Raw genomic sequence first — 229755 nt, forward strand, 5'->3', positions numbered from 1 at the left:
ATCACTCCGTCATCGCCGACAAGTTCGGCACCAAGGACGCCTTCACCCAGAACGTCGAGATCGAGTACGGCCGCAACAAGGAGCGCTACCAGTTCCTGCGCTGGGGTCAGACCGCGTTCGACGAGTTCAAGGTCGTCCCCCCGGGCACCGGCATCGTCCACCAGGTGAACATCGAGCACCTGGCCCGCACCATCATGGTCCGCGGCGGCCAGGCGTACCCCGACACCTGCGTCGGCACCGACTCGCACACCACCATGGTCAACGGCCTGGGCGTGCTGGGCTGGGGCGTCGGCGGCATCGAGGCCGAGGCCGCGATGCTCGGCCAGCCGGTCTCCATGCTGATCCCGCGCGTGGTGGGCTTCAAGCTCAACGGCCAGCTCCCCGCCGGCACCACCGCCACCGACCTGGTGCTCACCATCACCGAGATGCTGCGCAAGCACGGTGTGGTCGGCAAGTTCGTCGAGTTCTACGGCGAGGGCGTCACCTCGATCCCGCTGGCGAACCGCGCCACCATCGGCAACATGTCGCCGGAGTTCGGCTCGACCTGTGCGATCTTCCCGATCGACGCCGAGACGATCAGCTACCTCAAGCTCACCGGCCGCAGCGAGCAGCAGCTCGCCCTGGTCGAGGCGTACGCCAAGGAGCAGGGCCTCTGGCACGACCCGTCGGTCGAGCCGGTCTACTCCGAGTACCTGGAGCTGGACGTCTCCACCGTCGTCCCGTCGATCTCCGGTCCGAAGCGCCCGCAGGACCGCGTGATCCTGGCCGAGGCCGCCGACCGCTTCGCCGAGGCGCTGCCGACGTACTCCGCCGAGGCGTCGAAGCCGACCGCCGTGCACAGCCCCGACGGTGCGTCGTACGAGATCGACAACGGCGCGGTCGTGATCGCCTCGATCACCTCCTGCACCAATACCTCCAACCCCTCCGTCATGCTGGGCGCGGCCCTGCTGGCGAAGAAGGCCGTGGAGAAGGGCCTTCAGGTCAAGCCGTGGGTCAAGACCACCCTGGCCCCCGGGTCCAAGGTCGTCATGGACTACTACGAGAAGGCCGGCCTGCTCCCGTACATGGAGAAGCTGGGCTTCAACCTGGTGGGCTACGGCTGCGTCACCTGCATCGGCAACTCGGGCCCGCTGCCCGAGGAGGTCTCGGCCGCCGTCAACGAGTCCGACCTCGCGGTCGTCTCGGTGCTCTCCGGCAACCGCAACTTCGAGGGCCGGATCAACCCGGACGTCAAGATGAACTACCTGGCCTCCCCGCCGCTGGTGGTCGCCTACGCCCTGGCCGGCAACATGAACGTCGACATCACCCGGGACGCCCTGGGCCAGGACGCCGACGGCAACGACGTCTTCCTCGCCGACATCTGGCCGACCGAGAAGGAGGTCGCCGACACCGTCGCCGCCTCCATCGACGAGGGCATGTTCGACAAGGGCTACCGGGACGTCTTCGCCGGCGACCACCGCTGGCAGTCGCTGCCCATCCCGACCGGCAACACCTTCGAGTGGGACCCGCAGTCGACCTACGTCCGGAAGCCCCCGTACTTCGAGGGCATGGCCAAGACGCCGAGCCCGGTGAACGACATCTCCGGCGCCCGCGTGCTGGCCAAGCTGGGCGACTCGGTCACCACCGACCACATCTCCCCGGCCGGCAACATCAAGCCGGGCACCCCGGCCGCGCAGTACCTCACCGAGAACGGCGTGGAGAAGCGCGACTTCAACTCGTACGGCTCGCGCCGTGGCAACCACGAGGTGATGATCCGCGGCACCTTCGCCAACATCCGCCTGCGCAACCAGATCGCGCCGGGCACCGAGGGCGGTTACACCCGCGACTTCACCCAGGCCGACGCGCCGGTGTCGTTCATCTACGACGCCTCGCAGAACTACCAGGCCGCCGGCATCCCGCTGGTCGTGCTGGCGGGCAAGGAGTACGGCTCCGGCTCGTCCCGCGACTGGGCCGCCAAGGGCACCGCGCTGCTGGGCGTCAAGGCCGCCATCGCCGAGTCGTACGAGCGCATCCACCGCTCGAACTTGATCGGCATGGGCGTCCTGCCGCTGCAGTTCCCGGCCGGCGAGACCGCTGAGTCCCTCGGCCTGACCGGCGAGGAGACCTTCTCCTTCACCGGCGTGACCGAGCTCAACGAGGGCCGCACCCCGAAGACCGTCAAGGTCACCGCGGTCGGCGCGGACGGGACCACCACCGCCTTCGACGCGGTCGTGCGCATCGACACCCCCGGCGAGGCGGACTACTACCGCAACGGCGGCATCCTGCAGTACGTGCTGCGCAGCCTGATCGGCTGATCCGGCACTCCGCGCCACCGGCCGGGCCGCCCTCCCTCGGGAGGGCGGCCCGGCCGTCTTCGTACCCGGCCCGCCCGGCCGTCTTCGTACCCGGCCCGCCCGGCCGTCTTCGTGTCCCGCCCGCCCGGCCGTCGGCGGGGCAGGCCGGGCGGGAGTCCCGACGCCGGTGGCCGTGGCCGGTTCTGACGGGGCGTCCGGTGGGCCCGCGCCGAGCCGCGCGGGGGAGGCGCGGGCGCCCCGGCGTACCGCCGTGGCCAATCCGTGAGGTGCCGACCCCTTGTGCCCGAGGCCCCGAGTGGACTAAACCTCTGATCAGTCTGGTCCAGACCAATAAGTGCTGACTCAGAGAAAGCCACGGGTCTTCTCGTATGCGTATGCCCAGCCGCACCGCCGCTCTCCTCGCCGCCCTCACGGTGGCCACCCTGGCCGCGGCCCCCGCCGCCCAGGCGCACGACGACCACCAGAGCCCCCGCCTGAAGGGCCAACGGGTCGGCTACTTCACCCAGTGGGGCATCTACAGCGGGTTCTCCGCGAAGAAGGTGCAGGACTCCGGCCAGGCCGGAAAGCTCACCGTCATCAACTACGCCTTCGGCAACGTCTCTTCGGACGGCACCTGCTTCGAGGCCAACGCGGCCGGCGTCGGCGACGCCTGGGCCGACTACCAGCGCCCGGTCGGCGCGGACGAGTCGGTGGACGGCGTCGCCGACGCCGCCGACCAGCCGCTGAAGGGCAACTTCAACCAGCTGCGCAAGCTCAAGGCCAAGAACCCGCAGCTCAAGTCCGTCATCTCGCTCGGTGGCTGGTCCTGGTCCAAGTACTTCTCGGACGCCGCCGCCACCGACGCCTCGCGCAAGAAGTTCGTCGCCTCCTGCATCGACCTGTACATCAAGGGCAACCTGCCCCAGCTCGGTTCGGTCGAGGGCGGCGCGGGGGCCGCCGCCGGCTCCTTCGACGGCATCGACATCGACTGGGAGTACCCGGGCGGCGGCGGTGACGCCGGCAACATCGTGCGTCCCGAGGACGGCCACAACTACACCCTGCTGATGCAGGAGTTCCGCCGTCAGCTGGACGCGGCCGGCGCCAAGAGCCGCACGCACTACCTGCTGACCGGCGCGGTCGCCTCGAACGAGGGCCGGGCGGACCAGCTGGAGATCCCGAAGGTCGCCAGGTCGGTGGACTGGCTCAACCTGATGACGTACGACCTGCACGGCAGCTGGGAGACCCTCGGCCCGACCAACCACAACGCCAACCTGTACGCGGACAAGGCGGATCCGTCCACGGACAACAAGTTCTACAGCGCGGACCGCGTCGTGCAGCACTACCTGGACGCCGGCCTGCCGGCCCGCAAGGCCGTGCTCGGCGTGCCGTTCTACGGCTACGGCTGGACGGGCGTGCCGGCCGGCACCAGGAACGGCCTGTTCCAGCCGGCCACCGGCCTGGCCGGCGGCGGCAACCTGCCGTACAACCAGATCAAGGACCTGCCGGGCACGGTCAGCTACGACCGCCTGCACGGCGCGACCTGGAAGTACGACGGCACCACCTTCTGGTCGTACGACACCCCCGAGCTGCTCACCCGCAAGGCCGAGTACAGCCGGTGGAACGACCTCGGTGGGGTGATGGCCTGGGCGCTCGACAACGACGACGCCCAGGGCTCGCTGGTGAAGGCGCTCGACAAGGGCCTCCAGGGCCGCTGAGCCCTCCGTGCGGGGCCCGCTCGCGAGCGGGCCCCGCACGGTGCGTCAGAGCCGGTCGCAGGCCTGGGCCCGCAGTGCGCGCGCCAGGTCGTCCCGGCACTCCAGGACGAGCCGGCGCAGCGCGGGAGCGGCCTGCGGGTGGCCGGTCAGCCAGGCGTCGGTGGCGGCCAGGGTCGGCGCGTCGATCTGCAGCCGGGGGAAGAACCCGCCGACGATGCGCATCGCGATCTCGATGGTGCGCTCCGCCCAGACCCGCTCCAGCAGCGCGAAGTAGCGCTCGGTGTACGGGGCGGTGAGTTCGCGCTGCCCCGCCAGGGCGAAGCCTGCGATCTGGGCCTCCACCAGGGCGTTCGGCAGCTCATCGGAGTCGATCACGGCCGACCAGGCGGCCGCCTTGGCCTCGGCGGTGGGCCGCGCGGCCAGGCACTGCGTGTACTGGCGGCGGCCACTGGCGGTGTTGTCGGCGGCCAGCTCGCCGGCCAGCTCCTGCCCGGTGGCGTCGCCGGCGGCACTGAGCGCGAGCCAGAGCGACCAGCGCAGCTCCTGGTCGACGTCGAGGCCGTCGATCCGGGCGGTGCCGGCCAGCAGGCCGCGGACCAGCCGCAGGTGCTCGGTGGTGTTCGAGCTCTGGGCCAGGAACCGCGCCCAGGCCAGCTGGTGGTCGCCACCGGGCTCGGCGGCCCGCAGCTCGCGCAGCGCGCCCTCGGCGAGCAGCCGGTCGCCCTCGGCCCGCCAGGCCGGGTCGGCGTACAGCGCGACGGCGCCCTTGGCCTGCCGGTGCAGTGACTGCAGGACCCCGATGTTGGACTCCTGGCCGGCGAAGCGCAGCACCAGCGCGACGTAGTCGCGGGCCGGCATCAGGCCGTCGCGGGTGAGGTTCCAGACGGCCGACCAGGACAGCGCCCGGGCGAGGTCGTCGCTCAGCTCGCCGAGGCCGGTCCGCAGGGTCTCCAGCGACTCGGCGTCGAAGCGGATCTTGCAGTAGGTCAGATCCTCGTCGTTGAGCAGGACGAGCGCGGGCCGGGGCAGGCCGGCGGCCTCGGCGACGACGGTCCGCGCGCCGGTGACGTCCAGCTCGACCCGGCCGGTGCGCACCAGGGCGCCGTCGGCGTCCCGGTCGTAGAGGCCGACGGCGACCCGGTGCGGGCGCAGCACGTCGCCGTCCTGGAGGACGGCGAGTTCGGTGATCCGGCCCTCGGCGTCCACGGTGACCTGCGGGGTGAGCGCGTTGACGCCGGCGGTCCGCAGCCAGGCACCGGCCCAGGCGGTGAGGTCCCGCCCGCTGGTGCGCTCCAGGACGCCGAGCAGGTCGGCGAGGACGGTGTTGCCGTAGGCGTACTGCTTGAAGTACTGCCGGGCGCCCTCGAAGAACGCCTCCCGCCCGACGTAGGCCACCAGCTGCTTGAGCACCGAGGCGCCCTTGGCGTAGGTGATGCCGTCGAAGTTGAGCTTGGCGTCCTCCAGATCCCGGATGTCGGCGGTGATCGGGTGGGTGGTCGGGAACTGGTCCTGGCGGTACGCCCACGCCTTGCGCTGGTTGGCGAAGGTGATCCAGCCGGAGCGGTACCTGGTGTCCGCGCCGAGCAGCGCGTACGTCCCCATGAAGTCGGCGAAGGACTCCTTCAGCCAGAGGTCGTCCCACCAGCGCATGGTGACCAGGTCGCCGAACCACATGTGCGCCATCTCGTGCAGGATGACATTGGCCCGGCCCTCGTACGCCGCCTCGGTCACCTTGGAGCGGAAGATGAACTCCTCGCGGAAGGTCACGCAGCCCGGGTTCTCCATCGCCCCGATGTTGTACTCGGGGACGAAGGCCTGGTCGTACTTGCCGAACGGGTAGGGGTAGTCGAACTCCTCGTGGAAGAAGTCCAGGCCCTGCTTGGTGACGGTGAGGATCTCGTCGGCGTCGAAGTAGGGCGCCAGCGAGCGGCGGCAGAGCGCCGTGAGCGGGATCTCCAGGGTGCTGCCGTCCGGGAGCTCACGGCTGTAGTGGTCCCGTTCGACGTGGTACGGGCCGGCCACCACGGCGGTCAGGTAGGTCGAGATCGACCGGGTCGGGGCGAACTCCCAGCTGCGGGCGTCGCCCTCGGCGGTGACGCTCTCGTGGACGGCGTTCGACCGGACGTCCCAGGCGGCGGGAGCGGTGACCGCGAAGGTGAACGGGGCCTTCAGGTCGGGCTGCTCGAAGTCGGCGAACACCCGGCGGGCGTCGGCCGGTTCGTAGTGGGTGTAGAGGTACGTCTCGCCGTCCACCGGATCGGTGAAGCGGTGCAGGCCCTCGCCGGTGCGGCTGTACGCGCAGTCGGCGGCCACCTCCAGGACGTTCTCCGCCGCCAGCGAGTCGAGCGCGATGCGGGTGCCGTCGAAGACCTCGGCCGGGTCCAGCTCGCGGCCGTTGAGGCGCACCGAGCGCACGGCCGGCGCGAGCAGGTCGACGAAGGTCGCGGCGCCCGGCTGCGAGCAGCGGAACCGGACGGTGGTGGTGGAGGCGAAGGTCGCGGCGGCCGGATCGGGTGCGGAGGTCACGTCGAGGTGCACCCGGTAGCTGTCCACGTCCAGCAGGCCGGCCCGCTGCCGGGCCTCCTCGCGACTCAGGTTCTTGCCCGGCACGGCGGTACTCCTTTGTCCGGCTCGCACGGTGGTGCGCTCTGCGGTGCGGCGGGCCCCCGGTGGGAGGTCCGCGCTCGTTCCCGGGCATCCTTTCACGCGCGGCCGGACGTGCGCCGGGAGGAATCGGCGGCCCGAGGAATCAGCCGCGCCGGTCGGACGTTGGGGCCCTGGGAAGACAGCCTTGCCGAAGACACCCGTGCCGGAGCGGGACCCGCCGTAGTACTCGACTCATCGAAGGAAGCCAGGCCGTGACCACTGCCGCTGACCGCAAGACCGCCGACTTCTGGTTCGACCCCCTCTGCCCCTGGGCGTGGATGACCTCCCGCTGGCTGCTGGAGGTCCAGGAGCAGCGCCCGGTGGACGTGCGCTGGCACGTGATGAGCCTGGCCGTGCTCAACGAGGACAAGGACATCCCGCAGAGCTACCGCGAGATGCTCGCCGAGGCCTGGGCCCCGGTCCGGATCTGCATCGCGGCCGCCGAGAAGCACGGCGAGGAGGTGCTCGGCCGCCTCTACACCGAGATCGGCACCCGGTTCCACAACCAGGGGCTGCCGCGCAACCGGGAGACCCTGGAGGCCGCCCTGGTCGCCGCCGGCCTGCCGGCCGAGCTGGCGGACGCCGGCGACACCGACCGCTACGACGAGGCCCTGCGCCTGTCGCACGCCGAGGGCATCGGCCTGGTCGGCGAGGAGGTCGGCACCCCGGTGATCGCGGTCGAGGGCGCCGACGGCGAGCGGGTGGCCTTCTTCGGGCCGGTCGTGACCCCGATCCCGCGCGGCGAGGCCGCGGTGCGCCTGTGGGACGGCACCCTGCTGGTCGCCTCCACGCCGGGCTTCTACGAGATCAAGCGCACCCGTACGGCCGGCCCGTCCTTCGAGTAGCCGGGACGACGGCGAACGGCGGCGCGGGCCCCGACCGACTCCGAGGAGTCGGTCGGGGCCCGCGCCGCCGTTCGCCGCTCGCCGGGTGTCAGACGAGCGCGCGGGCGGCGTCGCGGCGCTGCTTGAGGTAGCCCGCCAGGGAGAGCGCCACGACCAGGACGCCGGCTGCGTACAGCTGCTCGCGGTTGCCCTCGGTGGTGGTCATCAGCCCGAGGATGGCGAGCACGGCGAGCAGCGCGGCCCAGGTCAGGTACGGGTAGCCCCACATCCGGACGGTCAGCAGCTGCGGGCTCTCGCGCTCCAGCCGCCGGCGCATCCGCAGCTGGACCACGCAGATGAAGAACCAGACCACCAGGATGGCCACCCCGGTGGTGTTCATCAGCCAGGTGAAGACGGTGTCCGGCCAGAACCTGCCCGCCAGCACGGCGCCGAAGCCGAAGCAGCAGGAGGCGATCACGGCGAGCCGGGGCACCCCGCCGCTGACCTTCGCCAGCGCCCGGGGGCCCTGTCCGCGGGAGACCAGGGAGTAGGCCATCCGGGAGGAGCCGTAGATGTTGGCGTTCATCGCGGAGAGCAGCGCGATCAGCACCACGGCCTCCATGATGGTGCCCGCCCCGGGCACACCGAGGTGCTGGAGCACCGTCACGTACGGGCCGTTCTCGACGATCGCCGGGTCCTTCCAGGAGACCAGGGTGACCACCAGCGCCATCGAGCCGATGTAGAAGACCGCGATCCGCCAGACCGCGGTGCGCACCGCGTTGGCCACGCTGCGCCTCGGGTCCTCGGACTCGGCGGCGGCGATGGTGACGGTCTCCAGACCGCCGTAGGCGAAGACCGAGGCCAGCAGTCCGACGATCAGCCCGCTGGTGCCGTTGGGCAGGAAGCCGCCGTGGCCGGTCAGGTTGGCGGTGCCGGGGGCGCCGCCGCCGAGCACGCCGGTGAGGCCGAGCGTGCCGAGAACCAGGAACGCGACGATGGCGGTCACCTTGACGGCGGCGAACCAGAACTCGAACTCGCCGAAGTTCTTCACCGCGGTCAGGTTGCTGGCACAGAAGAAGGCCATGAAGACGCCGACCCAGATCCAGGCGGAGACGCCGGGGATCCAACCGTTCATGATCTTTCCGGCGGCGGTGGCCTCGGCGGCGACGCCGCAGCAGAGCATCACCCAGTACATCCAGCCGGCGGTGACCCCGGCCCAGGGGCCGATCTCCTTCTCGGCGTGCACCGAGAACGAACCGGAGGCCGGCCGGGCGGCCGACATCTCGCCGAGCATCCGCATGATCAGCATGACCAGCAGACCGGAGAGGGTGAAGGCCAGGATGATGGCGGGCCCCGCCGCCGCGATGCCCGCGCCCGAGCCCACGAAGAGGCCGGCGCCGATGACGCCGCCGAGCGCGATCATCGAGAGGTGGCGCTGCTTGAGGCCGTGCGCGAGCTGCTGTCCGTCGGTCGACGCGAGGGGCGCGGCCTGGGCGGTCGGCGGCGGTTCGGTGGCCGGCGGTGCGGGGAGGTGGGCCATGAGGGTGGTCCAGACTGTTCGGATAGCGGGCTGAGCGGTCCAATATCCGGTGCCAGGGCTGTCCATGCCAAGAAAACCGCGCCCCGGTTCACCATCCGGACCGGGGGGTGACCCTGTGTGGTCACCGCCGCACCCTGCGCACGGCGGCCGCGCCGGGCGGTCCGGGTCGAATCCGACAACGGCCGCCACCTGGCCTTTGTCGGATTCCCTGACGGTGCCACAGCCGCGGAGCGCGTAGGTTCACAGGTGTTAACCCAGCCTCGAACAGTGCGGAGACCCCGATGGCCACGGCCAGCACCCCGATACAGTCCGGCACCGTCCTCGCCGACCTGCTCCCCTCGGCGACCACCCGGCTCGGCGCCCAGGCCCGCGACCTCGCCCTGATGGCCGGGGGCGCCGCCCTGACCGGCCTGGCCGCCCAGCTCTCGGTGAACGTCCCCGGCTCGCCGGTCCCCGTCACCGGCCAGACCTTCGCGGCCCTGCTGGTCGGTACCGCCCTCGGCACCCGCCGGGGCGTCGCCTCGCTCGGGCTCTACCTGCTCGCCGGCATGGCCGGCCTGCCCTGGTTCGCGGAGGGCGCCTCGGGCTTCGCCATGCCGACCCTGGGCTACGTCATCGGTTTCGTCCTCGCGGCCGGGCTCACCGGGGCCCTCGCCCGCCGGGGCGCCGACCGCAGCCCGCTGCGCACCGCCGGCGCGATGGTCCTCGGCACCCTGGCCATCTACGCGGTCGGCGTCCCGTACCTCGCCGCCTCGCTGCACCTCTCCCTCGGTCGGGCCGCCGATCTGGGCCTCTACCCCTACCTGGTCGGCGACGGCCTCAAGGCCGTGCTGGCGATGGGCGCCCTCCCGCTCGCCTGGAAGCTCCTCGGCAAGCGCGGCTGACCGACCGTCGGAGCCCGTGCCGGGCACGGCCGAGCCCCTGCCCCACCCCGGTGCACGCGCATGCCACACTCATACGCATGCGCGTGTACCTGGGTTCCGACCATGCCGGATTCGACCTCAAGAACCACCTCGTCCAGTGGCTCAAGGAGGCCGGCCACGAGCCGGTCGACTGCGGGCCGCTGATCTACGACGCCGAGGACGACTACCCGCCGTTCTGCCTGCGCGCCGCCGAGCGCACCGCTGCCGACGCCGAGGCGCTCGGCATCGTGATCGGCGGTTCGGGCAACGGCGAGGCGATCGCCGCCAACAAGGTGAAGGGCGTGCGGGCCGCACTGGCCTGGAGCGAGCAGACCGCCTCGCTCGGCCGCGAGCACAACGACGCCAACGTCATCTCCATCGGCGGCCGGATGCACACCGAGGACGAGGTCGTCCGGTTCGTCGAGGTGTTCCTCGACACCCCGTACAGCGGCGCCGAGCGGCACACCCGCCGGATCGAGATGCTCAGCGACTACGAGACCACCGGCGAGCTGCCCCCCGTTCCGGCACACCACCCGCAGGGCTGATCCCCGCTCGTCGTCTCCGACGGCCGGCCGTGCGTACGCGGCGGTCGGCCGTCGCACCGCGCCGCCCGGCCGTCCGGGCCGCGAAGTCCGGCCGTGAGGTACGGCCGTGAGGTACGGCCGCGAACGTGCGGCCGGGCGAGCCCCGTTGTGGCGTGCGACACAGCGCCGGGGTGCGCCGGGGCGCGAGGGAACCGCCGCGCGCGGGCCGTCCGCGCCGTCGCTCCGGAGCCTTGCTCCCACCCGTCCAAGCCTGTTGACGGAACGCCCGAGCAGTCCGGCGGTCGGCTGAAAGCCGATGGAGTCGCTCCCCGGCACCGACCGGGCCGGCTCATCCCGTCGACGGCGGCCGGTGCCGGTGGATATGGTCTGGCCCCATGGCTGGCAGACCTCCGGGCGCACCGCCCCAGACGACTGCGACGAGGCCCGACGCCGCCCAGGTGGCCAAGGACCCCGTCGGGGCCAGGCTGCGCAAGTGGCAGCGCAGGATCCGCCGCAAGCTGCGCACCGCCGGCGTCGACTACTTCCGCGGCGGCGCGGCCGACTGGCCCGTGCTGACCGCACTCGCCCTGCTCGTCCCGGTGCTCGTCGCGCTCAACATCTGGATCCCCGCCTGGGCTCCGCCCACGGCCCTCGTCCTGCCGATCCTGGCGGCCTCCCTGCTGCTGCGCCCCGGCAGCCTCGTGGTGCTCTACGCGCTGGCCGCCCTCGGACTCTCCGCCGAGTCGGTGATCCACACCGGCCAGCGGGTCGCCAGCGACAACCCGGAGGCGTACACCTACGGCGTCACCCCCGGCGCCGCCCTGGTGGTCGGCGCAGCGGGCGTGGCCGGTCTGCTGCTGGCGCAGTTCCGCAGCCGGGTCGGTGTGCCGTGGTGGGGCGGCTCGACGATGCTGTTCGACCTGCGCGAGCGCCTGCGGGTGCAGAGCAGGGTGCCCGACCTGCCGGCCGACTGGCACGCCGACATGGCGCTGCGTCCGGCGGGCGGTCAGTCCTTCTCCGGCGACTTCGTGGTCGCCTCCCGGACCGGGCCGGCCCAGCGGGTGCTGGAGGTGGTGCTGGCGGACGTCTCCGGCAAGGGCATGGACGCGGGATCGCGGGCACTGCTGCTCTCCGGGGCGTTCGGCGGCCTGCTCGGCTCGCTGCCCGCCCACGAGTTCCTGCCCGCCGCCAACGGCTACCTGCTGCGGCAGTCCTGGGAGGAGGGCTTCGCGACCGCCGTCCACCTGGTGCTGGATCTGGACACCGGCGAGTACGAGTTGCTGTCGGCCGGTCATCTGCCGGGCATGCAGCGTCTCTCGGGGGCGGGCCGCTGGGAGGTCAAGGAGGCCACCGAGGGGCCACTGCTCGGCATCTACGACGGCGCGAAGTTCGAGGGCGTCCGTGGCCGGCTGAACCGCGGCGACGTTCTGATGCTCTGCACCGACGGCATGGTCGAGGCGCCCGGGCGGGATCTCTCGGAGGGGATGGACCGGCTGATGGGCGAGGCCGACCGGCTTGTCCCCGGGGGCGGTCCGGCCGGCCGGGGCGGTGCGGCGGCGGGGCTCATCGAGACGGTCGCCAAGGACATCAACGACGACCGCGCCGTGCTGCTGCTCTGGCGGGACTGACCTCGGGTCAGGCCCGGTACCGGTTACGGCCCGACACCCGGTACCGGGCCCGGTGACCGGTACCCGACCCGCGACCGGCCGACCCGGGGACGAGCCCGTCCGCGACCGGCCGGACCACCCCGCGCGCAGGCGTGCGGACCCCGGTCGCACGGAAGAGCGCGGCACCGAGGCGGTGCGCCCCCCGGGCACGCGGACCGCCGTGCACCCGGCCGCATGTGCCGCTGTCAACCCCTGTTCCGGGCAGGAGCTGATCTTCGGCCATTCCTGTCCCGAGGTCAGGGGCCGGTCCGCACCCCGCGGGCGCCCTCCCCGGAGGGCGGCCCGTCCGCTGAGCCGCCGGGTCGCGGCCCCCCGCCGACGATCCGTCAGGAGAGCTCGGCTATCGTCTCGGTCGGCGGAAATTCGTCTCACATCGCAGGATCTCGGGCTCCTGCTCCCGGTAACACCTTTACGCAACCCGCACGGTCGACCACACTGAGTCCGGGCGGGACTGGTCGTGACTCGGGGACTCGGGGATTGGGGGCGTCAGGTGCGGCGCGGTTGCACCGTACGGCCGCACGGGACGCGGGCTGCGATGTGATCGACCGACTTCCGCCTCGGGACCGTCGGACACACCGGGGTCCGGCTTCGCAGGAGCTTCGGGCCGAAGCTCCGCAACGAAACGAGGAAGTGAGTCCGGGTGGCACTCTCCGTCTCCGCGCTGGTCCTGTTCGGCGTCATCTGCATCATCTTCATCCGCAACAAGCAGCTGAAGATCGGCCACGCGATCCTGGCCGCACTCTTCGGTTTCATGCTGAACCAGAGCACGGCCGCCAAGCCGATCCAGGACTTCCTGAGCCAGCTGGCGAAGACCATCTCAGGCGTCGCCAGCTGATCCGTCAGCGGGACCCCGGCGGCCGGGACGAAGCCTGATCAGGGCTCCTGGCCGGCCCGCCGGGCCTGGCGCCACCGGCCGAACAGGCCGCGAGGCCGCGCGCGTGCGGGTGCGGCCACGACGGCGGGCGTCCGGACCACCGGTCCCGGCGCCACTTCCTGCTGCCCGCCCTCGGCCGTCAGCAGGATGAACAGCCTCGCCCAGCAGAGCCGTTCGCCGCGCGGCCAGTCCAGTGCGCGCAGCGCCGCCGAGGCGGCCGCCGAGACCTCGCCGTTGACCCGTACCTCGGCGACGTCGTCCCCGGCCTTGCCGCCGAGGAAGAGCTTCACGCCGTGCAGCCCGGAGCCGGCCAGTTCGGGTGCCAGCGCGGGCGCGAGGGCCGGCAGCAGCTGGTGCTCCGCCAGCCAGTGCGCCAGGTGTTCGTTGCCGAAGCCGAACACGGCGGCCGGGCCCTGGACGGCATGCCAGCCGGGCAGCTCCTCGGGGCGGTAGTGGTCGCCGTGCTCGCCGCGCCCCTCCTGCAGCTCCACCAGGGTGGAGGCGGTGGTGGTGGCCCACATCCTCACCGCGTTGGCGAGCTTCTCCTCCTCGGTCTGGCCGAGGCCCGCCGAGCAGTCCCAGACCACCGGGGCGTCCGCCCGCCCGAGCTGCAGCACGAAGCCGAGGTCGACATGGCCGGCGCCGTCCTGGCCGGGGTGCTCCCGGACGGCCACGGCGGTGGTGCCGGGCCCGCGCACCACGGCGCCGTCGGCGGTGAACGCCTGACCGAACCGCGCCATCTCCCGGGTCACGCTGCGCTGTATGACGTCCAGTCGCTCCTGGGGCCGCACGGGACACTCCTCACCCTTGAAGTCGGACGCCCGGGTGAAGCTCGAACGTACGGGCCGGCATCGAACGGACGACGGCTGCCAGCGAGGCTATCGGCCCGGACGCCGGCCGGGGAAACCGCGCTCAGGCGCCCGGCGTCAGCCACTCCTGGAGTTCCACCAGGTTCCCCTCCGGGTCGGTGAGGTACGCCACCCTGAGCCGTCCCCACTGGTTCCGGGGCTCCTCCAGGAGTGAGTGTCCGCCGGCCCTGATCCGCGCGGCCGCCGCGTCCACCCGGTCGACCTTCAGCACCACCAGCGCCCGCACGCCCCCGCCGCCCTCTCCGGCGGCCGCCGCGGCGGCGGGCAGCTCCCGGGCGAAGTGCGCCCGCTCCTGGAGGGTCACCGCGGCTCCGCCGACCGGCGGGCTGAGCTTGCCGTAGGGCCCGCTGTCGTCGTCCGTCTGCGGGGTCAGTCCGAGGACGTCCCGATAGAAGCGGAAGCAGCTGCCGAAGTCGTCCACGAGGAGCCGTACCTGCGTGAGTTCCATCCGTTGCTCCCGAGTCGCGAGGGTCCGTCCGCCTGTCGGCGGCGAGCCTAGGACGTGGCGGCGGGCAGGCGGGGGAGGCGGCCTCGGCTAGCGGAATACTCATATATGCACCATTTTGGGAATGACCGTGCATCCGCTGTCGTCGGCCCCGCGCAGGAGTGACCACCATGCCCCGCACCGCGCTGCCCCCCACCGCCCCGGCGCTCCGGCCCCTTCTCCCGGCCCCCGACGGCTCGGGCCTGGCGCAGGAGATCGAGGCCTACCTCGCGTCGCTCCCCGCGCCCCTGCGGCGGCCGCTCGTTCCGTACGTCCCACCGTTCGGCAGCACGGTGCAGCCCTGGAACGCCGGGTACCCGCTGCCCCGGCCCACCCTGCTGGAGCGCGTCGCCCGCCGCCCGGCGCGGCCCGCGCCCGTCACCGCCGCCGGCCACCTGCGGCTGACCTCCCGCTACATCGGCGCGTTCGGCTGGCTCCAGGGCGCCCTGTGGGACTCCGCCGGGCGGGTCTGCCTGCTGGGCGCCCAGGCGGCCGTCCTCGCCCACGGCTACGGCACCGCGCTCACCGTCCAGACCGCCCGGGTCCAGGTGATGGAGATCCTGCACGCGACCGGACGCCCGGTCAGCTCCCCCGACGAGTACAACGACCGCCCCGCCACCCGCCAGGGCGACATCCACCAGCTCCTGGACCGCGCCGCCGCCCGCGCCCTCTCCCTCGGCCTCTGAGCGCGGCCGGCGGCCGTCCCGCGGGCCGGCGGCCGTCCCGCGGGCCGGCAGCGGCCCGGTGTCGGCGTCCGTCGGCGCCGGGCCGTCAGCCCGCGTGCGGCAGAGTCGCTCTCATCGCCGCTATGAGCTGGTCCCTGGCATCGGAGTAGAGCCGCCGTGCCTCCCTGCATCGAGGGTCGGCGTGGGGAGTGCCGTCAACAATCAGGTCCCGGTAGGCCACCAGCCTGTCGACCGCGTCCTTGGCCAGGACCGCGACCGACTCCGGGGCCGAAACGGTCAACTGGAACCGCCTCGGGTAGACCTGGTGGTCGTTGAGCGCCGACTGTGCGGCGCCCTCGAGCACAGCGGGATCGAGTCGGCGACGCCTGCTCGCCTGCCATATCTGGTCCAGGGCCTGGGAAAGCGCGGTGAGGAAGTCCGCATACAGGGCACGCAGAGTCTCCCGCTCCGTGTCCGTCGTCTGCCGCCGCCATCGCGAGCGCTCTGCGAGAAGAGTGGATCCGACGCCGATCGCGGCGCCGAGCGCTGTGCTGAGAGGTGCGGCCCAGTCCATGGAGAGACCGTAGCGGAGCGCGATCGCCACACGTAGTACTCGTCCCCGGGCGCCTCGGCGGGGCCGAGCCGTGTTGGCCGGTGTCCGACGACGGTGGCCGGTCGACCACCCCAGGGGGAGGGCCCCGCCCGACCGAAACGGTGCCACCCCGCGCTCCCGCACCCGCGGTCGCAGCCCCGTCCCCTCCGCGCGGACCCGTCGGAGAGGGCCCAGGCGCGGGACCAGCGCCCCGAACTGGCAGGGGCAGGCACACGACTGCCGCGGGAACGACAACGGCCCAGGTCAGGTGATGTTCCCCTGGCCTGGGCCGTTGTCAGCTGAGCGGGCGACGAGAATCGAACTCGCGTGACTAGTTTGGAAGACGACGGCACCGGACGCCCGCCGAGCTGCCGATTCGCTGACCTGCGGGGGAGCGGCGCGCTCGCCTTGGCTCCCCGTGATTCCCCGCCGGCTCCTCGCGGAACGGGCACGTGGCGGGCACGAAGGCCCCTGAATGCCCCTGAGTTGCCCCTGGGCGGCCGACGGTGGCCCGTGTGGCCCATTTGACCTTCCATCGTCGCCGCGCCCGCCGAGGCGCCCTCCTGGGCCCGCGATGCGACTGCTTGTAGAGCGTCGGGCGTGTGCCGCTCAGCCGTGACCCGGCAGTCATGTGGCCCGAAGGGCAACAGATTGTGAACGAGTTGGACACTTTCGGTAGCCAAGTCTTACGCCTGCGGCCATACTGCTGATCAATGCGCAGTATGAGGACATAGCGCACGTTGCCAGGGGGTGGCCTATGGCCAATTCGGAGCGTAAGAAGACTGTTGCCTTCTATGAGATTATCCGACCAAAAGAGGCTGGCGACACGCGCATGTCTCAGGTTGACTGGCAGGCTGCTCTCTCTAATCTTGGCAGCATTCCTCCGCAGCAGCGCCTCTATCGAGATACTAATGACATCTATTTCGGTGAGCCCGTTTCTGCCGAAGGGAAGAAGCATCTCGGGTTGGCGCGTCTGCGTGATGGAGATATTCAGCAGGTGGACTGGGAGCACGGTCATATTGACCATCTCCAGCTCGAAGAGAACCGTAGTATTGTAGATACGACCGTCGTATGCTTTCTGCCATTTGGTAATGTGATTGGCGTCCTTCAGGGCACGATGTCAGCGCCGCGCCCCATTGCAATCCAGCGATGGCTGAACAGTATGGATACAGGACTCAATCGAGACATTGCGGTAGTTCCCCTGATAGGGAAAAGTGCAATGGAGAAGTTGAGGAGCGCGCAAGAAATTAATTTCTTTGAGATGAGATTGCGCCCGGGTCCTGATGTCCTTGCGGCTGAGGTGGGCGGCCTTGGTGACATGTCTCGCCGAATTCACAAGTACAACCCGGATGCACTCATCACGCTTAGTATGAAGATTCCCAAGCAGGGATTCTTCGGTCGTGGTACTCCGCGCGCTCGTGGAGAGAGAATCTTGCGTGAAGATGTGCAGGCTTTCATCTCTCAGTATGCGAGCTTGGTGGGATCGAATGAGGCAGTTGACCGAGCCATCGCACATGTGATGCTTCCTAATGCGGATGGCGAACTGATCGAAGAGAAGATTAATTTTGTCTCTGATCACATCACCTCGCAGAAATCCGTGATCATGCGTCGAAGTGAAGGTGGCGCTCCATGGCATGAGGCTGCTGTGCGGGCCATCATGCAGGTCGCCAACGACTGTGAGCGTGAGCTGCGCGACGCTGTCAGTGCCGTGCCCTAGGCTCAGAGGAGTCGAAGGGGGAGCGATGGCTAGCTGGACAAGGGTCACAAGATCCACCCATAACGCCTGGAGCGAACGCCCGATTAGTGATTGGCTCCTCGCCTTAGTGGTCGTGGTCCTGCACGCCGTATTGCTGAGGCAGCATGTCCTTGCCGGACATTCGGCTGACCAGCGTATGAGCATCTATGCAACGGTGGCTTCAGTTGCAGCCATCATCGGAGGGTTTGGTACGGCTGCCATTAGCCAGTACGCCTCTAGCTCTGGGCGCCGCATGACTTTTTTGCGAGCTAGGTTTGGCGCGAGCCTCCGCCGAAACTGGGTGAGTATTTTGACCTCAATGTCGGCTGTGGCAATTGGCTGCCTTGCGGTCATGTTGTATGACACTGATGAAACCATCGGTGGAGTGGGCTGGTTTGTAGAGTTTCTGCTGGCGCTTGGGACCCTCAGAACAATTCGTTTGATCTGGCTGTTTAGGCTGCTTATTGACGCTTCTGATTATGATGGAACCAATGCCGGAAATTATGAAGAAGTTCATGTGGTAAATAGGGTCCCAGTGGGACCTGGGGGACAGGAGTGAGGTTCTCGTAAGGCTTAGTCCTGCCAAAATTCTGATGGTTTCTGGGTGACGTAAATCCCAGCTTGGGCACGAAGTGGTGCAGCGTCAGGGCTGCCGCCGGCATAGTCGAGCCTGAGCGGGACGGTTCCCTCGTCGATCGGGCAGCTTCGCCGCTACCCGGGTTCTCCAGGGGCCGCCAAGGCTCACATCGTGACGCTTGCGCTTGGCCTTGGCGGCCCCTGGGGGTTCCGGGTACGCCCTTGGGGGTCCGGTCGACGAGGGGGCCGTCCCGCGACCCACCACGATCACCACATCGACGGTGCACCTTCGCGCATGTCGGCCGCCCCCTCCGAGGAGGGCCGGGGTTTGGGGCAGAGCCCCACTTCTCTCTGCCGCTACTCGCGGCACCGCCGGCCGCCGCCGGAGCGGGGCGTAGACAGGAGCGACGGCGAGCGGCCGGGCGAGTGCCGCGCGGCGCTCGGCGCCGCGCCTTGAACCCGTAGAGAAGGTTTTTACGCATCCCCCTCCAGTCCATCGTCCCCATCTCGACATGGGTGACCAGTAACTGGAGCGCGCGAAGCCGGTGACTCAGCTTGCCTGGGGCAGGTCGATCAGGCTCCGACCGTCATGAGTGCGGATGTGCGGTACCGCCTCCGCCTGGAGGGCGTCGAGCAGGCGCACCGCGTAGACCTCGCCCATCTGTGCGGCCACCTCGTCCGGCGTCAGCCAGGCCACGGCCGTCGACTCGGCGGAGAGCTGTTCGCTCCCGCCTTCGGGGTGGCATCGGAAGACCAGGGCGACGACACCCCGGTTCACGTTCTTGTAGACACCGGTCAGCCGCTCCACGGCGACCTTGATGCCTGTCTCCTCGAACACCTCGCGGCGCACGCCGTCCTCGACGGTCTCCGTCAGTTCAAGGACTCCGCCCGGGGGCTCCCAGGTGCCGTTGTCGGCTCGGCGGATCGCCAGTAGCCGGCCGTCTTCGCGCACCACAGCTCCGGCTACGGACACGGAGTGCAGGGGCGTTGACGTGGCTTGCTGAGCGCTGTTACTCATGTACAGGAGGATAGGAGACAATGCAGGACTATGGCGAGCGACCCGGCCTCGACGGCCAAGCCGAAGTACCTCCAGATCGCAGATGACCTAGCGGCGCAGATCCGCTCAGGTGTCCTGGCTCCTGGTGACGCAGTACCCAGTGAAGCCGAGCTGATGGAGCGGTACGGCGTCGCTTCCGGCACGGTGCGGAAGGCCGTGGCCGAGCTGCGGACGACCCAGCTGATCGAGACCCACCACGGGCGTGGCTCGTTCGTGCGATCCCGGCCTCCGGTGCAGCGCAAGTCGTCCGACCGTTTCCGGCGGGCCCACCGGCTGGCGGGCAAGGCTGCATACCTGGCTGAGGCGGAGCAGTCGGGCGGCGTCCCGTCCGTGAACGTCCTCTTCGTCGGCCCGGTGGATGCGCCGGCGGACATCGCGGAACGGCTCGACGTCCCCGCCGGGGCCAAGGTGCTGGCACGCAAGCGCCGGTACTTCCGGGACGGGACGCCCACCGAAGAAGCGACGTCCTACCTGCCGTGGGACGTGGTGAAGGACATCCCGGAGATGTTCGCCGAGAACCCGGGTGGAGGGGGGATCTATGCCCGCCTGGAGGAGCAGGGGCATGTGCTCTCGGAGTTCACCGAGACGGTGCGGGCGCGGCTGGCCACGAAGGCTGAGACGGGCGCGCTCGCGCTGAGCCCTGGTGCACCGGTGATCCACCTGATCAGGAACGCCACGACCGCCGCCGGCGTCGTCGTGGAGGTCTGCGACACCGTCATGGCCGCTGACCAGTTCGTTCTGGACTACCGGTTCGCCGCGCGCGACTGACGGCCGCTCAACTCTCGCAACCCGCCGCAAGATTCCTTCTCGCGGCGGGTTGACTCATGTACAGGAGTCGGGCACTCTTCTATCCATCAGCTCATGTACATGAGTGCATGAGGCCACCTCCTTTAGAGGAGTTGCACGATGGCTACCTTCAAGATCGATACTTCGACCGCGTTCGTGTTCGTGGTCGTCCCGCCGGCGCCGAAGTTGGTGAACAAGCAGACGGGCGAGATCGCCATCGACCGGGAGACCGGCGCGAAGCTGCTGACCGTGGGCCTGACGGTCGCGGACGACGGTGAGGCGAACCTCTACACCGTCACGGTGCCGGAGACCGGCATCTCGGAGGGTCTGGCGGTCGGAATGCCGGTCGCGGTGACCGCGCTCAAGGCCCGTGACTGGGAGAACGAGTTCAACGGCCAGAAGCGGCACGGGATCTCGTTCCGCGCGATGGCGATCACCTCCCTCGCTCCGGCCCGGGGCTGAGCGCGATGTCCGAGCTGCTGACTCTGGCCGAGGTGGGCGGTCCGCTGGCGGCCGTCGCCGGTGGCGCCGCGTACGCCCGGGTGAAGGCCCCGGCGGTGTACTGGTCGGCGATCGGCCTGCCGGCCACTGCGGTCCGGTTCTCCGCGACGTACGGCAGCACCATGGACGCCTGCGGGCTCACGGTGGCGCCGTCCCGGTTGCGGGTGCTGGTCACCCGGGCGACCACCCGCCGCGAGATCCGCCCGGTCCCGCCGAGGATCCGCCGGGTCCGTCCGACCTCGACGGGCCTCCGGGTCCGCCTGCGGCTGGCGCCCGGTCAGGAACCGGCGGACGTGGCGGCCTCGGCGGAGCGTCTTCGCCACGCCTGGGGCGTGCACGCCGTCCACGTCACCATCGTGAAGCCCGGTGTGGTGGAGCTGCGGATGACCGGTTTCGACGTGCTCCGCAAGGTACGGATGCCGCGCCGCCTGCCGGCCGGTGACCTGCTGGTGCCGGTCGCGCTGCGGGACGACGGTACGGCCTTCGTCCGGGACTACCAGGCCATCCCGCACTGCCTGACCCTGGGCGCGACGCTGACCGGCAAGTCCGTGTACATGCGCAACCTGATCACCGGCCTCGCCCGGCGCAGGGTCGCGCTGGTCGGCATCGACTGCAAGCTCGGTGTCGAACAGGCGCCGTTCGCCCCGCGCCTGTCGGCGCTGGCCACCGACCCGCAGCAGGCAAGTGACCTGCTGGACAAGCTCGTTGAGGAAATGGAGGCCCGCTACGACCTGATCCGTGACCACCAGGGTGTTCCCGGTGCGGTGGCGGACGAGGAGATCACCTCCGACGTGTGGGGGCTGCCGGCGGAGCTTCGGCCGGTGCCGCTGGTCCTGATCGTGGACGAGGTCGCGGAGCTGTTCCTCGTCGCGACCCGCAAGGACGAGGACCGGCGGGACCACATGGTCACCCAGTTGATCCGCCTCGCCCAACTGGGCCGCGCCGCTGGGGTGTTCCTGGAGGTCTGCGGCCAGCGCTTCGGCTCCGAGCTGGGCAGGGGAGCGACGATGCTCCGCGCTCAGCTCACCGGCCGCGTCGTCCACCGGGTCAACGACCGGCCGACCGCTGAGATGGGGCTCGGCGACATCTCCCCGGAGGCGGTCTTCGCCGCGACGCAGATCGCCCCCGAGATGCCCGGCGTGGCGGTGGCCGGCGACTCCTCCGGCGGCTGGTCCCGCATCCGCACCCCCGACCTGTCCCTCGCCGACGCCGCCCGCGTCTGCCGCGAGACCGCGCACCTGACACCCGACCTGCCCGCCCTCGCCGCCTTCCGGCCCGCCTTCGCGACCGTGCCCGCCCCGGCCGGCGGCCCCTCCCTGGTCAAGCCCCGCCCCGTCACCGGCTGACCCACCCCGCACCCCGGCCGGCGCGACCGCCTCCGCGCCACGTCCCTACCCCCGCCATGCCCGACGCCGGAAGGAACCCACCCCGTGCCCACCAAGAGGACCACCCGGACCAAGACCGCCCCGCCGAAGTGCGCCGGCTGTGCCGGTGAGGGCTGGGTCAAGGAGACCCACACCGTCGGCCGGGGCAAGAAGTCCCGCCCCGCCGGTGAGGTCGAGGTCCTGTGCCCGACCTGCCTCGGCTCCGGCACCGCCGCCGAACAGCTCCCCTGACCGCCGGAACCGGGCGGACGCCCGCCCCCTTGGCCCGCCCGGGCCCGGCCCCAACTCCCCTGGAAGGAGGACCCCTCCGATGCGCCTGTTCCGCCCGGACGCCGTGCTCGTGCAAGCCGCCATCGCCGGCGCCCTGTCCTTCGCCCACCTCCACGACCTCGCCTCCGCTGCCGGACAGAACGGCTGGAAGGCCTGGGCCTATCCCGTCTCCGTCGACCTGCTGCTCGTCGCCGCCTGGCACCGCATGCGGACCCTGCGCGCCGCCGGCATCCCGGCCCCGGCCGCCTGGACCTGGTTCGCCATCGCCCTGGCCGCCTCCCTGGGCGCGAACGTCGCCACCGCCGGACTCCTCGACCTCGGGCACGTCCCGCCGTGGCTGCGGATCCTCGTCGCCGGCTGGCCCGCCCTCGCCTTCTTCGGCGGCACCCTCCTCGCCCACACCACCACCGCGACCACCACCGTCCGCCCCGCCGAACCCGACACCGCCCCCGAACCGGACCTCCCGCTCTACGAACCCGCACCGCCCCTCGCCCCGACAACCGCCCCGGTGGCCGAGCCCGACCCGCCCGCCGTCGAAGCACCCGAACCCGTCCCGGCTCTCCCGCCCGCCCCGACACCCGTTCCGGTCCCGGTGGTGGCGGTGCCCGCCGCGCTGATCGACCACGCCCGCAAGGTCGCCGACGACCACCACGCCCGCACCGGCACCCCCATCGACCCGGACACCCTGCGCGCCCGGCTCGGCGTCCCCGCGCACTTCGCCGACGCCATCGCCGCCCAACTCACCTGACCGGAGGAACCCACATGCCGCGTCCGATCCGCCCCCGCAACAGCCTGCGCATCGGCCCCGTCCAGGTCGCCAGCTACTACGACGGCCGGGGCCGCGAGAAGCACACCGCCGTCTGCACCGCCCCGCGCTGCGGCTTCTCCGCCGACTACGACTCCCGCCCCGCCGCCGAGATCGCCGCCCGCACCCACCGCTGCACCGTCCGCTGACAGGAGACCTACCCCGTGAACGTCACCCTGCCCCTGGTCGTCGTCCTCGGCGCCGCCACCTGGACCGCCGTCAAGCTCCTCGGCATCCGCCTCTGGGTCGCCGCCCTCATCGCCCTCTTCGGCTTCTACCTCGCCGGCACCTTCCTCGCCCCCGTCATCGAGGAGACCACCCGCACCGGCGTCAACGCCGTCACCACGAAGTGAACGGAGCAACCGCCATGACCAGCAACCTCCTGACGCTCCCTCCGCTCCGCCTCACCCCGGACGCCTCCGGTCTCATCGCCGAGATTGAGGCCTACCTCGCCTCCCTCCCCGCCCCGGCCCGCCGCGCCGTCCCGTACGTCTGCCCGCTCGGCTCCACCGTCCAGCCCTGGAACGCCGGCCACCCCGTCCCGCGGCTGGGCGTGCTGGATCGGATCGCCCGCCGCCCGGCCCGTCCGGTCCCGGTGACCGCCGCTGATCACCTGCGGCTCGCCTCCCGCTACATCGCCGCCCACGGCTGGGTGCAGGGCGCCCTGTGGGACACCGCCGGCCGCGTCTGCCTCCTCGGCGCACAGGCCGCCGTCCTCGCCCACGGCTACGGCACCCCCGCCACCGTCACCACCGCCCGCGTCCAGGTCATGGAGATCCTGCACGCCACCGGACGCCCGGTCACCTCCCCGGACGACTACAACGACCGCCCCACCACCCGCCAGGCGGACATCCACCAACTGCTCGACCGGGCCTCGGCCCGCGCGCTCTCCCTCGGTCTCTGACCGGTCCCCGGGGCGGCCCGACACCGCCAAGCATCCCGCCGCCCCCGGGCCCGCAACCCGCTTCGCACCGGAAGTGATTGACGGGACTTGAACCCGTCACTCACCCGGGCGCCCGGACCCGCACCGGAAGGACTCGCACCATGGACCTCGCCCCGATCCTCGCCGCCGCCGGCGTGCCCCTGGTCGGCTGGACCAGCCACAGCACCTGGCTCTACCGCCGGCTCGCCACCGCCCGCCGCGACCCGCTCACCGGCCTGCACACCCGCGACGGCTTCACCGCCCGAGCCGAACACCTGGTCCGCTCCCAGCCCGACCGCACGACGGTCCTGCTCATCGACCTGGACGACTTCAAGGCCGTCAACGACACCCACGGCCACGCCGCCGGCGACGTCGTTCTCACGGCCACCGCGAACCGGCTCTCCGCCTGGTGCGGACCCCACGGCCTCGCCGCCCGCCTCGGCGGGGACGAGTTCGCCGTCGTCGTCCTGGACGCCACCGCCGAACGCCTGGAACGGCTGAGCGCTGCTCTTACAACGCAGATGTCGCTGGTTGGCCGGCAGATCCCCGTCGGCGCCTCCATCGGCGTCTGCCACCTGGCCGACCTGCCGGTGCCCTCGCTCACGGACGCGCTCGCCGCCGCAGACCGGGACATGTACTCCCACAAGCCCGACGGCCGGACCTCCCGCCGCCGCTAGCAAGACCGGTCCCCGGGGCGGCTCGACACCGCCAAGCATCCCGCCGCCCCGGAGACCGCAACCCCTCCCCGAACCGAAGCCCACGAAGGAGACCTTCATGATGCCCCAGCACACCCACGCCCAGACCCGGATCTGCCCGGACTGCTCCGGCTTCGCCACCGTGGCCATCGCCACCGGCATCCGCCTGAGCGACGGCACCCGCCACACCATCCCCGTTGTCTGCCTCGCCTGCCACGGCGCCGGTGTCACCGCCCGCCGGCTGGCCACCGCCCGGACGGCCTGACCGGTGGCCCTCCTCGACTGGCGCGACTCCCGCCACTGGTCTTCGAAACCGGAACCCTGCGGCGTCTGCGAGAAGCCCACCAACCTTCGCTCCGACCGTGGCAAGCCCGTCCACAAGGTGTGCGCCGAGCAGTGGATCGACCAGCACCCCAAGCCCACCCACCGGTCCTGACCACCTCGGGCCCCGGAACCCACCGAACGACGGTTCCGGGGCCCAACTCCTCGCACAGGAGGTGAACCACCCCTTGACCACCACCACTCCGCCCCCGGTCGCCGATCTCCTCGGCCTGGCATCCCTCGGCACCATGCCCGCCCTGATGCGGCAGCTCTCCGGCCTCGCTGGCTGCACCACCCCCATCCGCCTCGACGGCTGGCGCACCGAGATCAACGAGAGCACCGGTCAGGTCCTGCACCACCTGGAGTCCGCCGACCTGCCCGCCGGCAACCTCCTGATCCGCTGCGGCAACCGGCGCGTCACCCGCTGCCCGTCCTGCGCCGAGACCTACCGCCGCGACACCTACCACCTGATCACCGCCGGACTCACCGGCGGCAAGGGCACCCCGGAGACCGTCGCCACCCACCCCCGCGTCTTCGCCACCTTCACCGCCCCCAGCTTCGGCCCCGTCCACAACCGCCCCGCCACCGGCCGCTGCCGCTGCGGCACCACCCACCCGACAGACGACCCGGCCCTCGGATCGCCCCTCAACCCCGACACCTACGACTACGAAGCCGCGGTTCTCTGGAACGCCCACGCCGGAAAGATCTGGGCCCGCTTCTCCATCCACCTGCGGCGGGAAGTCGCCAAGCGAGCCGGCCTCACCCAACGGGACTTCAAGGACTTCGCCCGGATCTCCTTCGGCAAGGTCGCCGAGTACCAGAAACGCGGCGCGATCCACTTCCACGCCGTCATCCGCCTCGACGGCCACGACGGCGGCCATCAACCCCCGCCCTCCTGGGCGTCCGCCGAACTTCTCACCGACGCGATCCGCGCCGCCGCCCGCCGCACCGAGATCCCCGGCCCCCTCGTCAACGGACGGGAGCACCGCCTCGCCTTCGGAAACCAGCTCGATATTCGCACCATCCGAAGCGCCGACTTCACCGGCCCCGTCCAGATCACCGAGCGGGCCGTCGCCGCCTACATCGCCAAGTACGCGACCAAGGGGGCCGAGACCGCCACCGGCGCACTCGACCGCCCCGTCCGCTTCCTCGCCGAGATCGGCCACCTCGACATCCCCGAGCATGCCCGTCGGCTCATCCGCACCTGCTGGGACCTCGGCGCCGACCCCGGCCTCGAAGACCTCCGCCTTCGCGCCTGGGCTCACATGCTCGGCTTCCGCGGCCACTTCTCCACCAAGACCCGCAAGTACTCCACCACCCTCGGCGCACTCCGCCACGCCCGCGCGGCCTGGCGCCGCGCCCAGGCCCTCGAACACCTCCACGGCCCCGACAACCCGGACACCGAAGAGGAGACGACTCTCGTCCTCGCCCACTGGGCCTTCGCCGGCACCGGCCTCACCCCCGGCGAGTCCTGGCTCACCGCCGCACTGCAACCCGCACCCGGAACGGAAGGAGAGCCCACCCATGCCTGACCACCTGCTCGACGTCGACCAGGTCGCCGTGATCCTCGGCACCACGCCCCGGTTCCCGCGTCGGCTGATCGAGGAACGCCGGATCGAGTACGTCAAGGTCGGGCGGCACGTCCGCATCCGGGCCTCGGTCCTGGCGGCCTTCATCGCCGCGAACACCGTGTCGCCGACGCAGCGCCGTGCCCGGCTGGGGGTGGCTGCCTGATGGCCGGCAAGCGCACGTTCGGCCGGGTCCGCAAGCTGCCCTCCGGTCGCTGGCAGGCTCGGTACCCCGGCCCGGACGGCATCGACCGCCCGGCGCCGGAGACCTTCGCGACCAAGAAGCTGGCGGATGACTGGCTGGCTGCCATGCAGACGGAGCTGAGGGCGGGGGACTGGTCCGACCCGGAGGCCGGGCGGGTCACCTTCGGCGTCTTCGCCAAGGCCTGGATCATCGAGCGGGGCCTGAGCGCCGGGACCGTGCAGCTGTACGAGACGCTGCTCCGGCTCCACCTCGCCCCGACGTTCGAGCGGACCGCCGTCGCCGACATCTCCTCGGCCGCCGTCCGGGCCTGGCGCGCCGCCCGCCTCGCCGCTGGCACCGGGGTCTCGACCGTCGCCAAGTCCTACGCCCTGCTGCGGGCGATCCTGAACACGGCGGTGGCGGACCGGCTGATCCGCCGTAACCCTTGCCAGATCAAGGGCGGCAGCAAGGAGGAGACCCCGGAGCGCCCGACCGCGACCGTGGCCGAGGTGTACGCCATCGCCGCGCAGATCGATGAGCGGTACCGCGCCCTGGTCCTGGTCGCCGCCTTCTGCGGACTGCGCTGGGGCGAGCTGATCGGGCTCCGCCGCCGGGACATCGACACCGGACTCGGCACCGTGAGAGTGCGCCAGTCGATGGCGGAGCTGAGGAACGGTGAGCGGGTCGCCAAGCTACCGAAGACGGCGGCCGGGGTCCGCACCGTGGCCATTCCGGAGGTGATCCTCGCGGAGGTCAAGCGGCACCTGAAGCTGTTCGTCGAGCCGGCCAGTGACGGCCGGGTGTTCCTGGGGGCCAAGGGCGCCACGCCGCGCCGGAACCACTTCAACCGGGTCTGGCACCGGGCCTGCGCCGCCGCCGGCGTGACCGGGCTGCGGTTCCACGACCTGCGCCACACCGGGAACACCCTCGCCGCCTCGACCGGGGCGAGTACGCGTGAGCTGATGGCCAGGATGGGTCACAGCACCGCCCGCGCCGCGCTGATCTACCAGCACGCCACCGCCGAGCGGGAACGTTCGATCGCCAAGGCCGTCAGTGACCTCGTCAAGAAGGCCCGGCCGAAGGCGAGCCGGAAGAAGATCGATCCGAACGGGCACGGCACGGGCACGCCGGGCTGAAAGACCGTGGGAACGACAGAGGCCCACTTCAGGGAGTGAATCCCTGACCTGGGCCTCTGTCAGTGGAGCGGGCGACGAGAATCGAACTCGCGTGACTAGTTTGGAAGACTAGGGCTCTACCATTGAGCTACGCCCGCACACGTGCCCTCGTGGAGCACGGCACCCGCCACCGTTGCCGGTCGCGAGGACGGGACCACAGTACCTGGTCCGGTCGCCTGCGTGCACACTCCTTTCGTCGCGGCGGGCCCCGGATATGTCGGCGAGCCGTGGGGGCCCGGCGTGTACGCTTCCTCTCGGCACCACGGGGTGTGGCGCAGTTTGGTAGCGCGTCCGCTTTGGGAGCGGAAGGCCGTCGGTTCGAATCCGGTCACCCCGACAGTGCGGCAGGGTCTCGTCATCCGGCGGGGCCCTGTTGGCGTTCCCGGGCCCAGGTGGCGGGTGCCGGCGCGCGGCTGCGGAGCGGCCGGTGCGGCGCGGTGCACGCGCGGGCCCGCGCGAGGACGCGTGCCGGCGTCGCGCTGACGTGATGGTCGGCGGCCCGGCGGCCCGGCGGCCCGGCGGTTCGGCGGTCGCCGGGGGTGCCGTCCGGGCGGGGTAGAATGTTGAGTTTTCACCAACCCCTGGAGTGCCGCATGTCCGCCCCTGACCGTTCCGCGCCGCCCCGTCGGGGGATCGACCCGAAGATCGCGGTCGGTGCGGTGTTCGTGGCCTCGCTGTTCATGTCGATCATGGACACCACGATCGTCAACGTGGCGCTGCCCTCGATCGGGCGGCAGTTCGGGGTGGACCCGGCCGGTGTCGGCGTGGTGAACGTCGGCTACCTGGTCAGCCTCGCCGTGTTCGTCCCGCTCTCCGGCTGGCTGGGCGACAGGTTCGGTACCCGGCGGGTGTTCCTGGCGGCCCTCGCCTTCTTCACCGTCACCTCACTGCTCTGCGGTGCCGCCGACTCGATGGCGCAGCTGACGGTCTACCGGATCCTCCAGGGGGCCGCCGGTGGCATGCTCACCCCGGTCGGGATGACCATGCTCTTCCGGGCCTTCCCGCAGGAGGAGCGGATGCGCGCCACCCGGGTGCTGATGCTCCCCACGGCGGTGGCGCCCGCGCTCGGCCCGGTGCTCGGCGGCTGGCTGGTGGACGGGTGGTCCTGGCACTGGGTGTTCATCGTCAACGTGCCGGTCGGTGTCGCGGCGCTGGTCTTCGGCCTGCTCTTCCTCCCGGACTACCGGGTGGAGCGGGCCGGACGCTTCGACGCCCCCGGCTTCCTGCTGTCCGCGGCGGGCTTCGGTCTGGCGATGTACGCGCTCGCCGAGGGCGCCGGCCAGGGCTGGGGCAGCGCGCGGATCCTGGCCTGCGGGGTGGGCGGGCTGCTGGCCCTGGCGGCCCTGGTGGTGGTGGAGCTGCGCCGGCCGGAGCCGATGCTCGACCTGCGGCTCTTCCGGGACCGGCTCTTCCGGGCGACGAACCTGCTCTCGCTCTTCTCGGGGGCGGCCTTCCTGGGCATGCTCTACCTCTTCCCCCTGCTGATGCAGGACGCCCTGGGCATGGACGCGCTGCACAGCGGTCTGATGGTCTTCCCGGAGGCCATCGGTGTGATGATCGCCTCGCAGCTGGCCGGCCGGCTCTACCCGAGGGTCGGCCCGCGGCGGATCCTCGCCGTCGGTGCCACCGTGGTGGCGCTCTGCCTGGCGCTGATGGCGACCATCACCCCCGACAGCAATCTGTGGGCGGTGCGGGCGCTGCTCTTCGTCACGGGCTTCGCGATGTCGCACGTCTTCATGCCCTCCCAGACCGCCGCCTTCGCCACCGTCCCCCCGCGCGCGACCGGGGCGGCCTCCACCCTGTACAACGCCCAGCGGCAGCTGGGCTCCGCCCTCGGTGTGGCGGTGCTCGGCACCGTGCTGACGGCCGTCGGCACGGTGACCGTGGACGCGGCGGGTACGCCCGTGGCGAACCTGGACGCGTATCGGGCGGCGTTCCTGGTGGCCGCGGGACTGGCCCTGGTGGCGGCCGCCGTCGCGCTGTCCGTCCGGGATTCCGATGCGGTGGCTACCATGCGAGCGGTTCCCCGACCTGCCGTGGAGCCCGTCGCGGAGGGTGTCGGGGAGCTCGCCGAGCGGCTCTGAGAGGTCTTTCACGACGCAGCCCTGGCGTCCGCCTTTCGTGGTACCGGTAGGATGGGCCGCTGGCGGTGGTGCCTGTGGTGTACACGCAGGTCAACCGCCCGAGGGCGAGGAGTCACTCTCACCGTCCACCCCCTACGGGAGATGCAGCTCCAACCGCCCATCGCCCGTCTCGCCCGACCTGACCGGCCCAAGCCGGCCGCCGGGAACGGCGGAGACAACCTGACCGCAAGCCCACTAGGAGACCCAACCGTGAAGAGCGCCGTCGAGACTCTGAACCCGACCCGGGTTCGACTCACCGTCGAGGTGCCCTTCGAGGAGCTCAAGCCCAGCCTCGACGCGGCGTACAAGAAGATCAACCAGCAGGTCTCGGTCCCGGGCTTCCGCAAGGGCAAGATCCCGAACCGTGTCATCGACCAGCGTTTCGGCCGCGCCGCGGTGCTGGAAGAGGCAGTCAACGACGCCCTGCCGCGCTTCTACACGCAGGCGGTCGACGAAGGCAAGATCGAGGTCCTCGGCCAGCCCGACATCACCGACATCGAGGGTGTCGAGAAGATCGCCGACGGTGGTGACCTCAAGTTCACCGCCGAGGTCGACATCCGCCCCGAGGTCACCCTGCCGGACTTCACCCAGATCTCGGTGACCGTCGACCCGATCGTCGTTTCCGACGAGGACGTCGACAAGTCCCTGGAGCAGCTGCGCGAGCGCTTCTCCTCGGTCAAGGACGTCGAGCGCGCCGCGGCCGCCGGCGACATCGTGGTCGTCGACCTCGAGGCCAAGGTCGACGGCGAGGTGCCGGACGACGGCCTCGCGTCCGGTGTCAGCTACGAGATCGGCTCCGGCCGGCTCATCGACGGCATCGACGACGCCGTCGTCGGCCTGGTGGCCGGTGGCACCGCGACCTTCAGCACCGAGCTCAAGGGCGGCACCCAGGCGGGCAAGACCTCCGAGGTCACCGTCACCGTGACCGCCGTCCAGGAGAAGGAGCTGCCGGAGCTGGACGACGAGTTCGCCCAGCTGGCCAGCGAGTTCGACACGCTGGACGAGCTCCGTGCCGACTCCCGCAAGCGCCTCGAGCGCATGAAGGAGTTCGACCAGGCCACCCAGGCCCAGGAGAAGGTCCTCGACGAGCTGCTCTCGCAGGTCGAGATGGACTACCCGGAGAAGCTCCTCAAGGACGAGATCGAGACCCGTCGCCACAACCTGGAGCACCACCAGCTGGAGCCGATGGGCCTGGACCTGACGACCTACCTCGCCACCCAGGACAAGACCCTCGAGGACTTCCTGGCGGAGACCGAGGAGCAGGCCAAGAAGGGCATCAAGACCCAGTTCGTGCTGGACCAGATCGTCGGCAACGAGGAGCTGGGCGTCAACCAGGAGGAGCTCACCGAGCACCTCATCCGCCGTGCCGCCGGTTCGGGCCTGACCCCGGACCAGTTCGCGCAGCAGGTCGTCCAGGGTGGCCAGGTGCCGCTGCTGGTCGGCGAGGTCGCCCGTGGCAAGGCACTGGCGCTGGTCGTCGAGGCCGCCAAGGTCGTCGACACCGAGGGCAACGAGATCAACTTCGACGACGACGAGGACGAGTCGGGCGAGAGCGCCCCGGCCGCCGAGGCCGTCGAGGCCGCTGCCGAGGAGACCACCGAGGCCTGAGTGCCCCGGTAGCACCCCGTGTCGGCACAGGGCCCGGACACCGCGCGAGCGGTGTCCGGGCCCTGTGCCGTGCGGCCCCCGTGCGGTCCGTCCCGGGGCCGCTGCGGGGCCCTGCGCGGACGTACCGACCCTGCGCTCACAGCGAACAGTTCTGCGTGGGGGATTCTGCGGCCCGGCCTGCGCGTTAGGGTCCTTGGACAGCGACACTGCGACTTCGCTTCGCGGGTAGGGCGCAGTGAGACCCGAAGCTGTGCGACAAAGTGACGGCCGTGGAGCGACCGTCCACATCGACTGAGCAGGTGGCTAAGTGACGTTCCCGCAGATGCAGATGCCTGGCCTGATGGCGCCGCACGCCGCCGCTGGTGACGTGCTCGGCGGCCTGGGCGACCAGGTCTACAACCGGCTGCTGAACGAGCGGATCATCTTCCTCGGCCAGCAGGTCGACGACGACATCGCCAACAAGATCACCGCGCAGCTGCTGCTTCTGGCCGCTGACCCGGACAAGGACATCTACCTCTACATCAACTCCCCCGGTGGCTCGATCACGGCCGGCATGGCGATCTACGACACCATGCAGTACATCAAGAACGACGTGGTCACCATCGCGATGGGCATGGCCGCCTCGATGGGCCAGTTCCTGCTGACGGCCGGCGCCAAGGGCAAGCGCTTCTCGCTCCCGAACGCCAACATCCTGATGCACCAGCCCTCGGCGGGCCTCGGCGGCTCCGCCACCGACATCCGGATCCAGGCCGAGCAGCTGCTGCGCACGAAGAAGCGGATGTCCGAGCTGATCGCGGAGCACAGCGGCCAGTCCTTCGAGCGGATCACCGCGGACTCCGACCGTGACCGCTGGTTCACCCCGGAGGAGGCCAAGGAGTACGGCCTCATCGACTCGATCATGCACAGTGCCGCGGATGTCCCCGGCGGCGGCGGCACCGGCGCCTGAGCGCCCTCTTCCGCACCCCACACACGTCGGCACGCACGCATTCGGAGGACGAACTCCCATGGCCAGCAACACTTCCTTCGGCGCCAACACGCCGCGCGGCGAGTACTACGGCGCCCGCCACGAGTCCACCGCCCCGCGGGCGGAGGGCCGTTACATCGTCCCGCGTTTCGTCGAGCGCACCTCGCAGGGCGTTCGTGAGTACGACCCGTACGCCAAGCTGTTCGAGGAGCGCATCATCTTCCTCGGCTCGCAGGTGGACGACGTCTCCGCGAACGACATCATGGCGCAGCTGCTGTGCCTGGAGTCGATGGACCCGGACCGCGAGATCCAGATGTACATCAACTCGCCCGGCGGCTCCTTCACGGCGCTCACCGCGATCTACGACACCATGCAGTACGTGAAGCCGGACATCACCACCGTCTGCATGGGCCAGGCGGCCTCGGCGGCGGCCGTGCTGCTGGCGGCCGGCACCCCCGGCAAGCGGATGGCGCTGCCGAACGCCCGGATCCTGATCCACCAGCCGTACACCGAGACCGGCCGCGGTCAGGTGTCGGACCTGGAGATCCAGGCCAAGGAGATCTTCCGGATGCGCGAGCAGCTGGAGCAGATGCTCTCCAAGCACTCCAAGAAGCCGGTGGACCAGGTCCGCGACGACATCGAGCGCGACAAGATCCTCACGGCCGAGGAGGCCCTGGAGTACGGGCTGATCGACCAGATCATCTCCACCCGCAAGACCTCGCTGACCGACTGAGGTCGCCGGCGGTCCGGGGCGGGGCGCACTCCCGAGTGACGGGAGCACCGTGCGTCCCGCTCCGGTGGCCGCGGCCCCGGGCGGCCGCGGACCCGACCGGACGCCGTTCAGCGGGTCGCACGCCTTCCGGACGGCATCTGTTCGGTATCAATTCGCCCAGGGCGTAGGGCAGACCTGCCGAAGACGGCGGAATCACCGGCCCGGCAGAGTACCGTCGGATAGCGAGACCGAGCGCCGACGGCGCTGCCGGTCCACAGCACCAGGCCCCGGAACCCCCGCGGGGCCCCTGGCGAAGGGGAAGCACCTCGTGGCACGCATCGGAGACGGTGGCGACCTGCTCAAGTGCTCGTTCTGTGGCAAGTCCCAGAAGCAGGTGAAGAAGCTCATCGCCGGGCCGGGCGTGTACATCTGCGACGAATGCATCGACCTCTGCAACGAGATCATCGAGGAGGAGCTCGCCGAGACCTCCGAGGTGCGTTTCGAGGAGCTCCCGAAGCCTCGCGAGATCTACGAGTTCCTCGACCAGTACGTGGTCGGCCAGGACACGGCGAAGAAGTCGCTGTCGGTGGCCGTGTACAACCACTACAAGCGCGTCCAGGCCGGTGAGGCCGGACGCAGCGGCGGCAACGGCCGCGAGGACGCCATCGAGCTGGCGAAGTCCAACATCCTGCTGCTGGGCCCCACCGGCTCCGGCAAGACGCTGCTCGCGCAGACCCTGGCCCGGATGCTCAACGTGCCGTTCGCGATCGCGGACGCCACGGCGCTGACCGAGGCCGGGTACGTGGGTGAGGACGTCGAGAACATCCTGCTCAAGCTGATCCAGGCGGCCGACTACGACGTCAAGAAGGCCGAGACCGGGATCATCTACATCGACGAGATCGACAAGGTCGCCCGCAAGAGCGAGAACCCGTCGATCACCCGCGATGTCTCCGGTGAGGGCGTCCAGCAGGCGCTGCTGAAGATCCTGGAGGGCACCACGGCCTCGGTGCCCCCGCAGGGCGGCCGCAAGCACCCGCACCAGGAGTTCATCCAGATCGACACCACGAACGTGCTGTTCATCGTGGGCGGTGCCTTCGCGGGCCTGGAGCGGATCGTCGAGGGCCGGGCGGGTGCCAAGGGCATCGGCTTCGGCGCCAACATCCGCTCCAAGCGGGAGAGCGACTCCAGCGACCACTTCCGCCAGGTGATGCCGGAGGACCTGGTGAAGTTCGGGATGATCCCCGAGTTCATCGGCCGTCTGCCGGTCATCACCAGCGTGCACAACCTGGACCGCGAGGCGCTGCTGCAGATCCTCACCGAGCCGAAGAACGCGCTGGTCAAGCAGTACCGCAAGCTCTTCGAACTGGACGGCGTGGAGCTGGAGTTCTCCCGCGACGCGCTGGAGGCGATCGCCGACCAGGCGATCCTGCGCGGCACCGGGGCCCGTGGCCTGCGGGCCATCATGGAGGAGGTGCTGATGTCCGTGATGTACGAGGTGCCCTCGCGCCAGGACGTGGCCCGCGTGGTGGTCACCGGGGACGTCGTCTCCAAGCACGCCATCCCGACCCTCGTCCCGCGCGACATGATCAAGCGCGAGCGACGCGACAAGAGCGCCTGACCGACGGTACCGACGACCGGTACCCAGGACCGAAGGGGCCCCGCACACCGTCCGGTGTGCGGGGCCCCTTCGGTCGTCGTCGTGGGCGAGCCCTACTTCGGGACCTCGGCCACGGCGCGCAGCTCGCGCGCGTCGCCGGCGACCGCGTCGAGATCCGGGGCGTCACCTCCGCTGTCGCCCTCCATCACGCCGATGACGCTGCTGCTGTCGGCCCAGGCGCAGACACCGAAGTCGTTGGTGCCGTTGGAGACCGTGGCGCAGTCCATCCGGCCGCCGAGCGTGCCCGCGTCCACGCTGTGCCGGTCGGTGATCGACGCGCTGTCGTTCGACGCGATGCCCTTGAAGAACGCGTCCAGCTCGTTCTGCGGCTGCAGCACCTTCCCGTAGCCGCCGACCACCACCATGCGGTGGGTGTCGTCGCCCTGGTAGAGGGCGCCGACGCCGGTCGGCGTCCAGGAGCCGTCGCCGCCGCCGAGATCCTTGGTGATGCTGTCCCGCAGCTGCTGGGCGCTGTCGCTGCTGTCGTCCCGGCTCATGCCCTTGAACTCGGCGGGCAGGACGATCTTGTGGGTGCCGGCCTTGGACGTCACGTCGACGACGAAGTACACGAGCAGCCCGATGATCAGCAGCACCACGCCGCCGAGGCAGCCGAGCAGGATCCAGAGCGTCCGGCGGGACTTCCTGGGCGCCACCGGCGGGTAGCCGGCGTAGCCGTACGCGGGATACCCCTCGCCGGGGTGGCCCGGGGGAGTCTGCGGAGGCACCGCCCCGTAGGGCGGCGGGGCGCCGTGGGGCTGGGCGGGCGGCGGGCCGGACGGGTTGTTGTCGTACACGGGTGCTCTCTTCCTGCGTCGTGGAGCCGACGTCGGGCTCGGGACGGTTACTTGGGTACGACCATCGCGTCGCGGATCGCCCTGGTCCGGGCGGCAGCCTGCTCGGGCGTCATCACCGTCGCCGCGTCACCGGTCAGGGACACCTTCAGGAAGTTGACCCGGGCGAAGGTGGAGTTGTCCGCCCAGGTGCAGACGGGGCTCTTCGACTTGGTGATGGTGGACAGGAAGACGCCGCAGGAGAGCTTGGCGGACGGGTTCCTGCGGTCCTGCGCCGGGAAGTCGGTCGGCGGGCTGCTCCAGGTGCCCCCGGCGGCGGCGGCGTTCTGCTCGTCGATCAGTGCCTCCGGATCCTTGAGCCTGCCGTAGAAGCCGGCCAGGCCGAAGGTGTCCAAGGGGTCGGAGCTCTTCGCGTAGCTCGCGACCACCACCCGGATGTCCGTCCCGTACTTCGCCGCCTCCTTGGCCTTCGCCGGATCCTGGGCCTGCTCGGTCGCGGTCTTCTTCGCGTAGCCGTCGGGCACGGAGTCCGGGGCGGAGATCCTGAACGAACCGCCCGCCGCAGCGGCGCCGCCGCCGGAGCCGCCCGAGCCCGCGGTCGCCGCGGAGCTCGACCCGCCGGCCGATCCACCGGTCGACCCGCCCGAGGCGGTGCTCGGGTGCCGGCCGGCCTGGTAGACGCCGAACGCGCCGCCGCCGAGCACCAGCGCGACGACGACCAGGCCGATCACCAGACCGGCCCTGCCCTTGGCCGGGGGAGCCGGCGGCGGATAGCCGGGCGCGCCGTAGGGAGCCTGCGGCGCGCCGTACGGCTGCTGGGGCGGCCCGCCGTACGGGGGCTGCGGTGCTCCGTACTGCGGTACCGGCGCCTGCTGCTGGGGCGGGTAGCCGTACGGGGGCTGCGGTGCTCCGTACTGCGGCGCCGGCGCCTGCTGGGGCGGATGACCCTGGTGGGGCGGCTGCCCGTACGGCTGCTGCGGCTGACCCTGCGGATACTGCTGACCCTGCCCGTACATGGTGGAGCTCCCCCGCCGCGGCCGCGGCCTCTCGATGTGTGAAGTTGTGTGAAGTCGTCCGTGTCCGCACGGGTGCCCGTGCGGAGTCCGGGGCACGCTACCGCACGGCATCGGGGCAGCCGTGGGGCGGTCCCCGGGGCGCCCGGCAACAAACGGGTCGGAAGCTGCCTCCGCCTTTACGTAAACTGTGTGTCGTGACCGACACGACGAACCAGCGCCCCGAGAGCAACACGCCCGGGGACGAAGCAGCCGCCACCACCGCGCTCAGCGGTGGCATCCCGACGACCTACGCCCCGGCGGAGGTAGAGGGCGCGCTGTACGAGCACTGGGTGGAGCGGGGCTACTTCACGGCCGACGCGAAGAGCGACAAGCCCGCGTACACGATCGTCATCCCGCCGCCGAACGTCACCGGCGCCCTGCACCTGGGGCACGCCTTCCAGCACACGCTGATGGACGCGCTGACCCGCCGCAAGCGCATGCAGGGCTTCGAGACGCTCTGGCTGCCGGGCATGGACCACGCCGGCATCGCGACCCAGAACAAGGTCGAGCAGCAGCTCGCCGAGGCCGGGCTGTCCCGCCACGACGTGGGCCGCGAGGCCTTCGTCGAGAAGGTGTGGGAGTGGAAGGAGAACTACGGCGGCCGGATCCTCGGCCAGATGCGCCGGCTCGGCGACGGCGTGGACTGGTCGCGTGAGCGGTTCACCATGGACGAGGGCCTCTCGCAGGCCGTCCAGACCGTCTTCAAGAAGCTCTTCGACGACGGCCTGATCTACCGCGCCGAACGCATCATCAACTGGTGCCCGCGCTGCCTCACCGCGCTCTCCGACATCGAGGTCGACCACGAGGACAGCCCCGGCGAGCTGGTCTCGATCCGCTACGGCGAGGGCGCGGACTCGATCGTCGTCGCCACCACCCGCGCCGAGACGCTGCTCGGTGACACCGCGATCGCCGTCCACCCGGAGGACGAGCGCTACGCGCACCTGATCGGCCGGACGATCAAGCTGCCGCTGACGGACCGTGAGATCCCGGTCGTCGCCGACACCCACGTCGACCCGGAGTTCGGCACCGGCGCCGTCAAGGTGACCCCGGCACACGACCCGAACGACTTCGCCATCGGCCAGCGCCACGGCCTGCCCAACCTGACGGTGATGGACGAGCACGGTGTGATCACCGTGCACGGTCCCTTCCTCGGCCTGGACCGGCTGGAGGCCCGCTCGGCCGTCGTCGGCGCGCTGCGCGAGCAGGGGCGGATCGTCGCCGAGAAGCGTCCCTACATGCACGCGGTGGGCCACTGCTCGCGCTGCCACACCATCGTCGAGCCGCGCCTGTCGCTGCAGTGGTGGGTCAAGGTCGACCCGCTGGCGCAGGAGGCGGGCGACGCCGTCCGCGACGGCCGGGTGAAGATCCACCCGAAGTCGCTGGAGGGCCGGTACTTCGACTGGGTCGACAACATGCACGACTGGTGCATCTCGCGCCAGCTCTGGTGGGGCCACCGGATCCCGGTCTGGTACGGCCCCGAGGGCCAGGTCGTCTGCGTCGGTCCGGACGACGAGCCGCCCACCGGCGAAGGCTGGCACCAGGACCCGGACGTCCTGGACACCTGGTTCTCCGCCGGCCTGTGGCCCTTCTCCACCCTGGGCTGGCCCGAGAAGACCCTGGACCTGGAGAAGTTCTACGCCACCGACGTCCTGCTCACCGGCCACGACATCATCTTCTTCTGGGTCGCCCGGATGATGATGTTCGGCCTCTACGCGATGGACGGACAGGCGCCGTTCAAGACCGTCGCGCTGACCGGTCTGGTCCGCGACGAGTTCGGCAAGAAGATGTCCAAGTCCTCCGGCACCGCCGTGGACCCGCTGGACTGGATGGACGCCTACGGCGCCGACGCCGTCCGCTTCACGCTGGCCCGCGGTGCCAACCCGGGCGCCGACGTGCCGATCGGCGAGGACTGGGTCAAGGGTTCCCGCAACTTCTGCAACAAGATCTGGAACGCCACCCGCTTCGCGCTGATGAACGGCGCCACCGTCGAGGGCCCGCTGCCGGCTCCCGAGGAGCTGACGGCCGTCGACCGCTGGATCCTGTCCCGCCTGAACGCCACCGTGGCCGAGGTCGACGGGCTCTACGACGACTACCAGTTCGCCAAGCTGGCCGACTGCCTCTTCCACTTCGCCTGGGACGAGGTCTTCGACTGGTACGTCGAGCTCTCCAAGACCACCCTGGCCAAGGGCGGCCCGCAGGCCGACGCCTCGCGCCGGGTGCTCGGCGAGGTCCTGGACGTCACGCTGCGCCTGCTCCACCCGATCGTGCCGTTCGTCACGGACACCCTGTGGACCACGCTGACCGGCGCCGAGTCGCTGGTCGTCACCGACTGGCCGGTCGCCGACCCGGCCCGCCGGGACGCCGCCGCCGAGGCCGAGGTCGCCACCCTCCAGCAGGTGGTCACCGAGGTCCGCCGGTTCCGCTCCGACCAGGGCCTGCAGCCGGCCCAGCGGGTGCCCGCCACGCTCGACCTGGCCGGCACCGTGCTGACCGCGCACGAGGACGCGATCCGTTCGCTGCTGCGTCTGACCGCTCCCGAGGAGGGCTTCACGGCCACCGCCTCGCTCCCGGTCGCCGGTGCGGTCGTGGCCCTGGACCTCTCCGGCACCATCGACGTCGCGGCGGAGCGCAAGCGCCTCGCCAAGGACCTCGCGGCCGCGGAGAAGGAGAAGGCCCAGACCACCGCCAAGCTCGGCAACGAGGGCTTCCTCGCCAAGGCGCCGGACGACGTGGTCGCCAAGATCCGGGCCCGCCAGGAGGCCGCCGGGGCCGACATCCTCCGGATCACGGCCCAGCTGGCGGCGCTGCCGCAGGCCTGACCGACAGGTGATCACCCGGGGGCCGCACCCGTAGGACGGGGTGCGGCCCCCGGGCTTTTCCTTCTCTGCGCGGCGTCATGCGCGCCCGAGGACATCGGCCGCGCGGCGAAATGCGCGCCCGATGTCCTCGGCGGTGCGCGGCGCCCTCGGGCGGTGGATGGGAAATCGGCGCACCGCACCGTCGGGGAGCCACGCCGGAAAGACCCGAACGGTCCATTCGTATTACCCGGACACCCCGTTCGGCAGTGATCAGGGCGCTGCTGTGCCGGTGCCGGACCGTTCTTCCGGTACGACCGATATCCGTGCCCGGTCACGACCGCTCGGCCGACTTCCCGGAGATGGGGAAATCCGTGCCGCTCTCTGGTCAAAACCCGGTCTATTTCCTTCCGGTCTTGCCCGGGCGGGTTCGGCGAAGTTCACAGGTCGGCTGTGTACGGTGGGCAGGAGTTCCGCCGAGACGGTCGACTGACGGGAGGGCACGGCGTGGTGGTGACCGAGGAGTTGGCCGACGAACTGCCTGCTGAAGCGGTCGAGGAGGCCAAGGCCCGCGCGGCCACCCTGCTTCTCGCCTTCCGGCACGGCAACCAGCTGGCGTACGACGACGCCCTGGACCGGCTTTTCGCGGAGCAGGCCGAACGCGAGGTAACCACGCTGCTGGTCTGGATCGCCGCCGAGGCGGTGCGCAAGGCCTACGCGCCCGAGGTCGGTGACCGGGTCCTGCGGGGCCTCGCCCGGCGGGCGCCCGCCGACACCTCCTCGGTCGCCATCGACGAGCAGACCGCCGACGCCGCGCGGCTGCTGGAGGCCGTCGAGGCGGGGGAGGTGGCAGTGGTGCGCAGCATGGTGGCGGCGACCGCGGACACGACCTTCCTGCTCGGCGGACTGCTCCAGGCCGTCGCCATGATGCTTCCGCTGCTGCCGGAGGGCGAGGCCCGCGAGGTGGTGGCCGAGCTGCGCCGGCGGCACTGCGGCCCGGCTCCGGAGATCCCCGAGGCCAGGGCCGGGGCCTGAGCCCTGCCCGACGCTCGCGCCGGGTGCCCCGGCCGGGCCCGTGCTGCGGAGCCGGCCGGGGCGGATCAGGATCAGGATCAGGGCATCGCGTGCAGGTGACCGCCGACCGTGCCGGCGATCGAACCTCCGTTCTTGGCATCCCAGTTGGTCGACCAGGTCATCGCCCCGCCGATCCCGGGCCAGGTGGTGTCCGGCTTGTAGCTGCCGCAGTTGGTTCCGGCCGCCAGGCAGTCCAGCGCGTTGTCCACCACGCTCGCGGCGACGTAGCCGCCGCTCGCCGCACCGGTGGACGCGGGGACGCCGAGTCCGACCTGGCTCGGCTTCAGCCCGCCCTTGAGCTGGATGCAGGCCAGCGCGGTGAGGAAGTTCTCGCTGCCCTGCGCATAGACGTTGCCGTCGCAGCCCAGCATCGAACCGGAGTTGTAGTACTGCATGTTGACGATGGTGAGGACGTCCTTCACGTTCAGCGCCAGCTTGAAGTACTCCATCCCGGTCGACTGCATGTCGATGGTCTGCGGAGCCATGGTGAGCACGAACCCGCTGCCGACCTTGCTCGCCAGCGAGTGCAGTGCCTGGCCCATGTAGGTCGAGTTGACGCCGTTCTCCAGGTCGATGTCGACCCCGTCGAAGCCGTAGCTCTGGACGAGCGCGTACGCGCTGTTGGCGAAGTTGGCGGCGGAGGCGGAGTCGCTCACCGAGATGGTGCCGTTCTGGCCGCCGATCGAGAGCACCACCTTCTTGCCCGCGGCGTGCTTGGCCGCGATGTCGGCCTTGAACTGGGCGTCGGTGTAGCCGCCGAGGTGCGAGGAGAGCGTGCTGTCCAGCGTGAAGCTGATCGCCCCCGGTGTGCCGGTCGCGTCGGCGAAGGAGACCGCGATGATGTCGTACGCGGCCGGCACGTCACTGATCTTCTGGACGGTCGCGCCGTTGTCGAAGTTCTGCCAGTAACCGGTCAGGACGTGCTTGGGCAGTCCCGGGCCGGGGCCGGTGGAGGTGGCCGTCGGCGTCGGCGAGGGGCTGGCGGTCGCCGTCGGGCTCTTGCTCGGACCGGCCGTCGGCGTCGGAGTGGCGCTCGCGGTGGTGCTGGCCGACGGGGACGGCGGCGGGGTCCCGGGCCCGACCAGGGAGACGTTGTCCGCCAGGTAGGCGCCCTGGCCGTACCAGCCGTGCAGGTAGACGGTGACGCTGGTGGTGGCGGCCCCGGTGGTGAAGGTGGTGCCGAGCTTGTTCCAGCTCGTGCTGCTGGACCAGGTGCTCGGGTCGGTCCCGCCGGTGCCCCGGGCGCCGAGGTAGACGTAGGGGCCCTGCACCCAGGCGCTCAGGTTGTACGTCGAGGACGGCTTCACCACCACGGTCTGGGTGCACTCCGCGGTGTCGCTGCTGGTCGGAGTGGCGCGCAGGGAGGCGCTCCCCGCGTACGGGGAGGTGGTCTCGGCGCCCGTACCGGCCGGGCAGTTCCAGTTCGTCAGGTGGTTGCCGGTCTCGAAGCCGCCGTTGGCGATCAGGTCGGCGTCGGCGGCCTGTGCGCCGCCGCCGGACAGCACGAGGGCGCTCAGGCCCAGGGCGAGGGCGGCGGTGCCGGCGAGCGCGGTGTGGACGCCGCGACTGCGGCTCCGGTGTCGGGCAGGTGGCATGACTCCATCTCCAGTGGGGGAGGCCGGCCGACCCGGTGGGGGAGGGTCGTACCGGGTGTCGATGGTGCGCGTGCGGGAGCGTCCGACAAACCAAGTCACCTGGCGAGCCAGGTACTTGCCTCACAAGGTGGAGTAGACCAATCCGGCTGTCAAGAGTGCCGTGCGACGTGGGCCGGATCGACGGCCGCCGCGGGCGGCCGCCGGCCCGGCACCGGCGCCGGCGGTTCACCCGCGCCGGCCGGCGCCGGACGATCTTCTTCGCCTGCCGTCGGGGGGTGGCCCGGGTCACCCGTTCCCACCCGCCCCCGCAGCACCACTCCCGGGGCTCCGTAGACTGGCACCGTGAGCGACAAGGCCGAGCAGAACCCGTACACCGTCCGCCCCAGCAGTGCCGATGGCGGCGCCGAGCCCGCGGACGTCCTGCGCGAGATCGAGCAGGAGCTGGCCGGGCGCTGGCCCGAGAACAAGCTGGAGCCCTCGCTCGACCGGATCAACGCGCTGATGGACATCCTGGGCGAGCCCCAGCGGGCCTTCCCGTCCATCCACATCACCGGCACCAACGGCAAGACCTCCACCGCCCGGATGGTCGAGCAGCTGCTCAACTCCTTCGAACTGCGCACCGGCCGCTACACCAGCCCGCACGTGGAGTCCGTCACCGAGCGGATCAGCCTGGACGGCAGCTCGATCAGCCCCGAGCGCTTCGCCGAGACCTACCGGGACATCGAGCCCTACGTCCGGATGGTCGACGAGCAGCAGCCCGTCGCGATGTCGTTCTTCGAGGTGCTCACCGGCATGGCGTACGCGGCCTTCGCCGACGCGCCGGTGGACGTGGCCGTGGTCGAGGTCGGCATGGGCGGCTCCTGGGACGCCACCAACGTCATCGACGCGGGCGTCTCGGTGATCACCCCGATCTCGCTGGACCACACCGACAAGCTCGGCGGCACCACCGGTGAGATCGCCGTCGAGAAGTCCGGGATCATCAAGCCGGGCGGACTGGCCGTCGTCGCCCAGCAGCAGCTGGACGCCGCCCAGACCATCCTGAAGCGCGCCGTCGAGGTGGACGCCACGGTGGCCCGCGAGGGCATGGAGTTCGGCGTGCGCCACCGTGAGGTCGCCATCGGCGGCCAGCTGGTGACGCTGCGCGGGCTCAGCGGCGAGGACTACGAGGACGTCTTCCTGCCGCTGCACGGCGCGCACCAGGCGCAGAACGCCTCCCTCGCGCTGGCCGCCGTGGAGGCGTTCTTCGGCGTCGGCGGTGCCCGCGCCGGAAAGCTCGACATCGACAAGGTCCGGCAGGCGTTCTCCGGCGTCAGCTCGCCGGGCCGCCTGGAGGTCGTCCGGCGCAGCCCCACCATCCTGCTGGACGCCGCGCACAACCCGGCGGGCGCCGAGGCCACGGTGTCCGCGATCAACGAGGCCTTCGGCTTCACCCGGCTGATCGGGGTGATCGCCACCAGCGGGGACAAGGACGTCTCCGGGCTGCTGTCGGCCTTCGAGCCGCTGCTCGCCGAGGTCGTGATCACCCAGAACTCGACCCACCGCCGGATGCCCGTCGACCGGCTGGCCGCCCTCGCGGTCGAGATCTTCGGCGAGGAGCGCGTCCAGGTCGAGCCGCGCCTCGACGAGGCGATCGACGCCGCGGTGGCCCTGGCGGAGGAGGACGGCGACCTCGGCGGCTGCGGTGTGCTGGTCACCGGTTCGGTCATCACGGTGGGCGAGGCACGCCTGCTGCTCGGAAGGAAGTGACATGAGGACGCTCTGTTCCTCGACCCTGATCGGCGAGGCACTGCTGGTGATGTTCGCCGGGCTGGTCGCGATGCGGCTCTCCGACGTCTCCACCGCGACGGTGTGGACGGTCAGCGCCATAGCGATGGTGCTCTGCGTGCTGCTCTGCGGCATGATCAACCGCCCCGGCGCGGTGGCGACCGGCTGGGCGCTGCAGATCGGCCTGATCGCCAGCGGCTTCGTGCTGCCGACGATGTTCGGCCTCGGCGTGGTCTTCGCCGGCCTCTGGTGGTGCTCGGTGCACTACGGCCGCAGGATCGACGAGATCAAGGCCGCCCGGGCGGCGCAGGGCCCGGCCCCGGCAGTAGTAGCCTGACGCCGCACCCCGCCACCGGCGGCGCTCCGGGAATCGGCGGCGCCCCGCCGGTCCGGGTCGGCCCCGCGCTCGCGGGGACGGCCCGATGAGCTGGGCCGCTCACGCAAGGTAACCTTCGGGTTAGCCGCATACACCATGCCGAACCGATTCCCCAGGAGCCGCACCGTGTCCCAGCGCACTCTCGTCCTGCTCAAGCCCGACGCCGTCAAGCGAGGCCTGGCCGGCGAGATCATCAGCCGGATCGAGCGCAAGGCCGGCTGGCGCCTCGCCGCCGTCGAGCTGTGCACCTTCGACCGGGCGACGCTGGAGCAGCACTACGAGGAGCACGTCGGGCGCCCGTTCTACGAGCCGCTGCTCGACTTCATGACCTCCGGCCCGTCGATCGCGCTGATCGTCGAGGGCGAGAACGTCGTCCCCGGCATCCGCGCGCTGGCCGGCGCGACCGACCCGCTGCAGGCCGGTCCCGGCACCATCCGCGGTGACTTCGCCACCATCACCCGTGAGAACCTGATCCACGCCTCGGACTCGGACGCCTCCGCCGAGCGCGAGATCAAGATCTTCTTCCCGGCCCACGCGTGACCGCCCGCCCCGGCCGGCCGGACTGATCCGGTCGGGGCATTCTTATCGTCAAATACGGAACTCAGGACTCCGACACGGCGTCCCAATCCTCGTAGAAGCGATCACACCCCGGACAATGGGTGGTATTCCGTCCGTCCGCGTCCACCGTGACCGGCGTGGCTACGATGGACACAACTCATGGGCCCGGTACGGCTGCTCAGCTGGTGTCCGCCCTGTCACGGGCGTGCGCGATCGGCCCACTCCCCGCCATTGACTCCGAGCCCGGGAAGGCACACCACACCCCATGGCCAACAACCTGTCGTTCATCGGCCGTGACATGGCGATCGACCTCGGCACTGCCAACACGCTGGTGTACGTCAGGGGCAAGGGGATCGTCCTCAACGAGCCCTCCGTGGTCGCGGTCAACACGAACACCGGCGGGATCCTCGCGGTCGGTTCCGAGGCCAAGAAGATGATCGGCCGCACCCCCGGCAACATCGTCGCGATCCGCCCGCTCAAGGACGGCGTGATCGCCGACTTCGAGATCACCGAGCGGATGCTCCGCTACTTCATCCTCAAGATCCACCGCCGCCGCTACCTGGCCCGTCCGCGGGTCGTGGTCTGCGTGCCCTCCGGCATCACGGGGGTGGAGCGCCGCGCCGTGATCGAGGCCAGCTCGCAGGCCGGCGCGCGCCAGGTGCACATCATCGAGGAGCCGATGGCCGCCGCGATCGGTGCGGGCCTGCCCGTCCACGAGGCCACCGGCAACATGGTGGTCGACATCGGCGGCGGTACGACCGAGGTCGCGGTGATCTCGCTCGGCGGGATCGTCACGGCCCAGTCGATCCGGGTGGCCGGCGACGAGCTGGACAACGCGATCGTGCAGCACATCAAGAAGGAGTACTCGCTCCTGCTCGGTGAGCGCAGCGCCGAGCAGATCAAGATGAGCATCGGATCGGCCTTCGCGCTGGAGGGCGAGAAGGACGAGCACGCCGAGATCCGCGGTCGGGACCTGGTCAGCGGCCTGCCCAAGACCGTGGTGATCTCCGCGGCCGAGGTGCGCGAGGCCATCGACGAGCCGGTGAACTCGATCATCGACGCCGTCAAGACCACCCTCGACCAGTGCCCGCCGGAGCTCGCCGGCGACGTGATGGACCGTGGCATCGTGCTGACCGGCGGTGGTGCGCTGCTGCGCGGGCTGGACGAGCGGCTGCGCCGGGAGACCGGCATGCCCATCCACATCGCCGAGAACCCGCTGGACTCGGTCGCACTCGGCTCCGGCAAGTGCGTCGAGGAGTTCGAGGCGCTCCAGCAGGTGCTGGACGCCCAGCCGCGGCGCTGAGCCGCCGCGACAGGTACGCGGACGGTCCTTCGGACGGACCGTCCTTCACACGGAAGGGCCCTCACCCCGCCCACAGCCCGGTGGGGGCCCGGCACAGGACTCGGACGAAGGGGCAGCTCCAGCACCGTGAGGGACACACGAGAGAGCCGCTTGTTGCTCATCCTGCTGGTGGCCGTCGCCTTCGCCCTGATCACCGTGGACATCAAGGGCGGCGAGAGTTCGCCGCTCGGCGGCGCCCGCCGGGCCGCCGCCGGTGTCCTCGGGCCGGTCGAGCGGGGCGCGGCGTCGGCGGTCGACCCGGTCGCGGACACCGTCCGCTCGTTCCGGGACGCGGCCACCCACAGCGGCCGCATCGACCAGCTGAACCGGGACAACACCGAGCTGCGCCAGAAGCTCGCGTCCTCCGACGCCGCCGCCGGCCGCACCAAGCAGCTGGACGACATGCTCCGTACCGCGGGCGCCGGCGGTTACACCGTCAAGGCCGCCCAGGTGATCGCGATCGGAGCGGCCCAGGGCTTCTCCTGGACCATCACCATCGACGCCGGCAGCGACGACGGTCTGACCCGCGACATGACGGTCATCAACGGCCAGGGTCTGGTCGGCCGGGTCACCACGGTCGCGCCCACCACCTCCACGGTGCTGCTCGCCTCCGACCCCGGCTTCAGCGCGGGCGCCCGGCTGGAGGGCAGCGGCGAGATCGGCTTCGCCTCCGGCCAGGGCACCGGCCCGATGCGGGTCGAGCTGCTCAACGGCAAGGCCCAGGTCAAGGCCGGGGACCGGCTGGTGACCTTCGGGTCGCAGAGCGGCCGGCCGTTCGTCCCCGGCGTGCCGGTGGGCAAGGTGGTGGAGGTCGAGGCGACTCCGGGTCAGCTCACCAAGACGATCATGGTCGAGCCGTACGTGCAGTTCACCCGGCTCGACCTGATCGGCGTGGTGGTGGTGCCGCCGCGGACCGACCCCCGGGACGCCGTCCTGCCGCCCGCGACCGCGGCCCAGGCACCCGCCGCCCAGGCCCCCGCCGTACCGCCCGCCAGTCCCACAGGGGGGAACTGACCCATGCGACTCATCCGGATCCCGGTCTCCGCCGTGCTGGTCCTGCTCGGCCTGGTGCTCCAGGTCAGCGTCTTCGGCCGGCTCCAGCTGCCCGGCGCCACCCCCGACGTCCTGCTGCTCGTCGTGGTCGGCCTGGCCATGGTCTACGGGCCGACCGGCGGCTGCCTGGTCGGCTTCGCGGCCGGCCTGCTCGCCGACGTGGCCCCGCCCTCCGACCACGCGATCGGCCGGTACGCGCTGGTCCTGTGCCTGGTCGGCTACGGCGCGGGCCTGCTGCGCGGCGAGCACGGCCGCCAGCGCTCGGTGGCCGGCGCGCTGCTGGTGGTCGGCGGCGCCGCGGTGGTCTCCACCCTGCTGTACGCGATGGTCGGCGCGCTGGTCGGCGACACCGCCGCCCGGCACGTGGGCCTGGTCGGCCTCGTCCTCAGCGCCCTGCTGTACGACCTGCTGCTGGCCCCGTTCGTGGTGCCGGTGGTGATGCTGGCGGCGCGCCGCTTCGAGCACGACCCGGTGGCGGCCGCGAGCGGCGACGGCGCGGGCGGCGCGGGCCTGGGCACGCTGGCCCGCTACCGGACCACCCGGGAGGCCTCGGCCGGCCCCACCTACAAGAAGAAGCGCGTCCTCGGGCTGGCCAAGCGCCCGTGAGCGCCAGCCCGGCGCCCGTGAGCGCGCGCCGCTCGTAACGCCATGCCCGCACCCTCGTCCTCTGGAGCAGACGCGACGTGAGCAACATCCCCGAGACCGGACGAACCCGGCGGGTGACGATCCGTCTGGTGGTCCTGCAGATCCTTGTGCTCTCCCTGCTCGCCACGCTCGGCGGGCGGCTCTGGTACCTGCAGATCCGCAGCGCCAGCGAGTACACCGCCAAGGCCACCGGCAACCACATCCGCGAGGTGGTCGAGCCGGCCGTGCGCGGCGAGATCCTGGACGCCTCCGGCCGGGTGATGGCCGGCAACGAGACCCGCCTGGTGGTCTCGGTCAGCCGCACCTCGCTGCTCCAGCAGAAGGACGGCGGCAAGGGCGTGCTGACCCGGCTCGGCGACGTGCTGGGCGTCCCGCTCAAGGATCTCCAGGAGAAGGTCCGGCTCTGCGACGCCAAGACCAAGCAGCCCTGCTGGAACGGTTCGCCCTATCAGCCGATCCCGGTCTCCAAGGAGGCCACCACGCAGCAGGCGATGCAGATAATGGAACGCCGCGAGGACTTCCCCGGCGTGACCGCGCAGCCCACCGCCGTCCGCCACTACACCGGGGTCGAGGGCGCCAACGCCGCCCAGGTGCTCGGCTACCTCTCCCCGGTCACGGACGACGAGGTCACCAGGACCGCGGACAAGACCGGCCGGGATCGCTACCTGCCGGCCGACCAGATCGGCCGGGCCGGGCTGGAGTCGGTCTACGACAGCGACCTGCGCGGCACCACCGGCGTCACCAGCCTGGAGGTGGACAACCTCGGCCGGGTGATCGGCACCGCCGGCACCGTCGCCGCCCAACCCGGGAACAACCTGGTCACCAGCATCGACGCGCGGGTCCAGAAGGTGGTCGAGGACAACCTCGTGCAGGCCATGGGCGACGCCCGCAAGACCTTCGACAAGGTCACCAACCGCAACTACGAGGCCGACTCGGGCGCCGCGGTCGTGATGGACGTGCACACCGGCCGGATCATCGCGATGGCCAGCGCACCGACCTACGACCCGAACCTCTGGGTCGGCGGCATCACCGGTAACGACTACCAGGCTCTGACCAGCAAGGACTCCAACTTCCCGCTGCTCAACCGGGCCATACAGGGTCAGTCCGCACCCGGCTCCACCTTCAAGGTGGTCTCCACCACGGCCGCCGTCCAGGCCGGCTACTCGCTCGACGGCACCTACCCCTGCCCGACCAGCCTGACCATCGGCGGCCGCGAGTTCAAGAACTTCGAGGCGGAGAGCTTCGGCTCGATCACGCTGGAGAAGGCGCTGGAGGTCTCCTGCGACACCGTCTTCTACGGCCTCTCCTACGACCAGTGGATGAAGGACGGCGGCATCAAGCCGAAGAAGGACCCGGCCGACTGGTTCTACAAGACCGCGCACGAGTTCGGGCTGGGCGCCAAGACCGGGATCGACCTGCCCGCCGAGGTGACCGGCCGGGTGCCGGACCGGCAGTGGAAGCAGTCCTTCTTCGACAACAACAAGGACGCCTGGTGCGCGCAGGCGGCCAAGGGCGGCAACAGCTACTCCGACCAGATCGCCAAGGAGAACTGCGTCGACGGCTACGTGATGCGTGCCGGTGACTCGGTCAACTACGCGATCGGCCAGGGCGACACCCTGGTCACCCCGATCCAGATGGCCCGGATCTACTCGGCGCTCGCCAACGGCGGCACCTTCTACCGCCCCACCGTCGCCAAGGCCGTGATGAGCCCCAGCGGCCAGCTGGTGCGCGAGATCGCCCCGCAGGCGGACGCCAAGTTCCCCGGCGACCAGAAGCTGCTGAGCTACATCGACCAGGCCACCGCCGGCGTCGTCACCAACGGCACCGCCGCCTGGAAGTTCACCGGCGCCGGCTGGCCGCAGGGCAAGATCGAACTGCACGCCAAGACCGGCACCGCCGAGGTCGAGGGCAAGCAGACCACCTCCTGGCTGACCACCTACAGCGGTGACTACGCGGTCATCATGACGATCAGCCAGGGCGGCACCGGCTCCGGCGGCTCCGGCGACGCGATCCGCCGGATCTACCAGGCGCTGTACGGCGTGGACGACAAGGGCAACGTCGACAACGGCAAGGCGCTGCTGCCCAAGCCGCAGGCCGAACTGCCCAAGTTCAGCCCGGACGGCACCGCGATCATCAAGCAGGCCTCCTACACCTACACCTACGGCGCGTCCGCCTTCCTCGACCCGGCACAGCCGACCGGCTCCGCCGCGCTCTGGACGGCGGCCGGCGCCGCCCTCGAACCGGCCCGCGGCACGTGGAACGGCAGCATCGGAAAGGGCCGGTCATGACGTCGTACGGCTCGTACCGCCAGATCCGGCTCTCCCCGCAGCGCGGGGCGGTCTCCAAGGCGCTCGCCAGGGACGCCCCGCTGCGCCGGATCGACTGGATCCTGATACTGGCCGCGCTGGTGCTCTCGCTCGGCAGCTCGCTGCTGGTCTGGTCGGCGACCCGGGGCCGGGACTCGCTGACCCACGGGGATCCGCAGTACTTCCTCTACCGCCACCTCACCAACCTGGTGATCGGGCTGGCCCTGTGCGCGGTCGTCATCGGGATAGGGAGTCGGCGCTTCCGGACGCTGGTGCCGTTCCTCTACATCGCCGTGATGCTGATGCTGCTCGCCACGCTCAGCCCGCTGGGCTCGACGATCAACGGACAGCACTCCTGGATCCAGTTCGGCGGCGGCTTCTCCGTCCAGCCGGCCGAGTTCGCCAAGCTGGCGATCGTGCTCGGCATGGCGGTGATCATGTCGGCCCGGGTGGACGCGGGGGAGCGTGAGTTCCCCTCCGACCGCAGCGTGTTCCAGGGCCTGGTGGCGGCGAGCATCCCGATGGCCGTCGTGATGCTGATGCCCGACGCCGGCTCCGTGATGGTGATGGCCGTCATCGTGCTGGGCATCCTGCTGGCCTCCGGCGCCGCCAACCGGTGGACCTTCGGGCTGCTGCTGGCCGGTGCGGGCGGCTGTGTGGCGGTCTGGAAGCTCGGGGTGCTGAGCAAGTACCAGATCGACCGGTTCGCGGCGTTCGCCAACCCCGCGCTCGATCCCTCGGGCGTCGGCTACAACACCGCCCAGGCCCGGATCGCGATCGGCTCCGGCGGCCTGACCGGCAAGGGCCTCTTCCACGGGACGCAGACCACCGGCCAGTTCGTGCCCGAGCAGCAGACCGACTTCGTCTTCACCGTCGCCGGTGAGGAGCTGGGCTTCCTCGGAGCCGCCGCGATACTGCTGCTGCTCGGCGTGGTGCTCTGGCGGGCCTGCCGGATCGCCCGGCACGCCACCGACCTCTACGGCACCATCCTGGTCGCCGGGGTGGTCGCCTGGTTCGCCTTCCAGGCCTTCGAGAACATCGGGATGTGCCTGGGCATCATGCCGGTCGCCGGCATCCCGCTGCCGTTCGTCAGTTACGGCGGGTCCTCGATGTTCGCGGTCTGGGTCGCGATCGGGTTGATGCAGGCGGTGCACAGCCAGCGGCCGATAGCGGGCTGAGCGGTGCGCACGGGTGCCCCGGCCGGGGAGGACCGGCCGGGGCACCGCCGCGTCCGGGGAGCCCCGGCCACCAGCTGTCCCAGTGCGCGATCCGGTCGGTGGGCACCCGGGGGCCGCTGGGGTTCGGCGGTCTGCGGATTCGTCGAGACCATCCGGGACGGTCACCCGGGCACCGCGATCGCCGCCCCACGCTCTGCGCCCGCCCGGCCACCGGGGCGGGCGCCGGAAATGGCCCCGCGAGCGCCGGGAGGGGCCAAAGTCCCTGCCCGGACGGCCCGTTGGTCGCCCTCGTGGGCGCCTGCCCCCCGTCCGGGGGCGGTCGGCCCGTCCGGACTCGGCGCCGGTTCGGCTACCCTTGAGGGTCACCCCAGTTCCTGTCGTAAGGGTTTCTAGTTACATGACTGTCGAATCGGTCTTCCCACGCCTGGAGGCCCTCCTCCCGCACGTCCAGAAGCCGATCCAGTACGTCGGCGGCGAGCTCAACTCGACCGTCAAGGACTGGGACGCCTGCGACGTCCGCTGGGCCCTGATGTACCCCGACGCCTACGAGGTCGGCCTGCCCAACCAGGGCGTCATGATCCTCTACGAGGTGCTCAACGAGCGCGAGGGCGTGCTCGCGGAGCGCACGTACAGCGTCTGGCCCGACCTCGAAGCGCTGATGCGCGAGCACGGCGTGCCGCAGTTCACCGTGGACGCGCACCGCCCGGTCAAGGCGTTCGACGTGTTCGGCCTGAGCTTCTCCACCGAGCTCGGCTACACGAACATGCTCAACGCGCTGGACCTCGCGGGCATCCCGCTGGAGGCCGGGAACCGCACCCTCGACGACCCGATCGTCCTCGCGGGCGGCCACGCGGCCTTCAACCCCGAGCCGATCGCGGACTTCATCGACTGCGCGGTGGTCGGCGACGGCGAGCAGGCCGTGCTGGACATCACCGAGATCGTCCGGGCCTGGAAGGCCGAGGGCCGTCCCGGCGGCCGGGACGAGGTGCTGCTGCGGCTGGCGAGGACCGGCGGGGTCTACGTCCCGCGGTTCTACGACGTGGAGTACCTGGCCGACGGCCGGATCGCCCGGGTCGTGCCCAACGCCCCCGGCGTGCCGTGGCGGGTCTCCAAGCACACGGTGATGGACCTCGACGAGTGGCCCTACCCGAAGCAGCCGCTCGTCCCGCTCGCCGAGACCGTCCACGAGCGGATGTCCGTGGAGATCTTCCGGGGCTGCACCCGCGGGTGCCGCTTCTGTCAGGCCGGCATGATCACGCGCCCCGTGCGGGAGCGAAGCATCACCGGCATCGGCGAGATGGTCGAGCGCGGGCTGAAGGCCACCGGCTTCGAGGAGGTCGGCCTGCTCTCCCTGTCGAGCGCCGACCACACCGAGATCGGCGACATCGCCAAGGGTCTGGCGGACCGCTACACCGACGACAAGATCGGTCTGTCGCTGCCGTCCACCCGCGTCGACGCCTTCAACATCGACCTCGCCAACGAGCTGACCCGCAACGGTCGCCGCTCGGGCCTCACCTTCGCCCCCGAGGGCGGCAGCGAGCGCATCCGCAAGGTGATCAACAAGATGGTGTCGGAGGAGGACCTGATCCGCACCGTCGCCGCCGCGTACGGCAACGGCTGGCGCCAGGTGAAGCTGTACTTCATGGTCGGCCTGCCCACCGAGACCGACGAGGACGTGCTGCAGATCGCCGAGATGGCGAAGAACGTCATCCAGAAGGGCCGCGAGGTCACCGGCCAGAACGACATCCGCTGCACCGTCTCCATCGGCGGATTCGTCCCGAAGCCGCACACGCCCTTCCAGTGGGCCCCGCAGCTCTCCGCCGAGGCCACCGACGCCCGGCTCGGCAAGCTCCGCGACGCGATCCGCCACGACCGCAAGTACGGCAAGAACATCGGCTTCCGGTACCACGACGGCAAGCCCGGCATCGTCGAGGGCCTGCTCTCGCGCGGCGACCGCCGGATCGGCGCCGTCATCCGCGCGGTCTACGAGGACGGCGGCCGCTTCGACGGCTGGCGCGAGCACTTCTCCTTCGACCGCTGGATGGCCTCCGCGGAGAAGGGGCTGGCCGGCACCGGCGTCGACGTCGAGTGGTACACCACCCGCGAGCGCGCCTACGAGGAGGTGCTGCCCTGGGACCACCTGGACAGCGGCCTCGACAAGGACTGGCTCTGGGAGGACTGGCAGGACGCCCTGGAGGAGGTCGAGGTCGACGACTGCCGCTGGACGCCGTGCTTCGACTGCGGGGTCTGCCCCCAGCTCGGCCTCGACATCCAGATCGGCCCCACCGGGCAGAAGCTGCTCCCGCTGACGGTGGTCAAGTAACACCTGCCGCAGGGCCCGACACGCCTCCCCGGATCCCCGGCCGCCTTCCGGCCGGGGATCCGTCGTGTCGGGCAGCACGACGGGCCCCGCCCCGCGCCCGCCGCCGGGGCGCGGCGGCCCGCGCCGGCCGCCCCCCGGCCCCGGCTGCCGCTGTCACGCTCCTGACCAGGGGCGGAGCGCGGAAGGCGCGCAGGCGCGTACCCTTTGGTACGACAGAGTCCGGGCGGGCCGATGGGCGCGGCCGGACACGGAGACTGACGAAGGACTGAGTGCCCTGGCACGCCGCACGCCCGACGGTCCGCCGCCCGCGCCGACGGTGCAGCGCATCCGTCTTCGCTACACCAAGCGCGGCCGGCTGCGTTTCACCAGCCACCGTGACTTCCAGCGCGCCTTCGAGCGGGCTCTGCGCCGCTCGGCCGTGCCGATGGCCTACTCGGCCGGCTTCACGCCGCACCCCAAGGTCTCGTACGCCAACGCCGCCCCCACCGGGGTGGCCAGCGAGGCGGAGTACCTGGAGATCGGTCTGGCCGGTGTCCGCGACCCGGAGGAGCTGCGCGCGCTGCTCGACGCGTCGTTGCCGCCCGGGCTGGACATCACGGACGCCGTCGAGGTCCGGACGCCCAACTTCGTGGAGCGCCTGGAGGCCTCCGAGTGGCTGGTGCGACTGGACGGCGTGGAGCCGCAGGAGGCCGCCCGCGCGGTCGCGCTCTTCCTCGCGGCCGAGGAGGTCGAGGTCGAGCGCACGACCAAGAACGGCGTGCGCCGCTTCGACGCGCGCGGGCCGGTTGCGGCCTTTGAGATCGTCTCGCCGCAGGTGGGAATTGGTCCGGACGGACACTCGGAGGGGGAGTCCGATGTTCGGACGGCCCGTCCCTGTGCGATACTGCGCCTGGTAGTACGACACGCCACACCCGCCGTACGACCCGACGACGTTTTGTCCGGTCTCCGTGTAACGGCCGACCTGGCGCCGCCGGTCCCCGCTGAGGTGACCAGGCTGGCGCAGGGGCCGCTCGACGAGGAGACCGGCACGGTGACCGACCCGCTGGCGCTCGACCGCGCCGCGGCCCCGGCCGGCCCTGTAGAGGCCGCCGAGCCGCGCGCAACCGCGTCCGCCTAGCGGGCGGAGGCCGGGTCCAGCAACCACTGGACCGTCTGGCGCTCCAGGCCCCCGCGGCTCCCCAGGGGAGCGAGCGTCGTCGAAGCGAAGCACAGGCCGCCCCTTGTGGCCCGCCGACCCCGATGGTCGGTGGGCCCGAGGACCCCGTCCGGGAGCCACCCGGGGTTGGGGGACGGCGCAGCCTGGGAAAACCTCAGAAGACTGGTCAGACCAGAAGACTTTCGACACCCCGCAACTGTGCGGGGAGCCGAGCGAGACTACGAGCCCCTGTGCGGCCTCGCGTCCGCACGGTGGCACCGTTGAGGGTCCGGCAAGGCATCCGTGAGGAGGCCGGCCGGCCACCGGTGCCACGCCGTGCCCGATGCGGAGCCCGGGGGCCTGACGGGAGATCCACCCGCATGCTCGATAACACCGATCCGCAGCAGTCCGCCGCCGCCGCCGGCAGCGATGCCGGCAGCACCGAGGGCGCCTCCGCCGCTCCGCCGCGCCGCCGTCGCCGTGCGGTCTCCCGCCCGGCCGGTGCGCCGCAGGGCGCCGAGACCGCCGACACCGTGGTGGCCGCCGAGCCCGCCGCGCCGGTCGCCGCGGCCGAGCCCGCCGCCGTCGAGCCCGCCGCCGTCGAGCCCGCCGCCGTCGAGGCCGCGCCCGAGAAGCCGGTGCGGGCCCGCCGTGCCCGTAAGCGTGCCGAGGCCCCCGCCGGGGCGCCCGAGGCCGCCGAGACCATCGTCACACCGGCCGTCGCCGCGCCGGTCGCCGCGGCCGAGCCCGCCGCCGCCGAGCCCGCCGTCGAGGCCGCGCCCGAGAAGCCGGTGCGGGCCCGCCGTGCCCGTAAGCGTGCCGAGGCCCCCGCCGGAGCGCCCGCCGAGACCCCGGCCGCGCAGACCCCGGCCGCCGAGGCCGAGCCGGTCGTCGCCGAGCAGCCCGCCGCCGAGGAGGCGCCGGCCGCACCCGCCCGCCGCGCCCGGCGCCGCCGCGTGGTGGAGAGCGCCCCGGTGGTCGAGGAGACCCCGGTCGCGACGGAGGAGCCCGCCGAGGAGGAGCCCGCCGCGCAGCCGGTGGCCGCCGCCGAGCCGGCTCCCGCCCCGGTGGCCGCTCCCGCCCCGGTGGTCGCGCCCGTCGGGTCGGCCGAGCCGCCGCGGGCCCGCCGCCGTGCGGTGCGTCCGTCCACCGCGATCTTCCAGGCTCCGGTCTTCCAGGAGCCCGCGTCCTTCACCGCACCGGCACAGGCACCGGCAACGGCACCGGCTCAGGCCGCGCCGCCGGCCGCCGCCCCGGCCCCCGTGGCCGCCGCCGCGCCCGCCGCGGCCGAGAAGCCGGCCGCGCAGGCCGCTCCGGTCGAGGGCGACGACGAGTTCGAGTACAGCGGCGTCGGCCGCCGTCGCCGCACCCGCACCCAGGTCCGGGTGCAGACCCCCTCCCGTCAGCGGCCCGCCGCGGCCGAGAAGCCGGCCGCGCAGGCCGCTCCGGTCGCCTCCGCCGCGCCGGCGCCGGTGGCCGCGCCCGCCCCGGTGCCGGCCGCGGAGCCGAAGGCCGAGCCCGTCACCGCCGGTCCCGAGCAGGACGGCGACTGGGAGGAGGACGGCCGTCCGTCCCGCCGTCGCCGTCGGGGTGGCCGCCGCCGCCGTCGGGGCGAGGCCGAGGAGTTCGAGCCGGAGACCCACGAGGCCGAGCAGAGCGCCGAGGAGCCGGCCGCCCGGGTCGAGGAGGAGGACGACGAGGACGACGACCTGGCCTCCGGCCTGGCCTCCTCCCGTCGCCGTCGTCGCCGTCGCCGCCGCAGCGGTGAGAGCGGCGCCGAGCCCGCCGAGAGCGTCTCCGCCGAGGACGGCGTCCGGACGGTCGTGAAGGTGCGCGAGCCGCGCCGCCGCTCCACCGAGCCGTCGTTCGACCCGGACGAGGTGCAGTCCATCAAGGGCTCCACCCGCCTGGAGGCCAAGAAGCAGCGCCGCCGCGAGGGCCGCGAGCTGGGCCGCCGCCGGGTGCCGATCATCACCGAGGCCGAGTTCCTGGCCCGCCGCGAGTCGGTCGAGCGCGTCATGGTGGTCCGCCAGAACGGCCAGCGCACCCAGATCGGCGTGCTGGAGGACGGCGTGCTGGTCGAGCACTACGTCAACAAGGAGCAGGCCACCTCGTACGTCGGCAACGTGTACCTGGGCAAGGTCCAGAACGTGCTGCCCTCGATGGAGGCCGCCTTCGTCGACATCGGCAAGGGCCGCAACGCGGTGCTGTACGCCGGTGAGGTCAACTTCGGTTCGCTGGGCGGCCACGGCGGTCCGCGCCGGATCGAGTCGGTGCTGAAGTCCGGCCAGTCCGTGCTGGTGCAGGTCTCCAAGGACCCGATCGGCCACAAGGGCGCCCGCCTGACCAGCCAGATCTCGCTCCCCGGCCGCTACCTGGTGTACGTCCCCGAGGGCTCGATGACCGGGATCAGCCGCAAGCTGCCCGAGAACGAGCGGGCCCGCCTCAAGCAGATCCTCAAGCGGATCGTCCCGGACGACGCGGGCGTCATCGTGCGCACCGCGGCCGAGGGCGCCAGCGAGGACGAGCTGACGCGTGACGTGCAGCGCCTGCAGGCGCAGTGGGAGGAGATCCAGAAGAAGGCCGCCGGCGGCAACGCCCCGGCGCTGCTCTACGGCGAGCCGGACATGACCGTCCGGGTCGTGCGCGACATCTTCAACGAGGACTTCACCAAGGTCATCGTCTCCGGCTCGGAGGCGTGGAACACCATCCACGAGTACGTTTCCAACGTGGCCCCGGACCTCGCCGAGCGCCTCCAGCGCTGGACGTCCGACGTGGACGTCTTCGCGACGTACCGGATCGACGAGCAGCTGATGAAGGCGCTGGACCGCAAGGTCTGGCTGCCCAGCGGCGGTTCGCTGGTGATCGACCGGACCGAGGCGATGATCGTCGTCGACGTCAACACCGGCAAGTTCGTCGGCCAGGGCGGCAACCTCGAGGAGACCGTCACCCGCAACAACATCGAGGCGGCCGAGGAGATCGTCCGCCAGCTGCGGCTGCGCGACCTCGGCGGCATCATCGTGATCGACTTCATCGACATGGTGCTGGAGTCCAACCGGGATCTGGTGCTGCGCCGCCTGCTGGAGTGCCTGGGCCGCGACCGGACCAAGCACCAGGTGGCGGAGGTCACCTCGCTGGGCCTGGTCCAGATGACCCGCAAGCGGGTCGGCCAGGGCCTGCTGGAGTCCTTCTCCGAGTCCTGCGTGCACTGCAACGGCCGCGGTGTCATCGTGCACATGGAGCAGCCGACCGCCCCCGGTGGCGGCGGTGGCCCGGTGGGCACCTCCGGAGAGGCCTCCGCCACCGGCGGCAAGCGCCGGCGCCGGGGCAAGGGCGGCGCCGCGCACGAGGAGCCGCTGCCGCACCTGCTGGACGAGGACGGCATCGACGAGGGCGACGACCACGAGCACGAGCACGAGGAGTTCGAGATCGTCTCCGGCGGCGAGCAGCTGGTGATCGACGTCCCGGCGGAGCAGGCCGAGACCGTCGAGCCCGCCCCCGCCGTCGAGCCGGCCCCCGCCGAGCAGGAGCGCCCGAGCCTGGTCGAGATCCCGGCCACCCCGGTGGCCGGCGGCCGCACCCGCCGCCGCGCGGTCCGCAAGGCCACCGCCCCGGCCGGCGCCCCCGCCGAGGCCGAGATCGTCGTCCTGCAGGCCCGCGCCGACGCGGCCATGGAGGCGGCGCTCGCCGCCGCCGAGACGGCCCCGGCGGAGCCCGAGGCCGTCGTCGTGGCCGAGCCGCAGGCCCCCGCCGCCCCGGCGGAGGTCGTGGCCGAGCCCGAGGTCGTGGCCGAGGCCGAGGCCGAGCAGGCTCCCGCCGAGGCGGAGGCCGAGGAGGCGCCCGCACCGAAGAAGCGGGCCCCGCGCAAGGCCGCCGTCAAGAAGACGGCCGCGAAGAAGGCCGTCGCCGACACCACGGCGGCGCCCGCCAAGAAGACCACCGCCCGCAAGACCGCGACCAAGCGGACGAGCGCGGCGGCCAAGAAGGCAGCGGCCGCCGAGGGTGATTCGGCGGCGGAGTAGGCCCATGGCCGGGAGCGGGCGGTCACCGTCCGCTCCCGGTCGTACGGCCCGGTTTGCCCAGGCGGCAACCGATCCGTATTCTTGAACATCGGCGTGTCTACGCCATGCTCCCGAGCAGATCACCTCCTGAACCCTTCGGGGAACGGGGGAGGCCGACTGTGTCCGTACCCAGGCGGCTGGCATCGAGAGTTCCGACCGAGTAGAGAAAGCAGGTACCGCATGTACGCGATCGTTCGCGCAGGCGGCCGCCAGCACAAGGTCGCCATCGGCGACGTGCTGGAGATTGACCGCGTTGACGTCAAGCCGGGTGACTCGGTCGAACTGTCGACCATCCTGCTTGTCGACGGCGAGGCCGTCACCTCCGACCCGTGGGTCCTCGCCGGTGTGAAGGTTCACGCCGAGGTCGTCGACCACACCAAGGGTGAGAAGATCATCATCCTTCGCTACAAGAACAAGACCGGCTACCGTCGGCGCCAGGGTCACCGCCAGCGTCACACCGCCGTCCGCATCACCAGCATCGACTCCGCGAAGTAAGTAAGGGGATAGCGAGATGGCACACAAGAAGGGCGCAAGCTCTACCCGCAACGGCCGCGACTCGAACGCCCAGCGCCTCGGCGTGAAGCGCTTCGGCGGCCAGGTCGTCAGCGCCGGCGAGATCCTCGTCCGCCAGCGTGGCACCCACTTCCACCCGGGTGCGGGCGTCGGTCGCGGCGGCGACGACACCCTGTTCGCGCTGAACGCCGGCGCGGTCCAGTTCGGTACCCACCGCGGTCGTCGCGTCGTCAACATCGTGGCCGTCGAGGCCTGATCTTCCTGACGTCGCGTCAAGCGGCATTCGGTAGGATTCATGGAGGGTGGACCGGAATGTTCCGGTCCACCCTCCGTGTTTCAACCTTTGGTCTTTTCCCTGTTCTTTGAGAGGCACACCCCATGACCACTTTCGTGGACCGCGTCGAACTGCACGTCGCCGCGGGTAACGGGGGCCATGGCTGCGCCTCCGTACACCGGGAGAAGTTCAAGCCGCTGGGCGGTCCCGACGGTGGCAACGGCGGTGAGGGCGGCAGCGTCATCCTCACCGTGGACTCCAGCATCACCACGCTGCTGGAGTACCACCACTCGCCCAAGCGCAAGGCCGTCAACGGCAAGCCCGGCGCGGGCGGCCACCGCACCGGTTCCACCGGTGACGACCTGGTCCTCCCGGTGCCGGACGGCACCGTCGTGATGGACCGCGAGGGCAACGTGCTGGCCGACCTGGTCGGTCACGGCACCAGCTTCGTCGCCGCCGCCGGCGGCCGCGGCGGCCTCGGCAACTCCTCGCTCGCCTCGGCCCGCCGCAAGGCGCCCGGCTTCGCGCTGCTCGGCGAGCCCGGCGAGGCCGGCGACATCGTCATGGAGCTCAAGTCCGTCGCGGACGTGGCCCTGGTGGGCTACCCGAGCGCCGGCAAGTCCTCGCTGATCTCGGTGCTCTCCGCCGCCAAGCCGAAGATCGCGGACTACCCCTTCACCACCCTGATCCCCAACCTCGGTGTGGTCACCGCCGGCGAGACGATCTACACCGTCGCCGACGTCCCCGGCCTCATCCCGGGCGCCAGCCAGGGCCGGGGCCTGGGCCTGGAGTTCCTGCGCCACGTCGAGCGCTGCTCCGTCCTGGTGCACGTGCTGGACTGCGCGACCCTGGAGCCGGGCCGCGACCCGCTGACCGACCTGGAGACCATCGAGGCCGAACTCACCGAGTACGGCGGCCTCGACGACCGTCCCCGGCTGGTCGCGCTGAACAAGGTGGACGTGCCGGACGGCCAGGATCTGGCCGACATCACCCGCGCCTCCCTGGAGGAGGCCGGCTACCGCGTCTTCGAGGTGTCCGCCGCCTCCCGCAAGGGCCTGCGCGAGCTGAGCTTCGCGATGGCGCAGATCGTCTCCGAGGCCCGGGCCGCCAAGCCGGTCGAGGAGAACACCCGGATCGTGCTGCGGCCCAAGGCCGTCGACGACGCCGGCTTCACCGTCACCGAGACCGAGGACGGCTCGTACCACGTGCGCGGCATCAAGCCCGAGCGCTGGGTCCGCCAGACCGACTTCTCCAACGACGAGGCCGTCGGTTACCTCGCCGACCGCCTGGCCCGCCTCGGTGTCGAGGACAAGCTCTGGAAGGTCGGCGCCAAGGAGGGCGACACCGTCATCATCGGCCCCGAGGAGAACGCGGTCGTGTTCGACTGGGAGCCGACGATGGCCGCCGGCGCCGAGATGCTCGGCCGTCGTGGCGAGGACCACCGCTTCGAGAACCCGCGCCCGGCGGTCGACCGCCGTCGCGAGAAGGCCAAGGGCCGCGACGCCGCCGAGTCGGAGTACCTGGCCTTCGAGGCGCTCTCCAGCGGCCGCACGGGCGCCATCGACGAGGGCGACGACGAGGACCACTGACGGTCCGCCGGTCCCGCCCGCGGCCCCCGCCTCCCGCTCCGGGAGGCGGGGGCCGTCCGTCCGTCCGGCGCCGGGCGCCCCGGTCGTCCAGCCGGTGAAATGCCGTACGGGGCGTTCACCCGGATCGCGTAGATTGCGGGGAGCGGCAGGCTCCCGCGCCTGCCGTCCCGCAACGGCGAAGGGCACCAGCGCGATGAGCGAGCAGCCACTCCGTGAGGAGGTCCTGACCGCCCGGCGGATCGTCGTCAAGGTCGGGTCGTCCTCACTCACCACCGCCACCGGCGGTCTGGACGCCGACCGGGTCGACGCCCTGGTGGACGCCATCGCCAAGGTCCGCAGCCAGCCGCAGGCCCCCGAGGTGGTCCTGGTCTCCTCCGGCGCCATCGCCGCCGGCCTCGCCCCGCTCGGCCTGGACCGCCGCCCGCCGGACCTCGCCCGCCAGCAGGCCGCCGCCAGCGTCGGCCAGGGGCTGCTGGTGGCCCGCTACACGGCCTCCTTCGCCCGGTACGGCATCCGCGTCGGCCAGGTGCTGCTGACCGCCGAGGACGCCAGCCGTCGCGCGCACTACCGCAACGCCTACCGCACCCTGGACCAGCTGCTGGCGATGGGCGCGATGCCGGTCGTCAACGAGAACGACACCGTCGCCACCGCCGAAATCAAGTTCGGGGACAACGACCGGCTCGCCGCTCTGGTCGCCCACCTGGTCCGCGCCGACCTGCTGATCCTGCTCTCCGACGTCGACGGCCTCTACGACGGGGACCCGAGCCGGCCCGGCACCAGCCGGATCGCCGAGGTGCGCGGCAAGCAGGATCTGGAGGGCATCCAGATCGGCAGCACCGGCAAGGCGGGCGTCGGCACCGGCGGGATGGTCACCAAGGTCGAGGCCGCCCGGATCGCGACCGGCGCGGGCATCCCGGTGGTGCTGACCGCCGCGAGCCACGCCGCCGACGCGCTGGCCGGCCGCCCCACCGGCACCCTCTTCCTGCGCACCGGCAGCCGCAGCGCCGACCGGCTGCTCTGGCTGGCCCACGCCAGCAGCCCGCGCGGCGCCCTGCACCTGGACGAGGGCGCGGTGGCGGCGGTGGTCTCCGGCGGCGCGTCGCTGCTCCCCGCCGGGGTCACCCGGGTCGACGGCGACTTCGCCGCGGGTGATCCGGTGGACCTTCTTGGTGAAAACGGCCACATCGTGGCGCGCGGGCTGGTCAACTTTGATGCGAGGGAGTTGCCCCGCCTGCTCGGTCGCTCCACCCGTGACCTGGCCCAGGAGTTCGGGGCCGCGTACGAGCGCGAGGTCGTCCACCGCGACGACCTGGTCGTCCTGCGCGGCTGACGGGCCGCTCCGCAGGGGGTGGGCGGGTGCCTTCCGCCCGTCCGGGCACGGGGTGGCCCGGGCAACCGGGCCGGGGACGGGGCGGGGGATCGGCAGCCGTACGGGCCGGCCGGGCTGCTCCGGCCCGCAGGACGACAGGACATCACCGAACAGGAGGCCGCCGGTGGGACGCACGCACGACGGAGCCCTGCCCGGAACGACGGCCGAGCGCAGGCTCGGCGGCATCGCGGGCGGTCGGACCGCCGGCGGCCGCCCGGCCCGCCCCGAGCCGACCGAAGAGGCCGACACGGTAAGGGAGTTGCGGCCGTCCGCGCGCGCCGAGGGGGCGCCCGCCCGGCCGGCCGCCCCGGATCAGGCCAGGCTCTGGCACGTGGTGCTGAGCGTCGCGGGCGAGAGCACCGCGCTGTCCGCGCTGCGAGCCGGTCTGGAACGGCTCGCCCACGACCACTCCTTCTTCCTCACCGCCCGCTACGCCGCCGACCACGCCGAACTCCGCTACTGGGAGCAGGCCCGCGACCTGCACGACGCGGCGGCCATCGCGCTGCGCCTGTGGGGCGAGCACAAGGCGACCGCCGGCCTGCCGCCGTGGGAGATCGTCGGGCTGGAGGTGGTCGACCGCGCCACCTACCACCAGCGGGTCGCGGAGGGCTTCGGGGAGCCCCGGCCGCAGCCGGGGGGCGTCCACCCGTACTGAGCCCCGCCGCTCCGGCCCGCGGGCGGGAGGCGGGTGAGGGCGGCCACGGCGGCGCGGCCCCGCGCACCGCCGCCGGTGCGGCGTCTCACCCGACGAAACGGCCTGGCGCGACCCACGGCAGTCGTTACCCTGTGGGGCATGACCAGCGACCTCGCCATCACCGACAGTCCCGTCCTCGCCGTGGCCCGCCGCGCCAGGGAGGCCGCCGCCGACCTCGCCCCGCTGCCGCGGCGGGCGAAGGACGCCGCGCTGCTGGCGATCGCCGACGGCCTGGTGGCCCGGAGCGCCGAGATCACCGCCGCCAACGCCGAGGACGTGGCCCGGGCCCGGGCGGCCGGCACCGCCGAGTCCGTGATCGACCGGCTGACCCTGAACGACGAGCGGATCGCGGCCATCGCCTCCGACGTGCGGGACGTGGCCGGTCTGCCCGACCCGGTCGGCGAGGTGGTCCGCGGCTACACCCTGCCCAACGCCCTGGACGTGCGCCAGGTCCGGGTGCCGCTCGGTGTGGTCGGCATCATCTACGAGGCCCGGCCCAACGTCACCGTGGACGCCGCCGCGCTCTGCCTGAAGTCCGGCAACGCCGTCCTGCTGCGCGGCTCGGCCTCCGCGTACCGTTCCAACACGGCGCTGACCGGCGTGCTGCGCGACGCGGTGGCCTCGGTCGGCCTGTCCGCCGACGTGATCCAGCTGGTGCCGGGCGAGAGCCGCGAGTCGGTCCAGGAGCTGATGCGCGCCCGGGGCCTGGTCGACGTGCTGATCCCGCGCGGCGGCGCCTCGCTGATCCGTACCGTGGTCGAGGGCTCGACCGTCCCCGTGATCGAGACCGGCACCGGGAACTGCCACGTCTACGTCGACGCCCGGGCCGACCTCGCGATGGCGGTGGGCATCCTGCTGAACTCCAAGGCCCAGCGGGTCAGCGTCTGCAACTCGGCCGAGACGCTGCTCGTCCACCAGGACATCGCCGACGAGTTCCTCCCGCTCGCACTGGCCGCGCTGGCCGGCGCCGGGGTGACCGTGCACGGCGACGAGGCCGTGCTCAAGGCGGCCGAGGGCTCGCCGGCCACCGTCGTGCCGGCCACCGACGCCGACTGGGAGACCGAGTACCTCTCCTACGACCTGGCGGCCGCCGTGGTGCCCTCGCTGGACGCCGCCGTCGCGCACATCCGCCGGTGGTCCTCCGGGCACACCGAGGCCATCGTGACCGCCTCGCAGAGCGCCGCCCGCCGGTTCACCCAGCTGGTGGACGCCGCGACCGTCGCCGTCAACGCCTCCACCCGGTTCACCGACGGGGGTGAGTTCGGCTTCGGCGCCGAGATCGGCATCTCGACCCAGAAGTTGCACGCCCGTGGCCCGATGGGGCTGCCCGAGCTGACCTCCACCAAGTACATCGTCACTGGTGACGGCCATGTCCGGGGTGAGGCCGAGCAGACCGTGGGCGGCGGGGACACCGCCGTGTGAGCCAACGGCGTCACACGTGTGACGGAGTAACTGCGAGGAGCCACAGACAAAACGGCCGCCCGGTAATACGCTGAATCCGTGGCTGAGGATGTGGGGGGTTCTCCGTACCCTGACGACGCCGACCACGGTGATGCGGACGACGAGTTCGCCACCGTGGTCCTCGATGAGGCCTTCGTCCGCTCCGCGGCCGTGCACGAGCCGAGCGCCAGGGAGCGGCAGCTGGCCGCCGCCGAGGCGCGGTTCGAGCCGGAGACCGCGGGGCAGGGCTGGGGCCACGACCTCCCGTCCGGTGGCACCGGTGACGGGCTGCCGCTGGAGCTGCGGCCCTACCCGGGCGGCCTCGACGACGACCGCCGCTACCCCGATCCGTGGTCCGGCCCGGGCCGGACCGCCGGGCGGCGCCGGGCCGGGCGCTGGGGCCGGACGGGCCGCTGGGGCCGGCACGCCGTCTACGACCCGGTACGGGCCGCGCGCGGCCGGTGCGTGGCCCAGCAGCGCTGGCACCGGCCGGTGGCCTGGGTACTGGCCGTGATCATGGGTGTCAGCCTGGTGGCGGTGGCCGTCGCGGCGGTCTACCAGGGCGTGGGCGCGGCCGGCGGCCGCTCGACGCAGCGGCCGGGGACGGGCAGCAGCACGCCCGGCTCCACCTCCGCGCCGCCCTCCGCGGTGCCCTCGCTCACCGTGATCGCCCCGGCGGGGTGAGAGCCCCGGCGGGGCGGTACGCGGCCCGCCGCCCCGGCCCGCCGGGCCGATCACCGTACGTCGCGGAGAAGTTACGCGCGCGCACTCGTGGCGGAAGCCCAGGCGACTTACCCTGGTTGTATGGGTGACCCGCGAGAGCCCCCCGAGGGTGCGCCCGAGGGTGGTTCAGGGAACGAGGACGAGTACCGATTTGTCGTCTTCGACGAATCGTTCGTACGAGCTGCCCGCATCCAGGAGCTCTCCGCGCGCGAGCGGCTCGGCAGCGGCCACGGCCGCGCCACCCGGGCCCGGATCGGCCTCGGCGCGCTGGGCACCGTACCCCGGCAGGCGATCGCCCTGCTGCTGCTCATCGTGGTGGCGTTCGCGGCCGCCGTGTACTTCGGCATCAGTTCGCCGAACCGGCAGAGCGCCCAGGTCTCCGGCAGCCAACTCACCGTCAGCCTGGTGACACTCGCTCCCACCTCGCCGGTGCTCCCCGCGGCGGACCCGGCCGATCCGTTCGCGGGCCTGGCCGCCGGGTACGCGAACGGCACGGCGGGCCTCGCCACCCCGGCCGGGGCGGCCACGGCGCACTACACCCGCGTCGAGGTGGCCAAGGCACTGGACACCGTGCAGCGCTTCCTGGTGGCCTCCTCGCTGAGCCGGCAGACCCTGGTCCAGGGCGCGACGGGCGCGGTCCGGGATTTCGTCACCACCGGCCAGCAGGCGCAGTTCGACCAGAGCCTGGAGGCTCCGCGCGACGACCAGCACCACGCCGCCACCGGCTGGATGGTCCGCTTCGACCCGGCGCGGACCGTGCTCGCCACCGACACCGTCAAGGTCCTCGGCACCATGCGGGTCGACGAGGCCGACGACGGCGCGCTGCAGATCACCACCGACCACACCTTCGTCTACGCGCTGCAGGCCGACGGCGCCGCGGCCAGCGCCCCCGTCACCCTGGTGAGCGTGCGCCGGGAGCTGCGCTTCACGTTCGACCGCACCGACCTCGCGGCGGACCAGCTGCGGCTGGTCGACTCCGCCGTCCAGACCGGCCCTGCGGCCTGCGGCACCCCCCAGGGCGCGTACCTCCAGCCGCTCCTCGCCACCGCCGGCGGCACCGCGCCGCCGGCCCCGCCCGCCGTCGATCCCGCCGACCACGGCGTCCCGGCCTGGCAGCTCTGCGGCGTGCTGGCCCCGGGGGCGCCCTGAAGCCCGGCGGCCCGCGTCCGGCCCCCTGATCCCGGCCCCCTGATCCGCGCGTCCCGGCGGGCCGGTGCCCCGGGACGCGGACATCCCGTACGGGCCGGTGCCCGGACGCCCTCGGGCCTCCGGGCACCGGCCCGCCGGGCGTCAGCTCGCGGCGTCCTCGGCGGACGCGGACGCGGAGGAGGAAGCGGTCGGCGCGCCGGCGCGGGGGCCGACGAAGGTGTCGCGGAGCTTGCCGCCGACCGTACCGACGCCGCCGGCCACGTCGCGCAGCAGGCCCATCAGCGGATCCTTGCTCTCCTTGACGCTGGTCGAGTAGTGCTCGGCGGCCGCCTTCCACTCCTCGGTCACCGAGGCGTCGGGGTCGCCGGCGCGGCGCGGGTAGGCGCCCGCCAGGATGGAGCGGTAGTCGTCGCTCTCCGACCACTTCTTCAGCTGCGCCACCCGGACCACGGCGAACGGGTGGGTCTGCGGCAGCAACTGCAGCACCTTGAGGACGCCGTCGCGCAGGTCGCCGGCCTTCTCGTACTCGGCCGCCTGCTCCAGGAACGCGTCCACGTTCATCTCGCCGAGGTTGTGGCCGCCGGCCAGCTTCATCAGGCCGCGCATCGAGGCCTGCAGATCCTGCCCGGCGAGCAGTCCGGCCCGGTCGCAGGAGAGTTCGGCCTTGCGGAACCACTCCTTGAGCGCGGTGACCAGCGCCATGATGGCGAGGTTGCCGAGCGGGATCCAGGCGATCCGGGTGGCGATGTTGGTGAGGATCAGCAGCATCGTCCGGTAGAGGGCGTGGCCGGACATCGCGTGGCCGACCTCGTGGCCGACCACCGCCCGCAGCTCCTCCTCGTCGAGCAGCTCGACCAGGCCGCTGGTCAGCACGATGATCGGGGTGTCGATGCCGATGCACATCGCGTTGACCGTCGGATCCTGGCTGACGTACAGCTCCGGGACCTTCTCCAGGTCCAGCACGTACGCGGCGTCGCGCACCATGTCGTACAGCTCCGGGAACTGCCGCTCGGAGGTCTTCACGGCGGTGGCCAGGAACATCAGCCGCACGGAGCGCTCGGAGACCAGGCCGGCCAGCTTCTTCAGCACGTCGTCGAAGCCGGTGAGCTTGCGCAGGGCCACCAGGCCGGAGCGGTCGGCGGGGTGCTCCCACGCCCGGGTGGAGATCTCGGGGAAGCGCTGGCGGCGCCGGCTCGGGGTCTTCGCCTGGTTGGTAGCGGTCATGTTCTGAGTACCTCCTGGTCGACGCCGGTCCCGGCCGCGGCCGGCCCCCGCTGGTCTCTGGCTGCTACGACTGCCTGTGCAACGTCCGCGGTTGCGTACTCGTCCCCGGCGCTCACCCTACGCGCCGTGCCCGGCGCCGTTCCCGGGCCCTCGCGGACTGTTCCGGGGGGCGTGGCGAGTGGACCGGGCCGCCCGGTCTACGCTGAATGCTCTGGAGAACCGGGACCGGAACAGGCCGCGGTGCAGAGCAGACCGAGGAGCCCCAAGATGTCGCCCGCCACCCTTGTCACCCTGGCCGCACCGATCTCCACGGAGGCCGGTCCCGGCCTGTTCCTGCGCGCGATCGTGGTGGCCTCCTTCGTCGGGGTCGGCCTGCTGGCCTGGATCCTGCTGCGGGCCGGCCGCAAGAGCTGAACCGGCGGCCGCGGGCCCTGCGCGGGAGCCGGACCCCGCTGGTCCCGGCCCCGCTCACTCGGACGCGGTGGGGCGCCGCGCGGTTGCGCGGGGCTCACCCGTACGATGACCCGGTGGGCCCCCGCGGGCCCCAGACCCCTGGTCCGTCACCCGAGCCGAGAAGGTCCTGCGACCATGAGCACTGCTGCTGCACTCCCCGTCCTGAACCTGATCGCCGAGGGCGAGGGTGGCAACCACGAGAGCCTCAGCCCGTACCTCACGGGCGGCGGCGGACTCTTCATCCTGCTGCTGCTGCTCTTCATCACCACCCGGTTCAACCGCGACCGCTGAGCCGGCGCCAGGTCCGACGGAGCAGGCCCAGGGAGCGCCCCGCGCAGTCGCGGACGCTCCCTTTGCCATGTTCGCGTCCAGGACCGCGACGGGGGGAGCAGGCCGCAACGGGCGTCGCGTAAGGTGTGGCGGCATGGGACAGCAGGCCGAGACCCCCGGCGGACACGAACCGGTCAAGAAGCGCCTCGGTGTGATGGGTGGAACCTTCGACCCGATCCACCACGGACACCTGGTCGCAGCCAGCGAGGTGGCGAGCGCGTTCCACCTCGATGAGGTGATCTTCGTGCCGACCGGGCAGCCCTGGCAGAAGGAGGACCACCGGGTCACCCCGGCCGAGGACCGCTACCTGATGACGGTGATCGCGACCGCCGAGAACCCGCAGTTCTCCGTCAGCCGGATCGACATCGACCGGCAGGGCCCCACCTACACCGTCGACACCCTGCGCGATCTGCGCGCGCTGCACCCGGACGCCGACCTCTTCTTCATCACCGGCGCCGACGCGCTCGCCCAGATCCTCTCCTGGCGGGACTCCGAGGAGCTGTTCTCGCTCGCGCACTTCATCGGCTGCACCCGCCCGGGGCACACCCTCTCGGACGCGGGGCTCCCGGTGGGCGGGGTCTCCCTGGTGGAGGTCCCCGCCCTGGCCATCTCCTCCACGGACTGCCGCAACCGGGTCGCCAAGGGCGAACCGGTCTGGTATCTCGTCCCGGACGGTGTGGTCCGTTACATCGACAAGCGGGCGCTCTACGCGCCGGCCCAGCCTTGATCCCGGGAGGGACGGCGTGACCGGAACGGCAGACCGCAGGGGCCAGGACGACGACTGGCCGGCCGCGCAGCAGCAGCGGCCCTACCAGCCGTACCAGCAGTCCGGCTACGAGCAGCAGCCCGGCTACGACCAGCCGTACGAGCAGCAGCCCTACGACCCGCAGCAGCCCTACGGGCAGTCCCGCCGGCAGCCGCCGCAGGTCCGGCAGCCCTACGGCCACGACCAGCAGCCGGGGTACGGGCAGGAGCAGTCCGGGCAGTCCGGGCAGTCCGGGCAGTCCGGCCACGGATACGGGCAGGAGCAGCCGTACGGCCGGCCCCAGCCCTACGAGCAGCCGCAGCCGTACGAGCAGCCCCAGCCGTACGCCCGGCCGGAGGCCTACGGCCGGGCGCCGGGGTACGACGAGTACCAGCAGCCGTACGCGCAGCCGTACCAGCCCTACCAGCAGCCGGGCTACGAGCAGGCGCCCTACGAGCAGGGCGGCTACGAGCAGGGCGGCTACGAGCAGGCGCCCTACGAGCGGGGCGGTTACGAGCAGGGCGGTTACGAGCAGGGCGGTTACGAGCAGGCCGACCCGTACGCGCAGCCCGTGCAGCAGCCGCCGGTGGCCGCCCCCGTGGCCGCCGCGCCCGCTCCGCCGCGCCCCCGCCCGGCCCGGCCCGCCGAGCCCGCGCCCGCGCCGGCCAGGCCCGAGCAGCCCTCCGAACAGGTCGGCGGGAGCCGTGCGGCCAAGGCCGCCAAGTCGCCCGCGGACGGCTACGCCACCGGCGAGTTCACCTTCGTGGAGGAGGAGGCGGAGGAGTCCGAGGACGTCATCGACTGGCTGAAGTTCGCCGAGTCGCGCAGCGAGCGCCGGGACGAGCGCCGCCGCAAGCTGCGCAACCGGCTGGTGGGCGCGGTCGTCGTGCTGGCCGTGCTGGCGGGCGGCGGGGCGGGCTACCTCTGGCTCACCGGCGGATTCGACGGCACCCAGACCGCGGCCTCGGCGGCCGGACCGCGCCAGGTGAACGTGGTGCACCTGCGCGACCTCCAGGGCAAGGTCTCCACCGCGCTGCTGGTCAACGACGCCTCCGGCCACAAGGGCTCGGTGCTGCTGTTGCCGGAGACCCTGAAGCTGCCCGGGACCGGCGACGCGGCGACGGTCGCGCTCGGCCAGGGGATGGACACGCTCGGCACCTCCGGCACCCGCGACGGGCTCGGCACGGTGCTGGGCGCGAGCGTGGCCGGCAGCTGGCGGCTGGACACCCCCTATCTCCAGCTGCTGGTCGCACAGCTGGGCGGTGTCCGGGTGGACACCAACGCCGAGGTGCGCGACGGCGGCAAGGCGGACGGCAAGGTGCTGGCCGCGGTCGGCAAGAACGTCCTGCTGAACGGCCAGGCCGCGGTCGGGTACGCCACCTACCAGGCCGCCGGCGAGGCCCGGGACGCGCAGCTGGCCCGGTTCGGGCAGGTGCTGGAGGCGATCGTGCGGACCATGCCGGTCGACCTCAAGGACGCCAAGGACACCGTGCACCGGATGGGGGCGGTGCTCGACCCGTCACTGCCGGAGGACGCGTTGGCGGGCGTGCTGGTCCAGCTCGCCCTGCAGGCCAAGGACGGGCACTTCAGCACCTCCGCGCTGCCCGTCGCGGCGGACGGCACCCTGGACGACGCCACCGCCGGCAAGCAGGTCAAGGACGTGCTCGGCGGCACCGTGCACAACGCCGGCAGCGGAGACTCCGCGATGGCCCGGGTGGCGGTCCAGGACGCCTCCGGCAACGACCAGTCGGCCGCGGCGGCGCAGGTCCAGATCACCAACGCCGGTCTGACCCTGGTGCCGGGCGTGGCCAAGGGCAGCCCGCAGGCGACCACCGAGATCCGCTACACGGACGACTCGCGACAGGCGGCCGCGAAGTCCCTGGCGATCAGCCTGAACGTGCCGGAGTCGGCGGTCAAGAAGGTCTCCGACACCCAGAACGCGGACCTGCTGGTGGTTCTCGGCAAGGACTACCAGCCGCCGAAGGCGCAGTAGCGCGCCGCCTTCCCCCCGCCGCAGTGCCCGCCCGCCGCGGCCCCGGAACAATTCGTCCGGGGTCGCGGCGGCGGCGTGAGATCCTGGACTGGGACCCCCTTGCCCGTTCGCGGGCCGGGCGGCGTCCCTCTCTGCAGCCGAGCCGGAAGAACACAGTGACCGTCACCGACCACAGCCAGGAACTCATCACCGTCGCCGCCCAGGCGGCGGCCGACAAGCTGGCCCACAACATCATCGCGTTCGACGTCAGCGAGGTGCTGTCGATCACCGACGCCTTCCTGATCGCCTCCGCGAGCAACGACCGCCAGGTCAAGTCGATCGCCGAGGAGATCGAGGAGCAGCTGCGCGAGAAGCTGGACGTGAAGCCGGTGCGCCGCGAGGGCGAGCGCGAGGGCCGCTGGATCCTGCTCGACTACCTCGACATCGTGGTGCACGTCCAGCACTCGGAGGAGCGCTCCTTCTACTCCCTCGACCGGCTCTGGAAGGACTGCCCCGAGCTGGCGCTGCCCGAGGAGGCGATGGCCACCCGCAACCGTCCCGAGGGCGCGGACGCCGACGCGGCCGGCAACGTCACCGCCCCGCCGGCGGACGACTTCGGCGGCGAGAACTACAGCGCCGAGGATCACAGCTGAGCCGGGAGGCGCGGGGACCGCGCATCGTCTTCTGGCGGCACGGCCAGACCTCCTGGAACCTCGAATCGCGCTTCCAGGGCAGCACCGACATCGAGCTGACCGGCCAGGGCGTCCAGCAGGCGCAGCGAGCGGCCCGGCTGCTCGCCGGCCTGAAGCCGGACCTGCTGATCTCCTCGGATCTCCAGCGGGCGGCCAGGACGGCCGCCGAGCTGGCCACGGTCACCGGGCTGGACGTGCACCACCACGAGGGCCTGCGCGAGACGTACGCGGGGGACTGGCAGGGCCTGACCAACGCGGAGATCCGCGCCCGGTTCCCGGCGCAGTACGAGGCCTGGGCGCAGGGTGAGCCGGTCCGGCGCGGCGGTGGCGAGCTGTCCACCGAGGTCGCCGACCGCTCCGTCCCGGTGGTGCTGGAGGCGGCCGGGAAGCTGCCGGAGAACGGCACGCTGGTCGTGGTCAGCCACGGTGGCACCATCCGCACCATGCTGGGCCGGATGCTCGGGCTGGACCCGGCGCTCTGGGAGTGCTTCGGCGGCCTGTCCAACTGCTGCTGGTCCGTCCTCGGCCGGGGCGCGCGCGGCTGGCGACTGCTGGAGCACAATGCCGGCACCCTGCCGCAGCCGGTGATCGGTGACGACACCTGACGGTCGGCACCGGCCGTCGCGGGTCTGCCGGCGGTGGGATTTCGCAGTTCCGGGCCTGACCAGCTAGAGTCTTCCTCGTTCGCAGGTGAGAACGCGGCCCGGAAGGGAAGCGGAGGATCCACACGAATGCGGGGCTGTAGCTCAGTTGGTAGAGCGCTTGCATGGCATGCAAGAGGTCCGGGGTTCAATTCCCCGTAGCTCCACTCCGCACCAGCGGTCCGAGAGGGCCGGTCGTGTCGCGGGGCTGTAGCTCAGTTGGTAGAGCGCTTGCATGGCATGCAAGAGGTCCGGGGTTCAATTCCCCGTAGCTCCACAACAGTTCGGAAGGCCGTCGCCCGGTGGGTGACGGCCTTCGGTGCGTTCCGGGCCGGCCCGGTGCGCGGCGCTCCCGCCCGGCCGCTCACGTGTGGCAGCACTTCACCGGCCGCGCCGGGAGCGTCGCCATCCGCTCGGTCCGCTCGCGGTCCTGCGGACCCTCCGGGGTGTAGACCACCATGTAGTGCTCGGGCGCGGCCGGAATGGTCAGGTACGCGGCGGTGAACCGCAGCTCGCCGACCTCCGGGTGCCGGAACACCTTGCGGGCCGACCGCGCCGGCGCCACCTCCTGCCGGGCCCAGAGCTCCCGGAACTCCGCGCTCGCGAGCGTCAGCTCCCGGATGTACCCCTCCCACACCGGCTCGCCCACGTGCCTGCCGTACGCGACCCGCAGCACCCCGACCATGCGGGGCAGTTCCTCGTCCCGGTTCAGAAAGGGGTTGCAGCAGGGCGGCGCGGTGACGGTGCACCACAGGCTGTTGAACACCCCGTGCGGCGCCGCCGGGGGGTTCGCCCCGAACAGCGACTCGTAGGACGAGTTGTGCAGCAGTACGTCGTAGCGGCTGTTGCAGACCGCTGCCGGGAGCGGCGCCAGCGCGTCCAGGATGACCTGGGTGGAGGCGTCGAGGTGCGGGTGCGCGGGGGAGGCGGGACGGACGGCGCGCACCCCGGCCAGCCGGAACAGGTGGTCGCGCTCGGTCGGATCCAGCCGCAGGGAGCCGGCGACCGCGGACAGCACCTGCTCACTCGCGTTGATCGGCCGGCCCTGCTCCAGCCAGGTGTACCAGGTCACGCCAACCCCGGCGAGCTGCGCGACCTCCTCGCGACGCAGGCCGGGCGTGCGTCGGCGAAGCCCCGGCGGCAGGCCGACGTCCTCCGGGGTGACCCGGGCGCGGCAGGCCTTCAGGAAGTGGGTGAGCTCGCTGCGGCGCTTGTCCTGCCGCTGTGGCTGTGGCTGTGGCTGTGGCTGTGGCTGCGGTGCGGGCCCGTGGCCCGCGTCGGCGACGGTCATGCCGTCATCGTGCCGCAGGGTGCTCGGCGCCCGCAGGGTGTTGCCGGTACCAGGATCGGCAGGCTCTAACCACCGGTACCGGAGCTGCGCGAGGCTGGGTCCATGACGGATCTTCAGACCCGCCCCGGCGCTCCCGGCGCGACCCCGACCCGGGCCGCGGCCCGGCCGGGGCTGCTCCTCGCTCTCGTCCTCGGCGGCCAGTTCATGGCGGTGCTCGACGTCTCCATCGTCAACGTCGCCGTACCCACCATCCGGACCGACCTGCACGCCTCCGGCGCCGCCCTGCAACTGGTCGTCGCCGGTTACACCATCGCGTACGCCGTCCTGCTGATCACCGGCGCCCGGCTCGGTGCGCGCTTCGGGTACGGGCGGCTGTTCCAGCTGGGCCTGGCCGGCTTCACCGCCGCCTCGCTGGCCTGCGGTCTCGCCTCGGGCACCGGCTGGCTGATCGGCTTCCGGCTGCTCCAGGGCGTCGGGGCGGCCCTGATGGTGCCCCAGGTGATGAGCATGATCCAGCGGACCTTCACCGGCGCCGCCCGGACCAGGGCGCTCGGCCTGTACTCGGCCGTGCTGGCCGGCGGGATGGCGCTCGGCCAGGTGCTCGGCGGCCTGCTGGTCAGCGCCGACCTCCTCGGTACGGGCTGGCGGCCGGTGTTCCTGGTCAACGTGCCGCTCGGGCTGGCGCTGCTGGCGGCCGGCGCCCGGCTGCTGCCCCGTCGGCCGGGAGAGCCCACCGAGGGCTTCGACGTCCCCGGCCTGGTGGTGCTGGCGCTGACGCTCGGACTGCTGGTGGTGCCGCTGGTGCTCGGGCACGAGCTGGGCTGGCCGGTCTGGGGCTGGGCGATGCTGGCCGGCAGCGGGGTGACGGCCGCGCTGTTCGCGGTGGTGGAGCGGCGGATCGCGCGCCGCGGTGGCCGGCCGCTGATCTCCGGTCGGGTGCTGCGCACGCCCGGTCTGCTGTCGGCGGCCGGGGCGATCTTCATGATCATGGCCGCGTTCTCCGGCTTCATGTTCGCCTTCGCCCTGCACCAGCAGGCGGGCCTCGGTCACAGCGCGCTGCGGGCCGGTCTGCTCTCCGGCCCGGTCGCGCTCGGTTTCGGCCTCTCCAGCCTGCGCTGGCAGCGGCTGCCGTCGCGCCTGCACACGGTGCTGCCCGTGCTCGGGACGGCGCTGGTGGCGCCCGGCTACCTGCTGCTCGCCCTCCTGCTGCGCGGCGGCGCGGAGATCGGCCCGGGCGAGCTGCTGCTGATGACCGGGATCGGGCTGGCGGCGGGATGCGCGTACGCGCCGCTGTTCGCCCGGGCGCTCGGCCGGGTGCTGCCGGCGGACGCGGCCGATGCCAGCGGGGTGATGGTGACCGTCGTCCAGCTCGGGCAGCTGGTGGGGGTCGCGGTGCTCGGCTCGGTCTTCCTGGGCCAGGTGCGGCTGCCCGCGCCGGCCGACGCGTCGGGGCACGCGCTGTTCGTCACCGGTGCGGTGATCGCCGCAGCGGTCGCCCTCGCCGGAGTCCTGGCCGCCCGGTCCGGGCGGGCGGAGCGGGCCGGGTAGCCAAAGGATTCGTGGAGCACCCCCGTGACCGTGTAAAGTAAGTGATGTCGCCAAGGGAGACCACAATGTGGGACCCGAGGTGACATCGCAGGTCAAGGGGCTGTAGCTCAGTTGGTAGAGCGCTTGCATGGCATGCAAGAGGTCCGGGGTTCAATTCCCCGTAGCTCCACAGTCGGCAGAGGCCGCCTCCCGTTCGGGGAGGCGGCCTCTCGCCTGTCCGGCGGCCGCCGGGCCGGACCTACCCCGTACCGAGCGCCGACCGCTACCGTCGTGCCATGGCCGACCTGGCGCGCAAGCGGAACGAAGAGCTGGCCCGGATACTGCACCAGCTCGGCTGGAGTCCGGAGCGGCTGTCCCGGGAGGTCAACCTGGCGCTGCCGGCCGGCCTGGCGATCAGCTCCACCGCCCCGTACAAGTGGCGCGATCGCGGCATGGTGCCGCGGGCCCCGCACGACCAGACCGTCTGCGAGGTGCTCAGCCGCACCCTGGGCATCGCCGTCACCTACGAACAGCTCTGGGGCCGGATGGGAGGCAACCGGGGTGCCAAGATCCTCTCCCCGCGCCTGCTGACCGACCCCTGGACCGCCGACACCGCGCAGACCGCGCTGCACGAGGCGGGCACCGACGCGGGCCCCGTCCGCCTCACCGACCTCTTCCGCGGCGCCGAACTCGAACAGGCCACCGGGCACTGGGCGTCGCCGCCGCCCGCCGTCACCGGCGGCGAGGGCGCCCTGCGGATCGCCCCCGAGCAGCTCGCCGACCTCCGGCGCTCCCACGACGGCAAGCGCCGGCTCGAACGGGCCTGCGGCGGCGGGCTGGTCCTCGACCCCGCCAAGGCCGAGCTTGCGATGGTCGGCAAGCTGCTCGAACTCGGCTCGTACGGGGAGCCGTTGGGACGTGAGCTGTACGCCGCCGCGGCCAGGCTCGCCCGGCTGGTCGGCTGGGCCAACTACGACATGGGCAACGACGCCGCCGCGCAACGCGCCTTCGTGGCCGCCCTGCGCGCCGCGCACGTCTGTGGCGATCCTCGGCTCGGGGTGAGCGTGGTCGGCTGTCTCGCGGTGCAGGCCACCCAGACCTCCGGCGGGCGTGGACTCGACGCGGTGGCGATGCTCTCGGGTGCGCTGCTGGCCGCCGGCGACGTCCTGACGCCGCGCGAGCGGGCCCTCCAGCTCGGGCGGATCGCCCGGGCGTACGGCCGCAAGGGCGAGCGCAGCGGCGTCGAGGAGGCCGCGGCGCGCGCGGTCCGGGCGCTGGAGGGCGAGCCGGACAGCCGTCAGGAGCGGGCCGACCTGGACGGCATGGTGGGGGAGGGCTATCTCTTCCTCGACGAGCACGAGCGCGCCCGGGCGCTGCTGTCCGGCGCGGTCGGCGTCCTGGGGCCGGCCCGCGCCCGGGCCAAGGCCCTGCTGATGGTCCGGCTGGCCGACTCCTACCGGCGGACGGGCGACCGGGCCTCGGCCGCCCGCAGCGCCGACGAGGCCAGGCGGCTGGCCGCCGGCATGCAGTCGGCCCGGGTCGCCCGGGCGCTGCGCGACTTCGACGCGGCGGCCAGGACGGGCCTCGGGTAGGCGGTCGGGCGGGCCTGGCCGGCCCTCCGTTCGAGGCGTCCGGCCGGCTCCGCGGCGGGCCGGGGCGCGGCCCCGCCCGTGGAACGGGAGCGAGGGCGCTCGTGGGCTTGCGGTACCCTGAGCCCATGCGAACCGCGCGCCTGCTCCTTAGCCGGCCGCGCTGACAAGAACCGGCCGTGCTCGGAAGGCGCCGGAGTCGGCGTGGCGTCCCCTCCTGCGAGGGGCTTTTTTGTTTTCCGGCGCTGTTCAGCCGGATCCAGCCGGACCGCCGACGGACTTCTCCGCCGGTTCGCACTCTGACACCGATGGAGCCTGAAGGACCATGAGCGAGACGACACCTGCCTCCGGCGCGGCCGGCGACGCAACCGAGCCCTTCCGCGCGGAGGCGGCTTTCAAGTACACCGCCGCGCTGGCGGCCGACATCGAGTCCCGCTGGCAGGACGTCTGGGAGAAGGAGGGGACGTTCAACGCCCCCAACCCGGTCGGCGCGCTGGCCGATCCGGCCGCCGGTGACGTCTCGGCGAAGCCGCACAGCTTCATCATGGACATGTTCCCGTACCCCTCCGGCGCCGGCCTGCACGTCGGCCACCCGCTGGGCTACATCGCCACCGACGTGTTCGCCCGCTTCCAGCGGATGACCGGGCACAACGTGCTGCACACCCTGGGCTACGACGCCTTCGGCCTGCCCGCCGAGCAGCACGCGGTCGCCACCGGCGAGCACCCCCGGGTCTCCACCGAGGCCGCGATGGCGAACATGCGCCAGCAGCTGCGCAGGCTGGGCCTGGGCCACGACTCGCGCCGGTCGATCGCCACCATCGACCCGGACTACTACCGCTGGACCCAGTGGATCTTCCTGCAGATCTTCGACTCCTGGTACGACGCCGAGGCCGGCCGGGCCCGTCCGATCGCCGAGCTGGTCGCGCAGTTCCAGGACGGCACCCGGCAGACCCCCGACGGCCGCGCCTGGGCGCAGCTGTCCGCCGCCGAGCGCGAGGACCTGCTGGGCGACCACCGCCTGGCGTACTCCAAGGAGGTGCCGGTCAACTGGTGCCCCGGTCTGGGCACCGTGCTGGCCAACGAGGAGGTCACCGCGGACGGCCGCTCCGAGCGCGGCAACTTCCCGGTGTTCAAGTCCAACCTGCGTCAGTGGATGATGCGGATCACCGCCTACTCCGACCGCCTGATCGCCGACCTGGACCTGCTGGACTGGCCCGAGGCCATCAAGCAGCAGCAGCGCAACTGGATCGGCCGCTCCGAGGGCGCGCGGGTCGAGTTCGCGGTGAACGGCCGGGGCGCCGACGGCGGGGCGATCACCGTCTTCACCACCCGCCCCGACACCCTGTTCGGCGCCACCTACATGGTGCTGGCGCCCGAGCACGCCCTGGTCGACTCGATCGTGCCCGCGGCCTGGCCCGCCGGCACCCACGACGACTGGACGGGCGGCGCCGCCACCCCGGCCGAGGCCGTGGCCGCGTACCGCGCCACCGCCGCCGCCAAGTCGGACGTCGAGCGCCAGGTGGACGCCAAGGTGAAGACCGGCGTCTTCACCGGCGCGTACGCGACGAACCCGGTCAGCGGCGAGCCCGTCCCGGTGTTCATCGCCGACTACGTGCTGATGGGCTACGGCACCGGCGCCATCATGGCCGTCCCCGCCCACGACCACCGCGACTTCGCCTTCGCCCGCGCCTTCGCGCTGCCGATGCGCTGCGTCGTCAGGCCCACCGACGGGCGCGACGAGGACCCGCAGACCTGGGACGACGCGTTCGACACCTACGACTCGGTGATCGTCAACTCGGCCCACGCCGAGGGCACCGAGAACGGCGTCTCGCTGGACGGCCTGTCGGTCGTCGAGGCCAAGCAGTCGGTCACCGCCTGGCTGACCGAGCACGGCATCGGTGCGGGAACCGTCAACTACCGCCTGCGCGACTGGCTGTTCAGCCGCCAGCGGTACTGGGGCGAGCCCTTCCCGATCGTCTACGACGAGGACGGCGTGATGCACGCGCTGCCCGAGTCGATGCTGCCGGTCGAGGTGCCCGAGGTCGAGGACTACTCGCCGCACACCTACGACCCCTACGACTCCACCTCCTCGCCGAAGACCCCCCTGTCGCGCAACGACGCCTGGGTCAACGTCGAGCTGGATCTGGGCGACGGTGTGAAGTCGTACCGCCGCGAGACCAACACCATGCCCAACTGGGCGGGTTCGTGCTGGTACGAGCTGCGCTACATCGACCCGTCGAACGCCGACAAGGTGGTCGACCCCGCCAACGAGCGGTACTGGCTGGGCGCGACCGCCGAGAAGCCGGCCGGCGGCGCCGACCTGTACGTCGGCGGCGCCGAGCACGCCGTGCTGCACCTGCTGTACGCGCGCTTCTGGCACAAGGTGCTGCACGACCTGGGCCACGTCTCCTCCGTCGAGCCCTTCCACAAGCTGTTCAACCAGGGCATGATCACCGCCGACGTCTACCGCGACGAGCGGGGCTTCCCGGTGCCCGCCGCGGAGGTGGAGGAGCGCGACGGCGGCTACGTCTGGAACGGCGAGGCGGTCAAGCGCGAGGCCGGCAAGATGGGCAAGTCGCTGAAGAACGCCGTCGCGCCCGACGAGATCGCCGACGAGTACGGCGCCGACACGCTGCGCCTGTACGAGATGTCGATGGGCCCGCTGGACGTCTCCCGTCCGTGGGACACCCGGGCCGTGGTCGGCTCGTACCGCTTCCTGCAGCGGCTGTGGCGCAACATCGCGTCCGAGTCCACCGGCGAGCTGGTCGTCACCGACGAGCCCGCCGACGAGCCGACCCTGCGCGCGCTGCACAAGGCGATCGACGGCATCCGCGGCGACATGTCCGGGCTGCGGTTCAACACGGCGGTCGCCAAGGCCATCGAGCTGAACAACTTCCTGGTCAAGCGCGGTTCCACGCCGCGCGAGGTGGCGGAGCAGATCGTCCTGCTGGTCGCCCCGCTGGCCCCGCACATCGCCGAGGAACTGTGGCGCAAGCTGGGCCACGAGGATTCGCTGGCGTACGCCGACTACCCGGTCGCGGACCCGGCGTACGTGGTCGACGAGTCGGTCACCTGCGTCGTCCAGATCAAGGGCAAGGTCAAGGCCCGCCTGGAGGTCTCCCCGGAGATCTCCGACGCCGAGCTGGAGGCCCTGGCGCTGGCCGACCCCGCCGTGGTCGCGGCGATCGGCGACGCGCCGGTGCGCAAGGTCATCGCGCGCGCGCCGAAGCTGGTCAACATCGTCACCGGCTGACCGCAGGGCAACTCCGGGGCCGGGCCACGCCGTTGCGGCGGGGTCCGGCCCCGGTGCCGTCGGCCCCGGCCAGTTCTGCTCGGCTCGGCTCGGCCCGGGCCTGCTGGGCCCGGGCCTGCTGGGGTCTGCTCGGCCCGGGGCCGTCCGAGCCGGGGCCGTCCGGGCGCGGGGGAGCCCGTCTCGGACGTGGGACGGTCCGCGGCGCCGTCCGTGGTGCGGTGGGGCACACCGGCCGCCCGGGTGCCGGGTCCTGTGAGGGTGATCCCCGATCTGTCCCTGATCTCGGCCCCGGTGTCCGGTTTGACCCGGCCGCCGGCCGGTCGGGGCGGCTACGGTGGAATCCTCGGCGACTGCGGTCCGGCCCGTGCACCCGTACGGTGCGGCCCGCGCCACGCGGTCCGGCGCGCCCGGTCCGGTGTACCCGCTCCGGTGGAAGGTGGCTCGTGATGGACGCACTCGGAGTGCTGCTGGCCCTGGTGCTGCTGTTCGGCCTCGGGCTGCTGACCCTGGCGGTGGTCGGCACGGTCAAGGCCGCGAAGGCGGTGGCGGTGAAGGTCGAGCGGCACGAGGCCAACGCCAGACGGGCCGTGGAGAACGTCACCCTGAAGGCGAAGACGTACACCAGGCCCGGCGCCCAGGGGAGGATCTCGGCCACCCGGCTCGCCCTGCGCTCCTCGCTCGACGGCACCCGCCAGGTCCTGGAGGGCGCTGTCGCCGAGGACGGCCAGCTGACGGAGTCCCTGCAACTGCTGGCCCGGCTCGACGTCCACGCGGCGGAGTTGGACGGCGAGCTGCGGACGCTGGAGCGAGAGCCGGACTCCGGGCGGATCGCGGCCAGACTGCCCGAACTGCGCGAGCGCGCCGACCGGATCACCCGCTCCGCCGAGACGATGCGCTGGGCGGCCCAGGACCGCATGCACCGCTTCGCCGAGGACGAACTGACCCGGCTGGGGCAGGAGTGCGAGAGCGAGGCGGGCGCGCTGCGGCACTGGGACTCCGCCGCTGCGCAGGGCGGTGGCGTGGACGCGGGCTCGACTGCGGCCGGGGTGACCGACCCGGCTCCGGCGGGGCAGGCACCGCGACCCGGGCTGACCTCCGGCGGCCGCCGGCCGGGCGCGGAGGAGGCACTCGGCCTCGCCGACCCGCTGGCCCGCCTCGCCCAGCGCCTGCGCAAGCCCTCGGCGGGACCTTCGGGAGGCTGACCACCGCCCGCCCGCGGCCGCGCCCCCGGGGCGGGAGCGCACGTCATCGCGTGTCCGGCGCTGTCCTCGGGGCCGTACGGGGAGTAACCTCCGGCTCATGCCCGCCGACCTCGCCATCGTCACCGACTCCACGGCCTACCTGCCGCAGGACGCCGTCGACCGTCACGGGATCACCGTGGTGCCACTGAGCGTCGCGGTCGGCGACGAGGTGCTGGCGGACGGCGTGGAGATCACCCCCAAGGAGCTTGCCGAGGCGCTGCGCGCCAAGCACCGGGTGACGACCTCCCGTCCCAACCCCGAGACCTTCGCCGCGGCGTATCGCGGCGCCGCCGAGGCCGGTGCCCGGGGTGTCGTCTCGGTGCACCTGTCGGGGGAGCTGTCCGGCACCTGCGAGGCCGCCCGGCTCGCCGCGGCCGAAGCGCCGATTCCGGTACGGGTGGTCGACAGCAGGCTGGTGGGCATGGCCCTCGGCTACAGCGTGCTGACGGCCGCGCGGAGTGCCGCCGACGGCCTGGGACTGGACGAGGTGGCCGCCGCCGCGGTGCGGCGGGCCGCGCACACCAGTGGCTTCTTCTACGTCGACACCCTCGAACACCTGCGCAGGGGCGGTCGGATCGGTGCGGCCCGGGCCCTGCTCGGCTCGGCGCTGGCGGTCAAGCCGCTGCTCCATCTCTCCGGTGGCAGGATCGAACCGCTGGAGAAGGTCCGCACGGCCTCCCGCGCGATCGCCAGGCTTGAGGAGATCGCCGTCGAGCGGGCCGGCGACCGCCGGGTCGACCTCACCGTCCACCATCTCGCCGCCGAGGACCGTGCCGAGCTCCTCGCCGAGCGCCTGCGCGAACGGATCCCCGGGCTGTGCGAGCTGTACGTCGGTGAGGTGGGCGCCGTGATCGGCGCCCACGTCGGTACGGGGCTGCTCGCGGTGGTGCTCTCACCCCGCTGACCCTGTGCGCTGCCGGACGGGGTCTCCGGCGGGTGCCCGGCAGTATGCCCGCTGTGCCGGGCCCGTGACGGCCGGCGGGGGCAGGTTCACTCCTGCGGGCGACCCCGGTTATCCACAGGCCGGACTTTTCCCCAGGCAATCGGTCGTCCTCCCACGGCCGCCGGTGCGGCCCGTACCGTCCTGCGCCATGAGAACCCTGACACCGGGCGCTGCCCGCCGCCGTGCGACCACCGAGACCGTCCGGGAGCGGATGGCCACCCTGCTGGCCGCCGATCCCCCGGCACGGCCGCCCGCCGACGGGCACGACGCCGGCGGGCACGGGGGCGGCGGGCACGACGCCGATGGGCCCGGTGGCGGCGGGTTTGGCAGCGACGGGAACGACCGGGACGGGTACCGCGTCGATGGCCACGGCAGCGACGGGCACGATCGCGACGGACGTTCCGACGAACCCGGTGGTGACGGCGGTCCTCCCGAGGAGAGCCTTGTCGGTACGCCCCTCGCGGAGTGGGATCCCGGCAGTTCCCTGCCTCCCGGGGGCCCGCCGCCGCCCGCCGCCGGAGCACGGCCGCACCAGCGGATCCACGAGCCCGACCACCGACCGCCGCGATCCGCGTTCACCTCCCTGCTGCGCCCGGCGCTCGCCCTCGACCGGCGGGCGGTGATGGGGCTCGCCGTCCTGCTCCTGCTCGCCGTCGCGTACGCGGTGCAGCACTTCTGGCTCGGCCGCCCGCAGCCGGTCCAGGTGCCGGTCGCCGCGGCATCGACGGCGAGGGCGGGGCCGGACGAGCCCGTCCCGGCCGGCCCGGAGAGCAGTGGCGCCGCAGGTCCGGAGACCAGTGGCGTCGCGGGCCCGGAGAGCACCGGTGCCGCCGTCGTCGTGGTGGACATCGCGGGCCGGGTACGGATTCCCGGCCTGCGCGAACTCCCCGGCGGCTCCCGGGTCGCGGACGCGCTCCGGGCCGCCGGTGGCGCCCTTCCCGACACCGACACCACGGCACTGAACCTGGCCCGCGTTCTGGCGGACGGGGAGCAGATCCTGGTCGGCGCGCCCGAGAGCGGGATCCCGCTCGCGCCGCCGGGCGCGGCGGGCCCGACGAGCGGGCCGGTCAGTCTCAACCGCGCGACCCCCGAACAGCTGGACGCCCTCCCCGGCGTCGGTCCCACCCTCGCCCGACGAATCATCACCTTCCGCCAGGCGCACGGCCCGTTCCGATCCCTGGACCAGCTCCGGCAGGTGAGCGGCATCGGTGAACGGACCTTGGCGGAGATGAAACCGCTGCTCACCCTCTGAACCGCGCTCGGCGCTCCGACCCCTGCGGCCCGCACGGCCGGTCGGTGCCCGACCCACCGGGCCGCGGCCGCGCCACCAGGAGGTGACCCCATCACCGCGTACACCGTTCGACCAGGACCAGGACCAGGACCAGGGCCAGGGCCAGGACCAGGACCAGGACCAGGACCAGGACCAGGGCCAGGACCAGGACCAGGGCCAGGACCAGGGCCAGGGTCACGGCCGGTGAGCTCCGCCGGGCCCGGCGGAGCTCACCCGGGCGCCGCCGCCGATCTCCGTCTGCTGCTGCCCACCGTCGCGGCCTGGGCGGTCACCTCGCTGCTGCTCGGCCTCGGCCCGGCCCACCGCCAGGCATCGGTCGTCGCCGCCGGTGCCGCCACCGTGGCCGCCGCACTGCTGCTGGTCGGGCCCGGTCGGCGGCGGCGCACCGTGGTGACCCTGGCAGCCGTGCTCCTCACGGGCGCGGCGGCGGCCGCCGCCACGCTCCTGCACACCGCCGACCTCCAGCGCGGCCCGCTGGTCGCACTCGCGCACGGTGGGCCGTCACCCGACAGCCCACCCGACAGCCCACCCGCACAGTTGTCCGCCGAGCCGCCCCGTGAGCGTGACGGCACCGACCCGCCCCGCCCGGGGGAGGCCGCCGCGTCGGCCCCTCCCCAGCTGCTGGTCGAGCTGGTCGTCGCGGGCGATCCCAAGGCCCGGATCTCGCGTGCCCGGGGGACGGCTCCCGGGCAGGCGCTGCTGACGGTCGCCGCCGTCGTCGAACGCGTCACCGTCCCCGAGGGGGTGCGGCCGGCGGCCACCACCCGGACCAGGACACCCGTCACCGTCATGGTGCGGGCCCAGGACGCCGCCCGGTGGCAGCCGCTGCTGCCCTCCACGCGGGTGGCCGCCGACGTCCTGGTCCTGCCGGCGGGGGAGGGCCGCGACGACAGCGCGGCCGTGCTGCTGGCCCACGGTCCGCCCCGGCCGATCGCGCCGCCGAGCCTTCCGCAACGCGTCGCCGGGGGCCTGCGGGCCGGGCTCCGCGCCGCCTGCGACGGGCTGCCCGCCGATGCCCGCGGCCTACTGCCCGGCCTCGTGGTGGGCGACACCTCCAGGCTGCCGGAGGACCTCGGAGAGGCCTTCCGGGCGACCGACCTCGCGCATCTCTGCGCCGTCAGCGGCGCCAACCTCGCCATCGTCCTGACCGTCCTGATCGGCGCACCCGGCCGCGCGGGCACTGCGGAACGCGGCGGCCTCGCCGCTCGCCTGGGCCTCTCGCTGCGGACCACCGCGCTGCTGGGTACGGCCCTGACGCTGGCCTTCGTCACGGTCTGCCGCCCCGATCCCAGCGTCCTGCGGGCCGCCGCGACCGGACTGATCGGCCTGCTCGCCCTGGCCGCCGGCCGGCCACGTCACGCTCTGCCGGCCCTCTCGGGCGCCGTCCTCGTGCTCGTCCTGCTCGATCCCTACCTCGCCCGCTCCTACGGCTTCCTGCTGTCCGTCCTGGCGACCACCGGTCTGCTGGTCCTCGGGCCGCGCTGGGCGGCGGCGCTGCGCGCCCGGGGCTGCCCGGGCCACCTCGCCGCGGCGCTGGCCGCGGCCGGCGCGGCCCAGGTGCTCTGCGCGCCGGCCACCGTCCTGCTGGCACCCCGGGTCAGCCTGGTCGCGGTGCCCTGCAACCTACTGGCCGAACTGGCCGTCGCCCCGGCCACCCTGCTGGGATTCGCCGCGCTCCTCGTCGCACCGGTGTCGGGCGCGCTCGCACACCTGCCCGCCGAGCTCGCCGCCCTCCCGGCCGGCTGGCTGGCGGCGGTCGCCAGGCACGGCGCGGCCCTGCCCGGCGCCGAGCTGTCCTGGCCGGGCGGCCCGGTCGGAGCGGGGGTGCTCGCCATCGCCACGGTGGCCGCGTGCCTGGCAGTGCCGCTCCTGCTGCCACCACCGTCACGCCCCGCCGACCCGGGCGGTGGCCGGCCGACGGGCAGGGGCCGCTCCGGTCGGCTCCGGGCCCTCGTGGCGGTTGCGCTGGCCTGTGCGCTGCTGGTGATCCTTCTGCGGCCACCGTCCCTCGCCAGGATCGCGACCGGTTGGCCGCCTCCCGGATGGCGGCTCGCCATGTGCGACATCGGCCAGGGCGACATGCTGGTCCTGCCGATCCTCCCCGCCGTCCACCCGGACGCCGCCGTTCCCGACAGCGCGGTGGTGATCGACGCCGGTCCGGATCCGGACAGCGCGGACAGCTGCCTGCGCAGTCTCGGCATCACCAGGGTCGCCCTGTTGCTCCTGACGCATTTTCACGCCGACCACGTCGAGGGCGTCCCCGGTGTGCTGCGCGGGCGCGAGGTCGGAGCCGTCGAGGGCACCACGCTGGACGAACCGGCCGCCGAGGCGGCGCGCGTGCGGCGCTGGGCGGCGGCCGCCGGTGTCCCGCTGCTGCGGGCCGCCCGGGGCGAACACCGTACGGCGGGGCCACTGCTCTCCTGGGACGTGCTCTGGCCCGACGCGGCTCCCGGCGGCCCTGCGGGCACGGGCCTGGCCGCTCCCGGGGCGCCGGGGCCGAACAACGCCAGTGTCGCCCTGCTCGCCACCGTCGGTGCCCCGGGTGGCGCGCCGGGTACCGCTGCCGGACGGCCGCTGCGCGTCGCCCTGCTGGGAGACCTGGAACCACCGGCCCAGGCCGTTCTGCTCGGCCGTCTCGCGGCCGCCCGGGTGGACGTCCTCAAGGTGGCCCACCACGGATCCGCCCACCAGGACTGGGATCTCACCGCCGCGCTGCACCCCCGGCTCGCCCTGATCTCCTGCGGCCGGGACAACCCGTACGGTCACCCGGCGCCCCGTACGGTCGACCGGCTCCGGGCGCTCGGTGCGACCGTCCTGCGCACGGACCAACAGGGTGACATCGCCGTCCTGGGCGACACCCCCGACGCCCTCGGCGCGGCCACCCATCCGCACGACCGACCCGAGGGCCGGCGCCGATGACGGCCCGCCGCCTCAGCCAGCGATCGCCGCCCCGCAGGAGGCCCGCCCCGCAGGACCCGCCCCCACCGGCGACACCGTCCCCTGGGGCCGCCGCCGCCCCCGTCCCCCCGTCGTCGGCGCGCGCCCTACCCCTCCTCGCGCCAGCCCTCGTACTCGGACGCGAGGGCTTCCAGCTCGGCGAGCAGCTCCGCCGTCCATCCCGCCTCCGGCGGCTCCACGACCACCAGCCACTGCGCGTCCTCCGCGTCGTCCTCCCCGGCGAGCGCGTCCCGGACGACCTCGGGCTCGGTCAGACCCGCCCGGCGCAGGGTCAGCTCCCGCGCCGCCTCCTGCGCGGCGTCGCGGTCGGGCAGGACGAGGAGCTGTCGCGCGTGGAGGTCCTGGACGTCGTGGTTCTCGTTCACGGCGCCATTCTCCCGTCCCGGTGCGGCTCTCCCGCCCGGGGCCCCGTACCTGCCCGCCCGACCCCCGCCCGATCCCCGCCCGATCCCCGCTCGGCCGCGCCCGCTCCCAGCGCTCCGGCTCCGGCCCGTCCTGCCCGATACCTGCCCTACCTGCCCTGCCTGCTCTGCCCGGCGCGGCCCGGGTGCAGCGCCGCGCCGGGGTGTCGGGCCCCCGTGGGATGCTGGTACGCGATGGCCAGGAAGAGTGCACCCGACGACCTGCTCGCCCCGCTGACCCTGGTGGTCGGCCAGGAGGAGCTGCTGCTCGACCGCGCGGTCGCGCAGGTGGTGGCGGCGGCGAAGGCGGCCGACCCCGACACCGACGTGCGCGACATCCCGCCCGGCGGTCTGCAGCCCGGCAGCCTCGCGGAGCTCACCACGCCCTCGCTGTTCGCCGAGCGCAAGGTGATCGTGGTCCGGGCCGCCCAGGATCTCTCCGCCGACTCCGTGAAGGAGGTCAAGGCGTACATCGAGGACCCGGCCGAAGAGGTGATCATGGTTCTGGTGCACGCCGGCGGGGTGAAGGGCAAGGGCCTGCTGGACGCCGGCCGCAAGGCGGGCGGCCGTGAGGTCGCCTGCCCGAAGCTGACCAAGGCGGGCGACCGTCTCGCCTTCGTCCGCGGTGAGTTCCGCACCCTCGGACGGTCCGCGAGCCAGGAGGCCTGCCAGGCCCTGCTGGACGCGCTCGGCAGTGATCTGCGCGAACTCGCCGCCGCCTGCAACCAGCTGACGGCGGACGTCGAGGGAACCATCGACGAGACGGTGGTCGCCCGGTACTACAGCGGCCGGGCCGAGGCCACCGGCTTCGAGGTGGCCGACCTCGCCGTGACCGGCCGGGCGGCCGAGGCACTGGAGCGGTTGCGCTGGGCCCTCGCGGTGGGCCAACCGCCCACGGGCATCACCTACGCGCTGGCCTCGGGCGTCCGCAGCATCGGCCGCCTCGCCACCACCGGCCGCAACATGCGCCCCGCCGACCTGGCCCGCGAGCTGGGCATGCCGCCCTGGAAGGTCGACCGGGTCCGCCAGCAGATGCGCGGCTGGACGGGGGACGCGGTCGCCACCGCCCTCACCGCCATCGCGCAGGCCGACGCCGCGGTCAAGGGCGGTTCCGACGACCCGGCCTACGCACTGGAGCGCGCCGTGGTCGCGGTCGCCCGCGCGGCCCGCTCCGGCGCCCGCTCGTACTGACCGCCGCCCGGGCTCACTGCCCACTCGCGCGTCCCGCTGCCCGCGTCCCGCTGCCCGCTCCCGCGTCCCGCCGCCCGGTCGGTGCGGTCGGTGCGGTCGGTGCAGGCCATGCGGCCCATGGGGGCGGTCCCGTCACGGCCCGCCGAGTTCCTTCAGCAGATCCCGGCTGTCGGCGAGCAGTGACTGACGGATCGTCTCCCGGTCCGGTGCCGTGCTCTTGCCGTCCTGATAACTGCCCGACCAGGACAGGTAGTACGTCATGCCGCCGTCCCGGATCTGCAGCTCCTGCGAGACGCTGTGCCAGGCCCCGTCCGAGCCGCTCACCCCGTCGCGAAAGGCGATGTACGCCTCCTCGCCGAGTCCGGGCACGTCGGTGATCTCGTACCGCTGCTGCTGCATCCCGGCCTTCTCGGCGTCGAACTCCAGGCCGGCGTTCACGGCCTTGTGCAGTTTGACCTGGGCGTAGAGCGAGGCGTATTCGGTGTCGCCACTGTCGCCGCTGTCGCCGGTGTTCCGCTCCAGCGACAGGATGCAGGACATCGAGTCGAGCGCCGGGTCCAGATCCGTGTGGTGGGAGGGGGTGGCGTCCGGCTGGGGGTAGAGCTGGGTGAACCTGACCAGCCTGGCCGCCCGGCACAGGTCGTCGACGGTGTGATAGCCGTGCAGACCCTGCGGCGCGGTCGGCACGCTGACCATGCCGGGTACGGTCAGCACCACCGCCGTCCAGACGACGGAGGCCAGCAGCGCCCCCGTGAAGCCCCACCCCGCCGCGCGGCGCAGGGCGCGCCGCCCGTCGCCCCGCCTCTCGCCGCTGTCCCCGCCGGAGGCCGAGGCGCCGACCGCAGCAGACCCGCCCGCAGCAGACCCACCGGCAGCAGACCCACCGGTGGGCGACCCGGGTGGGTGGTGGCCGGCGGTCGCGTACTGCTGGAACGGCGGGCCCTGGGGCGGCGCCGTCGGGTGGTTCCCGTACCCGTGACCGGCCTGTGGTGGCGTTGCCATCTCCGCGTCCCCCTGTGAAGTGCTCTGCGCACCGGCCCCGACGGCCGCCGCGTTCACCCCTGCCCCGCCTCGCGGGACCCCGATCGCCGCAGCCGCCTCGCGGGGCCCGATCGCCGCAGCCGCGACGCCGGGAGCGACCCCCGAACCCCCGCTGCGGCCGGTGCTGTCGGGATCGCTCGCGCGGGTCCGCTCGACGACGATAGCGGCCCCGCCCTCCCGTCCGGCAGGGAAGCCCGCAGTCGCCGGGGCGGGGGCGGCCCACGGCGCCCGGGCACACCTGACCGCGCCTGCGCGGGCGGGGCCCCGAACCGTGCCGGGCCCGATCCGCACCGTCCGGGGCCGGATCCGGGCAGGCCGATAACGCTTCCGCAAACAGCTGATGTACCCACAAGTACACCTGTAGACCTGCCTCCTGACACCCTTCGCCCACAGAGGACAAGCGCATGAGCAGCCCCGACCAGCAGTCCCCGTCCGGTCCCTCCTGGGGGCCGCCGAACCCCGTGCCGCCACCGGGCTGGACGCAGCCTCCGGCCCCCCGGGCCGGTCTGCCGAAGGCCGCGAAGATCACCCTGGGCATCATCGGCGGCCTGGTGATCATCGGTGGCTGCAGCGCCGTCGTCGCGGGCCCGAACGGCACCGGCGGCGCGACGGCGGCAGCCGGTGGGTCGTCGCCGGCACCCGGCCCCACGGTGACCGTCACCCGGACGGTGACGGCGCCGCCGGCCCCCGCGGTCACGGCCACGGTGACCGCCACCGTCACCGAGCCCGCCGCCGTCCAGGCCCCGGCCCAGCAGCCCGCTGCCGCTCCCGGCGACACCGTCGCGGGCAGTGGGACGTACCTGGTCGGGGACGACATCCAGCCCGGTACCTACAAGACCGCCGGACCGGGAAGTCTCGGTATGTGTTACTGGGAGCGGGCCAAGGACAGCAGCGGCGGCTTCGAGTCGATCATCGCGAACGACAACCTGACCGGGCAGGGAGTCGTCACGATCAAGAGTTCGGACAAGGTCTTCAAGACGGAGGGCTGCCAGGCCTGGGTCAAATCCAAGTGAGGTAGCGAACGTCCGACCTGGCAGTGGCGGTGGCGGTGGCGGTGGCGGGCCCGGGAGCGGGGCGCGGCCACTGGCGCCCCGCCCGGAAGAGCCCGCGCAAAAGCGCACTGCCCGCCAGGAGTCCCCTGGCGGGCAGTGGGCGAACGGCCTGTCGCCAGGCGGTTCGCGGTAAGTCCGTGCACCGCACCCGCGTGGCGAACGCAGGCCGCGTGCGGTACGAGTCTGTGCGTCTCAGGGTTCCGGGTAGAGGGCCGGTTCGACCTGAGAGAGTGGGGCCGCGACGGCCCCGGGGCGTCAGGCCTGGACGGCCGAGTTGACGCGCTTGGTGATGGCCGACTTCTTGTTGGCGGCCTGGTTGGCGTGGATGACGCCCTTGCTGACGGCCTTGTCGAGGGCCTTGGAGGCCTCGCGGGCCAGCACGGTGGCCTTCTCGGTCTCGCCGGCGGCAGCGGCCTCACGGGCCTTGCGCAGGGCGGTCTTGAGCGAGGACTTGACGGCCTTGTTGCGCAGGCGCGCCTTCTCGTTGGTCTTGATGCGCTTGATCTGGGACTTGATGTTCGCCACGAAGGAGCCTCAGTCTTGTTCGTAATGGTTTGAACAGAGTGCACCGGACGGCGCCGGTCTGCTGAGAGGGCATGCCGGTGCCAGGTGCAGCGGCCAACGCTACCAGGGGCCGGGGGCCGTGCCCAAACCGGCTACGCCGTGAGCAGCGCCTCGCCGTAGTGCTCGACCTCGGGGAACGGTGCGTAGAAGGGGTGCAGCAGGGCCCGCCACCGCTGGTACTCGGCCGATCGGCGGAACCCCTCGGTGTGGTCCGCCGGTGTCTCCCACTCCACCTGGAGCAGGAAGCGCGAGCGGCGTCCCTCGTCGAGGCAGCGGCGCAGCTCCAGCGAGCGGAAGCCCGCCTGCACCGCGATCAGCGGTCTGGCCTCGCCGAACGCGGCGAGGAAGTCGTCCTCGCGGCCGGGCCGGACGTCGAGCAGCGCGCTTTCGAGGATCATGGGCAGTCACTCCAGGCACCGGCCGGGACCGCCGGCCCGAGCTGGACGGCGAGCCGCCGCGCGCTCGTGGGAGGATGGTCGGAGCCATATCGATCGGACGAGACCGTCCGGTCCCCGGGAAGCGGCTCCTTCGGTTGACGACGAGTACGACGAGTACGACGTCGAGCGGTCGAGGGGGCGAGTACCCGGCCCCCGGACCAACGGAGAATCGGACCAAGGTGCCCGCGACCCCCAGCAATGTGCCAGAGCCCAGCCGTACCGACCCGGCGCTGATCCGCAACTTCTGCATCATCGCCCACATCGACCACGGCAAGTCGACGCTCGCCGACCGGATGCTGCAGATCACCGGCGTCGTCGACCCCCGGCAGATGCGTGCCCAGTACCTCGACCGCATGGACATCGAGCGCGAGCGCGGTATCACCATCAAGTCGCAGGCGGTCCGCCTCCCCTGGGCGCCGACGGTCGGCCAGGGTGCGGGGAAGACCCACATCCTCAACATGATCGACACCCCGGGCCACGTGGACTTCACGTACGAGGTGTCCCGTTCGCTCGCCGCCTGCGAGGGCACCGTCCTCGTGGTGGACGCCGCCCAGGGCATCGAGGCGCAGACCCTCGCCAACCTGTACCTGGCGCTGGAGAACAACCTCACGATCGTCCCGGTGCTGAACAAGATCGACCTGCCGGCCGCCCAGCCGGAGAAGTACGCCGCCGAGATCGCGCACATCATCGGCTGCGACCCGGAGGACGTCCTCAAGGTCAGCGCGAAGAGCGGCCTCGGTGTGCCGGAGCTGCTCGACCACGTGGTCGAGAAGATCCCGGCCCCGGTCGGCGTGAAGAACGCCCCGGCCCGCGCGATGATCTTCGACTCGGTCTACGACACCTACCGCGGCGTGGTCACCTACGTCCGGGTGGTCGACGGCGAGCTCACCAAGCGCGAGCGGATCCAGATGATGTCCACCGGCGCGACCCACGAGCTGCTGGAGATCGGCGTCATCTCGCCCGAGCCCAAGGTCGCGGACGGCCTCGGCGTCGGCGAGGTGGGCTACATCATCACCGGTGTGAAGGACGTCCGGCAGTCCAAGGTCGGCGACACGATCACCTCGATGCACAAGGGCGCGACCGAGGCGCTGGGCGGCTACAAGGAGCCCCGCCCGATGGTGTTCTCCGGCCTCTACCCGCTGGACGGCAGCGACTACCCGCTGCTGCGCGACGCCCTCGACAAGCTCCAGCTCAACGACGCCGCCCTGGTGTACGAGCCGGAGACGTCGGTCGCGCTGGGCTTCGGCTTCCGCTGCGGCTTCCTGGGCCTGCTGCACCTGGAGATCGTCCGGGAGCGGCTGGAGCGCGAGTTCAACCTCGACCTGATCTCCACCGCCCCCAACGTGGTCTACCGGGTGGTGATGGAGGACGGTACCGAGCACACCGTCACCAACCCGAGCGAGTTCCCGACCGGCAAGATCTCCGAGGTGCACGAGCCGGTGGTCCGCGGCTCCATCCTGGTGCCGAACGAGTTCGTCGGCGCCGTCATGGAGCTCTGCCAGAGCCGCCGCGGCAACATGCAGGGGATGGACTACCTGTCCGAGGACCGGGTGGAACTGCGCTACACCCTCCCGCTGGCCGAGATCGTCTTCGACTTCTTCGACATCCTGAAGTCCAAGACCCGCGGCTACGGCTCCTTCGACTACGAGCCGATCGGCGAGCAGACGGCCGACCTGGTCAAGGTCGACATCCTGCTGCACGGCGACGCGGTCGACGCGTTCTCCGCGATCGTGCACAAGGACAAGGCGTACAACTACGGCATCATGATGGCCGGCAAGCTCCAGAAGCTCATCCCGCGCCAGCAGTTCGAGGTGCCGATCCAGGCCGCCATCGGCTCGCGGGTGATCGCCCGTGAGACCGTGCGCGCGATCCGCAAGGACGTTCTCGCCAAGTGCTACGGCGGTGACATCTCGCGTAAGCGCAAGCTGCTGGAGAAGCAGAAGGAGGGCAAGAAGCGGATGAAGATGGTCGGCCGTGTGGAGGTCCCGCAGGAGGCCTTCATCGCCGCGCTGTCCACCGACGCGGACGCCCCCAAGGGTGAGAAGAAGTAACCCGAGCGGTATCGCCGATGGGCCCGGGGCAGCAGCCCCGGGCCCATCGGGCTCTCGGACGGCGTTCGGCGCCGGTCCGTCCGGGCAGGTCCGGCCGCAGCGCCGTCCGGCCCGCGACGCAGGAGGGGGAGGCCGCGGCGAGCGGCCTCCCCCTCCTCGTACCCGAACTCTCGTGCCCGAGCGCGCCGGTCAGTCGACCTCGGCGACGGCCTCGGCGAACTGCGCCTGGTACAGGCGGGCGTACGCGCCGCCGGTGGCGATCAGGTCGTCGTGCGAGCCCTGCTCGACGATCGCGCCGTTCTCCATCACCAGGATCACGTCCGCGTCCCGGATGGTGGAGAGCCGGTGGGCGATCACGAAGCTGGTCCGGCCGGCCCGCAGCCGGGCCATGGCCCGCTGGATGAGGACCTCGGTGCGGGTGTCGACGGAGCTGGTCGCCTCGTCCAGGACGAGGATGCTCGGCCGGGCCAGGAACGCCCGGGCGATGGTGATCAGCTGCTTCTCGCCCGCGCTGACGCCGGTGCCCTCGTCGTCGATCCGGGTGTCGTAGCCCTCGGGCAGGGTGCGGACGAAGCGGTCGACGTGCGCGGCCCTCGCGGCCTCGACCACCTGGTCGCGGGTGGGGCTGCCGTCGGCCCCGTACGCGATGTTCTCGGCGATGGTGCCGCCGAACAGCCAGGTGTCCTGGAGCACCATGCCGATGCCGGCCCGCAGCTCCTCACGGGACATCGCGGCGATGTCCACGCCGTCCAGGGTGATCCGGCCGCCGCTGACCTCGTAGAACCGCATCAGCAGGTTGACCAGGGTGGTCTTGCCGGCGCCGGTCGGACCGACGATGGCCACCGTGTGGCCGGGTTCGACCTTCAGCGAGAGGTCCTCGATCAGCGGCTTGTCCGGGTCGTACCGGAAGGCGACGTCCTCGAAGGCGACCCGCCCGCGCAGCTCGGCCGGGCGCTCGGGCATGGCCGGCTCGGCCGACTGCTCCGGGGCGTCCAGCAGCTCGAAGACCCGCTCCGCCGAGGCGACGCCGGACTGCACCAGGTTGGCCATGCTGGCGACCTGCGTCAGCGGCTGGCTGAACTGCCGCGAGTACTGGATGAAGGCCTGCACGTCGCCGATCGACAGCGCGCCGCTGGCGACCCGCAGACCGCCGACCACGGCGACCAGGACGTAGTTCAGGTTGCCGATCAGCATCATCGCGGGCTGGATGATCCCGGAGATGAACTGGGCCCGGAAGCTGGAGGCGTACAGCGCCTCGTTGTGCTCCCGGAAGGTCGCGGCGGACTCCGCCTGGCGGCCGAACACCTTGACCAGCGCGTGGCCGGTGTACATCTCCTCGATGTGGCCGTTGAGCTCGCCGGTGGTCTTCCACTGCCGGACGAACTGCGGCTGGGCCCGCTTGCCGACCCTGGTCGCCACCACCACCGAGAGCGGCACCGAGATCAGCGCGATCAGGGCCAGCAGCGGTGAGATCCAGAACATCATCGCCAGCACGCCGACGACGGTGAGCAGCGAGTTGACCACCTGGCCGGTGGTCTGCTGCATGGACTGGCCGATGTTGTCGATGTCGTTGGTGACCCGGCTCAGCACCTCGCCGCGCGGCTGCTTGTCGAAGTAGCTGAGCGGCAGCCGGGTGAGCTTGGCGTCGACGGACTCGCGCAGTCGGAAGACCGTGCGCTGGATGACCGAGGTGGCGATCCGGCCCTGCACGATGCCGAACAGCGCGGACGCGACGTAGATGGCCAGCACCCAGAGCAGCACGGTGCCGATGGCGCCGAAGTCCATCCCCTGGCCGGGCGTGAAGTCGACCGAGTTGAGCAGGTCGGCGACGCCGCCCTGGCCGTGTGCGCGCAGGTTGTCGATCACCTGTGCCTTGCTGACCCCGGCCGGGCTCTGCCGGCCGACCACGCCGGCGAAGATCAGGTCGGTGGCGTTGCCGAGGATCTTCGGTCCGACCACCGCGCAGCCGACACTGAGCACACCGAGTGCGAGCACCCCCGTGAGGGCCGCCCGCTCGGGGCGCAGCAGGCCGAGCAGCCGCTTGCCGGAGCGCTTGAAGTCCATCGACTTCTCGGCGCCCTGGCCGCCCATGAACCGGCCGGGGCCGGCCGGGCCGCGCCGGGCGGCGGCGCTCTGCGAGTCGCCGGCGGGAGCCGCCGGGGCCTCGCCCCGGCCGCGCTTGCCGCCGGGGCCTCTGCTGTCCTTCTCGGGCGTGGTCACGCCGCCTCCTGCTCGGTGAGCTGGGAGAGCACGATCTCCCGGTATGTCGGGTTGTCGGCCATCAGTTCGTGGTGCGTTCCGGTGCCGACCACGGCGCCCTCGTCCAGGACGATGATCCGATGGGCGTCCCGGATGGTGCTCACCCGCTGGGCGACGATCAGCACCGTCGCGTCGGCGGTCTCCTGGGAGAGGGCCTTGCGCAGTCTGGCGTCGGTGGCGTAGTCGAGCGCCGAGAACGAGTCGTCGAAGAGGTAGACGCCGGGCTTGCCGACCAGGGCCCGGGCGATCGCCAGGCGCTGGCGCTGGCCGCCCGAGACGTTGCCGCCGCCCTGCGAGATGGGGGCGTCCAGGCCCTCGGGGAACTTCTCCACGAACTCCTTGGCCTGGGCGACCTCCAGCGCGTGCCAGAGTTCCTCGTCGGTGGCGTCCGGGCGGCCGTAGCGGAGGTTCCCGGCCACCGTGCCGGAGAACAGGTAGGGCTTCTGCGGGACGAGTCCGACGGTGCGGGCGAGCAGGTCGGGCGCCAGCCTGCGCACGTCCACGCCGTCCAGCAGGACGGAACCGCCGGTGGCGTCGAACAGCCGGGGGACGAGTCCGAGCAGCGTGGACTTGCCGCTGCCGGTGGAGCCGATCACGGCGGTGGTCTCGCCGGGCCGGGCCAGGATGTCGATCCCGCGCAGGACGGGTGCCTCGGCGCCCGGGTAGCGGAACTCGACGTCACGCAGCTCCAGGTTGCCCCGGCGCAGCAGCTCGGTGACCGGATCCGAGGGCGGGACGACGCTGGACTCGGTGGCCAGCACCTCCTGGATCCGCTCGGCGCAGACCTCGGCGCGCGGCACCATCATGAACATGAAGGTGGCCATCATGACGCTCATCAGGATCTGCATCAGGTAGGAGAGGAACGCGGTCAGCGCGCCGATCTGCATCCCCCCGCTGTCGATCCGGTGCGCGCCGAACCACATCACGGCGACGCTGGAGAGGTTCACCACGAACATCACGCTGGGGAACATGAAGGCCATCAGCCGGCCCACCCGCAGCGAGACGGCGGTCAGCTCCTGGTTGGCCCCGCCGAAGCGCTGCTGCTCGTGGCCGTCCTTGACGAAGGCGCGGATCACCCGGATGCCGGTGATCTGCTCGCGCAGCACCCGGTTCACCGTGTCGATCTTCGTCTGCATGCTGCGGAACTGCGGTCGCAGCCGGCGCACCAGCAGGGTCACCACGGTGCCCAGCAGGGGGATCACCACCAGCAGCAGCGCGGAGAGCGGCACGTCCTGGTTCAGCGCCATGATCACGCCGCCGAGGCACATGATCGGGGCCGCGACCATCAGGGTGAAGCCCATCAGCACCAGCATCTGGACCTGCTGGACGTCGTTGGTGGTGCGGGTGATCAGCGACGGCGCGCCGAACTGGCCGAGCTCGCGCGCCGAGAAACTCTGCACCCGGTCGAAGACCGAGGCGCGGATGTCGCGGCCGACGGCCATCGCGGTGCGCGCGCCGAAGTAGACGGCGCCGACCGAGCAGGCCGCCTGGGCCAGCGTGACGACGATCATCAGCGCGCCGATCCGCAGGATGTAGCCGGTGTTCCCCTTCACCACACCCTCGTCGATGATGTCGGCGTTGAGAGTGGGGAGGTAGAGCGCTGCGATGGTGGCGACCAGCTGGAGCAGCACCAGCAGGGAGATCGGTCGGGAGTAGGGCTTCAGATGAGCCCTGAGCAGTCTGATCAGCACTGGCAACACTCTCATGCTCGACAGCGGGATTCGCATCCCAATTTTCGGCCCTCTGCGGAGTCGCGTACGGCCCTTCCGGAATGACTTCACCGTGCTCCGACCCTGAGACTACTGAGGTCCTGTGCACTCGCGACGCGCCGGTGTGCCAGGTGGCGTCACCCTCTTACGGAACGGCTGGTTTCCCCCTAGGCTGCTGCTACCCCCTTGTTACTCGTCGGTTAACAACCCGGCCGGTGACAAGCAGCAGGTCAATTGAGTCCCGTACCAAGCCGGCCCGGCGGCCGCCCCCACGGCCACCGGCACCGCCCACCCTCGGCCACCCGCCCCGGAGGTCTCGTTGAGTTCCGCGCAGTCCCTGATCGGCTCCGGCAGTGTCGACATCGTCGCCGGGCGCCCCGCCTCCGTCGCACACCTCTTCCTCGACCGGGTGGCGGCGACGCCGAACGGCGAGGCCTACCGTTACCCCGTCCCGGTGGACGAGCACGCGGCGGACGGCGCACCGGGCGCCGAGCAGTGGCGTTCGCTGACCTGGGCGCAGACGGCCGTCCGGGTCCGGGCGGTGGCCGCCGGTCTGATGTCCCTGGGCATCCGGGCCGAGGACCGGATCGCGCTGTCCTCCTCCACCCGGGTCGAGTGGATCATCGCCGACCTCGGCAACATGTGCGCGGGAGCCGCGACCACCACCGTCTACCCGAGCACCAACGCCGACGAGACGGCGTTCATCCTCGCGAACTCGGGCTCCAAGGCGCTGTTCGCGGAGAACACGGCCCAGCTCGACAAGGCCGTCTCCCAGCTGGAGCAGCTGCCCGAGCTGAAGACGGTCGTCCTCTTCGACGCCCCCGCCGAGCTGCCGGAGCCGGCCGGGGTTGCCGTGCTCTCGCTCGCGGAGCTGGAGCGGCTCGGCGCCGAGTACCTGCTGGAGCACCCCGACGCGGTCGAGAAGGCCGTCGCCGAGCTCGACAAGGAGCAGCTGGCGACCCTCATCTACACCTCCGGCACCACCGGCCGCCCCAAGGGCGTGCGGCTGGTGCACGACTGCTGGTCGTACGAGGGCCGGGCCCAGGAGGCCAGCGGGCTGCTGCGCGCCGACGACGTGCAGTTCATGTGGCTGCCGCTGTCGCACGTCTTCGGCAAGACGCTGATCTCCGGCCAGATCGCCACCGGGCACGTGATGGCCGTGGACGGCCGGGTCGACCGGATCATCCACAACCTGCCGGTGATCCGCCCGACCATGATGGCCTCCGCCCCGCGGATCTTCGAGAAGGTCTACAACGGCATCGCCGGCAAGGCCAGGGCCGAGGGCGGCGCCAAGTACAAGATCTTCCTCTGGGCGGCGAAGGTCGCCCGGGAGCACGCCCGTACCTCCCAGGCGAGCCGGATCGCCACCGGCCGCGCCTCGGTGCCGTTCGCGCTCGGCCTGCAGCACGCGCTGGCCGACAAGCTCGTCTACGCCAAGATCCGGGCCGCCTTCGGCGGGCGGATGCGCGGGTCGGTCTCCGGCAGCGCCGCGCTGGCGCCCGAGATCGGCTTCTTCTTCGCGGGAGCCGGCGTCCCCGTGCTGGAGGGCTACGGCCTCACCGAGACCAGCGCCGGGTCCACCGTCAACCGCGAGGACGACTTCCGGGTCGGCACGGTCGGCCGGCCGCTGCCGGGCACCGAGGTCCGGATCGCGGAGGACGGCGAGATCATGCTGCGCGGCCCGGGCGTCATGCGCGGCTACCACGACCTCCCGGAGAAGACCGCCGAGGTGCTGGAGCCGGACGGCTGGTTCCACACCGAGGACATCGGCGAGCTCTCCGAGGACGGCTTCCTGCGGATCACCGACCGCAAGAAGGACATGTTCAAGACCTCGGGTGGCAAGTACGTCGCGCCCAGCGAGGTCGAGGGCAAGTTCAAGGCGATCTGCCCGTTCGTGAGCAACATCCTGGTGATCGGCAACTCCAGGAACTTCTGCACCGCGCTGATCGGCCTGGACGAGGCGGTGATCATGCCGTGGGCCGCCGAGCACGGGCTGGCCGGCAGCCCGTACGCCGAGGTGGTCGCCTCGCCGCAGGTGCGCGAGCTGATCGACGGCTTCGTGCAGCGGCTCAACACCGACCTCCAGCGCTGGCAGACGATCAAGAAGTACACCCTGCTCCCGCGCGACCTGGACATCGAGCACGGCGAGCTGACGCCGAGCCTCAAGATCAAGCGCCCGGTCGTCGAGCGGACGTACGCGGACGCCGTCGCCGAGATGTACGCCGGGACCGTCGAGGCATGACCCCCGGCTGCCCGGCAGCCCGGCGCACTTGGCGCACCCGGCAGCCCGGCAGCCCGGCACCCGGCAGCCCGGCACCCGGCACGCCCGGCGCCGCCCGCCCACCCGTCCGGTACGGCCCACCCGGGCCGTACCGGACAATGGACGCATGCCCTCCGCACTCCCCGACGGCGAACCCGTGCCGTCCGACGGTTCCCTGCCCGCCCACGCCCTCTCGGGGCTCGGAGAGCGGCCCTTCGGCTTCTACGTGCACGTGCCGTACTGCGCCACCCGCTGCGGCTACTGCGACTTCAACACGTACACCGCCACCGAACTGCGCTCCTCCGGCGCGGTGGCCTCGCAGGAGACGTACGCCGACAACCTGGTCACGGAGATCCGGCTCGCCCGGACGGTGCTCGGCGAGGCCGACCTGCCGGTGCGGACCGTCTTCCTCGGCGGCGGCACGCCCACCCTGCTGCCGGCCCGCGACCTGGTGCGGATGCTCGGCGCGATCCGGGAGGAGTTCGGCCTCGCGCCCGGCGCCGAGGTCACCACCGAGGCCAACCCGGAGTCGGTCGACCCGGCGTACCTCGACGAGCTGCGCGAGGGCGGCTTCAACCGGATCTCCTTCGGCATGCAGAGCGCCCGTCCGCACGTCCTGGAGCTGCTCGACCGCCACCACACCCCGGGCCGCCCCGAGGCCTGCGTCGCCGAGGCCCGCGCGGCCGGTTTCGACCACGTCAACCTGGATCTGATCTACGGCACCCCCGGCGAGTCCGACGACGACTGGCGGGCCTCGCTGGACGCCGCCATCGGCGCCGGTCCGGACCACGTCTCCGCGTACTCGCTGATCGTCGAGGACGGCACCAGGCTCGCCGCCCGGGTCAAGCGCGGTGAGCTGCCGATGATCGACGACGACGTGCACGCGGACCGCTACCTGATCGCCGACGAGGCGCTCGGCAAGGCCGGCTTCGCCTGGTACGAGGTCTCCAACTGGGCCACCGACGAGGCGGCGCGCTGCCGCCACAACGAGCTGTACTGGACCGGCGCCGACTGGTGGGGCGCCGGCCCCGGCGCCCACAGCCACGTCGGCGGCGTCCGCTGGTGGAACGCCAAGCACCCGGCCGCCTACGCCCAGGCCCTGGCCGAGGGCCGTACACCCGGCCAGGGCCGGGAGGTGCTCCCGGCGGCGGACCGCCGGGTCGAGCGGATCCTGCTGGAGCTGCGCCTGGTCGCCGGCTGCCCGCTCGACCTGCTCGCCCCGGCGGGCCTGGAGGCCGCCGACCGGGCCCTGGCCGACGGCCTGCTCGACCCGGACGCCTTCGCGGCCGGGCGCGCCGTGCTGACCCTGCGGGGGCGGCTGCTGGCCGACGGCGTCGTGCGAGACCTGGTCGACTGACCGCCGGCCACGTGGCGGGAGCCGTCCGAGGGAGTCCGGGCAGGACCGGAGCCCCGCGGTCGTCGGCACCGGCTCCCGGCCTAAGCCCGGGCCCTGAGCCGCCTCACTCCGGCGACGTCACGAAGTCGATCAGCTCCTCGACCCGGCCGAGCAGCGCCGGGTCGAGGTCCCGGTAGGAGTTCACCGAGGCGAGGATCCGCTTCCACGCGGCCGGGGTGTCCACCGGCCAGCCGAGCCGGCGGCAGACGCCCTCCTTCCAGGACTCGCCGCGCGGCACCTGCGGCCACCCGGGGATGCCGACACTGGCCGGCTTCACGGCCTCCCAGACGTCGATGTACGGGTGGCCGACGACCAGCACCGAGGAGCCGGTCACCCGGCCGGCGATCCGGTGCTCCTTGGTGCCCGGCAGCAGGTGGTCGACCAGCACGCCGAGGCGCCGTCCCGGGCCGGGACCGAACTCGGCGACGATCGCGGGCAGGTCGTCGATGCCCTCCAGGTACTCCACCACCACGCCCTCGATCCGCAGGTCGTCGCCCCAGACCCGCTCGACCAGTTCGGCGTCGTGCCGGCCCTCCACGTAGATCCGCGACTCACGGGCCACCCGCGCGCGGGCGCCGGGGACGGCCACCGATCCGGAGGCGGTCCGGCCGGGCCCCTTCCCGGCCGCGGGAGCCGCGCCGGCGGGCCGGACCAGCGTGACCACCCTGCCCTCCAGCAGGAAGCCGCGCGGGCCCATCGGGAACACCCGGTGCTTGCCGAAGCGGTCCTCCAGCGTGACGGTCGGCCCCTCGGCCGTCTTCTCGCAGCGCACGACGGCCCCGCAGAAGCCGGTGGCCGCCTCCTCCACCACGAGATCCCGCTCGGCGGGCACCTCGGGCGCGGGTTGCTGCCGCTTCCAGGGCGGGGTGAGGTCGGGGCCGTAACTCCTGCTGCGCATAGGAGGACTATAGGAAATCCGACGGCAGGTCAGAGCCCGGGCGCGCCCCAGACCGGGAACCAGCGGGAAAGGTCCGACTCCACCCGCAGGTCGTCGCCGAGCATCGCCTTCACCTGCAGCTCCAGCGGGCTGTTGCGGCGCTCGCCCCCGCCGGGCATCGGCGCGAACGGGTAGAAGGTGCCGCGCTTGTACAGGTACACCAGCGCCAGCGGCTGCCCGGCCTCGTTGCGGAACGCCACCAGGGAGCAGAGCAGCTGCGGGCCGAAGCCGTTCGCCTCCAGCTCGCTGTTGACCGCGTGCAGGTCGTTGACCAGTTCCGGCAGCTCCTCGGGGGAGTGCCGGGCCAGCAGCCAGGAGTAGCCGTAGCCGTCCCGGCTCGCCTCGACGGGGACGCCGCCGCGCTCGGTGTCGGCGTCGAGCAGGGCCCGCACCTGGCGCTCGACCTCGCCGAAGGCCCCGCCCTCGACGGCCGCGAAGCAGACCGAGCCGAGGCCGGTGGCCCGGAAGCCGGCGGCGGCCTCCAGGGTGAGTGCCGCCGAGGGCACCCCGAAGAGCTGGTCGAGGTCGGGCCGGACCGGCTTGCTGCGGCCGAACAGGGTGTCCAGGAATCCCACGGGTGTCCCTCCGGAACGGGAGTCAGCGGCTGAGGTCGGTGGAGATCCTGGCGAGCTGCTCCAGCCGCTTCTCCAACGACGGGTGGGTGGACAGCAGCTGGGAGGCGGCGTCCCGCGCACTCAGCGCCGGGGCGAAGTAGAAGGCGTTGTAGGGCTGCGCCTGGCGCAGGTCCTTGGACGGGATCGCGGCGATCTGGCCGGTGACCTTGGTCAGGGCCGAGGCCAGCGCGCTGGGGCGCCCGGTGAGCTGGGCGGCGGCCCGGTCGGCCGCCAGCTCGCGGTAGCGTGAGAGCAGCCGGGTGAGCAGGAAGCTGATGGCGTACACCACCATCGACACCAGCGGGATGATCAGCATCGCGATGGCGGCGTTCTGGTCGTTGCTGTTGCGGTTGCCGCCGCCCATCAGGCCGCCGTACATCGCCATCCGGGTCATCGCCCCGGCGAGCACCCCGAGGAAACCGGCCACCGTCATCACCGCGACGTCGCGGTGGGCGACGTGCGAGAGCTCGTGGGCGAGGACGCCCTCCAGCTCCTCCGGCTCCAGGCGGCGCAGCAGGCCCGTGGTGACGCAGACCACGGACTTCTCCGGCTTGCGGCCGGTGGCGAAGGCGTTCGGCATGTCGTTGTCGGCGACCGCGACCCGGGGTTTGGGCATGTCGGCCAGCGCGCAGAGCCGGTCGATGGTGCCGTGCAGCTGCGGATACTGCTCGGGGGTGACCTCGTGGGCGCCCATCGCCCGCTCGGTGATCTTGTCGCTGAACCAGAACTGCGCGACGAACAGCCCGCCCGAGATCAGGACGATCAACGGCCAGGCTCCGCGCAGCAGCACGATGAGCACACCGGTGAACCCCACGTACAGCAGGCCGATCACGAACATCGTCGCGACCATCCGACCGGTGAGTCCACGGTCCGGTGCGAAACGGGTGTGCGGGCCCGAGGCTGACATTGCTGCTCCTCCGATTCGCCGGTTGCTTCCGATGCTGCCACCTGGCCGGCCCGCGAGCATCACCCCGCGCGGGGGCGATGCGTGCAGGATCACCCCGGATCCGCCCGGGCGGCCCGTTCCTGCCGTCGGGCCCGGGCCTTACACTGGCAGGTACGGTTTTGGCACTCGCCTGTCGTGAGTGCCAGGTGATCCACCGCAAGTGATCCACATCGAGTCATATCGGACAACGTTCGAAGTCGGAGGTGAGTGCCCCATGGTCAGCGAACGCAGGTCCGAGGACCGCAAGTCCGACCCTCGCCAGGGCGAGAACCGGCCGTTCGAGGGCCGCCGGCTCGACGTCCGTCCGCTGGACGACCGCAAGCTGGCGGTGCTGCGCGCGATCGTCCAGGACTACGTGGGCACCGAGGAGCCGGTCGGGTCGAAGGCGCTGGTCGAGCGCCACAGCCTCGGGGTCTCGCCGGCCACCGTCCGCAACGACATGGCGGCACTGGAGGAGGACGGCTACATCCAGCAGCCGCACACCAGCGCCGGCCGGATCCCGACCGACAAGGGCTACCGGCTGTTCGTCGACCGGCTCGCCGAGGTCAAACCCATGACCGCGCCCGAGCGCCGGGCCATCCGGCACTTCCTGGACGGCGCCGTCGACCTGGACGACGTGGTCGCCCGGACGGTGCGGCTGCTCGCGCAGCTGACCCGGCAGGTGGCCGTGGTGCAGTACCCCTCGCTCTCGCGTTCGACCGTGCGGCACATCGAACTGGTCGCGCTCGCACCCGCCAAGGTGATGCTGGTCCTGATCACCAACACCGGCCGGGTCGAGCAGCGCATGGTGGACTGTCCCGGCACGGTCGGCGAGACGGTGCTGGGGGACCTGCGGGCCCGGGTCAACGCCCGGGCCGTCGGCCAGCGCCTGCCGGACGTCCCGGAGCTGCTGGAGAACCTTCCGGCCGCCTTCGAGGCCGCCGACCGCCCTACCGTCACCACCGTGCTGGCCACCCTCTTCGAGGCGCTCGCCGAGCAGAACGAGGAGCGGATCATGCTGGCCGGCACGGCCAACCTGACCCGCTTCGGACACGACTTCCCACTCACCATCCAGCCGGTGCTGGAGGCGCTGGAGGAGCAGGTCGTCCTGCTCCGCCTGCTCGGCGAGAGCGGTGACGCGTCGATGATGGTCCGGATCGGCCGGGAGAACGCGTACGAAGGGCTCAATTCCACCTCGGTGGTCTCGGTCGGTTACGGTTCGGGCGACGAGAGTGTGGCGAAGCTGGGTGTGATCGGTCCGACCCGGATGGACTATCCGGGCACAATGGGGGCGGTGCGAGCGGTGGCACGGTACGTGGGCCAGATCCTGGCCGAGTCATAGAGCACACCACCGCCGTACATCGGCGGTGGCAACCCAGTCGCAGCACTTCTAGAGGCGGAACAAGCGGAGCATTTGGTGGCCACGGACTACTACGCGGTACTCGGCGTCCGACGGGATGCGGGGCAGGACGAGATCAAGAAGGCGTTCCGGCGCCTCGCGCGCGAACTGCACCCGGACGTCAACCCGGACCCGAAGACGCAGGAGCGGTTCAAGGAGATCAACGCCGCCTACGAGGTGCTCTCCGACCCGGCCAAGCGCCAGGTCTACGACCTCGGTGGCGACCCCCTCTCCCCGAACGGCGGCGGCGCGGGCGGCTTCGGCGCGGGAGCGGCCGGTTTCGGCTTCTCCGACATCATGGACGCGTTCTTCGGCGCGGCCTCCGGTCAGCGCGGGCCCCGCTCGCGCACCCGGCGCGGCCAGGACGCCATGATCCGGCTGGAGATCACCCTGGAGGAGGCCGCTTTCGGCACCACCAAGGAACTCCAGGTCGACACGGCCGTCACCTGTACGACCTGCTCCGGCGAGGGCGCGGCGCCGGGCACCTCGGCCCAGACCTGTGACATGTGTCGCGGCAAGGGCGAGGTCTCCCAGGTCACCCGGTCCTTCCTGGGCCAGGTCATGACCTCCCGCCCCTGCCCGCAGTGCCAGGGCTTCGGCACCGTCGTGCCGACCCCGTGCCCCGAGTGCGCCGGCGACGGCCGGGTGCGGGCCCGCCGTACGCTCACCGTCAAGATCCCGGCCGGTGTCGACAACGGCACCAGGATCCAGCTGGCCGGCGAGGGCGAGGTCGGCCCCGGTGGCGGCCCGGCCGGCGACCTGTACGTCGAGATCGCGGAGAGCGCGCACCCGACGTTCCAGCGGCGCGGGGACGACCTGCACTGCACGGTGACCATCCCGATGACCGCGGCCTCGCTCGGCACCCAGGTGCCGCTGCAGACGCTGGACGGGCTGGAGGAGGTCGACATCCGGCCGGGCACCCAGTCCGGCCAGTCGATCCCGCTGCACGGCCGGGGCATCACCCACCTCCGCGGCGGCGGCCGGGGCGACTTGATAGTGCATGTCGAGGTGCAGACGCCCACCAAGCTCGACCCCGAGCAGGAGGATCTGCTGCGCCGGCTCGCAGTGCTGCGCGGCGAGGAGCGTCCCTCCGGGACCTTCGCGCCCGGCCAGCAGGGCCTGTTCTCCCGCCTGAAGGACGCCTTCAACGGCCGCTGAGCCGTCCACCGGCCGTCCACCGGCCCGACGCCGCCGGGCCGCCCACCGGCCCGACGGCCACCCCCGTGCCCCCGAGCCGATCCGGCCCGGGGGCACGGGCCGCTCCCACCCGTTCGTCCACGCCCGCACCACCCGGAGGCAGACCCGATGACCGCACCCGTGTTCGTCACCGACACCGCGCGGCTCGTCGGAGCGGCCCCGGGGGCGCTGGTCCGCCTGGACGGCCCCGAGGGCCGGCACGCGGCCGCCGTGAAGCGACTGGAACCGGGGGAGGCGGTGACCCTCGCCGACGGCCTGGGTCTCGGCGTCGACGGCACGGTCGCCGCCGTGCACGGCAAGGACGCGATCGAGGTCCTCGTCGGGGCGGTCCGCCGGGAGCCCGAGCCGGCGCCGCGGGTGATCGTCGTCCAGGCGCTGCCCAAGGGTGACCGGGGCGAGCTGGCCGTCGAGACCATGACCGAGGTCGGCGTGGACGTGGTGATCCCCTGGCCGGCCTCCCGCTGCATCACCCAGTGGAAGGGCGAGCGCGGGGCCAAGGCCCTCGCCAAGTGGCGGGCCACCGCGAGGGAGGCGGGCAAGCAGTCCCGCCGGCTGCGGTTCCCCGACATCCGGGAGCCGATGACCACCCGTCAGCTGGCACCGCTGCTGGCCGGCGCCGCGTTCGCCGCCGTGCTGCACGAGGAGGGCGCGCAGCCGCTGGCCACCGCCGCGCTGCCCGCCGCCGGTGACCTGGTGCTGATCGTCGGCCCCGAGGGCGGGGTCTCCCCGGACGAGCTGGCCGCCTTCGCCGGGGCCGGGGCCCTGCCCCACCGGCTCGGGCCGTCCGTGCTGCGCACCTCGACGGCCGGGGTGGCCGGCGGCGCGCTGCTGCTCGGCCGCACCGGCCGCTGGTCCTGACGGCCCGGGTCCCGGCGGCCCGGCCCTGACGGCCCGGGGTCCCGGCGGGTCGGGACCGACGACCGGCCTCGCGGGGATGCCCCGAAGGGCCGCTCCGCGCCGTTGCGATCCGCCGTCGGCCCCGGGGGAGCCGCTCCCGGGGGCCGTCCGGCCGGGGCCCCGGCCGCCCGACCGGACCGCCCCGGCCGCCGTCGCCCGCGCGGGTCCGGCTGTCCGGAAAGGGCTTCGCGTTGTCCGTGCACCTGCATAAAGTGACGCTGTGACCGATCTCCAGAGCACCCTCGCAGGCGCTTACCTGCGCCACCCCCACCTGCACGGTGACCACCTCACCTTCGTGGCCGAGAACGACATCTGGCTCGCCCCGCTCGGCGGTGGCCGGGCCTGGCGGCTGACCGCCGACCAGACCCCGGTCCGACACCCGAGGTTCTCGCCGGACGGCCGGCACATCGCCTGGACCTCCACCCGTGACGGCGCCCCCGAGATCCACCTGGCGCCCGCCGAGGGCGGCCCCTCGCGGCGGCTGACGTACTGGGGCAGCGCCCAGACCCGGCTGCGCGGCTGGACGGCCGACGGCCGCCCGCTCGCCACCACCACGGCCGGCCAGGCCACCCTGCGCCGCAGCTGGGCGTTCGCCGTCCCGCTGGACGGCGGGGAGCCGACCAGGCTGCCGTACGGGCCGATCGGCGGCCTGGCGCAGCAGCCCGACGGCGCCGGTGTGCTGCTGCTCTCCGCCGGGAGCCGGGAGCCCGCGTGGTGGAAGCGCTACCGCGGCGGTACGGCCGGCAAGCTCTGGATCGGCGAGCAGGAGTTCGAGCGGGTGCACGCCGGGCTCGACGGCAACATCGAGTCCCCGCTCTGGGTGGGTGACCGGATCGCCTTCCTCTCCGACCACGAGGGCTACGGCCGGGTCTACTCCAGCCTTCCGGACGGCAGCGACCTGCGGGTCCACAGCAGCTCCCCGGACGCCTTCTACGCCCGGAACGCCAGCACCGACGGCACCCGGGTGGTCTGGCACAGCGCCGGCGACGTCTGGATCCTGGACGACCTGGACACCGCCGAGCCGCGGCGCCTGGACATCCGGCCGGCCGGTCCGGCGACCGGCCGCCGCCCCCGCCCGGTCGACGCCGCGCACTGGCTGGAGACGGCCGTGCCGGACCGCACCGGCCGGGCCGGCGCCGTGGTGGTCCGAGGCGGCGTGCACTGGCTGACGCACCGTGAGGGCCCGGCCCGGGTGCTGGACGACACCCCCGGCGTCCGCGGCCGCCTAGCCCAGGTGGTGCCCGGCGAGGACGGCGCGCAGGGCGCGCTCTGGGTGACCGACGCCGAGGGCGACGACGCGATCGAGTACGCCCCCGCGGTGCTCGGCGCCGAGCGCCGCCGGCTGGCCGCCGGGCAGCTGGGCCGGGTGCTGGACCTCGCCGTCTCGCCGGACGGCAAGCAGCTCGCCCTCGCCTCGCACGACGGCCGGGTGCTGCTGCTCACCCTGGCCGACGGCGCCCTGCACGAGCTGGCCCGCAGTCAGGACGGCGAGGTCAGCGGGCTGGTGTTCAGCCCCGACGCCACCTGGCTGGCCTGGTCGCAGCCCGCGCTCGGCCCCTGGTCGGCGCGTCAGATCGTGCTGGCCAACCTCGCCACCCGGACGGTCGGCGAGGCCACTCCGCAGCGCTTCGTCGACACCTCGCCCGCCTTCACGGCGGACGGCAAGCACCTCGCCTTCCTCTCCGTGCGCAACTTCGACCCGGTCTACGACGCGCACGTCTTCGACCTGTCGTTCCCCAACGGCTGCCGGCCGTACCTGATCACGCTGGCGGCCGACACGCCCTCCCCGTTCGGACCGCTGCGCGCCGGGCGGCCGTTCGGCGGTGAGGACGACGAGCCGAAGGGCAAGAAGGCGGACGCCGACGAGGGCGCCGACACCCCGCCCGCCACCCGGGTGGACCTGGACGGCATCGCCGACCGGATCATCCCCTTCCCGGTCGAGGGCGGCCGGTTCGGCAGCCTGCGCGCAGCCAAGGACGGCGTGCTCTGGACGCGACAGCCGCTGCTCGGCGAACTCGGCGACGAGGCGGCCTCGCTGGAGGACGAGCGGCCGCGCCCGGTGCTGGAGCGCTTCGACTTCAAGAAGCTCCGGGCCGAGGAGCTCATCGCGGGCCTGGACGACTTCGCCGTCACCGGTGACGGCGCCCGCCTGGCCGTCCTGGACGAGGGCCGGCTGCGCATCGTCCCGGCCGACCACAAGGCCACCGGGGAGGACGACGAGACCGAGGTGGACCTCGCCCGGCTCCGGGGCGTCGTCGACCCGGCCGCCGAGTGGCGGCAGATGTTCGACGAGAACGGCCGCATCATGCGCGACAACTTCTGGCGCGCGGACATGGGCGGCGTGGACTGGGCGGGCGTGCTGGCCCGCTACCGCCCGCTGGTGGAGCGCCTCGGCTCGCACGACGACCTGGTGGACCTGCTCTGGGAGGTCCAGGGCGAGCTGGGCACCTCGCACGCGTACGTGACCGCGCCCGGGGCCGGCACCGAGGCCGCCCGGCGCCAGGGCCTGCTCGGCGCGGATCTCGCCAAGGACGGCGAGGTCTGGCGGATCGAGCGGATCCTTCCCGGCGAGTCCTCCGACCCGCGTGCCCGCTCCCCGCTGGCCGCGCCCGGCGCCGCCGTCCGGCCCGGGGACGCGGTGCTGGCCGTCAACGGCCGGCCGGTGGACCCGGTCACCGGTCCCGCCCCGTTGCTGGCCGGTACGGCGGGCCAGCCGGTGGAGCTGACGGTGGCGGGCAAGGACGGCACCGACCGGCGGTACCCGGTGGTCGTCCCGCTGGCCGACGAGGAGCCGCTGCGCTACCACGACTGGGTGGCCGGGCGGCGGGCCGCCGTCCGGGAGCTGTCGGCCGGCCGGCTGGGCTACCTGCACGTCCCGGACATGGTCAGCGCCGGCTGGGCGCAGCTGCACCGCGACCTGCGGGTCGAGATGGCCAAGGAGGGCGTGATCGTCGACCTTCGGGAGAACCGCGGCGGCCACACCTCCCAGCTGGTGATCGAGAAGCTCAACCGCCGGATCGTCGGCTGGGACACCGCCCGCGACATCGCCGGCGCGGTCTCCTACCCGGGGGACGCCCCGCGCGGCCCGGTGGTGGCGCTGGCCAACGAGTTCTCCGGATCGGACGGCGACATCGTCAACGCCGCCATCCAGGCGCTGGGCATCGGCCCGGTGGTCGGCACCCGCACCTGGGGCGGTGTGATCGGCATCGACGGGAAGTACAGCCTGGTCGACGGCACCCGGGTGACCCAGCCCAAGTACGCCTTCTGGCTGGAGGGCTACGGCTGGGGGGTGGAGAACCACGGCGTCGACCCGGACGTCGAGGTGCCGATCGCCCCGCACCAGTACGCGGCCGGGGAGGACCCGCAGCTCGCCGAGGGCGTGCGCCTCGCACTCGCCGCCCTGGACGAGAACCCGGCGAAGACCCCGCCGCCGCTGCCCGCGCTCTAGGAGTTGCCGCCGGCCCGGGGCGGGAGCCCGGCTCCCGCCCCGGGGCGCGCGGCCCCGGCGCGCCGCCGTGGCCGGCCCGTCGCCGGCCGCTCGGTTTCGTGGGGGTGACCGGCCCGGTGACCGACGAGTCCCGGAGTCCGTGGAGGACTGCGGGGTGCGGACGGTGCGGTGGCGGTCCCCCGCAGGCCGCGCGGCTCGGCTAGCATGCGGCCCGTAGCCACGACGTAGTCCTGACCCACGCATCGCGAGGAGACCCCGATGGCCGGCGAGCCGCAGCCCGACTGCCTGTTCTGCAAGATCGTGGCGGGTGCGATCCCGGCGACGGTGGTCCGCCAGAACGAGCGCACGATCGCCTTCCGGGACATCAACCCGCAGGCGCCGACGCACGTCCTGGTGATTCCCAGGGCGCACTACCCGGACGCCGCCGCGCTCGCGGCCGCCGAACCGGCGCTGGCCGCCGAGCTGCTGTCCGAGGCCGGCGAGGTGGCCGCCGACGAGAAGATCGCGGACTCCGGCTACCGGCTGATCTTCAACACCGGCGCCGGCGCCGGCCAGACCGTCTTCCACGCGCACGTCCACGTGCTCGGCGGCACCCCGCTGCGCGAGGGCCTGGTCTGACACCGTGTCGCAACGCGAACTCGTCGTCCTCGGCACCGCCAGCCAGGTGCCCACCCGGCACCGCAACCACAACGGCTATCTGCTGCGCTGGGACGGCGAGGGGCTGCTGTTCGACCCGGGGGAGGGCACCCAGCGGCAGATGCTGCACGCCGGGGTCTCCGCCACCCAGATCACCAGGATCGCCGTCACGCACTTCCACGGCGACCACTGCCTGGGCCTGGCCGGGGTGATCCAGCGGATCAACCTCGACCGCGTGCCGCACCCGGTGGACGTGTACTTCCCGGCCTCCGGCGAGGTGTTCTTCCAGCGGCTGCGGCACGCCACCGCCTTCCACGAGACGGCGGTGCTGCGCCCGCGTCCGATCGAGGAGGCGGGCCCGCTGCCCGTCCCCGGCGCCCGCTTCACCCTGGACGCCGTCCGGCTCTCGCACCCCGTCGAGTCCTTCGGCTACCGGCTGGCCGAGCCGGACGGCCGCCGCCTGGTGCCCGAGCGGCTCGCCGCGCTGGGCATCGCCGGCCCCGCGGTCGGCCGGCTCCAGCACCAGGGCTCGATCGAGCTGGCGGACGGCCGGCGGGTCACCCTGGAGGAGGTCAGCGAGCCGCGCCCCGGCCAGCGCTTCGCCTTCGTGATGGACACCCGGCTGTGCGACGGGGTCGGCGAGCTCGCCGAGGGGGCCGACCTGCTGGTCATCGAGGCCACCTTCGTGGACGCGGACGCCCACCTGGCCCGGGAGCACGGCCACCTCACCGCCGCCCAGGCCGCCCGGGTGGCCGCCGAGGCGGGGGCGCGGACCCTGGTCCTCACCCACTTCTCGCAGCGCTACCCGGATCTCGGCCAGCACCTCGCGGAGGCCCGCCGGCACTTCGACGGCGAGATCGTCGTCGCCGAGGACCTGGCCCGGGTCCCGGTGCCGCCGCGCCGTTGACCGCCACCGAGGTCCGGCGGCGGTCCGGAAAACCACTCGCGCCGCCCCCGGAACTGCCGGAGCATCGACCGGGCGGCGATTCCTCCGCCGAGAGGCTGCGCCGCACCGCCGCGGCGATCACGCGCGCGGCGTACCCTGGTGACCCCGGACCGACCGAGCGGCACCACGAGACCACGGATTGGGATGAGGCAGGCCTCAGCGCCGACCTATGAGTGACACATCGCATACCCGGACGAACGGACAGTCGCGACCCGAGGCAGCCGGCGCCGAGCGCGCCACCAGCGCCAGGATCGTCATCCCCGAGAAGCACCCGATGGTCACCCTGCTCGGTGCCACCGACTCCCTGCTGCGCGTCATCGAGGCGTCCTTCCCGGCCGCCGACATCCACGTGCGCGGCAACGAGGTCACCGCGACCGGTGCGCCGGCCGAGGTCGCCCTCGTCCAGCGGCTGTTCAGCGAGATGATGCTGGTGCTGCGCGCCGGCCAACCCCTGACGGAGGACTCCGTGGAGCGCTCCATCGCGATGCTGCGCAGTGCCGGGGACCATCCGGACGACCCGTCGCCGTCCCAGGTGTTCACCGCGAACATCCTCTCCAACCGCGGCCGCACCATCCGCCCCAAGACCCTCAACCAGCAGCGCTACGTCGACGCGATCGACAAGCACACGATCGTCTTCGGCCTCGGCCCGGCCGGGACCGGCAAGACCTACCTGGCGATGGCCAAGGCCGTCCAGGCCCTGCAGGCCAAGGAGGTCAACCGGATCATCCTGACCCGGCCCGCCGTCGAGGCGGGGGAGCGGCTGGGCTTCCTGCCCGGCACCCTCTACGAGAAGATCGACCCGTACCTGCGCCCGCTCTACGACGCGCTGCACGACATGATGGACCCGGACTCCATCCCGCGTCTGATGGCGGCCGGCACCATCGAGGTCGCGCCGCTGGCCTACATGCGCGGCCGCACCCTCAACGACGCCTTCATCATCCTGGACGAGGCCCAGAACACCTCGCCCGCGCAGATGAAGATGTTCCTCACCCGCCTGGGCTTCAACTCCCGGGTGGTGGTCACCGGCGACACCAGCCAGGTCGACCTCCCGGGCGGTACCCGCAGCGGCCTCAAGGTCGTCCAGGAGATCCTCGCGGACGTGGCCGACATCCACTTCTCCGTCCTCACCAGCACCGACGTGGTCCGCCACAAGCTGGTCGGCCGGATCGTGGACGCGTACGAGGCCTGGGACGCCCGCCAGGAGGCCGAGCAGGCCGCCCCGCCCGCCCGCAAGCCCGCCCAGCGCCGCAGCGTCAAGGCGCCGTCGGCCCGGGCACCCCACCAGTCCCATCGCACCGAAAGCTGAGTGACAGCCCCTCCATGTCGATCGACATCGCCAACGAGTCCGGTTGGGACGCCGACGAGGACTCGCTCCTCGACATCGCCCGCTACGCCCTCGACAAGATGCGGATCCACCCGCAGTCCGAACTGTCCGTGATCCTGGTGGACAGCGCGGCGATGGAGGAGCTCCACATCCAGTGGATGGACCTCCCGGGACCCACCGACGTGATGTCCTTCCCGATGGACGAGCTGCGCCCCGGCAAGGAGGGCGAGGAACTGCCGCAGGGCCTGCTCGGCGACATCGTGCTCTGCCCCGAGGTGGCCAAGGAGCAGGGCCTGGCGGCGCCCTCGAAGCACTCCATGGACGAGGAGCTCCAGCTGCTCACCGTCCACGGGGTGCTGCACGTCCTCGGCTACGACCACGAGGAGCCGGACGAGGAGCGGGCGATGTTCGCGCTCCAGAAGCGGATCCTGGACGACTGGCGCACCGGCCGGGGCCTGGAGGGCATCTCTCCGGCCCCCACCACCCACTGAGCGCGGGGTCCGGTCCGCTGTGAGTGGCGAGAGTACGAGCTTCATCCTGGGCGCCGTCCTGCTCACCGGCCTCGGCTGGCTGGCGGCCTGCGCCGAGGCGGGCATCTCCCGGGTCTCCCGGTTCCGGGCGGAGGAGGCGGTCCGGGCCGGGCGGCGCGGCGCGGACCGGATGCTGACGCTGGCCTCCGACCCGATCCGGTACCTCAACCTGGCCACCCTGATCCGGGTGGCCAGCGAGATGGCGGCGGCCGTCATGGTCACCGTGGTCTGTGTGCGCAACGTCGAGCCGACCTGGCAGGCCGTGCTGCTGGCGTTCGGGGTGATGGTGCTGGTCTCGTTCGTCGCGGTCGGCGTCTCGCCGCGCACGATCGGCCGCCAGCACCCGCTCAGCACCGTCACGGCGGCCGCCTTCGTGCTGCTGCCGCTGGCCCGGATCCTCGGGCCGATCCCGCGGCTGCTGATCCTCACCGGCAACGCGCTCACCCCCGGCAAGGGGTACCGCGAGGGCCCGTTCGCCTCCGAGGCGGAGCTGCGGGCCCTGGTCGACCTCGCCGAGAAGGACGACCTGATCGAGGACGACGAGCGGCGGATGGTGCACTCGGTCTTCGAACTGGGCGACACCATCGTGCGCGAGGTGATGGTGCCGCGCACCGACCTGGTGATGATCGAGCGGCACAAGACCGTCCGCCAGGCGCTCACGCTGGCGCTGCGCTCCGGCTTCTCGCGGATCCCGGTGGTCGGTGACAACGAGGACGACGTGGTCGGCATCGTCTACCTCAAGGACCTCGTCCGCCTCACCCACATCAACCGCGACGCCGAGTCGGAGCCGGTGGGCGGCGTGATGCGCCCGGCCGTCTTCATTCCCGACAGCAAGCCGGCCGGCGACCTGCTGCGCGAGATGCAGCAGATGCGCTCGCACGTGGCGATCGTGATCGACGAGTACGGCGGCACGGCCGGTCTGGTCACCATCGAGGACATCCTGGAGGAGATCGTCGGCGAGATCACCGACGAGTACGACCGGGAGATCGCCCCGGTCGAGGACCTCGGCGACGGCTCGTACCGGATCACCGCCCGGCTGCTGGTCGAGGACCTCGGGGACCTCTTCGGCATCGAGCTGGAGGACGAGGACGTCGAGACCGTCGGCGGCCTGCTGGCCAAGCACCTCGGGCGGGTGCCGATCCCCGGGTCCGCCTGCGAGATACCGCTGCCGGAGGACGTGACCGGCGACCTCACCGCCATCCTGCTGACCGCCGAGAGCTCGGCCGGCCGGCGCAACCGGATCGGTACCGTGGTGGCCTCTCCGGTGCGCGTGCCGGAGCAGGGCGACGGCGAGGACGGCGACCGGTCCGAGGGGCGCTGAGCCGCCCCGGAAGGACCAGCCCGACTTGCCCGGCCCGGCGGGGCGTCCCGACCATGTGGTCATGACTCATCAGTTGCGCGCTGAGTACGGCCCGCGGGGCCGGTCCGGCGGCGTCAAGACCTGGCACGTCCTGCGGAGCGCGAGCGGGACCGAGGCGATGTGCGGCCGCACCGTCGACGCGGACGCCGAGGCGCGGTCGGAGACGGAGTGGGGCAGGACCGAGCGGCCGTGCTGCCAGCAGTGCGGCTCGCTCTACCTGCACGAGGCCCCGCTCACGCCCGGCGACCGGGGCTGAGGCCGGGGCGGGCGGGGTGGTCGGCTCGCCCGCCGTGCGCCCCGGTGGGCGAGGAGTAGCGTGGAACGCGGTGCGGGCACGCCCGTCCGCGCGGGGAGGGCCGCGTTGTGCGCCGTCACGTCCGTGGTGGAGGTCTCCATGAAACTTCAAGACGAACTGCCCGTCGATCGCCGGCTCGCCCAGGTGTACCGGATCGGCGCGGGTCTGGGCGGTGTCTTCCTGCTGGTCTTCGGCATTCTCGGGCTGGCCGGCCACCCGGGCTTCCTGTCCACCGAGGGCGACCACGTGGCCGGGCTGTCCACCAACGGGGCGCTGGCCGTGCTCTCCGTGGTGATGGGCCTGGTGCTGGTGGGCGGAGCGGTGGTGGGCGGCAACTTCGCCTCGAACCTCAACATGATCGTCGGGCTGCTGTTCGTGCTCTCCGGCTTCTACGGCCTGACGGTGCTCGGCCGTCCCGACGCCAACATCCTGAACTTCCGGATGTCCAACGTCCTGTTCGCCTTCATCTTCGGCTTCGTCGTGCTCACCTTCGGGATGTACGGCAGAGTCAGCAGCCATCTGCCGCTGGACAACCCGTACTGGCAGAAGCGCCACCGCGAGGAGCAGCCGATGCCCTCCGGCCCGCCCGCGTTCGTCAAGGTCATGAAGCCCGGCCCGCCGAACCCGATCGGTCACTGAGCCGGACCGCACGGCCGTCCGGCGATCACCTCCGCCTATGCTCTGCGGCATGAGTGATGTCACCGAGCTGGACCCCGAGGACAAGAAGATCATCACCCTGGCCCGCTCCGCCCGCGCCCGCAACGGCGTGGCGGAGGGGGCCGCGGTGCGCGACGAGAACGGGCGGACCTACGTCGCCGGGACGGTCGCCCTGGAGTCGCTGAGGCTCAGCGCGCTCCAGACGGCCGTGGCGATGGCGGTGGCCAGCGGGGCGCGCGGGCTGGAGGCGGCCGCGGTGGTCAGCGAGGCCGCGCAGCCGGCCGACGCGGACCTGGCCGCCGTGCGCGACCTGGGGGGCGCCGGCACCCCGGTCCTGCTGGCCGGTCCGGACGGCGTGCTGCGGGTGGCGGCCCAGGCCCGCTGAGCACGGCCCGTGGACGGGACGCCCGCCCCATCCGATCGGCGGATAATCTCAACCTGGAGAGCTCCGGCGGGGCTCCGGACCGGGGGGAGCCGGGAGGATGGGGCCGTGGGCGTTCTTGGCGGGGCTGCTGCTGAGCGTGATGGGCATGGGCAAGTGGCAGGAGACCGGCTCGCCGTTCTGGCTGGGCGGCTCGATCGCCCTCTTCGTGGTCGTCCTGGTCAGCGGTCTGGCCTCGCTCGGCGGAGGCGGCAAGGGGTAGTCCGGGCGGCCTGTCCGCCGGGCCCTTGGTGATCAGGGACAATGGGGCACATGAGCGTTACTTCCCCCTCCCAGGCCGGCACCTACCGATCCGGCTTCGCGTGCTTCGTCGGCCGTCCCAACGCGGGCAAGTCGACCCTGACCAACGCCCTGGTGGGGACGAAGGTCGCGATCACCTCCGACCGCCCCCAGACCACCCGGCACACCGTACGCGGCATCGTGCACCGCCCGGACGCCCAGCTGGTGCTGGTCGACACCCCCGGCCTGCACAAGCCCCGGACGCTGCTCGGCGAGCGGCTCAACGACCTCGTCCGCAGCACCTGGGCGGAGGTCGACGTGATCGGCTTCTGCCTCCCGGCCGATCAGAAGCTCGGCCCCGGCGACAAGTTCATCGCCAAGGAACTCGCCGAGGTCAAGAAGACGCCGAAGGTGGCCATCGTCACCAAGACCGACCTGGTCGACTCCAAGGCGCTCGCCTCCCAGCTGATCGCCATCCACCAGCTGGGGCTGGAGCTCGGCATCGAGTGGGCCGAGATCGTCCCGGTCTCGGCCGTCGGCGACACCCAGATCGGACTGCTGGCCGACCTGCTGGCCCCGCTGCTCCCGGCCGGCCCGCCGCTCTACCCGGACGGCGACCTCACCGACGAGCCCGAGCTGGTCATGGTCGCCGAGCTGATCCGCGAGGCCGCCCTGGAGGGCGTCCGCGACGAGCTGCCGCACTCGCTCGCCGTGGTGGTCGAGGAGATGATCCCGCGCGAGGGCCGCCCGGCCGACCGCCCGCTGCTGGACATCCACGCCAACGTCTACATCGAGCGGCAGAGCCAGAAGGCCATCGTGATCGGGGCCAAGGGGGCCCGGCTGAAGCACGTCGGCACCACCGCCCGCAAGCACATCGAGGCGCTGCTCGGCACGCCGGTCTACCTGGACCTGCACGTGAAGGTCGCCAAGGACTGGCAGCGCGACCCCAAGCAGCTGCGCAAGCTCGGTTTCTGACCCGGCGACAGACTCCGGTCGCGGCGCCCCGCCGGGGGCGCCGCGACGGACGGACGGGGGTGTCGGCGCTCCCGACGGCCCGGGATCAGCCGCCTTCGCGCAGCACCAGGGAGACCAGCTCGCGCTGGGAGTCCGACAGCTTCGGATCGGCGCAGTGCACGGTGCGGCCGTCTACGGTGATGGCGTAGTGGAAGCCGTCCGGTACCCCGTAGGAGGGAGCGCGCAGCCCGCCCACGACGGCCTCCCGGGCCAGGGCGTGGACGTGCGGCGCGTCGGTGCGCTCGGCGGTGTCGAGCTCCGCGCGCTGGGGGCGGCCCGCGAAACCGCCGGTCCGGGTGACCTGAATACGCATGGTGTCCATGGTGCTACGCAGGGATGGGATTGCGCGCCGGTTTCCCATAGCTTCACATTAAGGATCCCTCATGCCGGGCTGATGCCCACGCTGGCCCAGGAGGCGGTCACCGTGTTGGCGACCGCCGCGTCCTGGTAGCGGGAGGCGGCGGCGGCCACGGTGGCCCGGGCGAAGGTGGCGAAGTCGGCGTCGGCGGGCAGCCGGCCGCTGGTCAGGGTGTCGTACCAGATCTGCCCGGCCCGCTCCCAGGCCTGGCCGCCGAGGGCCGTGGCCAGCAGGTAGAAGGCGTGGTTGGGGATGCCCGAGTTGATGTGCACCCCGCCCGCGTCCTCCCCGGTCGCCACGTAGTCGCGCATGTGCGCGGGCTGCGGGTCCTTGCCGAGCCGCTCGTCGTCGTACGCGGTGCCGGGCGCCCGCATCGAGCGCAGCGCCACGCCCTGGACGCCGGGGGCGAGCAGGCCGGAGCCGATCAGCCAGTCCGCGTCGGCGGCGCTCTGGTGCAGCGCGTACTGCTTGACGAGCGAGCCGAAGACGTCGGAGAGCGACTCGTTGAGCGCACCGGACTGCCCCTGGTAGGCGAGACCGGCGGTGAACTGGGTGACGCCGTGCGAGAGCTCGTGGCCGATCACGTCCACACAGGTGGTGAAGTCGCCGAAGACGATCCCGTCGCCGTCGCCGAAGACCATCTGCCGGCCGTCCCAGAACGCGTTGTCGTAGTGCCGCCCGTAGTGGACGGTCGCGTTCAGCCCGAGGCCCGCGCCGTCGATCGAGGGCCGGCCGTAGACCTCGGCGAAGAGCGCGTAGGTCGCGCCGAGGCCGTCGTACGCGTGGTTGACGGAGGGGTCGGTGACCGGCTCCGCGCCCTCGGTGCGCACGGTGCGGCCGGGCAGCCGCTCGGAGTGCTTGGCGTCGTGGATGACCCGCTGCGGGCTGGCCGGCCCGGGGGCGGGAGGGCCGGGCACCAGGCGGGCCTCGCGGTGCACGGCGTCGATCGCGAGCGAGCGGACGGCGGCCGCGTGGCCCTGTTGGGCGAGGCGGTCGAGGACGTAGGGCGGGACGATCGCACAGAACGCGGTGACTGGAGTCATGTTGCCCAGGGTGACGCATCAGTAACCCTTTGTCACTGCTCTCCCGGTCATCGATTCGTCTCAAAGAGTGGAAAAGTCCTCGGACGCGCTTCGGCGGGGCCGGGGGCTGGGTTACGCTGGTTCACATCATGCGTATCCGGCCGCTTCTTCTTAGCTGCCGCGGCGAGGGCCTGTAGTCCACTGAGGCCGGCTCCCTTGCCGCGGGGGACTGAGCTGTGCGCGTATGAAAACGCAATCGCGGCAGCAGCCGGCCCGTCGGGTGTCCATCACCCCGACCAGCCTGCATCACACACGGAAGCCGAGAGTCACTTCATGACCGAGCAGAGCTCCGCCACGTCGAACTCCGCCGGGCGCGTCTTCATCGACCGTCCGACCCCGATCACCGCGGCCACCGTCCAGCAGAAGCCGTCCGGGATGCCCTACGGGCGCTACGTGCCCTTCGGCACCATCGACCTGCCGGACCGCACCTGGCCGAGCAAGGTGATCACGCGGGCTCCGCGCTGGCTCTCCACCGACCTGCGCGACGGCAACCAGGCGCTGATCGACCCGATGTCGCCGGCTCGCAAGCGCAAGATGTTCGACCTGCTGGTGAAGCTGGGCTACAAGGAGATCGAGGTCGGCTTCCCGTCCTCCGGTGCCACCGACTTCGAGTTCGTCCGCTCGCTGGTCGAGGAGGGCGCGATCCCCGCGGACGTCACCATCTCGGTGCTGACCCAGGCCCGTGAGGACCTGATCGAGCGCACCGTGGAGTCGCTGGTCGGCGCCCCCCGCGCCACCGTGCACCTGTACAACGCGACGTCGCCGCTGTTCCGCCGGGTGGTCTTCAAGGGCAGCAAGGACGACATCAGGGCCATCGCGGTGGACGGCACCCGCCTGGTGATGGAGTACGCGGAGAAGCTGCTGGGCGACGACACCGTCCTGGGCTACGAGTACTCGCCGGAGATCTTCATCGACACCGAGCTGGACTTCGCCCTGGAGGTCTGCGAGGCGGTGATGGACGTCTGGCAGCCCGGTGAGGGCCGCGAGATCATCCTGAACCTGCCGACCACGGTCGAGCGCTCCACGCCGAACGTCTACGCCGACAAGATCGAGTGGATGTCGCGCAACCTGTCGCGCCGCGAGTTCGTCTGCCTGTCCACCCACCCGCACAACGACCGCGGCACCGGGGTGGCCTCCGCCGAGCTGGCCGTCATGGCCGGCGCCGACCGCGTCGAGGGCTGCCTGTTCGGCCAGGGCGAGCGGACCGGCAACCTGGACCTGGTCAACGTCGGGATGAACCTGTTCTCGCAGGGCGTCGACCCGATGATCGACTTCTCCGACATCGACGAGATCCGCCGTACCGCCGAGTACTGCAACCAGATGGGCGTCCCGGAGCGCCACCCCTACGCCGGTGACCTGGTCTACACCTCCTTCTCGGGCTCGCACCAGGACGCGATCAAGAAGGGCTTCGACGCGCTGGAGGCCGACGCCGCGGCGGCCGGCGTACCGGTCGGCGAGTACACCTGGGGCGTTCCCTACCTGCCGATCGACCCGAAGGACGTCGGCCGCAGCTACGAGGCCGTCATCCGGGTCAACAGCCAGTCGGGCAAGGGCGGCATCGCGTACGTCCTGAAGAACGACCACAAGCTGGACCTGCCGCGCCGGATGCAGATCGAGTTCTCCAGGATCATCCAGGCCAAGACCGACTCCGAGGGCGGCGAGGTCACCCCCGCCGCGATCTGGGCCGTCTTCCAGGACGAGTACCTGCCCACCCCCGGCAACCCGTGGGGCCGGATCTCGCTGAGCGGCTCCCGCAGCCTGACCACCGAGGACGGCCGCGACGCGCTGACCACCCAGGCCGTGGTCGACGGCGTCGAGACCGCGCTGACCGGCACCGGCAACGGCCCGGTCTCCGCCTTCGGTGACGCGCTGGCCGGCATCGGCATCGACGTACGCGTCCTGGACTACGCCGAGCACGCGCTGAGCGAGGGCGGCGACGCCCAGGCCGCCGCGTACGTCGAGTGCGCCGTCGACGGCAAGGTGCTGTGGGGCGTCGGGATCGACAGCAACACCGTGCTGGCCTCGCTGAAGGCGATGATCAGCGCCGTCAACCGGGCGCAGCGCGGCTAACCCGTACGTCTCGACCGGCCGAGTGGGCCGCCCCCGGGGGCGGCCCACTCGCATGTCCGGCCGGGCCGCCCGGCCCCGTGGGCGGTGACCCGGCCCGCCCCGTGGGCGGCGGCCCGCCGCCGCCGGACCGTCCGGCGTGCCGATCCTCTCGGGCCGCCCCGGGGGCGGGCGGGTGAGGCGCTGTGTCCTGCGCCACATTTTTCTGCGTCCCGAGCCGTTCGGGGTACTGACACGTGCCGGTAACCGTGGCAACATCGACCCACCGGAAATCCGGGGTCGGTGGGACGGCCACGGGTCCGGTCGCGTGACCTGCCCATTGTTGTGCAGGCCGCCTGCCATGTCTGGGGAGTGGCGCCGTGACAGGGTTGTGGGGTGTCCGTCCTCGCTGGCGGACTGACGTTCTCGGTGACTTCTTCTGCCCAGGGTGCGGCGGGGACCGCAACTACCGCCGGCAGCACGGCCGGCGGTGGCTGCGGGTTCTCGGTACGCCACTCCTCCCGGTCGGCCCGGTGATCGGCAGCGTGCAGTGCACGTCCTGCCACGGCCGGTACGGCGTGCGGAGCCTGGAGCAGCTCACCAGTGTCCGACTCTCCGGCATGCTGCGCGACGCCCAGTACACCGTCGCCCTCGCGCTGCTCGCGGCCGGCGGCACCGGCAGCCGGGCGGCCCGCGAGGCCGCCTGCACGGTGGTGCGGGACGCCGGCTTCGAGGACTGCGGCGAGGCCCAGGTGCTGGCGGCGCTGGCCGCCCTGTCCGGTCTCGGCGACGAGCTCCAGGAGGCGCACCGCCCGGCCGAGGCGCTCACCGTCGAGGTCCACGCGGCCCTCGAACCCCTCACTCCGCACCTGGCCCAGCAGGGACGCGAGCGGCTGCTGCTCCAGGGCGCCTGGATCGCCCTCTCCGACGGCCGCTACCTGCCGCAGGAGCGCGAGGCGCTGGCCGTCGTCGGTCGGTGTCTGGGCCTCGGCGAGGAGCAGGTCGGCACGCTGCTCGAAGCCGCCACCCGCGCCGCGCACTGACCGCGAGCCGGCGCTCTCCCCGGGTGCCCCGCGCACCCACTCCCGCGCACCCACTCCCGCGCACCCACCCGTCCGCGTCCCGCCCACGAGCCGGGCCCGGTGTCCCCCCTCCGGGCCCGCCACGACCCGCACCGGTGGCCATCCCCCCATGGACCCGGTGCGGGTCCGCGTTCGCCGGTCCGGCCCGGTCCGCGCCGCGCATGCGCGAGAATGGGGGGATGCCTTCACGGACGCCCGCCCCGCGCCGCCCCGCCCGCACCCCCCGCGAGGCGTCGGCATGAGCCTGTTCCGGGACGACGGTGTCGTGCTGCGGGCGCAGAAGCTCGGTGAGGCCGACCGGATCATCACCCTGCTCACCCGCCAGCACGGCAAGGTCCGCGCGGTGGCCCGGGGGGTGCGCAAGACCAAGTCGAAGTTCGGGGCCCGCCTGGAGCCCTTCTCGCACGTCGACGTCCAGTTCTTCAGCCGGGGCAGCGACCTGATCGGCCGGGGTCTGCCGCTCTGCACCCAGGTGGAGACGATCGCGCCCTACGGCGGTCCGATCGTCGCCGACTACGGCCGCTACACCGCCGGCACGGCCATGCTGGAGACGGCGGAACGATTCGCCGAGAACGAGGGCGAGCCGGCTGTGCAGCAGTACCTGCTGCTGGTCGGCGCGCTGCGTACGCTGGCGGGCGGCACCCACGAGTCCCATCTGGTGCTGGACGCCTTCCTGCTGCGCTCGCTCGCGGTGAACGGGTACGGCGCGAGCTTCACCGACTGCGCCAAGTGCGGGCTGGAGGGGCCGAACCGTTTCTTCTCCCTGCAGGCCGGTGGTGTGCTCTGCGGGGACTGCCGGGTCCCGGGTTGTGCCGTACCCTCCCCTGAGACACTGGTACTGCTCGGCTCGCTGCTGTCAGGGGACTGGCAGACGGCCGACGCCTGCGAACCGCGGTACTGGCGGGAGGGCAGCGGCCTGGTTGCGGCCTATCTGCAGTGGCACCTGGAGCGGGGAATCCGCTCGATGAGATACGTGGAGAAGTGAGCATGGCAGCGCGACGGCTCTTCGGCGGCAGCAAGCTGAGGGAGTACCTCCCCCCGACCCCGCACCCCAGCGGCGCCCGGCCCCCGAAGATCCCCGGTGAGCTGGTCCCGGCCCACGTCGCGATCGTGATGGACGGCAACGGCCGCTGGGCCAAGGAGCGCGGGCTGCCCCGCACCGAGGGCCACAAGGTCGGCGAGAGCGTCGTCCTCGACGTGCTCAAGGGCGCGATCGAGCTCGGCGTGAAGAACATCTCGCTCTACGCCTTCTCGACCGAGAACTGGAAGAGGTCCCCCGAGGAGGTGAAGTTCCTGATGAACTTCAACCGGGACGTCATCCACCGCCGCCGCGACGAGATGGACGCGATGGGCGTGCGGGTGCGCTGGGCCGGCCGGATGCCCAAGCTCTGGAAGAGCGTGGTCCAGGAACTCCAGGTCGCCGAGGAGCAGACCAAGGACAACGACGCCGTGACGCTCTACATGTGCGTCAACTACGGTGGCCGGGCCGAGATCGCGGACGCCGCCGCCGCCATGGCGGCCGACGTGGCGGCCGGGAAGCTCGACCCGAAGAAGGTCACCGAGAAGACCGTCGCCAAGTACATGTACCACCCGGACATGCCGGACGTGGACCTGTTCCTGCGCCCGAGCGGCGAGCAGCGGACGTCCAACTTCCTGCTCTGGCAGTCCGCGTACGCCGAGATGGTGTTCCAGGACGTGCTGTGGCCCGACTTCGACCGCCGCGACCTGTGGCGGGCCTGCGAGCAGTACGCCCGCCGCGACCGCCGCTTCGGCGGCGCCCTGCCGAACGACGTCCCGGCCGCCCAGTCGGCCGCCGAGGTGCCCCCGCAGCGCTGACCCGTGGCCGGCCGCGGCGCCAGGCGCGCGCGGCCGGTCCGGCACGCGGTCGCCCCCGCCCGGAGCGTCCGGACGGGGGCCGAGTGGTGCGGTGGCGCGGCTCAGTCCTTCTTCGCGCAGTCCGCGCAGGTGCCGAAGATCTCCAGGGTGTGCGCGACCTCGCTGAAGCCGTGCTCGGCGGCGACCGCGTTCGCCCAGCGCTCGACGGCGGGGCCCTCCACCTCGACGGTTGCGCCGCAGTGGCGGCAGACCAGGTGGTGGTGGTGCCCGCTGCTGCAGCGGCGGTAGACGGCCTCACCGTCGGCGGTGCGCAGCACGTCCACCTCGCCGGCGTCGGCGAGCGACTGCAGGGTGCGGTAGACGGTGGTCAGGCCGACCGAGTCTCCCCGGTGCTTGAGCATGTCGTGGAGTTCCTGGGCGCTGCGGAAGTCCTCGATCTCGTCCAGGGCCGCCGAGACGGCGGCTCGCTGCCGGGTCGATCGGGCGCGCGGCGTCGGGCCTGCGGTGGTCACCGTGGGTCCTCCTGGGGGTGGGGGCATGACGCACCTCATTGTGCCAGGCCCGCTCCACCGGGCGGGTCGGTCGGGGAAAGGACGCTCGGCGCCGGGCCGTTCTGGCCGGGCAGTTGGACGTCGCAGACGTCCGGGCCGTGGTCCGCGGCGCCCCGGTGGCGGCGCCGGGCGAGCGGGGCCGCGAGCAGGCTGAAGAGCGCGAAGACGGCGATCGCCAGCAGCACGATGGCGGGGCCGGAGGGCACGTCCACCTGGTACGAGCCGGTGACACCCGCCAGCGAGACGACGACCCCGAGGGCGATGGCGGCGGCCTGGGTGGCCGCGAAGGACCGGGTGAGCTGCTGCGCGGCCACCACCGGGACCACCATCAGGGCACTCACCAGCAGCAGCCCGACCACCCGCATGGCGACCGTGACGGTCACGGCGGCCATCACCGCGAGCAGCAGGTTGAGGAAGCGCACCGGCAGACCGGTGACCCGGGCGAACTCCTCGTCCTGGCAGATCGCGAAGAGCTGGCGGCGCAGGCCCACGGTGACGGCGATGACGACCGCGCCGAGGATCGCGATGGTCGCCAGGTCGGCCGGGGCGACGGTGAGGATCGATCCCCAGAGGTAGCTCTCCAGGCTTCCGGATCCGGCCTGCGCGGAGAGCGAGACGAGCAGCTTTCCGCAGGCCATGCCGCCGTAGAAGAGCATCGCGAGGGCGATGTCGCCGCGCTGGTTGCCGCGCGAGCGGACCAGCTCCATGGCGACCGCGCCCAGGACGCACACCAGCACGGCCATCCAGACCGGGCTGGTCTGGAACAGGAAGCCGAGGCCGACGCCGGTCATCGCCACGTGGCCCATGCCGTCGCCCATCAGGGCCTGGCGTCGCTGCACCAGGTAGATCCCGACGGCGGGCGCCGTGACGCCGACCAGGACGGCGGCGAGCAGGGCCCGCTGCATGAAGTCGTAGGAGAGCATCTCGGTCATGCCAGCAGCCCCGGGGTGGTCAGGCCGGCCCGCGTCCGGTGGTCGTCGGCGTGCGGGTGGACGTGGTCGTGTCCGGGCAGCGCGTGCAGCCCGGTGTTGGGAACCGGCGGGCCGTCGTGGGCCACGCAGCCGTCGCGCAGGACGACGGCGCGGTCGATCAGCGGCTCCAGCGGCCCGAGTTCGTGCAGGACGAGCAGGACGGCGCTGCCGCGCGCGACCTCGCTGCGCAGGGTGTCGGCCAGCACCTGCTGGCTGGCGGCGTCGACGCCGGCCATCGGCTCGTCCATGATCAGCAGGTCGGGGGAGCCGACCAGGGCGCGGGCGATCAGGACCCGCTGCTGCTGGCCGCCGGACAGGTCGGCGACGCCGTCGCCGGCGCGGTCCAGCATGCCGACGGCGGCGAGCGCGCGGTCCACGGCCTCACGGTCCCTGCGGCGGAAGGGCAGCAGGCCGTGCTGGGGGAGACGGCCGGTGGAGACCACCTCGCGGACGGTCGCCGGGACGCCGCCGGCGGCGGTGGTGCGCTGCGGGACGTAGCCGATCCGGTGCCAGTGCCGGAACTTCGCGTACGGCGTGCCGAACAGCTCCAGGCCGCCGCGCTCCAGCGGGACGGCGCCGATCACGGTCTTGACGGTGGTGGACTTGCCGGAGCCGTTGGCGCCGAGCAGGGCCACCACCTCGCCGGGGCGCACGGTGAGGTCGATGCCGCGCAGCACCGGCCGTCCGCCGAGCGAGGCGACGGCGTCGGACAGGCGGACGGCCGCGGGTGCGGCCGCTCCGGTGCGGGAGGTCTGGTGGGGCATGGTGTGACGTCCTGTCAGCTGGTGGCGCCGAGCGCGGCCCGCAGGTTGGTGAGGTTCTGCTTCATGACCGTCAGGTAGTCGGCCCCGGGGGCGCCGCCGGCCGACTCCGGCTTGATGCCCTCGATCGGGTCCAGCACGGCGGTCCTCAGACCGAGGTCCTCGGCGACGGTGCCGGCCAGCTTGGGATTGACCAGCGCCTCGAAGAAGATCGTGGTGACGCCGTTGTCCCGGGCCGCCTTCTGCACCTCGGCGAGCCGGGCCGGGGTGGGCTCGGCCTCGGGGTCGACCCCGTTGACGGCCACCTGGGTGAGGCCGTAGTGGTCGGCGAGGTAGCCGAAAGCGGCGTGGCTGGTGACGAAGGTCCTGGTCCGGGTGTTCTGCAGGCCGTCCTGGAACTCCTGGTCCAGGACGCCGAGCTTCTTCACCAGGTCGTCGGTGTTGCGGCGGTAGTCGGCGGCGTGCTCGGGGTCGGCCGCGGCGAACTCGCTGCCGACGCTCGCGGCGATCGCGGCGTAACGGGTCGGGTCCAGCCAGACGTGCGGGTCGCCGCCGGACTCCGGGTGCCGGTGGCCGTCGGCGCTCTCGGTGCCCTCGTCCAGGTGGTGGTCGACCAGCGGGCTCGCGGCGGTGGCGTCCACGACGTGCTTCGCGTGGGACTGCGCGACGGCCTGGTCGACGGTGGGCTGCAGACCCTTGAGATAGACCACCGCGTCGGCCTTCTGGAGCGAGCCGACCTGCTTGGCGGTGAGTTCCAGATCGTGCGGCTCGACGCCCGCCGCCGTCAGGTCGGTGACCTTCACGTGCTCGCCGCCGATCTGCGCGGCGAGGAACTCCAGGGGATAGAAGGACGCGACGACGTGCAGCCTGCCGTCCGAGCCGCCGGCGCTGCTGCTCCCGCCGCAGGCGGACAGCGCCAGGGCACCGACCGTGGCGGCGGCCAGGGCTATGGAGCGGGGAGCGCGTCGGGTCATCGTCATGACAACCATTCTCATCTTATGTGGAAATGATTGTCAACTCACTCGTTCGGGTCAATCGGACGGGTCCGTCGGGCGTCGCGCGGCCCCCGTCGTCCGCCCGGCATCCACCGGCCACCGGCCGGGTGCCCCCCGGCCGATACCGATTTGAACCCGGTACCCGTATGGCCGGTAACCTCTGAGGTATTCGGGTACGAGCAACCAGCCGTGCCCTGACCGTGCCGTCGTTATGAAGAGAGCACTGTGGCCGCCGACAAGATCGACACGATCGTCAGCCTGAGCAAGCGCCGTGGCTTCGTCTACCCCTGCAGCGAGATCTACGGTGGCCAGCGAGCCGCCTGGGACTACGGGCCACTGGGTGTGGAGCTCAAGGAGAACATCAAGCGCCAGTGGTGGCGTTCGATGGTCACCGCGCGGGAGGACGTCGTCGGGCTCGACTCGTCGGTGATCCTCGCCCGCGAGGTGTGGGAGGCGTCCGGTCACGTCGCCACGTTCAACGACCCGCTGACCGAGTGCCTCTCCTGCCACAAGCGGTTCCGCGCGGACCACCTGGAGGAGGCGTACGAGGCCAAGCACGGCAAGCTGCCGGCCAACGGCCTCGCCGACCTCAACTGCCCCAACTGCGGGAACAAGGGCTCCTTCACGGCGCCCAAGGAGTTCTCGGGCATGCTGAAGACCCACCTCGGTGTCACCGAGGAGGCCTCCGGCCTGGCCTACCTGCGCCCGGAGACCGCGCAGGGCATCTTCACCAACTTCAAGGCCGTCCAGCAGACCTCGCGCAAGAAGCCGCCGTTCGGCATCGCCCAGACCGGCAAGAGCTTCCGCAACGAGATCACGCCGGGCAACTTCATCTTCCGCACCCGCGAGTTCGAGCAGATGGAGATGGAGTTCTTCGTCAAGCCGGGTGAGGACGAGGAGTGGCACGAGTACTGGCTCCAGCAGCGCTGGGACTGGTACGTCGGCCTCGGCATGAAGACCGAGAACATGCGCTTCTTCGAGCACCCGAAGGAGAAGCTCTCGCACTACGCCAAGCGCACGGTGGACATCGAGTACCGCTTCAACTTCGGCGGCACCGAGTTCTCCGAGCTGGAGGGCGTGGCCAACCGCACCGACTACGACCTCACGGTGCACAGCGAGCACTCCGGCCAGGACCTCAAGTACTTCGACCAGGAGTCCGGCGAGCGCTACTTCCCGTACGTCATCGAGCCGGCAGCGGGCCTCAACCGCGCCATGCTGGCCTTCCTGCTCGACGCGTACTTCGAGGACGAGGCGCCCAACGCCAAGGGCGTCATGGAGAAGCGCGTCGGCATGCGCCTCGACCCGCGCCTGGCGCCGGTCAAGGTCGCGGTGCTGCCGCTGTCGCGCAACGCCGACCTCTCGCCGAAGGCCCGCGGCCTCGCCGCCGACCTGCGCACCGCGTGGAACGTCGAGTTCGACGACGCCGGCGCGATCGGCAAGCGCTACCGCCGCCAGGACGAGATCGGCACGCCGTTCTGCGTCACCGTCGACTTCGACACCCTCGAGGACGACGCCGTCACCATCCGGGACCGCGACACCATGGCACAGGAGCGCGTCGCGCTCGGCCAGGTGAAGTCCTACCTGGCGGCCCGTCTGATCGGCTGCTGACCGCACGCCCCGAAGGCCCCCGCCCGCCGTCACGGCGGGCGGGGGCCTTCGCCGTGGCCGGTCCACCGCCGGAAAACGCGTTGTCCCGCCAGGGGGTGCTCCGACATGATCCGGAGCGGCGAGATCGATCGCACAGCTGTTTCCATCAAGGGGGAGTCACATGAGTCGTACCGCAACCGGGTTGCCGGGCCTCGCCGCGGCAGCCGCGTTCGCGCTGGCCGCCGGACTGCTCGCCGCACCGGCCGCCGCCGCGGCGGACGGTGCTCCGGTGAGCGGCCCGAGGACGCTGCCGAGCCCCGGCTTCGCCGCCACCGGAGTGCACAGCGGCTGCGGCGACGCGGGCGAGCCCGGATGGATCAACACCGCGGCTCCGACGCTCACGGTCACCTCGACCGTCCCGGACGTCCGCTTCACCGTCCGCGACGACGCCACCTCCGCCCACACCAAGGTGTTCGACGCCACCGCGCAGACCTCCGCCGGCAGCGCCCAGGTCGCCGTGACCGGGCTGACGGACGGCCACGCGTACAGCTGGCGCGCCAAGGGCGTGCAGGCGGACGGCCCGACCGACGCCTGCCGCTTCCGGGTCGACGCCACGGCCCCCGCGCAGCCCACCGTGGAGTCCACCGACTTCCCGTCCGCCGGCACTCCGGCGAAGTACGCGGGGCAGAGCGGCCTGTTCACGTTCCGGGCGACGGACGCGGCCTCGGGTGTGGCGTGCTACCACTACACCCTCGGCCTGTACCCCGACCGGGGGAACGACTGCACGGCCCGGGGCAGCGTCCTGGCCGGTCCCGACGGACTCGTGACGGTGCCGATCCGGCCGACCTCCTGGGGCACCAACACCCTCACCCTCACCGCTGTCGACAACGCGGGCAACGTGACCTGGCCGACGAGCTACACGTTCTACGCGCCGTCGAACCCGAGCCCGCCGGCCGTCCCCGGGGACGTCGACGGAGACGGAGTCCCGGACATCCCGCTGCCCGACTCGGCCGGGAACCTCCAGATCATCAGCGCGGCCGCGTCCAGCGCCCGGCCGACCTCCACCGTCGCGGCCGGCTACGCGCCGAACCGGCAGAGCTGGGCGGGCTACCAGCTCGCCCACCGGGGCTGGGGCCAGTGGCACGCACCGATGGACGACCTGATCGCGTTCGCGCCCGGGACCTACGCTCCCTCGTTCTACCGGAACAGCGACTACGGGACCTTCGCCGCCGGCAGCATCAGGCTGACGCGCCCGGCCGACGACCCCTTTGCCGAGGAGCCGACCTTCCCGGCCGACTTCCCGGCCGACTGGTCGAAGACCGACCAGCTGGTCGCCCTCGGCGCGCTGGGCCAGGACCAGCAGTCCTCGCTGCTGACGGTCGAGGCCGGTGACCTCTGGCTGCTCACCGACCCGTCGAACTACTCCTTCTCGACGGTGCGCAAGCTCGGCGCGGGCTCCTGGACCGGCTACGAGCTGATCGCTCCCGGCAAGGCCGCCGACGGCTCGCTGGCCCTGTGGTCCCGGGAGAAGGCGTCCGGCACCCTGCGCAGCTACCCCATCGCCCACAACGCGGACGGCAGCTGGGACTTCGCCGCCCTGGCCGATCCGGCGTCCGGCACCGTGATCGGGAACTTCCCGCTCGCCGACTACCCGGTTCTGGGCAGCTCCGGTGACGGCAACGGCGACGGAAGGCCGGATCTGTACGCCGTCACCGCCACCCGTCACCTGCTCACCTTCGACGGCGTCAGCACGCCCAGGGATCTCGGTCCGCTGGCCTGACGTCAGTACCGTCGGCGCCATCAGGACCTCGACGCCCCGAAGGCCCCCGCCCGCCGTCACGGCGGGCGGGGGCCTTCGCCGTGGCGCGCCGGCGTCAGCGTCGGCCGCGGCGGGCCCGGGTGGGCTCGGCGGGGACGGTCGGCAGGCCGGCCGCGCGCAGGGCGGCCACGGCGTCCCGGCGGCGGCCCTCCTCGGCCTCGCCGAGGGCCGCCAGCAGTGCGCCGTACAGGGCCGGGGTGGTGGCGAGGGCCGCGCCGACCTGGGCCAGGTCGGCGGGCCGGCGCAGCGTCACCAGTTCGCGCAGCAGGGCGACCGCCAGTGGTCCGTCCAGGGCCGTGACCAGGGCGGACGCCTCCGGGACCGACCGGGCGGCGGCCTGGTGCAGCAGGGTGCGGGTGTCGGCCGGACGACCGGCCGCGTGCAGGTGGTCGGCCAGCGCCGCCAGGTCGGCGGGCGGCGCCGACCCCCACTCCCAGAGCAGGGTCTGCCCGTCGGCGCCCTGGCCGCAGCGCTCCAGCGCGGCCAGCAGCTCGGGCAGGGCGGCCGCCGGATAGCCCCACAGGGCGTGGAACAGCTCCGCGGCCTCGCCGACCAGAGCGGCCCGCCGCAGCTCGGCGAGGGTGGCGGCCGCGTGGTCGGGCGAGCCGTGGGCGACGGCGCGGGCGAGGTAGGCCGCGGCGCCCGCCGGGCCACCGGAGCGCAGCAGGCCCGCCAGCCGGGCGACGTCCGCCGGGGCGAGGGTGACGGCGCCCTGGGCGACCAGGGCGGCCGACTCGTGCGCGGAGCCGCGTCCGTGCAGTGCGGTGATCCGTTCGGCGAGGGCGTTGAGTTCGGCGGCGGTGCGCGGGCGCGGGGCGGGTGGCCGCGCGCGCTCCGTCGTCGCCGTCCGGTCCGGTTGGCCGGCCGGCGGAGGGGTGTCCGGGCCGGTGCCGGTGGCGCCTCGGGCGCCGCCGAACCGCGCGCCCGTGACGTGCGGCGTGCTGGGCACCGGCGGAGCGGGCGCCTGGACGGGCGGCGCGGCGGGCTCCTGCTCGTACACGCCGCCGAAGCGGGCCCCGGTCGGGCGCTTGCGGGTGGGCCCGGCGGCGGGCGCGGGCGCGGGGGCGGCCGCGGGCGCCGGCGAGGGCGCGGGGGATTGGTGCAGGCGCAGCTCGTCCTCGACGGCCAGCAGGCGTTCGCTCAGCTCCAGGCAGCGTGCTCCGAGCCCCTCCCGCAGGTTCCGCGCCTGGTCGAGCCGCCGCAGCAGCTCCGGGTCCGGCTGCCCCTGCGGCTGCGCGTACCGGTGGTCGGTGCCCGGCAGGCCCGCGTCCCGTACCGCGTCGGCCAGCCGCCGTTCGCGCTGGGTTGCGTACTGCCGTGCGCGCAGCAGTTCGTCGAGCTCCGCCCGCAGCGCCTGGGCGTCCTGCTCCACCGATGGGCGGAGGTTGTTCTCCTGGTGCACCGTCACCACGTCGTCCGACCTCTCCACCGCGCCCCGGGCCCTACTGCTCCACCCCGACCGCCCCACTCCGACTGCCCCACCCTGACTGCCGGTCATCCTCGCGGGGCGATACGGCGGTCGTGTTACGGCGGTGAGTCGGCTTGTTTTCGGAGCGCGTCGGCGCCCGCGTCGGCGAGTGCGCAGACGCCGATCACCGTCAGCAGGAAGGCTGTTGCGGCGCGGAGCAGGCCGGCCTCGTAGTACGCGTCGGTGGTCCACCGGGCGGCCGCCCAGCCGGCTGCCGCCGCGGCCGGGAGGGCCGCGGCGAGCCCGATCCAGGCTCCTGCGCCGGCCCGTTCCCCCCGGGCGCCCGCCGCCGCCCGCAGCACGACCAGCAGGCCGGCGCCCGCGGCGAGTGCGGGGCCGGCGAAGGAGCCGCCGTATCGGATCGCCAGCGCCGGGACGAGGAACAGGACCAGGGCGCGGCCCAGCCCGGCGGCCACCGTGGCCACGGCCGGCCCGGCGGGCGCCCCGGCCCGGCCGTACGAGGCGGCGTACCGGGCGCCCGCCAGTACCGCCAGCGCCAGGGCCGCGTCCGGCAGCCGTCCGCCGAGGCGGGAGAGGTTGTAGAGCAGCGCGGTGTCGTACACGACCAGCACCAGCGAGCCCAGCGCCCACAGCGAGACGCCGAACAGCAGCAGACCCCTGGCCGAGACCGGCCGCAGCGGCCCGCGTTCGCGCCCTGCCAGCACCCGGATCAGCACCGGGGTGACCAGGGCGGAGAGCACCCGCAGGGCAATGTCGTCCACCGTGTACGGGTTGCGCAGATCCCACTCGACCAGGCAGAACGCCGCCGTGTAGGAGGCCGCGGCGAGCGGCACCAGCGCGGAGCGCGCCACCCGCCGGTACAGCCCGGCGTCCAGCCAGCGCAGCACGGTGGCGAACGCCAGCAGCACGAAGGGGAGTTCCAGGAACGCCTGGACGCGCAGCACCGAGGGCGCCAGCAGTTCGGGCACGGGCATGTGCGCGGCGAGCCGTCGGACGAGGCCGCCGTCGGCCGTGGCGAACCAGCCGGGCGGCAGGTAGCGGGCGACGAAGGAGGTGTCCCCGCCGTGCACCCGCAGGACGTACACCGCGAACAGCAGCTGGTTGAGGTAGATCAGCGCCACCACCGCCGCCAGCGCCGCCCCCGGGCCGAAGACCCTTCGGTCGGTGGCGGGCCCGGGTGTCGCCCGCGGGGCGGACGCCCCCGCGGCGGCGGGGCGTTCGGGCGTCGGCCCGCGCAGGACGCGCGGCGCCGCGACCACCGCCGCGACGGCCGACACCACCACGGTGACGTTCAGGCCCGGGGCCAGGAGCGACATCCGGGCCCCCCTCAGCCACTCAGCCGGGTACGGGCCTCCATCAGCGCGAAGCCGAGCAGGTTCAGCCCCCGCCACTGCGCCGGCCGGACGGCGTTCTCGTGGTCGGCCGCGAGCCCGATGCCCCAGATCCGGTCCATCGGGCTGGCCTCCACCAGCACCCGCTGCGAGGTACCCAGCAGATACGTCCGCAGCGCCTCGTCCTGCCCGAACTTGGCGACGCTGCCCGCCACCACCAGTTCGAACCGACCGGCCACCCAGCGCTCCTCGTCGAAGCCCGCCACCTGCCGCCCGAGCGCCTTGGCCTCGGCGGGGGTGCGGGCCCGGAGGATGCGCGGGACGATCCGCTCGTCGCCGAACATCCGGGCCTTGCCCGCCATCATCCAGTGCTCGGCCGTCGGGTACTCGACCCCGTCGACCACGAAGCGCGAGGGCCACCACTGGCTCAGCGCCCCCGGGCCGACCTGCCCGTCGCGCTGCGGCCGGTGGCCCCAGAACAGCAGGTACTTCGGGTGCCCGCCGGCTGCCACCAGGGCGGTGAGTTCCTCCCGGGTACGGGCTTCAGCGGGCTTGCCGGGAGTGGTGGCCGTGCTGGGCGTGGTGGGAGTGGTGGGACGGGCGGTCGTCATGGGGGCATCCTCGCACCGCCGGCTGGAGTCGGGCGCGGGCTTTTCCGCAGCCCGGGCGCCGTCCGCCGTCCGCCGCCCGCAGCCCGCCGCCGTCCGCTGCCGTCCGCCGCCGCCCGCCCGCAGCCCGCCGCCGTCCGCTGCCGTCCGCCGCTGCCACCCCGCCCCGCGCGGCGGCCGGTGCGCTAGCTCACCGGGACCGTGCCGTCGTACACGTGGTCCGGGGTCACGATCCCGGTGATCGCCCGGGCGAGGAGCGTGCTCGGCTCCTGGCCCTGGTAGCTGATGTCGGTGTTGATCAGGAGCACCAGGGTGGCCTTCTCCACGGGCAGGTGGACGGTCACGCTCTCGTAGCCCGGTAGCGAGCCGTTGTGCCCGATCCATCCGCCGGTCTCGAAGATGCCGAGGCCGTAGGCGGTGCCGGGGAAGCCGGTCGGCAGCACCCTGAGCCGCTCCGCCTGGGTCCTCGGGCTGAGCAGCGTGCCGGTGGCGACGATCTCCGCCCAGCGACGCAGGTCGTGCAGATCGGAGATCATCGCCCCGGCCGCCCAGGCCCAGCTGGGGTTCCAGTCCGTGGCGTCCTCGACCGCGCCGCTCAGCGTCTGGTCGGTGTAGCCGTGCGCGTGCGGCTCGGGGTACCCGGCCCCGTTCGGGAACAGCGTGCGGCGCAGCCGGGCCGGGCGCAGCACCCGCTGACGGATGAAGTCCGCGAGGCCGAGGCCGCCGACCTTCTCGATCACCAGGCCGAGCAGGACGAGGTTGGAGTTGCAGTACTGGAACGTCTCGCCCGGCTCGGCGGTGTTCGGGTGCCTGAAGCCGTACGCGAGCAGCTCCCTCGGGGTGAACGAGCGGGCCGGGTCGCTCAACAGCGCCTGCGCGAAGTCCGGGTCCGCGCTGTACGAGAAGAGGCCGCTGCGCATCTCGGCGAGCTGACGCAGCGTGATCCGGTCACCGCACGGCACGCCGTCGACGTAGGCGGAGATCGGGTCGTCCAGCCGGATCCGACGTTCGTCGACGAGCTGGAGCAGCGCGGTGACCGTGAAGGTCTTGGTCTCGCTGCCGATCCGCATGAGGAGGTCGGTGGTCATCGGCGCGCCGGTGGCGGTGTCGGCGACACCGGTCGCGCGCACGTAGCTCCCCCTGCCCGGCAGCCAGAGCCCGGTGATGACACCCGGGATGCCGGCCTGCCGGCGGATGTCCTCGACGGCCTGGTCCAGCCGGGCCGTCAGCTCGGGGTCGAGGCCGTCCGGTGGGCACTCGTCCTCCTCGTACGGACCGGTGGCGAGCGCCCGGGCGGCCGCGGCCGGGGTGGCCGCGATCACGGCCGGCACGGACGCCGCGAGCAGCGTCGCGGCGAACATACGGCGGGAGAGGATACGGCTCACGTCGGGGCGCCTCTTTCGGATCGGGGGCTCGGACGGCAACGTCACCACCCGGCCCCCCCGCCGGGGCGTCCGTCCGGTACGAGCTCCGGCGAGTCCACTCGTTCGGAGCCACCCGCGTACCGCGTCGGCCCCGGCCCCTTCCGGCCCGAGGCGGCCGCCCGGGGTGGCGCGGCGCTCCCGCCGCACCGGCTCGGCGGCCCGCAGCTCACCCCACCGCGCGCGGCAGTCGCAGGCTCAGGGCCAGGATGGTGAACGAGCCCAGCAGCTGGACGCCGAGGACCAGCGCCAGCGCGTGCGCCATGCCGAGGACGGGGGAGAGGGCGAGGTAGAGCGTGCCCAGGGTGGCCACGCCCAGCGCCAGGCTGGACTGCTGGCCGGTCGCCAGGACCCCGCTGCCGACACCGGCCCGGTCCGCCGGGATCTTGGAGAGCACCACCCGGAAGAGCGGAGTGCCGATCAGGCCCTGGCCGATGCCGGCCAGCGCGACCCCGGGGGCCATCCGCAGCGGCGAGAAGTGCGTCCAGTCGGTGAGCACGGTCGCGGCCAGGACGGCCAGGCCGAGGGCCTGGACCACGGCGCCGGCGGTGAGCACCCGGCTGCCGAAGCGGCCGATCAGCCGCGGGCCGGCCAGCGAGGCGCAGAAGTAGCCGACCGCCATCGGGACGAGTGCCCAGCCGGCCGCGACCGGCCCCAGGTGCAGCCCCTGCTGGAGGGCGACGGCGACCACGAACATGAAGCCGCCGAACCCGGCGAAGTACGGCACCGCGATGCCGAGTCCGCGCCGCATCTCGGGGATGCGCAGCAGCGACGGCGGCACCAGCGGCATCCCGCCGGTGCGCTCGGAGCGCCGCTCGACGGCGACGAACGCGGCCACCAGGAAGGGGAACAGGGCGAGCAGCAGCCAGGTCCAGAGCGGCCAGCCCGCCGCGCGGCCCTCCATCAGCGGGACCAGCAGCGCCAGCAGGGAGGCGGTCAGCAGGGCGGTGCCGGGCACGTCGACCCGGGCGGCCTGCGGGGCGCGGCTCTCCGGCACGTACCGGACCGCGAGCACCAGGGTGACCAGCGCGAACGGGACGTTGAGGAGGAAGACCGAGCGCCAGCCGGTGCCGAAGAGGTCGGCGGCGACCAACATGCCGCCGAGCACCTGTCCGATCACCACCGAGAGTCCGCCGACCGCGCCGTAGACGCTCAGGGCCCGCGCCCGGCGGGCGCCGCCGGTGGCGGCGGTGATGGTGCCGAGCACCTGGGGGATCAGCAGCGCGGCCGAGGCGCCCTGGGCCGCGCGGGCGGCGACCAGGGTCCAGGCGCCGGGGGCGAGGCCGCAGGCGAGCGAGGTCAGGGCGAAGGTGGCGGCGCCGACGACGAACAGCCGGCGGCGGCCGAAGATGTCCCCGAGCCGCCCACCGAGGACGAGCAGCACCGCGAAGGCGATGCCGTACCCGGCGGCGACCAGCTCCAGGACGGCGGGGCCGGCCGCGAGGTCGCGGTCGATGGTGGGCAGCGCGACGTTGACGATGAAGAAGTCGAGCATCGGCAGGAACGCGCCGAGCAGGACGGTGACGAGGCCCGCCGTGCCGAGGGTGGTCGCGGACGCGGGTGCGGGCAGGGCTGCGGGGCCGGCACCGGGGGTGGCGGTGGGCCCGAGGAGCGGGGCGGCGGTGGCCTGGACGGCTTCGAGTTGCTGGGTCACGGGTACCACGATGGGCTTCGCGTTAGCCTGGTACCAGAGTGTGGTTATCCAGGTATGAGAAGTACCTGGCAACCGGCTGCGTTCAGGCGCATGCTTGGTGCCATGAGCCTGAGCACCACGACCGGCAGGACCTCCGGCAGCGCGGCCGACTCCCGTCGCCACGACCTCGCCGCCTTCCTGCGCAGCCGCCGCGAGCGGATCTCACCCGAGCAGGTCGGCCTGCCCGCCACGGGCCGTCGGCGGACCCCGGGCCTGCGCCGCGAGGAGGTCGCGCAGCTCGCCGCCGTCGGCGTCACCTGGTACACCTGGCTGGAGCAGGGCCGCGACATCCAGGTGTCCGCCCAGGTGCTGGACGCGGTCGCCCGCTCGCTGATGCTCGACCCCAGTGAGCGGGCCCACCTCTTCGCCCTCGCCCAGGCGGACGACCCGTCACCGGTGCTCGACTGCCCGACGGTGAACCCCGCCTTCCGCGCGATGCTCGACCAGATGGGCCCGCTGCCCGCCGCCGTCCTCAACAGCCGCTACGACGTGCTGGCGCACAATCGCGCGTACGGTCATCTGGTGGGCGACCTGGAGGCGCTGCCGTTCGAGGACCGCAACCTGATGTGGCTGGCCTTCACCGAATCCCGCTTCCACGACGTGCTGGTGGACGTGGAGACCGAGCGCGAGGGCATGGTCGCGCGGTTCCGCTCCGCGATGGCCGACCACGGCGCGGAGCCGGTCTGGAAGACCCTGGTGGCCCGACTCGGCCAGGTCTCACCGGACTTCGCGGCCTCCTGGGAGCGCCACGAGGTGGAGCGGCCCGGCAGTGGCATCAAGCGCTTCCAGGTCCCCGGGGTGGGCCTGCTCAGCTGCGACTACACCAGCCTGTGGCTGGGGCCGCGCCCGGGCGCCCGGATGGTCGTCTACACCCCCCGCTGCCAGGAGACCCGGGCCCGGCTGGAGCTGCTCGCGGAGCGGTGACCGCGTCGGGCCGCCGGCTCCGTCCGCCGCCGGGTCGCAGCCCGAACTCCTTCCGGCGGTAGGGGTCGTGTCCACGCGGGTCCGCTCGCAGGGGGGCCGTGGCGGGGCGTCAGACCTCGGCGGGGAGCGCCGCGCCGACGGGTGTGGCGGCCGGGTCGTCCGCGAGGCGCCGCGTGCGCAGGATCCCGTGGCCGACGAGCGCGGCGGCCGCTCCGGTGAGCGTGAGGCCCGCGATCGTGACCGCCTGCTGGAACTGCGCGGTCTGCTGCGCGCTCCAGTGCGACGTGGCGATGTCGCCGGTGAACAGGGCCGCGAGGACGGTGCCGGTGACGGCGATGCCGATGCCGGAGGTGACCTCGGTCGCGGTGTCGACGAGGGCCGCGCCGATCGTGGTCCGGTTCTTCGGCAGGCCGCGGAGCACGTTGACCCCCGCGACGACGCCGACCACCCGCATTCCGGCGGCCACGAGCACGAGCGCGACCGCGACCCACCCGTAGCCGAAGCCGCCGAGCAGGCTGTAGACGGCGAGCCCGCACACGACCGCAGCCGCACTGAGCCACGCGGCCCGGTCCAGGCCGACCCTCTTCACGAACGGACCGATCAATGGCCCGGCTGCGACGAGGACGACGACCTGCGGCAGCATGCCGACGGCGGCGAGCGCGGGCGGCCAGCCCCAGTCGAGCTGGAGCTGCAGCGTCACCAGGTAGCCGAGCCCGGCGGTGGCCAGCCCGGCGGCGGCCTTGAACGCCAGGCCGCTGGACACCCGGGGGTGAGCGACGAGCCCGAGGTCGAGGAGCGGGTAGCGCGCCGAACGCTCGCGGAGCACGAAGAGCACCGCCGCCACGAGGGCCGCCGCGGTGGCCGCCCACGGGATCCACGCTCCGGCGCCCTCGTCCACGAACAGCGTCGGCACGACGAGTGCGAGCACGATCGTCGCCGTGCCCAGCACCGCCCCCGCGATGTCCACCGGATCGCGGTGAAGATCGGCCGCGACGTCCGCCGCGATGCCGAACCGCACACCGATCGCCGCGAGCACGGCGATCGGCACGTTCGCCAGCAGCAGCACCTGCCACGGCGCGATCGCGAGCACGAGGCCGCCCACGGTCGGGCCGATCGCGAGCCCGACCAGGCCCACGGTCGTGATGAGGGTCGTCGCGCGGATGCGCAGGCCGTCCTCGTCGAACAGCCGGAAGGCCAGCGCCATCGATCCCGGCGTGGTCATCGCGGCGGCGACCCCCATCGCCACCCGGACCGCGATCAGCTGTTCCGCGCTGGTGACGAAGGCGGTCGCCAGGCTCGCCACGCCGAGCAGGATCAGCCCGACGAGCATGATCCGTCGGCGGCCGAACCGGTCGGAGATCGCGCCGAACGCCAGCATGAGCCCGCCGAACACGACCGAGTACGCGCCCGTCATCCACTGCAACGCCGTTGTCGAAGCGTGCAGTTCGCGGCCGATCGTGGGCAGTGCGACGTTCAGGATCGAGTTGTCCAGCATCTCGAAGAGAAACACCGCGGACAGTCCCGCCAGGGCCACCCACGCCTCCCGCAGCGATCGGGGGGAGCGCGGCGGTGCGGTTTCCTCACGCATCGGGAGCTCCCTTCGGGTGGTGCTCCCGGCGGTGGCCGCGCTCGGACGGCCGCGTCACGGCGCGCGTCCCGGCGGTGCCGCGTCGCGCCGCCGCCCTGCGGGCCCTGGGTCGCCGCGGCGCGAGGCGTTCCGGCCGTTCGACCGCGTCGCCCCGGGTGGCGGCCGGGGCCGGTCGTGCGGTGGCGAGTAGTCCGGTGGGAGCCGCCTCGTTGACAATGACCATGGTCTGTTCGGAGGACATGCCACTAGGTTATGTCACTAAGTTTAGTTACACAAGAAAGTGGGATCGGATGCCCAGGACGGGAGAGCGCGGCGGGCCGCAGACGCGTGCGAGGATCCTGGACGTCGCCAGGCGGTTGTTCCTTGAGCGCGGGTTCGACGCGGTCACGGTCGCCGAGGTCGCGCGGGAGGCCGGGGTGTCGAGCGTGACGGTCTTCAAGCACTTCCCGCGCAAGGAGGACCTCTTCCTGGACCGCGAGGTCGACGCCGTGGAACTCCTGCGGTCGGCCGTGCGCGACCGCGCTCCGGGTGTCGACGTGCCGGCCTCACTGCGCGAGACGACCCTGCGCCTCGTCGACGCCCGTCACCCGCTCTCCGGCGTCGACGCCCGGTCCATCCCCTTCCTCCGGACGGTCGCGGCCTCGCCCGCGCTGGTCGCGCGCGCGAGGGAGATCGCCTCCGACCTTCAGCGGATCCTGGCCGAGGAGCTCGAACGCGACCCGACCTTCGAGGGCGACCGGACGTTGCTGGCCGCCTTCTTCGTCGCGGGCTACCGGGCCGTGCTGGTGGAGACGGCGGGTCGCCTCATCGCCGGAGAGTCGCCGAGCGCCCTGCTGGACGACCACCGTGCGCGCTTCGAGCGGCTGTTCGTCGCCCTGCGCAGCGGGGTCGCCCCCGACCGCGGGGGCCGGGAGGCGTCGGCCGGGTAGTCGGTGCTGCGGCACGCCGCGCATCGCCCGGCGTGGACGGATCGGGCGGCGGCGCAGTGCCCGCTCGCCCACGGCGTGGCTCAGGCGGCGCCGAACTCGCCGGTGGCGGTGGCGGTGACGAAGGTCTGCCAGGCGGCGGCGGGGAAGAGGAGGGCGGGGCCGGTGGGGTTCTTGGAGTCGCGGACGGGGAGGACGCCGGGGATGCCGGAGCCGACCTCGATGCAGTTGCCGCCGTTGTCGCTGCTGTGGCTGCTCTTGTGCCAAGTGACCGGGAGAGTGGTCGCGTTGCTGGTCATGTCAGCTCCTTTGCGGTGGCGGCGATCAGGTCGACCGACGCATCGGGCGGCAGGGCAACGGCCGTGAGGAGATCATAGGCGCGCCCGGCGGCCTTCAGCTGGGCGGGATCGGCCAGGATCTGACCCTGCAGAAACCCGTCCACATAGACGACACTCGGGCCCTCGTCGAGGGTGAGGGTGGCGAACGGGCCACCGACGCCGGCGTGAACGCCGGCGCTGAGCGGGATCACCTGGATGACCGTCCGGGGTCGGTCCGCTGCCGCGACCAGGCTTTCCAGCTGGGCCCGCATCATGGCCGTGCCGCTGGGGCGCCGGCGCAGCACGTTCTCGTCGAGGACGATCCAGAGTTCGGGTGCGTTCTTTCCGTCCAGGATGTGCTGGCGCTGCAGTCGGGCGGCTACCTGCTCCTCGACCGTTTCCCTGTCCAGCCGCCTGGCGGCCAGAATGGCCCGCGCGTAATCCTCGGTCTGGAGAAGTCCCGGCACTACCTGCACTTCGTACGACCGGATGACCGAGGCCGCCTCCTCCAGGTCCACGTACGGCCGGAACCAGGTCGGGTAGGCGTACTTGATGACCAGTGGCCACAGTCGCTGGAAGTGGTCCACGGTCTCGAAGACCGCGTCCGCCACCTCGGACAGGTCCTTCGTCGGCAGCCGCCGTCCCGCCTCGATCTTGTTGAGGAGCGACGGCGCCATGTGCGCCTGCCCCGCCAGCGCACGTTGTGTCAGGCCCGCCGCCTCGCGGCGCCTCCGCAGATCCGTCGCGTAGAACGCGAGTACGGATGAAGAGGGGTCAAGTGTTTCGGCATATGCCATGGACGGCTCCAAATCCATTGACATTCAGGGAAGTCAACGCCGCATCCTGCCGACCGGCGGTCTGTACAGCAACGATAGCGATAGAAAAGCAGCGGGAGGTCCGATCCGGCCTTCTGCTCACGTCATCCGATGAAGGGGCAGCCCGGCCATGCACGGTGCCGTCTGGCATCCCGAACCCGGCGTAAGCGTCGCCGTCGTCCCCCCTGACTGGGAGATCACCGACCCGATGGCGCCTCGCTGCCGGGCGGAAGTGGTCGATGTGGTGGACGACTTGGTGACCGTCCGCGTTCTCGGGCACCTGCGCCTGCGGCGGTTGCACCAGGTGGCGCCGTGGACGGGCCCGGATCAGACACAGGATCAGGAGGAGGGCGGGCGATGAGCGCTCGGACGGAGAAGTACCGGCCCCGGCGGGGCGAGACGGTGCGGGATCACCAACACCTCCGGAACGGCGTCTACATGGACACCCGGGGCGGGCAGGTCTATCTGCGGCCCGAGGGCGGCGGTGTCGAGTGGACGGTGCGGCCCGAGCACATCGGGCCGGTGGCCGGCGGGCACCCGGCGGAGAGCGGCGGTGCGAGGTGAGGCGCCGGAGCCCGGTCCGGCCGGTGGGTGCGGTCCTCGCGGCCGCCGTGGTGGTCCTCGGCAGTACGGGGCTGGCGGGGCTGGCGGTGGCGGTGGTGTGGGGCGGGCCGCCGGGGACGACGGCGCTGGTCGCGCTGCTGACCTTCGCGATGGCGATGATGGTCGGCGTCTCGGCCTGCGAACCGGTGACCCGGCGGGGCGCGCCCACCGTCCAGGGGGAGGGCGGCCTGGTGTGCCAGGAGGAGCGAGTGCTGCCGACGACGCGGCTCGCGGCTCCGGCTCCGGCCCCGGCCCCGGCCCCGGCCGTCCGGCGCCCGCGCCAGGGGCACGGCGGTTGTGCGGCCTTCGGGGAGCGTGGGCGGTGCTTCGGCTGCGTCCGGCTGAACGAGGTCACCGAGGTCGGGGTACTGACCCGTGGGGGTGTGCCGGTGCCGGTGCGGGTGTGCGGCGACTGCCTGTCGCACCTGGCGGACTGGCATGCGGCGGAGGCCGCCAGGAGTGGGGCGTCGCGCGCCGCTCCCGAGCCGCACCTCGTGTGGTGACCACGGGCCCGACGCGGGTGGACCGCACTCAGGAGGCGAGTGCGGGCGCGCCGCGCGGACGCGCCTGGGCATGCCGTATCGCCCGGCTGCTGAGCGAGGTCAGCTGCCACGAGGTACGGCTGACGGCGGGCCCCGCCGGGTACCGCCTGACGCTTCCGGCTCCGGCCGACCCGATCGTCCAGGGCGCCCTGCTGCCCGTGCTCGGTGCCGCCGCGCGCTGGGGGCACTCCAGCCGCAGCGGGCTCTGGTGCGAGATCGACCCCTGAGCGCGGCACCCGGTCGAACCGGGCCGCACGGCCCGGCCCCGCCCCGTCGCGCGCAGTGCGGCCCACGCCGGCGTCAGGCAGGCCACCGCCAGCGGCAGTTCGGCGAGCAGCGCCATCGCGAGTGCCACCGACAGCTCCGTGCCCGGCGCGGCCGTCCGCACGTCGACCAGGGCGTCGGCGGTGAGCAGCAGCGCGGCGACGGCGGCCGCCGGAGCCGCCGCCCGGTGGCCGCGCCGGAGCAGTCGGTCGGCGGCGGCCAGGAAGACGAACTCCAGGGCGTCCAGGACGATCCAGGCGGTGTCCTCGCCACAGGCGATCAGCACGACCAGCCAGGGCAGCAGCGCGAGGGCGGCCGCCCCGGGCAGCCGCTCGACCGGGAGCAGCCGAGGACGCGGGAGCACCGTCCGGACGGTCGGCGCGAAGGCACTCACGCGGCGCCGCCGGACGTACTGCCGGTCGCACGGCCGTCCGCTGTGCCGGAGGCCGCCCGCGCCCGGCGCAGCCGGAGCCGTTCGGCGGCGGCGCCGCCCTGGGCCGCGTCCTCCCGGACCGTCACCGCCGCGAACCGCCCCTGCGCCCAGGCCAGCCAGAACGCTCCCGAGACCGGGACCACCGGAGCCCGCCGCCGCACCGGCCGCAGCCGTCCGCCGGTGAACTCCACCACCGGCGGCGCTCCGCCGCCGGCCGGGAGCCGTCCCCAGGCCAGCGCGAGCGGACGGCCACCCGTGGTGCAGCGCCGTGCGCCGCTCAGCAGGTGCGGGCCGAGCAGGGAGGCGACCACCACGTCCAGCAACTCGCCGTGCTCGTAGACCTCCAGTGCGGGCCGTCCGCGGCCGGTGCCGCGCACCGACCAGGGGCCTTCGGGCGCGGCCGGGGTGCGGCCCTCCGGGTCGGCGTCGAAGGCGGTCCCCGTTGTCGTCGTCATGCCGTCAAGACTTCCGGAGCGGAGCCCCGATGTCGGTGGCGCGACCCACCGAGCCCAGGGTGTACCCAGGTACACCCCGGGAGTGCAGCCCCCTTCATGGCCGGGCATGATCACCCGGCCCTAGGCTGTCGGCCATGTTCTCCACCGCGCTGCGTCGAGCGCTCGCCAGGAGCGCCGCGCGGGCGCCGTGGTCGGCGACCACGTGGCGCGACACGCTGTTCGTGTCGGCCGGTGCGGTGCTGAGCGTGCCGGTCTGGATAGCGGCGGTCATCCCGGAGCTGTTGGTCCCGATACTCGCGGCGGTGCTGCTGCTGATGGGGCTGCTGACGCTCGCCCAGCGCAGCCGGATGCGGGCGCTGCGCGGGGTCGAGATACCACGGCTGCCGCGCGGCAGCCGCAATCCGCTGCGGCGGCTGCGCTCGGAGGCGGTCTGGCGGCAGGCCGCCCACCACCTGCTGCTGGCACCGGTGTTGGCCGCCGGGGCGGTGGCGGTGCTGTACGCCTGGGGAGTCGGCCTGGTGGCCGTCACCCTGTACGGCTGGGTCTGGCTGATGCCGGTCACCAGCCCGGTGCGCGGCGGGGGCCGGCTCCTGCCGGATCTGCTGATCACCGTGGGCGGAGCCGTGCTGCTGCTGCTCGCGTCCTGGGCGGTCGGCCTGCTCGCGGCGCTGGACGAGCGCACCACTTGGGCGATGCTCGGGCCCAACCGGGCGCAGACGCTGGCGCGCCGGGTGGAGGATCTGGCCGAGAGCCGGGCGGGGGTGGTGGACGCCGCCGACGCCGAGCGGCGCCGGATCGAGCGTGATCTGCACGACGGCGCGCAGCAGCGGCTCACCTCGCTCGCGATGAACCTCGGGCTGGCCCGGCGCACGCTCAAGGACGTCCCGCCCGAGGTGATGCAGGTGATCATCGACGCGCACGAGGAGGCCCAGGCCGCCATCGCGGAGCTGCGCGACCTGATCCGGGGGCTGCACCCCGTCGTCCTGGAGGACCGGGGCCTGGACGCCGCACTGTCGGGCATCGCCGCCCGGGCACCGCTGCCGGTGCGGCTCGACGTGGACCTGCCCGGCCGGATCGCGCCGACCGTCGAGGCGGTCGCGTACTTCACCGTCTCCGAGGCGCTGACCAACGTCGCCCGGCACGCCCGCGCCTCCAGGGCCGACCTGTCCGTGCGCGCCCGGGGCGGGCGGCTGCGGATCGTCATCACCGACGACGGCGTCGGCGGGGCGGACCCGTCCGGCGGCAGCGGACTGACGGGGCTGCGCAAACGCGCCGCCTCGGTGGACGGCACGCTGGCCGTCCACAGCCCCCTCGGGGGCCCCACCACCATCACCGTGGAGTTGCCGTGCGAGCTGTGATCGCCGAGGACTCGGTCCTGCTGAGGGTCGGCCTGGTCAAGGTCCTGGAGGCGGTCGGCTACGAGGTGGCCGCCGCCGTCGGCGACGCCGAGGAGCTGCTCGCCGCCGTCGAGGAGCACGCGCCGCAGGTGGTGGTGACGGACGTGCGGATGCCGCCCGGCTTCACCGACGAGGGCGTCCGGGCGGCCCTGCTGATCCGGCGGCAGTGGCCCGGCGTGGCCGTCCTGCTGCTCTCCCAGTACGTGGAGGAGCGGTACGCCGCCGACCTGCTCTCCACCAACACCAGTGGGGTCGGCTACCTGCTCAAGCAGCGGGTCGCCAACGTCGACGACTTCGTCGACGCGTTGCAGCGGGTCGCCGAGGGCGGCACCGCGCTCGACCCGGAGGTGGTCGCCCAGCTGCTGGTGCGCCGGCACAGCGATCCTCTGGAGAAGCTGACCCCGCGCGAACGGGACGTCCTCGGCCTGATGGCGGAGGGCCACTCCAACGGAGCCATCGCGGCGTCCCTGGTGGTCAGCGACAGCGCGGTGGCCAAGCACATCAACTCGATCTTCACCAAGCTCGACCTGCCGCCGGCCGACGCGACGCACCGCCGGGTGCTCGCGGTGCTGCGCTTCCTGGAGGTCGGGTAGTGGTGACGGCTGACGAGGCCGCCGGAGAGCGGCGGTGGTGGCGGCCGGTCGGCGGGCTGGTCATGGCGGTGGTGATCGTCCTCGCCGGCTCGCAGGCCTGGGCGGCCCTGGTGCAGCAGCACTTCTCGGGCGCCAAGGTCTACGAGCAGCAGGCCCGGATGCTGGTGCTGGACACCGGCACGGCGCAGGTGACGGTCCAGCCGGGGCCGCCGGGGCGGGTGACGGTGCGCCGCGATCTGGACTGGACGCTTCGCAAGCCGGTGGTGTCGATGCTCTGGGAGGGCGACGTGCTGAGCGTCTCGGTGCGCTGCGGGTCGCTGCCGGTGCACCTCGGGGACGTCGGCTGCGACGCCCGGATCGGCATCGAGGTGGCCCCGGGGACGGAGGTGAGCGGCCGGAGCACCTCCGGGAGCACCGAGGTGCGGGGCCTGACCGGTGACGTCCGCCTGCGGACCACCTCGGGGGCGATCCTGCTGTCCGGGCTCGGCGGCCAGATCTCCGCGCGGTCGACCTCGGGCCTGATCCGGGGCCTCGCGCTGGCCGGTCCGCAGGTGCAGGCGTCCACCGACTCCGGGGAGCTGCGACTGACCTTCGCCCGCCCGCCCGACGCGGTCACCGCCTCGGTGGGCTCCGGCGAGATGGGCATCGTCGTGCCCCCGGGATCGCGGTACCGGATCAGCGGACACTCGGTTTCGGGCAACCGCAGCATCGACCCGGCGCTGGCCGATCCCGCCTCACCCCGGAGCATCGACGTGGCGGCCGGCTCGGGAACGGTGGGCATCGCCCTCGCGGACGGCTGAGCACCGGATCCGGCGGCGCCGGCGCCCGGTGTCCGGCCGGCCGCCCGGGCAGCGGGCCCGGTGGGGGAGAATGGGGAGCCCGACCCGTACCGCCGCGACCGCCTAGCTGCCGAGGATGAGCCCCGCATGACCGCCACGCCCGCCCCCACCACCGCCCCCGCTGCTCCGGCCACCGCCCCCGCTGCTCCGGCCGGCGCCGGGTTCGCGCCGCTGGCCATCGGCCCGATCACGGTGTGGCCGCCGGTGGTGCTGGCTCCGATGGCGGGCATCACCAACGCGCCGTTCCGGACCCTGTGCCGCGAGCAGAGCGAGGGCGCGCCCGTCGCGCAGGCCCCCGACGAGGCCGCGACGGCGGCGCGGACCGGCGCCGTCCGTGGCCTGTACGTCAGCGAGATGATCACCACCCGGGCCCTGGTGGAGCGCAACGCCAAGACCCTTCAGCTGATCCACTTCGACCCGGGCGAGAAGCCGCGCTCCATCCAGCTGTACGGGGTGGACCCGGTGACCGTCGGCAAGGCCGCCCGAATGATCGCGGACGAGGACCTGGCCGACCACATCGACCTCAACTTCGGCTGCCCCGTCCCCAAGGTGACCCGCAAGGGCGGCGGCTCGGCCCTCCCGTACAAGCGCAACCTGCTGCGGGAGATCCTGCGCGAGGCGGTGGCGGGCGCGGGCGGGCTGCCGGTGACCATGAAGATGCGCAAGGGCATCAACGACGAGCACCTCACCTATCTGGACGCCGGGCGGATCGGCGCCGAGGAGGGCGTCTCGGCGATCGCCCTGCACGGGCGGACCGCCGCGCAGCACTACGGCGGCACGGCCGACTGGTCGGCGATCGCCCGGCTGCGGGAGTCCGTCCCGGCGCACATCCCGGTGCTGGGCAACGGAGACATCTGGTCGGCCGAGGACGCCGTCCGGATGATGCGCGAGACCGGATGCGACGGCGTGGTGGTCGGGCGCGGCTGCCTGGGCCGGCCGTGGCTGTTCAAGGACCTCGTCTCGATCTTCGACGGCGAGGTCGACCCGGCCCGCCCCGCCTTCGCCGACGTGGCGCGGGCGATGCTGCGCCACGCTCAGCTGCTCGGCCAGTGGATGGGGGACGAGCAGCGCGGCGTGGTGGACTTCCGCAAGCACGTCGCCTGGTACACCAAGGGCTTCTCGGTCGGCTCCGAGCTGCGGGTGAAGCTGGCGAACTCCAGCTCGCTGGCCGAGCTGGGCGAGACGCTCGCACTGGTCGAGCCGACCCAGCTGTGGCCGGCCGGCGCGGACGGCCCGCGCGGGCGGACCAGTGGCAACAACCGGGTGGTGCTCCCCGAGGGCTGGCTGGACGATCCGTACGACTGCACCCTGCCCGGCATGGACGCCGAAATGGACACATCCGGCGGATGATGAGGACGATCCGGCAAAGTCACCTGCGTGCGGGTCACTGCCGGACCGGCCCAGCCCTCTTGGACAACCTGGCCAAGGGGGCTCCTTTCGGGCCTGTTCCGATCACGGAGAGAACTCATTTCTGGACACAGTGCGACGATCGGCCGAGTCCGCCTACGCATGACAGGTGAGATGCGCCCGTGACCCTTGCCACATACAGTGGCGACTGACGCACGGTCAGCATCCGACCGGGCCCGTCGAGGGGTGAATCGCCTTCCGAAGGGGGTCGGCGGGGTATCGGGTGATACGGGTCCAGGAAATCAAGCCGGGGCAACACGGCGGGCGGTGGACCATGACGCTCTGTCCGCTTCCTGTGATCTTCGTGTTTCGATGCCTTCAAGAATTGAATGAACGCTCGCGTCAGGAGGACGATTTCACCACCAGAGGTGAACGTCCTGGCGGGCATTCGATCTACCGGGTTACCGCTGGGTACTGGCCTCGTACGGCCCATTGGCAGCGCGACAACGCCTTCGAAATGGGTATGTTCAGCGGCGTCAGGGCAACCGTGTGCGAGGAGACCGACCCGTGCCGTCCCAGCAGAAGTTTGTTTACTCCTTCACTGAAGGAAACAAGGACCTCAAGGATCTTCTCGGCGGTAAGGGCGCCAACCTCGCCGAGATGACCAACCTGGGCCTCCCCGTCCCTCCGGGGTTCACCCTCACCACCGAGGCCTGCAAGGTCTTCCTGGAGACCGGCAGCGAGCCGGCCTCGCTCCACGCCGAGGTGAGTGCGCACCTCGACGCCCTGGAGCAGGAGATGGGCAAGAAGCTCGGCCAGGCGGACGACCCGCTGCTGGTCTCCGTCCGCTCCGGCGCCAAGTTCTCGATGCCCGGCATGATGGACACCGTGCTGAACATCGGGCTCTCCGACGCCTCGGTGCTCGGCCTCGCCGCGCAGTCCGGCAACGAGCGCTTCGCCTGGGACTCGTACCGCCGCCTGGTGCAGATGTTCGGCAAGACCGTGCTCGGCGTCGAGGGCGACCTCTTCGAGGAGGCCCTCGACGAGCTCAAGCACGCCAAGGGCACCGCCGACGACCTGGCCCTGGACGCTTCCGACCTCCAGGTACTGGTCGAGACGTTCAAGGCGATCGTGCTGCGCGAGACCGGCCGCGAGTTCCCGCAGGAGCCCCGCCGCCAGATGGACCTCGCCATCCACGCCGTCTTCCACTCCTGGAACGGCGACCGGGCCCGGCTCTACCGCCGCCAGGAGCGGATCCCGAACGACCTGGGCACGGCGGTCAACGTCTGCAGCATGGTCTTCGGCAACCTCGGCGAGGACTCCGGCACCGGCGTCGCCTTCACCCGTGACCCCTCCACGGGCGCCGTCGGCGTCTACGGCGACTACCTCTCCAACGCCCAGGGTGAGGACGTCGTCGCCGGCATCCGCAACACCCTGCAGCTCGCCGAGCTGGAGCAGCTGGACAAGAAGTCGTACGACGAGCTGATGGCGATCATGCACAAGCTCGAACTGCACTACCGCGACCTCTGCGACATCGAGTTCACCATCGAGCGCGGCAAGCTCTGGATGCTGCAGACCCGGATCGGCAAGCGCACCGCCGCCGCCGCCTTCCGGATCGCCGTCCAGCTGGTCGACCAGGGCCTGATCGACCTGGACGAGGCGCTGCACCGGGTGACCGGCGGCCAGCTCGCCCAGCTGATGTTCCCGCGCTTCGCCCCCGACTCGACCTCCAAGCAGGTCGCCTGGGGCATCGCCGCCTCGCCCGGCGCGGCGGTCGGCAAGGTGGTCTTCGACTCCTACACCGCGGTGAAGTGGTCGCGCTCCGGGGAGAAGGTCATCCTGGTCCGCCGGGAGACCAACCCGGACGACCTGGACGGCATGATCGCCGCCGAGGGCATCCTCACCTCGCGCGGTGGAAAGACCTCGCACGCCGCCGTGGTCGCCCGCGGCATGGGCAAGACCTGTGTCTGCGGAGCCGAGGAGCTGGAGGTCGACACCAAGCGCCGCCGCTTCACCACCGCCGACGGCAAGGTGGTCGAGGAGGGCGACGTGGTCTCCATCGACGGCGCCAGCGGCAAGGTCTACCTCGGTGAGGTCCCGGTCCTGCCCTCCCCGGTGGTGGAGTACTTCGAGGGCACGCTGCACGCCGGCGCCGACGTCCAGGGCGGGCTGGTCCAGGCCGTCCACCGGCTGATGTCGCACGCCGACGTACGCCGCCGCCTCGCGGTACGCGCCAACGCCGACAACGCCGACGACGCGAACCGCGCCCGCCGCTACGGCGCGCAGGGCATCGGCCTGTGCCGCACCGAGCACATGTTCTTGGGCGAGGAGCGCCGCAAGGAGGTCGAGCACCTGATCCTCGCGGACAACGACAAGGACCGCGAGGTCGCGCTCGGCACCCTCCTGCCGCTGCAGAAGGACGACTTCGTCGAGCTCTTCCAGGCGATGGACGGACTGCCCGTCACCGTCCGGCTGCTCGACCCGCCGCTGCACGAGTTCCTGCCCGACATCACCGAGCTGTCGGTGCGCGTCGCCCTCGCCGAGGCCCGCAAGGACCCGAACGAGAACGACCTGCGCCTGCTCCAGGCGGTGCACAAGCTGCACGAGCAGAACCCGATGCTGGGCCTGCGCGGCGTGCGCCTGGGCCTGGTCATCCCCGGTCTGTTCGGCATGCAGGTGCGCGCCATCGCGGAGGCGGCCGCCGAGCGCCGGCAGGCCGGTGGTGACCCCCGCCCCGAGGTGATGATCCCGCTGGTCGGCACCGTCCAGGAGCTGGAGATCGTCCGCGACGAGTGCGAGCGGGTGCTCGCCGAGGTCGCCTCGTCCACCGGCGTCAACCTGGAGATCAAGCTCGGCACCATGATCGAGCTGCCCCGGGCCGCCCTGACGGCCGGCCAGATCGCCGAGGCGGCCGAGTTCTTCTCCTTCGGGACGAACGACCTCACCCAGACCGTCTGGGGCTTCTCCCGCGACGACGTGGAGGCCTCGTTCTTCACCGCGTACCTGGAGAAGGGCATCTTCGGGGTCTCCCCGTTCGAGACCATCGACCGGGACGGCGTCGGCGCGCTGGTCCAGCACGCCGTCGAGGCGGGCCGGGCCACCCGCCCCGACCTCAAGCTCGGGGTCTGCGGCGAGCACGGCGGCGACCCCGAGTCGGTGCACTTCTTCCACCAGGTCGGGCTGGACTACGTGTCCTGCTCGCCCTTCCGGATCCCGGTGGCGCGCCTGGAAGCGGGCCGCGCCGCCCTCGAAGCGGCGGGCAGCGACTCACGCTGAGGCGGGCAGCCCCGGCAGCCAGGCATCGGCCGCCGGAGTGCCCGACCGCGTAACGTGGGTCGCTGACCGCATCCCCTCCCCCCGGGGAGGGGCGTACACCGGAGCTCGGCGCAGGAGAACCGGCGTACGTGGAGCAGTTGGGGCGGGAGCGGACAATGGCGTCCGCCCCCGTCCCGGCCGCATGCTCTGCGCCGATCGGGTGATGACCGCACCCCGGTCGGACCACCCGCCCGGCACTCCCGGCAAGCTGGGGCCATGACCGGCCGAAACCGCCTGATCGCCGTCGCCGTCCTGCTGGTCTGCGCGATCGCCGCCGCAGCCGCCTACGCCCTCACGGATCACCAACGGCCCGCGCGGGCCGGGGCCCCGGCCTCACCGCCGACCGGGTCCGTCCTCGCGGCATGGATCCCGCACGACCCCGGGCTCGCCGACATCTGCCGGACGGCGCTGCCCAGCCAGGCCCGGGACACCCTCGCCCTGATCGCCCGCGGCGGCCCGTTCCCCTACCGCTCCGACGGCGTGGTCTTCGAGAACCGCGAGAGCCGGCTGCCCCGGCACCGCACCGGCTACTACCACGAGTACACCGTGGTCACCCCGGGCTCGGCCGACCGCGGCACCCGGCGGGTGGTCACCGGCGGCGTGGGCGAGCAGTACTGGACGGGCGACCACTACACGAGCTTCCAGGAGATCGACGCCCGCTGCTGACGCGGTGTCCTGTGCCGGCGCGGCGTTCCGTGCCGGCTCGGTGTCCTGTACCGGCTCGGTGTCCTGTGCCGGCTCGGTGTCCGCGCCGCCCGGGTGCGGTGGCCGCGGCCTCGGGGCGGCGCCGATCGATCCGCACCATCCGGCTGTGCCACGTGTCGGCGGCCACAGTCCGCAGCGACGGCGATATTCCGGCTGGGAGCCTTGTGCGTTCCGGTACTCTTCGGTGATCGTCAGTGGTGGGGGGACGAAGAAATCGTGCGCATGAGGCGCATCGTGTGACGGTGCCCGCATCCTGGCCCATCTGCTGCCCGCCGGGCCCGGGGCCCGCACGTTCCCACGAGGTTCTCTTGCACAAGCGCCGAAGATTCGCCGCTGTCGCCGCCGCGGTCACCCTGGTCTCGATCGGGGCACTGCCGACCGCCGGAGCGGCAGCCGCCGCCCCGGTCGCGTCCGCCTCCGCCGGAGCCCCCGCGCTGACGACCGACTCCCCCGTGTCGGTGGGACTCGCCGGTGGCCCGGCCGAGTTCACCACCGGGGCCGCCCCGGTCGAACTCACCGCCACGTTCACCAACCACGCCGATCACACGGTGACCGCCCAGGCCCAGTTCGTCATCGCCGACGTGAACTCCGGCATCCTGGAGTCCGAGGTGGCGCTGCAGGTCCAGGCGCCGGGCGCGCCGTGGCAGAGCGCCGTGCTCCACGCCGGCGCCAACGTCGGAGCCGCCTTCGAGCTGACCCCCGGGGACAGCCGGATGTCGCTGAACGCGGGCGAGTCGGTCGTCTACCGGCTGCGTCTCTCCTTTGTCGCCGGCGCCCACACCGGTGTGGCCACCGCGGCACTGAGCACCGCGGTGACGGACCCGTCGCTGCCGCCCGAGCAGCGGGTCTCCAACCCGCGCGACAACGGGATCCGCTTCACCGTCGTCGCCCCCGGCGGGCCCGCCGATCCGATCGCCCCGGCCGCTCCGACGCTCGACGTCGAGGGAGTGCCCGCCGTGATCGTTGCCGGGGCGTCCCCGCAGACATTCAGGGCGACCGTCACCAACCACAGTGGCAGGGACCTCCGGTTCCTGCCCTCCCTGGGACTGCGGGCGACGGGCCCGCTCACCGTCCCGCAGACCCACGCCGAGTTCCAGGACGCCGGCGGTGCCTGGCTGCCCGCGAGCGAGGACGCGTCCGGCGGGCCGAACGACGGCCGGCTCACGCTGCTCCTCAAGACCGGGGACAAGAGCACCGACGTCGTCGAACTGCACGACGGCGAGTCCCGGACCATCGCCCTGCGGCTCGCCTTCGCCGCCGACGCCCCGCTGGGCGCGGCCTCGGTGGCCCTCACGGGGTGGAGCCTCGCGCTGGGCAACTCCACCGCCACCCCGGTGGAGGCCGGCAGCGCGGAGGCGGGCTTCATGCTCGTCGCCGCCACCGGCACCCCGACGGCGTCACCGCCCGCCGGGGTCGTACCCGCTCCCACGGTGACGGCCACCGTGACGGCCACGGCCACGGCCACGGCCTCGGCGCCGGGTTCGCCCCCGGCCCCGGCGGCGACCGTCGTGGCGCAGGCCGCCGACCTGGCGCACACCGGTGGCGCCTCCGGCGCCGTACCGCTCGCGGTCGGCGGTACGGCGACCGCCGCCGTCGGCGTGGGGATGCTGGTCGGCCTGCGGCGCCGTCAGGGCGCCAGGCGGACCGGCGCCTGACGCCCGCTCCGGGGAGGCGTCAGCACGGCACCTCCCCGGAGCAGGCGCCGGGCGGCCCCGCGCCCCGGCGCTGCCCGGCCGCGGCCGGACGCCCGCGATCTGCGTCGGCGGCGCCCGTGCGCCCGCCCGCAACGGCCGCGCGACGGGTCGGGCACGGAGCACCGAAAGGCCCAGCGGGTGATGTGCTCAGTCTGAGAAGATGGCGTCGATGACAGATCCCACTCCCGAATCCCGCTGCTCCCTCGACTCCCTCCACGGCCTCTCCGTCGGCGACGCCCTCGGTGCGCAGTTCTTCGTCCCCGGCACCGCCCCGCACCTCGCCGCCCGCACCACCCCGCCCGGCCGCTGGCCGTGGACGGACGACACCGAGATGGCCTGCTCGGTGCACGCCGGGTACGCCGAGCGCGGCGCCGTCGACATCTTCGACCTGACCCGGTCCTTCGCTCTGCGGCACGACTTCGACCGGGGCTACGGGCCGGCCGCCAACCGGCTGCTGCGGCTGGTCCGGGAGGGCGGCGACGCCGGGCGGCTCGCCGCCGAGCTCTTCGACGGCCAGGGTTCCTACGGCAACGGCGCCGCGATGCGGGTGGCACCGCTGGGCGCGGCCTTCGCGGCCGACCCGGCTGCGGCCGTCCGCCCGGCCGCCGACACGGCCGTGATCACCCACACGCACCCGCAGGCCGTCGACGGCGCCATCGCGGTCGCGGTGGCCGCCGCCCACGCGGCCCGGGCCCGTACCGAACCCACCACCCCGGCGGCCTTCCTGACGGCGGTTCGCGCGCTCACTCCCCGCGGCGCCGTCCACGACGGCCTCGGCGAGGCGATCGCCCTGCTCGGCGAGAGCGATCCGAGGGCCGCCGCCCGGGTGCTCGGCAACGGCAGCCGGGTCAGTGCGGCCGACACGGTGCCGTACGCGCTCTGGTGCGCGGCCCGCCGGCTCGACGACTACCCGGGCGCGGTCTGGGACGCCGTCACCGCCGGCGGGGACGTGGACACCACCGCCGCCATCACCGGCGGCGTGGTCGCCGCGCACACCGGCACGGCCGGCATCCCCGCCGACTGGCTGGCGGCCCGCGAGCCGCTGCCCGACTGGGCCGCTCCGGCGCCGGGCGGCGTGGCGTCGCCCGCCTCCGTCGGGGGCACCCTCTCGCCGTTGCAGCTCCCGCGCCCCCACCCGGTGCCGGACGTGGTGTGGACCCCGGCACAGTGGCAGCGCGTCCGCCACGGCCTGCGCCCTCGGGAGATGGAGCAGAAGTGGGTCTCCTACACCGGTGAGGGCGTTCTCCACCTGCACCGCAGCTGGACGGGCTTCGCCATCTGGGAGGTGGCCGTCGCGTCCGTCCGGGGCGGCGGTGTGCGGCCCGTGTCCGCGCTGGTGGAGGCCCACCCCGAGCGGTACCGGGGCGGCACCGACCCCGAGATGCTCGGCCACGTCCTCGGCCTGGCCGCCGCCGGCTACCGCTGACCGGGCGGCCGCCCTCGGCCGGTGGGGCCGCCCGACGACCGGCCGGTGGGGCCGCCCGGCGACCGGGCGGCCCCACCTCGGCCGCTACGCGGGGATCAGCTGCCCGCTGCCGCCGCCGTGTCTGAGGCACTCCTGGTTGATCGCCCGGTCCGGGGCGCTGGGCGAGGTCGCCGCGGCGATCCGCAGTTCGATGATGTCCCGCACGGCGGGCCACTCCTCGTCCAGGATCGAGTAGAAGGCCGTACTGCGCACGACGCCGTCCAGGCCGCGCGAGTGGGCCCGGCGGACGCCCTCGCAGGTGGCGCCGAGCCGCTCGATGGCGGTGCGCGAGCGCTGGTTGCGGGCGTCGGCGCGCAGGGAGATCCGCTGGACGCCCCACGCCTCGAAGGCGTGTCGCAGCATGAGCAGCTTGGCCTCGGTGTTGATGCCGGTGCCCTGGGCCCGCGGCGAGAGCCAGCTGTTGCCGATCTCGGCGGCGTCGGGCACGGCGGTGGCCGGATCGCCGAACGGGATGCCGGGCACCGGCGGCCAGACCAGCGGGCCGCGCCAGTAGTCGAGTTCCAGGAAGCGGGTCGAGCCGACCACCCTGCCGTCGGCGAGGTTCACCGTGGCGAAGGGCAGCGAGCGGCCGGCCGCCTGGTCGGCGAGGGCGCGGGCGATGTACTCGCGCGCCGCCTCCGGACCGTGCGGCACGGGGGTGAAGTCGTAGGTCGTACGGTCCTCGGCGCCGGCCTGGGCCAGTGCTTCGGCGTGGTACGTGGCGAGGGGCTCCAGCCGGACGGTGCGGCCGTTGAGGATGACGGGTACGGGCACGGAACCTTCGGTCCTTCGGCGGTCGGAGGGGGACCTCGCGCCGGGTGCGGCGCGGAGGACGACTGGACGATTCGCCCCGGTTCCGGGGGCGCCGACCGTTCCGGCGTACGCCGGAGAGCCCGGTTCGTACGGCGGGGGCGGCGGCCCGGAATCGGGCAGCGCGGTGCCGGAACGGACACGGGTCGACGGACCGGTCCGGCTGGACGAGCGAGGGGACAGTGTGTGTCCGCGAGATGGCCGAAGAGGTAACGGGAGCGCGAAGGAAGCAGGCGGCCAGATGAAGGCAAGGTGCGTCGTGTGGGCTGACCCCTGCAGCGGTCCGGGACGTGGTCAACGGCGTTACCGACGACGAGACGACGACGCGACGATGCGAGGCAGCGAGAGGACGATACCTGCGAAAAGGCGGTGCGTCACTTCGCGGCGCGCGATTGGGGGCGCGTGAGTCCTCGGCGTACGCCGCGGCGGCCCCGCACGGGCCGTGCGAACGCCCCCGTCGGCTCGGCCGAGGGGGTGTGACCAGCGGCTTTGCGAGGAGGTGCGATGATTCTCGCGTCGCGGGCGGACCGGTGAAAGTTCTCCGGAGGTTCCCAGGACGAAGCACGGCCGCAACGGGAATTCCGACGGCGTCCGGCACGCTGGAGTGAGCGAGAGGGCCGCGCGGGGCGGCGACCCGTGCCGGGCCGCCGTCAGGGGTGCGGTCCCGTACTGAAAAGACCGGTCGGTACCGGCCGGTACCACCGACGACGAGAACGAACGGGGTTGGGTGCGCGGTGCGAGATCCCCAGGCGCTGTACGAGCTGGAGCAGCAGGGTGTGGCGGCCGTGGCCGCCGCGAACGCGGCGCTGGGTGACACCGGGGCGGGCCTGGTGCTGCTGTACCACTTCGAGGGCTTCATGGACGCGGGCGAGGCCGGCGGCCAGGTGAGCGCGCACCTCCTGGAGGAGGGCTCCCCGCAGGTCGTGGCCCGCTTCGACCACGACCGGCTGGTCGACTACCGCGCCCGCCGCCCCGCGATGCTCTTCGACCGCGAGCACTGGGCCTCCTACGACCCGCCGGAGATCCTGCTCCAGCTGGTGCACGACGCCGCCGGCTCGCCCTTCCTGCTGCTCACCGGCCCGGAGCCGGACGTCGAGTGGGAGCGGTTCTCGGCGGCCGTCCGGGAGTTGGCGGAGCGCTTCGAGGTCCGGCTCGCCCTCGACTTCCACGGCATCCCGATGGGCGTGCCGCACACCCGCCCGGTCGGCCTGACCCCGCACGGCAACCGGCTGGACCTCGCCGCCGGCTACCCGCAGTGGTTCGAGCAGGCCCAGGTGCCCGGCAGCGCGCAGGCCCTGCTGGAGTACCGGCTGGCCGAGGCCGGCCACGACGTGCTCGGCTTCGCCGTGCACGTGCCGCACTACGTGGCCCGCTCGGCGTACCCCGCGGCCGCGGTGCTGATCCTGGAGGCCGTCCAGTCGGCCACCGGCCTGGTGCTGCCCGGGCACGCGCTGCGCGAGCGGGTGGGCGAGGTGTACGCGGACATCGAGGAGCAGCTGGCCCAGGGCGACGGCGAACTCCGTTCGGCCATCCGGGGCATGGAGGGCCAGTACGACGCGGTGGCCGGCGCGGAGAGCCGTGACAGCCTGCTCGCCGAGGCCGTCGACCTGCCCTCGGCGGACGAGCTGGGCCGCCGCTTCGAGGAGTTCCTCGCGGAGCACGAGCGGGACGCCGACTGACGTTCCGACCGCCGGCGGCCGGGGCGGCCACCGGCGGTGGTCCCGGGGCCGCCCGCCGGGCCGCCGCGGAGGCCGGCGGCGGGGCCGGGAGTCATCCGGTCGCTCCCGGCCGTTGGGACGCCCGAGGGCGCCGCACGACCGGGGCGGTCCGCCCTCGGACGGACGAGCGCAGGGGGAACGTTGCTGGTGCACAGGCGACCGCGGGCCGGAGCGGCGGCCGCGCTCGCGGGGCTGCTGCTGGCGGTGGGCTGCACGGCCGGGGCGGGCTCGGCCACCCCGCCGCCCGGCCCGTCGGCCACCGCCGTCCGGCCGAGCCCCTCACCGTCGTCACCGGCCGGCCCGTACGTCGCCCTCGGTGACTCGTACACCTCCGGCCTCCAGCTCGAACCACAGGTGGGGGAGCCGAAGGGCTGCGGCCGCTCGGGCGTCGACTACCCCGCCCTGGTGGCCCGAGGGATCGCGTTGAACCCGGCCGACCTCCGGGACGTGAGCTGCAGCGGCGCCCGGGTGGCCGATCTCACCGGCACCCAGCGGACCGCGGACGGGGCCAACCCGCCGCAGCTGGACGCGTTGTCGGCGGCCACCCGGCTGGTGACGCTCGGCATCGGCGGCAACGACGCGGGTTTCATGGACGTCATCACCGTCTGCGCCGAGCAGGGGCTGCTGCGGTCGCTGACCGGCTCCGGCGGTTCGAGCGGTTCGCCGGGCTCGACCGGCCGGTCCCCGGCCGCCGCTCCCTGCCGGGACCACTACGGCTCGGGCGGCGCCGACCAGCTCCGCAGCAGGGTGGACGCGGCGGGGAGGACGCTGGCCGGGGCACTCGGGGAGATCCGTCGGCGGGCCCCTGGGGCCCGGGTGTTCGTGGTCGGGTACCCGGCGCTGCTGCCGGCCGATCCGTCGGGCTGCGCCCAGGAGCTGGGCGGCGTCGTCACCCCTGGGGATCTCGCCTTCCTGGCGGAGAAGGAGCAGCAGCTCAACGCGATGCTCCAGCAGCAGGCGACCGCCGCCGGGGCCGGGTACGTGGACACCGCCGCGCCGTCCGCCGGGCACGACATGTGCGCGGGCGCGGCCCGCTGGATCGAACCGCCGGATCCGGCGCCGGGCCTCGCCGCCGCGCACCCGAACGCGCTCGGCCAGCAGGGGATGGCGGCGGCGGTGCTGGCGGCCGTCCGCGAGGGGTGACGGTCCGGTCGCACGACCGCTCCGGGCCACGGGGCGACCGCCCGGAAATGGGGTGGGGCGCGCCGGCCCCGGGCCGGTGGCGTGCGATCGCGGCCGTCCGCGGGGTCAGGGCACTGACCGCGGACGGCCGCCGGGGGCCTGTCGGGGGCGGGGCTCAGGCCGCCGTCAACCGGGTGGTGTGGACCTCGATGCGCACGTCGTCGTCGTCCAGGCACTCGCCGGTGACCAGGTCGAAGCGCTGCTTGAGCAGCGGCGAGGCGACGTAGACCCGGCCCTCGGGGGTCGAGCCGGTCAGGCCCCGGGAGAGCACGTACGCGCCGGTGAACGGGTCTCGGTTGGCGACGGCGTGGATCCGGCCGAGGTGGTCGCGGAAGACCGCGGCCTGCCGGCCGTCCGGGAGCAGGGCGGCGACGCCGCGCCCCGGGATCAGCTTCGCCAGGTCGCAGACCGGCGCCCAGGCCCGTCCGGCGAGCACCTCGACCCGGGCGGTGGCATCGGCGGCATCGACGGCGACATCGGTGGCAGTGGCGACGGTGGTCATCGGGCCTCCAGCAGGGGCGAGTTGTCGGGGTCGAGGGCGGCGAGGAGCTCGGCCTCGGTGGCGAGCAGGGTGAGGTCGGGCTTGACCTGGCCGCGCTCCGGGGTGAACCGGATGCTCGGGTCGTCGACGCCGGGGGCGTTGACGAAGGAGACGAAGCGGCGCAGCCGGTCCGGGTCGGCCAGCGTGGCGGCCCACTCGTCCTGGTAGTCCGAGACGTGGTTGGCCATCAGGGCCTCCAGCTCGTCGGCGATCCCGAGGGTGTCGTCCACCACCACGTCGCGGACGTGGTCCAGGCCCCCCTCGATCCGCTCCAGCCAGGCGGAGGTGCGCTCCAGCCGGTCGGCGGTGCGGATGTAGAACATCAGGAACCGGTCGATCAGCTTGATCAGCTGGTCGTCGTCGAGGTCCTGCGCGAGCAGGTCGGCGTGCCGGGGGGTGGCGCCGCCGTTGCCGCCGACGTAGAGGTTCCAGCCGTTGGAGGTGGCGATGACGCCGAAGTCCTTGCCTCGGGCCTCGGCGCACTCGCGGGCGCAGCCGGAGACCGCCGACTTGAGCTTGTGGGGGCTGCGCAGGCCCCGGTAGCGCAGCTCCAGGTGGATCGCCATGGCGACCGAGTCCTGGACGCCGTAGCGGCACCAGGTGGAGCCGACGCAGGACTTCACCGTCCGCAGCGACTTCCCGTACGCGTGGCCGGACTCGAAGCCGGCGGCCACCAGCCTGGTCCAGATCAGCGGCAGCTGGTCCACCGTGGCGCCGAAGAGGTCGATCCGCTGCCCGCCGGTGATCTTGGTGTAGAGGCCGAAGTCGCGGGCCACCTCGCCGATCACGATCAGCTTGTCCGGGGTGATCTCGCCGCCCGGGATGCGCGGGACGACCGAGTAGGACCCGTTCTTCTGCAGGTTGGCGAGGAAGTGGTCGTTGGTGTCCTGCAGCGCGGCCTGCTCGCCGTCGAGCACGTGGCCGGAGGCCGCCAGCTCGGGCGCCAGCGACGCGATGATCGAGCCCACGGTCGGCTTGCAGACCTCGCAGCCCTCGCCGCCGAGCCGGCCGTGCTCGGCCAGCAGCCGGCGGTGGGTGTCGATCCGCTTCACCCGGACGATCTCGTACAGCTCGGCGCGGGTCTGGCCGAAGCAGGGGCACAGGCCCTTGTCGACCTCGACGCCGGAGGCCTCCAGCTCGTCGGAGACGATCGTGGTGAGCAGCTTCACGCAGGAGCCGCAGCCGGTACCGGCCTTGGTGCACTTCTTGACCTCGGGCACCGTGGTGCAGTTGTGCTCGGTGACCGCGCCGCGGACCTCGCCCTTGGTGACGTTGTGGCAGTTGCAGACCACCGCGTCGTCCGGCAGCGCCGAGCTGCCCAGCGAGACCGGCGCGCCCATACCGGCGGGCAGCACCAGCGACTCGGCGGGGACGGGCAGCGGGATGCCGGTGCCGGTCAGCGGGCGCAGCGAGGAGTACGCCTCGGCGTCGCCGACCAGGATGCCGCCGAGCAGCGCGCCCTCGGGGGTGACCACCAGCTTCTTGTAGATGCCGGAGCGGGAGTCGGAGTAGACCACGTCCAGGGAGCCGGGGGTGGTGCCGAAGGCGTCGCCGAAGCTGGCCACGTCCACGCCGAGCAGCTTGAGCTTGGTGGAGAGGTCGGCGCCGGTGAACGGCTTCGCGGCCCTGTCGGCCAGCTGGTGGGCGACGGTGGCGGCCATCTCGTAGCCGGGGGCGACCAGGCCGTAGACCCGGCCGTCCACGGCGAGCGCGCACTCGCCGATGGCGAAGACGTTCTCGTCCGAGGTGCGGCAGTGCCCGTCGACCGCGATGCCGCCGCGCTCGCCGACGGTCAGGCCGCAGTCACGGGCCAGCTGGTCGCGGGGGCGGACACCGGCGGAGAAGACCACCAGGTCGGTGTCGAGCGCGCTGCCGTCGGTGAAGGTCATCCCGTTGGCCGTGCCCTCGGCGGACACCGTCACGGCGGTGGTGCCGATGCCGGTGTGCACGACGACGCCCATCTCCTCGATGGTGCGCCGCAGCGCGTCGCCGCCGCCGGTGTCCACCTGGACGGGCATCAGGCGCGGGGCGAACTCGACCACGTGGGTCTCCAGGCCGAGGCCCTTGAGCGCGCCCGCCGCCTCCAGCCCGAGCAGCCCGCCGCCGACCACCGCGCCGACCCGGGAGCCGGCCGCGTACGCCTCGATGGCGTGCAGGTCCTCGATGGTGCGGTAGACGAAGCAGCCCTCGGCGTCCTTGCCGTCCACCGGCGGGACGAAGGGGTAGGAGCCGGTGGCGAGCACCAGGGTGTCGTAGGCGAGGGCGCGGCCGCTCGCGGTGGTGACCACCTTGGCGTCGCGGTCGATCACGGTCGCCGGGTCGGAGAGGTGGATCTCGTAGCCGTGCTTCTCGGCGAAGCCGTCCTCGGCGAGCAGCAGATCCTCGGGGGTCCGGCCGGAGAAGTAGGAGGTGAGGGCGACCCGGTCGTACGCGTGGCGGGGCTCCTCGGCGAGCACGACGACCCGGTAGCGGTCGGCGGCGCCGGCTTCGGCCAGGGCTTCCAGGAAGCGGTGGCCGACCATGCCGTATCCGACCAGGAGAACGGTCGGCTTGGTGGTGGTGGTCATCGGGTCCCTCCGGGGATCGTGCTGCCCAGCGTGGTGGCGGTGAGCAGGTGGAGCGGGTGGGCTGACAGGGCCTCGTCGCCCTCCCAGGTGTGCGCCAGGGTGCCGACGGTGGTCAGGTCGCCCAGCAGGACGCCGCCGACGAGGCGGTCGCCGCCCTCGCCGTCGCGGCGGACGATCACCTTGCGGTAGGTGCCCCGGGCCGCGTCGGCGAGGCGGATCACGCGGTCCTCGGGGGCGGACGGCGCCGTCTCGCCGAAGGCGGCGAGGTCGAGCGGGCCTGCGGTGGCGGAGCCCGCGGTGCCGGTCAGGGTGAGCCGGGTCAGCAGCCGGCTGCCCGCGTAGTCGGCGCCGCCGGCGCCGGCGAGCCGGCGGGCCAGTGCGTCGGCCTGCTCCTGGGCGGGGCCGGCCAGGCCGTAGAGCACGCCCCGGTGCTCGGCGCAGTCGCCCACGGCGTGGATGTGCGGGTCGGTGGTGCGCAGCCGGTCGTCGACCACCACGCCCCGGCGGGTCTCCAGCCCGGCCGCCTCGGCCAGGCCGGTCCGCGGACGGACCCCGACGGCGACGACCAGCAGGTCGGCCTCCAGCCGGAAGCCGTCGGCGAGTTCGACGCCGGTGACAGTGCGCTCCTCGGTCAGGACGGACCGGACCCGGCACTCGGTGTGGACCTCGATGCCGAGGTCGGTCAGGTGCCTGCGCAGCAGCGCGCCGGCCTCGGCGTCGAGGTGGCGCTCCATCAGGTGCTCGCCCTGGTGGGCCAGCACCACCTGGACGCCGCGGGCCGCCAGCGCCCGGGCCGCGCTGACCCCGAGCAGACCGCCGCCGACGACCACGGCCTGCCGCACTCCCGGCAGGTAGCCGTCGATGTCGGTGCAGTCGGCCATGGTGCGGAAGGCGAAGACGCCCCGGGGCAGCTCGTGCCGCGGTCGCGGGTTCCGCGGGAGCCCCCGGCCGGAGACCGCGGGGGAGTCGTCGAACAGTCCGCGCAGCGGCGGCAGAACGGGATTGCTGCCGGTGGCGAGCACCAGATCCCCGTAGGCGATCGCGGAGCCGTCGTCGCAGAGCACCTGGCGCTGCTCCCGGTCGATCCGCACCACCCGGGCGCGGCGCCGCTCGACACCGGGCGGCAGGGCCGCCAGGGCGGCGATCTCGGGAGCGTACCGGCCGGCCAGCACCTCGGCGAGCAGGACCCGGTTGTACGGGGCGTGGTCCTCCTCGGCGAGCAGGACCACCTCGCGTCCGGTGCCGTGCAGGGCGAGCTGCTGGGCCACTCGGTGGCCGGCCATCCCGGCGCCGACGACCACGATGCGGTCCGCTGCGGGAGTGTCGGTCGCTGTCATGTGTATGAGCTTGCGACGCGGGTGTTTCCCGTCCGGAGCCACTCTGTTTCACCGGCGGAACGTTGACCTCAGCGCCGCCGGCGGGCGGGTGTGAGCCCGTGCGGCCCCCGTGTCCGCGCCGCCGGAGCGGTGCGAAGCACCTCCGGCCACGCGACGCGGACGGGCCCTCAGTCGGGCCGGGTCGTGGCCACCAGGGCTACGCTGCGGGCGAGTTCGGCGGCCTGGGACGCGGTGAGGGCGTCGCTGCCGAACAGGAGCCGGTACCACATCGGGCCGTAGACCAGGTCGAGCAGGAACTCGTCGTCCGGGTGGTCGACCTCGCCGCGTTCGCGAGCGCGGGCCAGCAGCTCCCGGACGGCCTCCCGGCGGACGGCGATCAGCCGCTCCCACAGTCGGTCGGCGAACGCCGGGTCCTGCAGGGCCTCGGCGGCCAGCGCCCGGTTGAGGGTGCCGATGACGCCCCGCTGGCCCTCGAAGGTGGCGGTCAGCAGGGCGGTCAGGTCGCCGCGGAGCGACCCGGTGTCGGGCGTGGGCAGGTGGTGGGTGGCGTACCCGGCGAGGGCGTCGAGCACCACTTCGCCCTTGCTGCGGTAGCGGCGGTAGACGGTCTGTTTGGAGACGCCGCTGAGCGCCGCGATGCCCTCCATGCTCAGGCCGCGGTAGCCGTGCTGCTCGGTCAGTTCGACGGCGGCCCGGCGGATGGCTTCGTCGACGGCGGGGTCACGGGGGCGTCCGGTCATGGCGCCCAGTCTAGGGCTTGACATACGGACCGTCTCGTATTGAAATATAAATACGCAACGGACCGTATTGGAATGGGGGATCCCGATGCGAACCACCCGGGCCCTGCCCGCACTCTCAGCCCTGTCCCTGGGGTACTTCACGCTCGGCACCGCCTCCCTGGCCGTCGTCGGCCTGGGCGGACCGATCGGCCACGACCTGCACACCGCTCCCGGCAGTGTCGGCGTCCTGGTCAGCGTCTTCGCGATCACCTTCGCGGTGGTCGCCCCGCTCGCCCCGGCCGTGCTCGGCCGCCTGGACCGTCGTACCGTGCTGCTGCTCGGACTCGCCCTGATGGCCGCCGGGGGAGTGCTCAGCGCCCTCGCCCCGTCCTACGCCGTACTGCTCGTGGCCCGGGTGCTGGCCGGGCTGGGCGGCGCGGTCTTCGGGCCCGCCTCCTCGGCGGTCGGCTCGCTGATCGTCCCCGAGGAGCACCGCTCGCGGGCGCTGGCCACCGTGTTCGCCGGCATGACGGTCGCCGCCGTCCTCGGTGTGCCGCTCTCCGCCTACCTGGGCGACGCGGTCGGCTGGCGCTGGACGCTGGCCGGGGTCGCCGGAGCCACCCTGCTGGCGCTCGCGCTGGTCGCGGCACTGGTGCCGCCCGTCCCGGCGGGAGAGGTGCCCACCGCCGCCGCGTACCGGCGGCTGCTGGCCACCCCGGGCGCCGCGGCGACCGTGCTGACCACCCTGCTCTACATGGCCGCCCAGTTCACCGTCTACGGCGTCGCCGGGGCCTACGTCGCCGCCCGGTTCGGGGCCTCCTCCGGAGCGGTCACCCTGGTGCTCTTCGCCTTCGGCGCGGTCGGTGTGCTCGGCAACGCCTCCGGTGCCAGGATGTCCGCCCGCCTGGGCGGGGCCGTGACGGTCACGCTGACCCAGATCGGCCTCGGCGCCGCCTTCCTGGGGCTGCTCGTGGCACCGCGCTCACTGCCCGCCGCGATCGCGCTCTTCGCCTTCTGGGCCTTCTTCAGCCAGCTCTACCAGGCGCCGCAGCAGGCCCGTCTGATCGCGCTCGGGCCCGGACAGCGCGGCCTGCTGCTGGCCCTCAACGCCTCGATGCTCTACATCGGCATCAGCCTGGGCAGCCTGCTGGCCGGTGCCTTCCTGCCGGTCCTCGGCGCCCGCCCGCTGCCCGCCCTCGGCCTGCTGCCGCTCGTCCTCGCCGGGCTGGCCCACCGGGCCTCCGTCCGCCGTACCCGCACCACCCCCACCACGCCGGCCCCGTTCGCGGCCGGCGCCACCCGAGAAGGAGTCACCCGATGACCAGCACCGCCAGCACCGCCACCGCTAGCACGGACACCACCGCCGGCACGGGCACCACCGCCGGCACGGGCACCACCGCCGGCACGGGCACCACCGCCGGCGCGGACACCACCGCGACGGCCGGTACCGCCGCCGCCCGGGGGCTCGTCCAGGACTACCTGGAGAAGGTCTGGAACCAGGGCCGCACCGACCTGGCCGACCGCTACCTCGCCGCCGACCTCCTGCAGCACAACCCCAACCTGGCCGACGGCCTCGCCCCGCTGACTGCCTTCGTCGACGGCCTGCGGGTGCAGCTCCCCGAGCTGCGCTTCGAACTGCGGCGGCTCGCCGCCGAGGGCGATCTGGTCTTCGCCCACTCGCACTTCACCGCCGCCCCCGGCGACCCGGGCCGCGCCGTCATCGACGTCTTCCGGATCGCGGACGGCCGGATCGCCGAGCACTGGGACCTCAACGAGGCGGTCCCGGAGAGCACCGCGAGCGGCCGCCCGATCGTCTGACCGGCTGTCGACGACAGCTGACAGCCGACAATCGTCAGCTGTCAGCTGTCAGCTGTCAGCTGTCAGTCGTCAGTCGTCAGTCGTCAGTCGCCGGAATCCGCTCCCGCCCGCCCCGCGGCCCGACCGCAGGGCGGGCGGGTGCATCCGGCGGCCCGAGCGGGCGACGGTGTCTCAGACGGGCTCCAGCCGGACCGCGCAGGCCTTGAACTCGGGCATCCGGGAGACCGGGTCCAGCGCCGGGTTGGTGTGGACGTTGGCGCTCCCCGCACCGCCCCAGTGGAACGGCATGAAGACGGTGTCGGGCCGGATCGCGGCGGTCAGCCGGGCGGGGGTGACGGTCCGTCCGCGCCGGCTCACCACCGCGACCTGGTCCCCGTCCCGCACACCCAGCCGCTCGGCGAGCAGCGGGTGCAGCTCGACGAAGGGGCCGGGGGCGGCGGCATTGAGGGCGTCCACCCTGCGGGTCTGCGCGCCGGACTGGTACTGGGCCAGCACCCGCCCGGTGGTCAGCCGTACCGGGTACTGCGCGTCCGGCTCTTCGGCGGCCGGCCGGTGCTGGACGGGGGTGAAGCGGGCCCGGCCGTCCGGGGTGGCGAAGCGGTCCAGGAAGAGCCGGGGGGTGCCGGGGTGCCCGGTGCCCGGGCACGGCCAGAACACGCCCTCCTCGGCCTCGATCCGCTCGTAGCTGATGCCCGCGTAGTCGGCGGCCCCGCCGGCCGAGGCACGGCGCAGCTCGTCGAAGACCTTCTCGGCGTCGGTCGGGAACCCCTCGCCGTGGCCGAGCCTGGCGGCCAGCGCGTGCAGCACCTCCAGGTCGCTGCGCACGCCCCCCGGCGCGTCGACGGCCTTGCGCCGCAGGACGACCCGGCCCTCCAGGTTGGTCATCGTCCCGGTCTCCTCGGCCCACTGGGTGACCGGGAGGACGACGTCGGCGATCGCGGCGGTCTCCGAGAGCACCACGTCGCTCACGGCGAGGAAGTCCAGCGCGCGCAACCGCTCGCCGACGTGCCCGGCGTGCGGTGCGGAGACGACCGGGTTGGAACCCATCAGCAGCAGCGACCGCACCTCCCCGCCGAGCGAGTCCAGCAGCTCGTACGCGCTGCGCCCGGGGCCGGGCAGGTCCCGGGGGTCGACGCCCCAGACGGCGGCCACGTGTGCGCGGGCCGCCGGGTCGTCCAGCTTGCGGTAGCCGGGCAGTTGGTCGGCCTTCTGGCCGTGCTCGCGCCCGCCCTGGCCGTTGCCCTGACCGGTGAGGCAGCCGTACCCGGCGTTCGGGCGGCCCGCGTTGCCGGTGGCCAGACAGAGGTTGATCCAGGCGCTGACCGTGTCGGTGCCCTTGGCCTGCTGCTCGGGGCCGCGCGCGGTGAGCACCATCGCCGTCGCCGCGTCGCAGAACAGCGCCGCGGCCTCGCGCAGCTGGGGCAGTGGTACGCCGGTGACCGCCTCGACGTGCTCCGGCCAGTGCGCCATCGCGGCGGCCCTGGTCTCCTCCCAGCCGGTGGTGCGCGCGGCGATGAACTCCTCGTCGGTGCGGCCGTCGGCGACCACCAGGTGCAGCAGGCCGAGCGCCAGCGCGAGGTCGGTGCCCGGCCGCGGGGCGAGGTGCAGGTCCGCCAGTTCGGCGGTGCGGGTGCGGCGCGGGTCGACGACGATCAGCGTGCCGCCGTTCTCCCGCAGTTCGCGCAGGTAGCGGACGAACGGGGGCATGGTCTCCGCCGGGTTGGCGCCGACCAGGATCACGCAGCCCGCCTGGGGGATGTCCGCCACCGGGAACGGCAGACCGCGGTCCAGGCCGAAGGCCCGTAGGCCGGCGGCCGCCGCCGAGGACATGCAGAACCGGCCGTTGTAGTCGATCGTCGAGGTGCGCAGCACCACCCGGGCGAACTTGCCCAGCAGGTACGCCTTCTCGTTGGTCAGCCCGCCGCCGCCGAACACCCCGACGGCGTCCCGCCCGTGCGCGGCCGCGGTGGCCGCCAGCCGGCCGGCGATCAGGTCCAGTGCCTCGTCCCACCCGGCCGGGCACAGCTCGCCGCCCCGCCGCACCAGCGGAGTGCTCAGCCGGGCGCCCGGAGCCAGCACGGCGGCGGCGTTCGTGCCCTTGCCGCACAGCGCGCCCCGGTTGACCGGGAAGCCGGGGCGCTCGACCACCGTGACCGGGACGGGACCCTCGGCGGCGCGCAGGCCCATGCCGCACTGCAGCGCGCAGTACGGGCAGTGCGTGTCGGTGGTGGCGGCGGCGATGCTCATGGCGCCACCCTGCTACGACGCTGTTTCGCCGCCACGACCCGGGCGTTACGACCGCCTCACACCGGACTCACCCCGGCAGGGCCCGGCTGTGAGGGCCGGGAAACCAGGATTGACCGCCGGGCAACGGCCGGGAAACAGCGACCGGCGACGCTGGTGGCATGACGCCGCCCACCTGGACCTCCAGCTCCTCGGACCTCCTCGACGAGATCTCCCAGCAGTTCGCCTCCCGGTCGGCTGCGCCCTGGTCCGGCCGCCCCGCCACCCGGCCGCCCCGCGTGCTGCACTCGGCCCGCCGCCCGGCGCTGGTGCTGGTGGCGCACGGCTCGCGGGATCCGGCGGCCCTCGCCGAGATCCGCCGGCTGTCGGCCGGCCTGCAGGCCGCCCGCCCGGAACTGGACATCCGCCTGGCCCACCTCGGGCTCAACGCCCCGCTGCTGCCCGACGTCCTGGCGGAGCTGGCCGGCCCGGTCGTGCTGGTGCCGCTGCTGCTCGGCCGCGGCTACCACGCCAAGGTCGACCTGCCCGCCCTGCTGGCGGCGGCGCCGCAGGTCAGCGGCGTGATCACGGCTCCGCTCGGGCCGGATCCGCTGCTCACCGAGGTGCTGGCCGAACGCCTGGCCGAGGCCGGCTGGGCTGATCCGGGCACCGTACGGGAGCGCCACCGGCACGGCCGGGACGCCGTGGTGCTGGCCGCCTCCGGCTCACGGGACCCGGATGCCGCCGCCGACACCGAGGCCCAGGCCCGGCTGCTCGCCGCGCGGCTGCACGTGCCCGTGCTGCCCGGCTACGTCGCGGCGGGCGGTCCCAGCGTCGCCGAGGCCGTCGCCCGCCTCAAGGCCCGGGGCTACCGACGGATCGCGGTCGCCGGGTACTTCACCGCCCCGGGCGACTTCGCCCGGCTGGCCGCCGCGGCCGGGGACTGGCTGACCGGTGCGCCGCTCGGCGCCCACCCGCTGATGGCCCGGCTGGTCCTGGCCCGGTACGAGCAGGTCCGCCTGCGCGTGGCGGCCTGAGCGGCGCGGCCCGAACGGCCCGAACGGCCCGAACGGCTTGTGCAGCCTGTGTGGCCTGTGTGGCCGGAGCCCGGCAGCCCTGGTGGGCCGGGGCGCCCTGTGGGATCGTTTCGCCGTGAACTCCACTGCCGCACAAGGAAAGAAGCCGGTCCGTACCCCTGACGTGCTCCGCTTCGCCGTCGAGCTGATCGCCTGGATCGCCACGCCGTGGGCGCTGGCACCGCACTCGGTGCTGCTCGCCGTGCTGTCGGTGGTCGTCCTGATCGGCCTGCCGACGCTCTTCTCCACCCCGGGCGACAAGCAGCAGGTGCTGGTGCCCGTCCCGGGCGCGGTCACCGTCGCCCTGGTGCTGCTCCAGCTGGCCGCCGCCGTGATCTCCTCCTGGGTCGCCTGGCCGGCGCCGGCCGCGATCCTCGTCGCCGTCCTCGCGGTGGCCTGCGCGGTGGCCGAACTGCCCCGCTGGCGCGGTCTGCTGGCCGGCTGAGCGCGGAACCCGGGCGGTCCGGTCCGGGCGGTCCGGGTGGTCCGGTCCGGGCGCGCGGCCGGGTCTCGGTAGTCCGCAGCCGGCCGGGCGCCGCCCGGCCAGGATTCGCGCCCCGTTCCACGCCCCGTCACGCGCGGCACACCCCCGGTGTCGGAGCACCGGCGTACCGTGGCGTTCATATGGATGACACCGCGTACCGCACCACCGTCCCGAACCCGCCGTCCCCCTACGACGGGGCCGCCGAGGCCCGCTGGGTGCCCGAGCCCGACAAGCGCCCCGGCCGCACCGCCTTCCAGCGCGACCGCGCCCGCGTGCTGCACTCCGCCGCGCTGCGCCGTCTGGCCGGGACGACCCAGGTGGTCGCCCCGATGCGCGCCGACTTCCCCCGGACCAGGCTGACGCACTCGCTGGAGTGCGCCCAGGTCGGCCGCGAGCTCGGCGCGGCGCTCGGCTGCGACCCCGATCTGGTGGAGGCCGGCTGCCTGGCGCACGACATCGGCCACCCGCCGTTCGGCCACACCGGCGAGGAGGCGCTCGACCAGGCCGCCGAGTCCTGCGGCGGTTTCGAGGGAAACGCCCAGTCGCTGCGGATCCTGACCAGGCTGGAGCCCAAGCGCTTCGCCCCGTTCGACGAGACCCCCGCCCGGCTCGCACCCTGGCCGGGCCGCAGCGTCGGCCTCAACCTCAGCCGGGCCGCGCTGGACGCCGCCACCAAGTACCCCTGGGTGCGCGGCCGCAACCCGGCCGATCCGGCCTCCGGCAAGTACGGCGTCTACGCGGACGACCTGCCGGTGTTCCGCTGGCTGCGGGCCGGCTCGCCGACCGGCCGCAAGTGCTTCGAGGCCACCGTCATGGACTGGTCGGACGACGTCGCCTACTCCACCCACGACGTCGAGGACGGTCTGCAGGCCGGCCACATCGACCCGCGGGCGCTGCGCTCCCCGGTCGAGCGCGCCGAACTGTTCAAGGTCGCCGAGCGGTACGCCCCCGACGCCGCCCCCGAGGAGCTCTCGGCGGCGCTGGACCGGCTGCACGCCCAGCTCTGGTGGCCGAGGGAGTACGACGGCTCGGCCCGCGCCCGGGCCGGCCTCAAGGACCTCACCAGCCAGCTGATCGGGCGCTTCTGCCTGGCCGCCGAGCAGGCCACCCGGGCCCGCTACGGCCCGGGCCGGCTCACCCGCTACGCCGCCGAGCTGGTCGTGCCGCGCGACGTGCGGCTGGAGTGCGCGGTGCTCAAGGCGGTGGCCGTCCGGTACGTGATGCAGCGCGACGAGCAGGCGCAGCTGCGCACCCGCCAGCGGATCGTGATCGCCGAGCTGGCCGAGGAGCTGATCCGGCGGGCACCGGACGGCCTGGACGTGGTCTTCGCGGCGCTCCACCAGGAGGCCGAGGACGACCGGGGGGCGCTGCGCGCGGTGATCGACCAGATCGCCACCCTCACCGACGCGTCCGCCCTCGCCCTGCACGCCCGCCTGCTCGGCGCAGCTCACACCTGAGCGGACCCGGAAACGGGTCGCCGGGGCCGTAGACTTCCACAGTGGCCGGGCGGATCAGGGACGAAGACGTGCAGGCGGTGCGCAGCGCGCTGCCCATCGACGTGGTGGTCGGCGACTACGTCCAGCTGACCAACGGCGGCGGGGGCGAGTACAAGGGCGTCTGCCCGTTCCACGACGAGAAGTCGGCGTCGTTCTACGTCAACCCCGCCAAGGGCGTCTTCCACTGCTTCGGCTGCCAGGAGAACGGCGACACCATCGCCTTCCTGATGAAGATCGAGCACTTCACCTTCGCCGAGGCCGTCGAGCGGATGGCCGCCCAGGCCAACATCACCCTGCGCTACGAGGAGGGCGGCTACAACCCCCGCCACCAGCAGGGCGAGCGGACCAGGCTGGTCGAGGCGCACAAGGTGGCCGCCGCGTTCTTCCAGGAGCAGCTGCAGTCGCCGGAGGCCGAGATCGGCCGCGTCTTCCTGGCCGAGCGCGGTTTCGACGCCGAGGCCGCCCGGCACTTCGGCGTCGGCTACGCGCCGGCCGGCTGGGAGCACCTGGTGCGCTACCTGCGCGGCAAGGGCTTCAGCGACAAGGAGATCCTGCTCGGCGGCCTGGCCTCGCAGGGCCAGCGCGGCGGACTGATCGACCGATTCCGCGGCCGGCTGGTCTGGCCGATCCGGGACACCGGCGGCGAGGTGATCGGCTTCGGCGCCCGACGGCTGCGCGAGGACGACAACGGGCCGAAGTACCTCAACACCCCCGAGACGCCGATCTACAAGAAGTCGAACGTCCTGTACGGCATCGACCTGGCCAAGAAGGAGATCGCCAAGTCGGGTCGGGCGGTGGTGGTCGAGGGCTACACCGACGTGATGGCCTGCCACCTCGCCGGGGTCACCTCGGCGGTGGCGACCTGCGGCACGGCGTTCGCCGAGGACCACATCAAGATCATCCGCCGGCTGCTGATGGACACCTCCCAGTACCGGGGCGAGACCGTCTTCACCTTCGACGGCGACGCCGCCGGCCAGAAGGCCGCCCTGCGCGCCTTCGAGGACGACCAGAAGTTCGCCGCCCGCACCTCCATCGCGGTCACCCCCGGTGGCATGGACCCGTGCGAGCTGCGCCTGGCCCAGGGCGACGAGGCGGTTCGCACGCTGATCGACAACCCCGTCCCGCTCTTCGAGTTCGCGCTCAACTCGGCGGTCGCCCGGCACCGGGTCGACACCGCCGAGGGCCGGGCCGCCGCGCTCCAGGAGGCGGCCCCGATCGTCGCCAAGATCAAGGACCGCTCGATCCAGCACGAGTATGCCGTCCAGCTGGCCGGCATGCTGGGCATCCTGGACGAGCAGTTCGTCGTCCGCCGGGTCGGCCAGCTCGCCCGCTGGGACCGCGACAACAAGCAGCAGCAGAACAGCCGCGGCAACGACCGCCAGTTCCGCCGCCCCGACGGTCCGCAGCAGCCGGCCCAGCCCGCCCGCCCGGCCTACCGGCTGAACCCGCGCGACCCGGCCCAGTTCGTCGAGCGCGAGCTGCTCAAGCTCGCCCTGCAGTACCCGGCGCTGGTCAGCCCGACCTTCGACAACTACGGCGAGGACGAGTTCCCCACCCCGCCGTACACCGCCGTGCGCCGCGCGATCGGCCAGGCCGGCGGCGCCGCGTACGGGGCGACCCTGGCGGACTTCACCAAGCACGTCCGCGAGACCGCCCCCGACGACCAGGTGCGCTCCCTGGTGACCGAGCTGATCGTCGAGCCGGTGCGCACCCGGCGCAAGGTCGACGAGATCTACGCGGGGGAGTTCCTGGTCAAGCTGCGCCTCCAGGCGGTGGAGCGCCGGGTCGCCGAGGTCCGCGCCCAGCTCCAGCGGCTGGGCAACCGGGCCGCCCCCGAGGACCTGCACGCGGTGCAGACCGAGCTCTGGCAGCTCCAGCAGTACGGTCAGCAGCTGCGCAGCCGGGGCTCCGCCGCCCTGTAGGCCCCGCCGGGCCCGTCCCGGGCGCTCGCCGGGCCTTGCGCGACCGGCCGGGCCTCGTCGGCCCCCGCAGGGCCCGTCCCGGGCTTCTCCCGCGCCGGAGAAAGTACGCGCACGAGTCTCGGCCGGAGGGTGTGCCGTACCCCACACTGGAGGGCGTCCCACCTCCGACAGCGCGGGTCCGCCAGAGTCGCGCACGGCCCCGAGGGGATGCCCGTGGAGCTCGCCGCGCCAGCCGGTCCTACGCCCGCCCGGACCCCCGACACCCCCGCCGACACCGACTTCACCGACCCCCTCGCCGACACCGACTTACCCGGGGGCCCCGAGGGGACGCCCGAGGACTCGGACGCGCTCGACGGCCCCGAGGCCGCCGAGCCGCCGGAGCCGGCCGAGGAGGACGAGGGCGCCCCGGCGGCCCTCCCGGGCGTCGCCACCGGGCCGTCCGCCGACCTGTTCCGCCAGTACCTGCGCGAGATCGGCCGGGTCCGCCTGCTGACCGCCGCGGAGGAGGTCGAACTCGCCCGCGAGGTCGAGGCCGGGGTGTTCGCCGAGGAGCACCTCGACCGCAACCCGGAGCCGGACGAGCGGCTCGCCGCCGACCTCGACCGCCTGGTGGTGATCGGCCGGATCGCCAAACGGCGGCTGATCGAGGCCAACCTGCGGCTGGTGGTCTCGGTGGCCAAGCGCTACATCGGACGCGGCCTCACCATGCTGGACCTCGTCCAGGAGGGCAACGTGGGGCTGATCCGGGCGGTGGAGAAGTTCGACTACACCCGCGGATACAAGTTCTCCACGTACGCCACCTGGTGGATCCGGCAGGCGATGAGCCGGGCGCTGGCCGACCAGGCCCGCACCATCCGGGTCCCGGTGCACGTCGTCGAACTGATCAACCGGGTCGTACGGATCCAGCGGGCGCTGCTCCAGGAGCGCGGCGCCGAGCCCGGGCCGGCCGAGATAGCCGCCGTCCTGCAGCTCCCGGAGACCCGGATCCGGGAGGTGCTGCGTCTCGCCCAGGAGCCCATCTCGCTGCACACCCCGGTGGGCGAGGAGGAGGACGTCGCGTTCGGGGACCTCATCGAGGACGCCGACGCCGCCTCACCCGTCGAGTCGGCCTCGTTCCTGCTGCTGCGCCGGCACCTGGAGGCCGTGCTGGACACCCTGGGCGAGCGCGAGCGACAGGTCGTGCAGCTCCGGTACGGCCTGGACGACGGTCGGCCCCGCACCCTGGAGGAGATCGGCCACGTCTTCGGGGTCACCCGCGAGCGGATCCGCCAGATCGAGTCGAAGACGCTGGCCAAGCTGCGCGACCACGCCTTCGCGGAGCAGCTCCGCGGCTACCTGGACTGACCGGGCCCGTCGGCATCGACCGGCTGCTTCCCGGCTCCGGCCCGGTCCGCCTCCGCCCGGCACGGCCCTCGTCGCGATCCCGCGCGCGGGGCCCGCTCAGTGGTGGAAGGCGGTCCTGGCGGGCATCCCGAATTCCTTCAGGGGGCCGGGCTGGTTGCGGAGCTCGGGAAGCAGCCGGTCGATGTCGGCGAGCAACAGCTCGGCCAGGTCGCGGGAGAAGCCGTTGCGGCACACCACTCGCAGCACCGCGAGGTCGGTGCGGTTCTCGGGGAAGGTGTACGCGGGCACCTGCCAGCCCCGTTCGCGCAGCCGGCGGGAGACGTCGAAGACGTCGAACGGGACGTCCCCGGTGGTGGTGAAGGCGAAGACCGGCAGCTCGTCCCCCCGCGTGATCAGCCGGAAGCAGCCGCGCGCCTCGACGGCGTCCGCCAGGTACCGCGCCACGTCCCGGCAGGACTGCTGGACCGCCCGGTAGCCGTCGTGGCCGAGCCGCAGGAAGGTGTAGTACTGGGCGACCACCTCGGCGCCGGGGCGGGAGAAGTTCAGCGCGAACGTGGGCATCTCGCCGCCCAGGTAGTTCACCCGGAACACCAGCTCCTCGGGCAGGGCCAGGTGGTCGCGCCAGAGCGCCCACCCGACGCCCGGGTAGACCAGCCCGTACTTGTGGCCGGAGGTGTTGATCGAGGACACCCGCGGCAGCCGGAAGTCCCAGACCAGCTCCGGGTCGATGAACGGCGCGACCATCGCGCCGGAGGCGCCGTCCACGTGCACGGGGACGTCCAGGCCGGTGCGCTGCTGGAGGTCGTCGAGCGCCGCGCAGATCTCCGCGACCGGCTCGTAGCTGCCGTCGAACGTGGAGCCGAGGATGGCGACCACGCCGATGGTGTCCTCGTCGCAGAGCGCCGGCGCCTGCTCGGCGCCCAGGTGGAAGCGCTCGCCCTCCATCGGGGCGGTGCGGGCCTCGACCTCCCAGAAGTTGCAGAACTTCTCCCAGCAGACCTGGACGTTGACCCCCATCACCAGGTTCGGCCGGGCCCCGGCGGCGTACCGCTCCGGGTTGCGGCGCATCCAGCGGCGCTTGAGGGCCATGCCCGCCAGCATGCAGGCCTCGCTGGAGCCGGTGGTGGAGCAGCCGACCGCGCCGGCCGGGTCGGGAGCGTGCCAGAGGTCGGCCAGGATCGCCACGCAGCGCCGCTCCAGTTCGGCGGTCTGCGGGTACTCGTCCTTGTCGATCATGTTCTTGTCGGCGCACTCGGCCATCAGCCTGGTCGCCTGCACCTCCATCGAGGTGGTGACGAAGGTGGCCAGGTTGAGCTTGGCGTTGCCGTCGAGCATCAGTTCGTCGTGGATCAGCTGGTACGCGCTGTCCGCCGGCACCGGCCCCTGCGCGAGCCGGTGCACCGGCGGTGCCAGCTCCATCGACCCCAGCGGATCGGCCGTGCCGATGAACGGGCTCACCGTCAGCCGCCGGTCGTCGTCGACTCCCTTGTGCAGCGCCATGTGAGGTGTCGCCCTTCGGTCCGGTGGCCGCGTCCCGATCCACGCTGCCACCGGTCCGCAGGGGCCGCATCTTCCGCGACGGCCGGGCGGGCGACGCCGGACTCAGCCCGAGGTCTCCGGGTGGATCTGCTCGCGGGCGGCCGCGTACTGCCCGCGCACCGCCGAGCCGACCGGCAGGTCCTGCTCCTGGTCGGGGGTGGTGGTCACGGCGTCCGGCAGCTCCCACTGCGGGGGCTCGGCGCTCCCGGCCAGCGCCCACGCGGCCTGCCGGGCGGCGCCCCGGGCCGCGTGGTCGCCCGGGGCGGGGACGACGACGGGGACGCCGAAGAGCTGCGGGGCGATCTGCCGGACGGCGGGCAGCCGACCGGCCGCGCCGAGCAGGAACACCCGGCGGACCCCGACGCCCTTGGCCCGCAGGACGTCCAGCGCGTCCGCGATGTTGCAGAGCATGCCCTCGACCGCGGCCCGCGCCAGGTGCTGGGGCGTCATCGACTCGGCCCGCAGACCGGTCAGCGTGCCCGCCGCGTGGGGCAGTTGCGGCGTCCGCTCGCCGTCCAGGTACGGCAGCAGCACCACCCCGTACGCGCCGGGCGAGGACTGCAGGGCCAGCTCGCTGAGCCCCTCCAGATCCTGGCCGAGCATCGCGGCGGTGGAGCGCAGCACCTGGGCGGCGTTGAGCGTGCCGACCATCGGCAGGTGGTGGCCGGTGGCGTCGGCGAAGGAGGAGACGATGCCGGAGGCGTCCACCACCGCGCGGTCGTGGACCGCGAAGATCGTGCCGTTGCCGCCGATCGACACCACCGCGTCGCCGGGGCCGAGACCCAGGCCCAGCGCCGCCGCCATGTTGTCGCCGGTGCCGGCCGAGATCAGCAGGCCCTCGGGGGTGTGACCGGCCGGCTCGGCGGGGCCGAGGACGTCCGGCAGACGCAGTTCGTGGCCGAGCGCGAGCTTGACGAGATCCTGGCGGTACTCGCCGGTGATCGGCGACCAGTAGCCGGTGCCGGAGGCGTCGCCCCGGTCGGTGGTACGCCGCTGCGGGTGGCCGAGCAGCTGCCAGACCAGCCAGTCGTGCGGCAGCAGCACCTCGGCGACCCGGCGCGCCGCGGCGGGTTCGAACTCGGCCAGCCAGCGGAGCTTGGCGATGGTGTAGGTGGAGGCCGGGACGGCCCCGATGGCCCGGGTCCAGGCGGCGGGGCCGCCCAGGGCGTCCACCAGAGCGGCGGCGGCGCCGGAGGCGCGGGGGTCGTTCCACAGAATGGCGGGGCGCACCAGGACGCCGCCCGCGTCCAGGCCGATCATGCCGTGCTGCTGCGCGCAGACGCCGATCGCCCGGACCCCTTCCAGCAGGCCCCCGGCGGCGGCCTCGCCGAGCGAGTGCAGCCAGAGCTGCGGATCGGTCTCGGTGGCCCGGGCGTCCGGCCCCTCGGGGGCGGGGTGCGGGGCCTTGCCCGCGCGCAGCACGGCTCCGGTGTCGGCGTCGCACGCGACGATCCTGGTGCGGTTGGTCGAACTGTCTATCCCCGCGACGATGGCCATGTCGAGATCATCCCTCAGCGTGCGCCCGGACGCGGCCGGGCGGCGCAAGTGTTGCCCACTCGGTACCGGGCGGTAAGGTCCGCCCCGCCCCGGCCCGGAGGGCCGGCGCCGGGCCCGGTGCCCGCGTCACTCACGGGCGGAACGTCCCCCAACTGTCGTCCTCCAGCTGCTGGCGGTGGTTGAAGTACGGCACCCGGTCGGTCAGCGAGTTCGGCAGCCGGTCGCCGACCTTGTCCGCCACGGCCCCCGCCGCCTTGCCGGCCGCGGCGCCGGCCTGGTGTTTGGCCTTGTCGGCGGCGCTCTGCACCTTGGGGTTCTGCGCCACCCGCCGGGTGGCGCTCGCGATCTGCTCGTACCGCTGCCGGCCGGCCTTGGTGCCAAGGACGTACCCGGCCGCGAGCCCCACGACGAAACTCAGCTTCCACATACTCGTTCCTACCCTTCCTCGCGAACTGTGCCGCAGTGCCCTACCCGCCGTTCGCGGGGGCGAATCGTCCGTGTCCTCAGCATCCCCGGCGCGCGGGCCGCCCGCGCGCCGGGCGCGCCGGGCGGGGGCCCCGGGCCGGTACGCGGAAAGCGATTGGCGGACCACCCCCCTGAGTGCGCTAATGTATGACCCGCAGCGAGCGCCGACGGACCGGGACGACCGGAACGGCGGCGGACAGCTCAATCCCGCATAGCTCAATTGGCAGAGCAGCCGGCTGTTAACCGGCAGGTTTTTGGTTCGAGTCCAAATGCGGGAGCTCAGGTAGCCTGGTCCGAGTGGCCGGTCGTCCTGGCCCAGCAGTTCCGCAGGTGCAATCCCGCATAGCTCAATTGGCAGAGCAGCCGGCTGTTAACCGGCAGGTTTTTGGTTCGAGTCCAAATGCGGGAGCTTCACCGGGTCCGTCCCGGTGTGTGCTCAGAGCGAAGGCCCCCCGGTCAGCCCGGGGGGCCTTCGTGTTACCGGGTCTTCGTGTTACCGGGTCTTCGTGAGGCCGGGCCTTGGCGGCGCCGGGCCACCCCGACCACCCGGCGCCCCGTTTACCCGGCCGCCCGGTGGTAGAGCTGGGTGACCCGGTCGTCGAAGGTGATGCTGTACGAGACGCGGTCGGTGTCCCCGCCCTCCTGGTAGCCGCCGATGACACCGACCACCTGGCCGTCGGAGGTCACCCAGGGGCTGCCGCTGGTGCCGTTGGCGTAGCCGTCGCAGTCGAAGCGCTCCTGGGTGGGGCTCTGCGAGGCCGTCCGGGCGGAGCAGGTGATCGGTTCCTCGGCCGCGTACGGGTAGCCGGTCACCGAGACCGCCACCCCGAAGCCGTCGGTGCCGCCCAGGGCGTTCGCCCCCACCACGTCCTCGATCTGCCGGCCGCCCACCGGCCGCACGGTGACGAACGCCACGTCGTACTCCGGGTCCAGGTCCTCCGTCCAGCGCCGGTCGACCGTCACCGCGTCGACCGGCCAGCTGCCGTAGGGGGCGAGGCCCTTGCGGTAGCCGGGGGTGAAGACCAGGTCCTCCGGCGGTCCGCCCTGCCCGTCGTCCACGCAGTGGGCCGCGGTGACCAGCAGGTCGCGGCGGGTGCTGTGCACCACGCTGGCCGTGCACGCCCGGGGGCCCTGCGCGGTGCCGACGGAGAGGGTGCCGATGCGGTCGCCCGCGGCGTCCCGGGGCATGGTACGGGCGCTGGGAGCGGGCGGCGGCTGCTCGCCCTCGCCTCCGCAGGCGGCGGCCGTCAGCACCACGGCGGCCAGCAGCAGGGCGGGTGTGTGGGCCGGCCGCCACAGGGCGGTCGGCCGTCCGGGCCGGTCCGGTCCGGGCGCCATCGGGACTCCGTCTCTCGTCCGCGTGCGGGGCACGCATCGGCTGTACGGGCGCGGGGTGACTCTCGTGCGGGTGCGGGTGCGGGTGCGGGTGCGGGTGCGGGTGCGGGTGCGGGTGCGGGTGCTCGGGGTGGGGTCGGGCGCGGGGCGGGGTGGGGTCGGGCGCGGGTTCCGGGCCGAGGGCCGGCCCCCGGGCCGGTGTGCGCCGGTGCGTCCCCGAGGAAGATCTACCAGGCCGGCCCGGGGTGGCGCCACCGCCACGGCCGGTCAGCCGGTCGCCCGGTCGTACAGGGCCTGGACGCCGTCCCCGAAGTAGCAGGTGTACGAGATGTCGGGGGTGTCGCCGCCCTCCTGGTAGCCGCCGATCACGCCGACCACGGTGCCCGTCCGGGTGGTCGGGTCGAAGTCCGTCACCCAGGGGCTGCCGCTGGTGCCGCCGGTGTAGTCCGGACAGTCGATCCGCAGCTGGGTCGGGCTCTGTTCGGCGGTGGTGTTGGCGCAGGTGATCGGGACGTCTCCGCTGCTCGGATAGCCCGTCACCTTCACCGGCAGTTCGTACCCCTGGTCGACGCCGAGCCGGTTGGCGCCCAGTACCTGCTGCACCTGCTGCCCGTTCTGCGCCTGGACGACCGCGAAGGCGACGTCCATGTCGGGGTCGGCGGAGTCCTGCCAGCTCCGGTCGACGGTCACCGAGAGCAGCGGCCACACGCCGCTCGGTGTGTCGCCGGCCCGGTAGCCGGGGGCGAACACCAGGTCGCTGCGCTGTCCCAGCCCGGGGTCGTAGACGCAGTGCGCGGCCGTCACGATCAGGTTCAGCCCGGCGCTGTCCACGACGCTCGCGGTGCAGAAGTGGTCGCCGCCCGCGTTGTGCGTGAAGACGGCGCCGACCAGGCCGTTCAGGACGGTGGGATCGGCCGTTCGCGTGGTCCCGGGATGCTCGGCCACAGCGGCGCGGATGCGGTCCCTGGACCAGCCGTGCCCACCCCCTGCCCCGCTCGGCGCGGAGCCCTGCGACCGCCCGGCTCCCGAGGAGGACGCGGACCCGCCCGGCGTCCCCGTACCGCCCGTGCCGCCCGTGCCGCCAGACTCGCAGGCCGCGCAGCCGAGGGCGAGGGCGAGGGCGAGGGGAAACGCGAGGGTGAGGGCCCCGACGGACGGCTCACGCATCGTCATCCGGCACCGCCCCTCCGCCGCACCGCGCCGGCCGCCACCGCGCCCGCCGTCGGCTCCACGCTCGGGCCGGGAGACCCGTGCCGCCACCAGGATTCGCCCGGACGGGGAGGGGGGCGGACTCGAACACCCGTGCGCGCCCCCGGCGCGCACCACGAGTGATCGACCGGCTATGCTGCCCGGGACGGCCTTCCGGGGCCGTCTGCTGCTGCCCCGGAGCACCATCGACGGGCACGGCGAACCGGGGCGGTAGCTCAGCCGGTTAGAGCAGGGGACTCATAATCCCTTGGTCGTGGGTTCGAGTCCCACCCGCCCCACACTGAAGCGTGACGGACCGTTCGACGTGATGCCGGGTTGACCTGCGAAAACGCCGGGTTGCACGCTGGCACTCTAGCCGCCGAGCAGGCCCGCCGGGGTTGCGACACTCCGGGATCGGTCCCGCCGGTGGACATGGACCGGACACGGCGCCGCAGGGCGGACGCGAGCCGGCGTCCGGCCGGGAGGCGCCCGGCCGGACGTGTTCGGAGTCGGGCCGGGGCCGGTCAGAAGTCCGCGTACTCGCGGATCGCGGTGATCTTGCCGCCGGCGTCGAGGGTGATCTGGTAGGCCCCCGAGCCGCAGCCGAGGTGGTCGGCGGTGTCGTCCGCGCAACGCACGATCCGTTCGGTCAGCTTGGCGAGCGAGATCGCCTGCGGCTGCAGGTCCACCGCCACCTCGGCCTTGGCACCGGCGGCGAAGGTGTAGGACTTCTCCGCGCCGTTCGGCCACCAGCCGAAGTCGGGCTGGGTGCACTCCAGCAGGGCGTCCTTCGCGGAGATCGCGGTCGCCGTGGTGCGCGTGGTCGGGAGGATGTTCCGGTGGCCCGCCGCCAGCGGCTTGCCGGTGGCTCCGCAGCCGTCCTTCTGGACCCCGGTCGGCGTGGCCGCGCCGCTCGCCCCGCCGGTGGCCGGCTTGCTGCTCGCCGGGGCCGGGGCCGGGGCCGGCGCCGTGGTCGCAGCGGTCTCCGGGGCGGCGCCGGCGTCGGTGGCCGCGGGGGCGGGCGCGGCCTGCGTACCGGCGGTGGCCGGGCCCGCGTTGTCGGTGTCGTTGTTGCACGCGGTCAGGGTGAGGGCGGCCGCGGCGGCGGCGACGGCCCAGAGAACTCGACGAGATGACACGGTTGTTGATCCCCCGGAGGTGACACGTTTCGGATGCTCCGAACTGACGATCGGACAGACTACCGCCGGGCCGGAGCATGTCACCTCCGGGGCACGGTCCGGTACGTGATCCGGACACCGGCCGGCCCCGCGCGGGGCCGGCCGCCGCGGACCGCAGGGCCCGCGGCGGCACCCGTGGGCCTACTCCACGCCGTTGCGCCGGTAGGGGTGGTAGCTGGTGTCGCCGTGGAAGTACGGGTACGGGATCACGTGCGAGACGCAGCCGGCCGAGCCGCTGTCCTCGATGCCGATGTACTCGGTGTGCGCGGCGTTCGCCCAGCCGCCGAAGATCAGCGTGTGGTCACCGGCGATCATCGCGTCGCCGGGCCGGAGGTCGCCCTTGCCGATCTGGTGCGAGACGCTGGGCTTCATCAGACCGTAGGTGTCCAGGCCCGGCCCGGGCAGGCCCCAGGCGCAGGAGACGAGGCCGGAGCAGTCGACGCGGTAGCCGTTCGTCTCGGCGCTCTGGCTGTAGCCGAGCTTGTGCTCGGCGCGCTCCAGCGCCCGCTCGACGATCCCCTTGCGGTCGTCCGAGAGCCCGTCGAGGTTGGGCGCCTTGATGACGCCGTCGCCGTGGCCGTTCGTCCGGTGCGGGTGGTGCTTCGAGGGCCAGTCCTCCCAGCCCTTGGCGCCGTACAGGTACTTGGTGCTCCAGTCGCCCCTGCTGAGGTCCTTGAGGTGACCGCCGTCGTGCTTGCCACCGGGAGCGCCTGCGTCGCCGCTGCCACCGCCGCTGCCACCGCTGCCGCCACTTCCACCGCCGCCGTCGTCGCCGGAGTGCGAACCGCCGCCGCCGCCGCTTCCGCCGCCGCCGTGCTTGCCGCCGCCGCCCGGACCGGGAGCGGGCGCGGGGGGTGCGGGCTTGGGGGGTGTGGGCGCGGTCACCGGCGGCTTGGGCTTCAGCGACTCCACGATCTTGCGCTCGATCGCCTCGTACTCGCTGATCACGGCCTTGATCTTCTGGGCGTCCGCGGCCAGCTCGGAGGTCAGCTGCTGCTTGGCCTGGGCCAGCGCGCCGGCCTCGGAGGCGATCTTCTTGGCGTCCTTCATGACCTCCAGCGCCGCCCCGAATCCGGGCAGGCCGGCGAAGGCGCTGGCCGCGAGGTCGACCTCGGTGGCCCGGACGACGGCGGCCTTGATCTGGTCGAGCTTCTTGGTCATCTCGCCCATGCGTTCACTGACGTTCTGCCAGTCCTGCTGGATCTTGCCGATTTCCATCATCTGGTAGCCGAACTGATCGCTGGCCATGTCGTTCGATCCCCCTGGTTCTCGTGCGGTGGTCCTGCGGTGCGCCGGGGCGGGCAGGCCCGCGGACGTCGCGGTGGCGCCGCTCCGGCTGTCGTGGGCGGCGCGAAGGTGCCGGTCCGGTCAGAAGACGTTGTTGAGACGCTCGACCGACTTGCCCAGCTCCGCGAGGTGGTCGCTCACGGCTCCGAGCTCGCGGACCCGCCCGTGGGCGTGGCTGACGAAGGCGTCCGCCGCCGGACCGTGCCAGGTCAGCTGACCGAGCGCGGTGTTGATGTCCTTGCTCAGGGTGTCGACCTGCTTGGCGAGTTCGGCGAGTTCCTGGGCGATCTGGTGCAGGTCGCCCTCGCCGAACATCTCGTTCAGGGCCCAGTGCGCGATCTCGGCGGGTGCCATGACCACGTCTTTGACGACCTCGGTCGCACCGTCCCATGCCTTGCTGATGAAGTTCATTCCCGCTCCCCCGTGCACCAGCCATATATGATAATCGGTCAAAAGGCTAGCGGACGTCCTGCCCCACGGGGAGACCCGGTCCCGCCCCGGCTGCGGCCGGGGGCGCCCGGGAGTGCTCCGCGACGGCCGCCCCGGGCCGGGTGTCCGGGGCCCGTACCCGGCGCCCCGCCCGCCCGGAGGCAGCGGGGAGTGGGCGGCCCTCGCGGCTCGCCGGATGCGCGACGGGCCGTCCCGTCGGCCCGTCGCGCATAGTGGGAGCCATGGAACCAGGCCCCCGCGAGGCTCTCCGCAGGCCGCTCGCCCGGCGGGCGGTGCTGCTCGGCGGTGTCGGCGCGCTGCTGGGAGCGGCCGGCTGCGGCGGACACGGCGCCGACGCGGGCGCCTCACCCGGCGGTACGGCGGGTGCGACCACGCCGACGCCCGCGTCCGCACCCGGCTCCCCGCCCGCGTCCGCACCCGGCTCCCCGCCCGGGGCGTCCACCGCAGGCGCCTCCCCGCCCGCCACGGCGTCGTCCGCCGCGCCCGGGGCGCTGCCGGCGACCACCCCGTGGCTCCCGGGCGCCGGTGAGGTGGAGCCGGACGTCAAACTGCGCGCCGTCCAGCTCGTCGAGGCACTGGGGGCCTGGCCCGACGGCGGCGAGGGTGTGCAGGTGGCCCGCGCCCGCGTGACCGCGCTGGGGCTCGACCCGGCGTTGGCCGACCAGGCGGGCGCGCTGCTGCCGGCCGCCGAGCGGGCGGCCCTCCAGGTGCTCGACGCCCAGTACGGCGGGATCCTGGCGAGCAGCGCCAGCGTCCTGGTGGTCTGCCGTCAGTGGACGGCGGCGGCCGACGGGGGCGTGACGGCGGGCGGCACCACCGCCGACGTACGGCTCGCCCGTGCGTCGCCCCGCTGGACGGTGACCGCCCTGCACCCGGCCGAGCCCGGTCCGCCGGCCGGCACGCTCTCGCCCGCGGCCCGGGCCGTCCTGGCCGAGGGGCGGATCGTGCTGCCGCCCGCCGCGCTGGCCGACGTGAGCGCCGGATCCGTCCACGACAGCGTGCTGGAGGCGATGCTCACGCTGGCGCGGACGTACACCTACCAGGTCAGTGTGATCCGCTCCGGGCACCCGCTGGACGTCTTCGGGACGACCCGCCCGAGCGACCATCCGCCGGGCCGGGCGTTCGACGTCTGGCAGATCGACGGCCACGCCGTGGTCGACCCGGCCACCGACCGCGCGCTGGTCGACGGCTTCATGCGGGCGGCCGCCGCGGCGGGCTCGTACAACGTCGGGGGCCCGCGGCAGCTCGGCGGGGGCGCGACGGCCAACCAGTTCTTCTCGGACGACACCCACCACGACCACGTGCACGCGGGCTTCCGCACCTGACGGCCTGCCGCTCCCGGAGCGGCGAGCCCCGGACCGCCCTGCCACCCCCGGTCCGGCGACCCCCGGTTCTGCGACCCCCGGTTCTGCGACCCCCGGTCCGGCGGGCCCCGTCCGGCCCGGTCCGGGCGCTCTAGGCTGGCCCGATGCTTGCACCCGCCGCGCTGCCGACCCCGCTCCAGGAGCTCAGCGACCCGATCCTGGCGCGGGCCGGGGTGCGGCTGCGGCTGAAGCGGGACGATCTGCTGCACCCGGCCGTCCCGGGCAACAAGTGGCGCAAGCTGGTGCCCAACCTGGAGCGGGCCCTGGCGGCGGGGCACACCCGGCTGCTCACCTTCGGCGGGGCCTACTCCACCCATCTGCGGGCCACGGCGGCGGCCGCCGAGGCGCTGGGCCTCGGCAGTGTCGGGCTGGTCAGGGGCGCCGAGCTGGCCGGTGCGCCGCGCAACTGGTCGCTGCGGGCGGCCGAGGCGGCCGGGATGGAGCTGGAGTTCCTGACCCGGACCGCGTACCGGGAGATCGTCGGGCGGCCGGACGACCCGGTGCTCGTCCGCGGGCTGACCGGGCGCTGGGGCCGGTGCCTGATCCTGCCGGAGGGCGGCTCCAACGCCGCGGCGGTGACCGGGGCGGCGGCGATCCCGGGTGAGATCCCCGGGCTCGGTGAGCGGGACGTGCTCTGCTGCCCGGTCGGCACCGGGGGCACGCTGGCGGGTGTCGCGGCCGGTCTTCCGCCCGGCGCCCGGGCGCTCGGGGTGGCGGTCCTGCGCGGCGCGGAGGGCTACCTGGAGGGCGAGGTGGCCCGCCTCCACCGGGCCGCGTACGGGCGGGAGTTCGCCAACTGGCGGATCGAGCACGACTACCACGGCGGCGGGTACGGCCGGGTCCCGGCGGAGCTGGAGGAGTTCGCCGCCGGCTTCGAGCAGCGGCACGGGTTGGCGATCGAGCGACGTTACGTCGCCAAGGCGCTGTGGGCGGTGTACGGGCTGGCCGAGACCGGCGCCCTGGCGCCGGGGACCCGGATGACCGTCGTCGTCACCGGTCTGCCGGATCCGCGGTAGCGGCCGGCGGGCGTGGCGCCAGCCCGTCCATCACCAGACCGAACAGGTGGTCGCCGCGAGCGGCGATCGACGGGGCCTGGTCGGAGATCCAGCCCAGTGCGTTGACCAGGGCGAAGAGGTCCGTGCCGTCGACGTCCGGGCGGATCCGTCCGGCGTCCTGCGCGCGGGCGAGCAGCGTCCCGGCGGCCTGCCGCATGGCCAGGCAGGACGCGTGCAGGGGCGAGTCGGCCTCGTTCAGGGTGGCCATCAGCGAGGCGGACAGCCCCCGGTAGGTGCCGGTGCTGAGGGTGAACCCGCGCAGCCACTCGCGCAACGCCTCCTCGGGCGGGCGGTCGGTGCCAAGCTCCACCGCGCGGGCTGCGAGCAGGTCGAAGCGCTCGCGCAGCAGGGTCTCCAGCAGGGCGTCACGGGTCGGGAAGTGCCGGTAGAGCGTCCCGAGGCCGACCTCCGCGCGGCGGGCGACGTCGCGCAGGGAGGCCTGGGTGCCCTGCTCCTCGACGACGGCCCTGGCCGCTTCGAGGATCCGCCCCTGGTTGCGCTGGGCGTCGGCGCGCTGCCCGCGCGGGGCGGGTGGCTCGGCGGTCACGGGTGGCTGGGCGGTCACGGGTGTCTCGGCGGTCACGGGTGTCTCGGCGGTCATGGGTGTTCTCCCGTCGCCGGCGCCGCTTCGCGCGTCCCGCTGCCGCGCGGAATCGCGTCGCCTGCGCCGTGGTCGTCGTCCCGCGCGCCGCGGCGAGGCGTGCGCGGTGCGGTCGCGGTGGTGCCGGAGCGGCTGCGCCGGGCCCTGGGTGTTGACAATCGGAACAGTGCTCCGCTTAGTATTCGGAGCAGCGCTCCGTATTCTACGGGGTGGTCTGCGACCCAGGGGAGAGTCATGACCGGTGCGATGATGCGGGCTGTCCGGATGCACGCCCTCGGCGGCCCGGAGGTGCTGCGGTACGAGGAGGTGCCGCGCCCCGAGCCGGCGGCCGGCGAGGTGCTGGTGCGGGTCCACGCGGCGGGCGTCAACCCGCCGGACTGGTACGCCCGCGGTGGTTTCGCCAACATCCCCGCGGAGGTGCGGGTGCCGGTGCCGCTGCCGCTCATCCCGGGGACGGACGTCTCGGGCGTGGTGGCGGCCCTCGGCCCGGGGGTCACCCGCTGGGCGGTCGGCGACGAGGTGTTCGGACTGCTCAGGTTCCCCTCGATGGCCGGCCGGGGGTACGCGCAGTACACGACGGCGCCGGTGACGGATCTGGCCCGCAAGCCGGCCGGGCTGGGGCACGTCGAGGCCGCCGGCGTCCCGATGGCCGGCCTCACGGCCTACCAGTACCTGTTCGAGCGGATCGGCCTCGACGCGGAGCGGGCGCCGGGCCGGACGGTCCTGGTCAACGGCGCCGCCGGCGGGGTCGGCCACTTCGCCGTCCAGCTGGCCAAGGGGCTCGGCGCACAGGTGATCGGGGTGGCCTCGGGCCGGCACGAGGAGTTCCTGCGCCGTCTCGGGGTCGACCGGTTCGTGGACTACACGACCACCGTCGTCGGGGACGTGGTGCGCGGTGTCGACCACCTGGTCGACACCGTCGGCGGGCCGGACGGCCATCGCCTGCTGCCGGTGATCCGGCCCGGCGGGACGCTCAGCCCCGTCTTCCTGGGGGAGTACCACCGCGAGCGCGCGCACGAGGCGGGCATCACCTTCAAGGGCGGCCAGGTGCGCTCGGACGGGCAGCAGATGGGCGCCCTGGCGGCGCTGATCGAGAGCGGCCGGCTGCGGGTCGGGGTGGACAGCGTCTTCCCGCTGGAACGCGCGGCCGACGCGCACCGGCGCGCCGACCGGGGGCACATCCAGGGCAAGATCGTGCTCCGGGTGGCCGAGGGGGCGTGAACCCCCGGCCTGCCGCCGGCCGTCAGCCGAAGGTGAGGTCGGCGCAAGGGTCGGTGGCGGCGCTGCGGGTGTTGTCGGCGATGCCGGACGGGATGCTCGACGGTATGCCGGTGGGGGCCGCGGAGGCCGTGGAAGCCGTGGCGCTCGTGGCGGCCGCCCGCTGGTCGCGGCCGAGGGTGATCACCACGCCCTCGGCCGCCTCGCCGCTGTCGGCGGTGAGCCGGGCGCCGGGGAAGAGCGCGGCGAGCTGCTCCGCGGCGGCCCGGCTGCCGGGGGTGTAGGCGATCTCGGTGGTGAGCCGGCCACCGCCGGTGGCGCCGATCGTGACGTTGCGGTAGCCCCTGGCCCGCAGCGTGTCGGCGGTACGGGTGGCCGGCCCCGCCGCGTTCGTCCCGTCGACGAGCACGATCGAGGTGTCGGCCGACGCCGGGGTGGGTGTGGCGGGTGAGGCGTGGTCGGCGGTGGAGGCGCCGGTCGACGCTTCGGCGGACGAGCCGGTGGACGGCGCGTCCGGGTCGGTGGAGGCGCCGGAGGGTGCGGCGGAGGCCGGGTCGGTGACCTGGCCGGTGGGCCGGCCGTCCAGCGTCCGGTCCTCGCGCAGCAGGGCCCACAGGGTGTCCACGTCCGGGTGGACCAGGGCGACCCGCTCGCCCGAGAACCGCCAGGGAGTGGTGACGAAGGTGATGTCCGACAGCTTGATGTTCTGCAGCGACTGGGCGAAGTCGACCAGCTTCATCGCGGTGCCCAGGCCCGCGTCGACGGTCAGCGAGCGGGTGGCGGCGTCGGCCAGCGGGAGCAGGGTGGTGAGCGAGAAGCCCTCGCCCTGGACCTTCTTGATCATCGAGGAGAGGAAGGCCTGCTGGCGCTTCATCCGGCCGATGTCGGAGTTGTCGCCGAAGCCGTAGCGGGCGCGCAGGAAGTCGACGGCCGGCTGGCCGGATATCTTCTGCGGGCCCTTGGCGAGGTGGATGTCGTGCGAGTCGACCGCGTTCGGCACGCAGACGTCCACGCCGTTGATGGCCTCGGTCATGGCCGCGACGCCCCGGAAGTCGACCACGACGGTGTGGTCGATCCGCAGGCCGGTGAGCGCCTCCACGGTGTTCTGGGTGCAGGCCGGGTTGCCCTTGGGGAACTCGCCGACGGTGAAGGCCTCGTTGAACATCCGGTTGGTGTGCGGCGTGCTCCACTGGCCGCTCGCCAGCTTGCAGGCCGGGATGGTCACCAGGGTGTCCCGGGGTATCGACACACCGACGGCGTGCCGGTGGTCGGCGTAGATGTGCAGCAGGATCGCCGTGTCGGAGTGCCCGACGCCCACGTCGCCGCCGCCGAGCTGGTCGTTCCCGTCCTCGCGGGTGTCGGAGCCGAGGACGAGCACGTTCACCGGCAGCCGGGCGCCGGGGGTGACCGGAACGGGCGCCGGCGGGCGGCTGGTGGCCACGCCGCCCGGGTCGAAGGTGGTGATGTTGTTGTCGAGGCGGTGGTAGAACCAGGCGCCCGCACCGGCGGTGGAGAGCACCAGGACGGCGGCGAGGCCGACGGCGGTCCGGATGATCCGCCTGCGCCGCGGCCCGACCCGTTCGGTACGGGCCTCGGCCCGGTCCTCGCGGTGGCCGCTCGTGGGATCGCCCATCTCCCCCTGTGCTCTCTCTGCGGCCGGCGGCACGGGGCCGGCGCTCTGGTGTCACAGGTAAGACGCTTCGGCAGAACGTTCGGTTACACGTCGAACGGCCGGAATCGGCCGGTGTGACGGGAGTCACGACCGCCGGGGGGTTGCGTGCGGGTCCGCGCGGCCCGGCCGGCGCGGGAGACCGGACCCCGGGGGCGCGGGGGTGGTGGTCAGTCCGTCCGGTCCGGGAGCGCCGCGGGGCCGACGCCGTCGAGCATCCGGCGCAGCAGGTCGCGCAGCACGGCGCGCTCGTCCGGGGCCAGGGTGGCGAGCGGCTCGCGGGCGAAGTTCAGCGAGTCGCGCAGCTCCTCCGAGGCGGCGGTGCCGGCGTCGGTGGCGGCGACCAGCTTCACCCGGCGGTCGTGCTGGTCGGCCTCCCGGGTGACGAACCCGCGGGACTCCAGCCGGTCCACGATGCCCGTGATGTTGGACGGCTCGCAGCTCAGGGTCTGGGCGATGTGGCGCATCGGCATCGGCCCCCGGCGCAGCAGCGCCAGCACCTTGGCCTGGGCGCCGGTCAGCGAGCGGGCGGCGGCGGCCTCCTCGTACTCGCGATGGAAGAGCGCGACCAGATGCGCCATGAGGTCGACGACCTCACGGGTGATCGCGTCGGTCGGCGGCGGGGAGGCGACCTCGGTCGGCAGCGTGTCCATAGCACCCAGTCTACCTGAACAGTTGACAACATGAACCTTTCACGTCCATCGTTGCTTTAGTGGTTCAACCTTTCATGTGGACCCGATATCCCGCGGGGCGCCCCGACGACGTCCCGGGCAGCGCATCCGGAACAGCCCAAGGAGCAGATCTGATGGCAGAGCAGGCATCGCCCACCACCGCCCGCGAATGGCACCTCGTCGCCCGCCCGCAGGGCTGGCCCACGCCGGCCGACTTCGCGCTGGTCGAGGCACCGGTGCGCCGGCCCGGGCCGGGCGAGATCCTGGTCCGCAACGAGTACCTCTCCGTCGACCCCTACATGCGCGGCCGGCTCAACGACGTCAAGTCGTACGTGCCCCCGTACGAGCTCGGCAAGGTCATGGACGGCGGCGCGGTCGGTCGTGTGGTCGCCTCCGAGGCCGAGGGCATCGAGGTCGGGGACGCCGTCCTGCACGGGCTCGGCTGGCGCGAGTACGCGACCCTGGACGCCGAGCGCGCGGTGAAGGTGGACGCGCAGGCGGCCCCGCTGTCGTACTACCTCGGCGTGCTGGGCATGCCCGGTCTGACCGCCTACGCGGGCCTGCTGGCGGTCGCGGACCTCAAGCCGGGCGACAGCGTGTTCGTCTCCGGCGCGGCCGGCGCGGTCGGCTCGCTGGTCGGCCAGATCGCGCGGCTCAAGGGGGCCTCCCGGGTGGTCGGCTCGGCCGGCTCGGCGGAGAAGGTCGCCAAGCTGACCGGTGACTACGGTTTCGACGCCGCCTTCAACTACAAGGACGGCCCGGTCCGCGAGCAGCTGGAGAAGGCCGCCCCCGAGGGCATCGACGTCTACTTCGACAACGTCGGCGGTGACCACCTGGAGGCCGCGATCCACTCGCTCAACGCGCACGGCCGCGCGGTGCTCTGCGGCGCGATCGCGCAGTACAACGCCACCGAGGCCCCGGCCGGTCCGCGCAACCTGGCGCTCGCCATCGGCAAGCGGCTGCGCCTGGAGGGCCTGCTGGTGCGCGACCACGCCGCGCTCCAGCCGCAGTTCACCGCCGAGATGGCCGGCTGGCTGCGCGACGGCAGCATCAGCTACGACGAGACCGTGACGGAGGGGGTGGAGAGCGCCCTCGACGCCTTCATCGACCTGCTGCGCGGCGGCAACACCGGCAAGATGGTGGTCCGGCTCGCCTCCTGACACGCCCTCCGGTGCCCGGAGACCTCCGGGCGCCGGAGGTGAACCGCTCCGCGGCCTCCTTCGGGCGGCCCCGCCCCGCCCCGCCGCCCTCCCGGTGCCGGCGGGGCGGTTTGCGTACGGGCGCTGGGCGCGGGGTCGCACTACCGCATTCCGGCCCGATCCGAAAGAGCGTCACCCCCGGTGGGCGGGCGCGCGGTACGGTGGTCCCGCCCTCCCATGGGGCCGTTCGGGGGAGAGATCCGAGCGAGGGGTGGACCTCCATGAGGATCCGACTAACATTGAGTGAGAGCCTGTCCGTTTTGCTCAATTTAGTGGCTTAATGTCGGCTATCTTGGGTAACTGTGGATCACCTGCAGGCACGAGGCAGCTGGGGAAGGCGACCCTCGTCCACAGCCTGGAGGTCCCGGTGACGACACGTGGAGTCCTGTACATCCACTCAGCGCCCCGCGCGCTGTGCCCGCACGTCGAGTGGGCGGTGGCGGGTGTGCTCGGTGTGCGGGTGAGCCTCGACTGGATCCGCCAGCCGGCCGCACCCGGCCACTGGCGCGCCGAGTTCTCCTGGCAGGGGGAGCCCGGCACCGCGTCGAAGCTCGCCTCCGCCCTGCGGGGCTGGCAGCTGATGCGGTACGAGGTGACCAGCGAGCCCTGCGCGACGGCCGAGGGCGAGCGCTTCAGCAGCACGCCCGGCCTCGGCATCTTCCACGCCGTGACGGGCATCCACGGTGACATCCTGATCCCCGAGGACCGGCTGCGCGCCGTCCTGCTGCGGGCCCGCAACGAGGGCACCGACCTGGAGGCCGACATCGCCAGGCTGCTCGGCAAGCCCTGGGACGACGAACTCGAACCCTTCCGGTACGCCGGCGAGGGCGCCCCGGTGCGCTGGCTGCACCAGGTGGTCTGAAGCCGCTCCCACCCCACCCCGCCACGCCCCGTGCGCCCGGGGGCGGAGCGCACCTCCGGCCCGGTGCGGCAGTGAAGCCGGCACGGGGACGGCGCCGGGTACGGGAGTGGGGCCGGTGCTTCCCCGAGAAGCACCGGCCCCACTCCCGTACCGCGGGTCAGACGCTGCGGAAGGCCAGCACCACGTTGTGGCCGCCGAAGCCGAACGAGTTGTTCAGCGCGGCGATCGGGCCCTCGGGCAGCTTGCGGGGCTCGCCCGTCACGATGTCCGCGTCCACGTCGTCGTCCAGGTGCTCGACGTTGATGGTCGGCGGGGCCAGCCGGTTGTACAGGGCCAGCACGGTGGCGACGGTCTCGATGCCGCCGGCGCCGCCCAGCAGGTGGCCGGTCATCGACTTGGTCGCCGAGATGGCGATGTGGTCGAGGTGCTCACCGAGCTCCTTGCGCAGCGCCTTCAGCTCGGCGGTGTCGCCCTGCGGGGTTGAGGTGGCGTGCGCGTTGACGTGCACGATCTCGGCCTTGTCCAGCTGGTTGCGGTCGAACAGGTCGGCCAGCGCACGGGCCACGCCCGCGCCGGTCGGCTCCGGCTGCGCGATGTGGTGGGCGTCCGAGGAGAGGCCCTGGCCCACCGCCTCGGCGTAGATCCGGGCACCGCGCGCGGCGGCGTGCTCGGCGGACTCCAGCACGACCACGCCGGCGCCCTCGCCGAGCACGAAGCCGTCCCGGGCCTTGTCGTACGGGCGGGACGCGCGCTGCGGCTCGTCGTTGTTCTTGGACATCGCCATCATGTTGGCGAAGGCCACGATCGGCAGCGGGTGGATCGCCGCCTCGGTGCCGCCGGCCACCACGACGTCGGCGCGGCCACTGCGGATCATCTCGATCGCGTAGCCGATCGCCTCGGCGCCGGAGGCACAGGCGGAGACGGGGGTGTGCACGCCCGCGCGAGCGCCGACCTCCAGGCCGACGTTGGCCGCCGGGGAGTTGGGCATCAGCATCGGGACGGTGTGCGGGGAGACCTTGCGGACGCCCTTCTCCTTCAGCACGTCGTACTGGTCGAGCAGGGTGGTCACGCCGCCGATGCCGGAGGCGATCACGGCGCCCAGGCGCTCGGGGGCGAGCTTGGAGGACACGTCGGTGGCCGGCGTCTCGTAGCCGGCGTCGGCCCAGGCCTCGCGGGCGGCGATCAGCGCGAACTGCGCGGAGCGGTCCAGCTTGCGGGCCAGCGGCCGGGGAAGGATCTCGCCCGGTTCGACGGCGGTGCGCGCGGCGATCCGGACGGGGAGGTCGGCGGCCCACTCCTCGGTCAGGACGTTCACCCCGGAGCGGCCGGCGAGCAGGCCCTCCCAGGTGGAGGCGGCGTCGCCGCCCAGCGGCGTGAAGGCGCCGATACCCGTGACGACCACGGTGCGGTTTTCAGCGGTCACTGGTTTTCTCTCTCACATGTGGCAGGGGGTTCGGCGGCGCCGGAGGTGGGGCCCGGCCGGGGCGCTCCGCGAGCGGGGAGCCCCGGCCGGTCTAGCGTCAGGTCGTGCGGCCGGGTCGGTCAGGGGGTGAGCGGTCCGGCTGTGCGGTGACCTGGGTCAGGCGTTGGCGAGGATGTAGTCCACGGCGTCGCCGACGGTCTTCAGGTTCTTGACCTCGTCGTCCGGGATCTTGACCTCGAACCGCTCCTCGGCGGCCACGACGACCTCGACCATGGACAGCGAGTCGACGTCCAGGTCGTCCGTGAAGGACTTGTCGAGCTCGACGTCCTCGGCCGGGATACCGGCGATCTCGTTGACGATCTCAGCGAGACCTTCCAGGACCTCGTCCTTGGTAGCCATAGTGGCTGCTCCTCTTCGGTGGTGATGACGGCTGCCCGGCGGGCGGCCGCACGTTCTGTTGACGGGTACGGCGGGTACTGCGGCTGTGCCTAGGGGAGCGTAACGACTGCCGCCGCGTAGACCAGACCCGCCCCGAACCCGATGATCAGGGCGAGGTCGCCGCTGCGGGCCTCTCCGCTCTCCAGCATGCGTTCCATCGCCAGCGGGATGGAGGCCGCCGAGGTGTTGCCGGTCTCGGCGATGTCACGGGCCACCGGTACCGACGCGGGCAGCTTGAGCGCCTTGATCATGGCATCGGTGATCCGCATGTTGGCCTGGTGCGGGATGAACGCGCCGAGCTGTTCGGCGGTGATCCCGGCGGCGTCCAGCGCCTGCTGGGCGACCTTGGCCATCTCCCAGACGGCCCAGCGGAAGACCGCCTGGCCCTCCATCCGCAGAGCCGGCCACTTGACCTCGTCGCCGGCGCCGTTGACGGCGTCCTCCTTGGCGAAGGCGGTGTCCCAGGCCTGGGTCTGCGTGATGACGTCCTTCTGCGAGCCGTCCGAGCCCCAGACGACCTTGCCGATCCCGGGGGTGTCGGACGGGCCGACGACGGCCGCGCCGGCGCCGTCACCGAAGATGAACGCGGTCGAGCGGTCCGAGGTGTCGGTCAGGTCGCTGAGCCGCTCGACACCGATCACCAGCACGTACTCGGCGCTGCCGCCGCGGATCATGCCGTCGGCCAGGCCCAGGCCGTAGCCGAAGCCGGCGCAGGCCGCCGAGATGTCGAAGGCGGGGGCGGTGCCGCAGCCGAGCCGCTGGGCGATCTCGGTGGCGATGGCCGGGGTCTGCTTCAGGTGCGAGACGGTCGCCACGATCACGGCGCCGATCTGCTCGGCCGCGATCCCGGACTGCGCGATCGCCTTGCCGGCCGCCTGCACCGACATCTCGGCGACGGTCTCCTCCGGGCCGGCCCAGCGGCGCTCGGCGATTCCGCTGCGGGTCCGGATCCACTCGTCCGAGGAGTCGATCCAGTTCAGGACCTCGGCGTTCGGGATCACCCGGACGGGGCGGTAGCCGCCCACGCCGTGGATCCGGGAGTACGCCGCGCCGGTGACCGGCCGGATCTGGGGGGTGCTCATGCGAGGTTCTCCTGACGGCCGTGCTCGGCCACGAGCGCGTGCGCCTTGTCGAGATCGGCCGGGGTCTTCAGGGCGAGCGTCGCGACGCCCTTGAGGTTGCGCTTGAGCAGGTTGGTGAGGGTCCCGGCGGGCGAGAGCTCGATCACCGCGGTCGTACCCAGCTGCTGCAGCGTCTCCATGCAGAGATCCCAGCGGACGGGGTTGGAGACCTGGGAGACCAGCCGGCCGAGCACCTCGGCGCCGGAGGTCACGACCTCGCCGTCCTTGTTGGAGACGTACGCGACCGCCGGGTCGGAGATCTCCAGGGTCGGGGCCAGCTTCGCCAGCCGCTCCACGCCCGGAGCCATGTGCTCGGTGTGGAAGGCGCCCGCCACCTTGAGCGGGATCAGCCGGGAGCCGGCCGGCGGGTCGGCCTTGAGGGCCTCCAGCTGCGCCAGGGTGCCGGCCGCGACGATCTGGCCGCCGCCGTTGTTGTTGGCCGCGGTGAGACCGTGCTCGGCGAGCTTGGCCGCGACCAGCTCCGGATCCCCGCCGAGGACGGCGGCCATGCCGGTCGCGGTGGTGGCGGCGGCCTCGGCCATCGCCAGACTGCGCTCGCGGACGAAGGTGAGGGCGTCATGGGCGCTGAGCACACCGGCGCCGGCGGCGGCGGTGATCTCACCGACGCTGTGGCCGGCGACCGCGCCGACCAGCTGCCGGGCCCGGACCTCGTCCGGGAACAGCGCCCGGGCGGCCACCAGGCCGGCGGCCACCAGCAGCGGCTGGGCCACCGCGGTGTCCTTGATCTCCTCCTCGGAGGCCTCGGTTCCGTAGCGCACCAGGTCGAGCCCGGCGACCTCGGACCAGCCACGAAGGCGGTCGTCGACGCCGTCCACCTCCAGCCAGGGGCTGAGGAATCCGGGGGTCTGGGCACCCTGTCCAGGGGCGACGATTACGAGCACGGTTCAACCCTCTCTCGCCGGACGCCCAGGGGCGGGTAGGCGACGGTAACGAAGAAAAGCACGTGGGATTGTGGAGTCCCTACAGCGCTGTCAGCTCTGCTCCCCGACCGTGCCCAGTCGGCCGAGCGCGAGCGCGATGCGCAGCGTGAAGGCCGAACGGACGTCGGAGGGAGCATAGCCCGTGACGTCTGTCACACGTCGGAGCCGGTAGCGCACCGTGTTGGGGTGGACGAAGAGCATCCTGGCCGCGCCCTCCAGCGAGGAGGCCTGTTCCAGGTAGACGCTGAGCGTCTCCAGCAGTGCCGAACCCGCCTCGTCCAGTGGTGTGTAGATCTCCTCCACCAGCTGACGGCGCGCCGCCTGGTCCCCGGCCAGGGCCCGTTCGGGCAGCAGGTCGTCCGCCAGGACGGGGCGCGGCGCGTCCGGCCAGGCCGCGCAGGCCCGCAGGCCGGCCGCTGCGGCGTGCGCGGACCTGGTCGCCGACAGCAGGTCGCCGACGGTCGGGCCGACCACCACCGGGCCGGGCGCGAACTGGCCGATCAGCGCCCGGGCCGCGTGCACCGGCTCCTTGTCGCCGCCGACCACCACGACCAGGCGCTTGCCCAGCACCCCGGTCAAAACGTGCAGCTTGGCGTACCTGGCGGCCCGTCGGATCGCCTCCACCACGAGCTCGCTGTCGCCGTCCGGGGCACTGCCCATCACCACCCGCACCTGGCTCGGCTGACCCCAGCCGAGCGCGGCCGCCCGGGAGAGCACTCCCTCGTCCGCGTCACCGGAGAGCAGCGAGTTGACGACCAGGGCCTCCAGCCGGGCGTCCCAGGCGCCGCGCGCCTCGGCGGCCTGGGCGTACACCTGGGCCGTCGCGAAGGCGATCTCCCGGGCGTACACCAGGACCGACTCGCGCATGTCGGCCTCGTCGCCGGGAGCGGCCACCTCCTCGATGGCCTCCTCCATCACCTCGATGGTGGTGCGGATCAGCTCGACGGTCTGCCGCAGGGTGATCGCCCTGGTCAGCTCGCGCGGCGCGGTGCCGAAGACGTCGGTCGAGATGGCCTGCGGGGCGTCCGGGTGCCGGTACCACTCGGTGAAGGCGGCGATGCCCGCCTGGGCGACCAGGCCGATCCAGGAGCGGTGCTCCGGCGGCATCCGCCGGTACCAGCCCAGCTGGTCGTCCATCCGGGCGATCGCGGCCGAGGCGAGCTTGCCCGAGGAGCGCTCCAGCCGCTTGAGCGTCGCGACCCGCCGCTCGGCCCGCTCGGCGGCCTGCTTGCGCTCCTGCGCGGTCAGGCGCGGCGCGGCGCGGCCCGCCCGGGGACCGGCAGCTCTCCTGCTCGCCGTCGCCCCGGCGGCGGGCCTGGCGGTTCCGGCAGGTTCGGAGGGCGGCGCCGCGGCGGCGTCGTCCGGTGTGTCGGTCTGGTCGTTCTTGGCGTTCGCAGAAGCGGCTGGCACAGGACAAGACTGCCTCACCGGGATGAATGCTCGTGCACAACCCCTCCGATCCGGCCCGGTGGCGACGATCACACCGGCTACCGTGGCCCCGTGACCGACGCCGCCACCCGCCCCCGCACCGACCTGCGCCGCACCGCCGAGCGCTATCTCTCGACCCACGCGCAGGGCGTCGAGACCAGGCACGCGTTCTCCTTCTCCGGCCACTACGACCCGAGGAACACCCACTTCGGCGCGCTGCTGGCGTGCAACGAGGAGCGGCTCGCGCCCGGCGCCGGCTACGAGGAGCACCGCCACCGCGACACCGAGATCCTCACCTACGTGCTGGAGGGCGCGCTGGCCCACCGGGACGGCGAGGGCCACAGCGGCGTGGTGCGCCCGGGCATGGTGCAGCACCTCGGCGCGGGCTCGGGCGTCACGCACACCGAACGCAACGTCGGCGGGGCCGAGGTGCCGGTCCGCTTCGTCCAGATGTGGCTCCAGCCGGACGTATTCGACGCGCCCCCGGTCTACGGGCTGCGCCGGGTGGAGCCGGCCGCCGACGGGCTGACCCTGCTGGCCTCGGGCCTGTCGCGGGACGCGGACACCCCGGCCCTGCGGCTGCGCCGCTCGGACGCCGCGCTCTGGCTGGCCACGGCCGGCCCCTGGCTGCCGCTGCCCGAGCTGCCCGCCGCCCCGTACCGCTACGCCCACCTGACGGCGGGCTCACTGGGGTTTCGCACGGTGCGGGGGCCGCAGGGGGGCGGACGCTCGATGGAGCCCGGCGACAGTGCCCGGATCACCGGCGAGGCCTTCGCCGATCCGACGGCGGGCGAGCACGGCGCCGAGCTGCTGGTCTGGGAGATGCACTCACCGGTCTCCTACGGCTGACGCCTGTCCGTCCGCTCGCCCGTCCCCGCTCGCCCGTCCGCCCGCCCGGTGCGGGCGGGCAGGCCGGGCCGGCCGGGCGCGGATCAGCCGTCGAGCTCGGCCAGCACGGCGTCGGTGAACGCCGGCCAGGCTTCGGCCGCCCACGGGCCGAAGTCGCGGTCGGTGAGGGCCACGCAGGCGGCCCCGGCGGCCGGGTCGACCCAGAGGAAGGTGCCGGACTGCCCGAAGTGCCCGAAGGTGGCGGCCGAGCTGGCGTCGCCCGTCCAGTGCGGGGCCTTGTCGCCGCGGATCTCGAAGCCGAGGCCCCAGTCGTTGGGCCGGCGGTGCCCGAAGCCGGGCAGCACGCCGCTGAGCCCCGGGAAGGCGACCACCCGGGTGGCCGCCTCGACGGTCGAAGGGTCCAGCAGGCGCGGGGCCTGCAACTCGGCGGCGAAGCGGCACAGGTCGGCGACGGTGGAGACGCCGCCGGCCCCGGCCGGTGCGCGGTGCGCGGTGTCCAGGTACGTCGCCCGCATGCCCAGCGGCTCGAACACCGCCTCCGCCGCGTACTGCGCGAACGGGATGCCCGACGCCTTGGCGAGGGTGTCGGCGAGGACGTCGAAGCCGGCGTTGGAGTACAGCCGCCGGGTGCCCGGCGCGGCCATCGACCGGTGCTCGTCGAAGGCGAGTCCGGAGGTGTGGGCGAGCAGGTGACGGACCGTCGACCCCTGCGGTCCGGCCGGATCGTCCAGCTCGAAGACGCCCTCCTCGACCGCGACCAGCGCCGCGTACGCGCTGAGCAGCTTGGTCACCGACGCGAGCGGGAACGGCCGTTCCTGCGGGCCGTCCGCGCCGAGCAGTGCGCCGTCCGCGCCGCGTACCACGGCGGTCGCCGCGTGGGGCACCGGCCAGTCCTCGATCATCCGCAAGCTCTGCATGGGCCCGACTCTAACGAAGCCCGCGGGGCCCGCCGACGTGGGACGCTTGCTTGGAGTGCGCTCTAACTCACTAGCGTCGTCACCACCGCACACCAGGGGGTCCCGCTCATGGTCACACTCGCTCCGTCCGACTCCGGCCCGCGCAGCTGCACGGACGCCTACAGCACGCCGGACAGCGCGCCCGACCGGAACCCGCGGCACACCATCGGGGAGGTCGCGGCGGCCAGCGGCCTCACCGCCCACACGCTGCGCTGGTACGAGCGGATCGGCCTGCTCGACCCGGTGGACCGGTCCTACTCCGGCCAGCGCCGCTACAGCGACGGTGATCTCGCCCGGCTGGCCTTCCTCGGCAAGCTGCGGCTGACCGGGATGCCGGTCGCCGACATGCTGCGGTACGTCGAGCTGGCCCGCCTGGGCGAGGCGACCTTCCACGAGCGGCGCGAGCTGCTGGTCGCCCACCGCGAGGAGGTCCGGCAGCGACTGTCCGACCTGCACGCGACGCTCGCCGTCCTCGACCACAAGATCGATCTCTACTCCCGCAGGCAGACCTCGGACACCCGGCCCCGTGACGGGCAGCGCGTCGGAGTGTCGCCCGCGGACACCCACGTCACCTCCGACCAGAGGAAGAGCGCATGACACTCCCCACCACCACGCTCGGCGACAACGGCCCCGTCGTCGGCGCCCAGGGCCTCGGCTGCATGGGCATGAGCGAGTTCTACGGCCCGACCGACACCGCGGAGGCCCTCGCCACCCTGGACGCGGCCCTCGACCTCGGCGTGACCCTGTTCGACACCGCCGACATCTACGGCTCCGGGCACAACGAGGAGCTGATCGGCCCCTTCGTGCGGGCCAACCGCGACCGGGTCGTGCTGGCCACCAAGTTCGCCATCGAGCGCCGGGCCGACGACCCCGCCTACCGGGGCGTGCGCAACGACGCCGCGTACGTCCGCTCCGCCGTGGACGCCTCGCTGCGGCGGCTGGGCGTGGACGTCATCGATCTCTACTACATGCACCGCCGGGACCCGGCCGTCCCGTTCGCCGAGTCGGTCGGCGCCATGGCCGAACTGGTGCAGGCCGGCAAGGTGCGCCACCTCGGGCTCTCCGAGGTCACCGGCGCGGAGCTGCGCGAGGCGCACGCGGTCCACCCGATCGCCGCGCTGCAGTCCGAGTGGTCGATCTTCTCCCGGGACGTCGAGCGGACCGCGGTGCCGGCCGCGGCGGAGCTGGGGGTCGCCTTCGTGCCGTACTCCCCGCTCGGCCGGGGCTTCCTGACCGGTTCGTTCGCCGCCGCCGAGCAGCTGTCGGCGCAGGACTACCGGCGCTACCACCCGCAGTTCAGCGGCCCCAACGCGGAGGCGAACGCGGCGCTGGTGGCGCCGATCCTGAAGATCGCGGCCGGGCGCGGGGTGAGTGCCGCGCAGGTGGCGCTGGCGTGGGTGCACCAGCGCGCCGAGGTGCACGGGCTGACGGTCGTTCCGATCCCCGGCACCCGCAAGCGGACCCGGCTCGCGGAGAACACCGCCGCGGCCGTCCTGCGGCTGGCCCCGGAGGAGCTGGCCGAGCTGGAGCCGATCGCGGGCCGGGTCACCGGTACGCGCTACGCCGACATGAGCTTCACCTCGGCCGGACGCGAGTAGGCCGGACGGGGCCCGGGGCGGCCGGTCGCCGCCGCGGGCCCGGTGGCCGCGCCGCCGCGGCGCACCCGGCTCCGGGGCCGGCGGGCTCGCGCCGTGGCCCGCCGCCGGTGATCCGCGGACGGGCCGTCAGCCCGCCGCGGGCGGCTGAAGGCTGACCGAGCGGTAGCGGCCGAGGGCGATCGCGGCGAAGTTGCGCAGGCTCTCGGTGCCCGGCGTCAGGTAGCCGTTGTGGCCGGCCGCCCCGGTCGAGGAGACGTCCTGGGCGCCGAAGCCGCTGCCGGTCGGGTCGGCGCCGTGGCCCAGGCCGCCGACCTCCAGGTACGGCACGTTCCCGATCCAGTCGGTGGGGTTGCGGGTGGCCCAGACCTGCACGCCCGGGCCCAGCTCGGCGGCGCTCTGCACACCCATGCCCGGGCTGCCGAACACCACCAGGTCGGTGGTCCCGGTGGCGTGCGGGAGATGCGGCGCGGTGACCCCGCAGACCACCGAGCCGTACGAGTGGCAGAACAGCGCGGGCGGGGCGTCGGGGCTGGTGGTCTCCTCCAGCCCGTCGAGCAGGCGCTCCAGGCGCGGGGCCGCGACGTCGGCCAGCCGGGAGGTGACGGCGTCCGGCCCGAGGCCGGAGGGCGTCACGTAGCCCGTCCAGGCGACCACGGCGGTGCGGGTCTCGGGTGCCTGGCGCTCGGCCTCGGCGAGCAGGGCGCGGGCCATGCCCGCGGGCGACCGCAGCGGCTCGGCGGCCTGGTCGTGGTGTCCGAGGTCGGCGTCGGAGCCGGGGACGAGCACGGAGACCCGCTGCGCGGTGGCGAGGTCGCCGAAGACCTCGCTGACCAGGCCGCGCCCGCGCGGGTCGAAGGCGAGGATCTGCCGGCCGGGCGCCAGCAGGTGGCCGCAGTCGTTGGCGCGGGAGACGGCCAGCGCGCGGGTGTCCACATCGAGCGAGGGATCGGCCGCCCGGGCGAGCGCGTTCTCGCGCTCGGCGGAGAGCGCCGCGCGGTTGGCGCGGTAGCGCAGGTTCAGCGGGGCGCCGTCGAGGTTGCCGACCACCAGGGGGTACTCGGCGAGCAGCCGGGTGGTCTCGGCGGGGGTCAGCGAGGCGAAGAAGCCGGCGACCGCGCCCGCGCTCGCGGTGGCGGGGTTGGGCAGGGCGCGTCCGAGGGAGTGGTCCTGCAGCCAGGCGGCGCTGCCGGCCGGCGGCGTGGCGATCGCGACCTGCTCGGTGGAGGCCGCGGCCTGGGCGGCGGCGGCGCCGGCGTCCACGAGCACCGCACACCCCGCGAAAGCACCGATCAGTACACGCTTCCAACGCCTACGGCGCATGGCGTCAACTCCCTCTGGGTCCCGTGACCGTCACTGCGGGCGGGGCCCGGAGGTGGTACGACTGCCGACTTCTCCGGGCAAGCGTAGGTGGTCCGTGGTGGCGATGGACGAGCCCCAAACTGTGGGATGGGTCACATGTGGGCACTGTCACCCGATTGCCGGTACGGGCCGGGGCCGCGCGGCCCCGGCCCGTACCGGCGAGGGCTCAGGCCAGGGACGTCCAGCTGCCCGCCGAGCGGTCCGCCTGCTCCAGCCGGTCCTGGTTGCCGCTGCTCCCGGCGACGGAGATCCGGCGGTACCGGTCGCCGTGGAACACCCAGAACTCGCTCGCGCCGCCGACCCGCTGACGGTCCGGCACCGGCAGGAAGGCGTCCACCCGGGTGACGCCGTCCAGCGAGACCCAGGCGCCGAGCTCGCGGTCGGAGCGCTCCAGGGCGTCCATGTGGAGGCCGCTGTCGGCGACCGAGACGAGCCGGTAGACCTGACGCCCGCCGGTGCTGTGGAACACCCAGAACCAGCTCCGGCCGCCGCTGTTCTGCAGGTTCGGCACCGGCAGGAAGGCGTCCACCCGACTGACGCCCTTGAGCGAGCCCCAGCGCGACAGGGAGCGGTCGGCGTGGTCCAGGGTGTCGGTGTGCGAGGCGCCGTCGGCGACCGTGACGCCCCGGTACACCTGCGTGCCGCCGGTGGTGTGGAAGAACCAGTACGAACTCCTGCCGCCGACCCGCTGGCGGCCCGGGACGGGCAGGATCGCGTCGACCCGGCCGACGCCCTGGAGCGACTCCCAGTCGCTGAGCGCGCCGTCGGACTTCAGCAGCGCGTCCTCGTGGGTGCCGCCGGCGACCGAGAACCTGCGGTACCGGCCCTCACGGAACGACCAGTACTCGCTGGTGCCGGAGGTCCGCTGCTGGTCGGGAACCGGGAGGAACTCGTCGACCACCGGCGTCGGGGGCTTCGGGGTGCCCGCCTGCCCGTTCGGCGGCGTGGCGGGCTGTCCGGTGGCCGGTTGCTGGGTGGCCGGTTGCTGGGTGGCCGGTTGCTGGGTGCCCGGCTGCCCGGAGCCGTCCGCGCCCGGCTGTTGCGTCGCCGGCGGGGCCTGCGGGGTGAGCGTGCCGTCGCCGAGCCCGCGCAGCAGGCTGATCGAGGGGGCGAAGGCGTAGACCGAGCCCTCCGTCCTGACGAACTGCTTGAAGCTGAGCGTGGTGGTCCTGCGTCCGCCGTCGGCCGACCGGCTCTCGTGGTTGACCGGGCAGTCGAGGCCGACCATCGGGTCGCCGCCGGGCTGTTGGGGGTCGCGCCCGGGCGGGAAGTCGACGTCGTCGATCCAGGCGGTCTGGATGAACTCGAACTGCTCCACGATGTCCGACTGGTAGCTGACGAAGAGCAGTCCGCGGGGGTCGTCGGGCCCGCCCGGGCCCTCCGCGGACGGGTCGAACGGCTGACCGTACGGGGCGCCGCGGCGCATGATGCGCTTGCTGTCGAGGTTGCCGGCCGGAATCGGCGGCTGACCGGGCTTCAGCACCAGGCCGTCGCGCGGACTGGTCTTGCGCAGGTGCGAGAAGAGCGGGGTGATCAGGCCGTCGGGGTCGTCCGCGAAGCCGAAGTCGTTGTCGTTGGAGGCGCCCGGGTCGAACGGCACGTCGGCGTCCGGGTGCTTGCAGACCGGGGCGCCCGAGCGCCACCGGCCGACCAGCCGGGCGGCCAGCCACTCACTGCCGACGTCCGCCGGAACGGCCTTGGCCTGCTTGAGGATCTTGAGCTGGACGCCGACCTGCGCCCACCAGCCGGGGACGTCCTGGGCGAGGCGGCGGACCACCTGGAAGGAGCCGTCCTTCGCCCAGGCGGGGAGGTCGGTGGCGCCGCCGGGGGCGGCCGGTTCGCCGACGACGAACTGGCCGGCCGGCACCAGCCGGGTGCCGGGGTGGCCCTCGACCTCCTCCGGACGGGTCGCGGAGGGCGGGTCGAAGCCCAGCACGCCGGGCTCGCTGACGCCGTCCTTGAACCCGAAGTGCTCCTTGCCGCGACGGGTGCCGGTGAGGGTGGCCGCGTTCTGCTGGAAGACGGTCACGATCCGGGCCTCGGCGGCGGAGTCCCGGTGCGCGCTCACGGCGGCCTGGAGGTCCGGGGCGGTGTCGGCGGCGACGGTGAGCACCGCGTGCACCGGCATCGTGGTGCCGTTGCCGAACAGCCAGTTGTCGGGGGAGCTCTCCCCGGTGTCGCCGAGCGCGCCGGCCCGCAGCCGGGATCCCTCCTTGAACGCCTGCAGCGTGCCGCCCACCGGCGGCTCGTCGTACGGATCCCGGCCGACCAGCACGGCCAGGCCGGGGAAGGTGAAGGTGATGCCCGTCCAGACGGCCTTGAGCGACTTGGGGTCGTCGCCGCCGCCGGCCCGGCGGGCGGCACTGAACGCCGCGTTGAAGGAGGCGACCTGACGGGTGGTGGCGATCCTCGGCGTGAGGGCCTTCAGCCAGCCGCGGGCCTTGGCGGCGTCCTCGAACTTCAGGAACAGCAGGGTGACGTGGTCCTTCTTGAACCCGGCGATGATGTCGCCCTGGATCTCATCGCTCTCGCGCAGTCTGAGGTCGGGTGGCACGGGGGACTCCTGGGGGTGATCGGTCCGAGGTGGGGGTGGTTCACATTCATCGTGGACGAACCATGAGGTCGCCCGAGCGGGCCGGCCGCGCTCGCCCGAGACGGGTCCGCGTCCGCTCGTACGCCTTGCGTGCGATCGGACGGGTCCGCGTCCGCTCGTACGCCCTGCGGCCGCCGGGCGCCGGCCCGTGCGGCGTCGGTCAGGCGGCGGTGCCGAGCTGGACCCACTGGGCGACGCTGGGGACGCCCTTGTCGTCGAGGAGGAAGAGCATGTACCAGCCCGGCGGCGCGGCGGCCGCGGACGGCGGCGCCTGCAGCTCCAGCTTCGTGCCGGCCCGGCTGGTGATCCGCAGTTCGAGGTGGCGTTGGCTGGTGTTCACCGAGTGGGTGGCGGTGGTCGGCGAGAGCAGCACGGCCCGGGACGCCCTGGTCGGCGTCGAGGTGTTCACGAGGAACCTGCTGTCGAAGCCGATCGCGGTGGTCGGGGCCCGGTCGAGCGCGGGCCGGTCGCCCTTGGCCAGGTAGGCAGGCTCGTAGATCTCGATGCTGCCGTTCATGTCGTCCTTGACGTCCGGGTCGTTGGCGAGCTGCTGGAGCTCGTCACCGGTCACCATCACCCGCCCGTCCGGCAGGACCACCGCGTTGGAGTGGTAGCCGCGCGGCAGGCGCTGGACGGGGCCGAGCCGCCAGTTGCCGGCCGCGTCGCGCAGCTCGGTCTGGCGGTACTTCAGGTCGGCGTTGGGGTTGTAGGGCCCGTTGCCGTAGTCGCGGATGTCGTAGGCGCCGTTGACGGTCATCAGGGTGCCGTCCGGCAGGATCAGCGTGTCGTCCTGGGTCCGGCCGAAGGCGCGGGACTTCTCGGCGGTCCAGGTGCCGTTGGAGAATCTCAGGGTGCTCGGGTTGTCCCGGTCGCCGCCGAGGACCAGCGCGGAGTCCGGCCCGTCGGTGCCGCCGGGCAGCGGTACGGCGGAGCCGTAGTTGCGGGCCCTGCCGTCGGGCCGGGCCGGGAGGTCGCTGCGGGTCTCGTTCTTCGGGTCGAACAGCCACTGCTGCCCGGGGCTGCGGCCGAAGCCGTAGATGTTGCCGTCCCGCAGGGAGAACAGGTGGGGGTAGTCGAGGGTGAACGGCGCGCTCGCCCGGAAGGTGTCGACCGGGGTGTTCCTCGGGACGTCGGTCTTCTTCTGAGGCACCGGGTAGCCCTTCGCGGGGAAGCGCTCCACCACCGGGGTCGGCGTGCCCCAGCCCAGTTCGGACTGGCCGGACATGATCAGCGCGCGGCCGTCCGCGCCGGTCACCACCGAGGGGTACCAGCGGCCGACGGACATGTCCGGGTTGCGGGTCCAGGTCTCCGTCCAGGGGTCGAAGACCAGCGAGAGCTTGGCGCCGGTGCCGCCGTTGCCGCCGAGGTTGCCGCCGAACACCCCGAGCATGCCGTTCGGCAGGAAGGAGTGGCCCGCGCAGAAGAACGGCGCGGGACGCGGCTCGCCGAGCCCGTCGGGCATGTCGACCACGGGCGGGGTGACCTTGGTGAACGCGTTGGCACCGCTGCCCTTCGCCGGATCCCAGAGGAAGGCGCGCCCGGCGTTCTCCTTGCCGGTGGTCTGGGTGGGGGCCGGCTCCTTCTCCGGGTTGGTCTCGATCCGCTCGAAGGAGAAGAGCAGCACCTTGCCGGTGGGCAGCATGGCGATGTGGGCGGCGAACTCGGGGGAGGGGAAGTACTCCTTGAACGCGCCGGAGGTCGCGGCGTCGAAGCCGGCGTTGATCTTGGCCTGGCTGTCCGTCAGCGCGTTCAGCCGGTTGGTGCGGGTGGTCTGCGGGTAGTCGCCGACGCCCCGGACGGCGGCCCGGGCCTCGGCGTGCGCCTCGGCGTGCTCCGGTCCCAGCGCGGCGACCTCGTCGGGGCGCATCTCCGCCATCACCCGGGGCGAGGTGATGTGCGGGCCGGACTCCGGGGCCGCCCGGGGCTCGTCGTGGGCGCGGACCCCGGCGAGGGCCGGCGCCGCGGTGGTCATCAGAGTGGCGCCGGTCAGTGCGGAGACGACGACGCAGGCCGAGACCGCGGCGGACAGTCTTCTGCGGGGCGTGCTGCGGGACATGGGGCTCCTTGGGGACGGGGGTGGGCGCAGCGGACGGCGCGACCGCGCGCAGACCGTGGGCGGGAGCGCGCGAACCGTTGCCGACGGTGACACATCATCACAGTGCGTGGTGGTTCGCATGCGGACTCGACTGGCGGCGCCGTCATGATGAGCCGTTCGGACTGCCCTGTCCTGTCCGGAGAGTGACGATCCGTCGGATCGGCTCCGGTCACACCACCCCGAGCGCGTAGGCGGCGAAGGCCGCGGCCCCGGCGCCCGCCACCGCCTTCCAGGTTCCGGAGACGGACGTCCACGGAGCGTCGAAGCGCCGGGCGAGCCGGCCGAGTGCCACCAGCGCGCCGGTGAACAGCGGCAGCAGGGCCAGCCTGGCCGCCACCCAGCCGAGCGAGTCGGGGGAGGTCGTCAGCCCCGGCACCGCGCCGAACGCCGCCGCACCGGGCACGGCCACCGCGAGCATCGCGCTCTGGTGCCAGCAGAAGATCGTCATCGCCGACAGGTTGACCACCACCACCGGCAGCCACAGCAGCGGCCGGCGCAGCAGCGTCCCGATCCGCTCCCGCAGCAGGACGGCCGCACCGCACTGCACCGAGGCCAGCGCGAGCACCAGCAGCGACGGCGGGTGCGCGTTGGTCCGCGCCGCGCCGGGGACGCCGACCATGCTGGCCGGGTAGTGGAAGAACAGCAGCAGAGCCGCGAACAGCGCGCCCCCGCCCAGCAGCAGCACCCGGGCGGCGCGGCGCCCGAGCCGGCCCTGCGCCCACAGCACGCCCAGCTGGTAGGCGAACATCCACCCCGGGAGGATGTTCACCAGCGCCAGCCAGGACGGCACCGACTGCGCCCAGGGCCCGTACCGCAGGAGGTCGACCAGGGCGACGACGCCGAGCATCGCGCCGGCCGACCAGCCGCCGAGGCGCCGGCCCGCCGCCGCGCACAGCGGGGTGAGCGCGGTCAGGCCGAGGTAGACCGCGATGTACCAGAGCGGTTGGACGACCAGCACCGAGCCCGTCCGCACCGTCGCGTCCGGCACCCCCAGCCGGTGCAGCAGCGGGATCAGCAGTGCCCAGACCGCGGCCACCCCGAGCACCGGCCGCAGCAGCCGCACCGACCGGCCGCGCAGCCAGGCCCCGGCGCCGACGCCGCGCAAGCGGGCCCGCTCCAGCGAGGCGACCGAGGAGTGGCCGCCGACCAGGAAGAACACCCCGAGCATCTGCAGCAGCCAGCTGAGCGGCGCGAAGAAGCCGAGGGCGCCGAGCGGGCTGGCGTTGTGCAGCGCGCCGTCGGCGGAGAGGGTGAAGCCGCCTAGCATCCAGTGCCCGAACGGCACGGCGAGCAGGGCGACGGCGCGCAGCCCGTCGAGGGCGCGGTCGCGGGTGGCGGGGGTCTGCGCGTCGATCCCGGCGGCGGCGCGGCGCAGCGAGCCGAGTGGTCCGGCCATGGTGGGCTCCTTCGGGTGGTCGGGGTGGTCGGGGTGGTCGGGGTGGTCGGGGTGGTCGGGGCCGGTCAGGCTGCCGGGCGGCCGAGGGTGAGCTCGGCGAAGCGGGCGAGCGAGGCCGTGCCGGGCGCGAAGTAGCCGGTGTGGCCGTGTGATCCGGTGGACGGGATGTGCCGGGCGCCGAAGCCGCCGGCGGTGGGGTCGGCGCCGTGGCCCAGGCCGAGCACCGAGACGTGCGGGACGTCGCCGATCCAGTCGGAGCCGTTGCGGTCGGTGGCCCAGAGCGGCACGCGGGGGTCGAGGGCGGCGGCGTCCGGCACACCCATGCCGGGGGAGCCGAGCACCACCACGCCGGAGACCTGCGCGGGCCCGGGGGCGGTCAGCCCGCAGACCACCGAGCCGTAGCTGTGGCAGAGGACGGTGGCGGGGGCGGCCGGGGAGGTGGTCAGCGCCAGGCCGGTGAGGAACCGGCCCAGCCGCTGCGCGCCGGCCTCGGCGAGGTCCTCGGTGGCGGCGTCCAGGCCGACCCCGACCGGGGTGGTGTAGCCCGCCCAGGCGACTACGGCCGCGTCCCGGCCGGTCGCCTCGTACAGGGCGCGGGCCATGCCGGCGGGGGCGCCGTACGGGTCCGTGGCGCGGTCGAAGCTCATCAGGTCGATGTCCGAGCCGGGCACCACGACGGCGGTGTGCCGGGCGCCGGCCAGGTCGCCGAAGACCTCGGCGACCTGACCCCGCCCGCGCGGGTCGAAGACGAGGATCCGCCGCCCGTCGGCCAGCAGGCTCCGGTAGCGCTCGGCGCGGGCCCGGGCGGCCTCGTGGTCCTGGCCGGTCAGCGCCGGGTCCTCGGCCCTGGCCCGCTCCCGGCCGAGCTCCTCGGTGAGGGCCAGCACGTTGGCCCGGTAGCGAAGCGGCACGGGCGCGCCGTCCAGGTTGCCCACGACCAGGGGGTGGCGCACGGCCAGGTCGTCGCGCCGGGCCGGCGACAGCGCGGCGAAGAAGGCCGCCACCTCGTCGGGCCGGGCGGTGGCGGGATCGGGCAGGCGCAGGCCCAGCGTGGTGTCGGCGACCCAGGCGGCGCTGCCCGGCGGCGGCCCGGTCACGGGGCTCTGCGTGTCGGCGGCGGCCCAGCCGCCCGCGCCGAGCAGGGTGGCGGTGGTGATCGCGGCGGCGGCCAGCGTCCGCCTGAAGCGCAGCAGCATCGTCTTCGTACTCCCTCGTCCGTCGGGTGCGACGGGAAGGAAGGTAGAAGGACGACGGCCCCGCCGGCGTCACACCGGGGGGCCAACCACCGGGTCGTACCCGGGTACTCCTGCGGTACCTCCCGGGTCCTACTGACCCGGCGTCACCAGGCCCGATTCGTAGGCCAGGATCACCGCCTGGGCGCGGTCGCGCAGATCGAGCTTGGCGAGGACGCGGCCGATGTGGGTCTTCACGGTCTGCTCGGCGAGCACCAGGGCGGCCGCGATCTCCTGGTTGGACAGGCCCCGGGCGATCAGCTCCAGCACCTCGGTCTCCCGCGGCGTCAGGCCGTTCAGCCGCAGCTTCGGGTCCCGGCGTGGGGCGGGGCGGGTGCGGGCGAAGTCCTCGATCAGCCGGCGGGTCACCGAGGGCGCGAGCAGCGCCTCGCCGGCCGCGACCACCCGGACGGCGGCGATCAGGTCGGCCGGCGGGGCGTCCTTGAGCAGGAAGCCGCTGGCCCCGGCGCGCAGTGCCTCGTACACGTAGTCGTCCACGTCGAAGGTGGTGAGCATCAGCACCCGTGGGCGGTGCCCGCCGTCGGTGCGGCCGAGCAGCCGCCGGGTCGCCTCCAGGCCGTCCAGCTCCGGCATCCGCACGTCCATCAGCACCACGTCCGGGTGGGTGCGGCCGCTGACCTCCAGCGCCTGACGGCCGTCCGCCGCGTCGCCCACCACGTCGATGTCGCTCTGGGCGTTCAGCAGGGCGGCGAAGCCCGCCCGGACCATGGCCTGGTCGTCGGCGATGATCACACGGATGGTCATGCGGCACTCTCCCCCGGGGTGTCGGTCGGCAGCGCGGCGGCGACCTTGAAGCCGCCGTCCGGCAGCGGCCCGGTGTCCAGCCTGCCATCCAGCAGCCGCACGCGCTCCCGCATTCCGGTCAGGCCGTGGCCGGTGCCCTCCGCCGCGTGCTCCAGGGAGGGCGACCGGGTCGTCGGCGCCGCGTTCACCACCGTGACCAGCAGCCGGCCGTCCTGCAGCGCCAGCGACACCCAGGCCCGCGCACCGGGCGCGTGCCGCACCACGTTGGCCAGCGCCTCCTGGACGATCCGGTAGGCGGAGAGCTCCACCGCGGCCGGCAGCGGTCCGGCGGCCTCCGGGTGGACGGTCAGTTCGGCGGACACCCCGGCCCGGCCGACCGTTTCGAGCAGCTGGGGCAGCTGGGCCAGGCCGGGCTGCGGGGCGGTCTCGGCGCCGGACCCCTCGTTGCGCAGCACTCCCAGCAGCCGGCGCATCTCGGTCAGCGACTCCCGGGCGGTGCCCGCGATGGCGGTGAACTCGGCCACGGCCTCCTCCGGCACACCGGTCAGCCGGTACGGCGCGCTGGCGGCCTGCACGGCGATCACCGACATGTGGTGGGCCACCACGTCGTGCAGCTCACGGGCGATCCGGGCGCGCTCCTCCAGCAGGGTGCGCTGCCCGCGCTCGCTCTCGCTGATCTGCTCCTGCTCGGTGAGCAGCCGGCGGGCCTCGGCCCGCTCGCGCAGGGCGCCCCCGAACACCAGGACCGCGCCCGACAGGGCGATGACCAGCAGGCTGTTGTCCCCGCCGAAGCGGTCGGCGGGCGCCACCAGCGACATGGTCAGGGAGCCGGCGACGGTGGTCAGCCAGACGGCGAGCAGGGTCCGGCGGGGCTCGCGCAGCGAGAGCGGCACCATCAGCAGGCAGTAGCCGATGACCGAGGTGGCCGGCCAGGGCCAGACGGCGTCGGTGGTGCGGTCGGCGGCGAGCAGCAGCAGGGCGGTCAGCAGGTCGGCGGTGCCGATGATCCACCAGGCGGGCAGCGGGCGGCTGACCGCGAGCACCAGCGGCACGCTCTGGGCCACCGCCAGTGCGGCGGCCACGGCGGGGTTCAGCCCGTAGTCGTGGGTCAGCACCGTGATGCCGGTCGGCAGCAGTGAGGCCGCGGCGCCGACGGCGAGCAGGTACGGCAGGTGGTGCGGCCACCGCGGGAAGGTGCCGGCCGGCTGCGGGGTGCGGTCGGCGGACGGGCGGGCCAGGGCGCTCAGCAGGGTGGCCAGGCGGGCGGGTGCGGTGCGTCCGGTCGGCGGGTTCTCCATGCGGCCCAACCCTAGGAGAGCGGCCGGCGGTGGGGCGTCCCCCCGGGGTGGCGCCCCGCCCGTGATACCCGGGTACGACGTCGCGGGCGGTCAGCGCCGCCAGTCGCCGGCCAGGGCGGGGCCGAGCTGGTCGAAGTGGCGCTCGATCAGGGCGATCATCCCCTCGGGGCCGCTGTCGCCCGCGCCGGTGGCGCTCTCGCTCTCGGCCTCGGCGGACCAGGCCAGGTGCGCCGAGCGCAGGACGCCGCCGAAGACCGCCGCCATCACCTTGGGGCGCAGGTCGGTGACCGGGTCCAGGCCCTCGCGTGCGGCGATCAGCCCGGCCACCACCCGCTCCTGTTCGGTGATCCGGCGCAGGTGGGCGGCGAGCAGGGTCGGGGTGTCCTCTATCAGCTGCATGAGTTCCAGCGCGGTGGTCACGCCGCTCGGCCCGTCCGGCCGGCCGGCGGCGAGTTCGCGCCACGCCTGGACGATGGAGGCGCGCAGTGCCTGGAGCGGGCTCTCCTCGGCCGGGCGTCCGCGCAGGCAGGCGATGAAGAAGTTCTCGGCCTCGGCCATCACCGCGAGCGCGACCTCGTCCTTGTTGGCGAAGTAGCGGAAGAAGGTGCGTTGGGAGACGTCGACGGCGGCGGCGATCTCGTCCACGGTGGTGCGTCCGAAGCCCCGCTCCAGGAAGAGCCGGTGGGCGGCCTCGACGAGGGAGTCCCTGGTGCGCTGCTTCTTGCGCTCGCGCAGGCCGAGGACCCGGCAGGCCGGGTCGGGGGCGGTGGGCGTGAGCTGCGCGGCCATGGTGGGGCCTTCCGACTGCGGGTGGGCACGGGTTTCGCTCACCACGATAGCGCTCTGACAAATGTCAGTACCGGCCAGAAGTCATGGTTTGCCGAATGTCAGCTACTGACATAATCTCCCTCCGGGAGTGGCGCCCGTCCGGCCCGAGCACTCGTGGGGACGGGTGGGCCGGGGGCGCCACGACCGTGTCCCGTGTCGTCCACGCACCCGGAAGGCCCCGCAGATGAGCCAGTCCGTCGTCAAGAACGCGAAGGCGGATGCGCCGCCGCCCGGCGCGCCCGCCCGGGGGAGGAGCCTGCAGGGCCACCCCTGGCTGACCCTGCTGACCGTCGCCGTCGGCGTGATGATGGTCGCCCTGGACGGCACCATCGTCGCCATCGCCAACCCGGTGATCCAGGCAGACCTCAAGGCCTCGCCCGCCGACATCCAGTGGGTGACCAGCGGCTACCTGCTGGCGCTCGCGGTGTTCCTGATCACCGCCGGAAAGATAGGCGACCGCTTCGGCCACAAGACGACCTTCCTGGTCGGCGCGGTGGGCTTCGCCGGTGCCTCGGCCGCGATCGGCTTCGCCGGCAACATCCAGACGGTGATCGCCTTCCGCGTCCTGCAGGGCCTGTTCGGCGCGCTGCTCCAGCCCGCCGCCCTCGGCCTGCTGCGCGGCGCCTTCCCGGTCGAGAAGCTGAACATGGCGATCGGCATCTGGGCGGGCGTGATCGGTGCCTCCACCGCGGCCGGTCCGATCGTCGGCGGCCTGCTGGTCGAGCACGTGTCCTGGCAGTCGGTGTTCTTCATCAACATCCCGGTCGGCCTGCTCGCGCTCGCGCTCGGCATCTGGATCCTTCGGGACGTCCGCGCCGAGAACGCCGCGAAGTCCTTCGACATCCCCGGCATCCTGCTGCTCTCGGCCGCGATGTTCATGCTGGTCTGGGGCATCATCAAGGCTCCGACCTGGGGCTGGGGCGACATCAGCACGATCCTCTTCCTCGGCGGCGCCGTCGTGGCCCTGGTCGCCTTCGCCCTCTGGCAGCGGGTCGCCAGGGAGCCCCTGATCCCGCTCAGCCTGTTCCGCTCGGTGCCGCTGTCGGCGGGCACCCTGCTGATGATCCTGATGGCGTTCTCGTTCTTCGGCGCGATCTTCTTCGTGACCTTCTACCTGCAGAACGTGCACGGGATGTCCCCGGTCGACGCCGGTGTCCACCTGCTCCCGATGACCGGAATGATGATCGTCGGCGCGCCGGCGGCCGGCGCCGCGATCGGCAAGGTCGGCCCGCGCATCCCGATCGTGGTCGGCATGGTCATCACCTCCGTGGCCATGTACGGCATGTCCACCCTGAACGCGAACTCCGGCAGCGGCGTGATGTCGCTCTGGTTCGTCCTGATGGGCCTGGGCATCAGCCCCGTCCTGGTCGGCGCCACCGAGGTCATCGTCGGCAACGCCCCGCTGGAGCTCTCCGGCGTCGCCGGCGGCCTGCAGCAGGCCGCCATGCAGGTCGGCGGCAGCCTCGGCACCGCCGTCCTGGGCGCGCTGATGGCGGCCAAGGTCACCGACGTGCTGCCCGGCAACTGGGCCGCGGCCGGTCTGCCGCCGGTCGAGGGGGCCGGCGCGCAGGGCCTGCGGCAGGCCGCCCAGCTCGGCATCGCCCCGCCCGCCCAGCCGGGTACGCCGCAGCAGGCCGTGGACGCGATGGCCGGCGCGGTGCACGACTCCTTCGTCAGCGGCATGTCGCTGGCCTTCGCGGTCGCCTCCGTGGTGGCCTTCGCGGCGGCGCTGCTCGGCCTGCTGGCCAAGCGCGGCAGCACCGACGCCGGCCCGGCCGTGCACATCTGACCGGCCTGGCGACCGACCGTCCGCCCCCGGCGCCCGCGTGGCGCCGGGGGCGCGGTCGTCCCCGGCCGGGCGGCGGGCGCGGGGCGTGCGACGTCCGGCCGAATCACCCGCCCGCCGCGGGTGTGGCGTCTTGCGCGGGGATCGGACGCACGGTGGGCTGTGCGCATGACCAGCCAGGATGCCAGCGGTGAGAAGCAGTCGTCCGGTCCGGGGTCACCCGGGCCCGGGCGGGTGGCCCGGTTCCTCGGCCGGCCGGGCGGGTTCGCCGCGGCCGCCGGCCTCGCCACGGCCGTCCTGATGGCCGTGCGGATCTTCCTGCCCGGCCCCGTCGGCATGGCCGACAACGGCGACGGCCCGCGCCGGATGTGCACCCTGGAGGCCGTCACGCGGCTGGAGCCCGGCTCCACGCCCTGGTGGTCGTACGCCAACTTCGGCTATGCGCACGCGGAGCCCGGCGGCTGCGACCCGGAGGCCGCCTACCGCAGCAGCGGCACCTGGCTGCTGCGCGCGGCGCAGCCGCTCGGGCACTGGCTCGGCCTGCCCGGGGTGGTCGATCTGCGGGCGCTCGCGGTGCTCTTCTGCCTGCTGGCCGGTCTTGCCACGGCCGTCTTCGCGGCGGCGCTGCGCGGCGGCCTCCCGGCACGCTCGCTGATCTGCGCGGCCCTGTTCGCCGTCGTCGGCGACAGCGTCTTCGCGGGCTACGCCGCCTCTCCCTACAGCGAGGCGGCGGGGCTGCTCGGCATCCTCGCGGCCACCGCGGGAGCGGCGCACCTCGGCGGATCGGCCCGCGCACGGCTCGGCGGGCTGCTGGTCCTCACCGCCGGCGCGGTGGTCGCGGTGGCCTCCAAGACCCAGTCCGTGACGATGGCGGCCCCCTTCGCCGGCCTGCTGCTGCTCACCCGTGTCCCGCTGGGACGGGCGGCCGGCGCGTGGGCGAGCCGGGTGCTGCCGCTCTGCGCGACCGCCGTGATCCTGGCGACCGGGGTCGTCACCCTGCAGTGGCAGACCGAGTCGTTCAAGGTGATCAACCCCACCGAGGTGGTCTTCGTGGGCCTGCTCGGGACGAGCGCCGATCCGGCCGGATCGGCCGTGGAGCTCGGCCTGCCGGCGGACTTCGCCCAGTACGCCGGGCGCAGCTGGTGGACGCCCGACCCGCCGCAGAGCGACCCGCGCTGGCCCCTGGTGCGCGACCGGATGACGTACGGCAACATCGCCGCCTTCCTGCTCAGGCACCCGGGCGTCGCCGCCGACATCGCGCTCGGGGCCGTCGAGGACTTCGACGCCGCCCGGCCCACCTACCTCGGGTCCTACCCGGTGGGCGCCGGGGAGCCGGCCGGCGCCCAGGAGTCGCGGCTGACCGTCTTCAGCGCACTGCTGCGGTTCCTCGGCGGCGGGACGCTGCTGCTGATCGTCCTGGCCGTCGGCGCGGTCGGGGCCCGGCGGCTGCGCGCCCTGCGGGACGACCCGCGCCGGCGCGCCCTGGTCGGCGCGGCGCTCTGCCTGGCCGGCATCACCGTCGCGCAGTTCCTGACCGCCGCGTACGGCGAGGCGATCGAGGGCGTCAAGCACCAGGTCTTCTCGCTCTTCGCCGCCGGGCTGGTCCTGGTGGTCGCCGCGGCCGCCGTCTGCTGCGCCCCGCGTCCGGCGGCCGTCGAGGGCCTGCCGGAGCCGGCCCGCCGGGAGCCGGAGCGGCTCCCGGAACGGGTCGGCTGAGGGCTCCCGGGCGCTACCGGCCGCGGCCCTGCTGGAAGCGTCCGGCCTCCAGGGCGACCAGCGGCGCCGGGTAGTCCGGCCGCTCCGCCAGCAGCCAGGGCCGGTGCACCGCCGCCCCGGGGACACCGGCCAGCTCCGGCACCCAGCGCCGGACGTACGCCCCGTCCGGGTCGAAGCGCTTGGCCTGGGTGAGCGGGTTGAGCACCCGGTTGGGGCGGGTGTCCGTCCCGGTGCCGGCCACCCACTGCCAGTTCAGCTGGTTGTTGGCGACGTCGCCGTCCACCAGCAGCGACAGGAAGTGCGCGGCGCCCTCGCGCCAGTCCAGGTACAGGGTCTTCGCGAGGAAACTCGCGGTCAGCAACCGGGCCCGGTTGTGCATCCAGCCCTCGTGGGCGAGCTGGCGCATCCCGGCGTCCACGATCGGATAGCCGGTCAGGCCGGCCTTCCACGCGGTCAGCTCCGCCCGGTCGCGGTGCCAGTGGTCGCCGCGCGGCCGGTAGTCGGCGTGGGCGGCGTCGGGGCGGGCGGCGAGCACCTGGTGGTGGAAGTCGCGCCAGACCAGCTGCCGGACGAAGGCCTCCGCGCCCGGCCCGCCGCGGCGCTGCGCCAGCGCGACGAGTTCGGCCGCCGAGAGGCAGCCGAAGTGCAGGTACGGGGAGAGCCGGGAGGTCTCGTCGCCGGCCAGGTCGTCGTGCACCTCCTCGTACGGCCCGACCTGCCAGGAGGACCAGAGCCGGCGGCCGGCCGACTCCCCGCCGGCCGGCAGCGCGGGGGAGTCCGGGCGGACGGCGGGCACCTCGGCGCCCCGGACGTCCTGCGGCACCCGGACGGCGCGCGGAGCCGCCACCGGGTGCCGGCGCTGCGCCGCCTGCCAGGCCCGCAGATAGGGGGTGAAGACCGCGTAGTGGTCCTTGCCGGCCGGAGTGACGGCGCCCGGGGCGAGAGCGGTGAGCACCGCGTCGTGCACCCTGAGCCGCTCGCCCAGGGCCTGGCGCAGCGCCCCCTCGCGGCGCTGGGCGAAGCCGCTCACCCCGGCCGCGACGTGCACGGACACCGCCCCGGTGGCCTCCGCCAGCCGGACGGTCTCCTCCACCACCGCGCCGCGCCGCACCACCAGCCGCCCGCCCCGGGCCCGCAGCCCGGCGTCGAGGTCGGCCAGGCAGTCGGCCAGGAAGGCGGCCCGGTTGGGCACCGCGAAGCCGGTGGCGGCGACCCCGTCGTCCAGGACGAACAGTGGCACCACCTCCTCGGCGTCGGAGAGGGCGGCGCGGAGCACGGGGTTGTCGTGCAGCCGGAGATCCTGGGTGAGGAGCGCGATGGAGGGCGACATGCCCCATGGCTATCGCCACCGTGCCCGCCGGCCGGCCCGACACGCCCGGCGAACACCAGTACGCCGAGGAGTGCCGCCGAGCGGGGAACGCCGAAGGGCCGGACCCCCGAAGGGGTCCGGCCCTCGTGGAGAGCTACCGGATCAGGCGTCGCCGCCGGCGGCGCCCGGGTCGGCGGAGGCGACGTCGAGCAGCTGGTAGCGGTCGATCGCCTCCTTCAGCGCGCTGCGGTCGACCTTGCCCTGCTTGGCGAGCTCGGTGAGCACGCTCAGGACCACCGACTGGGCGTCGATGTGGAAGAACCGGCGGGCGGCGCCACGGGTGTCGGCGAAGCCGAAGCCGTCCGCACCCAGCGACTGCCACTGGCCCGGCACCCAGCGCGAGATCTGGTCCGGCACGGCGCGCATCCAGTCGGACACGGCGACGAACGGGCCCTCGGCACCGGTGAGCTTCTGCGTCACGTACGGGACGCGCTGCGGCTCCTCCGGGTGGAGCAGGTTGAACTCCTCGGTCTCCACCGCGTCGCGGCGCAGCTCGTTCCAGGAGGTCGCCGACCAGACGTCGGCCTTGACGTTCCACTCCTCGGCGAGGATCCGCTGGGCCTCCAGGGCCCACGGCACCGCCACACCCGAGGCGAGGATCTGGGCCGGGATCTGGCCGGCGGTCGCCGGGGCGTACCGGTGCAGACCCTTGAGGATGCCGTCGACGTCGACGTTCTCGGGCTCGGCCGGCATCTTGTACGGCTCGTTGTAGAGCGTGATGTAGTAGAAGACGTCCTCGCCGGTCGGGAACCGGGCCGAGGAGCCGTACATCCGCCGGATGCCGTCCTGCATGATGTGCGCGATCTCGAAGCCGTACGCGGGGTCGTACGCGACGACGCCCGGGTTGGTCGAGGCGAGCAGGTGCGAGTGGCCGTCCGCGTGCTGCAGACCCTCACCGGTCAGCGTGGTGCGGCCCGCCGTGGCGCCCATCACGAAACCGCGGGCCAGCTGGTCGGCCATCTGCCAGAACTGGTCGCCGGTGCGCTGGAACCCGAACATCGAGTAGAAGACGTACACCGGGATCAGCGGCTCGCCGTGCGTGGCGTACGAGGAGCCGGCGGCGATCAGCGAGGCGGTGCAGCCGGCCTCGGAGATGCCGTCGTGCAGCATCTGGCCGGTCGGCGACTCCTTGTAGGCGAGCAGCAGATCGCGGTCGACCGACTCGTAGGTCTGGCCGAGCGGGTTGTAGATCTTCGCCGACGGGAAGAGCGAGTCCATGCCGAAGGTGCGGTACTCGTCGGGCGCGATCGGCACGAAGCGGTTGCCGATGCCCTTGTCCCGCATGAGGTCCTTCAGCACCCGGACGAACGCCATGGTGGTGGCGATGGTCTGGTTGCCGGAGCCCTTCTTGACCGCCTTGTAGGCCTCGTCGCCCGGGAGCTCCAGTTTGCGCGGCCGCACCTTGCGGGTCGGCATGTAGCCGCCCAGCTCCTTGCGGCGGTCGTGCATGTACTGGATCTCTTCGGAGTCCTTGCCCGGGTGGTAGTAGGGCGGGTAGCCCTCGTCGAGCTGCTTGTCCGTGATCGGCAGGTGCAGCCGGTCGCGGAAGCGCTTGAGGTCCTCGGTGGTGAGCTTCTTCATCTGGTGGGTCGCGTTGCGGCCCTCGAAGTTCGGCCCGAGCGTCCAGCCCTTGACGGTCTGGGCGAGGATCACGGTCGGCTGGCCGGTGTGCTCGCGGGCCGCCTTGAACGCCGCGTACACCTTGGCGTGGTCGTGGCCGCCGCGACCCAGGTGCTGGATCTGCTGGTCGGTCATGTCCTCGACCATCTTGCGCAGCCGCAGGTCCCCACCGAAGAAGTGGTCGCGGATGTAGCCGCCGGTCTCGGTGGCGTACGTCTGGAACTGGCCGTCCACCGTGGTGTTCAGCTTGTTGACCAGGACGCCGTCGCGGTCCTGCGCGAGCAGCGGGTCCCAGCTGCGGTCCCAGATGAGCTTGATCACGTTCCAGCCGGCGCCGCGGAACTGCGACTCCAGCTCCTGGATGATCTTGCCGTTGCCGCGGACCGGGCCGTCCAGGCGCTGCAGGTTGCAGTTGACCACGAACGTCAGGTTGTCCAGGCCCTCGCGCGCCGCCAGCGACAGCTGGCCGAGCGACTCGGGCTCGTCCATCTCGCCGTCGCCGAGGAAGGCGTACACGTGCGAGTCGGAGGTGTCCTTGATGCCGCGGTGCTCCAGGTAGCGGTTCATCCGCGCCTGGTAGATCGCACCGAGCGGGCCGAGGCCCATCGAGACGGTCGGGAACTCCCAGAAGTCCGGCATCAGCCGCGGGTGCGGGTAGCTGGACAGACCGTAGGGAGCCTTCGACTTCTCCTGGCGGAAGGCGTCGAGCTGCTGCTCGCTGAGCCGGTCCAGCAGGAAGGCGCGGGCGTAGATGCCGGGGGAGGCGTGGCCCTGGAAGAAGATCTGGTCGCCGGACTCGCCGTCCGCGTCCTTGCCCCGGAAGAAGTAGTTGAAACCCACGTCGTAGAGCGACGCGGACGAGGCGAAGGTGGCGATGTGCCCACCGACGCCGATACCCGGGCGCTGCGCCCGGGAGACCATCACGGCCGCGTTCCAGCGGGTCGCGTTGAGGACCTTGCGCTCGATCTCCTCGTTGCCGGGGAAGAAGGGCTCGTCCTTGGTCGCGATGGTGTTGACGTAGTCCGTGCTGCGCATCTCGGGCACGGCGACACGCTTCTCGCGGGCGCGCTCGATCAGGCGGAGCATCAGGTAGCGGGCGCGCTCGCGCCCCCGCTCGTCGATGGCCGCGTCAAGCGACTCCAGCCATTCCGCGGTCTCCTCGGGATCGAAGTCCGGGACCTGACTCGGAAGGCCGCCAATGATGATCGGGTTGCGATCGGATCCGGAAGCCACGCTGTTCCTTCACTGTCGGTCGAAACTAGAGGTGTGTCGCGCCGCCTCCATCGTGTACCGCAACTCGGAGATCCGTCATCTCTACCGATGGGTAACCGTTCCGCCTGGTGGGCGGGCCGGTCAGAAGGCGCGCCGAGCAGGCTCCATTGCCTGTCCCGCGCCCCTCCGGGTGTTACGAAGAGGTGGTCCGACCTTTACCTGCTGTGCCTGCTGTGTCTGCACTCCCGATTCGGGGGTACAGGCTCTCCAGGCCTCCAGGCACCCTTCCGTCCGATGGGCGGACGGTCGGGCTGAGGGCCAACTGGAGACTCTACGCCCGCCGGTACACCTGTTCCGAATGCCGTTCGCATCTCGGGCAGGTGTACGCGCCGGTAGGCCGGTCGGGTGTGCCGGAGCGACACCCTGCCGACACCCGTCGGTCGCGTGCCGGACCGGTGCGGAAAGGGGCAAAAGGGTGTGATTACCGACACGTCGACCGGCGTGTCCTGCCACAGAACGTCAACCTTTGGGTGGGATCGAGGGTCGGGTACTTGCGCGAACCGCCGCGTCCGTGTGGACTACGGCCACAGCCTCGGCATGGATGCCGAGCCGAATACTGGAGGTTATTCCCGTGAGCGCGACCGCGGACCCCGCGGACAAGTCCAACCCGGCGCACCGTCTCGGCTTCGAAGAGGGCCAGATCGTCCAGGAGCTCGGGTACGACGATGACACTGACCAGGATCTCCGCGAAGGCATTGAGGAGATCACCGGTACGGATCTCGTCGACGAGGACTACGACGACGTCGCCGACGCCGTTCTGCTGTGGCACCGCGAGGAGGACGGGGATCTGACCGATGCCCTCGTCGACGCCCAGGAATACCTCGCCGAAGGCGGTCTGGTGTGGCTGCTGACCCCCAAGACGGGCCGTGACGGGCACGTCGAGGCCCACGAGATCGCGGACGCCGCCAAGACCGCCGGCCTCTCCCAGACGAGCTCGGTGACCGTCGCCAAGGACTGGGCGGGCACCCGTCTGGCCACCCCGAAGGCGGCGAAGTCGGGCAAGCGCTGAGCATCGGACGACCTTTCGGGCCGGGCCCCGCTGGAGCTTTCTCCAGCGGGGCCCGGCCTTTCGGGTGCCCGGGCTGTGGGTGTCGCCGGGGGAGTTGTTCGCCGAGGGCGAAAGCGGCTCGGTGCGGGGCCGGGCCGCTCACCCGTTCGGCCCAACGGCCTCGAACGAATGCGAGGATGTGCACGGCCGCGCCCGCAGAGCGGCCGATCCGCGTCAGAAAGGACCCTCCGTCATGGCCATCGAGGTCGGCACCCAGGCTCCGGATTTCGAGCTCAAGAACCAGCACGGAGAGCTCGTGAAGCTCTCCGACCTCCAGGGCGAGAAGAACGTCGTCCTGGTGTTCTACCCGTTCGCCTTCACCGGTGTCTGCACCGGCGAGGTGTGCGCGATCCAGAAGGAGCTGCCGCGCCTGCAGAACGACGACGTGCAGGTCCTGGCGGTCTCCAACGACTCGCCGTTCACGCTGCGCGTCTTCGCCGACCAGGAGGGCCTGGAGTACCCGCTGCTCTCGGACTTCTGGCCGCACGGTGAGGTCTCCCGCGCGTACGGCGTCTTCGACGAGGAGAAGGGCTGCGCGGTGCGCGGCACCTTCGTGATCGACAAGGCCGGCCTGGTCCGCTGGTCGATCGTGAACGGCCTGCCGGACGCCCGCGACGAGCAGGAGTACCTGAAGGTGCTCGGCGCGCTCTGATCCGCCGCAGGGCCCGCGGACGCCGCCGCGGGCCCCGGCGGGCCGCCCCGGTGACACCCTCCGGGCACCTCCGGCGAACGCGTGACGAGGCCCGTCGCCCACGTCTTGGGCCCGGTCACTGCGCAGGACGGGAACCCGGCACTACGATCGGGCCGTTGGCAGGTCAGAGGCGCTCCGGTCGAGGCCGGCCGCTTCGGACCGCACCACGGGGGCACCACGGGGTGCCTCCCGAATCTTGGAGGACCAGTGGGTGTCAGCCTGAGCAAGGGCGGCAATGTCTCCCTCACCAAGGAGGCGCCTGGCCTGACCGCCGTGATCGTCGGACTTGGCTGGGACGTCCGCACCACCACCGGCACGGACTTCGACCTGGACGCCAGCGCACTGCTGTGCAACGAGGCCGGCCGGGTGGACGGGGACGGCAACTTCGTCTTCTTCAACAACCTCAAGAGCCCGGAGGGATCGGTCGAGCACACCGGCGACAACCTCACCGGCGAGGGCGAGGGCGACGACGAGCAGATCAAGGTCAACCTGGCGACCGTCCCGGCCGCGGTGTCCAAGATCGTGTTCCCGGTCTCCATCTACGACGCCGAGAACCGGACCCAGAACTTCGGCCAGGTCCGCAACGCGTTCATCCGGGTGGTGAACCAGGCCGACAACAAGGAGCTGGCCCGCTACGACCTCTCCGAGGACGCCTCGACCGAGACCGCGATGGTCTTCGGCGAGCTGTACCGCAACGGGGCCGAGTGGAAGTTCCGTGCCATCGGCCAGGGCTACGCCTCCGGCCTGCGCGGCATCGCGCAGGACTTCGGCGTCAACGTCTGACCCTGCCGACCGGGTGACCGCGCCGGCGACCGGGCGCGGGCCGGGACGGTGGTACGACGGCTCCGGAGCCGGGGCCGCCGGCGCGCTGACCGCGCGCCGGCGGCCCCGGCTCCGTGCTGTCCGGCCCCGTGCCGGTCACCCAGGACCCGGTTGCCCGGGTGGGGGCCCGGCACTGGTTGGATGGGAGTTCAGGAAGTTCAGCCGGCCGGACCGGGCCGGAGGGGGTCGTGGGGGCATACAACCTGAGATGCGCCCCGGGACCGAATGGGAGGAAGAACAGCATGAGTGTCACGCTCGCCAAGGGCGGGAACGTCTCGCTGACCAAGGCCGCGCCGAACCTGACGCAGGTGCAGATCGGGCTCGGCTGGGACGCCCGCTCGACCACGGGTGCGCCGTTCGACCTCGACGCCAGCGCGCTGCTCTGCCAGAGCGGACGGGTGCTCGGCGACGAGTACTTCGTGTTCTACAACAACCTGAAGAGCCCCGAGGGTTCGGTCGAGCACCAGGGTGACAACCTCACCGGCGACGGCGAGGGCGACGACGAGGTCGTCGTGGTCAACCTGGAGCTGGTGCCGGCCCACGTGGACAAGGTGGTCTTCGCGGTGTCGATCTACGACGCCGAGGCCCGGATGGAGAACTTCGGCCAGGTCCGCAACGCGTACATCCGCGTGGTGAACGTGGTGGACGGTCAGGAGATCGCCCGCTACGACCTGACCGAGGACGCCTCCAACGAGACCGCCATGATCTTCGGCGAGCTGTACCGCTACCAGGGGGAGTGGAAGTTCCGCGCGGTGGGCCAGGGTTACGCCTCCGGCCTGCGCGGCATTGCCCTGGATTTCGGCGTAAACGTACAGTAAAGGCCAGATCATCACTTGGAATGATCAACAAGGGGCACTGCGGGGGTGACCTGACCGGGACCAGTCCCGGTCAGGGCGTCTCAGGACGACGCCGCACCCGTGGCACGCCCTGAGACCCGAAAGGTAACCAACTCCCGTGTTCCTCCGCACATTCGGCTGGTCGCTCGCGATCACTGTCGTCGGCCTGATCGCCGCCGGCCTGCTGTGGGGCGCTGAGGGCTTCGGCATCGTGCTGATCCTCTCCGTCCTGGAGATCTCCCTGTCGTTCGACAACGCGGTGGTCAACGCCACGGTGCTGAAGCGGATGAACCCGTTCTGGCAGAAGATCTTCCTCACCGTCGGCGTGCTGATCGCCGTGTTCGGCATGCGCCTGATCTTCCCGCTGCTGGTGGTCGGCTTGACCGCGCACCTCAACCCGGCGACCGTCATCGACCTCGCGCTGAACTCCGACAAGACGTACGAGGGCTCGACCTACGCCCAGTACCTGGAGGCGGCGAACCCGGCCATCGCCGCGTTCGGTGGCATCTTCCTGTTGATGATCTTCCTCGACTTCATCTTCGACGAGAAGGACTTCAACTGGCTGAGCTGGATCGAGAAGCCGCTGGAGAAGGTCGGCAAGCTGGAGGCGTTCTCCTCGGTCATCGCCCTGGTCACGCTCGCCCTGGCCGCCAACTTCTTCGCCGGTGACAACGCCGAGACGGTGCTGCTCGCGGGCATCATGGGCCTCACCACCTACCTCGCCGTCAACGGCCTGTCCAGCGTGTTCGAAGCGGGCCTGGAGGAGGAAGAGGAGGCCGAGCAGGAGGCCGAGAAGTCGGGCCGGTCCATCGTCCAGGTGGGCGGCAAGGCCGCGTTCTTCCTGTTCATGTACCTCGAAGTGCTCGACGCCTCGTTCTCCTTCGACGGTGTGGTCGGCGCGTTCGCCATCACCCAGGACATCTTCATGATCACCCTGGGCCTGGGCATCGGCGCCATGTACATCCGCTCGTTGACCGTCTTCCTGGTCCGTAAGGGCACCCTGGACGACTACGTCTACCTGGAGCACGGCGCGCACTACGCGATCGGCGCGCTGGCCGTGATCCTGCTGGTCGGCATCGAGTACCACATCCCGGAGATCGTCACCGGCCTGGTCGGCGTCGCCTTCATCGGGCTGGCCCTCGGATCCTCGGTCCTGCGCAACCGCCGCGAGGAGGCGGCCGGCGGGGGCGGGGACTCCGAACTCGTCGGCAGCGGCACCGAGTAGCCCGCCGCCCCGACCGCCGCACACGAGAACGGCCGCCCCCGCACTGCGCGGGGGCGGCCGTTCTCGTGTGCGGGTGCACCGGTCAGCCGAGCTGCTGCTCGATGGCGCGCAGCTTGCGCTCCAGCGAGTCGAGCTTGGGCATCGACAGGGTGTCGTCGTCCGACGTCAGGTCGACCGACGAGGAGTAGGCCGAGGACGAGTACGTCGACGAGGAGTACGACGACGACGAGGAGTACGGCGAACCGGAGGAGTACGAGGACTCGACCGCCGCGCGCGGGCGACGGCCCGCCGAGAGGGCGCTCATCGGGGCGGGCGCCTCCAGCGCGGAGAGGCCGGCCTTGGCCTGCTGGTCGGTGTCAGCGGATAGCGCAGGCTCCGAAGCGCTCTGGCCGTCTCCGGCAGCGGTGAGCGCGGGAACCTGGCGGCCACCGCGGGCCCGGCCGAGCATCCCGCCCTGGCGGGAGATCGCCTTCAGCTCGGCCCGCTCGCGGCGGTCGGCGCTGCGGGCGCGCTGCTTGGCGTCCATCTTGGACTGGCGGTCCTCGCGGACCTCCTCGACGGCCTCGTCCAGGCTGCGGACGTTCTCCAGCAGCATCAGCGACCAGGCCGCGTACGTCTCGCGCGGGGCGCGCATCCAGCGGACGATCCGGATCTGCGGCAGCGGGCGGGGCACCAGGCCCTGCTCGCGCAGAGCGGCCTTGCGGGTCTGCTTGAGGGCCCGGTCGAAGAGGATCGCGGCCGAGATCGACATGCCCGAGAAGAACTGCGGGGCGCCGTCGTGCGTACCGCCGCGCGGGGCGTGCACCCAGTTGAACCAGGCCGAGGCCACCGCGAACACCCAGACCAGCAGGCGCGAGCCGAGCGCCGCGTCACCGTGGCTGGCCTCGCGCACCGCGAGCACGGAGCAGAACATCGCGGCGCCGTCCAGGCCGAACGGGACGAGGTACTCCCAGCCGCCGGAGAGTCCGAGGTTCTCGGTGCCGAAACCGACCAGGCCGTGGAAGGAGAGTGCGGCCGCGACGCCGGCGCAGCAGAACAGCAGGACGTAGGAGGCGATCCCGTAGATCATCTCCTTCCGGCGGCGGCGCTCCTCGGTGCGCTCCCAGGAGTCACCGCTGCTGTCCTCGGACTTGTTGTTCTTGAAGCGGAGCGTCGCCACCAGAATGGCTGTGAACACCAGCGCGGCGCCGCCGATGACGGCCCATACCAGCTGTATGGAGGTGAGGTTCATTGCGGGTCGGGCCTCGGCTTTCCGCAGGAATGGTCTGTGTGCGGCACAGGAGGTCAGGCCCCGCGGGTCGCGGTGAGCCTGACGGTGCGTCGTCGCCACCGCGGGCGTGCCTGCTGTACCCGAACATGACGGACGGTACACCTGTGCGGCTAGACGATATCGCGTCCGAAGGCCCGTCATCGTACGGGAGGCCGCTTCGCCCCGCCATTCGACGCGCCGGAGCGCCGGCCGGGCCTCTCGCCGGGCGGTTCGACGGTGCCCCGGGCGGGCTCCTGGGTAGGGGTCTGGTGCGTACGGCCCCCGGTCGTACGGCGGATGTCGGATCATGGACCGTCAGATCAACGTGGCGGACCTGGGGGAGGACTGGATGGCCTCGGTTTGGGAGTACCTGCGGGGGGAGCGCAACACCTTCGACGCGGGCGGGCAGAACAAGGTGACACTCACGAAGTCGCGGCCGCAGCACGCGATCACCGGCGCGGCGGCCACCACCGGCTACCTGTACGTCAACCTGCACTGGACCACCCGCGAGGCGACCCCGAGGCCCGGCGCCTCGCAGTCGTTGCGGCGCTGGTTCAGTCCGCGCATCCTCAGCCCGATGGAGCCCGACTCGTACCAGCGGCCCGACGTCAACGTCGACCTCGACCTGGCCTGCATGTACGAACTCACCGACGGCAACCGGGGTGTGGTGCAGCCGCTCGGCAAGCTCTTCGGCGACCTCCAGAAGGCGCCGTTCATCAAGCTCAGCGGTGACGACGTGTACGGAGCACCCTCCGGCGAGACGATGTACATCAACCTGGAGAAGAAGGACCGGTTCAAACGGCTGCTGATCTTCGTGTACATCTACGACGGCACACCGGCCTTCGACCAGACCCACGCGGTGGTGACGATCGTGCCGCAGAGCGGGCCGCGGATCGAGATCAAACTGGAGGAGCGGGCGCCGGCCGCCCGCTCCTGCGCGGTGGTGCTGCTGGAGAACACCGGCGACGGGCAGCTGACGGTGCGCCGGGAGGTGCGCTACGTCAACGGGTTCCAGTCGGACATCGACCGGCTGTACGGCTTCGGGATGCAGTGGCAGCGCGGCTACAAGACGCCGTCGGGGGCGGCGGAGTAGCCGCGGGCCGCCCGGCGGTGCTCCGGGCCGCCCCCGGGCGGCGGCCGTCGGTACGCGGCGGTCAGCGGGGCTGGAACTGCGGGCCCTGCGGCGGCAGGGCGAAGCCCTCCGGCGGCGCCGGCGGCTGTACGGGCGGGGTGGGCGGCGGCGGAGGGGCCGGCGCCTGCGGGTAGCCGTAGCCGGAGGGCTGCGGTGCCGGCGGCTGCTGGGGCTGGGGGTAGCCGTAGCCGGGCTGCGGGTACTGCGGGGGCTGCGGATGGCCGTAGCCGGGCTGTGGAGGCTGCGGGTACCCGTACGCGGGCTGCGGGACCGGCGGCTGCACGGGCGGGGCGGACGGGGGCGCGCTGGGAGGCGGGGGAGGCGGGGTGGCGAGCGGGACGGCCGGCGCCAGGGTGTAGGTGCCGGGCTCCGAGCGCGGGTCGGGGCGGGGGACGCCGCGCGGATCCGCCGCGGGTGCCGCGGCTCGGGACGCCGGGGCCGCGTCCGCCGGCTCGTCGTCCTCGACCGTGATGCCGAAGTCGGTGGCCAGCCCGATCAGCCCGGAGGCGTACCCCTGGCCGACCGCACGGAACTTCCAGCCGCCGTCGCGCCGGTAGATCTCGCCGGCCAGCAGGGCGGTGACCTCCTCGGCGTCCGTCACCGAGAACTCGGCCAGCGCGGCGGCCCCCTCGCCCGCCCCGGCGTCGTACAGCAGCACCCGCAGCCGGGAGACGGCGCGGAACGAGCCGCCCTCGGCCGAGCCGGCCAGGACCACCCGGTCGACGTCGGCCGGCAGCTTGCCGAGCTCGACCTCGATGGTGTCGGCGACCTCGGCGTCGGTGCCGGTGCGGTGTTTGGGCAGGTGGCGCACCAGGCCGGACGGGTGCCGGGGCTGGTTGTAGAAGACGAAGTCCGCGTCCGAGCGGACCCTGCCGTCGGCGCCGAGCAGCAGCGCGGAGGCGTCCACGTCGGGTGATCCGGGCACGGCGTTCCAGCGCAGCACGGCGCGGACCGCGGCCGCCGGCAGCGCGATGTTGGCGCCCTTCGCCATCACGTGCGTCATAGCGGACCATCCTGCCCTTTCGCCACCCGTTCGGACAACGTGGCCGAAGGTGGTGGGAGCGTGCCGGGCTTTGCCTGATGCTTGCGCTTTGTGAAGCGGACGGTAACCTTCCGAGAATTCCAGGTTTCGGCGACCGATTCGACCGAAACCGTCCGTACGATGGGCTGCCTAAGCCTCTGGGGGTCTCGACAAGCTCAGCAGGTCCGTCGGCCCCTCGCGCGCGGCGCTCACGCGCCGCGCGGGCGCCCGCCCGTACCGGCCGCCCCTGCCGTGCGCCCGGGCCGCCCGCCTGTCGGGGCGACACCGGGGCCGGGAACCAGGGTGCCGGGCGGAACTGTTATCGACACATCGGTGCACGGATGCCGAGCGGTTCGCGCCGCGGAGTCACCGGCCCGATCCGCAGGATCCGGCACCAGCACGCAGGATCCGGCACCAGCACGCGGTATCCACAGCAGTACCGGGTACGCGGTACCCGTACCACCGGCCGTCCGGGTGACCGGACCGCCGGCGCCGGTACCCAGCACCACCAGCACAGCACCACCAGCACCATCAACAACGTCAGTACCACCGGAAACACCGGCACCGGCAGCGTCGCCGGGACGGCGGCGGCACCCCCGGGGCCCGGCGCCGCGCCGTCAGTACCGGCCGCACCGCGCCCGCGGCCCGCCCCGGGCGACCCCGCAGCACAAGCCCGCCACACCCGACCCCGCACGCCCCGACCCCCGTCACCCCGGCGGGCCGCACCTCCCGAGGAGAGCACCTTGCGCCATTTCGGCCACCTCGCCGACGACGTACGCGACCGGCTCTTCCTCGAACAGCCCGGGGCGTTCGACCGGGACAGCGCGGCGGGCGTCCTGTCCACCGCGCTCGGCGCCACCCTGTACTGCCCCGCCACCAGGAGCACGCTGGGGGCGGATGTGCGCAAACAGGCGGCTCGGGGGGTCGTCTCCATGGTGCTGTGCCTGGAGGACGCGATATCGGATCACGAGGTGCCGGCCGCGGAGGCCAATCTGGTGGCCCAGCTCAGCGAATTGCACACGTCTTGTGCACAAGATCTACCCCTTCTCTTCATACGAGTTCGTGAAGCCGGTCAGATCACCGATCTGGCCGAGCGGCTCGGCCCCGCGGTCGGGCTGCTCTCCGGCTTCGTCCTGCCGAAGTTCACCGAGGAGAGCGGCAACGACTTCCTGGAGGCGCTCGCCGCCGCCGAGGAGCAGAGCGGCCACCGGCTGTTCGCCATGCCGGTACTCGAATCGCCCGAACTCGCCCATCTGGAGAGCCGCCGCG

The 229755-nt window shown here is 73.0% G+C and carries 199 protein-coding genes and 9 tRNA genes (2 of these 208 only partly in view); 133 read left to right on the forward strand and 75 right to left on the reverse strand.

Going from position 1 to position 229755, the window contains the following annotated elements; translation table 11 throughout:
• A protein-coding gene (acnA, locus tag OG823_RS23115) for an aconitate hydratase AcnA (protein ID WP_371481521.1) crosses the window boundary here: on the forward strand, positions 1 to 2294 show its 3' portion. The gene continues 367 nt to the left of window position 1, outside the view; the window shows 2294 of its 2661 coding nt (coding positions 368-2661); its start codon lies off the left edge, out of view; it ends in the stop codon at positions 2292 to 2294.
• 374 nt (positions 2295 to 2668) lie between these two features.
• Entirely contained in the window at positions 2669 to 3988 is a 1320-nt protein-coding gene (locus tag OG823_RS23120) for a glycoside hydrolase family 18 protein (protein ID WP_371481522.1), read from the forward strand.
• Positions 3989 to 4033: 45 nt separating this feature from the next.
• On the opposite strand, the gene pepN is transcribed toward OG823_RS23120, so the two are convergent.
• A complete protein-coding gene (pepN, locus tag OG823_RS23125) occupies positions 4034 to 6598 on the reverse strand; it encodes an aminopeptidase N (protein ID WP_371481523.1) in 2565 nt (854 codons plus the stop codon).
• A 248-nt stretch (positions 6599 to 6846) separates the two neighbouring features.
• Here pepN and OG823_RS23130 point away from each other — a divergent pair, with 248 nt between their 5' ends.
• Positions 6847 to 7479, forward strand: a complete 633-nt coding sequence (locus OG823_RS23130) for a DsbA family protein (RefSeq protein ID WP_371481524.1) — start codon at positions 6847 to 6849, stop codon at positions 7477 to 7479.
• A gap of 88 nt (positions 7480 to 7567) precedes the next feature.
• On the opposite strand, the gene OG823_RS23135 is transcribed toward OG823_RS23130, so the two are convergent.
• Positions 7568 to 8998, reverse strand: a complete 1431-nt coding sequence (locus OG823_RS23135) for an amino acid permease (protein ID WP_371481525.1) — start codon at positions 8996 to 8998, stop codon at positions 7568 to 7570.
• Between the two features lie 281 nt (positions 8999 to 9279).
• Here OG823_RS23135 and OG823_RS23140 point away from each other — a divergent pair, with 281 nt between their 5' ends.
• The 4 genes from OG823_RS23140 (at position 9280) to OG823_RS23155 (ending at position 12926) form a co-directional block, all read left to right on the forward strand.
• The gene (locus OG823_RS23140) at positions 9280 to 9882 is read left to right on the forward strand and encodes a biotin transporter BioY (protein ID WP_371481526.1); all 603 of its coding nucleotides are present in this window, start codon (positions 9280 to 9282) and stop codon (positions 9880 to 9882) included.
• Between the two features lie 77 nt (positions 9883 to 9959).
• Complete coding sequence (locus OG823_RS23145; RefSeq protein ID WP_371481527.1) at positions 9960 to 10445, forward strand: ribose-5-phosphate isomerase; 486 nt, start codon at positions 9960 to 9962, stop codon at positions 10443 to 10445.
• 374 nt (positions 10446 to 10819) lie between these two features.
• On the forward strand, positions 10820 to 12052 hold the full coding sequence (locus OG823_RS23150) for a PP2C family protein-serine/threonine phosphatase (protein WP_371481528.1): 1233 nt from the start codon (positions 10820 to 10822) through the stop codon (positions 12050 to 12052).
• A gap of 679 nt (positions 12053 to 12731) precedes the next feature.
• Positions 12732 to 12926 carry a hypothetical protein gene (locus tag OG823_RS23155; RefSeq protein WP_073927841.1) on the forward strand — a complete coding sequence of 65 codons (195 nt, stop codon included), beginning with the start codon at positions 12732 to 12734 and terminating at the stop codon, positions 12924 to 12926.
• Between the two features lie 38 nt (positions 12927 to 12964).
• On the opposite strand, the gene OG823_RS23160 is transcribed toward OG823_RS23155, so the two are convergent.
• Positions 12965 to 13756 carry a DUF6348 family protein gene (locus OG823_RS23160; protein ID WP_371481529.1) on the reverse strand — a complete coding sequence of 264 codons (792 nt, stop codon included), beginning with the start codon at positions 13754 to 13756 and terminating at the stop codon, positions 12965 to 12967.
• Between the two features lie 121 nt (positions 13757 to 13877).
• Complete coding sequence (locus OG823_RS23165; RefSeq protein ID WP_371481530.1) at positions 13878 to 14282, reverse strand: VOC family protein; 405 nt, start codon at positions 14280 to 14282, stop codon at positions 13878 to 13880.
• Positions 14283 to 14449: 167 nt separating this feature from the next.
• Here OG823_RS23165 and OG823_RS23170 point away from each other — a divergent pair, with 167 nt between their 5' ends.
• Complete coding sequence (locus OG823_RS23170) at positions 14450 to 15004, forward strand: hypothetical protein (protein ID WP_371481531.1); 555 nt, start codon at positions 14450 to 14452, stop codon at positions 15002 to 15004.
• Positions 15005 to 15089: 85 nt separating this feature from the next.
• Here the strand turns inward: OG823_RS23170 and OG823_RS23175 are convergent, their stop codons facing one another.
• Together OG823_RS23175 and OG823_RS23180 are read right to left on the reverse strand one after the other, a co-directional pair.
• Positions 15090 to 15587, reverse strand: a complete 498-nt coding sequence (locus OG823_RS23175; protein ID WP_371481532.1) for a hypothetical protein — start codon at positions 15585 to 15587, stop codon at positions 15090 to 15092.
• Between the two features lie 290 nt (positions 15588 to 15877).
• Positions 15878 to 15939, reverse strand: a tRNA-OTHER gene (locus OG823_RS23180).
• Positions 15940 to 16332: 393 nt separating this feature from the next.
• Between OG823_RS23180 and OG823_RS23185 the strand changes: the two genes are divergently transcribed.
• Positions 16333 to 17292 carry a hypothetical protein gene (locus OG823_RS23185; protein ID WP_371481533.1) on the forward strand — a complete coding sequence of 320 codons (960 nt, stop codon included), beginning with the start codon at positions 16333 to 16335 and terminating at the stop codon, positions 17290 to 17292.
• A gap of 175 nt (positions 17293 to 17467) precedes the next feature.
• Positions 17468 to 17869 carry a hypothetical protein gene (locus tag OG823_RS23190; RefSeq protein ID WP_371481534.1) on the forward strand — a complete coding sequence of 134 codons (402 nt, stop codon included), beginning with the start codon at positions 17468 to 17470 and terminating at the stop codon, positions 17867 to 17869.
• 567 nt (positions 17870 to 18436) lie between these two features.
• On the opposite strand, the gene OG823_RS23195 is transcribed toward OG823_RS23190, so the two are convergent.
• A complete protein-coding gene (locus OG823_RS23195; RefSeq protein ID WP_371484623.1) occupies positions 18437 to 18916 on the reverse strand; it encodes an NUDIX hydrolase in 480 nt (159 codons plus the stop codon).
• Positions 18917 to 18934: 18 nt separating this feature from the next.
• Between OG823_RS23195 and OG823_RS23200 the strand changes: the two genes are divergently transcribed.
• From OG823_RS23200 to OG823_RS23260, 13 genes are all read left to right on the forward strand, one after another.
• Positions 18935 to 19711 carry a GntR family transcriptional regulator gene (locus OG823_RS23200; protein WP_371481535.1) on the forward strand — a complete coding sequence of 259 codons (777 nt, stop codon included), beginning with the start codon at positions 18935 to 18937 and terminating at the stop codon, positions 19709 to 19711.
• 138 nt (positions 19712 to 19849) lie between these two features.
• Positions 19850 to 20191 carry a hypothetical protein gene (locus OG823_RS23205; RefSeq protein WP_371481536.1) on the forward strand — a complete coding sequence of 114 codons (342 nt, stop codon included), beginning with the start codon at positions 19850 to 19852 and terminating at the stop codon, positions 20189 to 20191.
• Positions 20192 to 20196: 5 nt separating this feature from the next.
• The gene (locus OG823_RS23210) at positions 20197 to 21576 is read left to right on the forward strand and encodes an FtsK/SpoIIIE domain-containing protein (RefSeq protein ID WP_371481537.1); all 1380 of its coding nucleotides are present in this window, start codon (positions 20197 to 20199) and stop codon (positions 21574 to 21576) included.
• Positions 21577 to 21660: 84 nt separating this feature from the next.
• Positions 21661 to 21846, forward strand: a complete 186-nt coding sequence (locus OG823_RS23215) for a hypothetical protein (protein ID WP_371481538.1) — start codon at positions 21661 to 21663, stop codon at positions 21844 to 21846.
• Positions 21847 to 21925: 79 nt separating this feature from the next.
• The gene (locus OG823_RS23220; RefSeq protein WP_371481539.1) at positions 21926 to 22633 is read left to right on the forward strand and encodes a DUF2637 domain-containing protein; all 708 of its coding nucleotides are present in this window, start codon (positions 21926 to 21928) and stop codon (positions 22631 to 22633) included.
• A 14-nt stretch (positions 22634 to 22647) separates the two neighbouring features.
• Positions 22648 to 22839, forward strand: a complete 192-nt coding sequence (locus OG823_RS23225) for a mobile element transfer protein (RefSeq protein ID WP_371481540.1) — start codon at positions 22648 to 22650, stop codon at positions 22837 to 22839.
• Between the two features lie 15 nt (positions 22840 to 22854).
• Entirely contained in the window at positions 22855 to 23043 is a 189-nt protein-coding gene (locus OG823_RS23230; protein WP_371481541.1) for a hypothetical protein, read from the forward strand.
• A 14-nt stretch (positions 23044 to 23057) separates the two neighbouring features.
• The gene (locus OG823_RS23235; protein ID WP_371481542.1) at positions 23058 to 23594 is read left to right on the forward strand and encodes a hypothetical protein; all 537 of its coding nucleotides are present in this window, start codon (positions 23058 to 23060) and stop codon (positions 23592 to 23594) included.
• A 140-nt stretch (positions 23595 to 23734) separates the two neighbouring features.
• Positions 23735 to 24289: a GGDEF domain-containing protein gene (locus tag OG823_RS23240; RefSeq protein WP_371481543.1), complete on the forward strand. Its 555-nt coding sequence runs from the start codon at positions 23735 to 23737 to the stop codon at positions 24287 to 24289.
• 97 nt (positions 24290 to 24386) lie between these two features.
• Positions 24387 to 24572, forward strand: coding sequence for a hypothetical protein (locus OG823_RS23245; RefSeq protein ID WP_371481544.1), 186 nt, complete (start codon positions 24387 to 24389; stop codon positions 24570 to 24572).
• A 304-nt stretch (positions 24573 to 24876) separates the two neighbouring features.
• Positions 24877 to 26160, forward strand: a complete 1284-nt coding sequence (locus OG823_RS23250) for a replication initiator (protein WP_371484625.1) — start codon at positions 24877 to 24879, stop codon at positions 26158 to 26160.
• Positions 26153 to 26362 (forward strand): helix-turn-helix domain-containing protein, encoded by a 210-nt coding sequence (locus OG823_RS23255; protein ID WP_371481545.1) that lies wholly within the window; start codon positions 26153 to 26155, stop codon positions 26360 to 26362. The genes OG823_RS23250 and OG823_RS23255 overlap by 8 nt, the downstream gene beginning before the upstream one ends.
• The gene (locus tag OG823_RS23260; protein WP_371481546.1) at positions 26362 to 27516 is read left to right on the forward strand and encodes a tyrosine-type recombinase/integrase; all 1155 of its coding nucleotides are present in this window, start codon (positions 26362 to 26364) and stop codon (positions 27514 to 27516) included. Before OG823_RS23255 ends, OG823_RS23260 begins: the two co-directional genes overlap by 1 nt.
• Positions 27517 to 27579: 63 nt before the next feature.
• Here the strand turns inward: OG823_RS23260 and OG823_RS23265 are convergent.
• Positions 27580 to 27653 (reverse strand) — tRNA-Gly (locus tag OG823_RS23265).
• A gap of 165 nt (positions 27654 to 27818) precedes the next feature.
• On the opposite strand from OG823_RS23265, the gene OG823_RS23270 reads away from it, so the two are divergent.
• The 6 genes from OG823_RS23270 to clpX all read left to right on the forward strand — a co-directional run bounded on the left by OG823_RS23270 (position 27819) and on the right by clpX (position 34580).
• Positions 27819 to 27892 (forward strand) — tRNA-Pro (locus OG823_RS23270).
• A gap of 256 nt (positions 27893 to 28148) precedes the next feature.
• Entirely contained in the window at positions 28149 to 29639 is a 1491-nt protein-coding gene (locus OG823_RS23275; RefSeq protein WP_371481547.1) for an MDR family MFS transporter, read from the forward strand.
• Positions 29640 to 29888: 249 nt separating this feature from the next.
• Positions 29889 to 31286 carry a trigger factor gene (gene tig / locus OG823_RS23280; RefSeq protein ID WP_371481548.1) on the forward strand — a complete coding sequence of 466 codons (1398 nt, stop codon included), beginning with the start codon at positions 29889 to 29891 and terminating at the stop codon, positions 31284 to 31286.
• Positions 31287 to 31614: 328 nt separating this feature from the next.
• Positions 31615 to 32232 (forward strand): ATP-dependent Clp protease proteolytic subunit, encoded by a 618-nt coding sequence (locus tag OG823_RS23285; protein WP_371484626.1) that lies wholly within the window; start codon positions 31615 to 31617, stop codon positions 32230 to 32232.
• A gap of 58 nt (positions 32233 to 32290) precedes the next feature.
• Complete coding sequence (locus tag OG823_RS23290; RefSeq protein ID WP_371481549.1) at positions 32291 to 32983, forward strand: ATP-dependent Clp protease proteolytic subunit; 693 nt, start codon at positions 32291 to 32293, stop codon at positions 32981 to 32983.
• 307 nt (positions 32984 to 33290) lie between these two features.
• Complete coding sequence (clpX, locus tag OG823_RS23295; protein WP_371481550.1) at positions 33291 to 34580, forward strand: ATP-dependent Clp protease ATP-binding subunit ClpX; 1290 nt, start codon at positions 33291 to 33293, stop codon at positions 34578 to 34580.
• Between the two features lie 92 nt (positions 34581 to 34672).
• On the opposite strand, the gene OG823_RS23300 is transcribed toward clpX, so the two are convergent.
• Both OG823_RS23300 and OG823_RS23305 read right to left on the reverse strand, forming a co-directional pair.
• On the reverse strand, positions 34673 to 35413 hold the full coding sequence (locus tag OG823_RS23300; RefSeq protein WP_371481551.1) for a DUF3824 domain-containing protein: 741 nt from the start codon (positions 35411 to 35413) through the stop codon (positions 34673 to 34675).
• Positions 35414 to 35460: 47 nt separating this feature from the next.
• On the reverse strand, positions 35461 to 36426 hold the full coding sequence (locus tag OG823_RS23305) for a hypothetical protein (protein WP_371481552.1): 966 nt from the start codon (positions 36424 to 36426) through the stop codon (positions 35461 to 35463).
• 194 nt (positions 36427 to 36620) lie between these two features.
• On the opposite strand from OG823_RS23305, the gene OG823_RS23310 reads away from it, so the two are divergent.
• Both OG823_RS23310 and OG823_RS23315 read left to right on the forward strand, forming a co-directional pair.
• Complete coding sequence (locus tag OG823_RS23310) at positions 36621 to 39284, forward strand: valine--tRNA ligase (protein WP_371481553.1); 2664 nt, start codon at positions 36621 to 36623, stop codon at positions 39282 to 39284.
• 483 nt (positions 39285 to 39767) lie between these two features.
• Positions 39768 to 40295 (forward strand): hypothetical protein, encoded by a 528-nt coding sequence (locus OG823_RS23315; protein ID WP_371481554.1) that lies wholly within the window; start codon positions 39768 to 39770, stop codon positions 40293 to 40295.
• Positions 40296 to 40372: 77 nt separating this feature from the next.
• Here the strand turns inward: OG823_RS23315 and OG823_RS23320 are convergent, their stop codons facing one another.
• Positions 40373 to 41929, reverse strand: coding sequence for a chitinase (locus tag OG823_RS23320; protein WP_371481555.1), 1557 nt, complete (start codon positions 41927 to 41929; stop codon positions 40373 to 40375).
• A gap of 342 nt (positions 41930 to 42271) precedes the next feature.
• Between OG823_RS23320 and OG823_RS23325 the strand changes: the two genes are divergently transcribed.
• The 19 genes from OG823_RS23325 (at position 42272) to OG823_RS23415 (ending at position 66421) form a co-directional block, all read left to right on the forward strand.
• Positions 42272 to 43675 carry a folylpolyglutamate synthase/dihydrofolate synthase family protein gene (locus OG823_RS23325; protein ID WP_371481556.1) on the forward strand — a complete coding sequence of 468 codons (1404 nt, stop codon included), beginning with the start codon at positions 42272 to 42274 and terminating at the stop codon, positions 43673 to 43675.
• A gap of 1 nt (position 43676) precedes the next feature.
• The gene (locus tag OG823_RS23330; protein ID WP_371481557.1) at positions 43677 to 44030 is read left to right on the forward strand and encodes a DUF4233 domain-containing protein; all 354 of its coding nucleotides are present in this window, start codon (positions 43677 to 43679) and stop codon (positions 44028 to 44030) included.
• A 165-nt stretch (positions 44031 to 44195) separates the two neighbouring features.
• A complete protein-coding gene (gene ndk, locus OG823_RS23335; RefSeq protein ID WP_371481558.1) occupies positions 44196 to 44609 on the forward strand; it encodes a nucleoside-diphosphate kinase in 414 nt (137 codons plus the stop codon).
• Positions 44610 to 44904: 295 nt separating this feature from the next.
• Positions 44905 to 45930, forward strand: a complete 1026-nt coding sequence (locus OG823_RS23340; protein WP_073927935.1) for a rod shape-determining protein — start codon at positions 44905 to 44907, stop codon at positions 45928 to 45930.
• A 126-nt stretch (positions 45931 to 46056) separates the two neighbouring features.
• Entirely contained in the window at positions 46057 to 46983 is a 927-nt protein-coding gene (mreC, locus tag OG823_RS23345; RefSeq protein WP_371481559.1) for a rod shape-determining protein MreC, read from the forward strand.
• 3 nt (positions 46984 to 46986) lie between these two features.
• The gene (mreD, locus tag OG823_RS23350) at positions 46987 to 47628 is read left to right on the forward strand and encodes a rod shape-determining protein MreD (protein WP_371481560.1); all 642 of its coding nucleotides are present in this window, start codon (positions 46987 to 46989) and stop codon (positions 47626 to 47628) included.
• 77 nt (positions 47629 to 47705) lie between these two features.
• The gene (gene mrdA, locus OG823_RS23355) at positions 47706 to 49955 is read left to right on the forward strand and encodes a penicillin-binding protein 2 (protein WP_371481561.1); all 2250 of its coding nucleotides are present in this window, start codon (positions 47706 to 47708) and stop codon (positions 49953 to 49955) included.
• Positions 49952 to 51151, forward strand: coding sequence for a rod shape-determining protein RodA (gene rodA / locus OG823_RS23360; RefSeq protein WP_371481562.1), 1200 nt, complete (start codon positions 49952 to 49954; stop codon positions 51149 to 51151). Before mrdA ends, rodA begins: the two co-directional genes overlap by 4 nt.
• A gap of 397 nt (positions 51152 to 51548) precedes the next feature.
• Positions 51549 to 53474 (forward strand): TIGR03960 family B12-binding radical SAM protein, encoded by a 1926-nt coding sequence (locus OG823_RS23365; RefSeq protein ID WP_371481563.1) that lies wholly within the window; start codon positions 51549 to 51551, stop codon positions 53472 to 53474.
• 316 nt (positions 53475 to 53790) lie between these two features.
• Complete coding sequence (locus OG823_RS23370; RefSeq protein ID WP_371481564.1) at positions 53791 to 54591, forward strand: TIGR03936 family radical SAM-associated protein; 801 nt, start codon at positions 53791 to 53793, stop codon at positions 54589 to 54591.
• Between the two features lie 398 nt (positions 54592 to 54989).
• Positions 54990 to 58631 (forward strand): ribonuclease E/G, encoded by a 3642-nt coding sequence (locus OG823_RS23375; protein WP_371481565.1) that lies wholly within the window; start codon positions 54990 to 54992, stop codon positions 58629 to 58631.
• A 219-nt stretch (positions 58632 to 58850) separates the two neighbouring features.
• Complete coding sequence (rplU, locus tag OG823_RS23380) at positions 58851 to 59165, forward strand: 50S ribosomal protein L21 (RefSeq protein ID WP_266323516.1); 315 nt, start codon at positions 58851 to 58853, stop codon at positions 59163 to 59165.
• Positions 59166 to 59181: 16 nt separating this feature from the next.
• Positions 59182 to 59439, forward strand: a complete 258-nt coding sequence (gene rpmA / locus OG823_RS23385) for a 50S ribosomal protein L27 (RefSeq protein ID WP_057238555.1) — start codon at positions 59182 to 59184, stop codon at positions 59437 to 59439.
• A 122-nt stretch (positions 59440 to 59561) separates the two neighbouring features.
• Positions 59562 to 61046, forward strand: a complete 1485-nt coding sequence (gene obgE, locus OG823_RS23390; protein ID WP_371481566.1) for a GTPase ObgE — start codon at positions 59562 to 59564, stop codon at positions 61044 to 61046.
• Positions 61047 to 61239: 193 nt separating this feature from the next.
• A complete protein-coding gene (gene proB, locus OG823_RS23395) occupies positions 61240 to 62376 on the forward strand; it encodes a glutamate 5-kinase (RefSeq protein ID WP_371481567.1) in 1137 nt (378 codons plus the stop codon).
• Between the two features lie 163 nt (positions 62377 to 62539).
• Positions 62540 to 63070, forward strand: a complete 531-nt coding sequence (locus OG823_RS23400) for a hypothetical protein (protein WP_371481568.1) — start codon at positions 62540 to 62542, stop codon at positions 63068 to 63070.
• A gap of 138 nt (positions 63071 to 63208) precedes the next feature.
• Positions 63209 to 64531, forward strand: a complete 1323-nt coding sequence (locus tag OG823_RS23405) for a glutamate-5-semialdehyde dehydrogenase (RefSeq protein ID WP_371481569.1) — start codon at positions 63209 to 63211, stop codon at positions 64529 to 64531.
• Positions 64532 to 64609: 78 nt separating this feature from the next.
• Positions 64610 to 65233 carry a hypothetical protein gene (locus OG823_RS23410; RefSeq protein ID WP_371481570.1) on the forward strand — a complete coding sequence of 208 codons (624 nt, stop codon included), beginning with the start codon at positions 64610 to 64612 and terminating at the stop codon, positions 65231 to 65233.
• A 120-nt stretch (positions 65234 to 65353) separates the two neighbouring features.
• On the forward strand, positions 65354 to 66421 hold the full coding sequence (locus OG823_RS23415; protein ID WP_371481571.1) for a hypothetical protein: 1068 nt from the start codon (positions 65354 to 65356) through the stop codon (positions 66419 to 66421).
• A gap of 141 nt (positions 66422 to 66562) precedes the next feature.
• On the opposite strand, the gene OG823_RS23420 is transcribed toward OG823_RS23415, so the two are convergent.
• Entirely contained in the window at positions 66563 to 67645 is a 1083-nt protein-coding gene (locus tag OG823_RS23420) for a M48 family metallopeptidase (RefSeq protein ID WP_371481572.1), read from the reverse strand.
• A 267-nt stretch (positions 67646 to 67912) separates the two neighbouring features.
• Between OG823_RS23420 and OG823_RS23425 the strand changes: the two genes are divergently transcribed.
• The 8 genes from OG823_RS23425 (at position 67913) to OG823_RS23460 (ending at position 72755) form a co-directional block, all read left to right on the forward strand.
• Complete coding sequence (locus OG823_RS23425; RefSeq protein ID WP_371481573.1) at positions 67913 to 68059, forward strand: hypothetical protein; 147 nt, start codon at positions 67913 to 67915, stop codon at positions 68057 to 68059.
• Positions 68060 to 68233: 174 nt separating this feature from the next.
• Positions 68234 to 68389 (forward strand): hypothetical protein, encoded by a 156-nt coding sequence (locus OG823_RS23430; RefSeq protein WP_371481574.1) that lies wholly within the window; start codon positions 68234 to 68236, stop codon positions 68387 to 68389.
• Positions 68390 to 68522: 133 nt separating this feature from the next.
• Positions 68523 to 69155 carry a nicotinate-nucleotide adenylyltransferase gene (gene nadD, locus OG823_RS23435; protein WP_371481575.1) on the forward strand — a complete coding sequence of 211 codons (633 nt, stop codon included), beginning with the start codon at positions 68523 to 68525 and terminating at the stop codon, positions 69153 to 69155.
• Between the two features lie 16 nt (positions 69156 to 69171).
• Entirely contained in the window at positions 69172 to 71166 is a 1995-nt protein-coding gene (locus tag OG823_RS23440) for a LytR C-terminal domain-containing protein (RefSeq protein WP_371481576.1), read from the forward strand.
• A 155-nt stretch (positions 71167 to 71321) separates the two neighbouring features.
• Positions 71322 to 71798 carry a ribosome silencing factor gene (gene rsfS / locus OG823_RS23445; protein ID WP_371481577.1) on the forward strand — a complete coding sequence of 159 codons (477 nt, stop codon included), beginning with the start codon at positions 71322 to 71324 and terminating at the stop codon, positions 71796 to 71798.
• A complete protein-coding gene (locus OG823_RS23450) occupies positions 71795 to 72442 on the forward strand; it encodes a histidine phosphatase family protein (protein WP_371484628.1) in 648 nt (215 codons plus the stop codon). The genes rsfS and OG823_RS23450 overlap by 4 nt, the downstream gene beginning before the upstream one ends.
• 130 nt (positions 72443 to 72572) lie before the next feature.
• Positions 72573 to 72645, forward strand: a tRNA-Ala gene (locus OG823_RS23455).
• 37 nt (positions 72646 to 72682) lie between these two features.
• Positions 72683 to 72755, forward strand: a tRNA-Ala gene (locus OG823_RS23460).
• A gap of 87 nt (positions 72756 to 72842) precedes the next feature.
• Here the strand turns inward: OG823_RS23460 and OG823_RS23465 are convergent.
• Positions 72843 to 73769: a helix-turn-helix transcriptional regulator gene (locus OG823_RS23465; RefSeq protein WP_371481578.1), complete on the reverse strand. Its 927-nt coding sequence runs from the start codon at positions 73767 to 73769 to the stop codon at positions 72843 to 72845.
• Positions 73770 to 73871: 102 nt separating this feature from the next.
• Here OG823_RS23465 and OG823_RS23470 point away from each other — a divergent pair, with 102 nt between their 5' ends.
• From OG823_RS23470 to OG823_RS23500, 7 genes are all read left to right on the forward strand, one after another.
• Positions 73872 to 75317, forward strand: a complete 1446-nt coding sequence (locus tag OG823_RS23470; RefSeq protein ID WP_371481579.1) for an MFS transporter — start codon at positions 73872 to 73874, stop codon at positions 75315 to 75317.
• Positions 75318 to 75413: 96 nt separating this feature from the next.
• Positions 75414 to 75486 (forward strand) — tRNA-Ala (locus OG823_RS23475).
• A gap of 106 nt (positions 75487 to 75592) precedes the next feature.
• Positions 75593 to 76888 (forward strand): hypothetical protein, encoded by a 1296-nt coding sequence (locus OG823_RS23480; RefSeq protein ID WP_371481580.1) that lies wholly within the window; start codon positions 75593 to 75595, stop codon positions 76886 to 76888.
• Between the two features lie 322 nt (positions 76889 to 77210).
• The gene (gene leuS / locus OG823_RS23485; RefSeq protein ID WP_371481581.1) at positions 77211 to 80138 is read left to right on the forward strand and encodes a leucine--tRNA ligase; all 2928 of its coding nucleotides are present in this window, start codon (positions 77211 to 77213) and stop codon (positions 80136 to 80138) included.
• Between the two features lie 446 nt (positions 80139 to 80584).
• Complete coding sequence (locus tag OG823_RS23490; RefSeq protein ID WP_371481582.1) at positions 80585 to 81340, forward strand: hypothetical protein; 756 nt, start codon at positions 80585 to 80587, stop codon at positions 81338 to 81340.
• A gap of 97 nt (positions 81341 to 81437) precedes the next feature.
• Positions 81438 to 82283, forward strand: coding sequence for a DegV family protein (locus OG823_RS23495; protein WP_371481583.1), 846 nt, complete (start codon positions 81438 to 81440; stop codon positions 82281 to 82283).
• Positions 82284 to 82470: 187 nt separating this feature from the next.
• On the forward strand, positions 82471 to 83574 hold the full coding sequence (locus OG823_RS23500) for a helix-hairpin-helix domain-containing protein (RefSeq protein ID WP_371481584.1): 1104 nt from the start codon (positions 82471 to 82473) through the stop codon (positions 83572 to 83574).
• Positions 83575 to 83665: 91 nt separating this feature from the next.
• Here the strand turns inward: OG823_RS23500 and OG823_RS23505 are convergent, their stop codons facing one another.
• Positions 83666 to 83791, reverse strand: coding sequence for a hypothetical protein (locus OG823_RS23505; RefSeq protein WP_371481585.1), 126 nt, complete (start codon positions 83789 to 83791; stop codon positions 83666 to 83668).
• A gap of 5 nt (positions 83792 to 83796) precedes the next feature.
• Here OG823_RS23505 and OG823_RS23510 point away from each other — a divergent pair, with 5 nt between their 5' ends.
• Complete coding sequence (locus OG823_RS23510; RefSeq protein ID WP_371481586.1) at positions 83797 to 86532, forward strand: ComEC/Rec2 family competence protein; 2736 nt, start codon at positions 83797 to 83799, stop codon at positions 86530 to 86532.
• Positions 86533 to 86657: 125 nt separating this feature from the next.
• Here OG823_RS23510 and OG823_RS23515 read toward each other — a convergent pair whose 3' ends face one another.
• Positions 86658 to 86936 (reverse strand): hypothetical protein, encoded by a 279-nt coding sequence (locus tag OG823_RS23515; protein WP_371481587.1) that lies wholly within the window; start codon positions 86934 to 86936, stop codon positions 86658 to 86660.
• A 231-nt stretch (positions 86937 to 87167) separates the two neighbouring features.
• Here OG823_RS23515 and holA point away from each other — a divergent pair, with 231 nt between their 5' ends.
• Positions 87168 to 88163, forward strand: a complete 996-nt coding sequence (gene holA, locus OG823_RS23520) for a DNA polymerase III subunit delta (protein WP_371481588.1) — start codon at positions 87168 to 87170, stop codon at positions 88161 to 88163.
• A gap of 132 nt (positions 88164 to 88295) precedes the next feature.
• On the opposite strand, the gene OG823_RS23525 is transcribed toward holA, so the two are convergent.
• Complete coding sequence (locus tag OG823_RS23525) at positions 88296 to 89165, reverse strand: hypothetical protein (RefSeq protein WP_371481589.1); 870 nt, start codon at positions 89163 to 89165, stop codon at positions 88296 to 88298.
• Between the two features lie 443 nt (positions 89166 to 89608).
• Between OG823_RS23525 and OG823_RS23530 the strand changes: the two genes are divergently transcribed.
• Positions 89609 to 90217, forward strand: a complete 609-nt coding sequence (locus OG823_RS23530; RefSeq protein ID WP_371481590.1) for a hypothetical protein — start codon at positions 89609 to 89611, stop codon at positions 90215 to 90217.
• Positions 90218 to 90511: 294 nt separating this feature from the next.
• On the opposite strand, the gene rpsT is transcribed toward OG823_RS23530, so the two are convergent.
• Complete coding sequence (gene rpsT, locus OG823_RS23535) at positions 90512 to 90781, reverse strand: 30S ribosomal protein S20 (protein WP_371481591.1); 270 nt, start codon at positions 90779 to 90781, stop codon at positions 90512 to 90514.
• Between the two features lie 131 nt (positions 90782 to 90912).
• Positions 90913 to 91218: an antibiotic biosynthesis monooxygenase gene (locus OG823_RS23540; RefSeq protein WP_371481592.1), complete on the reverse strand. Its 306-nt coding sequence runs from the start codon at positions 91216 to 91218 to the stop codon at positions 90913 to 90915.
• Between the two features lie 218 nt (positions 91219 to 91436).
• On the opposite strand from OG823_RS23540, the gene lepA reads away from it, so the two are divergent.
• Complete coding sequence (lepA, locus tag OG823_RS23545) at positions 91437 to 93308, forward strand: translation elongation factor 4 (RefSeq protein WP_371481593.1); 1872 nt, start codon at positions 91437 to 91439, stop codon at positions 93306 to 93308.
• Between the two features lie 189 nt (positions 93309 to 93497).
• On the opposite strand, the gene OG823_RS23550 is transcribed toward lepA, so the two are convergent.
• Both OG823_RS23550 and OG823_RS23555 read right to left on the reverse strand, forming a co-directional pair.
• On the reverse strand, positions 93498 to 95399 hold the full coding sequence (locus OG823_RS23550; protein WP_371484630.1) for an ABC transporter ATP-binding protein: 1902 nt from the start codon (positions 95397 to 95399) through the stop codon (positions 93498 to 93500).
• Between the two features lie 125 nt (positions 95400 to 95524).
• Complete coding sequence (locus OG823_RS23555) at positions 95525 to 97258, reverse strand: ABC transporter ATP-binding protein (protein ID WP_371484632.1); 1734 nt, start codon at positions 97256 to 97258, stop codon at positions 95525 to 95527.
• Positions 97259 to 97595: 337 nt separating this feature from the next.
• Between OG823_RS23555 and OG823_RS23560 the strand changes: the two genes are divergently transcribed.
• Both OG823_RS23560 and hemW read left to right on the forward strand, forming a co-directional pair.
• A complete protein-coding gene (locus OG823_RS23560) occupies positions 97596 to 99518 on the forward strand; it encodes a long-chain fatty acid--CoA ligase (protein ID WP_371481594.1) in 1923 nt (640 codons plus the stop codon).
• 145 nt (positions 99519 to 99663) lie between these two features.
• On the forward strand, positions 99664 to 100893 hold the full coding sequence (hemW, locus tag OG823_RS23565; RefSeq protein ID WP_371481595.1) for a radical SAM family heme chaperone HemW: 1230 nt from the start codon (positions 99664 to 99666) through the stop codon (positions 100891 to 100893).
• A gap of 103 nt (positions 100894 to 100996) precedes the next feature.
• On the opposite strand, the gene OG823_RS23570 is transcribed toward hemW, so the two are convergent.
• From OG823_RS23570 to htpX, 3 genes are read right to left on the reverse strand one after another with little or no spacing between them, the layout of a single operon-like run.
• The gene (locus tag OG823_RS23570; protein WP_371481596.1) at positions 100997 to 101830 is read right to left on the reverse strand and encodes a DUF3097 domain-containing protein; all 834 of its coding nucleotides are present in this window, start codon (positions 101828 to 101830) and stop codon (positions 100997 to 100999) included.
• 29 nt (positions 101831 to 101859) lie between these two features.
• Complete coding sequence (locus OG823_RS23575; protein ID WP_371481597.1) at positions 101860 to 102444, reverse strand: hypothetical protein; 585 nt, start codon at positions 102442 to 102444, stop codon at positions 101860 to 101862.
• A 22-nt stretch (positions 102445 to 102466) separates the two neighbouring features.
• Positions 102467 to 103390, reverse strand: a complete 924-nt coding sequence (htpX, locus tag OG823_RS23580; protein ID WP_371481598.1) for a zinc metalloprotease HtpX — start codon at positions 103388 to 103390, stop codon at positions 102467 to 102469.
• A 253-nt stretch (positions 103391 to 103643) separates the two neighbouring features.
• On the opposite strand from htpX, the gene hrcA reads away from it, so the two are divergent.
• From hrcA to era, 14 genes are all read left to right on the forward strand, one after another.
• A complete protein-coding gene (hrcA, locus tag OG823_RS23585) occupies positions 103644 to 104750 on the forward strand; it encodes a heat-inducible transcriptional repressor HrcA (protein WP_371481599.1) in 1107 nt (368 codons plus the stop codon).
• A gap of 75 nt (positions 104751 to 104825) precedes the next feature.
• Positions 104826 to 105965, forward strand: a complete 1140-nt coding sequence (gene dnaJ, locus OG823_RS23590; protein WP_371481600.1) for a molecular chaperone DnaJ — start codon at positions 104826 to 104828, stop codon at positions 105963 to 105965.
• Positions 105966 to 106112: 147 nt separating this feature from the next.
• Positions 106113 to 106862, forward strand: a complete 750-nt coding sequence (locus tag OG823_RS23595; protein WP_371481601.1) for a 16S rRNA (uracil(1498)-N(3))-methyltransferase — start codon at positions 106113 to 106115, stop codon at positions 106860 to 106862.
• Positions 106863 to 107121: 259 nt separating this feature from the next.
• A complete protein-coding gene (locus tag OG823_RS23600; protein WP_371481602.1) occupies positions 107122 to 110349 on the forward strand; it encodes a PDZ domain-containing protein in 3228 nt (1075 codons plus the stop codon).
• A 258-nt stretch (positions 110350 to 110607) separates the two neighbouring features.
• Positions 110608 to 110967 carry a histidine triad nucleotide-binding protein gene (locus OG823_RS23605; RefSeq protein WP_371481603.1) on the forward strand — a complete coding sequence of 120 codons (360 nt, stop codon included), beginning with the start codon at positions 110608 to 110610 and terminating at the stop codon, positions 110965 to 110967.
• Between the two features lie 4 nt (positions 110968 to 110971).
• A complete protein-coding gene (locus tag OG823_RS23610; RefSeq protein WP_371481604.1) occupies positions 110972 to 111892 on the forward strand; it encodes a ribonuclease Z in 921 nt (306 codons plus the stop codon).
• Positions 111893 to 112100: 208 nt separating this feature from the next.
• Positions 112101 to 113237 (forward strand): PhoH family protein, encoded by a 1137-nt coding sequence (locus tag OG823_RS23615; protein WP_371481605.1) that lies wholly within the window; start codon positions 112101 to 112103, stop codon positions 113235 to 113237.
• Between the two features lie 14 nt (positions 113238 to 113251).
• Positions 113252 to 113746: an rRNA maturation RNase YbeY gene (ybeY, locus tag OG823_RS23620; RefSeq protein ID WP_371481606.1), complete on the forward strand. Its 495-nt coding sequence runs from the start codon at positions 113252 to 113254 to the stop codon at positions 113744 to 113746.
• A 19-nt stretch (positions 113747 to 113765) separates the two neighbouring features.
• On the forward strand, positions 113766 to 115106 hold the full coding sequence (locus OG823_RS23625; protein ID WP_371481607.1) for a hemolysin family protein: 1341 nt from the start codon (positions 113766 to 113768) through the stop codon (positions 115104 to 115106).
• 61 nt (positions 115107 to 115167) lie between these two features.
• The gene (locus tag OG823_RS23630; RefSeq protein WP_371481608.1) at positions 115168 to 115401 is read left to right on the forward strand and encodes a hypothetical protein; all 234 of its coding nucleotides are present in this window, start codon (positions 115168 to 115170) and stop codon (positions 115399 to 115401) included.
• Between the two features lie 138 nt (positions 115402 to 115539).
• Positions 115540 to 116079, forward strand: a complete 540-nt coding sequence (locus tag OG823_RS23635) for a DUF4383 domain-containing protein (protein WP_371481609.1) — start codon at positions 115540 to 115542, stop codon at positions 116077 to 116079.
• Positions 116080 to 116128: 49 nt separating this feature from the next.
• Complete coding sequence (locus tag OG823_RS23640) at positions 116129 to 116482, forward strand: cytidine deaminase (protein WP_371481611.1); 354 nt, start codon at positions 116129 to 116131, stop codon at positions 116480 to 116482.
• 97 nt (positions 116483 to 116579) lie between these two features.
• Positions 116580 to 116741 (forward strand): hypothetical protein, encoded by a 162-nt coding sequence (locus tag OG823_RS23645; protein WP_371481612.1) that lies wholly within the window; start codon positions 116580 to 116582, stop codon positions 116739 to 116741.
• Positions 116742 to 116782: 41 nt separating this feature from the next.
• Positions 116783 to 117733 carry a GTPase Era gene (gene era, locus OG823_RS23650; RefSeq protein WP_371481614.1) on the forward strand — a complete coding sequence of 317 codons (951 nt, stop codon included), beginning with the start codon at positions 116783 to 116785 and terminating at the stop codon, positions 117731 to 117733.
• An 85-nt stretch (positions 117734 to 117818) separates the two neighbouring features.
• On the opposite strand, the gene OG823_RS23655 is transcribed toward era, so the two are convergent.
• Entirely contained in the window at positions 117819 to 118085 is a 267-nt protein-coding gene (locus OG823_RS23655) for a protealysin inhibitor emfourin (protein WP_371481616.1), read from the reverse strand.
• A 68-nt stretch (positions 118086 to 118153) separates the two neighbouring features.
• The gene (locus OG823_RS23660) at positions 118154 to 119173 is read right to left on the reverse strand and encodes a M4 family metallopeptidase (protein WP_371481618.1); all 1020 of its coding nucleotides are present in this window, start codon (positions 119171 to 119173) and stop codon (positions 118154 to 118156) included.
• Positions 119174 to 119485: 312 nt separating this feature from the next.
• On the opposite strand from OG823_RS23660, the gene leuA reads away from it, so the two are divergent.
• From leuA to OG823_RS23680, 4 genes are all read left to right on the forward strand, one after another.
• Positions 119486 to 121282, forward strand: a complete 1797-nt coding sequence (gene leuA / locus OG823_RS23665) for a 2-isopropylmalate synthase (protein WP_371481620.1) — start codon at positions 119486 to 119488, stop codon at positions 121280 to 121282.
• A 509-nt stretch (positions 121283 to 121791) separates the two neighbouring features.
• On the forward strand, positions 121792 to 122301 hold the full coding sequence (locus tag OG823_RS23670) for a TerB family tellurite resistance protein (protein ID WP_371481622.1): 510 nt from the start codon (positions 121792 to 121794) through the stop codon (positions 122299 to 122301).
• A 277-nt stretch (positions 122302 to 122578) separates the two neighbouring features.
• Positions 122579 to 123325, forward strand: a complete 747-nt coding sequence (gene recO / locus OG823_RS23675) for a DNA repair protein RecO (RefSeq protein ID WP_371481624.1) — start codon at positions 122579 to 122581, stop codon at positions 123323 to 123325.
• Between the two features lie 2 nt (positions 123326 to 123327).
• The gene (locus tag OG823_RS23680; protein ID WP_371481626.1) at positions 123328 to 124176 is read left to right on the forward strand and encodes an isoprenyl transferase; all 849 of its coding nucleotides are present in this window, start codon (positions 123328 to 123330) and stop codon (positions 124174 to 124176) included.
• Positions 124177 to 124277: 101 nt separating this feature from the next.
• Here the strand turns inward: OG823_RS23680 and OG823_RS23685 are convergent, their stop codons facing one another.
• Genes OG823_RS23685 through OG823_RS23700 form a run of 4 tightly spaced genes read right to left on the reverse strand, consistent with a single transcriptional unit; the run spans position 124278 to position 127439 of the window.
• Positions 124278 to 124688, reverse strand: a complete 411-nt coding sequence (locus tag OG823_RS23685; RefSeq protein WP_371481627.1) for a Fur family transcriptional regulator — start codon at positions 124686 to 124688, stop codon at positions 124278 to 124280.
• A gap of 35 nt (positions 124689 to 124723) precedes the next feature.
• Positions 124724 to 125659, reverse strand: coding sequence for a metal ABC transporter permease (locus OG823_RS23690; protein WP_371481629.1), 936 nt, complete (start codon positions 125657 to 125659; stop codon positions 124724 to 124726).
• Positions 125656 to 126462 (reverse strand): metal ABC transporter ATP-binding protein, encoded by an 807-nt coding sequence (locus OG823_RS23695; RefSeq protein WP_371481631.1) that lies wholly within the window; start codon positions 126460 to 126462, stop codon positions 125656 to 125658. The genes OG823_RS23690 and OG823_RS23695 overlap by 4 nt, the downstream gene beginning before the upstream one ends.
• Before the next feature lie 14 nt (positions 126463 to 126476).
• Positions 126477 to 127439: a metal ABC transporter substrate-binding protein gene (locus OG823_RS23700; RefSeq protein WP_371481632.1), complete on the reverse strand. Its 963-nt coding sequence runs from the start codon at positions 127437 to 127439 to the stop codon at positions 126477 to 126479.
• A 240-nt stretch (positions 127440 to 127679) separates the two neighbouring features.
• Here OG823_RS23700 and OG823_RS23705 point away from each other — a divergent pair, with 240 nt between their 5' ends.
• Complete coding sequence (locus OG823_RS23705) at positions 127680 to 129062, forward strand: glycine--tRNA ligase (protein ID WP_371481634.1); 1383 nt, start codon at positions 127680 to 127682, stop codon at positions 129060 to 129062.
• 160 nt (positions 129063 to 129222) lie between these two features.
• Positions 129223 to 130821 carry a hypothetical protein gene (locus OG823_RS23710; RefSeq protein WP_371481635.1) on the forward strand — a complete coding sequence of 533 codons (1599 nt, stop codon included), beginning with the start codon at positions 129223 to 129225 and terminating at the stop codon, positions 130819 to 130821.
• A gap of 94 nt (positions 130822 to 130915) precedes the next feature.
• Here the strand turns inward: OG823_RS23710 and OG823_RS23715 are convergent, their stop codons facing one another.
• The 5 genes from OG823_RS23715 to OG823_RS23735 all read right to left on the reverse strand — a co-directional run bounded on the left by OG823_RS23715 (position 130916) and on the right by OG823_RS23735 (position 137303).
• Positions 130916 to 132289, reverse strand: a complete 1374-nt coding sequence (locus tag OG823_RS23715; protein ID WP_371481637.1) for a hypothetical protein — start codon at positions 132287 to 132289, stop codon at positions 130916 to 130918.
• Positions 132290 to 132384: 95 nt separating this feature from the next.
• On the reverse strand, positions 132385 to 133605 hold the full coding sequence (locus tag OG823_RS23720; protein WP_371481638.1) for a hypothetical protein: 1221 nt from the start codon (positions 133603 to 133605) through the stop codon (positions 132385 to 132387).
• A gap of 11 nt (positions 133606 to 133616) precedes the next feature.
• Positions 133617 to 134231, reverse strand: a complete 615-nt coding sequence (locus OG823_RS23725; RefSeq protein ID WP_371481640.1) for an NADAR family protein — start codon at positions 134229 to 134231, stop codon at positions 133617 to 133619.
• Between the two features lie 182 nt (positions 134232 to 134413).
• A complete protein-coding gene (locus tag OG823_RS23730) occupies positions 134414 to 135589 on the reverse strand; it encodes a serine hydrolase domain-containing protein (protein WP_371484633.1) in 1176 nt (391 codons plus the stop codon).
• Between the two features lie 229 nt (positions 135590 to 135818).
• Entirely contained in the window at positions 135819 to 137303 is a 1485-nt protein-coding gene (locus OG823_RS23735; RefSeq protein WP_371481641.1) for an MFS transporter, read from the reverse strand.
• A gap of 102 nt (positions 137304 to 137405) precedes the next feature.
• Here OG823_RS23735 and OG823_RS23740 point away from each other — a divergent pair, with 102 nt between their 5' ends.
• Positions 137406 to 138266 (forward strand): helix-turn-helix transcriptional regulator, encoded by an 861-nt coding sequence (locus OG823_RS23740; protein WP_371481642.1) that lies wholly within the window; start codon positions 137406 to 137408, stop codon positions 138264 to 138266.
• A 109-nt stretch (positions 138267 to 138375) separates the two neighbouring features.
• Here OG823_RS23740 and OG823_RS23745 read toward each other — a convergent pair whose 3' ends face one another.
• On the reverse strand, positions 138376 to 139854 hold the full coding sequence (locus OG823_RS23745) for an MFS transporter (RefSeq protein WP_371481643.1): 1479 nt from the start codon (positions 139852 to 139854) through the stop codon (positions 138376 to 138378).
• Positions 139847 to 140095 (reverse strand): hypothetical protein, encoded by a 249-nt coding sequence (locus OG823_RS23750; protein ID WP_371481644.1) that lies wholly within the window; start codon positions 140093 to 140095, stop codon positions 139847 to 139849. The genes OG823_RS23745 and OG823_RS23750 overlap by 8 nt, the downstream gene beginning before the upstream one ends.
• A 49-nt stretch (positions 140096 to 140144) precedes the next feature.
• Here OG823_RS23750 and OG823_RS23755 point away from each other — a divergent pair, with 49 nt between their 5' ends.
• On the forward strand, positions 140145 to 140783 hold the full coding sequence (locus tag OG823_RS23755; RefSeq protein ID WP_371481646.1) for a TetR/AcrR family transcriptional regulator: 639 nt from the start codon (positions 140145 to 140147) through the stop codon (positions 140781 to 140783).
• 80 nt (positions 140784 to 140863) lie between these two features.
• Here the strand turns inward: OG823_RS23755 and OG823_RS23760 are convergent, their stop codons facing one another.
• On the reverse strand, positions 140864 to 141079 hold the full coding sequence (locus OG823_RS23760; protein ID WP_371481647.1) for a DUF397 domain-containing protein: 216 nt from the start codon (positions 141077 to 141079) through the stop codon (positions 140864 to 140866).
• The gene (locus tag OG823_RS23765; protein WP_371481649.1) at positions 141076 to 141894 is read right to left on the reverse strand and encodes a Scr1 family TA system antitoxin-like transcriptional regulator; all 819 of its coding nucleotides are present in this window, start codon (positions 141892 to 141894) and stop codon (positions 141076 to 141078) included. The genes OG823_RS23760 and OG823_RS23765 overlap by 4 nt, the downstream gene beginning before the upstream one ends.
• Before the next feature lie 148 nt (positions 141895 to 142042).
• Here OG823_RS23765 and OG823_RS23770 point away from each other — a divergent pair, with 148 nt between their 5' ends.
• The 3 genes from OG823_RS23770 to OG823_RS23780 are packed head-to-tail and all read left to right on the forward strand — an operon-like array spanning position 142043 to position 143018.
• Positions 142043 to 142273: a hypothetical protein gene (locus OG823_RS23770; RefSeq protein WP_371481650.1), complete on the forward strand. Its 231-nt coding sequence runs from the start codon at positions 142043 to 142045 to the stop codon at positions 142271 to 142273.
• Positions 142270 to 142476 carry a hypothetical protein gene (locus OG823_RS23775; RefSeq protein ID WP_371481652.1) on the forward strand — a complete coding sequence of 69 codons (207 nt, stop codon included), beginning with the start codon at positions 142270 to 142272 and terminating at the stop codon, positions 142474 to 142476. Before OG823_RS23770 ends, OG823_RS23775 begins: the two co-directional genes overlap by 4 nt.
• 23 nt (positions 142477 to 142499) lie before the next feature.
• Entirely contained in the window at positions 142500 to 143018 is a 519-nt protein-coding gene (locus tag OG823_RS23780) for a hypothetical protein (protein WP_371481653.1), read from the forward strand.
• Between the two features lie 28 nt (positions 143019 to 143046).
• Here OG823_RS23780 and OG823_RS23785 read toward each other — a convergent pair whose 3' ends face one another.
• Together OG823_RS23785 and OG823_RS23790 are read right to left on the reverse strand one after the other, a co-directional pair.
• Positions 143047 to 143685 carry a hypothetical protein gene (locus OG823_RS23785; protein WP_371481654.1) on the reverse strand — a complete coding sequence of 213 codons (639 nt, stop codon included), beginning with the start codon at positions 143683 to 143685 and terminating at the stop codon, positions 143047 to 143049.
• Between the two features lie 26 nt (positions 143686 to 143711).
• Complete coding sequence (locus OG823_RS23790; RefSeq protein ID WP_371481656.1) at positions 143712 to 144209, reverse strand: hypothetical protein; 498 nt, start codon at positions 144207 to 144209, stop codon at positions 143712 to 143714.
• Between the two features lie 134 nt (positions 144210 to 144343).
• Here OG823_RS23790 and OG823_RS23795 point away from each other — a divergent pair, with 134 nt between their 5' ends.
• The 8 genes from OG823_RS23795 (at position 144344) to OG823_RS23830 (ending at position 155525) form a co-directional block, all read left to right on the forward strand.
• Positions 144344 to 145567 carry a histidine kinase gene (locus OG823_RS23795; RefSeq protein ID WP_371481657.1) on the forward strand — a complete coding sequence of 408 codons (1224 nt, stop codon included), beginning with the start codon at positions 144344 to 144346 and terminating at the stop codon, positions 145565 to 145567.
• Entirely contained in the window at positions 145555 to 146199 is a 645-nt protein-coding gene (locus OG823_RS23800; protein ID WP_371481658.1) for a response regulator, read from the forward strand. The genes OG823_RS23795 and OG823_RS23800 overlap by 13 nt, the downstream gene beginning before the upstream one ends.
• Positions 146200 to 146201: 2 nt before the next feature.
• Positions 146202 to 146999, forward strand: coding sequence for a hypothetical protein (locus OG823_RS23805; RefSeq protein WP_371481660.1), 798 nt, complete (start codon positions 146202 to 146204; stop codon positions 146997 to 146999).
• Between the two features lie 126 nt (positions 147000 to 147125).
• Positions 147126 to 148388: a tRNA dihydrouridine synthase DusB gene (gene dusB, locus OG823_RS23810; RefSeq protein ID WP_371481661.1), complete on the forward strand. Its 1263-nt coding sequence runs from the start codon at positions 147126 to 147128 to the stop codon at positions 148386 to 148388.
• A 564-nt stretch (positions 148389 to 148952) separates the two neighbouring features.
• A complete protein-coding gene (gene ppdK / locus OG823_RS23815; RefSeq protein ID WP_371481662.1) occupies positions 148953 to 151661 on the forward strand; it encodes a pyruvate, phosphate dikinase in 2709 nt (902 codons plus the stop codon).
• Between the two features lie 255 nt (positions 151662 to 151916).
• Positions 151917 to 152366 (forward strand): ribonuclease, encoded by a 450-nt coding sequence (locus OG823_RS23820; RefSeq protein WP_371481663.1) that lies wholly within the window; start codon positions 151917 to 151919, stop codon positions 152364 to 152366.
• A gap of 347 nt (positions 152367 to 152713) precedes the next feature.
• Positions 152714 to 154060: a hypothetical protein gene (locus OG823_RS23825; RefSeq protein WP_371481664.1), complete on the forward strand. Its 1347-nt coding sequence runs from the start codon at positions 152714 to 152716 to the stop codon at positions 154058 to 154060.
• A 208-nt stretch (positions 154061 to 154268) separates the two neighbouring features.
• On the forward strand, positions 154269 to 155525 hold the full coding sequence (locus OG823_RS23830; RefSeq protein ID WP_371481666.1) for an ADP-ribosylglycohydrolase family protein: 1257 nt from the start codon (positions 154269 to 154271) through the stop codon (positions 155523 to 155525).
• Positions 155526 to 155609: 84 nt separating this feature from the next.
• Here the strand turns inward: OG823_RS23830 and OG823_RS23835 are convergent, their stop codons facing one another.
• Positions 155610 to 156338 carry a GNAT family N-acetyltransferase gene (locus tag OG823_RS23835; RefSeq protein WP_371481667.1) on the reverse strand — a complete coding sequence of 243 codons (729 nt, stop codon included), beginning with the start codon at positions 156336 to 156338 and terminating at the stop codon, positions 155610 to 155612.
• Positions 156339 to 157108: 770 nt separating this feature from the next.
• Between OG823_RS23835 and OG823_RS23840 the strand changes: the two genes are divergently transcribed.
• Both OG823_RS23840 and OG823_RS23845 read left to right on the forward strand, forming a co-directional pair.
• Complete coding sequence (locus tag OG823_RS23840) at positions 157109 to 158053, forward strand: PAC2 family protein (RefSeq protein ID WP_371481668.1); 945 nt, start codon at positions 157109 to 157111, stop codon at positions 158051 to 158053.
• Positions 158054 to 158239: 186 nt separating this feature from the next.
• Positions 158240 to 159235 carry an SGNH/GDSL hydrolase family protein gene (locus OG823_RS23845; protein WP_371481670.1) on the forward strand — a complete coding sequence of 332 codons (996 nt, stop codon included), beginning with the start codon at positions 158240 to 158242 and terminating at the stop codon, positions 159233 to 159235.
• Positions 159236 to 159389: 154 nt separating this feature from the next.
• Here OG823_RS23845 and nirD read toward each other — a convergent pair whose 3' ends face one another.
• From nirD to OG823_RS23865, 4 genes are all read right to left on the reverse strand, one after another.
• Positions 159390 to 159776 carry a nitrite reductase small subunit NirD gene (nirD, locus tag OG823_RS23850; protein WP_371481672.1) on the reverse strand — a complete coding sequence of 129 codons (387 nt, stop codon included), beginning with the start codon at positions 159774 to 159776 and terminating at the stop codon, positions 159390 to 159392.
• Positions 159773 to 162382 carry a nitrite reductase large subunit NirB gene (gene nirB, locus OG823_RS23855; RefSeq protein WP_371481674.1) on the reverse strand — a complete coding sequence of 870 codons (2610 nt, stop codon included), beginning with the start codon at positions 162380 to 162382 and terminating at the stop codon, positions 159773 to 159775. Before nirB ends, nirD begins: the two co-directional genes overlap by 4 nt.
• On the reverse strand, positions 162379 to 163719 hold the full coding sequence (locus OG823_RS23860; protein ID WP_371481676.1) for an NAD(P)/FAD-dependent oxidoreductase: 1341 nt from the start codon (positions 163717 to 163719) through the stop codon (positions 162379 to 162381). The genes nirB and OG823_RS23860 overlap by 4 nt, the downstream gene beginning before the upstream one ends.
• Positions 163720 to 163886: 167 nt before the next feature.
• On the reverse strand, positions 163887 to 164459 hold the full coding sequence (locus OG823_RS23865; RefSeq protein WP_371481678.1) for a TetR/AcrR family transcriptional regulator: 573 nt from the start codon (positions 164457 to 164459) through the stop codon (positions 163887 to 163889).
• A gap of 85 nt (positions 164460 to 164544) precedes the next feature.
• Here OG823_RS23865 and OG823_RS23870 point away from each other — a divergent pair, with 85 nt between their 5' ends.
• Complete coding sequence (locus OG823_RS23870) at positions 164545 to 165759, forward strand: MFS transporter (RefSeq protein ID WP_371481679.1); 1215 nt, start codon at positions 164545 to 164547, stop codon at positions 165757 to 165759.
• The gene (locus OG823_RS23875; protein ID WP_371481681.1) at positions 165756 to 166256 is read left to right on the forward strand and encodes a nuclear transport factor 2 family protein; all 501 of its coding nucleotides are present in this window, start codon (positions 165756 to 165758) and stop codon (positions 166254 to 166256) included. The genes OG823_RS23870 and OG823_RS23875 overlap by 4 nt, the downstream gene beginning before the upstream one ends.
• Positions 166257 to 166427: 171 nt before the next feature.
• Here the strand turns inward: OG823_RS23875 and OG823_RS23880 are convergent, their stop codons facing one another.
• Positions 166428 to 168503, reverse strand: coding sequence for a molybdopterin oxidoreductase family protein (locus OG823_RS23880; RefSeq protein ID WP_371481683.1), 2076 nt, complete (start codon positions 168501 to 168503; stop codon positions 166428 to 166430).
• A gap of 158 nt (positions 168504 to 168661) precedes the next feature.
• On the opposite strand from OG823_RS23880, the gene OG823_RS23885 reads away from it, so the two are divergent.
• From OG823_RS23885 to OG823_RS23905, 5 genes are all read left to right on the forward strand, one after another.
• A complete protein-coding gene (locus tag OG823_RS23885; RefSeq protein WP_371481685.1) occupies positions 168662 to 169516 on the forward strand; it encodes a sirohydrochlorin chelatase in 855 nt (284 codons plus the stop codon).
• 115 nt (positions 169517 to 169631) lie between these two features.
• Positions 169632 to 170000, forward strand: a complete 369-nt coding sequence (locus tag OG823_RS23890) for a hypothetical protein (protein ID WP_371481687.1) — start codon at positions 169632 to 169634, stop codon at positions 169998 to 170000.
• A gap of 179 nt (positions 170001 to 170179) precedes the next feature.
• Positions 170180 to 171496 carry a deoxyguanosinetriphosphate triphosphohydrolase gene (locus OG823_RS23895; protein ID WP_371481689.1) on the forward strand — a complete coding sequence of 439 codons (1317 nt, stop codon included), beginning with the start codon at positions 170180 to 170182 and terminating at the stop codon, positions 171494 to 171496.
• A 41-nt stretch (positions 171497 to 171537) separates the two neighbouring features.
• The gene (gene dnaG / locus OG823_RS23900) at positions 171538 to 173457 is read left to right on the forward strand and encodes a DNA primase (protein ID WP_371481691.1); all 1920 of its coding nucleotides are present in this window, start codon (positions 171538 to 171540) and stop codon (positions 173455 to 173457) included.
• A gap of 207 nt (positions 173458 to 173664) precedes the next feature.
• Positions 173665 to 174801 (forward strand): RNA polymerase sigma factor, encoded by a 1137-nt coding sequence (locus OG823_RS23905; RefSeq protein WP_371481692.1) that lies wholly within the window; start codon positions 173665 to 173667, stop codon positions 174799 to 174801.
• Positions 174802 to 174897: 96 nt separating this feature from the next.
• Here OG823_RS23905 and OG823_RS23910 read toward each other — a convergent pair whose 3' ends face one another.
• The 3 genes from OG823_RS23910 to OG823_RS23920 form a co-directional block, all read right to left on the reverse strand.
• Positions 174898 to 176301 (reverse strand): glutamate decarboxylase, encoded by a 1404-nt coding sequence (locus OG823_RS23910; RefSeq protein ID WP_371481694.1) that lies wholly within the window; start codon positions 176299 to 176301, stop codon positions 174898 to 174900.
• A 102-nt stretch (positions 176302 to 176403) separates the two neighbouring features.
• Positions 176404 to 177837: an FGGY family carbohydrate kinase gene (locus OG823_RS23915; protein WP_371481696.1), complete on the reverse strand. Its 1434-nt coding sequence runs from the start codon at positions 177835 to 177837 to the stop codon at positions 176404 to 176406.
• A 130-nt stretch (positions 177838 to 177967) separates the two neighbouring features.
• On the reverse strand, positions 177968 to 178264 hold the full coding sequence (locus OG823_RS23920) for a hypothetical protein (RefSeq protein WP_371481698.1): 297 nt from the start codon (positions 178262 to 178264) through the stop codon (positions 177968 to 177970).
• Between the two features lie 243 nt (positions 178265 to 178507).
• On the opposite strand from OG823_RS23920, the gene OG823_RS23925 reads away from it, so the two are divergent.
• Positions 178508 to 178580: transfer RNA gene (locus OG823_RS23925), tRNA-Asn, on the forward strand.
• Positions 178581 to 178638: 58 nt separating this feature from the next.
• Positions 178639 to 178711, forward strand: a tRNA-Asn gene (locus OG823_RS23930).
• A 149-nt stretch (positions 178712 to 178860) separates the two neighbouring features.
• Here the strand turns inward: OG823_RS23930 and OG823_RS23935 are convergent.
• Both OG823_RS23935 and OG823_RS23940 read right to left on the reverse strand, forming a co-directional pair.
• Positions 178861 to 179640 (reverse strand): serine protease, encoded by a 780-nt coding sequence (locus tag OG823_RS23935; RefSeq protein WP_371481699.1) that lies wholly within the window; start codon positions 179638 to 179640, stop codon positions 178861 to 178863.
• A gap of 264 nt (positions 179641 to 179904) precedes the next feature.
• Positions 179905 to 180582 carry a serine protease gene (locus OG823_RS23940; protein WP_371481701.1) on the reverse strand — a complete coding sequence of 226 codons (678 nt, stop codon included), beginning with the start codon at positions 180580 to 180582 and terminating at the stop codon, positions 179905 to 179907.
• 468 nt (positions 180583 to 181050) lie between these two features.
• On the opposite strand from OG823_RS23940, the gene OG823_RS23945 reads away from it, so the two are divergent.
• Positions 181051 to 181124, forward strand: a tRNA-Ile gene (locus tag OG823_RS23945).
• Between the two features lie 225 nt (positions 181125 to 181349).
• On the opposite strand, the gene OG823_RS23950 is transcribed toward OG823_RS23945, so the two are convergent.
• The 3 genes from OG823_RS23950 to OG823_RS23960 all read right to left on the reverse strand — a co-directional run bounded on the left by OG823_RS23950 (position 181350) and on the right by OG823_RS23960 (position 183701).
• A complete protein-coding gene (locus OG823_RS23950) occupies positions 181350 to 181964 on the reverse strand; it encodes a hypothetical protein (protein ID WP_371481703.1) in 615 nt (204 codons plus the stop codon).
• A 180-nt stretch (positions 181965 to 182144) separates the two neighbouring features.
• Positions 182145 to 183251 carry a hypothetical protein gene (locus tag OG823_RS23955; RefSeq protein WP_371481704.1) on the reverse strand — a complete coding sequence of 369 codons (1107 nt, stop codon included), beginning with the start codon at positions 183249 to 183251 and terminating at the stop codon, positions 182145 to 182147.
• A 120-nt stretch (positions 183252 to 183371) separates the two neighbouring features.
• Entirely contained in the window at positions 183372 to 183701 is a 330-nt protein-coding gene (locus OG823_RS23960; RefSeq protein ID WP_371481706.1) for a WXG100 family type VII secretion target, read from the reverse strand.
• A 260-nt stretch (positions 183702 to 183961) separates the two neighbouring features.
• Between OG823_RS23960 and OG823_RS23965 the strand changes: the two genes are divergently transcribed.
• A complete protein-coding gene (locus tag OG823_RS23965; protein ID WP_371481708.1) occupies positions 183962 to 185065 on the forward strand; it encodes a hypothetical protein in 1104 nt (367 codons plus the stop codon).
• A gap of 143 nt (positions 185066 to 185208) precedes the next feature.
• Positions 185209 to 186120, forward strand: a complete 912-nt coding sequence (locus OG823_RS23970; protein ID WP_371481710.1) for a 1-aminocyclopropane-1-carboxylate deaminase/D-cysteine desulfhydrase — start codon at positions 185209 to 185211, stop codon at positions 186118 to 186120.
• Here the strand turns inward: OG823_RS23970 and OG823_RS23975 are convergent.
• Positions 186095 to 186760, reverse strand: a complete 666-nt coding sequence (locus tag OG823_RS23975; protein WP_371481712.1) for a TetR/AcrR family transcriptional regulator — start codon at positions 186758 to 186760, stop codon at positions 186095 to 186097. The two genes, OG823_RS23970 and OG823_RS23975, sit on opposite strands and share 26 nt — an antisense overlap.
• 234 nt (positions 186761 to 186994) lie before the next feature.
• Here OG823_RS23975 and OG823_RS23980 point away from each other — a divergent pair, with 234 nt between their 5' ends.
• Positions 186995 to 187981, forward strand: coding sequence for an NADP-dependent oxidoreductase (locus OG823_RS23980; protein WP_371481714.1), 987 nt, complete (start codon positions 186995 to 186997; stop codon positions 187979 to 187981).
• A gap of 22 nt (positions 187982 to 188003) precedes the next feature.
• On the opposite strand, the gene OG823_RS23985 is transcribed toward OG823_RS23980, so the two are convergent.
• A complete protein-coding gene (locus tag OG823_RS23985; protein ID WP_371481716.1) occupies positions 188004 to 189611 on the reverse strand; it encodes an LCP family protein in 1608 nt (535 codons plus the stop codon).
• Positions 189612 to 189817: 206 nt separating this feature from the next.
• Complete coding sequence (locus tag OG823_RS23990; protein WP_371481718.1) at positions 189818 to 190300, reverse strand: MarR family winged helix-turn-helix transcriptional regulator; 483 nt, start codon at positions 190298 to 190300, stop codon at positions 189818 to 189820.
• Positions 190301 to 190452: 152 nt separating this feature from the next.
• On the opposite strand from OG823_RS23990, the gene OG823_RS23995 reads away from it, so the two are divergent.
• Together OG823_RS23995 and OG823_RS24000 are read left to right on the forward strand one after the other, a co-directional pair.
• Positions 190453 to 191478 (forward strand): NADP-dependent oxidoreductase, encoded by a 1026-nt coding sequence (locus OG823_RS23995; RefSeq protein ID WP_371481719.1) that lies wholly within the window; start codon positions 190453 to 190455, stop codon positions 191476 to 191478.
• 406 nt (positions 191479 to 191884) lie between these two features.
• A complete protein-coding gene (locus OG823_RS24000; RefSeq protein WP_371481721.1) occupies positions 191885 to 192379 on the forward strand; it encodes a DUF3145 domain-containing protein in 495 nt (164 codons plus the stop codon).
• 157 nt (positions 192380 to 192536) lie between these two features.
• On the opposite strand, the gene fabF is transcribed toward OG823_RS24000, so the two are convergent.
• From fabF to OG823_RS24025, 5 genes are all read right to left on the reverse strand, one after another.
• Positions 192537 to 193802 carry a beta-ketoacyl-ACP synthase II gene (gene fabF / locus OG823_RS24005; protein ID WP_371481724.1) on the reverse strand — a complete coding sequence of 422 codons (1266 nt, stop codon included), beginning with the start codon at positions 193800 to 193802 and terminating at the stop codon, positions 192537 to 192539.
• A 156-nt stretch (positions 193803 to 193958) separates the two neighbouring features.
• On the reverse strand, positions 193959 to 194201 hold the full coding sequence (locus OG823_RS24010; RefSeq protein ID WP_371481726.1) for an acyl carrier protein: 243 nt from the start codon (positions 194199 to 194201) through the stop codon (positions 193959 to 193961).
• A gap of 89 nt (positions 194202 to 194290) precedes the next feature.
• Positions 194291 to 195322 carry a beta-ketoacyl-ACP synthase III gene (locus OG823_RS24015; protein WP_371481727.1) on the reverse strand — a complete coding sequence of 344 codons (1032 nt, stop codon included), beginning with the start codon at positions 195320 to 195322 and terminating at the stop codon, positions 194291 to 194293.
• Complete coding sequence (locus OG823_RS24020; protein WP_371481729.1) at positions 195319 to 196263, reverse strand: ACP S-malonyltransferase; 945 nt, start codon at positions 196261 to 196263, stop codon at positions 195319 to 195321. Before OG823_RS24020 ends, OG823_RS24015 begins: the two co-directional genes overlap by 4 nt.
• Before the next feature lie 90 nt (positions 196264 to 196353).
• On the reverse strand, positions 196354 to 197550 hold the full coding sequence (locus OG823_RS24025; RefSeq protein ID WP_371484635.1) for a PucR family transcriptional regulator: 1197 nt from the start codon (positions 197548 to 197550) through the stop codon (positions 196354 to 196356).
• A 252-nt stretch (positions 197551 to 197802) separates the two neighbouring features.
• On the opposite strand from OG823_RS24025, the gene OG823_RS24030 reads away from it, so the two are divergent.
• A complete protein-coding gene (locus OG823_RS24030; protein ID WP_371481731.1) occupies positions 197803 to 198579 on the forward strand; it encodes a pirin family protein in 777 nt (258 codons plus the stop codon).
• An 83-nt stretch (positions 198580 to 198662) separates the two neighbouring features.
• Here OG823_RS24030 and OG823_RS24035 read toward each other — a convergent pair whose 3' ends face one another.
• Entirely contained in the window at positions 198663 to 199496 is an 834-nt protein-coding gene (locus OG823_RS24035; protein ID WP_371481733.1) for a serine hydrolase domain-containing protein, read from the reverse strand.
• A gap of 108 nt (positions 199497 to 199604) precedes the next feature.
• On the opposite strand from OG823_RS24035, the gene OG823_RS24040 reads away from it, so the two are divergent.
• Together OG823_RS24040 and OG823_RS24045 are read left to right on the forward strand one after the other, a co-directional pair.
• The gene (locus OG823_RS24040; protein ID WP_371481735.1) at positions 199605 to 200132 is read left to right on the forward strand and encodes a MerR family transcriptional regulator; all 528 of its coding nucleotides are present in this window, start codon (positions 199605 to 199607) and stop codon (positions 200130 to 200132) included.
• Entirely contained in the window at positions 200129 to 201133 is a 1005-nt protein-coding gene (locus tag OG823_RS24045; protein ID WP_371481736.1) for an aldo/keto reductase, read from the forward strand. The genes OG823_RS24040 and OG823_RS24045 overlap by 4 nt, the downstream gene beginning before the upstream one ends.
• A 126-nt stretch (positions 201134 to 201259) precedes the next feature.
• On the opposite strand, the gene OG823_RS24050 is transcribed toward OG823_RS24045, so the two are convergent.
• The 8 genes from OG823_RS24050 to OG823_RS24085 form a co-directional block, all read right to left on the reverse strand.
• Positions 201260 to 202453: an alpha/beta hydrolase gene (locus OG823_RS24050; protein WP_371481737.1), complete on the reverse strand. Its 1194-nt coding sequence runs from the start codon at positions 202451 to 202453 to the stop codon at positions 201260 to 201262.
• A gap of 205 nt (positions 202454 to 202658) precedes the next feature.
• On the reverse strand, positions 202659 to 205046 hold the full coding sequence (locus OG823_RS24055) for a Dyp-type peroxidase (RefSeq protein ID WP_371481738.1): 2388 nt from the start codon (positions 205044 to 205046) through the stop codon (positions 202659 to 202661).
• Between the two features lie 199 nt (positions 205047 to 205245).
• On the reverse strand, positions 205246 to 207141 hold the full coding sequence (locus OG823_RS24060) for a galactose oxidase-like domain-containing protein (RefSeq protein WP_371481740.1): 1896 nt from the start codon (positions 207139 to 207141) through the stop codon (positions 205246 to 205248).
• 208 nt (positions 207142 to 207349) lie between these two features.
• Positions 207350 to 208576 carry an acyltransferase gene (locus OG823_RS24065; RefSeq protein WP_371481742.1) on the reverse strand — a complete coding sequence of 409 codons (1227 nt, stop codon included), beginning with the start codon at positions 208574 to 208576 and terminating at the stop codon, positions 207350 to 207352.
• A gap of 65 nt (positions 208577 to 208641) precedes the next feature.
• Positions 208642 to 209772: an alpha/beta hydrolase gene (locus tag OG823_RS24070; RefSeq protein ID WP_371481744.1), complete on the reverse strand. Its 1131-nt coding sequence runs from the start codon at positions 209770 to 209772 to the stop codon at positions 208642 to 208644.
• A 129-nt stretch (positions 209773 to 209901) separates the two neighbouring features.
• Positions 209902 to 210573: a response regulator gene (locus OG823_RS24075; protein WP_371481746.1), complete on the reverse strand. Its 672-nt coding sequence runs from the start codon at positions 210571 to 210573 to the stop codon at positions 209902 to 209904.
• A complete protein-coding gene (locus OG823_RS24080; RefSeq protein WP_371481748.1) occupies positions 210570 to 211871 on the reverse strand; it encodes a sensor histidine kinase in 1302 nt (433 codons plus the stop codon). The genes OG823_RS24075 and OG823_RS24080 overlap by 4 nt, the downstream gene beginning before the upstream one ends.
• Positions 211872 to 211961: 90 nt before the next feature.
• Positions 211962 to 212702: a TetR family transcriptional regulator gene (locus OG823_RS24085; RefSeq protein ID WP_371481750.1), complete on the reverse strand. Its 741-nt coding sequence runs from the start codon at positions 212700 to 212702 to the stop codon at positions 211962 to 211964.
• Between the two features lie 181 nt (positions 212703 to 212883).
• Between OG823_RS24085 and OG823_RS24090 the strand changes: the two genes are divergently transcribed.
• Both OG823_RS24090 and OG823_RS24095 read left to right on the forward strand, forming a co-directional pair.
• Positions 212884 to 214488 (forward strand): MFS transporter, encoded by a 1605-nt coding sequence (locus tag OG823_RS24090; protein WP_371481752.1) that lies wholly within the window; start codon positions 212884 to 212886, stop codon positions 214486 to 214488.
• A gap of 165 nt (positions 214489 to 214653) precedes the next feature.
• Positions 214654 to 216201: a hypothetical protein gene (locus tag OG823_RS24095; RefSeq protein ID WP_371481754.1), complete on the forward strand. Its 1548-nt coding sequence runs from the start codon at positions 214654 to 214656 to the stop codon at positions 216199 to 216201.
• A 13-nt stretch (positions 216202 to 216214) separates the two neighbouring features.
• Here OG823_RS24095 and OG823_RS24100 read toward each other — a convergent pair whose 3' ends face one another.
• Both OG823_RS24100 and aceE read right to left on the reverse strand, forming a co-directional pair.
• Positions 216215 to 217531: a deoxyribodipyrimidine photo-lyase gene (locus OG823_RS24100; protein ID WP_371481756.1), complete on the reverse strand. Its 1317-nt coding sequence runs from the start codon at positions 217529 to 217531 to the stop codon at positions 216215 to 216217.
• 141 nt (positions 217532 to 217672) lie between these two features.
• Positions 217673 to 220423 (reverse strand): pyruvate dehydrogenase (acetyl-transferring), homodimeric type, encoded by a 2751-nt coding sequence (gene aceE / locus OG823_RS24105; RefSeq protein WP_371481758.1) that lies wholly within the window; start codon positions 220421 to 220423, stop codon positions 217673 to 217675.
• A gap of 610 nt (positions 220424 to 221033) precedes the next feature.
• On the opposite strand from aceE, the gene OG823_RS24110 reads away from it, so the two are divergent.
• The 5 genes from OG823_RS24110 (at position 221034) to OG823_RS24130 (ending at position 225084) form a co-directional block, all read left to right on the forward strand.
• Complete coding sequence (locus tag OG823_RS24110) at positions 221034 to 221471, forward strand: DUF3052 domain-containing protein (protein WP_371481760.1); 438 nt, start codon at positions 221034 to 221036, stop codon at positions 221469 to 221471.
• A gap of 232 nt (positions 221472 to 221703) precedes the next feature.
• A complete protein-coding gene (locus OG823_RS24115; protein WP_371481761.1) occupies positions 221704 to 222162 on the forward strand; it encodes a peroxiredoxin in 459 nt (152 codons plus the stop codon).
• Between the two features lie 246 nt (positions 222163 to 222408).
• Positions 222409 to 222984: a TerD family protein gene (locus OG823_RS24120; protein WP_371481763.1), complete on the forward strand. Its 576-nt coding sequence runs from the start codon at positions 222409 to 222411 to the stop codon at positions 222982 to 222984.
• 281 nt (positions 222985 to 223265) lie between these two features.
• A complete protein-coding gene (locus tag OG823_RS24125) occupies positions 223266 to 223841 on the forward strand; it encodes a TerD family protein (protein ID WP_371481764.1) in 576 nt (191 codons plus the stop codon).
• Between the two features lie 136 nt (positions 223842 to 223977).
• Positions 223978 to 225084: a DUF475 domain-containing protein gene (locus OG823_RS24130; protein WP_371481766.1), complete on the forward strand. Its 1107-nt coding sequence runs from the start codon at positions 223978 to 223980 to the stop codon at positions 225082 to 225084.
• Positions 225085 to 225166: 82 nt separating this feature from the next.
• Here OG823_RS24130 and OG823_RS24135 read toward each other — a convergent pair whose 3' ends face one another.
• Positions 225167 to 226315 (reverse strand): DUF2637 domain-containing protein, encoded by a 1149-nt coding sequence (locus tag OG823_RS24135; protein WP_371481768.1) that lies wholly within the window; start codon positions 226313 to 226315, stop codon positions 225167 to 225169.
• Positions 226316 to 226640: 325 nt separating this feature from the next.
• Between OG823_RS24135 and OG823_RS24140 the strand changes: the two genes are divergently transcribed.
• Positions 226641 to 227426: a Tellurium resistance gene (locus OG823_RS24140; RefSeq protein ID WP_371481769.1), complete on the forward strand. Its 786-nt coding sequence runs from the start codon at positions 226641 to 226643 to the stop codon at positions 227424 to 227426.
• A 61-nt stretch (positions 227427 to 227487) separates the two neighbouring features.
• Here OG823_RS24140 and OG823_RS24145 read toward each other — a convergent pair whose 3' ends face one another.
• Positions 227488 to 228468, reverse strand: coding sequence for a TerD family protein (locus tag OG823_RS24145; RefSeq protein WP_371481771.1), 981 nt, complete (start codon positions 228466 to 228468; stop codon positions 227488 to 227490).
• A 761-nt stretch (positions 228469 to 229229) separates the two neighbouring features.
• Between OG823_RS24145 and OG823_RS24150 the strand changes: the two genes are divergently transcribed.
• Positions 229230 to 229755, forward strand: the beginning of a protein-coding gene (locus OG823_RS24150) for an HpcH/HpaI aldolase/citrate lyase family protein (protein ID WP_371481773.1). The gene runs 644 nt beyond the window's last position; 526 of the gene's 1170 nt are visible here — the first part of the coding sequence; its start codon is at positions 229230 to 229232; the stop codon falls past the right edge of the window.

This window comes from Kitasatospora sp. NBC_00315 (genome assembly GCF_041435095.1).
In the GTDB taxonomy this organism is placed as follows: Bacteria; Actinomycetota; Actinomycetes; order Streptomycetales; family Streptomycetaceae; genus Kitasatospora.

Coding starts and splice junctions, on each gene's coding strand:
- OG823_RS23120 (WP_371481522.1), top strand. CDS start 2,669: ATGCCCAGCCGCACCGCCGCTCTCCTCGCCGCCCTCACGGTGGCCACC.
- OG823_RS23135 (WP_371481525.1), bottom strand. CDS start 8,998: ATGGCCCACCTCCCCGCACCGCCGGCCACCGAACCGCCGCCGACCGCC.
- OG823_RS23140 (WP_371481526.1), top strand. CDS start 9,280: ATGGCCACGGCCAGCACCCCGATACAGTCCGGCACCGTCCTCGCCGAC.
- OG823_RS23145 (WP_371481527.1), top strand. CDS start 9,960: ATGCGCGTGTACCTGGGTTCCGACCATGCCGGATTCGACCTCAAGAAC.
- OG823_RS23150 (WP_371481528.1), top strand. CDS start 10,820: ATGGCTGGCAGACCTCCGGGCGCACCGCCCCAGACGACTGCGACGAGG.
- OG823_RS23165 (WP_371481530.1), bottom strand. CDS start 14,282: ATGGAACTCACGCAGGTACGGCTCCTCGTGGACGACTTCGGCAGCTGC.
- OG823_RS23170 (WP_371481531.1), top strand. CDS start 14,450: ATGCCCCGCACCGCGCTGCCCCCCACCGCCCCGGCGCTCCGGCCCCTT.
- OG823_RS23185 (WP_371481533.1), top strand. CDS start 16,333: ATGGCCAATTCGGAGCGTAAGAAGACTGTTGCCTTCTATGAGATTATC.
- OG823_RS23190 (WP_371481534.1), top strand. CDS start 17,468: ATGAGCATCTATGCAACGGTGGCTTCAGTTGCAGCCATCATCGGAGGG.
- OG823_RS23200 (WP_371481535.1), top strand. CDS start 18,935: ATGGCGAGCGACCCGGCCTCGACGGCCAAGCCGAAGTACCTCCAGATC.
- OG823_RS23205 (WP_371481536.1), top strand. CDS start 19,850: ATGGCTACCTTCAAGATCGATACTTCGACCGCGTTCGTGTTCGTGGTC.
- OG823_RS23210 (WP_371481537.1), top strand. CDS start 20,197: ATGTCCGAGCTGCTGACTCTGGCCGAGGTGGGCGGTCCGCTGGCGGCC.
- OG823_RS23220 (WP_371481539.1), top strand. CDS start 21,926: ATGCGCCTGTTCCGCCCGGACGCCGTGCTCGTGCAAGCCGCCATCGCC.
- OG823_RS23225 (WP_371481540.1), top strand. CDS start 22,648: ATGCCGCGTCCGATCCGCCCCCGCAACAGCCTGCGCATCGGCCCCGTC.
- OG823_RS23235 (WP_371481542.1), top strand. CDS start 23,058: ATGACCAGCAACCTCCTGACGCTCCCTCCGCTCCGCCTCACCCCGGAC.
- OG823_RS23240 (WP_371481543.1), top strand. CDS start 23,735: ATGGACCTCGCCCCGATCCTCGCCGCCGCCGGCGTGCCCCTGGTCGGC.
- OG823_RS23245 (WP_371481544.1), top strand. CDS start 24,387: ATGATGCCCCAGCACACCCACGCCCAGACCCGGATCTGCCCGGACTGC.
- OG823_RS23250 (WP_371484625.1), top strand. CDS start 24,877: ATGCCCGCCCTGATGCGGCAGCTCTCCGGCCTCGCTGGCTGCACCACC.
- OG823_RS23255 (WP_371481545.1), top strand. CDS start 26,153: ATGCCTGACCACCTGCTCGACGTCGACCAGGTCGCCGTGATCCTCGGC.
- OG823_RS23260 (WP_371481546.1), top strand. CDS start 26,362: ATGGCCGGCAAGCGCACGTTCGGCCGGGTCCGCAAGCTGCCCTCCGGT.
- OG823_RS23275 (WP_371481547.1), top strand. CDS start 28,149: ATGTCCGCCCCTGACCGTTCCGCGCCGCCCCGTCGGGGGATCGACCCG.
- OG823_RS23285 (WP_371484626.1), top strand. CDS start 31,615: ATGCCTGGCCTGATGGCGCCGCACGCCGCCGCTGGTGACGTGCTCGGC.
- OG823_RS23290 (WP_371481549.1), top strand. CDS start 32,291: ATGGCCAGCAACACTTCCTTCGGCGCCAACACGCCGCGCGGCGAGTAC.
- OG823_RS23305 (WP_371481552.1), bottom strand. CDS start 36,426: ATGTACGGGCAGGGTCAGCAGTATCCGCAGGGTCAGCCGCAGCAGCCG.
- OG823_RS23320 (WP_371481555.1), bottom strand. CDS start 41,929: ATGCCACCTGCCCGACACCGGAGCCGCAGTCGCGGCGTCCACACCGCG.
- OG823_RS23330 (WP_371481557.1), top strand. CDS start 43,677: ATGAGGACGCTCTGTTCCTCGACCCTGATCGGCGAGGCACTGCTGGTG.
- mreD (WP_371481560.1), top strand. CDS start 46,987: ATGCGACTCATCCGGATCCCGGTCTCCGCCGTGCTGGTCCTGCTCGGC.
- rodA (WP_371481562.1), top strand. CDS start 49,952: ATGACGTCGTACGGCTCGTACCGCCAGATCCGGCTCTCCCCGCAGCGC.
- OG823_RS23365 (WP_371481563.1), top strand. CDS start 51,549: ATGACTGTCGAATCGGTCTTCCCACGCCTGGAGGCCCTCCTCCCGCAC.
- OG823_RS23375 (WP_371481565.1), top strand. CDS start 54,990: ATGCTCGATAACACCGATCCGCAGCAGTCCGCCGCCGCCGCCGGCAGC.
- rplU (WP_266323516.1), top strand. CDS start 58,851: ATGTACGCGATCGTTCGCGCAGGCGGCCGCCAGCACAAGGTCGCCATC.
- rpmA (WP_057238555.1), top strand. CDS start 59,182: ATGGCACACAAGAAGGGCGCAAGCTCTACCCGCAACGGCCGCGACTCG.
- obgE (WP_371481566.1), top strand. CDS start 59,562: ATGACCACTTTCGTGGACCGCGTCGAACTGCACGTCGCCGCGGGTAAC.
- proB (WP_371481567.1), top strand. CDS start 61,240: ATGAGCGAGCAGCCACTCCGTGAGGAGGTCCTGACCGCCCGGCGGATC.
- OG823_RS23405 (WP_371481569.1), top strand. CDS start 63,209: ATGACCAGCGACCTCGCCATCACCGACAGTCCCGTCCTCGCCGTGGCC.
- OG823_RS23415 (WP_371481571.1), top strand. CDS start 65,354: ATGGGTGACCCGCGAGAGCCCCCCGAGGGTGCGCCCGAGGGTGGTTCA.
- OG823_RS23420 (WP_371481572.1), bottom strand. CDS start 67,645: ATGACCGCTACCAACCAGGCGAAGACCCCGAGCCGGCGCCGCCAGCGC.
- OG823_RS23425 (WP_371481573.1), top strand. CDS start 67,913: ATGTCGCCCGCCACCCTTGTCACCCTGGCCGCACCGATCTCCACGGAG.
- OG823_RS23430 (WP_371481574.1), top strand. CDS start 68,234: ATGAGCACTGCTGCTGCACTCCCCGTCCTGAACCTGATCGCCGAGGGC.
- nadD (WP_371481575.1), top strand. CDS start 68,523: ATGGGACAGCAGGCCGAGACCCCCGGCGGACACGAACCGGTCAAGAAG.
- OG823_RS23465 (WP_371481578.1), bottom strand. CDS start 73,769: ATGACCGTCGCCGACGCGGGCCACGGGCCCGCACCGCAGCCACAGCCA.
- OG823_RS23470 (WP_371481579.1), top strand. CDS start 73,872: ATGACGGATCTTCAGACCCGCCCCGGCGCTCCCGGCGCGACCCCGACC.
- OG823_RS23480 (WP_371481580.1), top strand. CDS start 75,593: ATGGCCGACCTGGCGCGCAAGCGGAACGAAGAGCTGGCCCGGATACTG.
- leuS (WP_371481581.1), top strand. CDS start 77,211: ATGAGCGAGACGACACCTGCCTCCGGCGCGGCCGGCGACGCAACCGAG.
- OG823_RS23490 (WP_371481582.1), top strand. CDS start 80,585: ATGGACGCACTCGGAGTGCTGCTGGCCCTGGTGCTGCTGTTCGGCCTC.
- OG823_RS23495 (WP_371481583.1), top strand. CDS start 81,438: ATGCCCGCCGACCTCGCCATCGTCACCGACTCCACGGCCTACCTGCCG.
- OG823_RS23500 (WP_371481584.1), top strand. CDS start 82,471: ATGAGAACCCTGACACCGGGCGCTGCCCGCCGCCGTGCGACCACCGAG.
- holA (WP_371481588.1), top strand. CDS start 87,168: ATGGCCAGGAAGAGTGCACCCGACGACCTGCTCGCCCCGCTGACCCTG.
- OG823_RS23525 (WP_371481589.1), bottom strand. CDS start 89,165: ATGGCAACGCCACCACAGGCCGGTCACGGGTACGGGAACCACCCGACG.
- OG823_RS23530 (WP_371481590.1), top strand. CDS start 89,609: ATGAGCAGCCCCGACCAGCAGTCCCCGTCCGGTCCCTCCTGGGGGCCG.
- OG823_RS23540 (WP_371481592.1), bottom strand. CDS start 91,218: ATGATCCTCGAAAGCGCGCTGCTCGACGTCCGGCCCGGCCGCGAGGAC.
- OG823_RS23550 (WP_371484630.1), bottom strand. CDS start 95,399: ATGGGCGGCCAGGGCGCCGAGAAGTCGATGGACTTCAAGCGCTCCGGC.
- hemW (WP_371481595.1), top strand. CDS start 99,664: ATGCCCTCCGCACTCCCCGACGGCGAACCCGTGCCGTCCGACGGTTCC.
- OG823_RS23570 (WP_371481596.1), bottom strand. CDS start 101,830: ATGCGCAGCAGGAGTTACGGCCCCGACCTCACCCCGCCCTGGAAGCGG.
- htpX (WP_371481598.1), bottom strand. CDS start 103,390: ATGTCAGCCTCGGGCCCGCACACCCGTTTCGCACCGGACCGTGGACTC.
- hrcA (WP_371481599.1), top strand. CDS start 103,644: ATGGTCAGCGAACGCAGGTCCGAGGACCGCAAGTCCGACCCTCGCCAG.
- OG823_RS23595 (WP_371481601.1), top strand. CDS start 106,113: ATGACCGCACCCGTGTTCGTCACCGACACCGCGCGGCTCGTCGGAGCG.
- OG823_RS23605 (WP_371481603.1), top strand. CDS start 110,608: ATGGCCGGCGAGCCGCAGCCCGACTGCCTGTTCTGCAAGATCGTGGCG.
- OG823_RS23615 (WP_371481605.1), top strand. CDS start 112,101: ATGAGTGACACATCGCATACCCGGACGAACGGACAGTCGCGACCCGAG.
- ybeY (WP_371481606.1), top strand. CDS start 113,252: ATGTCGATCGACATCGCCAACGAGTCCGGTTGGGACGCCGACGAGGAC.
- OG823_RS23630 (WP_371481608.1), top strand. CDS start 115,168: ATGACTCATCAGTTGCGCGCTGAGTACGGCCCGCGGGGCCGGTCCGGC.
- OG823_RS23635 (WP_371481609.1), top strand. CDS start 115,540: ATGAAACTTCAAGACGAACTGCCCGTCGATCGCCGGCTCGCCCAGGTG.
- OG823_RS23640 (WP_371481611.1), top strand. CDS start 116,129: ATGAGTGATGTCACCGAGCTGGACCCCGAGGACAAGAAGATCATCACC.
- OG823_RS23645 (WP_371481612.1), top strand. CDS start 116,580: ATGGGGCCGTGGGCGTTCTTGGCGGGGCTGCTGCTGAGCGTGATGGGC.
- era (WP_371481614.1), top strand. CDS start 116,783: ATGGGGCACATGAGCGTTACTTCCCCCTCCCAGGCCGGCACCTACCGA.
- OG823_RS23655 (WP_371481616.1), bottom strand. CDS start 118,085: ATGCGTATTCAGGTCACCCGGACCGGCGGTTTCGCGGGCCGCCCCCAG.
- OG823_RS23660 (WP_371481618.1), bottom strand. CDS start 119,173: ATGACTCCAGTCACCGCGTTCTGTGCGATCGTCCCGCCCTACGTCCTC.
- leuA (WP_371481620.1), top strand. CDS start 119,486: ATGACCGAGCAGAGCTCCGCCACGTCGAACTCCGCCGGGCGCGTCTTC.
- recO (WP_371481624.1), top strand. CDS start 122,579: ATGAGCCTGTTCCGGGACGACGGTGTCGTGCTGCGGGCGCAGAAGCTC.
- OG823_RS23680 (WP_371481626.1), top strand. CDS start 123,328: ATGGCAGCGCGACGGCTCTTCGGCGGCAGCAAGCTGAGGGAGTACCTC.
- OG823_RS23690 (WP_371481629.1), bottom strand. CDS start 125,659: ATGACCGAGATGCTCTCCTACGACTTCATGCAGCGGGCCCTGCTCGCC.
- OG823_RS23695 (WP_371481631.1), bottom strand. CDS start 126,462: ATGCCCCACCAGACCTCCCGCACCGGAGCGGCCGCACCCGCGGCCGTC.
- OG823_RS23700 (WP_371481632.1), bottom strand. CDS start 127,439: ATGACGATGACCCGACGCGCTCCCCGCTCCATAGCCCTGGCCGCCGCC.
- OG823_RS23710 (WP_371481635.1), top strand. CDS start 129,223: ATGAGTCGTACCGCAACCGGGTTGCCGGGCCTCGCCGCGGCAGCCGCG.
- OG823_RS23720 (WP_371481638.1), bottom strand. CDS start 133,605: ATGTCGCTCCTGGCCCCGGGCCTGAACGTCACCGTGGTGGTGTCGGCC.
- OG823_RS23725 (WP_371481640.1), bottom strand. CDS start 134,231: ATGACGACCGCCCGTCCCACCACTCCCACCACGCCCAGCACGGCCACC.
- OG823_RS23730 (WP_371484633.1), bottom strand. CDS start 135,589: ATGTTCGCCGCGACGCTGCTCGCGGCGTCCGTGCCGGCCGTGATCGCG.
- OG823_RS23740 (WP_371481642.1), top strand. CDS start 137,406: ATGAGCCTGAGCACCACGACCGGCAGGACCTCCGGCAGCGCGGCCGAC.
- OG823_RS23745 (WP_371481643.1), bottom strand. CDS start 139,854: ATGCGTGAGGAAACCGCACCGCCGCGCTCCCCCCGATCGCTGCGGGAG.
- OG823_RS23750 (WP_371481644.1), bottom strand. CDS start 140,095: ATGTCCTCCGAACAGACCATGGTCATTGTCAACGAGGCGGCTCCCACC.
- OG823_RS23755 (WP_371481646.1), top strand. CDS start 140,145: ATGCCCAGGACGGGAGAGCGCGGCGGGCCGCAGACGCGTGCGAGGATC.
- OG823_RS23760 (WP_371481647.1), bottom strand. CDS start 141,079: ATGACCAGCAACGCGACCACTCTCCCGGTCACTTGGCACAAGAGCAGC.
- OG823_RS23765 (WP_371481649.1), bottom strand. CDS start 141,894: ATGGCATATGCCGAAACACTTGACCCCTCTTCATCCGTACTCGCGTTC.
- OG823_RS23770 (WP_371481650.1), top strand. CDS start 142,043: ATGCACGGTGCCGTCTGGCATCCCGAACCCGGCGTAAGCGTCGCCGTC.
- OG823_RS23775 (WP_371481652.1), top strand. CDS start 142,270: ATGAGCGCTCGGACGGAGAAGTACCGGCCCCGGCGGGGCGAGACGGTG.
- OG823_RS23790 (WP_371481656.1), bottom strand. CDS start 144,209: ATGACGACGACAACGGGGACCGCCTTCGACGCCGACCCGGAGGGCCGC.
- OG823_RS23795 (WP_371481657.1), top strand. CDS start 144,344: ATGTTCTCCACCGCGCTGCGTCGAGCGCTCGCCAGGAGCGCCGCGCGG.
- dusB (WP_371481661.1), top strand. CDS start 147,126: ATGACCGCCACGCCCGCCCCCACCACCGCCCCCGCTGCTCCGGCCACC.
- OG823_RS23820 (WP_371481663.1), top strand. CDS start 151,917: ATGACCGGCCGAAACCGCCTGATCGCCGTCGCCGTCCTGCTGGTCTGC.
- OG823_RS23830 (WP_371481666.1), top strand. CDS start 154,269: ATGACAGATCCCACTCCCGAATCCCGCTGCTCCCTCGACTCCCTCCAC.
- nirD (WP_371481672.1), bottom strand. CDS start 159,776: ATGACCACCGTCGCCACTGCCACCGATGTCGCCGTCGATGCCGCCGAT.
- nirB (WP_371481674.1), bottom strand. CDS start 162,382: ATGACCACCACCACCAAGCCGACCGTTCTCCTGGTCGGATACGGCATG.
- OG823_RS23860 (WP_371481676.1), bottom strand. CDS start 163,719: ATGACAGCGACCGACACTCCCGCAGCGGACCGCATCGTGGTCGTCGGC.
- OG823_RS23865 (WP_371481678.1), bottom strand. CDS start 164,459: ATGACCGGACGCCCCCGTGACCCCGCCGTCGACGAAGCCATCCGCCGG.
- OG823_RS23870 (WP_371481679.1), top strand. CDS start 164,545: ATGCGAACCACCCGGGCCCTGCCCGCACTCTCAGCCCTGTCCCTGGGG.
- OG823_RS23875 (WP_371481681.1), top strand. CDS start 165,756: ATGACCAGCACCGCCAGCACCGCCACCGCTAGCACGGACACCACCGCC.
- OG823_RS23880 (WP_371481683.1), bottom strand. CDS start 168,503: ATGAGCATCGCCGCCGCCACCACCGACACGCACTGCCCGTACTGCGCG.
- OG823_RS23885 (WP_371481685.1), top strand. CDS start 168,662: ATGACGCCGCCCACCTGGACCTCCAGCTCCTCGGACCTCCTCGACGAG.
- OG823_RS23895 (WP_371481689.1), top strand. CDS start 170,180: ATGGATGACACCGCGTACCGCACCACCGTCCCGAACCCGCCGTCCCCC.
- OG823_RS23905 (WP_371481692.1), top strand. CDS start 173,665: ATGCCCGTGGAGCTCGCCGCGCCAGCCGGTCCTACGCCCGCCCGGACC.
- OG823_RS23910 (WP_371481694.1), bottom strand. CDS start 176,301: ATGGCGCTGCACAAGGGAGTCGACGACGACCGGCGGCTGACGGTGAGC.
- OG823_RS23915 (WP_371481696.1), bottom strand. CDS start 177,837: ATGGCCATCGTCGCGGGGATAGACAGTTCGACCAACCGCACCAGGATC.
- OG823_RS23920 (WP_371481698.1), bottom strand. CDS start 178,264: ATGTGGAAGCTGAGTTTCGTCGTGGGGCTCGCGGCCGGGTACGTCCTT.
- OG823_RS23935 (WP_371481699.1), bottom strand. CDS start 179,640: ATGGCGCCCGGACCGGACCGGCCCGGACGGCCGACCGCCCTGTGGCGG.
- OG823_RS23955 (WP_371481704.1), bottom strand. CDS start 183,251: ATGGCCAGCGATCAGTTCGGCTACCAGATGATGGAAATCGGCAAGATC.
- OG823_RS23960 (WP_371481706.1), bottom strand. CDS start 183,701: ATGAACTTCATCAGCAAGGCATGGGACGGTGCGACCGAGGTCGTCAAA.
- OG823_RS23965 (WP_371481708.1), top strand. CDS start 183,962: ATGGAACCAGGCCCCCGCGAGGCTCTCCGCAGGCCGCTCGCCCGGCGG.
- OG823_RS23970 (WP_371481710.1), top strand. CDS start 185,209: ATGCTTGCACCCGCCGCGCTGCCGACCCCGCTCCAGGAGCTCAGCGAC.
- OG823_RS23975 (WP_371481712.1), bottom strand. CDS start 186,760: ATGACCGCCGAGACACCCGTGACCGCCGAGACACCCGTGACCGCCCAG.
- OG823_RS23980 (WP_371481714.1), top strand. CDS start 186,995: ATGACCGGTGCGATGATGCGGGCTGTCCGGATGCACGCCCTCGGCGGC.
- OG823_RS23985 (WP_371481716.1), bottom strand. CDS start 189,611: ATGGGCGATCCCACGAGCGGCCACCGCGAGGACCGGGCCGAGGCCCGT.
- OG823_RS23990 (WP_371481718.1), bottom strand. CDS start 190,300: ATGGACACGCTGCCGACCGAGGTCGCCTCCCCGCCGCCGACCGACGCG.
- OG823_RS23995 (WP_371481719.1), top strand. CDS start 190,453: ATGGCAGAGCAGGCATCGCCCACCACCGCCCGCGAATGGCACCTCGTC.
- OG823_RS24010 (WP_371481726.1), bottom strand. CDS start 194,201: ATGGCTACCAAGGACGAGGTCCTGGAAGGTCTCGCTGAGATCGTCAAC.
- OG823_RS24015 (WP_371481727.1), bottom strand. CDS start 195,322: ATGAGCACCCCCCAGATCCGGCCGGTCACCGGCGCGGCGTACTCCCGG.
- OG823_RS24035 (WP_371481733.1), bottom strand. CDS start 199,496: ATGCAGAGCTTGCGGATGATCGAGGACTGGCCGGTGCCCCACGCGGCG.
- OG823_RS24040 (WP_371481735.1), top strand. CDS start 199,605: ATGGTCACACTCGCTCCGTCCGACTCCGGCCCGCGCAGCTGCACGGAC.
- OG823_RS24045 (WP_371481736.1), top strand. CDS start 200,129: ATGACACTCCCCACCACCACGCTCGGCGACAACGGCCCCGTCGTCGGC.
- OG823_RS24050 (WP_371481737.1), bottom strand. CDS start 202,453: ATGCGCCGTAGGCGTTGGAAGCGTGTACTGATCGGTGCTTTCGCGGGG.
- OG823_RS24060 (WP_371481740.1), bottom strand. CDS start 207,141: ATGTCCCGCAGCACGCCCCGCAGAAGACTGTCCGCCGCGGTCTCGGCC.
- OG823_RS24065 (WP_371481742.1), bottom strand. CDS start 208,576: ATGGCCGGACCACTCGGCTCGCTGCGCCGCGCCGCCGCCGGGATCGAC.
- OG823_RS24070 (WP_371481744.1), bottom strand. CDS start 209,772: ATGCTGCTGCGCTTCAGGCGGACGCTGGCCGCCGCCGCGATCACCACC.
- OG823_RS24075 (WP_371481746.1), bottom strand. CDS start 210,573: ATGACCATCCGTGTGATCATCGCCGACGACCAGGCCATGGTCCGGGCG.
- OG823_RS24080 (WP_371481748.1), bottom strand. CDS start 211,871: ATGGAGAACCCGCCGACCGGACGCACCGCACCCGCCCGCCTGGCCACC.
- OG823_RS24090 (WP_371481752.1), top strand. CDS start 212,884: ATGAGCCAGTCCGTCGTCAAGAACGCGAAGGCGGATGCGCCGCCGCCC.
- OG823_RS24095 (WP_371481754.1), top strand. CDS start 214,654: ATGACCAGCCAGGATGCCAGCGGTGAGAAGCAGTCGTCCGGTCCGGGG.
- OG823_RS24100 (WP_371481756.1), bottom strand. CDS start 217,531: ATGTCGCCCTCCATCGCGCTCCTCACCCAGGATCTCCGGCTGCACGAC.
- OG823_RS24115 (WP_371481761.1), top strand. CDS start 221,704: ATGGCCATCGAGGTCGGCACCCAGGCTCCGGATTTCGAGCTCAAGAAC.
- OG823_RS24125 (WP_371481764.1), top strand. CDS start 223,266: ATGAGTGTCACGCTCGCCAAGGGCGGGAACGTCTCGCTGACCAAGGCC.
- OG823_RS24135 (WP_371481768.1), bottom strand. CDS start 226,315: ATGAACCTCACCTCCATACAGCTGGTATGGGCCGTCATCGGCGGCGCC.
- OG823_RS24140 (WP_371481769.1), top strand. CDS start 226,641: ATGGACCGTCAGATCAACGTGGCGGACCTGGGGGAGGACTGGATGGCC.
- OG823_RS24145 (WP_371481771.1), bottom strand. CDS start 228,468: ATGACGCACGTGATGGCGAAGGGCGCCAACATCGCGCTGCCGGCGGCC.